194 protein-coding genes and 2 pseudogenes (1 of these 196 only partly in view) are annotated in these 230,686 nt (G+C 72.3%); 115 read left to right on the top strand and 81 right to left on the bottom strand.

The genetic code is table 11. The features are described 5' to 3' along the window. The 3 genes from ACFQQI_RS19280 to ACFQQI_RS19270 all read right to left on the bottom strand — a co-directional run. Positions 1-1,286 carry the 5' portion of a hypothetical protein gene (locus ACFQQI_RS19280; protein ID WP_378567329.1) on the bottom strand. 214 nt of this gene lie to the left of the window's left edge, so the window shows 1,286 of its 1,500 coding nt (coding positions 1-1,286); its start codon is at positions 1,284-1,286; its stop codon lies off the left edge, out of view. A 15-nt stretch (positions 1,287-1,301) separates the two neighbouring features. After that, complete coding sequence (locus tag ACFQQI_RS19275; protein ID WP_378567326.1) at positions 1,302-1,547, bottom strand: hypothetical protein; 246 nt, start codon at positions 1,545-1,547, stop codon at positions 1,302-1,304. Positions 1,548-1,630: 83 nt separating this feature from the next. Further along, positions 1,631-2,287 carry a hypothetical protein gene (locus ACFQQI_RS19270; RefSeq protein ID WP_378567323.1) on the bottom strand — a complete coding sequence of 219 codons (657 nt, stop codon included), beginning with the start codon at positions 2,285-2,287 and terminating at the stop codon, positions 1,631-1,633. A gap of 134 nt (positions 2,288-2,421) precedes the next feature. On the opposite strand from ACFQQI_RS19270, the gene ACFQQI_RS19265 reads away from it, so the two are divergent. After that, entirely contained in the window at positions 2,422-3,765 is a 1,344-nt protein-coding gene (locus ACFQQI_RS19265; RefSeq protein ID WP_378567320.1) for a response regulator transcription factor, read from the top strand. Here ACFQQI_RS19265 and ACFQQI_RS19260 read toward each other — a convergent pair whose 3' ends face one another. The 5 genes from ACFQQI_RS19260 to ACFQQI_RS19240 all read right to left on the bottom strand — a co-directional run bounded on the left by ACFQQI_RS19260 (position 3,766) and on the right by ACFQQI_RS19240 (position 9,614). Next, complete coding sequence (locus ACFQQI_RS19260; protein ID WP_378567317.1) at positions 3,766-5,109, bottom strand: dipeptidase; 1,344 nt, start codon at positions 5,107-5,109, stop codon at positions 3,766-3,768. Further along, positions 5,106-5,546 carry a hypothetical protein gene (locus ACFQQI_RS19255; protein WP_378567314.1) on the bottom strand — a complete coding sequence of 147 codons (441 nt, stop codon included), beginning with the start codon at positions 5,544-5,546 and terminating at the stop codon, positions 5,106-5,108. Before ACFQQI_RS19255 ends, ACFQQI_RS19260 begins: the two co-directional genes overlap by 4 nt. Then, the gene (locus ACFQQI_RS19250) at positions 5,543-7,003 is read right to left on the bottom strand and encodes an APC family permease (protein ID WP_378567311.1); all 1,461 of its coding nucleotides are present in this window, start codon (positions 7,001-7,003) and stop codon (positions 5,543-5,545) included. Before ACFQQI_RS19250 ends, ACFQQI_RS19255 begins: the two co-directional genes overlap by 4 nt. A 78-nt stretch (positions 7,004-7,081) precedes the next feature. Further along, positions 7,082-8,206 (bottom strand): aminopeptidase P family protein, encoded by a 1,125-nt coding sequence (locus ACFQQI_RS19245; protein ID WP_378567308.1) that lies wholly within the window; start codon positions 8,204-8,206, stop codon positions 7,082-7,084. Positions 8,207-8,288: 82 nt separating this feature from the next. Continuing rightward, the gene (locus ACFQQI_RS19240) at positions 8,289-9,614 is read right to left on the bottom strand and encodes a threonine/serine exporter ThrE family protein (RefSeq protein ID WP_378567305.1); all 1,326 of its coding nucleotides are present in this window, start codon (positions 9,612-9,614) and stop codon (positions 8,289-8,291) included. An 89-nt stretch (positions 9,615-9,703) separates the two neighbouring features. Here ACFQQI_RS19240 and ACFQQI_RS19235 point away from each other — a divergent pair, with 89 nt between their 5' ends. The 7 genes and pseudogenes from ACFQQI_RS19235 to ACFQQI_RS19205 all read left to right on the top strand — a co-directional run bounded on the left by ACFQQI_RS19235 (position 9,704) and on the right by ACFQQI_RS19205 (position 19,545). Further along, positions 9,704-10,912 carry a threonine/serine exporter family protein gene (locus tag ACFQQI_RS19235; RefSeq protein WP_378567302.1) on the top strand — a complete coding sequence of 403 codons (1,209 nt, stop codon included), beginning with the start codon at positions 9,704-9,706 and terminating at the stop codon, positions 10,910-10,912. A gap of 335 nt (positions 10,913-11,247) precedes the next feature. Further along, the gene (locus ACFQQI_RS19230; RefSeq protein ID WP_378567299.1) at positions 11,248-13,569 is read left to right on the top strand and encodes a hypothetical protein; all 2,322 of its coding nucleotides are present in this window, start codon (positions 11,248-11,250) and stop codon (positions 13,567-13,569) included. A gap of 83 nt (positions 13,570-13,652) precedes the next feature. Continuing rightward, positions 13,653-13,775 carry a hypothetical protein gene (locus ACFQQI_RS19225; RefSeq protein WP_378567296.1) on the top strand — a complete coding sequence of 41 codons (123 nt, stop codon included), beginning with the start codon at positions 13,653-13,655 and terminating at the stop codon, positions 13,773-13,775. 101 nt (positions 13,776-13,876) lie between these two features. Beyond that, positions 13,877-15,358: a DUF3375 domain-containing protein gene (locus tag ACFQQI_RS19220; RefSeq protein ID WP_378567293.1), complete on the top strand. Its 1,482-nt coding sequence runs from the start codon at positions 13,877-13,879 to the stop codon at positions 15,356-15,358. Then, positions 15,355-16,077 (top strand): DUF4194 domain-containing protein, encoded by a 723-nt coding sequence (locus ACFQQI_RS19215; RefSeq protein ID WP_378567290.1) that lies wholly within the window; start codon positions 15,355-15,357, stop codon positions 16,075-16,077. The genes ACFQQI_RS19220 and ACFQQI_RS19215 overlap by 4 nt, the downstream gene beginning before the upstream one ends. A 2-nt stretch (positions 16,078-16,079) precedes the next feature. Further along, a pseudogene (locus tag ACFQQI_RS19210) lies at positions 16,080-16,289 on the top strand (ATP-binding protein); the annotation flags it as partial. A gap of 130 nt (positions 16,290-16,419) precedes the next feature. Continuing rightward, positions 16,420-19,545 carry an ATP-binding protein gene (locus ACFQQI_RS19205; protein ID WP_378567287.1) on the top strand — a complete coding sequence of 1,042 codons (3,126 nt, stop codon included), beginning with the start codon at positions 16,420-16,422 and terminating at the stop codon, positions 19,543-19,545. A gap of 14 nt (positions 19,546-19,559) precedes the next feature. Here ACFQQI_RS19205 and ACFQQI_RS19200 read toward each other — a convergent pair whose 3' ends face one another. Together ACFQQI_RS19200 and ACFQQI_RS19195 are read right to left on the bottom strand one after the other, a co-directional pair. After that, a complete protein-coding gene (locus tag ACFQQI_RS19200; protein ID WP_378567284.1) occupies positions 19,560-20,390 on the bottom strand; it encodes an aldo/keto reductase in 831 nt (276 codons plus the stop codon). A gap of 43 nt (positions 20,391-20,433) precedes the next feature. Beyond that, positions 20,434-21,666, bottom strand: a complete 1,233-nt coding sequence (locus ACFQQI_RS19195; RefSeq protein ID WP_378567281.1) for an MFS transporter — start codon at positions 21,664-21,666, stop codon at positions 20,434-20,436. 110 nt (positions 21,667-21,776) lie between these two features. On the opposite strand from ACFQQI_RS19195, the gene ACFQQI_RS19190 reads away from it, so the two are divergent. Continuing rightward, on the top strand, positions 21,777-22,232 hold the full coding sequence (locus ACFQQI_RS19190) for a MarR family winged helix-turn-helix transcriptional regulator (protein WP_378567278.1): 456 nt from the start codon (positions 21,777-21,779) through the stop codon (positions 22,230-22,232). A gap of 9 nt (positions 22,233-22,241) precedes the next feature. On the opposite strand, the gene ACFQQI_RS19185 is transcribed toward ACFQQI_RS19190, so the two are convergent. From ACFQQI_RS19185 to ACFQQI_RS19150, 8 genes are all read right to left on the bottom strand, one after another. Next, complete coding sequence (locus tag ACFQQI_RS19185) at positions 22,242-22,880, bottom strand: hypothetical protein (RefSeq protein WP_378567275.1); 639 nt, start codon at positions 22,878-22,880, stop codon at positions 22,242-22,244. Positions 22,881-22,921: 41 nt separating this feature from the next. After that, positions 22,922-23,737, bottom strand: a complete 816-nt coding sequence (locus ACFQQI_RS19180) for a DUF1295 domain-containing protein (RefSeq protein WP_378567272.1) — start codon at positions 23,735-23,737, stop codon at positions 22,922-22,924. Beyond that, entirely contained in the window at positions 23,721-24,995 is a 1,275-nt protein-coding gene (locus ACFQQI_RS19175) for a class I SAM-dependent methyltransferase (RefSeq protein ID WP_378567269.1), read from the bottom strand. Before ACFQQI_RS19175 ends, ACFQQI_RS19180 begins: the two co-directional genes overlap by 17 nt. Continuing rightward, positions 24,992-26,308 carry a class I SAM-dependent methyltransferase gene (locus ACFQQI_RS19170; RefSeq protein ID WP_378567266.1) on the bottom strand — a complete coding sequence of 439 codons (1,317 nt, stop codon included), beginning with the start codon at positions 26,306-26,308 and terminating at the stop codon, positions 24,992-24,994. Before ACFQQI_RS19170 ends, ACFQQI_RS19175 begins: the two co-directional genes overlap by 4 nt. Continuing rightward, entirely contained in the window at positions 26,305-28,263 is a 1,959-nt protein-coding gene (locus ACFQQI_RS19165) for an FAD-dependent oxidoreductase (RefSeq protein WP_378567263.1), read from the bottom strand. Before ACFQQI_RS19165 ends, ACFQQI_RS19170 begins: the two co-directional genes overlap by 4 nt. A gap of 122 nt (positions 28,264-28,385) precedes the next feature. Beyond that, the gene (locus tag ACFQQI_RS19160; RefSeq protein WP_378567260.1) at positions 28,386-29,411 is read right to left on the bottom strand and encodes a hypothetical protein; all 1,026 of its coding nucleotides are present in this window, start codon (positions 29,409-29,411) and stop codon (positions 28,386-28,388) included. Between the two features lie 56 nt (positions 29,412-29,467). Continuing rightward, positions 29,468-29,884 carry a GNAT family N-acetyltransferase gene (locus ACFQQI_RS19155; protein ID WP_378567257.1) on the bottom strand — a complete coding sequence of 139 codons (417 nt, stop codon included), beginning with the start codon at positions 29,882-29,884 and terminating at the stop codon, positions 29,468-29,470. Then, positions 29,881-31,272 (bottom strand): MFS transporter, encoded by a 1,392-nt coding sequence (locus tag ACFQQI_RS19150; protein ID WP_378567254.1) that lies wholly within the window; start codon positions 31,270-31,272, stop codon positions 29,881-29,883. The genes ACFQQI_RS19155 and ACFQQI_RS19150 overlap by 4 nt, the downstream gene beginning before the upstream one ends. Before the next feature lie 75 nt (positions 31,273-31,347). On the opposite strand from ACFQQI_RS19150, the gene ACFQQI_RS19145 reads away from it, so the two are divergent. The 5 genes from ACFQQI_RS19145 (at position 31,348) to ACFQQI_RS19125 (ending at position 38,288) form a co-directional block, all read left to right on the top strand. Continuing rightward, complete coding sequence (locus ACFQQI_RS19145) at positions 31,348-31,932, top strand: TetR/AcrR family transcriptional regulator (RefSeq protein WP_378567251.1); 585 nt, start codon at positions 31,348-31,350, stop codon at positions 31,930-31,932. A gap of 20 nt (positions 31,933-31,952) precedes the next feature. After that, positions 31,953-34,817, top strand: a complete 2,865-nt coding sequence (locus ACFQQI_RS19140) for a BTAD domain-containing putative transcriptional regulator (RefSeq protein WP_378567248.1) — start codon at positions 31,953-31,955, stop codon at positions 34,815-34,817. 80 nt (positions 34,818-34,897) lie between these two features. After that, complete coding sequence (locus ACFQQI_RS19135) at positions 34,898-35,407, top strand: GNAT family N-acetyltransferase (protein ID WP_378567245.1); 510 nt, start codon at positions 34,898-34,900, stop codon at positions 35,405-35,407. Next, entirely contained in the window at positions 35,407-37,236 is a 1,830-nt protein-coding gene (locus ACFQQI_RS19130) for a hypothetical protein (protein WP_378567242.1), read from the top strand. Before ACFQQI_RS19135 ends, ACFQQI_RS19130 begins: the two co-directional genes overlap by 1 nt. Positions 37,237-37,262: 26 nt before the next feature. After that, positions 37,263-38,288, top strand: coding sequence for an Ig-like domain-containing protein (locus tag ACFQQI_RS19125; RefSeq protein WP_378567239.1), 1,026 nt, complete (start codon positions 37,263-37,265; stop codon positions 38,286-38,288). Positions 38,289-38,340: 52 nt separating this feature from the next. Here ACFQQI_RS19125 and ACFQQI_RS19120 read toward each other — a convergent pair whose 3' ends face one another. Both ACFQQI_RS19120 and ACFQQI_RS19115 read right to left on the bottom strand, forming a co-directional pair. After that, positions 38,341-40,842: a glycoside hydrolase family 2 protein gene (locus ACFQQI_RS19120; protein WP_378567236.1), complete on the bottom strand. Its 2,502-nt coding sequence runs from the start codon at positions 40,840-40,842 to the stop codon at positions 38,341-38,343. A gap of 74 nt (positions 40,843-40,916) precedes the next feature. Further along, on the bottom strand, positions 40,917-41,591 hold the full coding sequence (locus ACFQQI_RS19115; RefSeq protein WP_378567233.1) for a hypothetical protein: 675 nt from the start codon (positions 41,589-41,591) through the stop codon (positions 40,917-40,919). Between the two features lie 190 nt (positions 41,592-41,781). Between ACFQQI_RS19115 and ACFQQI_RS19110 the strand changes: the two genes are divergently transcribed. Both ACFQQI_RS19110 and ACFQQI_RS19105 read left to right on the top strand, forming a co-directional pair. Beyond that, the gene (locus ACFQQI_RS19110; RefSeq protein ID WP_378567230.1) at positions 41,782-43,908 is read left to right on the top strand and encodes a LuxR C-terminal-related transcriptional regulator; all 2,127 of its coding nucleotides are present in this window, start codon (positions 41,782-41,784) and stop codon (positions 43,906-43,908) included. A gap of 90 nt (positions 43,909-43,998) precedes the next feature. Then, on the top strand, positions 43,999-45,399 hold the full coding sequence (locus ACFQQI_RS19105) for an NAD(P)/FAD-dependent oxidoreductase (protein ID WP_378567227.1): 1,401 nt from the start codon (positions 43,999-44,001) through the stop codon (positions 45,397-45,399). Positions 45,400-45,410: 11 nt separating this feature from the next. Here ACFQQI_RS19105 and ACFQQI_RS19100 read toward each other — a convergent pair whose 3' ends face one another. Then, positions 45,411-46,958 carry a GMC oxidoreductase gene (locus ACFQQI_RS19100; RefSeq protein ID WP_378567224.1) on the bottom strand — a complete coding sequence of 516 codons (1,548 nt, stop codon included), beginning with the start codon at positions 46,956-46,958 and terminating at the stop codon, positions 45,411-45,413. 100 nt (positions 46,959-47,058) lie between these two features. Beyond that, positions 47,059-49,530: a LuxR C-terminal-related transcriptional regulator gene (locus ACFQQI_RS19095; protein WP_378567221.1), complete on the bottom strand. Its 2,472-nt coding sequence runs from the start codon at positions 49,528-49,530 to the stop codon at positions 47,059-47,061. Positions 49,531-49,728: 198 nt separating this feature from the next. Between ACFQQI_RS19095 and zwf the strand changes: the two genes are divergently transcribed. After that, positions 49,729-51,132 carry a glucose-6-phosphate dehydrogenase gene (gene zwf, locus ACFQQI_RS19090; RefSeq protein ID WP_378567218.1) on the top strand — a complete coding sequence of 468 codons (1,404 nt, stop codon included), beginning with the start codon at positions 49,729-49,731 and terminating at the stop codon, positions 51,130-51,132. On the opposite strand, the gene ACFQQI_RS19085 is transcribed toward zwf, so the two are convergent. Then, positions 51,129-52,046 (bottom strand): aldose 1-epimerase family protein, encoded by a 918-nt coding sequence (locus tag ACFQQI_RS19085; protein ID WP_378567215.1) that lies wholly within the window; start codon positions 52,044-52,046, stop codon positions 51,129-51,131. The two genes, zwf and ACFQQI_RS19085, sit on opposite strands and share 4 nt — an antisense overlap. Next, a complete protein-coding gene (locus tag ACFQQI_RS19080; RefSeq protein WP_378567212.1) occupies positions 52,043-53,905 on the bottom strand; it encodes a glycoside hydrolase family 15 protein in 1,863 nt (620 codons plus the stop codon). Before ACFQQI_RS19080 ends, ACFQQI_RS19085 begins: the two co-directional genes overlap by 4 nt. A 157-nt stretch (positions 53,906-54,062) precedes the next feature. Between ACFQQI_RS19080 and ACFQQI_RS19075 the strand changes: the two genes are divergently transcribed. The 3 genes from ACFQQI_RS19075 (at position 54,063) to ACFQQI_RS19065 (ending at position 58,213) form a co-directional block, all read left to right on the top strand. After that, positions 54,063-55,493, top strand: coding sequence for a cytochrome ubiquinol oxidase subunit I (locus ACFQQI_RS19075; protein WP_378567209.1), 1,431 nt, complete (start codon positions 54,063-54,065; stop codon positions 55,491-55,493). Beyond that, on the top strand, positions 55,493-56,521 hold the full coding sequence (locus tag ACFQQI_RS19070; protein WP_378567206.1) for a cytochrome d ubiquinol oxidase subunit II: 1,029 nt from the start codon (positions 55,493-55,495) through the stop codon (positions 56,519-56,521). Before ACFQQI_RS19075 ends, ACFQQI_RS19070 begins: the two co-directional genes overlap by 1 nt. A 90-nt stretch (positions 56,522-56,611) precedes the next feature. Beyond that, positions 56,612-58,213: an MFS transporter gene (locus tag ACFQQI_RS19065; protein ID WP_378567203.1), complete on the top strand. Its 1,602-nt coding sequence runs from the start codon at positions 56,612-56,614 to the stop codon at positions 58,211-58,213. A gap of 7 nt (positions 58,214-58,220) precedes the next feature. Here ACFQQI_RS19065 and ACFQQI_RS19060 read toward each other — a convergent pair whose 3' ends face one another. Together ACFQQI_RS19060 and ACFQQI_RS19055 are read right to left on the bottom strand one after the other, a co-directional pair. After that, positions 58,221-59,561 carry an ATP-binding protein gene (locus ACFQQI_RS19060; RefSeq protein WP_378567200.1) on the bottom strand — a complete coding sequence of 447 codons (1,341 nt, stop codon included), beginning with the start codon at positions 59,559-59,561 and terminating at the stop codon, positions 58,221-58,223. Next, positions 59,558-60,247, bottom strand: a complete 690-nt coding sequence (locus tag ACFQQI_RS19055; protein ID WP_378567197.1) for a response regulator transcription factor — start codon at positions 60,245-60,247, stop codon at positions 59,558-59,560. The genes ACFQQI_RS19060 and ACFQQI_RS19055 overlap by 4 nt, the downstream gene beginning before the upstream one ends. 123 nt (positions 60,248-60,370) lie before the next feature. Here ACFQQI_RS19055 and ACFQQI_RS19050 point away from each other — a divergent pair, with 123 nt between their 5' ends. The 4 genes from ACFQQI_RS19050 to ACFQQI_RS19035 all read left to right on the top strand — a co-directional run bounded on the left by ACFQQI_RS19050 (position 60,371) and on the right by ACFQQI_RS19035 (position 62,884). Beyond that, positions 60,371-60,694 (top strand): PepSY domain-containing protein, encoded by a 324-nt coding sequence (locus ACFQQI_RS19050; RefSeq protein ID WP_378567195.1) that lies wholly within the window; start codon positions 60,371-60,373, stop codon positions 60,692-60,694. Between the two features lie 147 nt (positions 60,695-60,841). Then, positions 60,842-62,053 carry an MFS transporter gene (locus ACFQQI_RS19045; RefSeq protein WP_378567192.1) on the top strand — a complete coding sequence of 404 codons (1,212 nt, stop codon included), beginning with the start codon at positions 60,842-60,844 and terminating at the stop codon, positions 62,051-62,053. Between the two features lie 52 nt (positions 62,054-62,105). Continuing rightward, positions 62,106-62,573: an SRPBCC domain-containing protein gene (locus ACFQQI_RS19040; RefSeq protein ID WP_378567189.1), complete on the top strand. Its 468-nt coding sequence runs from the start codon at positions 62,106-62,108 to the stop codon at positions 62,571-62,573. Then, positions 62,570-62,884: an ArsR/SmtB family transcription factor gene (locus ACFQQI_RS19035; protein WP_378567186.1), complete on the top strand. Its 315-nt coding sequence runs from the start codon at positions 62,570-62,572 to the stop codon at positions 62,882-62,884. Before ACFQQI_RS19040 ends, ACFQQI_RS19035 begins: the two co-directional genes overlap by 4 nt. Before the next feature lie 58 nt (positions 62,885-62,942). Here the strand turns inward: ACFQQI_RS19035 and glnA are convergent, their stop codons facing one another. Next, positions 62,943-64,361, bottom strand: a complete 1,419-nt coding sequence (gene glnA / locus ACFQQI_RS19030) for a type I glutamate--ammonia ligase (protein WP_378567183.1) — start codon at positions 64,359-64,361, stop codon at positions 62,943-62,945. Positions 64,362-64,548: 187 nt separating this feature from the next. Here glnA and ACFQQI_RS19025 point away from each other — a divergent pair, with 187 nt between their 5' ends. Together ACFQQI_RS19025 and ACFQQI_RS19020 are read left to right on the top strand one after the other, a co-directional pair. Then, positions 64,549-64,959, top strand: a complete 411-nt coding sequence (locus ACFQQI_RS19025; protein ID WP_378567180.1) for an RDD family protein — start codon at positions 64,549-64,551, stop codon at positions 64,957-64,959. Between the two features lie 71 nt (positions 64,960-65,030). Beyond that, positions 65,031-65,906, top strand: a complete 876-nt coding sequence (locus tag ACFQQI_RS19020) for an LppX_LprAFG lipoprotein (protein ID WP_378567177.1) — start codon at positions 65,031-65,033, stop codon at positions 65,904-65,906. Positions 65,907-65,993: 87 nt separating this feature from the next. On the opposite strand, the gene ACFQQI_RS19015 is transcribed toward ACFQQI_RS19020, so the two are convergent. From ACFQQI_RS19015 to ACFQQI_RS18990, 6 genes are read right to left on the bottom strand one after another with little or no spacing between them, the layout of a single operon-like run. Beyond that, positions 65,994-66,716, bottom strand: a complete 723-nt coding sequence (locus ACFQQI_RS19015; protein ID WP_378567174.1) for a DUF4191 domain-containing protein — start codon at positions 66,714-66,716, stop codon at positions 65,994-65,996. Between the two features lie 42 nt (positions 66,717-66,758). Then, on the bottom strand, positions 66,759-67,700 hold the full coding sequence (gene lipA / locus ACFQQI_RS19010) for a lipoyl synthase (RefSeq protein WP_378567172.1): 942 nt from the start codon (positions 67,698-67,700) through the stop codon (positions 66,759-66,761). A 34-nt stretch (positions 67,701-67,734) separates the two neighbouring features. After that, on the bottom strand, positions 67,735-68,709 hold the full coding sequence (locus ACFQQI_RS19005; protein WP_378567169.1) for a hypothetical protein: 975 nt from the start codon (positions 68,707-68,709) through the stop codon (positions 67,735-67,737). Next, entirely contained in the window at positions 68,706-69,629 is a 924-nt protein-coding gene (locus ACFQQI_RS19000) for an ATP-binding cassette domain-containing protein (protein ID WP_378567166.1), read from the bottom strand. The genes ACFQQI_RS19005 and ACFQQI_RS19000 overlap by 4 nt, the downstream gene beginning before the upstream one ends. Before the next feature lie 10 nt (positions 69,630-69,639). Next, positions 69,640-70,344 carry a lipoyl(octanoyl) transferase LipB gene (gene lipB, locus ACFQQI_RS18995; RefSeq protein WP_378567163.1) on the bottom strand — a complete coding sequence of 235 codons (705 nt, stop codon included), beginning with the start codon at positions 70,342-70,344 and terminating at the stop codon, positions 69,640-69,642. Next, the gene (locus ACFQQI_RS18990) at positions 70,341-71,264 is read right to left on the bottom strand and encodes a TIGR01777 family oxidoreductase (protein WP_378567160.1); all 924 of its coding nucleotides are present in this window, start codon (positions 71,262-71,264) and stop codon (positions 70,341-70,343) included. The genes lipB and ACFQQI_RS18990 overlap by 4 nt, the downstream gene beginning before the upstream one ends. 78 nt (positions 71,265-71,342) lie before the next feature. On the opposite strand from ACFQQI_RS18990, the gene ACFQQI_RS18985 reads away from it, so the two are divergent. Then, entirely contained in the window at positions 71,343-72,302 is a 960-nt protein-coding gene (locus ACFQQI_RS18985) for a type IV toxin-antitoxin system AbiEi family antitoxin domain-containing protein (RefSeq protein ID WP_378567158.1), read from the top strand. 33 nt (positions 72,303-72,335) lie between these two features. Here the strand turns inward: ACFQQI_RS18985 and sucB are convergent, their stop codons facing one another. Both sucB and lpdA read right to left on the bottom strand, forming a co-directional pair. Further along, on the bottom strand, positions 72,336-74,117 hold the full coding sequence (gene sucB, locus ACFQQI_RS18980) for a 2-oxoglutarate dehydrogenase, E2 component, dihydrolipoamide succinyltransferase (protein WP_378567155.1): 1,782 nt from the start codon (positions 74,115-74,117) through the stop codon (positions 72,336-72,338). A gap of 41 nt (positions 74,118-74,158) precedes the next feature. Beyond that, a complete protein-coding gene (gene lpdA, locus ACFQQI_RS18975) occupies positions 74,159-75,538 on the bottom strand; it encodes a dihydrolipoyl dehydrogenase (protein WP_378567152.1) in 1,380 nt (459 codons plus the stop codon). Between the two features lie 115 nt (positions 75,539-75,653). Here lpdA and ACFQQI_RS18970 point away from each other — a divergent pair, with 115 nt between their 5' ends. Further along, entirely contained in the window at positions 75,654-76,022 is a 369-nt protein-coding gene (locus tag ACFQQI_RS18970; protein WP_378567149.1) for a hypothetical protein, read from the top strand. A 30-nt stretch (positions 76,023-76,052) separates the two neighbouring features. On the opposite strand, the gene ACFQQI_RS18965 is transcribed toward ACFQQI_RS18970, so the two are convergent. Then, positions 76,053-77,558, bottom strand: coding sequence for a leucyl aminopeptidase (locus tag ACFQQI_RS18965; RefSeq protein ID WP_378567146.1), 1,506 nt, complete (start codon positions 77,556-77,558; stop codon positions 76,053-76,055). Between the two features lie 42 nt (positions 77,559-77,600). On the opposite strand from ACFQQI_RS18965, the gene gcvT reads away from it, so the two are divergent. From gcvT to ACFQQI_RS18910, 11 genes are all read left to right on the top strand, one after another. After that, positions 77,601-78,704 (top strand): glycine cleavage system aminomethyltransferase GcvT, encoded by a 1,104-nt coding sequence (gene gcvT / locus ACFQQI_RS18960; RefSeq protein ID WP_378567143.1) that lies wholly within the window; start codon positions 77,601-77,603, stop codon positions 78,702-78,704. 3 nt (positions 78,705-78,707) lie between these two features. Beyond that, a complete protein-coding gene (locus tag ACFQQI_RS18955) occupies positions 78,708-78,965 on the top strand; it encodes a hypothetical protein (RefSeq protein WP_378567140.1) in 258 nt (85 codons plus the stop codon). Positions 78,966-79,007: 42 nt separating this feature from the next. Next, positions 79,008-80,621: a hypothetical protein gene (locus ACFQQI_RS18950; RefSeq protein WP_378567138.1), complete on the top strand. Its 1,614-nt coding sequence runs from the start codon at positions 79,008-79,010 to the stop codon at positions 80,619-80,621. Positions 80,622-80,630: 9 nt separating this feature from the next. Then, complete coding sequence (locus ACFQQI_RS18945) at positions 80,631-81,452, top strand: PhzF family phenazine biosynthesis protein (RefSeq protein ID WP_378567135.1); 822 nt, start codon at positions 80,631-80,633, stop codon at positions 81,450-81,452. Between the two features lie 16 nt (positions 81,453-81,468). Continuing rightward, positions 81,469-82,263: a thymidylate synthase gene (locus ACFQQI_RS18940; RefSeq protein ID WP_378567132.1), complete on the top strand. Its 795-nt coding sequence runs from the start codon at positions 81,469-81,471 to the stop codon at positions 82,261-82,263. After that, complete coding sequence (locus ACFQQI_RS18935; protein ID WP_378567129.1) at positions 82,253-82,756, top strand: dihydrofolate reductase; 504 nt, start codon at positions 82,253-82,255, stop codon at positions 82,754-82,756. Before ACFQQI_RS18940 ends, ACFQQI_RS18935 begins: the two co-directional genes overlap by 11 nt. Positions 82,757-82,797: 41 nt before the next feature. Continuing rightward, the gene (locus ACFQQI_RS18930; RefSeq protein ID WP_378567126.1) at positions 82,798-83,163 is read left to right on the top strand and encodes an STAS/SEC14 domain-containing protein; all 366 of its coding nucleotides are present in this window, start codon (positions 82,798-82,800) and stop codon (positions 83,161-83,163) included. Positions 83,164-83,207: 44 nt separating this feature from the next. Beyond that, positions 83,208-84,128 carry an LLM class F420-dependent oxidoreductase gene (locus ACFQQI_RS18925; protein WP_378567123.1) on the top strand — a complete coding sequence of 307 codons (921 nt, stop codon included), beginning with the start codon at positions 83,208-83,210 and terminating at the stop codon, positions 84,126-84,128. Between the two features lie 27 nt (positions 84,129-84,155). Next, positions 84,156-85,055, top strand: coding sequence for a 4-hydroxy-tetrahydrodipicolinate synthase (gene dapA / locus ACFQQI_RS18920; RefSeq protein ID WP_378567120.1), 900 nt, complete (start codon positions 84,156-84,158; stop codon positions 85,053-85,055). Between the two features lie 76 nt (positions 85,056-85,131). Further along, entirely contained in the window at positions 85,132-86,817 is a 1,686-nt protein-coding gene (locus ACFQQI_RS18915) for a ribonuclease J (RefSeq protein ID WP_378567117.1), read from the top strand. 45 nt (positions 86,818-86,862) lie between these two features. Continuing rightward, positions 86,863-87,225: a hypothetical protein gene (locus ACFQQI_RS18910; protein ID WP_378567114.1), complete on the top strand. Its 363-nt coding sequence runs from the start codon at positions 86,863-86,865 to the stop codon at positions 87,223-87,225. 46 nt (positions 87,226-87,271) lie between these two features. On the opposite strand, the gene ACFQQI_RS18905 is transcribed toward ACFQQI_RS18910, so the two are convergent. Then, positions 87,272-90,499 (bottom strand): S8 family serine peptidase, encoded by a 3,228-nt coding sequence (locus ACFQQI_RS18905; protein WP_378567111.1) that lies wholly within the window; start codon positions 90,497-90,499, stop codon positions 87,272-87,274. 327 nt (positions 90,500-90,826) lie between these two features. Here ACFQQI_RS18905 and ACFQQI_RS18900 point away from each other — a divergent pair, with 327 nt between their 5' ends. The 7 genes from ACFQQI_RS18900 to ACFQQI_RS18870 all read left to right on the top strand — a co-directional run bounded on the left by ACFQQI_RS18900 (position 90,827) and on the right by ACFQQI_RS18870 (position 106,885). Next, the gene (locus tag ACFQQI_RS18900) at positions 90,827-93,442 is read left to right on the top strand and encodes a DNA translocase FtsK (protein WP_378567108.1); all 2,616 of its coding nucleotides are present in this window, start codon (positions 90,827-90,829) and stop codon (positions 93,440-93,442) included. Next, positions 93,439-95,082, top strand: coding sequence for a helix-turn-helix domain-containing protein (locus ACFQQI_RS18895; RefSeq protein ID WP_378567105.1), 1,644 nt, complete (start codon positions 93,439-93,441; stop codon positions 95,080-95,082). The genes ACFQQI_RS18900 and ACFQQI_RS18895 overlap by 4 nt, the downstream gene beginning before the upstream one ends. Before the next feature lie 52 nt (positions 95,083-95,134). Beyond that, entirely contained in the window at positions 95,135-96,550 is a 1,416-nt protein-coding gene (gene rimO / locus ACFQQI_RS18890) for a 30S ribosomal protein S12 methylthiotransferase RimO (RefSeq protein ID WP_378567102.1), read from the top strand. After that, positions 96,550-97,164 (top strand): CDP-diacylglycerol--glycerol-3-phosphate 3-phosphatidyltransferase, encoded by a 615-nt coding sequence (gene pgsA, locus ACFQQI_RS18885; protein WP_378567099.1) that lies wholly within the window; start codon positions 96,550-96,552, stop codon positions 97,162-97,164. The genes rimO and pgsA overlap by 1 nt, the downstream gene beginning before the upstream one ends. Before the next feature lie 311 nt (positions 97,165-97,475). After that, positions 97,476-105,974, top strand: a complete 8,499-nt coding sequence (locus ACFQQI_RS18880; protein ID WP_378567096.1) for an ExeM/NucH family extracellular endonuclease — start codon at positions 97,476-97,478, stop codon at positions 105,972-105,974. 74 nt (positions 105,975-106,048) lie between these two features. Further along, the gene (locus ACFQQI_RS18875; protein WP_378567093.1) at positions 106,049-106,537 is read left to right on the top strand and encodes a CinA family protein; all 489 of its coding nucleotides are present in this window, start codon (positions 106,049-106,051) and stop codon (positions 106,535-106,537) included. Positions 106,538-106,579: 42 nt separating this feature from the next. Then, positions 106,580-106,885 (top strand): helix-turn-helix domain-containing protein, encoded by a 306-nt coding sequence (locus ACFQQI_RS18870; RefSeq protein WP_378567090.1) that lies wholly within the window; start codon positions 106,580-106,582, stop codon positions 106,883-106,885. A 4-nt stretch (positions 106,886-106,889) separates the two neighbouring features. Here the strand turns inward: ACFQQI_RS18870 and ACFQQI_RS18865 are convergent, their stop codons facing one another. Genes ACFQQI_RS18865 through ACFQQI_RS18835 form a run of 7 tightly spaced genes read right to left on the bottom strand, consistent with a single transcriptional unit; the run spans position 106,890 to position 119,067 of the window. Continuing rightward, positions 106,890-107,648, bottom strand: a complete 759-nt coding sequence (locus tag ACFQQI_RS18865) for a DNA-formamidopyrimidine glycosylase family protein (RefSeq protein WP_378567087.1) — start codon at positions 107,646-107,648, stop codon at positions 106,890-106,892. Next, a complete protein-coding gene (locus tag ACFQQI_RS18860; RefSeq protein WP_378567084.1) occupies positions 107,641-112,206 on the bottom strand; it encodes an ATP-dependent helicase in 4,566 nt (1,521 codons plus the stop codon). The genes ACFQQI_RS18865 and ACFQQI_RS18860 overlap by 8 nt, the downstream gene beginning before the upstream one ends. A 58-nt stretch (positions 112,207-112,264) precedes the next feature. Further along, on the bottom strand, positions 112,265-113,323 hold the full coding sequence (locus ACFQQI_RS18855; protein ID WP_378567081.1) for a trypsin-like serine peptidase: 1,059 nt from the start codon (positions 113,321-113,323) through the stop codon (positions 112,265-112,267). Between the two features lie 22 nt (positions 113,324-113,345). Then, positions 113,346-114,497 carry a trypsin-like peptidase domain-containing protein gene (locus ACFQQI_RS18850; protein ID WP_378567078.1) on the bottom strand — a complete coding sequence of 384 codons (1,152 nt, stop codon included), beginning with the start codon at positions 114,495-114,497 and terminating at the stop codon, positions 113,346-113,348. Positions 114,498-114,499: 2 nt separating this feature from the next. Next, positions 114,500-117,505 carry a hypothetical protein gene (locus ACFQQI_RS18845; protein WP_378567075.1) on the bottom strand — a complete coding sequence of 1,002 codons (3,006 nt, stop codon included), beginning with the start codon at positions 117,503-117,505 and terminating at the stop codon, positions 114,500-114,502. After that, on the bottom strand, positions 117,495-118,655 hold the full coding sequence (locus tag ACFQQI_RS18840; protein ID WP_378567072.1) for a hypothetical protein: 1,161 nt from the start codon (positions 118,653-118,655) through the stop codon (positions 117,495-117,497). Before ACFQQI_RS18840 ends, ACFQQI_RS18845 begins: the two co-directional genes overlap by 11 nt. Continuing rightward, the gene (locus tag ACFQQI_RS18835; RefSeq protein ID WP_378567069.1) at positions 118,642-119,067 is read right to left on the bottom strand and encodes a hypothetical protein; all 426 of its coding nucleotides are present in this window, start codon (positions 119,065-119,067) and stop codon (positions 118,642-118,644) included. Before ACFQQI_RS18835 ends, ACFQQI_RS18840 begins: the two co-directional genes overlap by 14 nt. Before the next feature lie 199 nt (positions 119,068-119,266). On the opposite strand from ACFQQI_RS18835, the gene ACFQQI_RS18830 reads away from it, so the two are divergent. Then, positions 119,267-120,745: an amidohydrolase family protein gene (locus ACFQQI_RS18830; protein WP_378567066.1), complete on the top strand. Its 1,479-nt coding sequence runs from the start codon at positions 119,267-119,269 to the stop codon at positions 120,743-120,745. Between the two features lie 95 nt (positions 120,746-120,840). Further along, a complete protein-coding gene (locus ACFQQI_RS18825; protein ID WP_378567063.1) occupies positions 120,841-121,533 on the top strand; it encodes a class I SAM-dependent methyltransferase in 693 nt (230 codons plus the stop codon). Between the two features lie 7 nt (positions 121,534-121,540). Here ACFQQI_RS18825 and ACFQQI_RS18820 read toward each other — a convergent pair whose 3' ends face one another. After that, positions 121,541-121,774, bottom strand: a complete 234-nt coding sequence (locus ACFQQI_RS18820; RefSeq protein WP_378567060.1) for a hypothetical protein — start codon at positions 121,772-121,774, stop codon at positions 121,541-121,543. Positions 121,775-122,021: 247 nt separating this feature from the next. Between ACFQQI_RS18820 and ACFQQI_RS18815 the strand changes: the two genes are divergently transcribed. Both ACFQQI_RS18815 and ACFQQI_RS18810 read left to right on the top strand, forming a co-directional pair. Beyond that, positions 122,022-126,134, top strand: a complete 4,113-nt coding sequence (locus tag ACFQQI_RS18815; RefSeq protein ID WP_378567057.1) for a BTAD domain-containing putative transcriptional regulator — start codon at positions 122,022-122,024, stop codon at positions 126,132-126,134. Between the two features lie 66 nt (positions 126,135-126,200). Next, on the top strand, positions 126,201-126,737 hold the full coding sequence (locus ACFQQI_RS18810; RefSeq protein WP_378567054.1) for a CHRD domain-containing protein: 537 nt from the start codon (positions 126,201-126,203) through the stop codon (positions 126,735-126,737). Here the strand turns inward: ACFQQI_RS18810 and ACFQQI_RS18805 are convergent. Beyond that, positions 126,725-128,137, bottom strand: coding sequence for a lipase maturation factor family protein (locus tag ACFQQI_RS18805; protein ID WP_378567050.1), 1,413 nt, complete (start codon positions 128,135-128,137; stop codon positions 126,725-126,727). The genes ACFQQI_RS18810 and ACFQQI_RS18805 overlap by 13 nt on opposite strands. An 86-nt stretch (positions 128,138-128,223) precedes the next feature. Between ACFQQI_RS18805 and ACFQQI_RS18800 the strand changes: the two genes are divergently transcribed. From ACFQQI_RS18800 to ACFQQI_RS18785, 4 genes are all read left to right on the top strand, one after another. Beyond that, entirely contained in the window at positions 128,224-129,210 is a 987-nt protein-coding gene (locus ACFQQI_RS18800) for a hypothetical protein (RefSeq protein ID WP_378567048.1), read from the top strand. Between the two features lie 99 nt (positions 129,211-129,309). Further along, positions 129,310-130,224 (top strand): ABC transporter ATP-binding protein, encoded by a 915-nt coding sequence (locus ACFQQI_RS18795; protein ID WP_378567398.1) that lies wholly within the window; start codon positions 129,310-129,312, stop codon positions 130,222-130,224. Continuing rightward, positions 130,224-131,039, top strand: a complete 816-nt coding sequence (locus ACFQQI_RS18790; protein ID WP_378567045.1) for an ABC transporter permease — start codon at positions 130,224-130,226, stop codon at positions 131,037-131,039. The genes ACFQQI_RS18795 and ACFQQI_RS18790 overlap by 1 nt, the downstream gene beginning before the upstream one ends. After that, positions 131,036-131,812, top strand: a complete 777-nt coding sequence (locus tag ACFQQI_RS18785; protein ID WP_378567042.1) for an ABC transporter permease — start codon at positions 131,036-131,038, stop codon at positions 131,810-131,812. Before ACFQQI_RS18790 ends, ACFQQI_RS18785 begins: the two co-directional genes overlap by 4 nt. A gap of 8 nt (positions 131,813-131,820) precedes the next feature. Here the strand turns inward: ACFQQI_RS18785 and ACFQQI_RS18780 are convergent, their stop codons facing one another. Continuing rightward, positions 131,821-135,201, bottom strand: a complete 3,381-nt coding sequence (locus tag ACFQQI_RS18780; protein WP_378567039.1) for a BTAD domain-containing putative transcriptional regulator — start codon at positions 135,199-135,201, stop codon at positions 131,821-131,823. Between the two features lie 85 nt (positions 135,202-135,286). On the opposite strand from ACFQQI_RS18780, the gene ACFQQI_RS18775 reads away from it, so the two are divergent. Genes ACFQQI_RS18775 through ACFQQI_RS18735 form a run of 9 tightly spaced genes read left to right on the top strand, consistent with a single transcriptional unit; the run spans position 135,287 to position 145,434 of the window. After that, a complete protein-coding gene (locus ACFQQI_RS18775) occupies positions 135,287-136,060 on the top strand; it encodes a hypothetical protein (RefSeq protein WP_378567036.1) in 774 nt (257 codons plus the stop codon). Between the two features lie 16 nt (positions 136,061-136,076). Further along, complete coding sequence (locus tag ACFQQI_RS18770) at positions 136,077-137,966, top strand: GAF domain-containing sensor histidine kinase (RefSeq protein ID WP_378567033.1); 1,890 nt, start codon at positions 136,077-136,079, stop codon at positions 137,964-137,966. Then, positions 137,963-138,604 carry a response regulator gene (locus ACFQQI_RS18765; protein ID WP_378567030.1) on the top strand — a complete coding sequence of 214 codons (642 nt, stop codon included), beginning with the start codon at positions 137,963-137,965 and terminating at the stop codon, positions 138,602-138,604. Before ACFQQI_RS18770 ends, ACFQQI_RS18765 begins: the two co-directional genes overlap by 4 nt. A gap of 34 nt (positions 138,605-138,638) precedes the next feature. Further along, the gene (locus tag ACFQQI_RS18760) at positions 138,639-139,064 is read left to right on the top strand and encodes an NUDIX domain-containing protein (protein ID WP_378567027.1); all 426 of its coding nucleotides are present in this window, start codon (positions 138,639-138,641) and stop codon (positions 139,062-139,064) included. Then, complete coding sequence (locus ACFQQI_RS18755; RefSeq protein WP_378567024.1) at positions 139,064-139,789, top strand: TSUP family transporter; 726 nt, start codon at positions 139,064-139,066, stop codon at positions 139,787-139,789. Before ACFQQI_RS18760 ends, ACFQQI_RS18755 begins: the two co-directional genes overlap by 1 nt. An 8-nt stretch (positions 139,790-139,797) precedes the next feature. Next, positions 139,798-140,748, top strand: a complete 951-nt coding sequence (locus ACFQQI_RS18750) for an SMP-30/gluconolactonase/LRE family protein (RefSeq protein ID WP_378567021.1) — start codon at positions 139,798-139,800, stop codon at positions 140,746-140,748. A gap of 19 nt (positions 140,749-140,767) precedes the next feature. Next, positions 140,768-142,690 (top strand): 1-deoxy-D-xylulose-5-phosphate synthase, encoded by a 1,923-nt coding sequence (gene dxs / locus ACFQQI_RS18745; protein WP_378567018.1) that lies wholly within the window; start codon positions 140,768-140,770, stop codon positions 142,688-142,690. Next, positions 142,671-143,891: a hypothetical protein gene (locus tag ACFQQI_RS18740; RefSeq protein WP_378567015.1), complete on the top strand. Its 1,221-nt coding sequence runs from the start codon at positions 142,671-142,673 to the stop codon at positions 143,889-143,891. Before dxs ends, ACFQQI_RS18740 begins: the two co-directional genes overlap by 20 nt. A gap of 49 nt (positions 143,892-143,940) precedes the next feature. Next, positions 143,941-145,434, top strand: a complete 1,494-nt coding sequence (locus ACFQQI_RS18735; RefSeq protein WP_378567012.1) for an amino acid permease — start codon at positions 143,941-143,943, stop codon at positions 145,432-145,434. 70 nt (positions 145,435-145,504) lie between these two features. Here ACFQQI_RS18735 and ACFQQI_RS18730 read toward each other — a convergent pair whose 3' ends face one another. Beyond that, entirely contained in the window at positions 145,505-146,125 is a 621-nt protein-coding gene (locus tag ACFQQI_RS18730) for a hypothetical protein (protein WP_378567009.1), read from the bottom strand. Positions 146,126-146,300: 175 nt separating this feature from the next. Between ACFQQI_RS18730 and ACFQQI_RS18725 the strand changes: the two genes are divergently transcribed. The 3 genes from ACFQQI_RS18725 (at position 146,301) to ACFQQI_RS18715 (ending at position 150,403) form a co-directional block, all read left to right on the top strand. Next, positions 146,301-148,367, top strand: a complete 2,067-nt coding sequence (locus ACFQQI_RS18725; RefSeq protein ID WP_378567006.1) for a sensor histidine kinase — start codon at positions 146,301-146,303, stop codon at positions 148,365-148,367. After that, positions 148,368-149,018, top strand: coding sequence for a response regulator (locus tag ACFQQI_RS18720; RefSeq protein ID WP_378567003.1), 651 nt, complete (start codon positions 148,368-148,370; stop codon positions 149,016-149,018). Positions 149,019-149,086: 68 nt separating this feature from the next. After that, positions 149,087-150,403, top strand: coding sequence for a PP2C family protein-serine/threonine phosphatase (locus ACFQQI_RS18715; RefSeq protein WP_378567000.1), 1,317 nt, complete (start codon positions 149,087-149,089; stop codon positions 150,401-150,403). A 9-nt stretch (positions 150,404-150,412) separates the two neighbouring features. Here the strand turns inward: ACFQQI_RS18715 and ACFQQI_RS18710 are convergent, their stop codons facing one another. From ACFQQI_RS18710 to ACFQQI_RS18700, 3 genes are all read right to left on the bottom strand, one after another. Next, positions 150,413-151,153, bottom strand: a complete 741-nt coding sequence (locus tag ACFQQI_RS18710) for a DNA-binding response regulator (RefSeq protein WP_378566997.1) — start codon at positions 151,151-151,153, stop codon at positions 150,413-150,415. Positions 151,154-151,251: 98 nt separating this feature from the next. Continuing rightward, positions 151,252-151,800: a YdeI family protein gene (locus ACFQQI_RS18705; protein WP_378566994.1), complete on the bottom strand. Its 549-nt coding sequence runs from the start codon at positions 151,798-151,800 to the stop codon at positions 151,252-151,254. Positions 151,801-151,885: 85 nt separating this feature from the next. Beyond that, positions 151,886-152,572 (bottom strand): L,D-transpeptidase family protein, encoded by a 687-nt coding sequence (locus ACFQQI_RS18700; protein ID WP_378566991.1) that lies wholly within the window; start codon positions 152,570-152,572, stop codon positions 151,886-151,888. A 33-nt stretch (positions 152,573-152,605) separates the two neighbouring features. Here ACFQQI_RS18700 and ACFQQI_RS18695 point away from each other — a divergent pair, with 33 nt between their 5' ends. The 3 genes from ACFQQI_RS18695 to ACFQQI_RS18685 are packed head-to-tail and all read left to right on the top strand — an operon-like array spanning position 152,606 to position 154,989. Further along, the gene (locus ACFQQI_RS18695; RefSeq protein WP_378566988.1) at positions 152,606-153,100 is read left to right on the top strand and encodes a GNAT family N-acetyltransferase; all 495 of its coding nucleotides are present in this window, start codon (positions 152,606-152,608) and stop codon (positions 153,098-153,100) included. 60 nt (positions 153,101-153,160) lie between these two features. Then, entirely contained in the window at positions 153,161-154,084 is a 924-nt protein-coding gene (locus ACFQQI_RS18690) for a carbohydrate kinase family protein (protein WP_378566985.1), read from the top strand. Then, complete coding sequence (locus tag ACFQQI_RS18685) at positions 154,081-154,989, top strand: 1-phosphofructokinase family hexose kinase (RefSeq protein WP_378566982.1); 909 nt, start codon at positions 154,081-154,083, stop codon at positions 154,987-154,989. The genes ACFQQI_RS18690 and ACFQQI_RS18685 overlap by 4 nt, the downstream gene beginning before the upstream one ends. Here the strand turns inward: ACFQQI_RS18685 and ACFQQI_RS18680 are convergent. The 4 genes from ACFQQI_RS18680 to ACFQQI_RS18665 are packed head-to-tail and all read right to left on the bottom strand — an operon-like array spanning position 154,970 to position 158,962. Continuing rightward, complete coding sequence (locus tag ACFQQI_RS18680; RefSeq protein ID WP_378566979.1) at positions 154,970-155,806, bottom strand: carbohydrate ABC transporter permease; 837 nt, start codon at positions 155,804-155,806, stop codon at positions 154,970-154,972. The genes ACFQQI_RS18685 and ACFQQI_RS18680 overlap by 20 nt on opposite strands. Continuing rightward, positions 155,806-156,768 (bottom strand): carbohydrate ABC transporter permease, encoded by a 963-nt coding sequence (locus ACFQQI_RS18675; RefSeq protein ID WP_378566976.1) that lies wholly within the window; start codon positions 156,766-156,768, stop codon positions 155,806-155,808. Before ACFQQI_RS18675 ends, ACFQQI_RS18680 begins: the two co-directional genes overlap by 1 nt. Beyond that, positions 156,768-158,078 (bottom strand): ABC transporter substrate-binding protein, encoded by a 1,311-nt coding sequence (locus ACFQQI_RS18670; protein WP_378566972.1) that lies wholly within the window; start codon positions 158,076-158,078, stop codon positions 156,768-156,770. The genes ACFQQI_RS18675 and ACFQQI_RS18670 overlap by 1 nt, the downstream gene beginning before the upstream one ends. Then, positions 158,075-158,962, bottom strand: coding sequence for an SIS domain-containing protein (locus tag ACFQQI_RS18665; RefSeq protein WP_378566969.1), 888 nt, complete (start codon positions 158,960-158,962; stop codon positions 158,075-158,077). Before ACFQQI_RS18665 ends, ACFQQI_RS18670 begins: the two co-directional genes overlap by 4 nt. 110 nt (positions 158,963-159,072) lie before the next feature. Between ACFQQI_RS18665 and ACFQQI_RS18660 the strand changes: the two genes are divergently transcribed. After that, positions 159,073-160,104 carry an amidohydrolase family protein gene (locus ACFQQI_RS18660; protein ID WP_378566966.1) on the top strand — a complete coding sequence of 344 codons (1,032 nt, stop codon included), beginning with the start codon at positions 159,073-159,075 and terminating at the stop codon, positions 160,102-160,104. On the opposite strand, the gene ACFQQI_RS18655 is transcribed toward ACFQQI_RS18660, so the two are convergent. Then, positions 160,101-161,399, bottom strand: a complete 1,299-nt coding sequence (locus ACFQQI_RS18655) for an alpha-glucosidase/alpha-galactosidase (protein ID WP_378566963.1) — start codon at positions 161,397-161,399, stop codon at positions 160,101-160,103. The two genes, ACFQQI_RS18660 and ACFQQI_RS18655, sit on opposite strands and share 4 nt — an antisense overlap. 123 nt (positions 161,400-161,522) lie before the next feature. Between ACFQQI_RS18655 and ACFQQI_RS18650 the strand changes: the two genes are divergently transcribed. Both ACFQQI_RS18650 and ACFQQI_RS18645 read left to right on the top strand, forming a co-directional pair. Next, positions 161,523-162,368: a DeoR/GlpR family DNA-binding transcription regulator gene (locus ACFQQI_RS18650; protein WP_378566960.1), complete on the top strand. Its 846-nt coding sequence runs from the start codon at positions 161,523-161,525 to the stop codon at positions 162,366-162,368. Continuing rightward, positions 162,365-163,288, top strand: a complete 924-nt coding sequence (locus tag ACFQQI_RS18645; RefSeq protein WP_378566958.1) for a 2-deoxy-5-keto-D-gluconate 6-phosphate aldolase domain-containing protein — start codon at positions 162,365-162,367, stop codon at positions 163,286-163,288. Before ACFQQI_RS18650 ends, ACFQQI_RS18645 begins: the two co-directional genes overlap by 4 nt. A gap of 4 nt (positions 163,289-163,292) precedes the next feature. Here ACFQQI_RS18645 and merB read toward each other — a convergent pair whose 3' ends face one another. Next, the gene (gene merB / locus ACFQQI_RS18640) at positions 163,293-163,955 is read right to left on the bottom strand and encodes an organomercurial lyase (RefSeq protein WP_378566956.1); all 663 of its coding nucleotides are present in this window, start codon (positions 163,953-163,955) and stop codon (positions 163,293-163,295) included. Positions 163,956-164,087: 132 nt separating this feature from the next. Here merB and ACFQQI_RS18635 point away from each other — a divergent pair, with 132 nt between their 5' ends. After that, on the top strand, positions 164,088-164,936 hold the full coding sequence (locus ACFQQI_RS18635) for a hypothetical protein (RefSeq protein WP_378566954.1): 849 nt from the start codon (positions 164,088-164,090) through the stop codon (positions 164,934-164,936). On the opposite strand, the gene ACFQQI_RS18630 is transcribed toward ACFQQI_RS18635, so the two are convergent. Genes ACFQQI_RS18630 through ACFQQI_RS18615 form a run of 4 tightly spaced genes read right to left on the bottom strand, consistent with a single transcriptional unit; the run spans position 164,933 to position 167,071 of the window. Then, positions 164,933-165,484, bottom strand: coding sequence for an adenylate kinase (locus ACFQQI_RS18630; RefSeq protein WP_378566952.1), 552 nt, complete (start codon positions 165,482-165,484; stop codon positions 164,933-164,935). The two genes, ACFQQI_RS18635 and ACFQQI_RS18630, sit on opposite strands and share 4 nt — an antisense overlap. An 18-nt stretch (positions 165,485-165,502) precedes the next feature. Then, positions 165,503-165,964 (bottom strand): VOC family protein, encoded by a 462-nt coding sequence (locus tag ACFQQI_RS18625; RefSeq protein WP_378566949.1) that lies wholly within the window; start codon positions 165,962-165,964, stop codon positions 165,503-165,505. 10 nt (positions 165,965-165,974) lie between these two features. Then, positions 165,975-166,409 carry a helix-turn-helix domain-containing protein gene (locus ACFQQI_RS18620; RefSeq protein WP_378566946.1) on the bottom strand — a complete coding sequence of 145 codons (435 nt, stop codon included), beginning with the start codon at positions 166,407-166,409 and terminating at the stop codon, positions 165,975-165,977. Between the two features lie 59 nt (positions 166,410-166,468). Continuing rightward, positions 166,469-167,071 carry a YdeI family protein gene (locus ACFQQI_RS18615; RefSeq protein WP_378566943.1) on the bottom strand — a complete coding sequence of 201 codons (603 nt, stop codon included), beginning with the start codon at positions 167,069-167,071 and terminating at the stop codon, positions 166,469-166,471. 139 nt (positions 167,072-167,210) lie between these two features. On the opposite strand from ACFQQI_RS18615, the gene ACFQQI_RS18610 reads away from it, so the two are divergent. Genes ACFQQI_RS18610 through ACFQQI_RS18600 form a run of 3 tightly spaced genes read left to right on the top strand, consistent with a single transcriptional unit; the run spans position 167,211 to position 170,803 of the window. After that, positions 167,211-167,672 (top strand): nuclear transport factor 2 family protein, encoded by a 462-nt coding sequence (locus ACFQQI_RS18610; protein WP_378566940.1) that lies wholly within the window; start codon positions 167,211-167,213, stop codon positions 167,670-167,672. Positions 167,673-167,730: 58 nt separating this feature from the next. Further along, on the top strand, positions 167,731-169,425 hold the full coding sequence (locus ACFQQI_RS18605; protein ID WP_378566937.1) for an FAD-dependent oxidoreductase: 1,695 nt from the start codon (positions 167,731-167,733) through the stop codon (positions 169,423-169,425). Then, a complete protein-coding gene (locus ACFQQI_RS18600) occupies positions 169,418-170,803 on the top strand; it encodes an adenylate/guanylate cyclase domain-containing protein (RefSeq protein WP_378566934.1) in 1,386 nt (461 codons plus the stop codon). Before ACFQQI_RS18605 ends, ACFQQI_RS18600 begins: the two co-directional genes overlap by 8 nt. Before the next feature lie 37 nt (positions 170,804-170,840). On the opposite strand, the gene ACFQQI_RS18595 is transcribed toward ACFQQI_RS18600, so the two are convergent. Both ACFQQI_RS18595 and ACFQQI_RS18590 read right to left on the bottom strand, forming a co-directional pair. Further along, positions 170,841-172,907 (bottom strand): 3-hydroxyacyl-CoA dehydrogenase NAD-binding domain-containing protein, encoded by a 2,067-nt coding sequence (locus tag ACFQQI_RS18595; RefSeq protein ID WP_378566931.1) that lies wholly within the window; start codon positions 172,905-172,907, stop codon positions 170,841-170,843. Next, positions 172,907-174,106 carry a thiolase family protein gene (locus tag ACFQQI_RS18590; RefSeq protein WP_378566928.1) on the bottom strand — a complete coding sequence of 400 codons (1,200 nt, stop codon included), beginning with the start codon at positions 174,104-174,106 and terminating at the stop codon, positions 172,907-172,909. The genes ACFQQI_RS18595 and ACFQQI_RS18590 overlap by 1 nt, the downstream gene beginning before the upstream one ends. A gap of 127 nt (positions 174,107-174,233) precedes the next feature. On the opposite strand from ACFQQI_RS18590, the gene ACFQQI_RS18585 reads away from it, so the two are divergent. The 5 genes from ACFQQI_RS18585 to ACFQQI_RS18565 are packed head-to-tail and all read left to right on the top strand — an operon-like array spanning position 174,234 to position 178,730. Continuing rightward, the gene (locus ACFQQI_RS18585; RefSeq protein WP_378566925.1) at positions 174,234-175,184 is read left to right on the top strand and encodes a PAC2 family protein; all 951 of its coding nucleotides are present in this window, start codon (positions 174,234-174,236) and stop codon (positions 175,182-175,184) included. Between the two features lies 1 nt (position 175,185). Next, a complete protein-coding gene (locus ACFQQI_RS18580; protein WP_378566922.1) occupies positions 175,186-176,037 on the top strand; it encodes an acyl-CoA thioesterase in 852 nt (283 codons plus the stop codon). Continuing rightward, positions 176,037-176,939, top strand: a complete 903-nt coding sequence (locus ACFQQI_RS18575; protein WP_378566919.1) for an acyl-CoA thioesterase — start codon at positions 176,037-176,039, stop codon at positions 176,937-176,939. Before ACFQQI_RS18580 ends, ACFQQI_RS18575 begins: the two co-directional genes overlap by 1 nt. Then, positions 176,936-178,054 carry a DNA glycosylase AlkZ-like family protein gene (locus tag ACFQQI_RS18570; protein ID WP_378566916.1) on the top strand — a complete coding sequence of 373 codons (1,119 nt, stop codon included), beginning with the start codon at positions 176,936-176,938 and terminating at the stop codon, positions 178,052-178,054. The genes ACFQQI_RS18575 and ACFQQI_RS18570 overlap by 4 nt, the downstream gene beginning before the upstream one ends. A gap of 58 nt (positions 178,055-178,112) precedes the next feature. Continuing rightward, positions 178,113-178,730, top strand: coding sequence for a sigma-70 family RNA polymerase sigma factor (locus ACFQQI_RS18565; RefSeq protein WP_378566913.1), 618 nt, complete (start codon positions 178,113-178,115; stop codon positions 178,728-178,730). A gap of 7 nt (positions 178,731-178,737) precedes the next feature. On the opposite strand, the gene ACFQQI_RS18560 is transcribed toward ACFQQI_RS18565, so the two are convergent. Beyond that, a complete protein-coding gene (locus tag ACFQQI_RS18560; RefSeq protein ID WP_378566910.1) occupies positions 178,738-179,559 on the bottom strand; it encodes a MaoC family dehydratase in 822 nt (273 codons plus the stop codon). Position 179,560: 1 nt separating this feature from the next. Further along, entirely contained in the window at positions 179,561-180,910 is a 1,350-nt protein-coding gene (locus tag ACFQQI_RS18555; protein WP_378566907.1) for a 3-oxoacyl-ACP reductase, read from the bottom strand. Between the two features lie 98 nt (positions 180,911-181,008). Between ACFQQI_RS18555 and ACFQQI_RS18550 the strand changes: the two genes are divergently transcribed. Further along, positions 181,009-182,289, top strand: coding sequence for an acetyl-CoA C-acetyltransferase (locus ACFQQI_RS18550; RefSeq protein WP_378566904.1), 1,281 nt, complete (start codon positions 181,009-181,011; stop codon positions 182,287-182,289). A 4-nt stretch (positions 182,290-182,293) separates the two neighbouring features. Here ACFQQI_RS18550 and ACFQQI_RS18545 read toward each other — a convergent pair whose 3' ends face one another. Continuing rightward, positions 182,294-182,974 carry a TetR/AcrR family transcriptional regulator gene (locus ACFQQI_RS18545; RefSeq protein ID WP_378566901.1) on the bottom strand — a complete coding sequence of 227 codons (681 nt, stop codon included), beginning with the start codon at positions 182,972-182,974 and terminating at the stop codon, positions 182,294-182,296. Positions 182,975-183,173: 199 nt separating this feature from the next. On the opposite strand from ACFQQI_RS18545, the gene ACFQQI_RS18540 reads away from it, so the two are divergent. Then, positions 183,174-183,941: a hypothetical protein gene (locus ACFQQI_RS18540; protein ID WP_378566898.1), complete on the top strand. Its 768-nt coding sequence runs from the start codon at positions 183,174-183,176 to the stop codon at positions 183,939-183,941. Continuing rightward, complete coding sequence (locus ACFQQI_RS18535; RefSeq protein ID WP_378566895.1) at positions 183,934-184,212, top strand: hypothetical protein; 279 nt, start codon at positions 183,934-183,936, stop codon at positions 184,210-184,212. The genes ACFQQI_RS18540 and ACFQQI_RS18535 overlap by 8 nt, the downstream gene beginning before the upstream one ends. Before the next feature lie 233 nt (positions 184,213-184,445). On the opposite strand, the gene ACFQQI_RS18530 is transcribed toward ACFQQI_RS18535, so the two are convergent. Further along, on the bottom strand, positions 184,446-185,948 hold the full coding sequence (locus tag ACFQQI_RS18530; RefSeq protein ID WP_378566892.1) for an ATP-dependent DNA ligase: 1,503 nt from the start codon (positions 185,946-185,948) through the stop codon (positions 184,446-184,448). A gap of 41 nt (positions 185,949-185,989) precedes the next feature. On the opposite strand from ACFQQI_RS18530, the gene ACFQQI_RS18525 reads away from it, so the two are divergent. After that, positions 185,990-187,003 carry an App1 family protein gene (locus ACFQQI_RS18525; protein WP_378566889.1) on the top strand — a complete coding sequence of 338 codons (1,014 nt, stop codon included), beginning with the start codon at positions 185,990-185,992 and terminating at the stop codon, positions 187,001-187,003. Beyond that, positions 187,000-187,986 (top strand): 5'-3' exonuclease H3TH domain-containing protein, encoded by a 987-nt coding sequence (locus ACFQQI_RS18520; RefSeq protein ID WP_378566886.1) that lies wholly within the window; start codon positions 187,000-187,002, stop codon positions 187,984-187,986. The genes ACFQQI_RS18525 and ACFQQI_RS18520 overlap by 4 nt, the downstream gene beginning before the upstream one ends. Positions 187,987-187,989: 3 nt before the next feature. On the opposite strand, the gene ACFQQI_RS18515 is transcribed toward ACFQQI_RS18520, so the two are convergent. Further along, entirely contained in the window at positions 187,990-188,775 is a 786-nt protein-coding gene (locus ACFQQI_RS18515; protein WP_378566883.1) for an enoyl-CoA hydratase/isomerase family protein, read from the bottom strand. Between the two features lie 53 nt (positions 188,776-188,828). Here ACFQQI_RS18515 and ACFQQI_RS18510 point away from each other — a divergent pair, with 53 nt between their 5' ends. Further along, positions 188,829-189,758 (top strand): DNA-3-methyladenine glycosylase family protein, encoded by a 930-nt coding sequence (locus tag ACFQQI_RS18510; RefSeq protein ID WP_378566880.1) that lies wholly within the window; start codon positions 188,829-188,831, stop codon positions 189,756-189,758. Between the two features lie 116 nt (positions 189,759-189,874). Here ACFQQI_RS18510 and ACFQQI_RS18505 read toward each other — a convergent pair whose 3' ends face one another. Continuing rightward, positions 189,875-191,137, bottom strand: a complete 1,263-nt coding sequence (locus ACFQQI_RS18505) for a phosphatidylserine/phosphatidylglycerophosphate/cardiolipin synthase family protein (RefSeq protein ID WP_378566877.1) — start codon at positions 191,135-191,137, stop codon at positions 189,875-189,877. Between the two features lie 71 nt (positions 191,138-191,208). On the opposite strand from ACFQQI_RS18505, the gene uvrB reads away from it, so the two are divergent. The 4 genes from uvrB to ACFQQI_RS18485 all read left to right on the top strand — a co-directional run bounded on the left by uvrB (position 191,209) and on the right by ACFQQI_RS18485 (position 196,025). Further along, positions 191,209-193,329 carry an excinuclease ABC subunit UvrB gene (gene uvrB / locus ACFQQI_RS18500; protein ID WP_378566874.1) on the top strand — a complete coding sequence of 707 codons (2,121 nt, stop codon included), beginning with the start codon at positions 191,209-191,211 and terminating at the stop codon, positions 193,327-193,329. Beyond that, the gene (locus tag ACFQQI_RS18495; RefSeq protein ID WP_378566871.1) at positions 193,326-193,763 is read left to right on the top strand and encodes a VOC family protein; all 438 of its coding nucleotides are present in this window, start codon (positions 193,326-193,328) and stop codon (positions 193,761-193,763) included. Before uvrB ends, ACFQQI_RS18495 begins: the two co-directional genes overlap by 4 nt. Before the next feature lie 52 nt (positions 193,764-193,815). Beyond that, positions 193,816-195,108 carry a nitrate/nitrite transporter gene (locus ACFQQI_RS18490; protein ID WP_378566868.1) on the top strand — a complete coding sequence of 431 codons (1,293 nt, stop codon included), beginning with the start codon at positions 193,816-193,818 and terminating at the stop codon, positions 195,106-195,108. 122 nt (positions 195,109-195,230) lie between these two features. Next, positions 195,231-196,025: a hypothetical protein gene (locus ACFQQI_RS18485; protein WP_378566865.1), complete on the top strand. Its 795-nt coding sequence runs from the start codon at positions 195,231-195,233 to the stop codon at positions 196,023-196,025. Between the two features lie 27 nt (positions 196,026-196,052). Here ACFQQI_RS18485 and ACFQQI_RS18480 read toward each other — a convergent pair whose 3' ends face one another. Further along, the gene (locus ACFQQI_RS18480) at positions 196,053-197,234 is read right to left on the bottom strand and encodes a PP2C family protein-serine/threonine phosphatase (protein WP_378566862.1); all 1,182 of its coding nucleotides are present in this window, start codon (positions 197,232-197,234) and stop codon (positions 196,053-196,055) included. 79 nt (positions 197,235-197,313) lie between these two features. Between ACFQQI_RS18480 and ACFQQI_RS18475 the strand changes: the two genes are divergently transcribed. Together ACFQQI_RS18475 and ACFQQI_RS18470 are read left to right on the top strand one after the other, a co-directional pair. Next, on the top strand, positions 197,314-198,033 hold the full coding sequence (locus tag ACFQQI_RS18475; RefSeq protein ID WP_378566859.1) for a response regulator transcription factor: 720 nt from the start codon (positions 197,314-197,316) through the stop codon (positions 198,031-198,033). A gap of 46 nt (positions 198,034-198,079) precedes the next feature. Beyond that, on the top strand, positions 198,080-198,646 hold the full coding sequence (locus ACFQQI_RS18470; RefSeq protein WP_378566856.1) for a hemerythrin domain-containing protein: 567 nt from the start codon (positions 198,080-198,082) through the stop codon (positions 198,644-198,646). Between the two features lies 1 nt (position 198,647). Here the strand turns inward: ACFQQI_RS18470 and ACFQQI_RS18465 are convergent, their stop codons facing one another. Continuing rightward, positions 198,648-199,310 (bottom strand): ion channel, encoded by a 663-nt coding sequence (locus tag ACFQQI_RS18465; RefSeq protein WP_378566853.1) that lies wholly within the window; start codon positions 199,308-199,310, stop codon positions 198,648-198,650. Beyond that, positions 199,307-199,855, bottom strand: coding sequence for a DUF1707 domain-containing protein (locus ACFQQI_RS18460; protein ID WP_378566850.1), 549 nt, complete (start codon positions 199,853-199,855; stop codon positions 199,307-199,309). Before ACFQQI_RS18460 ends, ACFQQI_RS18465 begins: the two co-directional genes overlap by 4 nt. A 241-nt stretch (positions 199,856-200,096) precedes the next feature. Between ACFQQI_RS18460 and ACFQQI_RS18455 the strand changes: the two genes are divergently transcribed. The 15 genes from ACFQQI_RS18455 to ACFQQI_RS18385 all read left to right on the top strand — a co-directional run bounded on the left by ACFQQI_RS18455 (position 200,097) and on the right by ACFQQI_RS18385 (position 213,622). Further along, positions 200,097-200,819: an MlaE family ABC transporter permease gene (locus ACFQQI_RS18455; protein WP_378567395.1), complete on the top strand. Its 723-nt coding sequence runs from the start codon at positions 200,097-200,099 to the stop codon at positions 200,817-200,819. Between the two features lie 4 nt (positions 200,820-200,823). Then, positions 200,824-201,663, top strand: a complete 840-nt coding sequence (locus tag ACFQQI_RS18450) for an MlaE family ABC transporter permease (RefSeq protein WP_378566847.1) — start codon at positions 200,824-200,826, stop codon at positions 201,661-201,663. 5 nt (positions 201,664-201,668) lie between these two features. After that, the gene (locus ACFQQI_RS18445; protein ID WP_378566844.1) at positions 201,669-202,982 is read left to right on the top strand and encodes an MCE family protein; all 1,314 of its coding nucleotides are present in this window, start codon (positions 201,669-201,671) and stop codon (positions 202,980-202,982) included. Between the two features lie 2 nt (positions 202,983-202,984). Continuing rightward, entirely contained in the window at positions 202,985-204,073 is a 1,089-nt protein-coding gene (locus ACFQQI_RS18440; protein ID WP_378566841.1) for an MCE family protein, read from the top strand. Further along, positions 204,070-205,065 carry an MCE family protein gene (locus ACFQQI_RS18435; protein ID WP_378566838.1) on the top strand — a complete coding sequence of 332 codons (996 nt, stop codon included), beginning with the start codon at positions 204,070-204,072 and terminating at the stop codon, positions 205,063-205,065. Before ACFQQI_RS18440 ends, ACFQQI_RS18435 begins: the two co-directional genes overlap by 4 nt. Before the next feature lies 1 nt (position 205,066). Next, positions 205,067-206,275 (top strand): MCE family protein, encoded by a 1,209-nt coding sequence (locus ACFQQI_RS18430; protein WP_378566836.1) that lies wholly within the window; start codon positions 205,067-205,069, stop codon positions 206,273-206,275. After that, positions 206,272-207,663, top strand: a complete 1,392-nt coding sequence (locus ACFQQI_RS18425) for an MCE family protein (protein WP_378566834.1) — start codon at positions 206,272-206,274, stop codon at positions 207,661-207,663. The genes ACFQQI_RS18430 and ACFQQI_RS18425 overlap by 4 nt, the downstream gene beginning before the upstream one ends. Next, a complete protein-coding gene (locus ACFQQI_RS18420; RefSeq protein ID WP_378566831.1) occupies positions 207,660-208,925 on the top strand; it encodes an MlaD family protein in 1,266 nt (421 codons plus the stop codon). The genes ACFQQI_RS18425 and ACFQQI_RS18420 overlap by 4 nt, the downstream gene beginning before the upstream one ends. Further along, the gene (locus ACFQQI_RS18415) at positions 208,886-209,434 is read left to right on the top strand and encodes a hypothetical protein (RefSeq protein ID WP_378566828.1); all 549 of its coding nucleotides are present in this window, start codon (positions 208,886-208,888) and stop codon (positions 209,432-209,434) included. The genes ACFQQI_RS18420 and ACFQQI_RS18415 overlap by 40 nt, the downstream gene beginning before the upstream one ends. Continuing rightward, positions 209,431-210,219, top strand: a complete 789-nt coding sequence (locus tag ACFQQI_RS18410) for a hypothetical protein (protein ID WP_378566825.1) — start codon at positions 209,431-209,433, stop codon at positions 210,217-210,219. The genes ACFQQI_RS18415 and ACFQQI_RS18410 overlap by 4 nt, the downstream gene beginning before the upstream one ends. 63 nt (positions 210,220-210,282) lie before the next feature. Then, positions 210,283-211,266 carry an NAD(P)/FAD-dependent oxidoreductase gene (locus tag ACFQQI_RS18405; protein ID WP_378566822.1) on the top strand — a complete coding sequence of 328 codons (984 nt, stop codon included), beginning with the start codon at positions 210,283-210,285 and terminating at the stop codon, positions 211,264-211,266. A gap of 4 nt (positions 211,267-211,270) precedes the next feature. Further along, positions 211,271-211,462, top strand: coding sequence for a ferredoxin (locus ACFQQI_RS18400; protein ID WP_378566819.1), 192 nt, complete (start codon positions 211,271-211,273; stop codon positions 211,460-211,462). Positions 211,463-211,468: 6 nt separating this feature from the next. Then, complete coding sequence (locus tag ACFQQI_RS18395; RefSeq protein ID WP_378566816.1) at positions 211,469-212,365, top strand: 3-oxoacyl-ACP reductase; 897 nt, start codon at positions 211,469-211,471, stop codon at positions 212,363-212,365. Then, positions 212,365-213,123 carry a glucose 1-dehydrogenase gene (locus ACFQQI_RS18390; protein ID WP_378566813.1) on the top strand — a complete coding sequence of 253 codons (759 nt, stop codon included), beginning with the start codon at positions 212,365-212,367 and terminating at the stop codon, positions 213,121-213,123. Before ACFQQI_RS18395 ends, ACFQQI_RS18390 begins: the two co-directional genes overlap by 1 nt. 4 nt (positions 213,124-213,127) lie before the next feature. Then, positions 213,128-213,622, top strand: a complete 495-nt coding sequence (locus ACFQQI_RS18385; protein ID WP_378566810.1) for a pyridoxamine 5'-phosphate oxidase family protein — start codon at positions 213,128-213,130, stop codon at positions 213,620-213,622. Here the strand turns inward: ACFQQI_RS18385 and helR are convergent. Further along, complete coding sequence (gene helR / locus ACFQQI_RS18380; protein WP_378566807.1) at positions 213,619-215,790, bottom strand: RNA polymerase recycling motor ATPase HelR; 2,172 nt, start codon at positions 215,788-215,790, stop codon at positions 213,619-213,621. The genes ACFQQI_RS18385 and helR overlap by 4 nt on opposite strands. Positions 215,791-216,032: 242 nt before the next feature. Here helR and ACFQQI_RS18375 point away from each other — a divergent pair, with 242 nt between their 5' ends. From ACFQQI_RS18375 to ACFQQI_RS18365, 3 genes are read left to right on the top strand one after another with little or no spacing between them, the layout of a single operon-like run. Then, on the top strand, positions 216,033-217,148 hold the full coding sequence (locus ACFQQI_RS18375; protein ID WP_378566804.1) for a hypothetical protein: 1,116 nt from the start codon (positions 216,033-216,035) through the stop codon (positions 217,146-217,148). A 9-nt stretch (positions 217,149-217,157) separates the two neighbouring features. Then, a complete protein-coding gene (locus ACFQQI_RS18370; protein WP_378566801.1) occupies positions 217,158-217,859 on the top strand; it encodes an RNA polymerase sigma factor in 702 nt (233 codons plus the stop codon). Then, positions 217,856-219,139, top strand: coding sequence for a hypothetical protein (locus tag ACFQQI_RS18365; protein WP_378566798.1), 1,284 nt, complete (start codon positions 217,856-217,858; stop codon positions 219,137-219,139). Before ACFQQI_RS18370 ends, ACFQQI_RS18365 begins: the two co-directional genes overlap by 4 nt. 3 nt (positions 219,140-219,142) lie before the next feature. Here the strand turns inward: ACFQQI_RS18365 and ACFQQI_RS18360 are convergent, their stop codons facing one another. Beyond that, positions 219,143-219,748, bottom strand: coding sequence for a TetR family transcriptional regulator (locus tag ACFQQI_RS18360; RefSeq protein ID WP_378566795.1), 606 nt, complete (start codon positions 219,746-219,748; stop codon positions 219,143-219,145). A 196-nt stretch (positions 219,749-219,944) separates the two neighbouring features. On the opposite strand from ACFQQI_RS18360, the gene ACFQQI_RS18355 reads away from it, so the two are divergent. Genes ACFQQI_RS18355 through ACFQQI_RS18345 form a run of 3 tightly spaced genes read left to right on the top strand, consistent with a single transcriptional unit; the run spans position 219,945 to position 223,070 of the window. After that, positions 219,945-221,195, top strand: a complete 1,251-nt coding sequence (locus tag ACFQQI_RS18355) for a glycosyltransferase family 4 protein (RefSeq protein WP_378566792.1) — start codon at positions 219,945-219,947, stop codon at positions 221,193-221,195. Then, positions 221,182-221,934, top strand: coding sequence for a class I SAM-dependent methyltransferase (locus ACFQQI_RS18350; RefSeq protein WP_378566789.1), 753 nt, complete (start codon positions 221,182-221,184; stop codon positions 221,932-221,934). The genes ACFQQI_RS18355 and ACFQQI_RS18350 overlap by 14 nt, the downstream gene beginning before the upstream one ends. Next, positions 221,931-223,070: a prenyltransferase gene (locus ACFQQI_RS18345; protein WP_378566786.1), complete on the top strand. Its 1,140-nt coding sequence runs from the start codon at positions 221,931-221,933 to the stop codon at positions 223,068-223,070. Before ACFQQI_RS18350 ends, ACFQQI_RS18345 begins: the two co-directional genes overlap by 4 nt. Here the strand turns inward: ACFQQI_RS18345 and ACFQQI_RS18340 are convergent. After that, positions 223,029-223,673: a class I SAM-dependent methyltransferase gene (locus tag ACFQQI_RS18340; protein WP_378567392.1), complete on the bottom strand. Its 645-nt coding sequence runs from the start codon at positions 223,671-223,673 to the stop codon at positions 223,029-223,031. The genes ACFQQI_RS18345 and ACFQQI_RS18340 overlap by 42 nt on opposite strands. Before the next feature lie 19 nt (positions 223,674-223,692). Further along, positions 223,693-224,973, bottom strand: a complete 1,281-nt coding sequence (locus tag ACFQQI_RS18335) for a hypothetical protein (protein ID WP_378566783.1) — start codon at positions 224,971-224,973, stop codon at positions 223,693-223,695. A 95-nt stretch (positions 224,974-225,068) separates the two neighbouring features. On the opposite strand from ACFQQI_RS18335, the gene ACFQQI_RS18330 reads away from it, so the two are divergent. Further along, on the top strand, positions 225,069-227,084 hold the full coding sequence (locus ACFQQI_RS18330; protein ID WP_378566780.1) for an acyl-CoA dehydrogenase family protein: 2,016 nt from the start codon (positions 225,069-225,071) through the stop codon (positions 227,082-227,084). Between the two features lie 3 nt (positions 227,085-227,087). Here ACFQQI_RS18330 and ACFQQI_RS18325 read toward each other — a convergent pair whose 3' ends face one another. From ACFQQI_RS18325 to ACFQQI_RS18305, 5 genes and pseudogenes are all read right to left on the bottom strand, one after another. Then, the gene (locus tag ACFQQI_RS18325; RefSeq protein ID WP_378566777.1) at positions 227,088-227,375 is read right to left on the bottom strand and encodes a DUF1905 domain-containing protein; all 288 of its coding nucleotides are present in this window, start codon (positions 227,373-227,375) and stop codon (positions 227,088-227,090) included. 97 nt (positions 227,376-227,472) lie between these two features. Further along, positions 227,473-229,002, bottom strand: coding sequence for a hypothetical protein (locus ACFQQI_RS18320; RefSeq protein WP_378566774.1), 1,530 nt, complete (start codon positions 229,000-229,002; stop codon positions 227,473-227,475). Positions 229,003-229,072: 70 nt separating this feature from the next. Then, positions 229,073-229,417: a VOC family protein gene (locus ACFQQI_RS18315; RefSeq protein WP_378566771.1), complete on the bottom strand. Its 345-nt coding sequence runs from the start codon at positions 229,415-229,417 to the stop codon at positions 229,073-229,075. A 51-nt stretch (positions 229,418-229,468) separates the two neighbouring features. Next, complete coding sequence (locus ACFQQI_RS18310; protein ID WP_378566768.1) at positions 229,469-229,939, bottom strand: methyltransferase family protein; 471 nt, start codon at positions 229,937-229,939, stop codon at positions 229,469-229,471. 53 nt (positions 229,940-229,992) lie between these two features. Continuing rightward, positions 229,993-230,686, bottom strand: a pseudogene (locus tag ACFQQI_RS18305) (HNH endonuclease); the annotation flags it as partial.

Here is a 230,686-nt window from a genome sequence, read left to right as displayed (position 1 = left end):
CGTCGCGGTCGCCCCGCCCGCGGGACCGAGCTGCCCAGGGCCCGGCCCGTGGCGGCCAGCACCGCCCGCCGCTGGGTCAGGGTGGGGGAGGGGACCGCCTTGGCGGCGACTCCCTTGGGCGCCGCCCCGTCCGGCAGGGTGACCGGCACCAGGCTCGGATCGCCGAGCAGGTCGAACTGCGCGAGCGTCTTGAGGTCGACGGGGTTGAGCGCGCCGGTCTCGCGGACGTAGCGCTGCCGCGCGTCGAGCAGCGCCCGCCCGGTCGACGCACCGGCCAGCACGCCCTCGAGCGCGAACCGGCAGAGCAGGTCGGCCTGCCCGTTGCCGCTCGCGGGGCCGTAGGACGTGGTCGACGACCCGTAGCCGGCGTACCCGCCGCTGCGCAGGTAGGCCCAGATCAGCGGCACCCGCCCGTCGATGTCGGCCGGGTCGAGGTGCATGGCGCCGTAGCAGCACTCGGCGGCGACCACGGTGCCCGCGGCGATGCGGCCGTCGACGTCCTCGGGCCGCAGGGCGACGGTGTCGATCGCGCCGCCCGGCGCCTGGCCGAACCAGTCCGGCGTGGTGTCGCCGCCGTGGCAGTTGACGAAGTGCGTGAGGCCGGCCAGCTCCCGCTTGGTCCAACCGGCGTCCTCGGGTGGAGAGAGGTGCGTGGTCGGTGCGGGGCCGGGCAGCAGGTCGACGCTCTGCACGGTCGACGCCTTCCACGCGCTCGCGGTCAGCGAGAACACCTTCTGGTAGGAGCGCGCGGTCCGCTGGGTGTAGCGCGCGGCCGTCTCCAGCGCCGCGAGCAGCATGGCGGGGTCGCTCGCCCCGGCCACGTCGGGGATCCGGCCCACGACCCGGGTCACCGCCAGCAGGTCCGCGGCCCGCAGCCGTCGGCCGGTCGGTCCGGTCCAGGTGTCGGGCAGGTCGCAGGCGAAGGGCAGGTCGCTGGGGACCCACGGGTCGGGGTCGCCGGCGACCGGGTTGTCGATCCGCGCCTGCGGCACCACGTCGGTCGCGCCGACGAGGGCGAGGTACGCCGGGGTGTAGCGGGTCGTCGCCAGGTCGACCGCCTTGAGCGTGGCCACCCAGTCGCCGTCGGCGACCTTCTTCGCCTTGATCGCGGCCATGCTCTGCGTGTTGTCGAGCAGCAGCACCCGGCTGCGCAGGCCGCGCGCCCGGTCCGCGACGACGAGCCGGTCGAGCGCGTCCCGGACCGCGGCGGCCCCGGCGGCGCCGTACTTGCGGCGGAGCGCAGCGCCGTGGGTGACCAGCAGCTTGTCGTAGGTGCTCGCCGCCATGTCGCGCCCGCCCGCTCAGGGCCGCCCGGCCGCGGGGTCGGCGGTGAGGCGCGCGTGCTGCCGTCGCGCCAGCCACGCGAAGAGCACGGTCCCCGCGAGCCAGACCAGCGCGAGCAGCCGCTCGGCCGAGCCCGAGCCGTTGTCGGGCGACGCCTCGAAGAGCGACTCGATCCACGTGGGCCAGATCAGCGCGGCGACCGTCAGGCCGGCACACACGATGGCGAGGACGATCTCGACGAACATCACGATCCTGCGGTTCACACCGGCTCCCGAGGGGGTGGGACGCTTCGTGCCCCGAGTCTTCCGTTGGCCTCCGGGTGCGGCAATAGCCCCACGGGGCCATGTCATCGCCTTCGCCACGCCCCGGCGAAGGCCACACCCAGGGCCCACAGGGTGATGCCGGTCCCGCCGACCGCGAAGAGCCCGTCGAGCGCGTCCGTGAACGGGATCGTGAGTGCCGCGGAGGCGAAGCTGACGCCCCCGACCGCGCCCAGGACGGCGGTCACGCGGTTGCCCAGGTCGCCGGTCCTGCCCGCGACGAGCGCGAGCAGCGCAATCCCGAGCGCCCACGGAGCGTTGGCGAGCGTCTCGTCGATCGTCATGAAGACGCTCAGCGCGTTCGACTCCCCGTCCGCGATCGAGTCGGCGCCCAGCGGCGCGAGCAGGTGGGGGACCATCAGGGCCGTCGTCAGGGCGGAGAGCACGGTCATCACCCGGACGGTGCGCAGGGTGACCGGCGTCAGGTCGAGCCGGCCGCGCAGCCGCAGGAAGGCCACGGTGAAGAGGCCGAAGGAGGCCAGCAGGCCCAGGTGCGACGGGTACCACGTGCTGTCGAGCAGCATGTCGTGGAGCTGGGCGACCTTGTTGCCGGAGCCGTTGTCGTTGGGATGCAGGGCGCCACCCAGGTTGAACGCCACCGCTGCGCCCACGAGGGCGGCGATGGTTCCGACGTCGAGGGCGACGCGGCGGGAGCGGGCGGAGGAGTCGAGCGCGGTGGTCACGGTGGGCTTCCTTTCGTCGGAGGAGTCCACGCTGGGCCGCCGGCGCGTCCGCAGGTACGGGGTTTCCCCTGCATCCGGGAAGTGCAGGGTCAACCCTGGGGCCGATGTGCGGTCGCTGTGCCACGATCAGAGGCGTGGCGAGGTCGGCCCGGAGCGAGATGCTCTCCCTGGTCGCGGCGAGCACAGCCTGCGTCCTGGTGGCGGTCGGCCTCACCCGCGGAGTCTGGTGGAGCAACATCCACAACGGCATCCTCGGCGTGACGCTCTCCCTGGTCGGTGCCTGGCTCGCGGCCGAGCGGCCCCGCAGCCGGGAGAGCTCCCTCTTCCTTGCCGCCGGGCTGGTCGAGGCCGTCATGTTCACCGGTCGGCAGGTCGGGCACACGGCGACCGGGACCGCCGCGTCCTGGCTGGGCTGGCTCGGCGTCTGGCCGATCGTCGTCGGCATGCTGATGACGACACTCGCGGTGGTCTGCTTCCCGGACGGTCATCTGCCGTCGCGCCAGTGGCGACCGGCCGTCCTCGTCGGCTGCGTGATCGCCGCGGTCTGTGCCACGCTCTCCGCGCTGTGGCCGGTCGAGTGGGAGTCGGCCGGGCTCACGATCGCGCCGCCCTTCAGCCTTCCGGGGTTCGCGACGGCCGACGCGGTCTGGCAGGTCCTGGCGCACCCGTTCTACGTCGTGCTCCAGCTCTCGTGGGTCGTCGCGGTCGCGGTGCGCTGGCGGGCCGGCCGGAGCCGCGCTCCGCTCCTGGGCCTCCTGCTCGGGGTCGGCGCCGCGTTCGTCGTACTCGTGATCGGGCAGGTCGTGGTCGGCTCGACGAAGCCCGGGCTGGTCATGGTGTCGCTCGTCCCCCTGGTCGCCGGCTGGTCAGCTCTCCACGGCCACCTCCTCACCCGCTACCGCGCCCTGTCGTGGCTCACGGCTGCGGGCCAGGAGCAGGTCGGGCTGCCCACGGCGCTCGCCCGGACGGCGGCGGAGGCACTGGACGCGCCCGGGGCGACCGTGTGGATGGGTGACGAGGCGGCGCTGCACGTCGTCGGCGTCTGGCCCGACACCGACGTCGACTCGGCGCCGAGCTCCCTGGACGACCTTCCGGAGCGGTCGTGGCCGGTGCGCTCGGGCGGCGAGGTCGTGGGTGCGCTCGTCGTGCCGGGCATCACGACCATGACCCGCAGCGAGGAGCGGATGATGCAGGACCTCATCGCCCACGCGGGTCTGGTCCTGGATCGGCTCACGCTGGCGGCCGTGGTGCAGCGGGAGCGGAGCGCCGGCCATCTCGGGCACCTGACGCCGCGCGAGCTGGAGGTCCTTGAGCTGATGGCGCACGGGCTCACGAACGCGGCGATCTGCCAGGAGCTGCACCTGAGCGTGAAGACGGTCGAGCCGCTCATCAGCACCGTCTTCGGCAAGCTCGGCCTGCACGCCGACCCGACGGTCAACCGCCGGGTGCTCGCCGCTCTGGAGTACCACCGCGGCTGATCACCGGCCGGCGTACCCCTGCAGGAACAGCGCCTCGGCCAGGGCCAGCCGCTGGATCTCGGAGGGGTCGACGCTCTCGTTGGGGGCGTGGATGAGCGCGAGGGGCTCCTCGACGCCCATCAGGATCAGCTCCGCGTCGGGATAGGTGTCGGCGAAGACGTTGCACAGCGGGATGGATCCGCCCTGGCCGAGCAGGACGGGCTCGGCGCCGTACGCCTCGCGCATCGCCGCACGCATCGCGCCGTACGCCGGGCCCTCGGTCGCCGCCCGGAAGGGGGCGCCGGTCGCCTCGGTCTCGACCTTGACGGTCGCGCCCCACGGCACGGCGGCCTGGAGATGGGCGGTGAGCGCGGCCAGCGCGTCGTCGGGCTCGGTGCCCGGCGGGATCCGCAGGTTCAGCCGGGCGCTCGCCCGGGGGACGATGGCGGCCGTCGAGCCGACCACCGGCGGGCAGTCGATGCCGAGGATGGTGATCGCCGGGCGTGCCCAGAGCATGTCCGAGACCGTCCCGGAGCCCAGCAGCGACTCGTCCGCGCCGATCTGGGCGTCGGAGCGGAAGGTTGCGGGGTCGTACGGCGCGCCGGTCCACGTCTGGGTGTTGTCGAGCCCCTGGACGGTCGTGTTGCCGTCGGCGTCGCGCAGGGAGGCGAGGACGGCCACGAGCGCCGCGAGCGCGTCGGGGGTTGGGCCGCCGAACATGCCCGAATGCAGCTCGGAGGGCAGGGCGTCGACGTGCACGACGACGTTGACCATCCCGCGCAGGCTCACCGTCACGGCGGGTTGCCCGACGGCGGCGTTGCCGGTGTCGCAGACCAGGATCGCGTCGGCCCGCAGCAGGTCGGCGTTCTTCGGGACGAAGTCCTCGAGGCCGCCGGTGCCCTGCTCCTCGGAGCCCTCGACCACCAGCCTGAGGTTGACCGGCACGTCGTCGCCGAGCGCGCGCAGGGCGGTGAGGTGCATGAGGATGTTGCCCTTGCAGTCCGCCGCGCCGCGGCCGAACCAGCGTCCGTCGACCTCCGTGAGCTCGAAGGGCGATGTCCGCCACGCGTCGTCGTCGAGCGGTGGCTGCACGTCGTAGTGCGCGTAGAGGAGGACGGTCGGGGCGTCGGGGTCCGGCCCCGGGCGCGAGCCGACCACGGCCTTGCTGCCGTCGGCCGTGTCGTGCAGGCCGATGTCGGCGAAGCCGAGCTCGCGGAACGCGTCGACGACCCAGTCCGCGGCCCGGGCGCACTCCTCGGGAGGGAACTGCCGGGGGTCGGCGACCGAGGGGATGGCGACGAGGTCGGCGAGCTCCGTCCGCACGCGGGGCATCAACGCGGCGACGCGGTCGGCGAGGCCGCTCATCCCCGGATCACGTCCTCGAAGTCCAGGTCGTCGATCTTGTCCTGGAAGTCCTCGAGCTTGTCGGGGCAGTAGATCTCGATCACGAGCAGCTCGCCCTGGACGACCCGCCGGTCGACGATCACGGGCCGCTGGCCCGGACCGGCGGCGCCGTTCATCATCTGGGCGAAGAGCGTGGCCCGGCGCAGGGCGTTCCCCGGGTCGTCGCAGACGGGGCCGCCGTCGTCGCCGAGCACGCGCACGATCTGGTCCTGGGAGGGTGCCCGGGCGCCGGCGTCCTCGAGGGCGGCGATGAGCTGGTCGGCCTTGTCCTGTGCCTCCGCGTTGGAGCGCGCGGCGCTGAAGGTGAAGAGCGCGACGACGGCCATCACCACGAGCAGGCCGAGTGCCACCCAGTAGATCCATGTGCGGTGGCGGTCGGGAACCTCGTACTCGCTCATGCCGACACCTCCTCGGCCTCGGGCTGCTTCCAGGACGGCTTGCGGAATCGGTAGAAGAGGAACGGCACCAGCAGGCCCAGGCCGAGCGCTCCGCCGCCGACGATCAGCACGTACGTCGCGGGGCTGCCGCCGCCGAACTGCGACGGCGGGACGAACCCGATCAGCAGGGCCGCCAGGGAGGCGGCGAAGCCGACGCCGCACAGGCCGACGAGCATCGGGGCGCGATAGCCGCGCGGGTGGTCGGGCTGGTTCTTGCGCAGCCTGACCGCGGCGACGAACATCAGCAGGTAGACGATCAGGTACACCTGCGTCGTGATCACCGAGAAGATCCAGTAGGCGCTGGACACGTCGGGGATCAGCGCGTAGCCGAGCGCGATGATCGTGGTGACGACGCCCTGGGTGACCAGGATGTTCTGCTGGACGCCGTGCTTGTTGAGCTTCTGGAGGAACGGCGGGAGGTAGCCCTCCTGGCGGGAGATCAGCAGGAGGCCCTTCGACGGACCGGCCAGCCAGGTGAGCATGCCGCCGAGCGACGCCGCCACCAGCATGATGCCGAAGATCGGCGTCAGCCACTGGGTGCCGAACTCCGCGAAGACCGCGTCGAAGGCCTGCATCACGCCGGCCGTGAGGGAGAGCTGCTCCGCCGGGACGATCCATGCGATCGCCAGCGCCGGCAGGATGAAGATCACCAGCACCAGGCCCATCGAGAGGAACATCGCCTTCGGGAACTCCTTGGCCGGGTCCTTGAGCGAGCCGACGTGCACAGCGTTCATCTCCATGCCGGAGTACGACAGGAAGTTGTTGACGATCAGCACCAGGCTCGCCAGGCCGGCCCACGCCGGCAACAGGTGGTCGGCGTTCATCGGGGCGGCCGACTCGTTGCCCTGGCCGAGGAACACCATGCCGAGGATGACGAGCACCGCGCCCGGGATCAGGGTGCCGATGATGAGGCCGCCGCTGGCCAGGCCGGCCACGCCCTGGGTGCCTCGCGAGGAGACCCAGACGCCCGCCCAGTAGACGATCACGATGACGCACGCCGTCCACACGCCGCTGGACGCGAGGTCGGGGTTGATGACGTACGCGAGCGTGCTGGCGACGAAGCCGAGCAGGCTCGGGTAGTAGAAGATCGTCATCGCGAACTGGCACCAGACGGCCAGGAAGCCCATCGGCTTCGAGATGCCCTCGGAGACCCAGTTGTAGACGCCGCCCTTCCAGCCGGAGGCGAGCTCGGCCGAGACCAGCGAGGTCGGCAGCAGGAACACGATGGCCGGCACGATGTAGAGGAAGACGCAGGCGAGGCCGTAGACGGCCATCGTCGGCGCCGCCCGCAGGCTCGCGACCGAGCTGGTCGTCATCAGAGCAAGCGCGATCCACGAGATCCAGTGCACTGCGGGTACGGCGGCTCGGGTCCTCGCCTCCGCGACCGGCTTGTCAGCCGGCACGTCCATGGCACTCATCTGCCCTCCCTGGGGGGTATGTCGTTCGATCAGCGTGGGTTGCGGAGAGGTAGCGCCGCCTCACCCGTCGCGGGGTGGTTACCCCACGACCTGGAGGTGGCGATCGGTGTTGTTGAGCCGGCGTCCGCCGTCCTCGGTGACGGTGACGATGTCCTCGATGCGGACGCCGAACCTGCCGGTCAGGTAGACCCCGGGCTCGACCGAGAAGCACATGCCGGGCGTCAGCGGCTGCTCCTCGCCCTCGATCATGTACGGCGGCTCGTGGGTCGTGACGCCGATGCCGTGCCCGGTGCGGTGGATGAACCGCTCGCCGTAGCCGGCCTCGGTGATGATCCTTCGTGCGGCCCGATCGACCTCCTGGCAGGCGACGCCGGGCCGGACGGCCTCGACGCCGGCCTGCTGGGCGAGCCGGACGATCTCGTGCACCTCGCGGACCTCGGCGCTCGGCTCACCGACGCAGACGGTGCGGCTGGTGTCGGAGCCGTAGCCGTACATCAGCCCCCCGAAGTCGAGCACGACGCAGTCGCCCGCCTCGATCACCCGGTCGCCGGCCTCGTGGTGCGGGTTGGCGCCGTTCGGCCCGGACCCGACCACCGTGAAGTCGACCTGCTCGTGGCCGTGCTCGCGCAGCAGCCGGGCCAGGTCGGCCGCGACGTCGGTCTCCCGGCGGCCGGCGAACCGCACCTGCTGGATCTCGACGTACGTCGCGTCGGCGGCGGCGCCGGCCGCGGCCAGGCGGGCCAGCTCGTTCTCGTCCTTGACCGCGCGGAGCATGGGCATCCGCTGGGTCAGCGAGTGGTAGCCGGTGCCGGGCAGGGCGGCCTGGAGACCGAGCAGGTGCATCGCCCAAGCGTTGTCGGAGACGCCGTACCGGCCGCCGGGCCGGAGCAGCACGCTCGCGGCGGCGTAGGGGTCGGCGCCGTCGGTCCAGTCGGTGATCGTGGTGGCGGCCGCGCCCTCGGCTCCCTCGGCGTCCGGCCGCTCGAGGACGGGCACGAGCAGCGTGGGCGCGCGGTCCCCGGTCAGGAACAGCATCGTCAGCCGCTCGGTGATCGCGGTGGGCTGGTAGCCCGTCAGCCACACGAGGTCGGGACCGGGTGTCACGAGCACACCGTCCAGCCCGGCGGCGCGGGCGTCGGCGACCACCCGCTCCATCCGGTGGGCGTAGTCGTCACGGGTGAACGGGACCGCGGTCACCGACATGGCGTCTCCCTCCCGAGCGGCGATCGAGCGTAGATCCGGGCGCTCCCTCCGCTCCTCACCTGAATCGGGCGATGGGCGCCCACTACTGCTCCTCGGCGGGTCGCCGGTGCCCGCCGCGCCGGATCCGCGGGCCGACGAGCCGTGGCCGGGCGATCCGCGACCCGAGCCGTCGGGCCTCCTGCCGCATGGGCTGGGCCAGGTAGTGGCCGAGGATGACGCCGGAGGCCAGCGCCACGGCCGTCATCGCGGCCGTGGCCAGCTCGCTCACGCCGTCCTTGCCCTCCGCCAGCAGCGCGAGGCCGCGGTAGATCGCCAGACCCGGGAGCAGGGGCGCGATCGAGGGGACCACGACGGCCAGCGGCGGCACTCGCACCCGGCCGGAGACCAGGTAGGAGGCGAGGCCGATGGCGGTGGCGGCCACGGCGGCTCCCCAAGGTGCACCGAGGTCGCCGCCGGAGAACACCGTGGCCAGGGCCTTGGCCACCGCGGCCACGCCGGCGACCACCGCGACGGCCCGCATCGGCGCGTAGCAGGAGTAGGCGTACGCCGCCGCCGCCAGTCCGGCGCCGGCGACCGCCGTCGCGTTGTCGGCGAAGCCGACCGCTCCCGGCTTGTAGTTGACGAGGTCGACGTTCAGCAACCCGCTCAGGGCGAGCCCACCCGCGACGCCGGCGATGATGCCGACCGTGGCGAGCACGGCGTCGACCAGCCGGGCGCTCGCCGTGACCGGGAAGGACATGATCGCGTCCTGCATGGCGCCCACCAGCCCGACCCCGGCCAGCAGCACCACGATGCCGGCGGTGACGACGCGCGACGGGTTGACGTCGAGCGGGGTGGCGGAGGCCGCCACGGCGATCCCGGAGGCGATCAACCCGCCGGCGACCTGCTGGTAGAACGGCGGCAGGGCCTCCCCGGCGAGCCGGACCTTGGTGCGGTCGATGGCGCAGGCAGCGAGGAACGCCAACGCGCACACGACGATGTCGCCGCCGAAGGTCAGCGCCACGCCGGCGCCCATGACCCCCAGTCCCAGGGTGGCGGCCCAGCGCGGCCGATAGCGGCCACCGGACACGATGCGGGCCATCCGCGCCCTGGCCTCGGCGACGTCGACGCGTTCGTCGACCAGGTCCTGCATCAGCTCCTCCACCCGGGTGAGCTGGTGGTAGTCGACCGGTCGGCGGATCACCCGGCGCACCTGAGTCGCGGCCGGCTGGTCGGCACTCGGCTGGTGGTGCAGGCTCAGGTCCACGAACGTCACGTCGGCGGAGACGCGCCGTACCCCGCACGCGCGCGTCACGTCGAGCATCGCGCCGGCCACGTCGGAGGCGCCCGCGCCGGAGTTGAGCAGGACCTCGCCGACCCGCAGCGCCAGGTCGAGGCTCGGGTAGACATCAGCCGGGTCCGCGGCCACGGCGCTCAGCGTAGGGAGGGGTGGCTGCCCGTGCGCAGGCCCGAATCGGGTGATGCCGGGGTGCCCGGGCATGCCCGAGCATCGCGCTCGTGGACGGCTTCGACGTCGTGGTGCGCGTCGCGCGACTCGCCCTTGCCTCGAGCGCGGAGGGGGTCGGCATGCTCGAGGACTACGTACGGCGCGCCGCGGCGCCGTACCGGCTCGACGTCGCCCTGGTCGTCCTGCCCGAGCAGATGGTGATCCAGGAGGTCGCCACGGAGCGGTCGCGATCGACGGTGGTGCGCGCGGCCCCGGGCATCTTCCGTCTCGACCAGGTCGCCGACCTCAAGCGCACGCTGGTCGAGATCGAGGCCGGGCTGGACGCCGGGCCGGCCTGCCAGCGTCTTGACGCGATCGCGGCGCGGCGGCCCCGGTGGCCGGCGTGGGCACGGGTCGTCGGCGTCGCGCTCTTCGCCGCCGGGTTCGCACCCAGCGTCGTGGCCTCCTGGGGTGAGGTCGGCGCGGCCGCCATCCTCGGCGTGCTCATGGGCGTCCTGGTCGTCGCCGCCGGCGGCACCCGGATGGAGGGGATCGTGCCGTTCGTCGGCGCGTTCGGGGTCACGGTGGTCGGCCTGACGCTGCTCTCCGACCTCGCGTCCACCACCGGCGTGACGCTGATGGTGCTCCCTGCGCTCTTCATCGCCGTCCCCGGCGACACGCTGTCCGCGGCGGCGGGAGAGCTGCTCAGCGGACGGCTGACCGCCGGGGCCGTCCGTCTCGTCCTCGGTCTGTTCGTCCTCGGCCTGATCGTGATCGGGATCGTCGCCGGCGCCAACGTCACCGGTCACGCGGACCTGTTGTCGGAGACCGTGCCCGACCCCGACCTGTCCGTCCTCGTGGTCCTCGCGGGGTGGGTGGTGTTCAGTGCCGGGCTCGTCCTCGCCTTCAACGCCGAGCGCTCGGTGTTCCTGTGGCTGGTGCCGAGCGTGCTCGCGACCTATCTCCTCCAGCAGGGCACCACCCGGCTCGCCGGGGCCGTGCTCGGCACGCTGGTGGCCGGCGCCGCCCTCGGCGCGTTCGCGAACCTCCTCGACGCCCATCCCCGGCGCCCGCCCCGCCTCCTGCTCGTCCTCGGCGGCTTCTTCGTCCTGACCGTCGGCGGGGTGGGGGTGCGCGGCGCGACCGCCGTCTTCGGCGACGATCCGGTCTCGAGCATCGACGACCTCGCCTCCTTCGGCCTGCAGGTCCCCACCGTCGCGCTCGCGATCGCGATCGGCGTCCTCCTCAGCGCGCGGTGGCGGCCGCACTTCGCCCGGTGAACCGCGCCGCGTGCGCTCGCCGGGCGTAGCCTCTGCGGCGGGAGGGCCCGGACCAGGTGGCTGGATGGCGGAGGGGATTGCTGGCGACGATCGCGGTCGCCCTGACAACGAGCGGGCTCGCTGTTCGCTCCGAGGCAGTCCCACCGACGGCGACCGCCCCGGACGGACGCTCGTGGCCGGTCGCCGAACGAACAGGGCGAGCCGCCGTCGTCCGGTCGGAGCACGCGCTCCGCAGGGCGTGGGCGGATCCGACTCGCACCCGGATCGACCTGGGCGCCGACATCGCGTTGCGGGACTGCCACCAGGGTGACCCGATCAGGGAGTCGCCGTACCCGTTGGTCCTGGACGGGCACGGGCACACCATCCGGCAGACCTGCTTCGAGAAGCGGGTGCTGCGCCAGGACGGGACCGGCTGGCTGGACCTCCGCCGCATCACGCTCACCCGCGGTGGCTCCGACGGTCCGGGAGCGGCGCTGACCTCGCGTGGCGAGATCATGCTGTCGGACTGCGTGATCAAGCAGAACCTCGCCGAGGAGCCGGGCGGCGGGGTCTTCTCGATGCGGCGGGTCACCGCGCACCGATGCCGGATCAACGGCAATCTCGCCAACGACGACGGCGGCGCGATCTACGCACGGCGCGGTGGGGTGCAGGTCTACGACTCGGTGCTCAGCACCAACCTCGTCGACGGGTCCGGCGGCGCCATCGCCTCGACAGGCGACATCCTCGTCGTGAACTCCTATGTGGACGGGAACACCACCGACGGCGACGGAGGCGCCCTCTATGCCGACGAGGACGGGGACATCACCGTCCTCGGGTCCCTCATCGACGGCAGCGACGCCGACGGGCCCGGCGGGGCCATCTTCACCCTCGACGGCGACGTCGCGGTCTTCGACTCGACCCTGGTCGGCAACCGCGCGGACGACCGCGGGGGCGCCATCTCCGGCGAGGCCGATGTCCTGGTCGTCAACTCGACGGTGGCTCGCAACCTGGCCGTGGCCCACGCGGGTGGCGGCATCTGGGCCCGCGGCAACCTCACCCTCGTCAACGCAACCGTGACCGACAACTACGCCGAGGGCGACGGCGGCGGGGTGCTCGCCGCCGGCCGGACGCACATCGTGTCCTCGACGGTCGTGCGCAACATCGCCTCGGTGGGTGGCAACGTCGGATCCGCGGGCGCGCTCACGAGCTTCGCCTCGGTGCTCGGTCCGCCCGCCTTCGACGGCGTGACCGGTGACACGATCCCCACCCGTCGGGCCTGCCGGGTGTACGACGGAATCTCGCTAGGACACAACTTCGTCACCGACGCCAGCTGCGACATGGTCAGCTCTACCGATGTCCTCGACGCTGATCCGCGGCTGATGCGGCTCGAGGAAGATCCGCACGGGTTCGTGCTCGTCCCGATGCCCGACAGTCTCTTGCGCGGACGGATCCCGGCGGCTGAGTGCGTGGGCAAGCTGCCTGATCCACTGCCGGCGGGCCAGCTCCTGGAGGGCGTCGTCGACTGGGAGCAGGTGCTCACCCATGACGCGATCGGCACGTCGCGCGTGGACCGCGGCGGCTGCGACATCGGCGCGGCCCAGTCGACAAGTGCCCCGGTCGCCGTCCGCGCGACGACGAGCCCGCCCGTGCCGGCCGACCCGGCGGATGCGCCACCGGCGCTCGCGGGTGCCGACGAGGTCGAACCGGTCCGAGCGATCGATCGCGCGCGCCGGGAGAGCCTACGGGCCACACTGGCGCGCCTCGATCGTCGGCTCGATCGGATGGGTCGGGTGGTACGACGATTCGACGTACTGCTCGGCTGCGTGTCCGGCGTGGGGGTCGACCGGGCCGGGGACCAGCGGCACCGCTGGGGATTCCGCTACGACGAGCGTGATGGCACCGGCGAGGACATGCGTCCCGCCCTGGTGCGTCACGAGCCGCGTCGCTCCACTGAGCGGCCGGCGTGGGTCGTGCTGCGGCTCTCCACGCGTGCGCGGTGCCTCAGCGCGCCTGCCGACCCCAACGGCACCGGCGAGGACGCCCGCCAGACAGTGTTCCCTCGGTCGGTTCGTGCCTGGGTGAACTGGCTGGAGCGGAGACGGGACCGTGTCGAGCAGCGTACGGAGCGCTTCGACGCCTGGGAGTCCTGCCTGTCGTGGCTGCCGGTGACCGAGGCCGGCGATGCCGCGCAGCGGCTCGGCTATCTCGCCGACGTGAAGGGCCGGCGGGCTTACCGGCCGGCGATCGACATCGACCAGACCGAGTGGGACGACCCCGACTACCAACTGCTCGCCTTCCGCGGTCGCGACCACCCGTTCGCCGAGGGGGAGTGCGGCACCGACCCGGGCGAGAGCGCGGACCGGCGCGGCGTGCACGCCGATGAGTCCGCGAAAGACCTGCGCGGCGACATCCAGGATCTCCGCGAGGACGTCGCTGACCTCGGCGAACCCGTGTCCGAGATCTCCGCCTTCGACGAGTGCCTGTACACCGTGGGGGTGCGAGAGAACCCCGGCTACTTCTACCGGGATGGCAGGCACAGGTCACAACGGCGCTCCGCCCTGTCCTTCGACATGCGCGGCGCCCGGCTCCCGCGGATGAGCCTGCTCGCGTTCCCCGGCGAGGAACCACCCCAGATCGAGTGCAACGAGGACGCGGGTGGCGTAGCGACCGATGAATGACTCACTCGCCCCGCACCCGCTTCGGCCGCGCCTCACGTCGTGTCGTCCGCACTTCCGGGCCACCCACGACCTACGCTCGGGACGTGGCTGACCTGACGGAGCCGTGTCCGAACTGCGGCACGATGATGCGGTGGGAGACCTCCCACGAGCGCTGCGACGGATGCGGCTACATCCACCCGTGCTGCGAGGGCGCCCCCTGCCACTGACGAGAGCCGACACGGCACCGGACGAGGGTGTGCGTCGGAGTGTCGGCACGCTTTGCAATGCTTGCGCCCCGCCACACGGGGCGTGATCAGGGGAGACAAGATTGAGTGAGGTCGCGGGCGAGCTCGCCCGGGTCAAGGGTGCCTTCGGGCAACCCACGCTGACGCTGCTCCACCAGCGGCAGGCGCCGGTGGTCATCACGATCTTCCGCGCCGCCTTCGGCCGCAACAACCGGCCGATCGCGACGGCCCGCCTGCACACGCAGGTCGAGGAGCACGTCGCGGAGATCCGGCGCGCGGGGGAACAGGACGTGCCGGTCGGCAGCGGCCGCGAGATCTGCCAGCGCTGGATGCGCGGCCAGTGGCTGGTGCGGTCCCTGGACGAGGCGGGGCACGAGGTGTACGCGCTCACGTCCCACGCCCAGCAGGCGCTGGAGCTCGTGAAGAACCTCGCGCGCGACCGGGCCACGCTCAGCGAGCACCGCATCGCGACCATCCTCGGCACGGTCCGCCGGTTCAACTCCGAGGCCAACCCCGACCGATCCGCGCGGGTCACGATCCTCAACGCGGAGATCGCCAGGCTGCAGGCGGAGCGCGACCGACTGGTCGACGGCGCCGACTTGGTGAGCGCGACCGAGGACTACATGCTCGAGGGCTTCACCGAGCTGCTCTCGCTCATCTCGGCGCTGCCCAGCGACTTCGCCCGGGTCGAGGAGCGGTTCGCGACGATCCGGACGGAGATCCTGTCGGCGTTCCGGGCCGAGGACCGCCCGGCCGGGGAGGTGATCGACGACTACCTGGCCCGCGCGGACGCGCTGATGACCGCGACCCACGAGGGGCGTGCGTTCGAGGGGGCGTTCGCGCTGCTGCGCGACGACGCCCTGGTCACCCAGCTGCGCGAGGACCTGACGGCACTGCTCGAGCACCCGCTCTCCGACGGGATCCTCAGCGATGCCGAGCGCGCCGAGCTGCGGGGCACGGTGCGCCTGGTGCGCGACGGCCTGGACCGGGTGCTGGCCCAGCGGTCGCGGGTGACCGCGACGCTCAAGGAGTACATCGTCTCCCACGACGCGGCCCGGGACCGCGAGCTCGAGCAGACCCTGCGGCAGGTCGAGTCCGAGCTCATGACCTGGATGGCGAACACCGGGCCGCGCGCCGCGCACGACGTACCCCTCCTGCCGGCGCGCGCGAGCGTCGAGCACCTCCGCGAGCGGTTCTACGACCCCGCCGACGACGTGCTGCCGGAGCGCATCGGCACCCCGGTGCCGGACGACGCCCCGCCGCTCTCGCTCGCCGACCTCGTGGCGCAGGGCGGCCCGAAGCTCGCGTCGCTGCGCCAACGCCTCGACGCAGCCGTGGCGTCGCTCGTCCCTGCGGCGTCGCTGGGCGAGCTGTTCGACGAGCTCGAGCCCTCGCTGCGCCGGCCGGTCGAGATCTTCGGCCTGCTGCACCTCGCCGCCGACCGTGACTGGCGGGCCGAGGACGCCGTCGAGTCCTATGCCGCCGTCCGACCCGACGGGACCCGGCGCACCTTCGCCGTGCCGCGCACCCCGCTGCCCGACCCCGACCTGGAGAACCCCGCATGAGCGTCGAGACCCACGCCGAGATCGACGTCGAGGACGAGTACGTCGACGAGGCCTCCGTCTCCCTGTTCGAGGGCGACGAGGGCGGCCTCGAGTACGCCCAGCGGCACGCGCTCGTGACCCTCCTGAAGCAGCGCTTCATCAGCGCCCGCACGCACCCGCGCGACTGGCGGGTGCTGGTGGAGCACGAGCGGCTCCTGCGCTCGCGGCTCAACGACCTCTTCCTCGACCTGCAGATCGACCGCGCCCGCGAGGTCGCGTGGAAGCGGCAGGCGATCGGGGAGGCGGGCGAGCGCTTCCCGACGCTGCTCTACGACGCCGCGTGGTCCCGCGAGGAGACGCTGGTGCTGGTCCACCTGCGCGACCGGCTGCGGGCCGGCCTGGCGAGCGGCGACGCGCGGGTCTTCATCGACCGCGAGGACGTCGTCGACTACGTCGCGAGCTTCCGGCCGCCGCACGCCACCGACGTCGCGGGCGACGAGCGGCGCGCGCGCAACGCCGTGGCGAGCATCGTGAAGGCGGGCCTGCTCATCGGCTCCGGCGTGGACGAGCGCTTCGAGATCAGCGAGGCCGTCGAGCCGCTGATCCCGCTCGACCTGCTCCAGGACCTGCTGGAGGCGCTCCAGCGCGCGAACAGCGGCGACGTACCGCCCGAGCCCGACGACCCCGCCGATCTCTTCGACGACGACCCGGAGACCGGCGACACGGCAGGAGACGAGTGAGCATGTCCATCGACGAGCTCGAGCAGGCACCGTCCGAGGGCCTCTTCGACCACCAGGACGTCGCCACGCCCGCCGACGACACGGTGCAGTGGCGCGCGGCCCTGCTCCAGCTGGTCAACTGGGGTGGCTTCGGCGGTCTGACCACGGTCCCGCTGCGCGGCGACGCCACGATGATCTCCGGCGCCTCGGGCGTCGGGAAGAGCACCATCCTCGACGCCTACACCGCGCTGATGATGCCGTCGGACACCAAGTTCAACGGCGCCTCGAACGACGCCGTCGCCGGCCGCGCCCGCGGCGTCGGCCAGCGCAACCCTGCTGTCCTACCTCCGGGGTGCCGTCGACGTGGTCGACGACCCGCGCACCGGGCGCCCGGTCGAGAAGCTCCTGCGGGGCAAGGGCTCCGACACCTGGGGCGCGATCGCGATGACCTTCGTCAACGACCACGGTGGCCGCTTCACCGCGCTGCGCACCTACTACGTGCCACGGCGCGCGGCCCGGTCGAGCGACGTCCAGATGCAGCTGGCGACCCACGAGGGCGCGCTTGCCCTCGACGCGCTCGAGGTCGCGGTGCCCGACCGGTTCCACGCCAACACGCTCAAGAAGCTGTTCCCGGGCCTCCGGGTGCACCGCACGTACGCCGAGTTCACTGCCGTCCTGCACGCGCGCCTCGGCATCGGCGCCAACGGCGACGGGGCGAAGGCGCTGCGGCTGCTGGCCCGGATCCAGGCCGGCAACCAGGTGCGCAGCGTCGACGAGCTCTACAAGGACATGGTGCTCGAGCGGCCCGCGACGTACGCCGCGGCCGACCGCGCGATCGAGCACTTCGACGATCTCGACACGGCGCACTCGGCGATGCGCACCGAGGAGCAGAAGCTCGAGCTGCTCGAGCCGATCGGCGTGCTCCACGAGCGCGGGGCGACGGCGTCGCGGCGGCTCGCCGAGCTCGACTCCTACGGCGTCACGCTGGCCGGCGACACGCCCCTGCGGCTGTGGCTGCTGCGCACCCACCTCCGTCTCATCGAGACCGCGGTCGCCGGCAACCGCCACGATCGTGCCGCCGCCGCGGACGAGCTCACCGCGACGACCGCCGCGGAGCGCGCACTCCTGACGGACCTCGAGGCGGCGAAGGAGTCGCACCGGGCGGCCGGCGGCTCGACGCTCCAGGCGCTCGCACTGTCGCTGGAGCAGGAGCAGGTGGTCCGCGAGGACCGGCTCGGGCGGCGCGAGGTGCTGCAGGAGCGGATGCTGCCGCTGATCGACGCCGCCGACGCCCAGGCGCCCGACGTCGACGCCGCGCTGCTGTCCGCCGAGGCGTTCCTGGTGCTCCAGCTGCACGCCCGGCAGTGGCTCGCCGGGTGGCAGCGCGACCAGGAGCGGGTCAAGCGCGACCGCGACGCGACACTGCGCCGACAGTTCCCGCTCAGCGACCGCCAGGCCGAGCTCCGCCGCGAGCGCGCCTCGCTCGAGAGCCGCGCCGGGCGGGTGCCCGCCCGCATGCACGACCTGCGGGCCGAGGTCGCCCAGGCGAGCGGGCTCGACGTCGACGAGCTGCCGTTCATCGCCGAGCTGATCGACGTCGCGCCGGACGAGGCGCGGTGGCGGTCCGCGATCGAGACCGTGCTCGGCGCCAGCGCCCGCACGATGCTCGTGCCCCTCGACCGGCTCGACGAGTTCTCCGCCGCGATCGACGGGCTGCGGCTGCGCGGTCGGCTCACCTTCGAGGGCGCCGAGCTCGACCTGCCCGACCTCGGTCCGGCCGACCCCGAGCGCGTCGCCGGCAAGCTGGTCTTCCAGGACTCGCCGTTCAGCGGCTGGGTGCAGGCCCACCTCGACGAGCCGGTCCGCAACGCGCTGTGCGTCGAGTCCGCCGACGGCCTGCAGGGCCCGGGCTTCCGGGTCACCCTCGCCGGGCAGACCCGCAACGGCCGTCGCGGTGCCCACGGCCGCAACGACGCGCGCAACATCATCGGCTTCTCCAACGCCGACGCGATCGCCGAGGTCGACGCCGAGCTCGCGAGCCTGGAGGAGCAGCTCGAGGCGATCACCGCCGAGGTGACCGAGCTCGACCGGCAGTCGCGGGTCCTGGAGCAGCAGAAGACCTCGTACGACGCCGTCGCGAACGCGCGCTACGACGACCTCGACGTCGACGGCAGCGACCGCCGCATCGCCGACCTCGAGCGTCGCCGGGCCGAGATCCTCGGCTCCGACGATCAGCTCCAGGCGCTGGAGGCGCAGATCGACGACCTCGGCGCGCGGCTGGAGGAGACCCGCCGCGCGAGGTTCGGGATCGAGCAGCGGCAGCGCGACCTGAACGTCGAGCACGCGGAGCTCGTCGACTCCGAGGACCACGTCACCGACCGCCTCCAGGCGATGGAGACCCACGGCAGGGTCGCGGTCACCGACGAGCAGGACGCCGCACTCGTGGCCGACTTCGCGGCGGCCGCGGCGCCCGCCGACCCGGACGACCTCGACCGGTTCGGCGAGACCTCGCACCGGCTCGCCGAGCGGCTCCGCGACGCGGTCGCCGACGCCGAGGCCGAGATCGCGCGGGTCGACGAGGACCTCGCCCAGATCTTCCGGGTCTACAAGTTCCAGTGGGACTCGCCGAACCTCGGCGCGACCGCGGACTCCTACCCCGACTACGCCCGCATCCTCGACGACATCCGCGGCAAGGGGCTCGCCGAGCGGCGAGCGGAGTGGCGTCGCCGGCTGACCGAGTGGAGCGGGCAGGACCTGGTGCCCCTGGTCGGCGCGATGGCCGCGTCGATCGAGGAGATCGAGGACCGGCTCGAGCCGATCAACGCGATCCTGCGGCGCCTCGAGTTCGGGGCGTCCGGCGACCGGCTCCGGATCCGGCTGCGCCGGCTCGCACCGGCCCACGTCCAGGCGTTCATGAAGGACCTCCGCGCGCTCTCGTCGGGCTCCACCACCGACCTCGGCGAGGAGGCGCTCGCGAAGCGCTTCGCCGAGCTGAGCCGGTTCATGCAGCAGCTGCGCAAGCCCAGCCAGCTCGGCGACGCCGCGGTCGCGGTGACCGACCGCGACCGCCTGCTCGACGTACGCCGTCACGTGGAGATCAGCGCCGAGCGCTACGACCACGCGACGGGCGAGCTGCGCGCGACGTACCGGACGCTGGGGGAGAAGAGCGGCGGCGAGAGCCAGGAGCTCGTCGCGTTCATCGTCGGCTCGGCGCTCCGGTTCCGGCTCGGCGACGAGATGCGGTCGCGGCCGCGGTTCGCGCCGGTCTTCCTCGACGAGGGCTTCGTGAAGGCCGACTCCGAGTTCGCGGGTCGCGCCGTGCAGGCCTGGCGGGGCCTGGGCTTCCAGCTCATCGTCGGCGTCCCGCTGGACAAGGTGACCGGCCTCGAGCCGCACATGGACGAGCTGCTCGCGATCACCAAGAACAGCGCGACCCACCAGTCGTGGATCACGGCCATCACCGACGCCGAGTCAAAGGGTGGTGCCTGACCGCTCCCTGTCCGTCAGTTGAGGGTGTCCGGGTGGGGCCCCGTGCGCAGGTCGCGGTCCAGCGTTGCGATCGCCGCCATCTCGTCAGCTGTGAGCTCGAAGTCGAGGACGTCGAGGTTCTCGCGGATCCTGGTCGGGGTGACCGACTTCGGGATGACGATGTTGCCGAGCTGGAGGTGCCAGCGCAGCACCACCTGGGCGGGCGTCCTGCCGTGGCGCTGCGCGATCCCGGCGAGGGTCGGGTCGTCGAGGACGGCACCCTGGGCCAGCGGGCTCCACGCCTGGGTGGCGATGCCGTGGTCCGCGTGGAAGGCGCGCAGCTCGGCCTGCTGGAGCCGCGGGTGCAGCTCGATCTGGTTGACGACCGGCATCAGGTCGCTGGTGTCGAGCAGCCGCTGCAGGTGGCTCGGCTGGAAGTTGGAGACGCCGGCGGCGCGGATGCGCCCGTCGGCTGCGAGCCTCGTGATCGCGCGCCACGACTCCGGGTAGAGGTCGTGCGCCGGCGCCGGCCAGTGGATGAGGTAGAGGTCGACGACGTCGAGGCCGAGCCGGCCGAGGCTCTGGTCGAAGGCGCGCAGGGTGGCGTCGTACCCCTGGTCGGCGTTCCACAGCTTGGTCGTCACGAAGACGTCGTCGCGCGGCAGCCCGCTCTCGGCCAGGGCGCGGCCGACGCCCGCCTCGTTGCCGTAGACGGCGGCCGTGTCGATGGCGCGGTAGCCGGCGTCGAGGGCGTGCCGGACGGCGGTCGTGGTCTCGTCGTCCGGCACCTGGAAGACGCCGAAGCCGACCTGGGGGATGGTGACGCCGTTGTTGAGCGTGATCGACGGGATCGTGGTCGTGGTCATGGGTGCTGCTCCTTGTGACGGTGGGGTGATGGTGGGGTGGAGGTCAGTGGTCGGCGAGCGCCGGGGTCGCCGAGCGGGGGTACGCCGCCTCGTGGCCGGCGCGGCGCTCGAGGGCTGCGGAGAGCACCGCGATCGCCAGGGCCGAGGCCGCCAGCAGCGCGCCGACCCAGTTCGGCGCGGTGTAGCCGAGGCCGGCCGCGATCACCAGGCCGCCCAGCCACGCCGCGAGCGCGTTGCCGAGGTTGAAGGCGCCGATGTTGACTGCCGACGCCAACGTCGGTGCGCCCGCCGCCTGGTCGAGGACCCGCTTCTGGAGCGGCGGAACGGTCGCGAAGCCGAGGCCGCCGATGAGCGTGATGGTCACGGCGGCGAGGACCCGGTGGTGCGCGGTGACCGTGAACAGCGCGAGCACCAGGGCCAGGCCGCCGAGGGTCACGTAGAGCATCGGCATCAGCGCCCGGTCGGCGTACCTGCCGCCGACCAGGTTGCCGAGGAACATGCCGATGCCGAAGAGCACCAGCAGCCAGGTGACCGAGCCGTCGGCGTAGCCCGCGACGCTCGTCATCATCGGCGCGATGTAGGTGATCGCGGCGAAGACGCCACCGAAGCCGAGGACCGTCATCGCCATCGCGAGGATGACCTGGATGTTGCCGAAGGCGGACACCTCACTGCGCAGGCGTGCGCCGGCGGGGCGGGGGAGTGGGGGCACCAGGGCGGCGATGCCGACCAGGCCGACGACCCCGAGCAGGGCTACGACACCGAACGTGATGCGCCAGCCGCCCGCCTGGCCGACGTACGTGCCGAGGGGCACGCCCACGATGTTGGCGATCGTGAGGCCGGTGAACATCGTGGCGATCGCGCCGGCGCGCTTGTGCGGGGCGACCAGCTCGGCCGCGACGACGGCGCCGATGCCGAAGAACGACCCGTGGGCGAGCGAGGTGACGAGGCGTCCGGCGAGCATGACCTCGAAGCTCGGCGCCAGTGCGGAGAGCAGGTTGCCGGCGACGAAGAGGCCCATGAGCAGGAGCAGCATCGTCTTGCGACCGAGGCGCGTGCCCAGCACCGCCGTCACCGGGGCACCCACGACCACGCCGAGCGCGTAGCCGCTGACGAGCCACCCCGCGGTGGGGATCGAGACGTCGTACTCGCCCGCGATCTCCGGGAGCAGTCCCATGATCACGAACTCGGTGGTGCCGATGCCGAAGGCCCCGATCGCCAGGGCGAGGAGCGCGAGCGGCATGGCGCCGCCGGTGCGGGTGACGGGTGCGAAGTTCATGCAGGCGACAGTAGTTGCAGACGCGGGCAATATGCAAAAGCGCTGAATCGGCGAACGCGGGTATAGTGTAGGTCGACGGTGCCGGACGCGGCACCGAGGCAGGAGGAGCGATGACCGCCAGGAACGCAGGTGCGATCGGACTGGCCGACGGCTGGTACGCGCTGTCCCTCCTGCACGGACGGATCGAGGCGCAGGTCGAGCGCGCGCTCCAGGCCGGGCACGACCTGAGCGTCCGTGAGTTCTCGCTGCTCGACGTGCTGAGCCGACAGCACTCGGGCGAGGGCGGCCACCTGCGGATGAACCAGGTGGCCGATGCCGTCGTGCTCAGCCAGAGCGCGACGACGCGCCTCGTCACCAGGCTCGAGGACCGCGGGCTGCTGTCCCGCTACCTCTGCGCGACCGACCGGCGCGGTATCTACACCGACGTCACGCCGGCCGGGCTGGAGCTGCTCTCCGAGGCGCGCCCCACCCACGACGAGGCCCTGGGTGCGGCGCTCGAGCAGGCCGCCGACGACCCGCGCCTGGCCCGTCTCGTCGGCACCGTCCGGGACCTCAGCGCCGTCTGAGCCGTCGGGTCATTGCAGGCTGACGGCGCGGTCGACCCGGTCGTGGTAGTGGCGCCCGATCACGCCGCCGAGCGCCGCGGCCAGCAGGGTGCCGACCACGAGCGAGACCGCGGTGATCGCGGCGCCCCAGCCCAGCTGCTCGGTCGTCACCGAGAGCCCGTCGAGGTCGACACGGTCGACGAGGTCGTACTGCGCACCGACGATCGCGCCCGCACCGACGGCGAGGACGGTCACGATGAGCCCGATGGCCCACACACCGACGCCCTGCCGACCGCCGTCGAAGCGGGACATCCGCCCGCCGACGTACCCGCCGGCGTAGTAGCCGATGAGGAGCACGACGAGCAGCGTGGCGCCGGCGGCGATCCCGACGGTGCCGGCGCGCTGCTCGGCGTCGCTCTGGGCGAACTCCATCCGGGTCCCCACTGCGGTCAGCGCCCCGCCCACGAGGCTCACGAGCAGCACCGCCGAGGCGATCGCCACCAGCCATCCGAAGAAGCAGGCGCCGAGGTTCATCCCGCCGAACCGCTCCCGCGCCCCGGGGCCGTCGGGGGTGCGGTCCGTCCGGTCGACGCCCTCCTCAGCGGGAACGTCCTGCCGTGCGAAGACCTCGTCCAGCGCCGTCGCGCCGGTGCCGGGGTCGAGTCTCATGTGCCGAGCCATCCAGAGCCTCCTCGTCGGGTCGAAGCACCCTATCGGCTGCTCTGGCGACGCCGCGGTGGGCGGGGGACGAACATGCTGGTGCGTGCGGCGTACTCGGCCCAGCCGGGGCGGTCGGCCATGTGCTGCTCCAGGAGCCGGGCCCCGGTGGCGAAGACCAGGAAGTAGGTCATCGCGATCGGGGCGACGACGGTGAGGAGCGACCAGCCGGTCGTGAGGGAGACCAGCCAGATGCCCCACCACACACAGGCGTCGCCGAAGTAGTTCGGGTGCCGGGTCCAGGACCACAGCCCGCGGTCCATGATCTTGCCGCGGTTGGCCGGGTCGGCCTTGAACCGGGCGAGCTGGGCGTCCCCGACGGCCTCGAAGGCGACGCCCAGCAGCCAGATGGCCACGCCGAGAGGAACCCAGGGCAGCCAGCCGCCCGTGGTCACCGAGGCGACGGTGGCCGGCAGGCCCACGAGCAGGACCGCCGCACCCTGCGTCACCCAGACCTTCAGCGCCCGCTGCGCCGGGCTGGTGCCCTCGAGCATGGCGGCGTACCGCGGGTCCTCGCCGTGGCCGGCGTTGCGACGGTGCATGTGCCACGACAGCCGCCCGCCCCAGATGGCGACGAGCGCGACCAGCAGCCAGGACCGCCACGGCTGACCGGTGTCGAGGACTCCACCCGCCACCGCTGCCACGACGGCGACGGCGGCGAGGGCGAGCCCCCAGGTCGTGTCCACGACGGAGTAGCGCCCCGCGCGACGGGCGGCGTACGCCGTCACGGCCATCGCCGCGGCGACCACCGCGGCCTCGACGGCCAGCACGAACACCAGGTCCCTCATGGGGTCACCAGCTCCGCTCATGCCGGAGAGTGTGGGGCCTGCCGGGTCGGACGGCCAGGACCTGGTCGACTCCCATGCGCCCGTCGTGGAAGGCCATCCGGCCGCCCACGAGGTAGAGGTCCCAGACCCGCATGGCCTCCTCGCCGACGAGCTCGCGGAGCCGGGCGTGGTGCGCGGTGAAGTTCTCCATCCACGCATCGACGGTCCACACGTAGTGCTCGCGCAGGGCATGCACGTCGCGCACCTCGAGCCCGGCGTCCTCGATCAGCCCGACCGTCCGGCCCACCGGACGCATGTGCATGTCGGGCGCGATGAACGACTCGATGAACGGCCCGCCGCCGGGGTGCCTGCCCCGCCGCGACATCTGCTGGACCAGGACGCGGCCGCCGGGGCGTACCGAACGGGCGAGGACCCGGGCGTAGTCGGGGTAGTTCGCCTCGCCGACGTGCTCGCCCATCTCGATCGACGCGACGGCGTCCCAGCTCCCGTCGACGTCGCGGTAGTCCTGGAGGCGGATGGTCACCCGGTCCTGCAGGCCGCGACGGCGGACCTGCTCGTCGATGTGGGCCTTCTGCTCCGCCGAGATCGTCACGCCCGTCACCCGGGCACCGTGCTCCTCGGCGGCGTGGAGGGACAGGGAGCCCCAGCCGCAGCCGACGTCGAGCAGGCTCATGCCCGGCGCGAGACCGAGCTTCCGGCAGACCAGCGACAGCTTGTCGCGCTGGGCGTCGGCCAGCGTGTATCCGTCCGTGCCCGGCGGCTTGCGCCAGTACGCGCACGAGTAGGCCATGGTCTCGTCGAGGATCAGCCCGTAGAACTCGTTGGACAGGTCGTAGTGGTGGCTGATCGCAGACCGGTCGCGCCGCTTGCTGTGCATGCGTCCGCGGACCCGGGCCTGGGTCGCCGGCGGTCCCGGCGGCCGGCCGACCGCGCCCATGCGCAGGGCCGTGCCGACCGCGGTCGCGAGGGCCGCAGGGTGCGGGCGGCCGCCGAGGTCGCGTCGCTCGATGACCTCGCGGACCTGGGCCAGCGCCGAGCCCAGGTCGCCGTGGACCTCGATCTCGCCCGCCACGTAGGCTTGGGCGGCGCCGAGCTCGCCGGGTCGCCACAGCAGGCGCCGCAGGGCGTCGGGAGTGCGGACCTCGACGAGAGGTGCGTCGAGCGGACCCGCCTCGGACCCGTCCCACGCCCGCAGGCGCACCGGCAGGTCGCCGCCGACGAAGGGGCGCAGCCCGCGGGCCAGCTCGCCGGCGACGCCCGGCGCGTGGGTGGTGGTCATCGGGGCTCCTTCACGAAGGTCATCTGCTGGACGTCGATGTAGCCCGCGGCGAACCCGCCCTGGGAGTAGGCCAGGTAGAAGTGCCACATCCGGATGAACGTGGGGTCGAAGCCGAGTGCCCACACCTGCTCCTCGGCGCCGCAGAAGCTCTGGTCCCACAGCCGCAGCGTCTCTGCGTAGTGGGCACCCATCGCGAGCCGATCGTTCAGCCGCAGCGCGGTCTCCCGCGCGGCGACCTGCTCGATCGCCTCGACGGACGGCAGCAGGCCCCCGGGGAAGATGTACTTCTTGATCCAGGTGAAGTCGTCCCGGGTGGCGAGCATCCGGTGGTGCGGCATGGTGATCGCCTGCAGCGCGAACCGCCCGCCCGGGACGAGCAGGTCGTCGACCGCGCGGAAGTACGTCGACCAGTACTCGTCGCCGACCGCCTCGATCATCTCGACCGAGACGACCGCGTCGTACTCGCCCTCGACCAGCCGGTAGTCGAGCAGCTCGATGCTCACCCGGTCTGCGAGGCCCGAGGCGGCGACGCGCTCGCGGGCAAGCTCCCGCTGCTGCTGGGAGAGCGTGACCGTGCGGACCGTCGCGCCGCGGGCCGCTGCCCGCAACGCGAGCTCACCCCAGCCGGTGCCGATCTCGAGCACGCGGGTGCCGGGACCCACACCGGCCCGGTCGAGCAGCCGGTCGATCTTCCGCTCCTGGGCGGTGGCCAGCACGTGGCGGGCGTCGCCGGGCTCGACCGGTGCCGGGGCGTGGGCGACGAGGTGGTCCCCGCGGCGTACGACCTCGGTGTCGAAGAGCGCCGACGAGTAGCTCAGCGTCGGGTCGAGGAACAGCGCGAAGAGGTCGTTGGACAGGTCATAGTGGTGCGAGACGTTCGACCGGCTCCGGTCGACGGTGTTGTGGTGGCGGCGCGGCTCCCGGCGGACGTGCAGGCGCCGGAGGCGCTGCATCCACAGGGGCACGAGCCGGTCGACGCCGGAAGCCAGCACGGTGGCCAGCCTGGCGATGTCGGGTGAGTCCCAGGCACCGGTCAGGTACGCCTCGCCGAACCCGATCAGTCCGTCCGCGCCGACGCGGAGCAGGAACTCCTCCTCGTCGTGGACGACGATCGCGGGCCGATCGGGCCGGAGCTCGGCATCCGGGCCCACCAGCTGGATGTCGAGCCGCCGGCACGCCGCTCGCACCAGGCCTCCGGCGACGCGTGCGGAGACGCGGGCCCGAAGCCCGCCGGGCACCGCGGCGAGGTCCGGCCAGAGCTCGGGATCGGGACACGGTCGCCGGACGACGGCCCGGGCTGCGGAGACGGTCATCGGGTTCCCTCCTGGGGGTCGTGGTGCGGCCGGGGCTGGACCGGCACGAGGCGCAGCCAGAGGACGAGTCCCTGCCACTGGATCCGCACTCGCCCGAGGAGCGCCGGCCACGGCGTGCGGAGCAGGGTGTCGAGCGCGGCGCGCCGACCCGGCGGCAGCGCGGTGCCGGACAGCGAGGCGGCGAACCCGTGCGGCTGCAGGGTGATGCCGATCGCGACCCGGTCGTCCGGGCGCGGCACGCTGACCCGGTACTCGCCCGACACGTCGTGGAACGGCGACACGTACATCTGCTTCGGCACCGTCGCCCGCCCGTGCTCGTCGGGGTGTACGACGTACGCATGGCGGTCGCCGTAGGTGTTGTGCACCTCGATCAGCACGCAGGCCTGCTCTCCGGTCGAGCGGTGGCACCAGAAGACGGTGATCGGGTTGAAGCAGTGCCCGAAGGCGCGTGGGTGGGCGAGCATCAGGATCGTGCCGTCCACCGCGATCCCGCGGCGGGCCAGGAAGTCGACGACGTTCTCGCGGATCGACCGCGACGGGTCGCCGAGGTGGTCCGCGGCCCGGAACTCACGGTGGATCCGGGCCGGTGGCAGGTCGTCCAGGTCGACCAGCCACGTCCGCGAGCGATAGGTGAAGGTACGCCGCGGCGAGCGTCGGCCGTGCCGGATCGTGGTCGAGTACACCCGACCACCTCGTGGCAGTGCGGCCGGCGCGTCCCAGGCGAAGCCGAGCCGCGCCGCGGCGTGGGCACCCGAGCGCGCGCCGTCCTCGTGGAACCCCCAGCCGTGGTAGGCGCCGGCGAGGACGACCCGACCGGTGTCGCACTCGGGGAGCCGGCGCTGGGCGGCGACCGACTCCGGTGTGTACAGCGGGTGCTCGTACTCCCGCGTCGCGATCACCGAGGCAGGGTCGACGAGGTCCGTGCCGCCCAGCGTCACCAGGTACGCCGTGTCCGTGGGCAGCCGCTGGAGCCGGGTCAGGTCGTAGGTGACGGTGACGTGGCCGCTCGCGTCCCGGCGGCGCCGGAAGTTCCACGACGCGTGGGCCCGGGACGCCTGTGGCAGCAGGGAGCTGTCGGTGTGCAGCTGCGCGGTGTTGGGGGAGTACCCGATCGCGCGGAGCACCTCGGACTGAGCCGGTGTCGGGTCGGCGAGCATGGCCAGCGCCTGGTGCGGATGGGTCGCCACGACCACCGCGTCGAAGAGATCGGCCCGGCCGTTGCCGTCGGTGACCTCGACGCCGCCGGGCAGCTCCCGCAGCGAGGTCACCTTCGTCCCGGTCCGCACGTCGTGGAGGCGCGACGCCACGCGTGCGACGTACGCGCCCGACCCGCCGGTCACCGTCCGCCACTGCGGCGACCCCCGGACCGCCAGCATCCCGTGGTGCTGGAGGAACGCGAAGAGGTAGCGAGCGGGGTAGGCCAGCGCCGTGTCCGGGTCGCAGGACCAGACCGCAGCGACCATCGGCTCCATGAAGTGGCGGCGGAAGTACGCCGAGAAGCGGTGCCGCTCGAGGAACGCCGCCAGCGTCTCGTCGTCGGACCCGCCGTCGGCGAGCAGGCTGCGCGCGGCCCGGTGGAAGCGCGGGATCTCGACCAGCATCCGCAGGTACGCCGCCCGGCCAAGGTTCGCGCGGGTCGGGAAGAGCCCGCCGACGCCGAGCGCCCCGGCGTACTCGAGCCCGGTCACGTCGTCGCGCACCGACATCGACATCTCGGACGGCTGCGTCTCCACGCCGAGCTCCCGGAACAGGCGGAGCAGGGTCGGGTAGGTGCGCTCGTTGTGCACGATGAAGCCGGTGTCGATCGCGAGCTCGCGACCGTCGGCCGTCGTGACGCGGTGTGTGTCCGCGTGACCGCCGAGGCGCTCGTCGGCCTCGAAGAGCGTGACCTCCGCGGACTTCGCGATGACGTGCGCCGCGGTCAGCCCGGCCACGCCCGAGCCGATGACTGCCACGCGGCGTGGCGCCTCCCTCGATGGTGGGGTGCCGGGCATCACGCTCCCTTTCGGTCGGTCGGGCCGATCGGTGGGGGTTCGGAGCGGGGCCGCGGTCGGATTGGTCGATCAGCGGATCGATCTCACGCGCCGGTCGCGCGGGACCTCGCTTGCAGCCGGAACCAGCCTCGGCTGTGCAGCGGGCAGAGCCCGGGTTGACGCGCTGATGCCGCGAGGGCCCCGCCGGTGAGCACCCGGGAGATCCAGCGCAGCCGCCGCCGGCCGATGGCGAGGAGGAGCAGGCCGATCCCGGCGACCTTGACCCACTGGGGATGTGGCCCGAAGTCCTCGGGCTGCGAATACCCGCCGTCCTCGAGCACGGCGGCGCGTTCGAAGTGGTTGCGAGACCCGGGGTAGAACGCCTCGTCCACGGAGTACAGGACGGGCATCGCCAGCGGGCCCCCGATCAGGTCGAGCGTCGCCCACTGGGTGACGTGGCGCGACTCATGGCTGGCCAGTGCCTTCCACCTGCCGTTCTCCCGCATCCCGGACTCGTCGCCCGTCAGGACGACGCTGCCCACGGCGAAGTTGGTGTCCGAGGCGGCAGACGGCATGAACGCCAGGGTCATGGAGTCTCCCTCGCAGAGCCCGCCGCCGGTGTCGTGCACGTAGTGGCGGGCCGGGCCGGACACGGGCGCCGTCAGGACCTCTCGGGTCTGTCGCCACACGCCCCCCGCCTTCGCCTTGATGGCGTCGTCGAGCTGAGCCGTCGTCCGCGTGGGCGTCTCCGGGCCGCAGGACGGCAGGCCGGGGCCGGTCATGAGCTGGTGCACGGCCATCCCGGATCCCACCAGGACGAGTCCGGCCAGCGCGGACGCGCCGGCAACCGTGATGTCCCGTCGACGTCGGCAGCTCCGGCACGCCGCGTGGGCCGATCCTCGTCCTCGGGTCAGGTGCCAGAGCCCGGCCAGGAGGCCGAGCAGACCGAAGGCGAGCAGGAAGACGAGGGATGCGGCGAGCAGGCCAACCCAGCGAGCTCTCGCTCGGGACCCCTGTCGGACGTCTCCTGCGGCGTACGCCGGCGTCGCAGTGTGCTCCGGCGCCTTCTCGGCGGTCAGCAAGTCGTGCTCCTTCATCGTCAGCGGTATCGCGTGCTGGACGATGAACACGGCCCGCACCAACGTCGTGGGTCGAACCTTGGGGTACCCGCGTTATCGAATCGTAATCACGCCGAGACCGGAACGAGACGCGGCGCACAGGCGGCGCTCGGGGTCGGCGCGCCGTGCAATCCCCACGTGATGGTGAGTCCTTCGGCCCGGTGCGCGAGGGCGTCCATGAGCTGCCGGCCGACGCCCCGGTCGCGGTGCGAGGCGCGGACGTAGAGGTCGTCGAGGGCGATCGCGTCGTGTCCGGACCACAGGTGCGGTCGACGTACCGCGGAGACGTACCCGACCGGATGACTGTCCTCCTCGGCGAGCAGGACCGTGACCTCGGACCTGGCGAGCGCGGAGTGCCAGTCGGCGGCCTGGGCGGTGACGTGGTCGGACTGGTGCTGGTGCGCCGCGATCTCACCGACGAGCATGAGCACCGTCTCGGCGTCGGCCGGCGCGGCCCCACGGATCGTGATGTCCGGGCCGGTCATCGGGTCTTCCCGGGGAGCAGCACGGCGGCGAGCGCTGCGGAGGCGGCGGCGACGGCGGCCGCGACCAGGTAGCCGCGCTGGAATCCGGTCCCGTTGCCGGCGACGAGGCTGGCGGCGACGACCCCGGAGACCACGGCGGCTCCGAGCGACGAGCCGAGCTCGTGGCTGGTGCTCAGCACTCCGGAGGTGATGCCGGCCTCCTCTGGAGCGACCTGGCCGAGGGCGGTGGCCGCGGCCACCACGAACAGGACCCCCAGGCCGGCGGAGCCGAGGCTCACCGCTGTCACGGTCGTGACGGTGCCCAGGGCCAGCGCCGGCACCGACAGCCCGGCGGCGGCGACCAGCAGCCCGGCCACACCCAGGGCGCGTCCTCCGGTGCGGCCGATGAGCCGGCCGCCGGCCTGCGCGCCGGCCATGGTGGCCAGGGCGACCGGGAGGAACAGCAGCCCGGTGACGAGCGGGCCGTGACCCTGGGCCTGCTGGAGGTAGAACGTGCCGAGGAAGAAGACCGCCACCATGAGCCCGGTCGCGACGAAGAGCACGAACGTGCCGGCCAGCACCGGGCGGCGGGTGAGCAGGCCCGGGTCGACCAGCGGCGCCTTGGAACGGGTCAGGTGGACGGCGAGGACGCCGTACGTCGCCGCTCCGGCGGCGACGAGGCCGAGCGTGAGGCCACTGCCCCAGCCACGCTCGCCCGCGCCGATGAAGCCGTAGATCACCAACAGGGTCGCCGTGGTGACCAGGATCGCGCCGAGCACGTCCAGTCGCGCTCCGGCCGCCCACGGCGGCATCGGCGGCATGAGCCGGCGCAGCCCGAGGATCAGGACGACGCCGATCGGGACGTTGACGAAGAACACCCATTCCCACCCGGGCCCCGCGGTCAGCAGGCCGCCGACCAGGACGCCGGCGGCGGCGCCCACGCCACCCAGCGAGGACCAGATGCCGAGCGCCTTGTTGCGCTCCTCGCCGTCGAAGAGCCGCACCACGACCGACAGCGCGGCCGGGGACAGCAGGGCGGCCCCGACCCCCTGCGCGACGCGGGCGGCGATGACCACCTCGCCGGACGGAGCCAGGCCGACGACGAGCGAGGCGAGCGTGAACACCCCGAGACCGGCCAGGACCAGGGGGCGGGGCCCGAGCACGTCGGCCGCCCGGCCGGCCAGCAGCATCAGCCCGCCGAAGGCCAGCGTGTAGGCGCTCATGACCCAGGTGAGGGCCTCTCGCTCCATCCCGAGGTCGGCCCCGAGGTCGGGCATCGCCACCGTGACGACGGTGATGTCGAGGATCAGCATGAGCTGGGCGACGGCCAGCAGGCCGAGGACCCGCCACCGGCGCGGATCGGCCGTGGCGGCTGGGTTGTGCTCGTCGTGGGTCGACGTCGTACTCATGATGGCTCCCGGGATTAACTCGAACGGTGATGTTCGAGTTGTAGCACAACTCGAACACAGGTGTACAGTCTCTGCGTGAGCTCCACGACCGGCACCGCCAAGAGGGCCGACGCCCGCAAGAACATCGCCGCGATCCTGGACGCCGCCACGGAGTGCCTGGCCCTCGACCCGGAGGCGAGCATCAACGACATCGCCGCCGCCGCCGGCGTCGGAAGGGTCACCCTCTACGGACACTTCCCCAACAGAGCCGCCCTCGTCGCGCAGGTGGTGGACCGGGCGGTGCAGAGCTCCGACGCCGAGCTCGACGCGGTCGACCTGGAGGGCGACGCCCACGACGCGCTCGGCAGGCTGCTGGAGGCCAGCTGGCACGTCACCCACCGCTACGGCGGCCTGGTGGTCGCAGCCCAGGCGGCGTTGCCCGAAGGTGACTTCCGCCGGGCGCACGACAAGCCCGCGCAGCGGATGCGCACGCTGCTGCGCCGCGGGCGACGCGAGGGCAGCCTCCGCAAGGACATGCCCCTGGAGTGGCAGCTGACGACCATCCAGGGCGTCCTCCACGCCGCCTCGGCTGCCGTTCATCGAGGCGAGCTCCCCGCCGAGCAAGCGCCACGGCTGGTCCGCACCACACTGCTCTCAGCGTTTGCCTCCGACCACCCCTAGCACCGCCTAGGGTGTGGGCGATGATCAAGGTGCTCGGGCCGCTCGAGGTCCACGGCGAGGGGGCGGCCGAGCCGGTCGACGTCGGCTCGCCGCGGCATCGCGAGGTGTTGGCCGCTTTGGTGCTCGACGCCGGGCGGGTCGTGTCGACGGACGCGCTGCTGGACCGGGTCTGGGGCGACGCGTCGCGGGGCGGCACGACCGCCAACCTGCACGCGGTGATCTCACGGCTGCGCGGGCGCCTGCGTGATGGGCGGGCCGGGGTCGAGGTCGCGACGGTGCCGCCGGGCTACCGGCTCGACGTACCCGCCGGCGGCATCGACGCGGTCGTCTTCGTCGACCTGCTGGCGTCGGCCCGCACGAGCCGCGCGGCGGGTGACTGCGAGACTGCGCGCCGGCAGGTGGGCGAGGCATTGCAGCTCTGGCGAGGTCCGGCGTACGCCGACATCCCGCACCCGTTCGCGGAGGCCGAGGCCGCCCGCCTCGACGGCCTCCGGCTGGCTGCGGTCGAGCTCGCCGCCGAGCTCGACCTGGCCACCGGCCGCCACGCGGAGGTCGTCCACCGGCTGCCCGCGGTGGTGGAGGAGCACCCGCTGCGGGAGTCGCTGCGCGGCCTGCTGATGCTCGCGCTCTACCGCAGCGGCCGGCAGAGCGATGCGCTGGGGGAGTACGACGAGGTGCGACGGCTGCTGGCCGACGAGCTCGGGCTCGACCCGGGCCCGCAGCTGCAGCAGCTCCACCAGCGGGTGCTCCAGCAGGACGGCGGTCTCATGGTGGAGCCGGCGGCTCCGACGCCGACACCCGCGCCGCCCGTGCCGGCCGGACTGCGCTCGGACGTCGTCCCACCGAGCAACCCGCTGCTCGGCCGCGACCGCGAGATCGCCTACGTCCGATCGCTGCTCGAGGAGTCGACGCAGCGCCTCGTCACCCTCACCGGGCTCGGCGGGGTCGGCAAGACCCGCTTGGCGTTCGCCGTCGCGCTCGCGAGCCAGGACCGCTACCGCGACGGCGTCGTCGTCCTCTCGCTGGCCGCCACCAGCGACCCGGAGACCGTCATGTCCGAGGTCGCCCGCGCGCTGGCGCTGTCCGGCGCCGATGGCGTCGACCCGGCCGCGGCGGTGGCCGAGCACCTGCGCTCGCGCCAGCTGCTCCTGGTCCTGGACAACATGGAGCACCTGCTCGCCGCAGCCGCGCCGGTTAGCCGGCTCGTCGCCTCCTGTCCCGAGCTCGCGGTGCTGGTCACCAGCCGCACCGTGCTGCGCGTCCGCGGCGAGGTCCAGTTCCAGGTGCAGCCGCTGCTGCTGCCCGAGGCCGAGGAGTCCGACGCGGCGGTGCTGGCGCGGTCGGCCGCGGTCGCCCTGTTCGTCGAGCGCGCCGCCACGACCTCCCCGGGGTTCGCGCTGGCGTCGCTCGGCGCGACGAACGCCGCGGCGGTCGGCGCGATCTGCCGCCGGCTCGCCGGCCTGCCGCTGGCGATCGAGCTGGCCGCGGCCCGGGTCCGCCTGATGCCGCCGGCGACGATGCTCGCGCGCCTCGACGAGGTGATGGCGGCAGGCGGCGCCCGGGACCTGCCGCCGCGACAGCGCACGATGGCGGCGGCGATCGATTGGAGCCACGACCTGCTCGACCCGGAGCAGCGACAGCTCTTCCGGCGGCTCTCGGTCTTCTCCGGCGGCTTCACCCTCGAGGCGGTCGAGGCCGTCGCGGGTGACCTGCCGGTGCTCGTCGCGCTCGAGGCGCTCGTCGAGCACTCCCTGGTGCTGCCCGACGGGGACCACCCCGAGGTCGCGCGATACCGGATGCTCGAGCCGATCGCGCAGTACGCCGACGGGCGGCTCACCGGCGACGAACGGGCCGAGGCGCGCGCCGCCCATCGAGCGCACTTCCGCGCCCTGGCCGCGGAGCTCGAGCCGGCGTACCGCGGTCCCGGCACGATCCCGTCGCTCGCGGTGACCGAGCGCGAGCACGCCAACATGCTCGCCGCCATCGACTCCGCGCTCGCCGACGGCGACCCCGACCTCGCCGGGTGGCTGACCTGGGACCTGTGGCTCTTCTGGTGGCTGCGCGGTGCGCTGGTCGAGGGCCGCCGGATCACAACGGCCGTGCTCGCCGCCGACACCGACGACGAGGTGCGGGTGCGTGCGTTCGGTGTCCACGCCGCGATGGCGTTCGCGCAGGGTGACCTGCCGACGGCCGCGGCGTCGTGGGAGGCAGGCGACGAGCTGGGCGCGCGGACCGGCGACGGCGTCGGGCAGTCGCACAGCCGGGCCGGCCGGGGGCTCGCCGCGCTGGCCGAGGGGGACCTGGACGCCGCCGTCGCACACTTCGAGGCGGCCATCGTGCTGTGCGAGGAGTCCGGCCTGCGCGGGCAGTGGATGTGGACGCTGGCCCACGTCTGGCTGGGCACGGTCTCCCTGCTGCGCGGTGACACCGCCGGCGCCACCGCCCAGGTCGACCTGGCGCTCGCCGCGGCGCGGGAGCGCCAGGACCCGCTGGCGCTCTACATCACGCTCTTCACCGCCGCCCAGGTCGCGCTGACCGTGGGCGACCCGGCGACGGCTCGCCAGCAGGTCGAGGAGGGCATCCGGCTCAGCATCGACACCGGCGACATGGCCAACCTCGCGTACTTCCTGGAGACCCTCGCCGTCGTGGACTCCCTGGCCGCCGAGCACCGGCGCGTGGCCGTGCTGCGCGGGGCAGCCCGCCGGCTCCGGGAGACGGTCGGCGCCAACGTCTACGGCTACTACAAGCCGGACCCCGCGTTGCTGGCCGCGGCGCTGGACCAGGCACGGTCCCACCTGGGCGACGACGGCTTCGAGGATGCGCTCGCCACCGGTCACGGGCTCGCCGTGGACGAGGTCGTCGACCTCGCGCTGGCCGACGACTGAACCGCGACTGACAGGCGGACCGCAAGCACGGCCAAGCAGGCAGCAAGGGTTCCGCAAGGGCCGCGGTCGACGGTGGTGCCATGGACGACACCACCACGACCTGGCTGCCCGAGGGCTGGGCCCACCCGATCCGCGTCGAGCTGCCCAGCGGCCTGCACCTGCGGCCGATCCGCGCCGACGACGTGGACCTCGACATGCCCGCGGTCATGGGCTCCCGCGAGCGGCTCTGGTCGATCTACGGCGCCGCCTGGGGGTGGCCGCCCGTCGGCATGACCCGCGAGGCCGATCGCGAGGACCTGGCCCGGCACGAGGCGGAGATCGAGGCCCACGAGTCCTTCAACTACGCGCTCTTCGACGCCGACGAGACCGCTCTGCTCGGCTGCGTCTACATCGACCCGCCTGAGCGCCTCGGCGCCGACGCCGAGATCTCCTGGTGGGTCGTCGACGCTCTGGTCGGCACTGCCTTCGAGGGTGAGCTCGACACGTTCGTGCCGCGCTGGATCGCCGAGCACTGGCCGCTGTCACGGCCGCGGTACGTCGGGCGCGACCTCACCTGGGACGCGTGGCTCGCCCTGCCCGAGGTGCCCTGATGACCGCCCTGGTCCGGCGTGGCACGCTGCTGCTGACCGCGGTCGCCGGCCTGCTGGCCGGGCTGCTCGTCGTACCTCCCGCGGCGGAGGCCGGCCAGGTCGGCGTCACCATCGGCATCGCCGGCGCCGGCGCCGTGCAGGTCGTCGAGGGGAGCCTGGAGGACGGCGGCTCGACCCGCTGCGCCAGCGACAACCAGGACCACAACGTCACCACCTGGTGCGCCCGGGTGCGCGACAGCGAGGCGTTCGAGGCGTGGGTCTGGCTGCGTGCCACCCCGTCGCCGTCGCCCGTCGGCCACTGGCGGTTCGACCGCTGGGACGGCTGCGACCAGACCCGCCAGCGCGAGGGCTTCACCGAGTGCGCCGTGCACTCGGGCGCCTTCAGCAGCGACGAGCGGTCGCCGGTCGCGGTGTTCCGCGACACCGTGGCGCCGACGACGACACTGTCGGGCAAGTGGAGCGGCACGGTCCCCGGCCACTACACCGCGACGTTCTCGACCTCCGAGGGCCGCACCGAGTGCAGCGTCGACGGCTCGTCCTTCGCAGCGTGCACGTCCCCGATCGCCAACGTCTATGCGGAGGGCGACCACGTCTTCACCGTCCGCAGCGTCGACCCGTCGGGCAACATCGGCGCCGCGCGCCAGGTGGCGTTCGTCGTCGTCGACACCGTCGTCACCGGCTACCCGGCCTACCACTCCAGCACCAACCGGGTGGAGTTCACCGCCACCACGGGCAACGGCACCGAGTTCCTCTGCGCGCTCGACGGCGCCGAGTGGTCGCAGTGCGCGACCGGGTCGTCGGCCACGTTCGTCCTCGAGGGGTTGTCGGACGGGCCGCACTCGTTCGCGATCGCGGCCCGCAAGAACGGCTGGTACATGGACCAGTTCCCGCCCGCGTACGCCTTCCGGGTCGACACCGTCGCCCCGGCGATCGCGATCCGGACCAGGGAGGTCCTGGGCCGCTCCGCCCGCTTCACCTTCGACGAGCCCACGGGGGAGTCGATGACCTGCCGCCTCAGCGGCGCCTCCGCGGGGGCGTGGGAGCCGTGCGGCAGCCCGATGATGTACACCGATCTCGCGCCGGGCTCCCACCGATTCGAGGTGCGGGGTACCGACCTGGCCGGCAACGTGCAGGCGGTCCCGGCCTCGCACACCTGGGTCATCGAGCCGCTGGAGGACCCGAAGGACCCCGACCCGGTCACGCCGGCTCCCCGCGACACCACGGCGCCGGAGACGACGCTCACCGGCGGTCCGGCGCAGGACTCCTGGTCCCTCACCCGCACGGCGACGTTCGAGGTGGCTTCGACCGAGGCCGGGGGAGCGACCTGCACGCTCGACAGCGCGCCCCGCTCCTGCGCTCCCGGCCAGCTCCGGCTCGACGGCCTCTCGGCCGGCACCCACGTGCTGACGGTGGCGGCCACCGACGCCGCCGGCAACGCCGACGCCAGCCCGGCCACGCGCACCTGGAGCGTGCCGCGCACCGCCGCCGAGATCCCCCGCGCGAGGAAGTGGCGGCTGCGCACGAGCCCGTCGGCGTACGGCGGGGCGGTGCTCGAGACCCGCACCAGGCGCGCCGAGCTCCGGCTGCGGGTCACCGACGCCCGTCGCGTCGCCCTGGTCGTGAGCGGCGCCCGCAAGCACGGCACGGTCGCGGTCTACGCCGGCAGGCGCAAGGTCGCGACGGTCCGGCTCGCCGGCCGCAAGGCGGTCAGCCAGCGGCTGGTCGCGCTGCCGGCCCTGCCCACCGCGTTCACCGGCGACCTGCGGGTCGTCGTCACCACCCGAGGACGCCCGGTCCGCATCGAGGGACTCGGGGCCACCACCCGATGAAAGGCACCGCCATGAGGAAGTCACCGATGAAGAAGCTCAAGCTCGGGCTGCTCGCGACGTTCGTCGCGCTGGGCACCCTGCTCGTGCCCGCGAGCGCCCACGCCGCCGGCGAGTGGCAGGACGGCAAGTCCGACTCCGACACGATCTACGACTGCGTGCTGAAACGGCTCAACACCGGCGTCTCCGCGAACGTCGGCTGGTGGTCGCCCACCGGGCAGGTGCCGAAGGTGGGGGAGACGTTCTACCTGCGCATGTACGCCGGCCTCGTCGGCATGCCGTGCAGCTCCGGCGTCACGCTCATCCCGAAGGTGGTGCTGCCGACGGGCCTGGAGTTCGCGAACGGCGAGTACAAGTGGGACGTCTGGAGGTCGGGCGTGGACACGCCGGACATCCGGTCCCGGGCGTTCACCTACGACGAGCTCGCCGACGGCAGCACGCTGCTCGGCGACGAGGCCGGCTCGGCGTTCGAGCTGGCGCGCGGGGACATGTTCGAGTTCCAGATCCCGGTCAAGTCGACCCGCGAGATGAAGGGCCCGGCCACCCGCGCGCCCGAGTGCCAGACGCGCATCGACGGAGACGGGCCCTGCCCGGTCGCCGAGTCCGGTGACCACTTCCAGGTCGGCTTCACCGTCGACGGCCACGGCGGCGACAAGTGGTACGTCACGCCGTACGTGCCGCTCTTCGTGGCCACCGTCGGCACCGGTGGCGGTGGCGGCGTTCCGGTGACGCCGGGCCCGACCCCCGTGACCCCGACGCCGACCACGCCCACCCCGGTCGTGAAGGCGACCTCGAAGACCAGTGCCACGTTCAAGGTCACCCGCGGCAAGGCCGGCAAGGCCACCGTGACGGTGTCGAGCTCGGTCGCCGTCAGCGGCCGCGTGAACGTGCTCGACAAGGGCAGGACCATCGCCCGCGGCACGGTCGCCGGTGGCAGGGCGACGGTGAAGCTGCCCAAGCTCAAGAAGGGCAAGCACCAGCTGTCCGTGCGCTACCTGGGGTCGGCCGGCGTCCAGCCGTCCACCTCGCCGACTCGCACCATCCGGGTGCGCTGAGGACACCGCGACCGGCGGCCGTTGATCGGTCGGCCGCCGGTCCCGGTCCACCTCAGCCGAGGGCGTCGGACGAGCGCAGGTCGTTCGCCGAGCGCAGGACCGGGGCTCGGACGAGGTCGGCCGGGTCGATGTCCGCGGTCGTGCGCACGCGCAGGACCTCCGACGTCCCCGCGGGCAGCGTGCAGAGTGACGCGTCGACGGTGGCGTCCGCCGCCACGCGGTCGGGGTGCAGCGTGACGTCGGCCGCGAACGAGCGGGCCGTGATCGTGACGTCGTAGCCGCCGGCGACGCGGGTGGCGACCGCCTCCACGGCGTCCGGCCGCAGGTCGAGGTCGACGTCCTCGGCGAAGGTCCCGCACGTCCGCACAATGCCGGCGACGGCCACGATCACCTCGGCCGCCGGCGCCGCGGCACGGCAGACGTCCTCGTCCAGCGGGACGATCTGTACGGCGCGGGCCGGCACCTGGAGGGCCGCGGACGCTCGTGCCAACGGGACACCGGCGAACGTCTCGCGGCGTACGTCGAGACCGTCCGTCCAGGGCTCCTCGGTGTCGTTCACCGCCGCGATCGCCGGCCCACCGTCCCGCTCCACGATCGCGAGGATGCGGGGCGCGTTGGCCTGCTGGAGCGCGAACCAGAGCGGCTTGGGCCGCTCCTCCGAGTCGATCGCGGCCCAGGACGTCACCGGCCAGCAGTCGTTGAGCTGCCACACCACGGAGCCCGTGGTCCGGGGCCACCAGGACCGGTGGTGCTCGACGGCGTACCGCACCGCGCGGGCCTGCTGCAGCTGGGTCGCCCAGTGCCAGTCCGTGAACGAGTCGGGCGCACCCAGGTGCGGCGCCATGCCGCGAGCGAGCTTCTCGTTGCCGTCGGCGGCCTTCTGGTGCAGGAGGAAGACCGGGTCCTCGATCGGGTCGGCCGCGTCCTCGAGCGGTCCGCCGCCGTCGGCGTGCACCCAGTCCCGGAGGGTGCGCCAGGCGGGAGGCGCCTGGTAGCCGAACTCCGAGCAGAACCGCGGGACCTCGTCGCGGTACGCGCGGTAGTCGATGCGGTTCCACACCTCCCACTGGTGGTGGGTTCCGTGGTCGGGGTCGTTGGGGTGGACGTCGTCCGCGGCGCGGCCCGGTGTGTACGGGCTGTTGTCGCAGTACGGGCGGGTGGGGTCGAGTTCGGCGACGACGTCAGGCAGCAGCTCGGTGGCGTAGCGGCCACCCCACGACGCCGACCCGAGCTCGTCCTTCCAGCCCCAGTCCTCGTGTCCCCAGAGGTTCTCGTTGCCGCCGTTCCAGAGCACGAGCGAGGGGTGTGGCATCAGGCGGACCACGTTGTCGCGGGCCTCCGCGACGATCTCGGACCGCAGCGGCTCCTCCTCGGCGTACGCCGCGCAGGCGAGCAGGAAGTCCTGCCAGACCAGTAGACCCCGCTCGTCGCACGCCTCGTAGAAGTCGTCGGACTCGTAGATCCCGCCGCCCCAGACCCTCAGCAGGTTGAGGTTCGCGCCGACCGCCTGGTCGAGGCGGCGGGCGATCCGGTCCGGGGTGATCCGGGTGACGAAGTGGTCGTCGGGGATCCAGTTCGCTCCCCGCACCGCCACCGGCCGGCCGTTGACCACCAGCACGAACGGCGTCCCGTGCTCGTCCGGGGTGGTGTCGAGCGCGACGGCGCGGAACCCGATCCGCCGGGACCACGCGTCCAGCTCCTCGTCCACGTCGTCCATCAGAGCCACGTCGAGGTCGACCAGCGGCTGCTCGCCGTACCCGATCGGCCACCACACGGGCGCGTCCGGGACCTCGAGCCGGAGCACGGCAGACCCGGCTCCCGGCGCGATCGCGACCTCGACCGAGGCACCGTGGACACTGGCGCGCACCCGCAGCCCGCTGTCCGGGTCGAGCCCCGAACGCTCCACGTCGACGTGCAGGTCGACCGTGCCCGTGCCGTCCGCGGCGAGGCCCACCAGCGGACGCACTCGGGCGAGCCGCGCCGTGTGCCACCGCTCGACACGCACGGGCCGCCAGAGTCCGGCGGTGCGCAGGTCGGGGCCCCAGTCCCAGCCGAACGAGCAGGCCATCTTGCGCACGAAGTTGAAGGGCGAGTCCGGGTAGGCGCTCGGGCGCGCTCCGAGGCGCTCCCGGAGCTCCTGCGCGTAGGCGGTCGCCGAGCGGAGGTCCACCACGAGAGACCGCGCCTCGCCGTCGATGTGCGGGCGCAGGTCGAAGCGGTACGTCCGGTGCATGTTCGCGGTCGCGCCGAGCTCCGCCTCACCCCAGGCCACGTGGGCGACCGTGTCGACGCCATCGAGGACCAGGTCGACCCGCTCGCCGTCGGCCGGTGGATCCAGGGCGAGCTCGCGCGCGTAGCGCCAGTCGACGTCGTGCATCCACCGGACCGCGAGCTCACCGTCGTCGAGGTACGGGTCGGGGATCGCCCCGATCACGAGCAGGTCCGTGTGGACACACCCGGGCACGCTCGCCTCGAAGGACTCCGCGATGTCGGCCGGCACCGCGCCCGCAGTGGGGGAGACGGTCCAGCCGTCGTACAAGGTCAGGGTGCGCACGGGACCTCTCCTTCCGGGTGGCTGCTCACCGGAACCGTACGACGTGCGAAATGGCGACGGCCCGATCAGTACGGCTACGTCAGTACGTTCACGGCACGCGCGACCACGAGCCCGAGCACGGTCAGCGAGATGAGCGACTCCACCGACATCGCCAGCTTGACCCAGCCCGCGAGGGGCATTGCGTCCGTCGGGCTGAACGCCGTCGCCGACGTCAGCCCGAGGTAGAGGTAGTCGTGGAACTGCGGGCGCCAGCCCGGCGGAGCGAGCTCGGGGTTGAGCTGCTGGGGGAAGGCGATGTCGGGGGTGGCAGGCAGGCCGTGGGCTCGGGCGGCCGAGCCGCCGCTGTCGAGCTCCCAGTAGAGCAGCGCGAACGCGACGATGTTGGAGACCCACACCACGACCCCGGCGGTCAGCAGGTCCTCGGCGGAGTTGGTCAGCCGTCCACCTTCGACGAGCTCGACGACCAGCTTCCCGGTGGCCAGCAGGGCGTCCAGGACGAGCAGGCCGACCGCGCCGATGGACACCAGTCGCAGGGCGCGGGACCGACGGTCGATCCGGCCGGGGTCGCGCACCACCAGGACGACCAGCAGGACCAGCTCGACCGACGGCAGCACCCAGGCCGGCGCCATCCGTAGATCGTCGGGTCGTGCGAGGGTGAGCGCCGAGGCACCGAGCACTGCCATGGCCATCGGCCACCGCGGCTCGCCGCGGACGGGCGCGCCGTCGCCGGCCATCGGGTCCTCGTCCACGGGTGCGCCTCCCGCCTTGTCGGTCGCCGCCTACGTCCGTAGTGTCGTGGAGATGCCGGCAAGGGCCGGCGACTCGGGCACCGCCAATTCTGGTACCGATTCGTACGCCGCGGCAGTCGATCTGCGGACGGCGGATCGTCGTGTCGCCGTGCCGCACTCCCGATCGGGGATCGTCGAACGGCGAGAGCTCGTGGACTCGCTGCTCAGGACCCCGGCGTCCGTGGTCGCGGTCGTGGCGCCACCCGGCTACGGCAAGACCACGGTGCTGGCGCAATGGGCGGGGCGCGTCGGGTCGCGGGCGTGCTGGATCACGTGCGAGGACGCCGACAACGACCCGACGACCCTGTGGGCGGCGATCATGGCCGCGCTGCAGCCCGCCGCGCCGCCCGGCTGGACCGGCCCGCGGCTGCTCGCGCAGGTGGGCGGCGGGCTCTCCGCCGTACCGGCCCTGGTGTCGTCCATGCGACGGATCGAGGGGCCGGTGACCCTGCTCGTCGACCAGGCCGAGACGGTCCGGAGCCGCGAGTCGTGGGCGGCGCTGGCCGAGTTCTCCCTGCGGCTCCCCGTCGACTGGCGGCTCGCCTTCGCGTCGCGCGAAGCCCTGCCGCTGCCGGTCTCGCGCCTGCGGATGCAGGGTCGGCTGCACGAGGTCGGCGCCGTGGAGCTCGCGATGAGCGCGACCGAGGCGGCCGCTCTGTTCGCGGGCGCGGGCGTGATCGTGACCGACGCCGAGGCACGCGAGCTGGTCCGTCAGACCGAGGGCTGGCCCGCCGGGCTCTACCTCGCGTCCCTGGCGGTCAGGTCGGGTGCCACGGCGAGCGGAGTCACGTTCACCGGGGACGACCGCCTGATGCGCGACTACCTCCGGTCGGAGCTGCTCACGCAGGTCTCGCCCGGGCAACGGGACTTCCTGGTCCGCACCTCGATCCTGGAGCAGATGACGGGGCCGCTCTGCGATGCCGTGCTGGGGCGCACCGCCTCCGCCGCCGACCTGGAGGAGCTCGAGGCACGCAACCTCCTCGTGGTCCCGCTGGACCGGCGCGGCGGGTGGTACCGCTACCACCACCTGTTGCGCGACCTCCTCCGGAGCGAGCTGCTCAACCTCGACCCCGACGAGGTCCGCGAGCAGCACCGTCGGGCCGCGGGGTGGTTCGGCGAGCACGGGTACGCCGACGCGGCGATCCACCATGCGCGGGAGGCCGGCGACGCGGACGCGGTGGCGCTCCTCGTCCTCCAGGAGATGCAGCCGGCCTGGGTCGCCGGCCGGGTGGAGACCGTGCGGCTATGGATGGACTGGGTGTCGGCGCACCCGCCGTCGAGGGTCTACACCGCGATCGCGGCACACGGTGCGCTGATCTTCGCCCTGCTCGGCAGGTCGGGCGCCGCGGAGCGCTGGGGCGCCGTCGCCGAGTCCGGCCCCGCCGACGGCGTCCTCCCGGACGGGAGCACCGAGGCCTCGACCGTCGCGTACATGCGAGCGATCTTCGCCCGCGGTGCCCCCGTCGCGTGGCGGGCCGACGCGCTGGCGGCCCTCGACGGGCTCGCGCCGCTCAGCCCCTACTGCGCGACCATGCACCACACGATCGGGCTGTCCCACCTGGTCGAGGGCGACCTGACCGCGGCCGAGGCAGCGTTCGCCGAGGCGGGGGAGCTCGCGGACGCCGTGGGCGCGATGCCGCTCGCCTCGCTCGTCCTGGCGGAGCGGCACCTCGTCGCCCTGGCCCGGGGCGACCGCGACGGTGCGGACCCTCTCCTGGTCGACGCCGTGAAGGTGGTGGACTCGGAGGGCTTGGACGGCTACTGGACGAGTGCGCTCGTCCTCGCCGCGGCCGCCCGGTCGAGCGCCGAGCACGGCCAGATGGACGCCGCTCGGCACTTCGTACGACGCGCGGCTCACCTGCGGCCGTTGCTCACCCACATGCTCCCGGTGGTCTCCGTGCAGGCGCTGCTGGAGCTCGCCCGGGCGTACCTCGAGCTGGTCGACCCCTCGGGCGCCCGGGCGGCGCTCCAGCAGGCCACGGCGATCCTGGTACGGCGTCCGGGGCTGGGGACCCTCGCGGACGAGGCGCAGCGGCTCGGGATGCGCCTCGACCAGGTGGCGGTCACGAGCCCGGTCGGGATGTCGTCGCTGACCGCCGCCGAGCTGCGCCTGCTGCCGCTGCTGCCCACCCACCTGTCCTTCCCGCAGATCGCCGAGCAGCTCTCCCTCTCGAGGCACACGGTCAAGACCCAGGTGTCCTCCCTCTACCGCAAGCTCGGGGTGAGCTCCCGGCGGGAAGCCGTGGAGCGGGTCTCCCGCCTCGACGTCGCCGGCTGAGCGCCGGATCATCCGCGCCGGATGATCCTCGCGACCGTCCGCGTACCTAACGTCGAGACGTTCGAGGACGTGCGGACGAAGGACACGGCGATGAGCTCATCCCCTGAGCGGCACCGCGTCGTCATCATCGGCGGCGGCTTCGGCGGACTGCCGGCGGCGAGGTTCCTGGGCCGCAGGGCCGTCGCGAAGCGCGGCGTCACGGTGACGATCGTCGACCGGCGCAACCACCACCTGTTCCAGCCGTTGCTCTACCAGGTGGCGACCGCCCTGATCCCGCCCGGCCAGATCGCGCCGGCGATCCGGCACGTCGTCCGCAAGCACGACAACATCCGGGTCGAGTGCGCCGAGGTGACCGACATCGACGTCGAGCGCCGCGTGGTCCACGCCAGCGTCCTGGGCCTCGAGGGGAGGGAGATCCCGTACGACAGCCTCATCGTCGCCGCGGGCGTCAACCAGTCGTACTTCGGGCACGACGAGTTCGCCCTCTACGCCCCCGGCATGAAGACGATCGACGACGCGCGCGAGCTGCGGCGGCGGATCTTCGGCGCGTTCGAGATGGCGGAGGTCACCGCGGAACGCGACGAGCAGGCGCGCTGGCTCACCATCGCGATCGTCGGGGCGGGGCCCACGGGCGTCGAGCTGGCGGGGCAGGTGCGCGAGCTCGCCGTACGCAGCCTGCGCGGGGAGTTCCGAACGTTCGATCCCCGCGCGATGCGCGTCGTGCTGCTCGACGGCGGCAACGCCCCGCTCGCGGTGTTCGGCGACAGGCTGGCGGCGAAGGCCGGCAAGGAGCTGGAGCGCCTCGGTGTCGAGCTGCGGCTGGGCGCCCGGGTCGTCGGGGTCGATGCCCGCGGGGTCGACTACACCGACAGCAGCGGCGTCACCCAGCGCCTCGACGCCTACACCACCGTCTGGGCAGCCGGGGTCGAGGCGTCCCCTCTGGGGGCGGTCGTCGCCAAGGCGACCGGAGCCGAGCTCGACCGCGCCGGCCGGGTCGCGGTCCGCTCGGACCTCAGCCTGCCCGGCCACCCGGAGGTGTACGTCGTCGGCGACATGATGGCGCTCGACAACCTCCCCGGAGTGGCCGAGGTCGCCATGCAGGGCGGCCTGCACGCCGCCAACTCGATCGTGCGTCGGCTGGACGGCGAGCCCGTGGTGCCGTTCCGGTACCGGGACCTGGGCAGCGCGGCGACGATCGGTCGGTTCCGCTCGGTCGTGGACTTCCGTGGCATCCGGCTCAGCGGCTTCCCCGGCTGGGTGGTCTGGGCGCTGGTCCACCTGACCTTCCTCACCGGCTTCGGCAACCGGATCAGCACCCTGCTGAAGTGGACGCGCTCGTTCATCGGGCGCGGCCGGGCGGAGCGCGAGTTCAGCGTGCTGCACACGGGCGGCGACCTGAGCCTGCCGGCGGACGTACGCGCGGTCGTCGAGCCGAACCCGCTCCCGCTCTACGACGAACGGGTCCGGGGCCCGGTGTCCAGGGACGGCTGAGCCGGCCCGGGTCAGCCGAGCCGGGAGATCAGGTGGTCGCCCACCCTGAGGGCGTTCGCCATCACGGTCAGGGCCGGGTTCACGGCGCCGATGCTCGGGAAGAACGAGGCGTCGACGACGTACAGGTTGTCGAGCTCGTGGGCCTTGCAGTCGGGGTCGAGGACGGAGCTCGCGGGGTCCACCCCGAACCGCACCGTGCCGGCCTGGTGGGCGCAGCCGGCGACCGGGACGTCGTTCTTCATGTAGATGTCGCGCGGTACGACGTGGTGCTTCAGACCGAGGTGATCGAGGTGCCTGGTCACCCGGTGGTAGAGCTGGTCGAGGGGCTCCCGGTTGTTGGGGGTGTAGCTCAGCCGGACGTTGCCGTCGTCGGCGAGGGTCACCCGGTTGTCGGGATCGGGGAGGTCCTCGGTGGAGAGCCAGAAGTCCACGGCGTGCCGGGCGACGTCGCTGAGGGCGAACATGGGCGCGAGCTCCGCGATCCGCTTCTCGCCGCGGTACATCGGCGCGGACGACTTGCCGACCATCTGCACGTTGCCCATCGGGAAGTCGAAGTCCTCGTCGCCGAAGTAGAAGTCGTTGAGGCCGAGGGTCTTCTGGAAGCGGGTGTCGTTGCGCTCCTTCGAGACCGCCAGGAAGGCGCGGCTGTTGTGGAAGACGTAGTTGCGGCCGACCTGGTCCGAGCCGTTCGCGAGGCCGGCCGGGTGTGGGTCGTTGGCGCTCGCCAGGAGCAGCTTGGCCGAGTTCGCGGCACCCGCCGCCACCGCGACGATGGAGCCGCTGAACCGATGCTCGACGCCGTCGACGTCGGCGACCACGGTCGTGACGGAGCGGCCGGACGCGTCGGTCTCCAGCCGGCGTACCTCGGCGTTGCGCACGAGCGTGACGTTGTCGTGCTCGAGCGCCGGCCGGACGGCGATGACGTCCGCGTCCGCCTTGGCGTGGACCAGGCACGGGAAGCCGTCGCAGGTCGCGCAGCGGATGCAGGTGCTGGACTCCGGGTGCGCCTCGTCGAGCATCACGCCGCACGGCGCGTGGAACGGGTGCAGCCCGACGGCCGCGAGTCCGTCGAACAGGTCCTGGATCCGGGGCTCGTGCGAGACGGGCGGGAACGGGTACGGCGCCGACGCGGGCGGCTCGGACGGGTCCTCGCCGCGCAGCCCGTGCACCTGGTACAGCTGCTCGGCCTGCGTGTAGTAGGGCTCGAGCACGTCGTAGCCGATCGGCCACGCCGGCGAGATCCCGCCGTGGTGCTTGAGCTCGGTGAAGTCGCGCTCCCGGAGACGGTAGAGCGCGGCGCCGTAGAACTTCGTGGCGCCCCCGACGAAGTAGTGGATCTGGGGCTGGAAGGCCTTGCCCTGATCGTCGTACCAGCTGTCGGCGGAGACGTAGCGGTTGTCGACGAACACCGCGGTGGCGTCCCAGTTCTCCGCCTCGCGGGGGAGCCAGTCGCCGCGCTCGAGGACCAGCACCCGCCGGCCGGTGGGTGCGAGCCGGTGTGCGAGCGTGCCACCACCCGCGCCTGATCCCACGATGATGACGTCGTACTCGTCGGGCATGGTCGCCTCCTCGGGACGGTGCTCGGCCAGCGTCGTCCGGCCGGCGGGTAGGCACATCGTCCCGACCGGATGACCTGGACCGGTGGGGAGAGGGATGGCGTCAGAGCAGGCCGAGCGACCGGGCCCGGCGCACCGCCTCGTTGCGGCGGGTGACCGCGAGCTTGTGCAGGATGTGGCGGACGTGGGTGCGGACCGTGTTCACCGAGATGAACATCGCCGACCCGATCTCCTGCGTGCTCAGCATCTGCTCGAGGTGCCGGAGGACCTCCAGCTCACGCTCGGTGAGCGCCACGTCGACGACCGGCTCCGCGCCGGGCCCGTTCGCGGGTGGCGGCTCGACGCGGTCGACGGGCGTCAGCCACGTGGCGCGCTCGGCGACCTGGGGGTCGGAGCGGATCACGGCGTGGACGGCCGACCCGGCGTGCACGAACGGTCGCCGCAGCCGCTCCGGCTCGGCCAGCCTCAGCGCCTCGAGCACCAGCGGTCGGCCGGCGGCGCCGCGCCCGCGGCCCCACTCGCGCTGCGCGGCGGCCAGGAGCGAGCGCACCCGCGCCGACGTCCCCGTCCGCGTCCTGCAGCGTCCGGCGCGGAGCCACTCCGGGCCCGACCCGTCCGTGGTGCGGCGCCGGCGCGTGGTCGTGCTCTCGCCGCGGTCACTCGTCGAGCGCGCCCGCAGCAGCGCCGCCACCGAGGCGAGCATCGGGTCCGCCCCCACCTGGTCGGCCCGGGACGCCTTGCCGAGCCAGTGGCGGGCGCGGGACAGCTCCTGCCGCTCGTTCGCCACCCAGGCCCGGGCGAGCAGCGCCGCCGGCGGCGTCGGCAGGTCGAGGTCGCGCGGCGAGGCGAGCTGCTCGACGGTCTCGGTGAGCTCGAGTGCGCGGGACAGCCGCCCTCGGCACGCCTCCACCAGGGCGAGCCTGGCCAGGCACTCGAGCCGTGGCTCGAGCAGGTCGTCGGCGGCGAGCAGGCCCAGGGCGTCGTCGAACAGCTCGCCGGCGGCGTCGAGGTCGCCGTCGGCCAGCCGGGCGGTCGCCTCGGCGATCTGGAGGACGGCGTACGCCGTGGGCGCGGCGGGTGAACCCTCGGGGAGGGCGTCGAGCTCGTGGCGCCCGGCGGCGACGGCGGCGAGGGCGGGGTCCACCTCGCCGCGCGCGGCGGCCAGCCGGGCCCGGACCAGCGCCGCCGAGAGCGCGAAGTCGTCCGGCACGTCGTCGCTGATGGTCGCGAGCCGCGCAGCGGCGTCGTCGTGATCGCCCCTCGCCAGCGCGACGGCGGCGTCGACGACGACCGTCGGCAGGTCGTCGAGACCTTCCTGGCCCCCGACGAGCCGCTCGGCCAGCCGGGACCCGGCCGGCGTGGGCAGCAGCACGTCGGCCATCGCGACCGAGCCCAGGAGGAGGTCGACGGCCTGCGGGTGGTCGCCCGCGCGCACCAGCTGGTCCACCACCGTGACCGCGTCGCCCGCCTTCGCCGACCACGTGGCGGCCCGCCGGTGCAGGTCGGCCGCCGCGCCCGGCCGGTCGTCGCGGAGCGACGCGTAGAGCATCCGCCTGGCGAGGGGATGAAGCCGGAACTCGTGCTCGTCCCGGCGCAGGAACGGCGCCCGGTGCGCGAGGTCGGTCAGGGAGGCGAGGTCCGCCCGACCGGTCAGCGCATCGGCGAGCGCCGGGCCGAACCCGTCCACGACGCTGAGCTGCCGCAGCACGTCCAGGTCGTCCACGGACAGCGCGCGGAGCACCTCGGCGCGCAGGTAGTCCGCGACCAGTGTCCCGGCCGGCTCCAGGCAGGCGTTGACGTCGCGCTCGGTGGGCTCCACGACACCGTGGTCCCGGAGGTCCAGGGCGACGAGCCGCACACCGGCGGCCCAGCCCTCGGTGCCGTCGGTGAGCGCGCGGACGGCACCCTCGGACGGGCGGAGGTCGTGCATCGCCAGCAGGGACGCGACCTCGGCGGCGCTCAGGCCGAGCGCCTCGGGACCGACCTCGGTCAGGCGGCCGTCGAGCCGGTACCGGTGGACCGGGAGGTCCGGCCGGGCCCGGGTCGTCACCACGAGACGCAGCCGGTTGCCGACGAGCTCGAGGAGCCGGTCCAGCTGCTCGAGGGCACCGGCATCCGTGAGCCTCTCGAACGCGTCGAGCACGATCGTCGTGGTCGCGGACGCGAGCCCCTCCAGCCCCAGGGCGAGGGAGTCGACGACCGCCGCGCCCGGGTCCTCGGGCCCCCGCGGCCACGCCTCGGGGCCCCAGTCCGGCAGCCGCGGTGACAGTGCGTCGAGAAGATGCCACCAGAAGACTCCTGGCCGTCCGTCGTCGTGAGCGAGGCTCAGCCAGGTGACGTCCTCCGTCGCCCTCGCCCACGTGGAGACGAGGACGGTCTTCCCCGCGCCCGCGGGCGCGCACACGAGGGTCACCTCGCTGGTCGCGGCCGCCGCCGCGAGCCGTGCGACGGCGGCCTCGCGGGCGACCAGGGGGAAGACCGGGACGGGTGGTCGCCGAGCCGCCTCCGGGACGATCGGCGGCCAGCGTGCCGCGCTCGCCCGCGACCGGTTCGGCGCCACCGCTCGCGCAGGCATGGTGTGCCTCCTCCCCGTCCGGACGGCGTCCGCCGACCGACTCTTCCGCTCCCGGGCTGGCCGGTCATCGCCCCGATGGTGTGAATCCGCGGCCCGCGCCAGCGGGCCGGAACTCATCCACGCGGGACGACGCGGGCCCGTCGCGCGGGCGCAATCGTGGAGCGACACCACGACTCATCCGCGACGAGAGGACCAGCGATGGCGAAGACCGACGCGGCGCGACCCGCCGATGTGCTCGTGATCTTCGGGATCACCGGTGACCTGGCCAAGGTGATGACCTTCCGGTCCCTCTACCGCCTCGAGGCGCGTGGCCTGCTCGACTGTCCGATCGTCGGGGTCGCCGTCGACGACTGGTCGGTTGAGCAGCTCGTGGAGCGCGCCCGCACCTCGATCGCCGGGACCGGTCAGGAGATCGACCCCGCCGTGTTCGACCGGTTCGCCGCGCGGCTCTCCTACGTGAGCGGAGACTTCAAGGACGGCGCGACGTACGCCCGGGTCGCGGACGCCATCAAGGGTGCCGCGAACCCCGTGTTCTACCTGGAGATCCCGCCGTTCCTCTTCGGCGAGGTGATCCGGATGCTGTCCGAGACCGGGCTCACCGAGTCCGCCCGCCTCGTGGTCGAGAAGCCGTTCGGCCACGACCGGACGTCGGCCACGGCGCTCGCCGAGGAGCTCCACGAGTACGTCGACGAGTCGCAGCTGTATCGGATCGACCACTACCTCGGGAAGATGGGCCTCGAGGAGATCCTGTACCTGCGCTTCGCGAACGCGATCCTGGAGCCGGTCTGGAGCCGCAACTACGTCGACTCCGTGCAGATCACGATGGCGGAGGACTTCGGCGTCGAGGACCGCGGTCACTTCTACGACCCGGTCGGCGCCCTCCGCGACGTGGTCGTCAACCACCTGATGCAGGTCGTGGCCGCGGTCGCGATGGAGCCGCCGTCGCGTGGTGACCCGCTCACCCTGAAGGAGGCGAACGTCGCGCTGCTCCGCGCCGTCGAGGAGGCCGACCCGGCCCACTACGTGCGCGGGCAGTACGACGGATACCGCGGCATCGACGGCGTGGCAGCGGACTCCGCGACCGAGACCTACGCCGCCCTGCGCCTGGACATCGAGAACTGGCGCTGGGCCGGTGTGCCGTTCTTCATCCGCACCGGGAAGCGCCTGCCGGCCACGCAGACCGAGGTCCGGCTGGTCTTCAAGCGCCCACCGCGTCTCGGCTTCGGGCCGCCCAGCCACCAGCCGGAGCCCAACCAGCTGACCATCCGGCTGGATCCCTCCACCGGCATCCGGCTCGAGGTCGACGCCCACCGCGCCGACGTCGCGCACGTCGGACCGGTCGAGATGCAGATGGAGTTCGCCTCCGCGGGCGGCGAGGGCCCCACGCCGTACGAGGTGCTGCTGCACGCCGCGATGCGGGGCGACAGCACCCGGTTCTCGCGGCAGGACGGCATCGAGGAGGCGTGGCGGGTGATGCAGCCGCTGCTCGACGCGCCGCCGCCGGTGCAGCCCTACGTCCCGGGCTCCTGGGGGCCCGAGGCGGCCGGTGCGGTGACCGCCGGGTTCGGCGGCTGGCGCGGGCCGTGGCTGGAAGGGCCCTAGGGGTCCGCGGGGGCCAGTCCCCAGCTGCCGGACCAGCCGACGCCCGGCGCGAGGTCGACCAGGTCGATGCCGGTCCGGAACGCGTCCGGGGGACAGGTCATCGGCTCGACGGCGACCGCCCGGCGCCGCCGGTCGGGCCGGCCGACCGCGTCGGCCGTGTAGACCATGAGGTAGCGGAAGGCCGCATCGACCCACAGCTCGACGCCGCGGCCGTCAGGCCCGGTCAGCCGGGCGCGGGCGCGGCCGTCGCCGTCGCGCCGGAGATCGCCGTACGCCGTGTCGAGCCGCGCGTCGCCGATCCGGCGTGGCAGTGAGAAGTCGTGGGGCGTCCCGTGGACGGGCAGCGGGGTCGGCCGGCCCGGGGCGTCGTCCAGGAAGCTGGCTGCGGGCACGTGCAGCGTCGTGTCGTCGACCGGCCCGCCACCCACGGCGAGGTACGGGTGGAAGCCCACCCCGAAGGGCGCGGGCTCCGTGTCGACGTCGACGGCGGAGAAGGTGACGGTCAGCCCGTCGTCGCCCAGCTCGTAGCGCACGCCCAGGTCGACCTGCCACTCGTAGCCCGGGCGGGGGTGCAGGGTGCAGGACAGCGAGACCGCCGCGTCGTCGTGCGCCACCAGGTCCCAGCCCAGCCACCGCACGAGGCCGTGGATGGCGTCGTGGCGGCCGGGCTCGTCGAGTGGGGCCTGGCACTCACGGTCGCCGTACCGGTACCGGCCGTCGGTGAGCCGGTTCGGCCACGGCGCCAGCACCTGGCCGCGCCCGTCGTGGGCCCGCTCGTGCGGGGCGAAGCCGTCGACGACGTCCCGGCCGTCGACCGAGTAGTGGCGCAGCGCGGCGCCGACCTGCGTGACCTCCGCTCGCGCCGGGCCGCGGATGATGACGTACTGCTCGCCGGACGGCCGGCGGTCGGTCACAGCGAGAGCTCCTCGCGGAGCTCGTCGAGGATGATGTGGCCGGCCGCCTGGATCAGCGCTAGGTGCGAGAACGCCTGGGGGAAGTTGCCGAGGTGCCGCGAGCGCTCGACCTCGAACTCCTCGGCGTACAGGCCCAGCGGCGACGCGATGCGCAGCAGCCGCTCCATCAGGCCGGTCGCCCGCGCCCGTTCGCCGATCGTGGCCAGGGCCGAGACCAGCCAGAACGAGCAGATCAGGAACGTGCCCTCCTTCCCGGAGAGTCCGTCGTCGGTCTCGTCGGTGCGGTAGCGCAGCACGAACCCGTGCTCGGTGAGCTCCTCGGCGATGGCCAGCACGGTGTTCCGGACCCGCTCGTCGGTGCCGGGCAGGAATCCGAAGAGCGGTGCGAGCAGGGTCGAGGCGTCGAGCGCGTCGGTGTCGTAGTGCTGGCGCAGCACGCCGCGGTCGCTGACGCCGCGGTCGAGGATGTCCGCCCTGATCTGGTCGGCGACCGAGCGCCACTCCTCGGACAGCGCCAAGTCGCTGCGGATCTCGGCGAGCTTCGCGGCGCGGTCGAGGGCGACCCAGCCCATCAGCTTGGACGAGACGTAGTGCTGCGGCTTGCCGCGTGCCTCCCAGATGCCCTGGTCCGGCTCCTGCCAGCTGGCGATCGCGCAGGACGCCTGGGTCTCGATCAGCGGCCACAGCCGGCGGGGGAGGTGCTGGCTCCGGCGCACGTGGAGGAGCAGCGAGTCGAGCACGGCGCCGTACACGTCGTTCTGCCGCTGGTCGAAGGCCCCGTTGCCGAGCCGGACCGGGCGGGCGCCCTCGTACCCGCTCAGCTCGTCGCGCGTCGACTCGGGCAGGTCCCGGCGCCCGTCGATGCCGTACATGATCTGGAGTGCGCCGTCGGCGTTCGGCTCCAGGTCGGCGACGAACTGCATGAACTCGTCGGCCTCCCAGTCCAGGTTCAGGTAGTGCAGCGCCTGCAGCGTGAACGTCGTGTCGCGGATCCACGTGTAGCGGTAGTCCCAGTTGCGCTCGCCGCCCGGGGTCTCGGGCAGGGAGGTCGTGAGAGCCGCCACCGTCGCCCCGGTCGGCATGTACGTGAGCCCCTTGATGGTCAGCGCCGACCGCTCGAGCGGGTGCCGCAGCGAGTGGTCGGGGATGCGGGCCCGCGCGAGCCACGAGCGCCAGAACCGGATGGTGGCGTCGATGCTCGCGACGGCCGCGGTCGCGTCCTCGGGCGCGACCAGGCCGTCCGCCCAGGAGAGCGCGCAGTACGCCGTCTCGCCCGTGGACAGCACGTGGCGAGCCCGCGCGGCGCCCGCCTCGATGCCGATCCGCATGTCGGTCGCCAGCCGGAACGACTGTCCCGCGCCGGTCGCGTCGGCCGCGTGGCCGTCCTCGTCGACCAGCTGCCACTTGGCCTGCTCGCGGCCGTAGTCGAACGCGGGCTCACAGACCAGCTCGATCTCGACCTCCCCGTCCAGGCACTCGACCGTGCGCACCAGCACGTGGTCGGCGTCGTCGTCCGCGGGCGGCCTGGTGTGGGGCGTCACCGTGTCCGGTCCGTGCCGAGGTCCCATGGTGAGCGCGTCGGTGACCCGCACCCAGCCGCGCGGCGTGTGCCAGGTGGTCGCGAGCACGTTCGTGCCGGGCACGTAGTTGCGCTGGGTCGGCACGTTGATGCCGTAGGGGCCGAACCGGAACGACCCGGCGCCGCGGTCGAGGATGTTGCCGAACACGCTCGCGGAGTCGAACGCCGGCAGGCACAGCCAGTCGACGGAGCCGTCGGGCGCGACGAGCGCGCCCGTGTGGCAGTTGGAGAGGAACGCGTAGTCGGCGATCGGGGGGAAGGGCGAGGTCTGCAGGCTCACGGTGCACACTCCTTGGTCGGGCCGCTCGTCCATGCTGGTCCGCCCTCGTGGACGGGGCATCACCCCTTCCAGATGACCCGCGGGACTCGTCCTCGGCGGATGATTGCGGGACGGGGCCCGCCGCCTAGGCTCGCCGCACCTCGAGGATGTGGTGCTGGTGAGCGACACCGTCGGAGCCCTGGTAGCCGTCGCGGCGGTCGACCCCGTGCCCTGGGCGCGGGGTCAGATGGCCTTCACGCTGGCCGCCCACATCATCCTGGTGCCGCTCGGTGTCTCGTGGGCGTTCATGACCCTCGTCGCCAACTACCGCGGCCTCCGGCACCGCGACGCCGACGCGCTCCGGCTCGCGCAACGGTGGTCGAAGTACATGGCGGTCACCTTCGCGGTCGGGGCCGTGACGGGCACCGTGCTGAGCTTCGAGTTCGGCCTGCTGTGGCCGAAGTTCATGGGGCAGTGGGGCGAGGTGTTCGGGGTCGCGTTCGGCTTCGAGGGCCTGTTCTTCTTCACCGAGGCGATCTTCATCGCCATCTACATCTACGGATGGCGCCGGCTCCGCCCGTGGGCCCACTTCTGGACCGGGGTCCCGATCGTGCTGGCCGGGATCTTCGGGAGCATCTCGGTGGTCGCGGCGAACGCCTGGATGAACGCGCCGTCCGGCTTCACCCTCGACTCCAAGGGCAACGTCACGGACGTCGACCCGGTCAAGGTGATCTTCAACGACGCCATGCCGCTCCAGGCGGCGCACATGCTGGTCGCCGCCTACCTCGTCGGCGGATTCCTCGTGGCGTCGGTGTACGCCGCGGCCATGCTGCGCGGACGCCGCGACCACTACCACCGCACGGCGTTCCTGATCGCCTTCACCGTCGCGGCGGTCGCGACGCCGGTGCAGATGGGCGTGGGCGACGCGCTCGCGCGGTGGGTCTACAACGAGCAGCCGGTGAAGTTCGCGGCGATCGAGATGGTCCCGAAGACCGACAGCCACGTGCCCGAGACCCTGCTCGGTCACCTGAACGACGAGGGCGAGGTGACCGGCGGGATCCCGATCCCCGGCCTGGCCTCGTGGCTGTCCGACCCGGGCACCGGCACCTCGACCGTGGTCCAGGGCCTCGACTCGGTCCCGGCCGACGAGCGTCCGACCAACCGTCAGGTGAACATCGTCCACCTCAGCTGGGACATCATGGTCGGGCTCGGAACCCTGCTGTTCCTGCTCTCCGCGTGGTACGCCGCGAGCTGGCTCTTCCGTCACCACGAGCCGCGCAGCCGGTGGTTCCTGCGGGCCGCGGCGTCGTCCGGGGTGCTGGCCGTCGTGTGCATGGAGGCCGGCTGGATCGTCGCCGAGGTGGGCCGCCAGCCGTGGATCGTCTACGAGAGGATGCGGGTCGAGGACGCGGCCACCGAGAACAGCGGCGTGTGGATCACGTTCATCGCGGTGGTCCTGCTGTACGCCGCACTCGCCGTCACGACGATCCTGGTGCTGCGCTCGATGACCCGCCGCTTCCGCAGCGAGGCGGCGTTCTCCGACGAGGACGCACCCTACGGCCCGGGTCCGGCGGTGCTCGCCGGGACCGCGCGGGACGAGGAGCCGTGATGAGCACGACCATCGCCCTGGTCCTGCTGCTCGCCATCACGGCGTACGCCGTGTTCGGTGGCGCGGACTTCGGTGCCGGCTTCTGGGACCTGACCGCGGGCAACGCCGAGCGGGGGCGCCGCCCACGCGAGCTGATCGAGCACTCGATCGGCCCGGTCTGGGAGGCCAACCACGTCTGGCTCATCTTCGTCCTCGTCGTCACGTGGACCGCGTTCCCCGAGGCGTACCAGTCGATCTGGCTGACGCTCTTCGTGCCGCTGACCATCGCGGCCCTCGGCATCGTGCTGCGGGGTGCGAGCTTCGCGTTCCGCAAGTCGGTCGACGTGATCGGCGCGAAGCGCGCGTTCGGTGCCGGCTTCGCGGCATCGTCGGTCCTGGTGCCCTACTGCCTCGGCGCGGTCGCGGGCGGGATCGCGTCCGGGCGGGTGCCCGCCGGCGGCCAGGCGGGGGACCCGGTCGACAGCTGGGTCAACCCGACGTCGGTGGTGGCGGGGGTCCTCGCGGTAGCGCTGTGCGCCTACCTGGCCGCCGCGTTCCTCGTCTGGGACGCGCGCGGCACGGGCGCCGACGACCTGGCCGAGCACTTCCGTGCTCGCTGCGTCGCCAGCGCCGTGGTCGTCGCCGGGGCTCTCGGCGTCGGAGCACTGGTCGTCCGCGACGACGCGACGTACGTCTGGGACGGGCTCACCTCCCGGGCCCTGCCGGTGGTGATCGTCGGCGCGGTCTGCGGCTTCGGCGCGCTGGTGCTCCTCGTGCAGGGTGCCGCGCGGGGCGCCCGGCTGCTGGCCGCCCTGGCCGTCGCGGCCGTCATCGTGGCGTGGGGCGTCGCCCAGTGGGACTACCTGCTGCCGACGAGCCTGACCGTCTCGGACGCGGCAGCGCCGACCGGCACGTTGACCGCGCTGCTGGTCGCGGCCGGGCTGGCCGTGCTGCTGATCGTGCCGGGGTTCGTGCTGCTGTACGTGCTGGACCAGCGGCGGCTGCTGCCCGACGAGGGCGTGGAGGAGGTCACCGGTCACCGGGTGTGAGCCAGTGGTCGTTGTCATCCGCGGCGGGTGAGTCGCGCCTGCACACACCGTGGAACGCTGCGACGAGGACACCGCCCCGAGGGAGGGCCCATGGCGTCGAGCCCGTCGCGCACCGAGCCGGTCGAGGCCGGCACCGCTCCCGCGCGGGCTCCGCTCGTGCTCCTCACGCTGATCGTCGTGGCGGCGGTCGCGAACCTGAACCTCTCGGTGGCGAACGTCGCCCTGCCCTCGATCGGCGCCGCCTTCGACTCCTCGCAGACCGTCCTCAACCTCATCGCGGTCGCCTTCTCGCTCGGCCTCGCCGCCTCGGTGCTCTACCTCGGGGCGATCGGTGACCGCCACGGCCGCAAGCTGATGCTCGTCATCGGGCTCCTGCTGTCCATCCCGGCCAGCCTGCTGGCGGCCTACGCCTGGACCGACACCGTGCTCGTCGTCGCCCGGGTCATCGGCGGGTTGGCCGCCGGGATGGTCTACCCGACCACGCTCGCGCTCATCGCGGCGCTCTGGTCGGGGCCGCCGCGGACGAAGGCGATCGCGCTGTGGTCGGCGCTCGGTGGCGCGATCGCCGCCCTGGGACCGGTCGCCTCGGGGCTGCTGCTGGAGCACTTCTGGTGGGGCTCGGTCTTCCTGATCACCGTCCCGCTGGCGGTGGTCGCGCTCGCGCTGGCGTGGTTCCTGGTGCCGGCCCACGCGCAGGAGTCGACCGAGCCTGTGGACAACCTGGGCGGCGTGCTGTCGGTGGTCCTGGTGGCCAGCCTGGTCCTCGCGATCGACTTCGCGCCCGTGCCCGGGAAGGGCGCGCTCGTCCTCGGGCTCGGGGTCGTGGCGGTCGCCACGACGGTGGCGTTCGTGCTGCGCCAGCGGCGTGCGGCCAACCCGCTCTACGACCTGCACGTCGCCGGTCGGCGGATCTTCTGGGTCGCGGCCTGTGCCGGCATCATCGTCTTCGGATCCCTGATGGGCTCGATGTTCATCAGCCAGCAGTACCTGCAGAACGTGCTCGACTACAGCACGCTCGAGGCAGGCACGGCGTTCCTCCCGGCGATCGTGCTGATGGTGCTGGTCGCGCCCCGCTCCGCCAAGCTGGTCGAGTCGCACGGGTCGCGGACCACGCTGCTCGCGGGCTACGTGTTCCTGGGGGCGGCGTTCCTGTGGATGTTCTTCCTGTGGGGCGAGGGCAGCAGCTACTGGGAGATCGGCCTCGCCTACGCCTTCATCGGCATCGGCGTCGGCTTCGCCGGCACACCGGCGTCGCACTCGCTCACGGGAGCCGTGCCGGTCCACCGCGCCGGGATGGCCTCGGGGACCGCCGATCTCCAGCGCGACCTCGGCGGCGCGATCATGCAGTCGGTGTTCGGTGCGCTCCTGACCGCCGGCTATGCGAGCTCCTTCAGCGCCGCGATCGCCGCCGACCCGAAGGGTGACAAGGTCTCGACCGCGGTCCAGTCCGAGCTGACCAAGTCCTACGCCAGTGCCGAGCAGGTGGCCGAGCAGCACCCGTCGTACGCCGACCAGATCACGGCCGCGGCCAGGGAGGCGTTCCTCGACGGCGACGACCGCGCGTACGCCGCCGGTGCCATCGCGATCCTGGTCGGTGCCGTGCTCGTCTTCTTCTGGTTCCCGCGACACCGGCAAGAGCAGGAGCTGCTGGCGTCGTACCGCGACGCCGACGAGCCGCGCACGGTCGCGTGAGCCCCGGTCACGACGGGGCGGGGAGCTGCAGCCGCAGGGTCGTCCCGTCGGGCACGTCCACGAGGTCGAGCCGGCCCCGGTTGCGCTCGGCCAGGCCCCGGGCGATGGGGAGGCCGAGGCCGCTCCCGCCGCGGGACCGCGACGTCTCAGCGTGGTAGAACCGGTCGAAGATCCGCTCGCGGTCCGCGCGGTCGACACCCGGACCGTCGTCGTGCACGGTCAGCTCCGCCCACCGGTCCCCGGCGTCGACGCCGAGCGTCACGACCTCCCGGGCGTGGGCGACGGCGTTGTCGAGCACGTTCCGCACCACCCGGCGTACGTCGTCCGGGTTCGCGTACGCCGGGGCCGCGGACACACCGGACGTGTCGATGTCGACCCGGCCGTGTCCCCGGGCGCGGGCGGCCTCCTCGAGGACGAGGCTGTCGAGGTCGAGGAGAGCTGGGGCGCCGGCGACGTCGGCGTCCAGGGACGCGACGACCAGCAGGTCGCCGACGAGGTGCTCCATGTCGCTGGTGGCGGCGAGGACCTCGTGGCGGAGCTCGTCGGGGTCGATGCTCGCGGGGTGCGCGAGTGCCACCTCGAGGGCCACCCGCTGCGCCGCCAGCGGGCTCTGCAGGTCATGGGAGACGTCGGCGACGAACTCGCGCTGGCGCTGCGCCGCCGTGTCGAGGCGCTCGAGCATGGCGTTCATCGTCGCGGCGAGGCGGCCGACCTCGTCGGCGACGCCGTCGCCGGCGACCCGGGTGTGCAGGTTCTGCTCCGAGATCCGGTCGACCTCGGCCCGGATGCGGTCGAGCCGACCGAGGGCGCGGCCGAGGAGGAGCCAGAGGACGACGCCGAGGACGCCCACGACGACGGGCACCCCGACCCACAGCGCGCGACGGAGCGCGGCGGAGGCCTCGCTGACCGACTCGAGGCTGTTGCCGACGTACACGGTGACGGTGCCGTCGGGGCTCGGGCCGCCGGCGTACCAGAACCGGTACGTCTCGGTCTCGCTGTCGTCCGGCGCCTCGAACGTGCTCGTGCGTGGCTCCGGTCCGGCGGCCAGGTCGGCGACGGCGGGTTGCCCCGCGATGTTGGGGGAGGCGGCGACGACGCTCCCGTCCGGCCCGACCACCTGGGCGGCGCCGTCGTCGTCGACGTTGCGCAGGGTCCGGGGGAGGTCACCGGTGCGCGCGAGGGCGAGGAGGTCGTCGACGCGCGAGCGGGAGAGCTGGTCGGACGCATTCGTCAGCCGGCTCTCCAGGGTGGTGATCAGCAGGACGGCGCCGACGGTCAGGAGCACCGCGACGACGCAGGTCCCGAGCGCGGTGGCGCGGGTGCGCAGGCCGAGGCGCGGGCGAGTCACGTCGGATCCTGGTGCTGGTCGTCGACGAGCCGGTACCCCACCAGGCGCACGGTCCGCAGCGAGCTGCGGCCGAAGGGCTCGTCGATGCGTTGGCGCAGCTGCCGGACGTACACCTCGACGATGTTCGGGTGGCCGTCGTACGCGAAGTCCCAGACGTGCTCGAGGATGGCCGACTTCGGCAGCACCTCTCCGGGGTGCCGCATCAGGAACTCCAGGAGGGAGAACTGACGCGGCGTCAGCTCGACCGGGGTGTCGCCGCGCCAGAGGCGGTGCGCGGCGGGGTCGAGACGCAGGTCGCCGACCTCGAGCACCGCGGGACGCTCGTGCCCGCCGCGGCGCAGCAGCGCCCGCAGCCGGGCGGTGAGGACCATGAAGGAGAACGGCTTCGAGAGGAAGTCGTCGGCGCCGGCGTCGAGCGCCCGGGCCTCCTGCTCCGGACCCGAGCGAGCCGTCAGCATGAGGATCGGCGTCCAGTCGCCGGCGTCCCGGCGCCCGGCGCAGAGCGCGTCACCGGCCAGGCCGGGGAGCATGATGTCGACGACCATCGCGTCGTAGGAGTTCTCCGCGGCGAACCAGTCGCCGTCGGTGCCGGTGAGCGCGACGTCCACGGCGTACCCCTCCGCCTCGAGGCCGCGGCGCAACGCTGCTGCGAGCTGCTTGTCGTCCTCGACCACCAGGATCCGCACCCTCTCACGATCCCACCGCGTCGCTGAACCTCCGCTGAACCGCTCCTGAAGGCGTCGTTCAGGCTGCCTTCAGCGCGTCCCGTGCAGGCTGGTGACGACAGCACCACGAAGGAGATGAGTCCGATGCGCAAGCGAGTCGCGATTGCCGCAGCAGGCGCCGGGGCCGTCCTGGCGGTCACGGCCGGCGGCGTCGCCGTCGGCACCAGCGGTGACGACGGCCCGGTCAGCCACCAGTACACCCAGGAGCAGGCCGACGCCGCGTCCGAGGCCGCCCTCGAGGCCACCGGCGGCGGCACGGTGAACAGCGTCGAGACCGACGACGAGAACGGCGCGACCTACGAGGTCGAGGTCACCAGGCCGGACGGTACGACGGTGGACGTCCGGCTGGACGAGCACTTCGAGGTCGTCGTGATCGAGGGCGACAGCGAGGACTCCGACGGCAGCTGAGCGCGGCAGCCGTGCGAAACGGGGCCGTCCTACGTGGGACGGCCCCGTTTGCTCTCGACCGGTCGACATCCAAACTGCAACACGGAGGTTGCAGAACTCTCGAGGAAATGCAACTCTAGAGTTGCACTCCACGAGAGAGGATCCACCATGACCGACCGCAGCCGAACGGGGACCGGAACCTCGCGGGTGATGGCCGTGCTCTTCGCAGGCGCGTTCGTGATGGGCTCCGCGGAGGAGCTCGTCTACGGCATGCTCGACCTGGTGTCCGAGGGCCTGACCATCTCGATCCCGGCCGCCGGCAACCTCGTCACGGCCAACGCGCTGGGCCTGATGATCGGAGGACCGGTGCTCGCCTGGCTGACCGTGCGCCTGGACCGGCGCACCGTGATCGTGGCGTCGATGACGGCGTTCGTGGCGCTCAACCTGGTGCCCGTCCTGATCGACGCCTACCCGCTCATCATCGCCGCTCGCGCGCTGCTGGGCGCCGTACAAGGGGTGTTCATCGCCGCCGCCATCACCACGGCCACCTCCCTCGCGCGACCGGACCGTGCCGGTCGGGCCATGGCCCTGGTCATCTCGGGATTCGCCACCGCCAGCGCCCTGGGCCTGCCGGCGTTCACCTATCTCGGCCAGCAGCTCGGCTGGCGCAACTCGTTCCTGACCATCGCCCTGGTCGGGTCGCTCGTGCTGGCCGCGTCGGTGGCCCTGCTGCCCATGGTGCCGACCGCGCCGGAGAGCCTGGGCGCCGGCCAGGTTCGCCAGGCGTTCGCGCCTCGGGTGCTCGCCGTGCTGGTGCTCTGCGGACTGGTCTTCGCAGCCGTCCAGGCAGCCATGACCTACCTGGTGCCGTTCCTCGGCGAGGTGACCGACATCAGCGGCACGGCCGTGACCCTCTACCTGCTGCTGTACGGCGTCGCCGCGGTCGGCGGCTCGGTGGCGGGCGGGCGATTGGCCGACGCGAACGCCGGCCGAGCCCTGGTCGTCGGCACGCTCGCGCTGACCGCCTCCCTGCTCGCCATGGTCCTCCTCGGCCACCACCCCGTCTCGATGGCAGCGACGGTGCTGTGCGTCGGACTGTGCACCGGCACGGCGCCGTCCCTGCAGCACCGCGTCGAGACGCTGGCCGGGCCGGGAGCGCCGCTGGCCGCCTCGCTGCCGGCGTCGGCGGTCTACGCCGGGATCGCGGTCGGCGCCTGGGGCGGTGGCGCGGCGATCGACGCCGCTGGACCCCCGGCCGCCGTCCTCGTCGGTGCGGCCATCGCGGCGGCGGCCGTCATCACCGCCGTGGCCACCCGGCGCCTACAGCCGGCGTCGCCCGAGGTCGGCGCACCGCAGGCGCGGGAGCCGATCCCCGTCTGACGACCGCCGCCCGGCTCGTCGGGACCACCCACCCAGAAGGGACGCAGAAGACATGACCGTCAACCCCCCAGCCATCGCCGACCACGGCACCTTCACGGTGCGACGCACCATCTCCATCGCGGCGTCACCCGACAAGGTCTGGGCGGCGATCACCGAGCCCGAGCACGTCTCCCGCTGGTTCGGGCGGCTCACCCTGACCGGCAGCACGGTGGGTTCGGCCGGCAGCATCGCCTGGCCCGATCAGCCGCCGGTGCCGATCCGGATCGAGGCGATCGACCCGCCCCGCACCATCACCTACCGGTGGTGCAACGGCTCCGAACCACACCGAGAGCTCGACGAGGCGACGTCCACCGTCTTCACCTTCACACTCGTGCCGGCGGCCGGGGGAACCGAACTGACAGTGGAGGAGTCCGGCTTCGAGGCGGCCCTCGACCCGGGGGTCCAGCTCGAGGAGCATCGCCAGGGCTGGGACGGCGAGCTCGACAAGCTCGTGGCGCTCCTCGAAGGGCCCGACCGATGACCGACACGCTCGTGCCCGTGTTCGCAGCCCTGGGAGACGAGAGCCGCTGGGCCATCCTCCAGATCCTCGGTGAGGGCGACGCGTCCGCCTCCGCCCTCGCCGACCGCCTCCCCATCAGTCGACAGGCCATCGCCAGGCACCTGGGCGTCCTGCAGGAGGTCGGGCTCGTCACCCATCACCGCGTCGGTCGTGAGATCCGCTACCGGGTCCTCGGCGGCACGCTGAGCGCCACCGCGCATCGACTCGAGGACATCGGCACTGCCTGGGAGCAGCGCCTCGAGGCGATCAAGGACATCGCCGAGGGCCTGTGATCGACCAAATGACGATGGCCCCGGGGTGTCCCCGGGGCCATCGGCATCAGCTCACGACCTAGATGTCGTAGTAGAGCTCGAACTCGTGCGGGTGCGGACGCAGCTGCACGGGGGCGATCTCGTGGGTGCGCTTGTAGTCGATCCACGTCTCGATCAGGTCGGGCGTGAAGACGTTGCCGACGGTGAGGAAGTCGTGGTCGGCCTCGAGCGCGTCGAGGACGGCGCCGAGCGACGTCGGGACCTGGTCGATCTCGGCCATCTCGTCCGGCGGGAGCTCGTAGATGTCCTTGTCGATCGGGGCGGCGGGCTCGATCTTGTTCTTGATGCCGTCGACACCGGCGAGCATCAGCGCGGAGAACGCGAGGTAGGGGTTCGCCGACGGGTCGGGGAAGCGGGTCTCGATGCGCTTCGCCTTCGGGTTCGACCCGGTGATCGGGATGCGGACCGACGCGGAGCGGTTGCGCGACGAGTAGACGAGCGAGATCGGGGCCTCGAAGCCGGGCACCAGGCGGTGGTAGGAGTTCACCGTCGGGTTGGTGAACGCCAGCAGCGCCGGGGCGTGCTTGAGGATGCCGCCGATGTACCAGCGGGCGAGGTCGGAGAGGCCGCCGTACCCGGTCTCGTCGTAGAACAGCGGGTCGCCGTCCTTCCAGAGCGACTGGTGGACGTGCATGCCCGAGCCGTTGTCGCCGAAGATCGGCTTCGGCATGAACGTGACGGACTTGCCGTTCTCCCACGCCGTGTTCTTGATGAGGTACTTGAACTTCATCACGTCGTCGGCGGCCTTGAGCAGCGTGTCGAAGCGGTAGTTGATCTCCGCCTGGCCTGCGGTGCCGACCTCGTGGTGGGACCGCTCGACGAGGAGGCCGCAGGCCTCGAGGTTCTTCACCATCTCGTCGCGCAGGTCGCCGTAGTGGTCGTACGGCGCGACCGGGAAGTAGCCGCCCTTGAAGCGCGTCTTGTAGCCGCGGTTGTCGCCCTCCTTGCCCGAGTTCCACCAGCCCTCGACGGAGTCGATGTGGTAGAAGCCCTCGTTGGCGGAGGTGGAGTAGCGGACGTTGTCGAAGATGTAGAACTCCGCCTCGGGGGCGAAGAACGCCGTGTCGGCGATGCCCGTGGTCGTCAGGTAGGCCAGCGCCTTGCGCGCGATGTTGCGCGGGTCGCGGGAGTAGGCCTCACCGGTGATCGGGTCGTGGATGAAGAAGCTCAGGTTCAGCGTCTTCGCGGTCCGGAACGGGTCGACGTACGCCGTGGACGGGTCCGGGAACAGCGCCATGTCGGACTCGTTGATCGCCTGGAAGCCGCGGATCGACGATCCGTCGAAGGCCAGGCCGTCCTCGAAGACGGACGCGTCGAACGACGACACCGGGACGGTGAAGTGCTGCTCGATACCGGGCAGGTCGACGAAGCGCACGTCGACCATCTCGACGCCCTCGTCCTTGATGAACTTGAGCAGCTCGTCGCTGTTCTGGAACATTCGTCCTCCTTGGCTGCACGGATGGGCAGCCGGCGTGGTGCTTGTACGACGACCGCAGCGACGCTGCCACGGGCGGGATGTCCGCAACGTATGCACGGGCAGTTTCTCGACCGTATCTGGTTTGTTTCCGGCATGTAACAGATGCCCGGTGGGCGGTCGGCGTCCCGAGCGGCCTACGCTGACGCCCGTGCCAGCGCCCGACGTCCTGCCCTACGAGACCGCGTCCTGGGGGCGTCGCGTGATCGCGCTCCTGGTCGACTGGTTCGCCTGCGTCGCGGCGGTGAGCCTCTTCACGCCGGTCTTCGGTACGACGGGCGGCACGGGGTCGTTCTGGACGCTGCTGGTCTTCGTCGCGGAGTCGGCGGTGCTGACCACCACGGTCGGCGGATCCTTCGGCAAGATGCTCACCCGCCTGCGCACCGTCCGCGTCGACGGTGGCGCCCGCATCGACCCGCTCCGCTCGCTGGCCCGGGCGGTCCTCGTCGCCCTCGTGATCCCGCCGCTCGTCTTCAAGCCCGACCGCCGCGGCCTGCACGACCTCGCGGCCGGTACGGCGACCGTGACCCTCCAGGTCGCGGCGAGCCGTCCCGCGGGATAGCCCGCGGGTTTCCGCCGCTTGGAGCCGGGGGAGATGCTGGACCCACGACCCGCACCACGAAAGGCAACGCCGTGACCGTCTCGAACACCGCCCGACGTACCCTCGCCGCCGCGGCGCTCGCGCCGCTGCTGCTCACCGGCGTCGCCGCCTGCGGCGACGACTCCAGCGACTCCGGGAGCGACTCGAGCGGCAGCGCCGCCGGCTCGGCGGTCCTCGCCGACCTGTCGGAGGGCGAGGAGATCGCTCCCGACGAGTTCGTGGACACCGTGGCGGCCGGGCTCGAGGAGTCCACGACCGCCCACATGGAGATGACCGTCTCCATGGGCGACCAGGTGGCGACGGAGGCCGAGGGGGACATCGACTACACCTCGACCCCGCCCGCGATGGAGATGTCGATGGAGGTCTCCGGAGCGGGGGACATGGACATGACGATGGTCGACGGGGTCATCTACATGCGGTCCGAGGCGATGAGCGGTGACAAGTACTGGAAGATCGACCCGTCCGACCCCAACAGCCCGTGGGGGCAGATGGGCATGGACAAGCTGCTCGAGCAGTCCGACCCGATCAGCGGGCTGGAGGCCATGAAGGACGGCATCGACACCGTCACCTTCGAGGGCACCGAGGACGTCGACGGCCGCGAGCTGGACCACTACGTGCTCACGATCGACATGCAGGCCGCCATGGGCAACATCGGCACGGACCTGCCGGACGCGGCCAAGGAGGCCATGCCCGAGTCGGTCACCTACGACCTGTGGCTCGACGACCAGGACCGCTTCTCCGAGATGAAGATGGAGATCCCGATCATGGGCAAGTCCATGGACATGGAGATGTCCGTGGACGACTGGGGCAAGGACGTCTCGATCGAGGCCCCGCCCGCCGACCAGGTCACCGACATGCCGAGCATGGAGGATCTGATGGGCGGGATGTCGCGGGGTACGTCGAGCTGACGGGTCTCGACACGCCGGTCGCGGCTTCGTGCCTCAGCCGCGCGGCTTGCTCGACCACCATCAGCGGGTCCGCTGGCGCGTCCCCGCTCAGCGCCCGCGCATCTGCGAGCGCATGCCCTTCATGCTGGTCGGCATCGGGCCCTTGGGCAGCGGGATGTTGGACCGCGTGGCGTCGAGCGCCTTGAGCCGGTAGAGCACGTCGGTCATCTCGGCGGGCTTCACCTGGCGGCCGAGCTTCTGCACGTGGCGCGCGAGCTTCGGCAGCGGGACCTCGCCCTCGCCGTTGCCGCAGATGACCTCGTGGATCGGCACGTCGGAAGCGACCCGCTCGTGCTTGCGGCGCTCGCTGGCCATGAGCTGGCGCAGCCGGGACGCGTTGCCCTCGCCGACGAGCACGATCCCCGGAGGGCCGACGACGCGGTGCACGACGTCCTGCTGCCGGGTGAAGCCGATGGCCGGCTCGGTCTTCCAGGACCGTCCGCGCAGCATCCGCAGCGCGGCGGCCGCGGCTCCGGGCTGGCCCTCCATCTGGGCGTACGCCGCCTTCTGCGCGCGCCGGCCGAAGACGATCATCGCCAGCAGCGTGCCGAGCAGCAGCGAGCCGACGACGGTGATGACGATGCCGAGGTAGCCGTCGGTCGGCAGCAGCAGCCCGAAGACCGCGACGCCTACCGCGACGCCGAGCAGGAGCGAGCCCAGGATCCACAGGCCCAGACGCGGGTCGGACTTCCGCGCCATCCGGTAGGTCTCGACGAACTGCTTGCGCCGGCTCATCTTGTCCGGGTCGACCGGCTTCGGGTCCTTCGCCATCGTGTGGTGTGCCTCGTTCTGCGGTGTCGGATTCTTGGGTGGTCAGGCGGTGGCGGCGCCCGTGCGGGCGTCCATCGCCTGACGGTACAGCCGTCCGGCGCGGTACGACGAACGGACGAGCGGTCCGGAGAGCACGCCGGCGAAGCCGATCTGGTCGGCCTCGTCCTTGAGCTCCACGAACTCCTCGGGCTTGACCCAGCGCTCGACCGGGTGGTGCCGCACCGACGGGCGCAGGTACTGCGTGATCGTGACGAGCTCGCAGCCGGCGTCGTACAGGTCCTGCAGCGCCTGCGAGACCTCCTCGCGGGTCTCGCCCATGCCGAGGATCAGGTTGGACTTGGTGACCAGGCCGAACTCGCGCGCCTGGGTGAGCACGTCGAGCGAGCGCTCGTAGCGGAACGCCGGCCGGATCCGCTTGAAGATCCGCGGCACGGTCTCGACGTTGTGGGCGAGCACCTCGGGCCGGGACTCGAAGACCTCGCGCAGCAGGTCGGGCTTGCCGTTGAAGTCGGGAATCAGGTTCTCGACGCCGGTGTCGGGGTTGAGCCCGTGGATCGCGCGGACGGTCTCGGCGTACAACCAGGCGCCGCCGTCCTCGAGGTCATCGCGCGCGACGCCGGTGATGGTCGCGTAGCGCAGGCCCATCGTCTGGACGGACTCGGCGACCCGGCGCGGCTCGTCACGGTCGAGCGGCTGCGGCTTGCCGGTGTCGATCTGGCAGAAGTCGCAGCGTCGCGTGCACTGGTCGCCGCCGATGAGGAACGTCGCCTCCCGGTCCTCCCAGCACTCGAAGATGTTGGGACAGCCGGCCTCCTGACAGACCGTGTGCAGACCCTCGGCCTTCACGAGGTTCTGGAGATGCTTGTACTCCGGGCCCATCTTGGCTCGGGTCTTGATCCACTCCGGCTTGCGCTCGATCGGGGTCTCCGCGTTGCGCACCTCGAGCCGGAGCAGCTTGCGTCCTTCTGGGGCAACCTGCGTCACGTTGACCAACTGTACGCGGGAGGCGCGGCGGCCCCTAAGGCACGTCGCGGCGGTGGAACGAGAGCACCGACGCGCCGACGGTGACCGCCAGGGCGGTGCCGTAGTAGCCGAGCCCGTGCCCGATCGTGAGGTCGCGCTCGGGGTCGCACTCGGAGTCGTCGGCGGGCGCCTCCTGCTGCCCGACGTAGCACGAGTCCGGCACGTCGACGTAGTAGGTCGTCCCGTCCTTCACGATGGCCGCCACGTTCTTCTGCGGCTGCCACTGGTCGCCGATCCCCAGGACCGCGATCACGATGCCGCCGGCCACGGAGACGCCGAAGAGGACGCCGATCGTGGCCACGGTGCTGCGGAAGAGCATGGTGAGCGCGTAGCCGCCCAGCCCCGCCGCCGCGGCGAACCCGGCGCCGCGCAGACCGTAGAACAGCGAGTCGGCGAGCGAGCCGTCGAGCACGGTCAGGTCCCGGGCCTGCATCGTCGCCCACAGCGCCAGCCAGTACGCCGTGCTCACGACGGCCGCGAGGGCGAACGCGACGCCGGTGACCGCGAGCGCCTTCGCCGTCCAGAGGCGGCGGCGCCGCGGCTCGAACAGCAGCTGGTTGCTCATCGAGCCGCTGTTCCAGTCGTGGCCGACGAACGTGGTCCCGGCGAGCATCAGCAACGCGGTGAGCACGGCCACGACGCCCACGCCGGAGCCTCCGTTGCGCTCACTGGCGAGGCTGAGCGGTTGGCGCTGGAGCTGCCAGCCGACCGTGTTCTGCGTGCAGACGGCCCGGATGCGCTCGGGGTCCTTCGCGCGGATGCCCCACTGGCGCGGATGCTCGACGCACTCGGCGATCGAGTCGGCGGCGTCCTCCTTGATCTGCGCGAACTGCGACTCGGACATCGGGCGGGTGGACCACGCGCGGACGACGCCGATCACGGCGGGCACGACGATCGCGATCACCAGCAGTGTGATGACCGCGCGCCGCCAGCGCAGCCGGGTGAGCTCGACCAGGGCGAGGCGGATCATCGCGAGCCTCCCAGCTCGGTGCCGGCGGTGAGCTCGAGGAAGACCGCCTCGAGGTCGCGACGTACGGGCGTCAGCTCGCTCAGCCAGATGCCCGCGCCGCCGAGCGCGCGGGTGACGTCGGCCGGCCGGTCGGTCTCGACCACGAGGCCGTCGGCGACGGTGAAGCCCGCGTCGCGCAGCACCCGGCTGGCGGCGTCGTGGTCGGGGGCGTCGACGCGGTACGCCGTGCTCGCCCCGACCAGCTCGTCGACCTTGCCGGAGGCGAGCATCCGGCCCTGCCCGATGATCGTGGCGGAGGTGCAGACCTGCTGGACCTCGGCGAGGATGTGCGAGCTGAGCAGCACGGTCACGCCCGACTCGCCGAGCCCGCGGATCGTCTCCCGGATCTCCCGGATGCCGGCCGGGTCGAGGCCGTTGGTCGGCTCGTCGAGGATCAGCAGGTCGGGCTCCTTGAGCAGTGTGGCCGCGATCGCGAGCCGCTGCTTCATGCCGAGCGAGTAGGACCGGTAGCGGTCCCGGTCGCGGCCGGTCAGGCCGACGGTCTCGACGGCGGCGTCGACGCGGGTGTCGGGGGCGCCGATGGAGCGGGCCAGCAGCAGGAGGTTCTGCCGCCCGGTGAAGTTGGGGGAGAACTTCGGGCTCTCGACCACGGCACCGACCCGGTCGACGACGGCCGGCAGCCGCTGCGGCACCGGCTCGCCGAAGAGCCGCATCGTGCCGGCGGTCGCGTGCGCGAGCCCCAGCAGCATCCGGATCGTGGTGGTCTTGCCGGAGCCGTTGGGTCCGAGGAACCCGTGCACGCCGCCCGCGGGGACGGCCAGGTCGAGGTCCTGCACGGCGACCCGTACGCCGCGACGGGAGCTGAACTCCTTGCGCAGGCCGGAGGTCTCGATGACGTAGCTGTGGGGGCCGTCGGTCACCGGCCAGAGGCTAGGGCGTCAGCAGCTCGATCCGCGGTTGCCGCGCGGGGTCGGGGCGGGGCTCGTAGTCGGGCGTCGCGTCGTACGGCTGCCAGGCCAGGTAGCGGCGCAGGTGGCGCTCGACGTACGGCGTCACCTCGGCGACCGTGACGTCGCGGCCGAGCTCGCGGCTGAGCGACGTGACGCCGGCGTCGGCGATGCCGCACGGGACGAACCGGTCGTACCAGCCGAGGTCGACGTCGCAGTTGATCGCGAAGCCGTGCATGGTCACGCCGCGGCTGACCCGGATGCCGAGGGCCGCGATCTTGCGCTCGGGGCCGTGCTCGTCGGCGCGCAGCCACACGCCGCTGCGGCCGGGCACCCGGGCGGTGGTGACGCCGAGGTCGGCGCATGCGTGGATCAGGGCCTCCTCGACCCGGCGCACGTAGTCGACGACCTTGACGTGGTCGGGCAGCGTGACGATGGGGTAGCCGACCAGCTGGCCGGGTCCGTGGAACGTGATCTTGCCGCCGCGGTCGACGTCGATGACCGGCGCGCCGCCCGGGTCGAGCGGCCGCTCGTGGGGCTCCGTGCGCTTGCCCGCCGTGAACACCGGTGGGTGCTCCAGGAGCAGGACCGTGTCGGGCTGCTCCCCGTCGGCGACCCGCTGGTGGACGCCGCGCTGGAGCTCCCACGCGGCCAGGTAGTCGACGAGACCGGCGTCCTCGAACCTCACGAGCCCGAGCCTACGCGGTGGGCGAGGAGACCGGTTCGGACGACCTCGTGGACGGTGCGGTCGCGGAAGGAGTAGCCGGCGTCCTCGAGCACGGTCGGCCGGAGGTCGATCGAGCCGAGCACCTCGGGGGAGAGCCGGCCGGCCCCGATCCGGACGGCGAAGCCCGGCGCGAAGAGGAACGCGCGACGGCTGAGCGCGCGGGCGAGCGCGTCGGTGAACTCGGCGTTGGTGGGCGTCTGCGGCGCGCAGAGGTTGACCGGGCCGCTGACGTCGTCGTCCTCGACGAGGTGCGCGACCCCGCCCGTCCAGTCCCGCAGGGTCACCATCGGCATCTGCTGGCGGCCGTTGCCGACCCGGGCGCCGAGCCCGGCGAGCGTCGCCAGCCGCAGCTGCTTGAGTGGGGCTGCGTCGCGGTCGATCACCGGCGCGGTGCGCAGGAAGCACACCCGCGCCCCGGCGTCGACGGCCCGCGCCGCGGCGTCCTGCCAGTCCCGGCAGACGGTGGTCATGAACGACTCGCCCCGGCTCTCGGACGCCTCCGTGACCGGGTCGTCGCCGTGGTCGCCGTACCAGCCGACCGCGTTGCCGGCGAGGAACGCCGGCCGCCGCTCGCTGTCGGCGATCGCCCGCGCGAGCACCTGGGTGGTGGTCACCCGGCTCTCGCGCAGGTTGCGGGCCCAGCGCCCGGAGTGCGGGTTGCCGAACGTCGGCGACCCGGCCAGGTTCACGACGACGTCGGCCGACTCGATCAGCTCCCGGTCGACGACGCCGGCGTACGGGTCCCAGCTCGACTCGTCGGGCGCCGAGGTCGGCCGCCGCGTCAGCGCGACGACCGCATGGCCGCGGCGTACCAGCTCCGCCGAGAGGTGGGTGCCGAGGAAGCCCGAGGCGCCCGCGATCACGACCGTGCGTCCGCTCATGGACTCAGCCTGTCACGGCTGTCCACAGGACTCCGGCCGCCAGTCGCGTCCGGGGCGCGCGCCGGGAACGCTGTCCGCGTGGACGACCTCGCCCGACTGCTGCGCGACCAGGCTGGTGTCACCGCGCGCCGGCAAGCGCTCGAGGTCGGCATGACTCCGATCCAGGTGGCCCGGGCGCTCCGCCGCCGCGAGTGGGTCATCGTCCATCGCGGTGTGTACGTCGACCACACGGGCCCGCTCACCTGGCACCAGCGGAGTTGGGCGGCCGTCCTGTCGTGCGCGCCGGCGGCGCTGTGCGGAGCATCGGCCAAGCGGGCGTACGACGGGCCGGGACGGCCGGGATCCGAACGTGGACCGGTGCACGTCGCGGTCGACCGCGACCGGCACGTCGAAGCGCCCGACGGAGTCGTCGTGCACCGGATGTCCGACCTCGAGGCCCGTGTGCACTGGAACCTGGGGCCGCCTCGGGTGCGTTACGAGCACACCGTGCTGGACCTGGCGGCTGCTGCCCGGGACGAACTCGCAGCCGTCGCCGTGCTCGCCGACGCCTGTGGCGTCCGGCGTACCACCGCGGACCGTCTGCTGACGACGATGGCCGAGCGGCGGTGGATCGCCGGCCGCGACTTCCTGCGCGGCGTGCTCTCCGACATCCGGGAGGGAACCTGCTCGGTGTTGGAGCACGGCTACCTGACGCGGGTCGAGAGACCGCACGGGCTTCCGCTGGGACGACGTCAGGCCGAGCGGGTGATGAGCGGCCGTCGGATCCTCCAGGACGTCGAGTACGGCGACCTCGGGCTGGTCGTGGAGCTCGACGGCGTCATGTTCCACGGGTCGGTCGAGCAGCGCGACCACGACCTCGATCGGGATCTCGACCGGACGGTGACGCGGGACGGCACCACGTTGAGGCTCGGGTACGGGCAGGTCTTCCGGCGTGGTTGCCACACCGCCGCTCAGGTCGCTCGCGTCATGCAGCGGCTGGGATGGCCCGGCGATCTCGTCCGGTGCGCAAAGTGCGGTGGCCCGGATCAACCAGGTTGATCCGGGCCACCGCACTTTCGGCTGAGTCGGCTCTCAGACCTCGAACTGGCCGGCCTCGAGGCGCTGCTTGACCTCTCGCAGGAAGCGGCCGGCGTCGGCGCCGTCGACCAGCTGGTGGTCGTAGGTCAGGGCGAGGTAGACCATGTAGCGCACGGCGATGGTCTCGCCGAGGTTCGGGTCGTCGATGACGACCGGGCGCTTCACGACGGCGCCGGGGCCGAGGATCGCCACCTGGGGCTTGTTGATGATCGGGGTGTCGAAGAGCGCCCCGAAGCTGCCCAGGTTGGTGATCGTGAAGGTGCCGCCGGACAGCTCGTCGGGGCCGATCTTGTTGGTGCGGGTGCGCTCGGCGACGTCCGCGATCTTCTTGGCCAGGCCGGCCACGGAGAGGTCGCCGGCGTCCTTGACGACCGGGGTGAGCAGGCCCTTCTCGGTGTCGACGGCGAACGCGACGTGCTCGCGGTCGAAGTAGGTGACCTCGCCGGCCTCCATGTCGATCGTGGCGTTGAGCGCGGGGTGCTGCTTGAGCGCGTCGATCGCCGCCTTGGCGAAGAACGGCAGGTAGGTCAGCTTCGCGCCCTCGCGGGCCAGGAAGTCGGCCTTCCGGGCCTCGCGCAGCCGGGCGATGTTGGTGACGTCGACCTCGACCACCTGGGTGAGCTGCGCGGAGGTCTGCAGCGACTCGCGCATCCGCTGGGCGATGATCTTGCGCAGGCGCGAGACCTTCTCCGTCTTGCCCCGCAGCGGCGACGGGGTCACCGGGACCGGCGCGGCCGCGGCGGGCGCCGCCGCAGCCGGGGCGGCAGCAGCAGGCGCGGCGGCCGGGGCTGCCTGCGCGGCGGCGCGGGCGTCGAGCACGTCCTGCTTGCGGATGCGACCGCCGACGCCGGTGCCGCGCACCGTCGCCAGGTCGACGCCGTGCTGTGCGGCGAGCTTGCGGACCAGCGGGGTCACGTAGCCCGGACCGTCGGCGTCCTCGCTCGTCTCGCGCGCCGCCGGCTTGGGCAGCTCGTGCTTCGGCTCCTCGCGGGCCGGCTCGGGCTGACGTGCGGGCTCGGGCTTCTTCTCCTCGGCCGGAGGAGCGGGCGCAGGCTCGGGCTCGGGCTCGGGCTCCGGCTCGGGCTGCTTCTCCTCGACCTTCTCCTCCTGCTGGGCAGGAGCGGCGGAGGCGTCGCCCACCACGGCCAGCTCGGCGCCGACCTCGACGGTCTCGTCCTCCTGGACCTTGATCTCGAGCAGCGTGCCGGCCACCGGGGAGGGGATCTCGGTGTCGACCTTGTCGGTCGAGACCTCGAGCAGCGGCTCGTCGACCGCCACCTCGTCGCCGACCGACTTCAGCCAGCGGGTGACCGTGCCCTCGCTCACCGACTCGCCGAGGGCGGGCAGCGTGATCGCCGTACCGCCGCCGGAGCCGCCGGCCGGCTTCGCCTCGGCCGCGGGCTTCTCGGCCTCCTCGGCGGCGGGAGCGGGCTCCTCTGCAGCCGCGGGCTCCTCGGCCTTCTCCTGCTCGGGCTCGGGCTCCGGCTGGGAGTCCTGCTCGGGCTCGGCGGCCTGCTCGGACGAGCCGGACGACTCGCCCTCGTCACCGATGATCGCGAGCACCGCGCCGACCTCGACCGTGTCGTCCTCGTCGGCCTTGATCTCGAGGAGTGTGCCGGCCACCGGGGACGGGATCTCGGTGTCGACCTTGTCGGTCGAGACCTCGAGCAGCGGCTCGTCGACCGCCACCGTGTCGCCGACCTGCTTGAGCCAGCGGGTGACGGTGCCTTCGGTGACGGACTCGCCGAGTGCCGGGAGGTTGACTTCGGTGGCCATGGACTTCCTTCGCTTCGAGTTCTGAGTCTTGTTCTGGTGTATCAGGCGTGTGCGTGCAGCGGCTTGCCCGCCAGCGCGAGGTGGGCCTCGCCGAGCGCTTCGTTCTGGGTCGGGTGGGCGTGCACGAGCGGGGCGACGTCGTCGGCGTACGCCTCCCAGTTGTAGATCAGCTGGGCCTCGCCGATGAGCTCGCCGACGCGGTCACCGACCAGGTGGACGCCCACGACCGGGCCGTCCTTGCGGCGGACCAGCTTCACGAAGCCCTGGGTCTTGAGGATCTGGCTCTTGCCGTTGCCGCCGAGGTCGTAGGTGATGGTCTCGATGCCGTCGGCGCCGTACGTCGCGGCCGCCTTCGCCTCGTCCAGGCCGACGGACGCGACCTCGGGGTGGGAGTAGGTGACCCGCGGGATGCCGTCCTCGTCGATCGGCTGCGGGTCGAGCCCGGCGATGTCCTCCGCGACGAGGATGCCCTGCTGGAAGCCGCGGTGCGCGAGCTGGAGGCCCGGCACGATGTCGCCGACGGCGTACACGCCGTCGAGGTTGGTGCGGCACCGCTCGTCCGCGAGCACGAAGCCGCGGTCCATCGTGACGCCCTGCTCGTCGTAGCCGAGCCCCTCGGTGACCGGGCCGCGGCCGACGGCCACGAGCAGCACCTCGGCCTCGATGACGTCGCCGCCCTCGACGGTGACGGCGACGCCGGTGTCGGTGTGCTTCACGCTCTGGAAGGGCGTGCCGGTGCGGAACGCGATCTTGCGCTTGCGGAACGCGCGCTCGAGCGCCTTCGAGGACGCCTCGTCCTCCACGGCGAGCAGCCGGGGGAGTGCCTCGACGATCGTGACCTCGGCCCCGAAGCTACGCCACACGCTCGCGAACTCGCAGCCGATCACGCCGCCGCCGAGCACGACCACCGAGGCCGGCACCCGGTCGAGCCGCAGCGCCTGCTCGGAGGTGATGACCCGCTCGCCGTCGACCTCGAGGCCGGGCAGGCTGCGGGAGTAGGAGCCGGACGCCAGCACGACGTGCCGGCCGGACCAGGCCTTCCCGTCGACCGTGACCTCCTTCGGGCCGGTCAGCCGGCCCGCGCCCTCGATCACCGTGATGCCGCGGCCCTTGATCAGGCCGGTGAGGCCCTTGAAGAGGCGCGAGACGACGCCGTCCTTGTAGGCGTTGACGCCCGCCATGTCGACGCCGTCGAGGGTCGCGCGGATGCCGAACTGCTCGGACTCGCGGGTCTGGTCGGCGACCTCGGCCGCGTGCAGCAGCGCCTTCGTCGGGATGCACCCGACGTGGAGACAGGTGCCGCCGAGGTTGCCCTTCTCGACGAGCCCGACGGTCAGACCGAGCTGGGCGGCACGGAGGGCACAGGCGTAGCCACCCGAGCCGGCACCGAGGATGAGTACGTCGAAGTCGGGTTCGGCCACGGGCCCCATCTTTGCACTTCCGACCCGCCGGTCCACACCGCCCTCCTGCTACCGGGCGGTCACATCCGGCGCGGATTCTCAGCGCCGCGTGGAGAGTCTTGGCACACTGGACGCCATGTCATGGATGGACCGCTTCCGCCGGGGCACGAAGGTGCGCATGAACGCCCCGGCGCGGGACGCCGCGCGCACCGGCTCGACCCGCGTGCGGGCTTCGGACTCGATGGACGTCGGGCACCTCTTCACCTGGGTCGTCGAGCGGCGCGGCGTCGAGGGCTTCGTCGAGCCCCGGACGGCGGTCAGCGACGTGACCCTCCTCCTCGTCGCCCACGACGGCGAGTGGACGCGCCGCCGGGTGCCGTCGGCGAAGTGGGCGCACGACTTCTGCAACAAGCAGCAGATCCCGTCGTACGACGCCGCGGTCGTCGGCATCCCGCAGCGGATGCGCGACTACAACCGCCGCAGGAAGCTCCAGGGAGACCTGTAACAGCGCGAGCCTCCCTCGGTCGGGGCGCTACTACTTCGAGGCGGCGAGCGTCCGTGCGAAGTCGACGAGGGTGCTCACGGCGACGCCGGTGCCGCCGCTGGTCACGTGACCCCAGGCGCCGCCGGAGTTGAACGACGGGCCGGCGATGTCGAGGTGCGCCCACGGCAGGCCGCCGGTGAACTCGCGCAGGAACGCCGCGGCGTACAGGCCGCCGCCCCAGCGGATCCAGTCGTGCTGGGCCAGGTCGGCGATCTTGCTGCCGTGGATGCGCTCGTCCATCGCCTCGGGGATCGGCATCGGCCACATCTCCTCGCCGGCGGTCGCGGCGGCCGCGAGCACGTCGTCGACGATGTCGGACGAGCCCATCACCCCGGCGACCCGGTCGCCGAGCGCGACGACCATGTGGCCGGTCAGCGTGGCGACGTCGAGCAGCACGTCGGGCTTCTGCTCGGTGGCGCGCACGAGCGCGTCCGCGAGGATCAGCCGGCCCTCGGCGTCGGTGTTCTGGATCTCGACGGTGGTGCCGCCGTACTGCGTGAGCACGTCGCCGGGCCGCATCGCGCTGCCGGACAGCATGTTCTCCGCCATCGGCACGAACGTGCTGACCTTGATCGGCAGGCCGAGCGTGGCGATCGCGTACGTCGCCTGCACGACGGCGGCCGCGCCGGCCATGTCCGACTTCATCTCGCCCATGCTCTGCGCCGGCTTGATCGTCAGGCCGCCGGAGTCGAACGTGATGCCCTTGCCCACCAGCGCCAGGTGGTGCTTGGCGCCGCGCGGCGAGTAGCTGAGCTCGACGAGCCGCGGCGGCGCCGCGGAGCCGCTGCCCACGCCGAGGATGCCGCCGCACCCCATCTCGACCAGCGCCTGCTCGTCGTGGACCTTGATCGCGATCTTCGGGGCGCCGCGGCCCTTCGTCAGCTCCTTCGTCGCCTCGGCCACGGCGTCGGCGAAGGCCGGTGGGGTCAGGTCGCCGGGCGGCGTGTTGACCCAGTCGCGGGTCACGGCGACGGCGCGGGCGACGACCTGGGCGTCCTCGAAGGCCTTGACGAGCTCCTTGCGACGCGCGACCTCGCTGAGCACAACGACCTCACCCGGTGCGGAGCTCTTCGGGTCCTGCTTCTTGTAGGCGGTGAACGTGTAGCCGCCCAGCACGTGGCCCTCGGTCACGGCGCGGACCAGCTCCGCCGAGCCGGCGGGGAGCGCAACGCCGACCGACGTCGCGTTGCCGACCGAGCGGGCGGCGACGCCGGCGGCCCGGCGTACGGCGCCGGCGTCGACCTTCTTGCCGAGGCCGACCAGCAGCAGCAGGGGCGTCGCGAGGGTGCCGGAGGTCGGGACCTTCACGGCCTCCCCGGCCTTGCCGGTCACGCCGAGAGTCGAGAGGAGCGGGCGGAGCTTGCGCCCGTAGGCCTTGCCCACCTCGGCCGCGCCGTCGGCGAGCTCGGGGCCCTTGGAGCCCTGCACGACACCGACGACCACCGCCTCGCACCGGGTCTTGGCGGGGTTGGCGCTGCGCAAGCTGTACGTCGTCACCGGGGCAGGATAGTCGCCGGTGGCTGAGGTAGGTTCCGGGACATGGCCGACCTCCTGCGCTCACCTCTCCACGACCGGCACGAGGCGCTGGGCGCGAAGTTCGCGGAGTTCGGCGGCTGGTCGATGCCGCTGGAGTACCCCACCGGGGTCGTCAAGGAGCACACCGCGGTCCGCGAGTCCGTCGGCATCTTCGACGTCAGCCACCTCGGCAAGGCGGTGGTCGCCGGACCGGGCGCGGCCGACTTCGTCAACGCCACGCTCACCAACGACCTGCGGCGGATCGGGCCGGGCCAGGCGCAGTACACGCTGTGCTGCGACGACGGGACCGGCGGCATCGTCGACGACCTCATCGCCTACCTGTACGACGAGGAGCGCGTGCTGCTCGTGCCCAACGCCGCCAACACGGCGGAGGTCGTGCGCCGGCTCGCGGCGGCCGCGCCGGACGGCGTGAGCGTCACCGACGAGCACCGCGACCACGTCGTGCTCGCGGTGCAGGGAACGAGGTCCGACGAGGTGCTGACCGGCGCCGGGTTCCCCGTCGGCCACGACTACATGGCGTTCGCGGTCGCCTCCTTCGGGGGCGCGGACGTCGTCGTCTGCCGCACCGGCTACACCGGCGAGCGCGGCTACGAGCTGATCGCGCCCAACTCCGTGGCCGGCGCACTCTGGGACGCGCTCATGACGGCTGGGGAGCAGCACGGCATCGCGCCGTGCGGCCTCGGCGCCCGCGACACGCTGCGCACCGAGATGGGCTACCCGCTCCACGGCCAGGACATCTCCCTCGACGTCACGCCCAACCAGGGCCGCGTCGGCTGGGCGGTCGGCTGGAAGAAGGACGCGTTCTGGGGCCGCGACGTGCTGACCGCGGAGCGCGAGGCCGGCCCGAAGCGCGTGCTCCGGGGCATCGTCGCCACCGGCCGCGGCATCCCGCGCCCCCACATGTCGGTCAGCCTGACCGCCGACGTGCCCGTCGGCGAGGTCACGTCCGGCACGTTCTCGCCGACCCTGCGCAAGGGCATCGGCCTCGCGCTCGTCTCGGCGTCGGTCGCGCCCGACGCCGAGGTCGGCGTCGACATCCGCGGCCGGCGCGAGATCTTCCAGATCGTGAAGCCACCGTTCCTCGACCCGTCGGTGCGGGAGGATTGATCCGTGAACCTGCCCGAGCACCCGCCCACGTTCCGCTCGCCGAACCCGGCCGAACGGCCCTGGTGGTGGCGCCTCGAGAGCTCCGCCGGCGAGGAGGTCGCCGTCGAGGGCGAGCTCTCAGGACAGCGCTTCTCGAGCCAGGCGGACGCCGAGTCCTGGGTCGGCGAGATCTGGGCCGACCTCGCGGCCGAGGGCGTCGACGCGGTGACGCTGTTCGAGCACGACCGCCAGGTCTACGGACCGATGTCGCTGCACGCCTGACGAGCGCCCCCGCAACCGCCCGAATGGCGTCATGATGGCGCCATGCGCGGGGACGACGCCGACTTCGCCGCCTACCTGGCGGCCCGGTGGCCCTTGCTGGTCCGGGTCAGGGTGCTGGCCGGGTGCCCACGCGCCGAGGCCGAGGCCGTCGTGCTGGACGGGCTCGCCCGCTGTGCGCTCGCCTGGGACCAGGTACGGCGCGCCGACGACGTCGACGTCCACGTGCACAGCGAGGTGCACCGGGCGGCCCGGATCGCCGCGCACCGCCGCCGCTCGCCGAACGGTCCAGCGAAGGTGCCCGACGCCGATCGGGACGACGACCCGCCGTTCGAGGTGGAGGTACGCCGCGCGCTCGAGGCCGCCCTCGAGCCGGTGCAACCGGAGCATCGCGAGGTGCTGGCGCTGCTCCACGTGGCCGGCCTCGACGAGAGGCGCATCGCCGAGGTGCTCGACGTCGAGCCCGACGTGGTCGCCAGCCGGGTCAACCAGGGGCTGCGCACTCTCGACCTGACCGAGGCCCGGGCGCTGGTGCTCCACGACGACCGGCGGCCGCCGCCCGGTGTCGACGAGCTGTTCCGGATCGCCGCCGGGTCGATCGAGCTCCTCGTGCCGTCGTACGAGGCCGTGCTCGACAGGGCGCGCGACCTGCGCCGGCGTCGCCGCACCCGCATCGTGGCCGGGGTGGCGGCGGCCGCGGTCGTGATCGGCGGGCTCGTCTGGTGGGGCAGCCGACCCGAGCCCGAGGAGCCGACCCGGGTCACGCTCGCGGTCAACCCCGTCGGCGTCGCGTGGTACGCCAACGGCGTGCTGCACCTGGACCTGGTGACCGTCGAGCTCCCGCAGCTGACCGACCTCGTCGAGCTCGCGGGCGGCGCCGTCTACGGCGGCGTCGACGGCGTGGTGGCGTTCGTCAGCGCCGACGGGGAGCGCCGGGTGCTCGGTCACAAGGAGACGACCTCGCCGCTGATCGGGTCGCGGGACGAGGGCTGGGTCAGCTGGGTCGAGACCGAGGGCGTGGCGGGCGGTAGCGGTCCGGGGCTGATCGTCTACGACGTCGACAGCGGGTTGGTGCACACGCCCCCGGAGGAGACGCCGTCGGAGGTCGTGCCGATCGCGCTGGACCAGGGCCGGGTCTACTACAGCGCGGGCGGCACGACGTACTCCTGGGCGCCGCGCTCCGAGCTGATCGCCCGCGACCTCCGCGACGGCCTGATCGACATCGAGGGTGCGATCCGGGTCTACCAGCGCGGCAACTCGATCGACTTCCTCCAGCCGTTCGTGTCCAGCACCCGCCAGGTGCTGCCGGGGATCGGTGCGCAGCTCTCGGCCGGCGGCACCCACGTCCTGACCGCCGACCCCGACACGGACGACCCGACGGGCACGTTCACGCCGCTCCTGTACGACGTGGGCTCCGGGCGGTCGCTCCGCTCCGGCCTGGGCCCTGACGAGGTCGCGGTCGACGCGACCTTCGGCGACACCGGCACGGTGGTCTACCTGGTCGCCCAGCGCGCCGAGCTGGCGGGTGACGCGGGCTTCGACGGCTCGGTGCAGCCGCTGCTGGTGCTGCGGACCTGCCGGATGGGCGGCAGCTGCAGCGACGTCGTCCCGATCCAGCTGCGGACGGGGGACGCGCTGCTCGCGCACGCGATGCCCTAGCGTCCAGCCATGCGCTTCAGCCAGGTCGACGTCTTCTCCAGCGAGCCCCTCCTCGGCAACCCGGTCGCGGTGGTCCACGACGCCGACGGCGTCTCCGACGAGCAGATGGCGGCGTTCGCGCGCTGGACGAACCTCTCGGAGACGACGTTCCTGCTCCCGCCGACCGACCCGGGCGCCGACTACCGGCTGCGAATCTTCACGCCGGGCGACGAGCTGCCGTTCGCCGGCCACCCGACCCTCGGCAGCGCCCACGCGTGGCTCGAGGCCGGGGGAGCGCCGGCCGCCGGCGACACCATCGTGCAGGAGTGCGGCGCCGGACTGGTCACCCTCCGCCGGAGCGACGTGCTGTCGTTCCAGGCGCCGCCGCTGATGCGCTCGGGGGCGGTGTCCGAGGAGGACCTCGACGCCATCGCGACGGCGCTGCGGCTGACCCGCGGCGACCTCGTCGACAGCCGGTGGGTCGACAACGGCCCCGGCTGGGTCGGGGTGCTGCTCGCCGACGCCGACACCGTGCTCGGCCTGCGCCCGGACTGGGCGGCGTTCGGCGACCTCAAGATCGGCGTCGTCGGAGCGCACCCCGCCGGCGGCCCGGCCGACGTCGAGGTCCGCGCGTTCTGCCCGCAGTACGGCGTGCCCGAGGACCCGGTGACCGGCTCGCTCAACGCCGGGATCGGGCAGTGGCTCGCCGGCACGACCCTGCCCACGTCGTACGTCGCCGCCCAGGGGACCGTGCTCCAGCGGGCCGGCCGCGTGCGCGTCTCGCTGGTCGACGGCGAGATCTGGGTCGGCGGTGAGACGCGCACGACCGTTGCCGGATCCGTCGACATCTGAGGACTAGGGTCGGACCGTGCAGCAGTACCTCGACCTCCTCCAGCGCATCCTCGACGAGGGCGTCGAGAAGGGTGACCGCACCGGAACCGGCACCCGCTCGGTCTTCGGCCACCAGATGCGCTTCGACCTCACCGCGGGCTTCCCGCTCGTGACCACGAAGAAGGTCCACACGCGCTCGGTCTTCGGCGAGCTGCTGTGGTTCCTGCGCGGCGACACCAACGTGAAGTGGCTCCAGGACCGCGGGATCACGATCTGGGACGAGTGGGCCGACGAGCAGGGCGACCTCGGGCCGGTCTACGGCTACCAGTGGCGGTCGTGGCCGGCGCCCGACGGCCGCCACGTCGACCAGATCGCGCAGGTCGTCCAGCAGATCCGCGACAACCCCGACTCGCGGCGCCACATCGTCTCCGCCTGGAACGTCGCGGACATCCCCGACATGGCGCTCGCGCCCTGCCACGCGCTCTTCCAGTTCTACGTCGCCGACGGCCGGCTCTCGTGCCAGCTCTACCAGCGCTCGGCGGACGTGTTCCTCGGCGTGCCGTTCAACATCGCGTCGTACGCCCTGCTCACCCACATGGTCGCCCAGGTGACCGGCCTCGAGGTCGGCGACTTCGTGCACACGCTCGGTGACGCGCACCTCTACTCCAACCACCTCGACCAGGCGCGGCTCCAGCTGACCCGCTCGCCACGGGCGCTCCCAACGCTCGTGCTCGACCCGTCGGTGACCGAGCTCGACGCGTTCGACCTCGAGCACATCAGCGTCGAGGGCTACGACCCGCACCCGGGCATCAAGGCGCCCATTGCCGTCTAGGAACGGTCGCCTCGTCGTCCTCGTCGCGGCCGTCGCCCGCAACGGGGTGATCGGCGACGGCCCGGACATCCCCTGGAGGCTGCCCGGCGAGCAGGCCCTCTTCAAGGAGGTCACGCTCGGGCACACGCTGGTGATGGGACGCACGACGTACGAGACGATCGGCCGCCCGCTGCCGGGCCGCACCACGATCGTGCTCACCCGGTCGCCCTCCTGGTCGGCCGCCGGCGTCCTCGTGGCGCACTCGTTCGAGGAGGCGCTCGACCTCGCCGACACCCTCGAGCCCGCGGCGCAGGTGATGGTCGCCGGCGGGGGAGAGGTGTACGCCGCCGCGCTCCCGCACGCCGACGAGCAGGTGCTCTCGCTGGTCGACCTCGAGCCCCGGGGCGACGCGTTCTACCCGACGTACGCCGCCGCGGAGTGGCTCGAGACCGCCCGCGAGCAGCACGACGGCTACGAGCGGGTCTTCCTCGTGCGCGCCGCCGATCGCCTGTAACGGGTGACCCCGCGCCGCGACGTCCGACCTAGCGTCGAGCCATGATCAAGGTCATCGACGACATGCCGGCCGGGACGATCGGGTTCGAGGCCAGTGGCAAGGTCACGGACGAGGACTACGAGACGGTCCTCGTTCCCGCGGTCAAGGCGGCGCTCGAGGCGGGTGAGGTGCGGCTGCTCTACGTCCTCCCCGACGACGTGCAGTACTCGCCGGGCGCGATGTGGGCCGACACCAAGCTGTGGGCCGGCAACATGCGCGGCTGGAAGCGCATCGCGATCGTCTCCGACGCCGACTGGCTCGAGAACGCCGTGAAGGCGTTCGGCTGGATGATGCCGGGCAAGGTGCGGGTCTTCGACGACGACGACGTCAGCGACGCCAGGGCGTGGCTGGTCGACGACGACGACTGACCCTCGCGTCGCCCGCGGTTGGCGCGGCCTGACAGGCTGAGGCCATGGAGCTGCGCGTCTTCACCGAACCCCAGCAGGGAGCCACGTACGACGACCTGGTCGCGGTCGCGAAGGAGGCGGAGGCACTCGGCTTCGGGGCGTTCTTCCGCTCCGACCACTACCTCGGCATGGGCACCGAGGGGCTGCCCGGGCCGAGCGACGCGTGGATCACGCTGGCCGGCATCGCGCGGGAGACCAGCACGATCCGGCTCGGCACGATGATGACGAGCGCGACCTTCCGGCTGCCCGGGCCGCTCGGGATCAGCGTCGCGAACGTCGACCAGATGAGCGGCGGCCGCGTCGAGCTCGGGATCGGCGCAGGCTGGTTCGAGGCCGAGCACACGGCGTACGGCATCCCCTTCCCGTCCACCGCGGAGCGTTTCGACCGGCTCGAGGAGCAGCTCGCGATCATCACCGGGCTGTGGGCCACCGAGGGCGGGTTCGCCTTCGACGGCGAGCACTACCGGGTCTCCGAGAGCCCCGGGCTGCCCAAGCCGACCCAGGCCAAGCCGCCCGTGCTCATCGGCGGCGTCGGCAAGAAGCGCACGCCCGAGCTGGCGGCGCGGTACGCCGACGAGTTCAACCTGCCCTTCGTCGACGTGGAGACCACCCGGGCGCAGTTCGCGCGGGTCCGCGAGGCCTGCGAGGCGCAGGACCGCGACCCCGCCACGATGCGGTGGTCCAACGCGCTCGTGGTCTGCGTCGGCGCCGACGAGGCCGAGGTGGAGCGGCGCGCGAAGGCGATCGGCCGGGACAAGGACGAGCTCCGTGAGAACGGCGTCGCCGGCACTCCGGAGGAGGCGGTGGCGAAGCTGAGGGAGTACGCCGAGGCCGGTGCCGAGCGGGTCTACCTGCAGTTCCTGGACCTCGCCGACCTCGACCACCTGCGGCTCGTGGCTCGCGACGTGATGCCCAACCTCGATTGAGCGAGCCGGAGCGATAGCCTGAGACCCATGACCTCTGCTGCACCGGCTGCTCCCTTCGGACGCATGCTCACCGCGATGGCGACCCCCTTCGGCGCCGACGGGAGCGTCGACCTCGACGGGGTGCAGCGGGTGGCCAAGCACCTGGTCGCCCACGGCCACGACGGCCTCGTCGTGTCCGGCACCACCGGCGAGTCGCCGACCACCCTCAAGGAGGAGGACGGCGAGATCCTCGCCGCCGTGCGGGACGCGGTCGGCCCCGAGGTCAAGCTGGTCGCCGGCGTCGGCACCAACGACACGTCCACGTCGACGTTCCTCGCCCGCCAGGCCCGCGAACGCGGCGCCGACGGCGTGCTGCTGGTCTCGCCGTACTACAACAAGCCCGGCCAGCGCGGCATGCTCGCGCACTTCCGCCAGGTCGTCGACGCCGCCGAGGTCCCGGTGATGATGTACGACGTCCCGGGCCGCACCGGCAGCCTGATCGCGCTGGAGTCCTATGCGGAGATGGCCGGCTGGGAGCAGGTGATCGCCGTCAAGGACGCCACCGGCGACATCCCGCGTACGGCGAAGCTCGTGCAGCTCGGCTTCGCCGTCTACTCCGGCGACGACGTCAACACGCTCGGCTACCTGGCGCACGGCGCCTGCGGCCTGGTCTCCGTCGTCGGTCACGCGGCCGGCAAGGAGATCGCGTCGATGATCGACACCTTCCTCACGGGCGACCACGCCGGCGCGCTGGAGACCTACCAGCGGCTGCTGCCGGCGTTCGAGGCGGTGATGGGCGTGCCCAACTACGGCGCCACGACCGCCAAGGCCTCCCTCCAGCTGCTCGGCGTGCTCGACAACCGGCGGGTCCGCCAGCCATTGATCGAGCTCGACGACGACGAGCTCACCGCCCTGCGCGCCGGCCTGACCGCGGCGGGCCTCCTGTGAGCGAGCGCAGCGAGCGAACCATGCAGGACAGCGCCCGCTACGGCTCGTCGGCGCGCGGAGCGAAGCGAGCACGCCGATGAGCCACCCGCACCCCGAGCTCTCCGCGCCCGGGCCGCTCCCGAAGGGCGGCCTGCGGGTCACGCCGTTCGGCGGGCTCGGCGAGGTGGGCCGCAACATGACGGCCTTCGAGTACGACGGCCGGCTGCTGCTCGTCGACTGCGGCGTGCTCTTCCCGGAGGACCACCAGCCCGGCATCGACCTGATCCTCCCGGACTGGTCGTCGATCAGCGACCGGCTCGACGACGTCGAGGCGCTCGTGCTGACCCACGGTCACGAGGACCACATCGGCGCGACGCCGTACCTCCTGCGCGAGCGTGGCGACATCCCGCTCGTCGGCTCGGAGCTCACGCTCGCGCTGCTGGGGTCCAAGCTCCGCGAGCACCGGCTCAAGGAGACCGTGCACCACGTGGTGAAGGAGGGCGACCGGCTGAGCTTCGGGCCCTTCCAGCTCGAGTTCGTCGCGGTCAACCACTCGATCCCCGACGCGCTCGCGGTCGCGATCCGCACGGGTGCGGGGCTGGTGCTGCACACCGGCGACTTCAAGATGGACCAGCTGCCGCTGGACGGCCGGATCACCGACCTGCGCGCGTTCGCGCGGCTGGGGGAGGAGGGCGTCGACCTCTTCCTCACCGACTCCACCAACGCGGAGACCCCCGGCTTCACGCCCGCGGAGAAGAAGATCACCCCGGTCATCGACCAGGTCTTCCGCGAGTCCGGCCAGCGGATCATCGTCGCCTGCTTCGCCTCCCACGTGCACCGCGTGCAGCAGGTGCTCGACGCGGCGTACGCCCACGAGCGCCAGGTCGCGTACGTCGGCCGCTCGATGGTCCGCAACATGGGCATCGCCCGCGACCTCGGCTACCTGAGGGTGCCGCCGGCCACGCTGGTCGACACCAAGGACCTCGCCGACCTGCCGCCCGAGCGGCAGGTGCTGATCTCGACCGGGTCCCAGGGCGAGCCGATGAGCGCGCTGAGCAGGATCGCGCAGCGCAACCACAACTTCGTGCACATCGAGGAGGGCGACACCGTCCTGCTCGCGTCGAGCCTGATCCCCGGCAACGAGAACGCCGTGTTCCGCGTCATCAACGGCCTGGCCCGCTGGGGCGCCCGCGTCGTGCACAAGGGCAACGCGCTCGTGCACGTCTCCGGCCACGCCAGCGCCGGCGAGCTGCTCTACTGCTACAACATCGTGCAGCCGCGCAACGTGCTGCCCGTGCACGGGGAGATCCGCCACATGCTCGCCAACGGCGAGCTGGCCCGCGCGACGGGCGTGGAGAACGTCGTGATCGCCGAGGACGGAGTCGTCGTCGACCTCGTCGAGGGTGTCGCCGCCGTCGCGGGCAAGGTCGACTGCGGCTACGTCTTCGTCGACGGCTCGTCGGTCGGCGACATCACCGAGTCCGACCTCAAGGACCGCCGCATCCTCGGCGAGGAGGGCTTCATCTCCGTGATCGTGGTCGTCGACTCCGTGAGCGGCAAGGTCGCCGCCGGGCCCGAGATCCACGCCCGCGGCTTCGCCGAGGACGACTCGACCTTCGACGAGATCAAGCAGCCGATCGTCGACGCCCTCGACCGGGCCATCGCCGAGGGCAACACCGACACCCACCAGCTGCAGCAGACGGTGCGCCGGGTGATCGGTCGCTGGGTGAGCAACACCCACCGGCGTCGCCCGATGATCATCCCGGTCGTGATCGAGGCCTGAGGCGACCGGGAACCCCGACACGTGCCGCACCGTCCCACCCTCGTGATGCGTGTGGCACTCGTCGCGACCGCCCTGGCCCTCGGCCTGGGCCTCGCGGCCTGCGGCGAGGACACCACGGGGGATGATGGTCGGGTGAGCAGCACGCCCTCCTCCGACTCCGAGCCTCTCGAGGACCTGAGTCGCACCCCGGATCCGAAGGGACCCCAGGTCCGGGTCGAGGGCACCGTCACCGAGGGCGTCGAGCACGGCTGCCTCCTCCTGGCGGCCGCAGGCCAGGAGTACCTGCTGCTCGGGGCGCGACCCGAGGTCGGGGCCAGGGTCGAGGTCGTCGGGACCGTCGACCGCGACGCCATGACGACGTGCCAGCAGGGCGTGCCGCTGCGCGTCCAGGAGATCAACGAGCGCTGACCGGTGCGGGCACGCCCCCTGAGGCATGCCCGCACCGGTCGAGCGGCTACGGCGTCGTCACCGCTCCGATCTGGACCGCTCCGGTGCCGAGCACAGCGCCCTCGGAGCTCACCACCCGCATCTCGCCGAACAGGCTGCGGCCGGCGGCCGGCGCCTGCTGGGCCGTGAGGGTGCCGCCGATCTCTGCGCTTCCGCCTCCGGCGAGGGAGTGCTCGGCGCCGTCGACCGTGAGCGCCCCGAGCGCCGGTGAGAAGAAGACGTCGAGGTAGTCGTACTCGGTGGTGCCGGCCGGGACCGCGTACCCGTCGACCACGACCGTGTAGGTGCCGGCCGCGGGCGACGGAATCGTGACCGACTCCTCCGAGTCACCGTCGGCCTGCTGGCCGACCAGGGTGGTGCCCCGGTAGACGAACAGGTCGAGATCGGCGCTCAGGTCGCTGGTGTTGCCGATCGTGGCCGTCAGGGCATTCGCCCCGGCCGGCACCTCGACCGTGTACTCCGCCGACGCGTGGTCGGCGATCGACGGGCGCTCGGAGTGGGCGCTGCCCAGCGGCCCGCCCTCACCGTGCACCGTCACCGGCCCGAAGTCGTTCTCGATCGTCCAGGAGACCGGCGTCGGCGTGCCCGCCTCCACCGTCGGGATCTGGAGCGTCTCCGGCGACACCGTGACGCCCTGCGCGGCGGCCGTCAGGCGGTAGGGGTTCTGGAGGGACGGGCTGGTACGCCGGCTCTCCACCTCGATCTCCCACACGCCCGGCAGCGGGTCGGCGTACGCGCGCGAGGTCGGCTTGCACGCGGCCGGGTCGCTGAAGTTGGTGTAGCAGGCCAGCGACGAGGTGCTCTCGACCGGGACGCCGTACGGGTTGATCGCGATGAATCGGGTCTGGCTGCCCGTCGCGATCCCGGCGAGGTTCACCTGGAGGGCGCGGGTGCCCTCCGGCACCGTGACGAACAGGCTCTGCGTCAGGTTCCTCTCGACCCGCGAGCTCACGGTCGTGGAGTAGCCCGGCGCCCGCAACGGCGTCGACGCCACCACGGTGGTGAGCATCGTGTGGTCGACCAGCGCAGTGCTGGAGTCGTCGATGTTCAGGATCGCCGAGTGCAGGCCTGCCGACGGCCTCGCGACGATCGGGATGGTGACCGGGCTGCCGAGCGGGAGCGACACCGACGAGGGCGCCGAGAAGGTGCCGTCGTTGCCGATCAGCTTCAGCGAGTGCCGGATCGCCCGCGCGGGCCCGCTGGTCCGGGTCACCTGGACCTGGTAGGTGCGGGTCGACCCGGCCGCCTGGCCGCCGTCCCCGGCTGCGCACCGGTTGTAGACACCGGTCCCGCGGTCGGGGGTCGCCAGGAAGCCCGAGATCGGCGTGCACACCGGCGCGGAGACCGTGTAGTCGCGCACCTCGGGCTCATTGCGCAGCAGCGACCAGGTCTTCACCACGTCGAGCTGCCCGTGGCCCTGGGCGACGGCGGGGATGCCCTTCTCGAACTCGGCGGCGCTGTCGATCGCGTCACGAAGCTGAGCCGGCGTCACGGCCTTGTCGGACTGGAAGGCCGCGCTGAGCAGCAGCGCCGCCGCGCCCGCGGTCTGCGGGGAGGACATGGAGGTGCCGTTGAACATGGCGTAGCCGGGGGGCAACGCGTAGCCGGCCTCCGCGACGTCCGGCTGCTTGAGCCAGCGCGGCACCGTCGAGATCGCCGAGCCGGGCGCCATCACGTCCGGCTTGAAGCCACCGTCCTCGCGCGGTCCACGCGAGGAGTAGTTGTGCAGGTTGAGCTTCGAGGACACCTTCGATCCGTAGTTGGCCAGCCAGGTCTCCTTCGAGATCGACGACGCCACGCCGATGACGTCGCTGGTGACGCCCGGGTCGCCCGCGGTGTTCAGGCCGGGGCCGCTGTTGCCGATCGAGAGGACCAGCTGCACGCCGTACTCGTCGATCAGGCGGTTGTAGAGCTCGGCACGGGCGTTGTTGCCGTCGTTGAGCGCGGGCAGGCCGCCGATCGACATGTTGACCACGTCGACGCCGCGGTTCGTGACCAGGTCGATCATGCCCTCGGTCAGCGCGACGGCCGTGCAGCCGCCGCCCCAGGTGCAGGCTCGGGACGAGACGACCTGGGCTCCCGGGGCCGCGCCGTCCATGTCGCCACCGAAGAGGCTGTGTCCGGCCGCGATGCCGGCCACGTGGGATCCGTGGGCGTCCTCGGGGATGCCGATGTTGACGAAGTCGGCCACGCCCGGCAGCCCGGCCGGCGTGGTGTCGACGTCCTCGCGGTACTCGACGACGAAGGGCATCGACTCGACGACCTGGTCGGTCGCCGGGTTGTCGGTGCCGAAGTGGCCGACCTGGAAGTCCTCGCCGTACGGGCGCATCACGGTCTCGTCGGTGAAGTCGAAGTCCTGGTCGACGTCGACCCGGACGTCGTGGGTCTGCGGGTCGTAGAGGACGCCCCAGCGGTCGCTGGTGTCGCCGTCACGGTTGACGTCGCCCCCGGGCTCGCTGCCCGCCGTGATCGACTCGGAGAACCGGTTGATCCGGTAGGTGCCGGCCGGCGCGGTCCACGTCGAGCCGGCGTAGCTGAAGGTCGGACCGACCACCTCGGTGAGCATCGCGCGCCAGGTGGCGTCCTCGAGCGGGTCGGTCGCGGTGACCCAGTCGACGATCTTGCGCTCACCGGTCGACGTGGTGGACAGGGCAGGGTGGTCGAGGTCCACACCGGAGTCGAGGACGCCGATGGTCACACCGCGGCCGTCATAGGTGGGGTGCTTCTCCTTGAACGCCACCGCGCCCGTCTCGTTGGTGGGCATGTAGGGGTTGTCGTCCGGGGTGCTCGCACTCGGCCCGGACGCCGCCGCGGCACTGCCGCTCCGGCCATCGACCCGCGGGTCGGGCCGCTGGACGGTGTCGTTCAGGTCGGCCTTGTCGACGCCGGGAAGGGCGACGGTCTTGAGGACCTTGCCGGTGGGGACGGTCGCGCGGACGTAGCCGATCCGCTGCGCGCGCATCCCGACCGTCCCGCCGAGCCGCTCGACCGAGGCCTCGACGTTGTCGGCGGAGCCGGCGTCCGTCGCCAGGATCATGGTCACGTACTTGTCGCCGTCGCTGACCGCCTCGGCCAGCAGCGCCCGGTCGTGCTCGCCGAGCTTGTCGCCACCCCCGGCGTCCTTGACGGGCTCACCGCCGTCGGTCACGACGGAGCCGCCGGGATCGTCCGGCGCGGCCGACGCAGTCGAGGCGAACGGGAACGCGCCGAGGACGAGTGCCCCTCCGGCGAACATGACAAGAAGCCTTCCGCGCGCACCGCGCGGACCAAGCAGGGTTTTCATCGAGTGACCCTTCTCCCGAGATGGACCGCGGCGGATTGCGCCGGGTGTCGGGAGAGTACGACGCCGGGCGTGAGCCGTAAATGACCAAAATCCGGGTTGCCAGCCGACAGGGGTCGGGAGCGTCAGCCGCCGACGAGCACGGGTCGCGCGGTCACCACGCGCAGCGACTGCGGGCTCCCCGCGATCGTCACGGGTCGACGGCTCGCTGAGTCTCGGGCTCCAAGACACGCACTCCTGTGATACGTGTGACTGGAGTGACCGCTGCGTAGGGTGTTGACCATGGCGACCCGTACGTCTTCCCCGCCGGGGTCGCGGAGCAAGAGCACGCCCTCGACCTCCCGATCCCGGAGTACCGGCACCACCCGGTCAACGACGAGCCGAAGCACCGGCTCGTCGCGCAAGCCTGCCTCGCGCACCTCCAGCAAGAGCTCCAGCAAGAGCAAGGCCAGGAAGACGGCGGCGAAGCGGCGTCCTGCGCCGCGGGCCGTGCGCAACGGGCCCGGCCCGATCGCGCAGCTCTTCACCGTGGTCTTCCGTGGCATCGCGGCCGTCTGGCTCGCCGTCGCCCACGGGGTCGGAGCCGTGGCGCGCAGCATCGGCCACACGGCGCGCGAGCTCGAGCCGGAGCACCGGCGCGACGGCGTCGGGCTCTTCCTGATGGGCGTGGCCGTGGTCGTGGCCGCGGCCGTCTGGTGGCAGCTGCCCGGCTCCGTCATGGACGCCGCGCGCACGGTGGTGCAGGGTTCCGTCGGCAAGGTCGGCTTCCTGGTGCCGCTCGCGCTGCTCTTCGTGGGCTTCCGCACGATGCGCGACCCCGAGCACACCGGCCCGGCCGGCCGCCAGGTCGTCGGCTGGACGGCGCTCGCCTTCGGCGTCCTCGGCATCGTGCAGATCGCCGAGGGCAACCCGCAGCCCGACCTCGGCGACACCAGCGACCTGCGGAGTGCCGGTGGCGCCGTCGGGTACGTCGTCGCCAGCCTGCTGCTCGACCTGCTCCGCTCGGCGTACGTCGTGGTGCCGCTGCTCGCGCTGCTCGGGTTCTTCGGCGTCCTCATCATCACCGCGACGCCGGTCTACCAGGTGCCGCAGCGGCTGGCGGACATGCGCGATCACCTGCTCGGGCGCCAGCACGAGGAGGACGAGGAGCCGGACGCCCCGACGCGCCGCAGCCGCCGCAAGTCGGGCGACGACGAGATCGACCCGGAGATGGGCGACCCGGCGTACGACAGCCCCGTCCTCCAGGACCGCGAGCTCCGCAAGCGCAAGAAGCGCCTCGAGACCACGGCGGACGGGCTCGACATCTTCGCGCCCGACGCCGAGGCAGACACCGTGACCACCGCGCCCGTCGTCGAGGAGAAGGTCGAGCTCGAGGCGCCGCCGCACCAGCCGCTGCCGGTGCGCGCCGAGCAGCTCGCGCTCTCGGGCGACATCGTCTACACCCTGCCGGGCAACGAGGTCCTCAAGCCGGGCTCGCCCCACAAGGCCCGCTCGAAGGCCAGCGACTCCGTGGTGGAGCGGCTGACCCAGGTGCTCGAGGAGTTCTCGATCGACGCCCAGGTCACCGGCTACACCCGCGGCCCGACGGTCACGCGCTACGAGGTCGAGCTCGGCCCCGGCGTCAAGGTCGAGAAGATCACCAGCATCCAGAAGAACATCGCGTACGCCGTCGCCTCGGCGGACGTCCGGATCCTCAGCCCGATCCCCGGCAAGTCGGCGGTCGGTGTCGAGATCCCCAACCTGGACAAGGAGATCGTCTCCCTCGGCGACGTGTTGCGCTCCAACACCGCGCGCTCCGACCACCACCCGATGGTGGCCGGCCTCGGCAAGGACGTGGAGGGCGGCTTCGTCGTCGCCAACCTCGCCAAGATGCCGCACCTGCTGGTCGCGGGCGCCACCGGCTCCGGCAAGTCGTCGTTCATCAACTCGATGATCACGTCGATCCTGATGCGGTCGACGCCCGACGAGGTACGGATGATCATGGTCGACCCGAAGCGGGTCGAGCTGAACGCCTACGAGGGTGTCCCGCACCTGATCACGCCGATCATCACCAACCCCAAGAAGGCCGCCGAGGCACTCGCCTGGGTCGTGCGCGAGATGGACCTGCGGTACGACGACCTCGCCAACTTCGGGTTCCGCCACGTCGACGACTTCAACAAGGCGGTCCGGGCCGGCAAGGTCGAGCTGCCGGCGGGGAGCGAGCGCAAGCTCGAGCCCTACCCCTACCTGCTGGTGATCGTCGACGAGCTCGCCGACCTGATGATGGTCGCGCCGCGCGACGTCGAGGACGCAGTCGTCCGCATCACCCAGCTCGCCCGCGCCGCCGGCATCCACCTGGTGCTGGCCACCCAGCGCCCGAGCGTCGACGTCGTGACCGGCCTGATCAAGGCGAACGTGCCGTCGCGACTGGCGTTCGCGACCTCGAGCCTCGCCGACAGCCGGGTCATCCTCGACCAGCCGGGTGCGGAGAAGCTGGTCGGTCAGGGTGACGGCCTGTTCCTGCCGATGGGCGCCTCCAAGCCCGCGCGCATCCAGGGCTCCTGGGTCACCGAGGCCGAGATCGCCCAGGTGGTCAAGCACTGCAAGGAGCAGCTGCAGCCGTCGTACCGCGAGGACGTCACGGCACCCGCCGCCTCCAAGCGCGAGCTCGACGACGACATCGGCGACGACCTCGACCTGGTGATCCAGGCGGTCGAGCTGGTCGTCTCCACGCAGTTCGGCTCGACGTCGATGCTGCAACGCAAGCTGCGGGTCGGCTTCGCCAAGGCCGGACGACTCATGGACATCCTCGAGAGCCGCGGCGTCGTCGGGCCGAGCGAGGGATCGAAGGCACGTGACGTGCTCGTGAAGCCCGACGAGATCGATGGTGTGATCGCGACCCTGCAGGGGGAGATGTGAGCAACCTCAGCACTGTGGACATCGAGATGACGTACGACGAGCCGCCCGCCATCGCGCCCGAGCCCGTCGAGGTGCGCCGGAACGGCTCGCTGTCCGGCGGCATCGGCGTCGTGGCCGCCGTCGTCGGGCTCGCCTACCTCACCCGCGCGCTCGGCGACGGCGCGTGGCTCGACTGGGTCCTCGCGCTCGCGATGGGTACCGTCGCGGCGGTCTACCTCTCCGCCCTCGTCGACGCCCGGACGCCGCTCATGGTGGTCGACGACCAGGGCATCCGGGTGCGCAAGGGACGCCGCTGGCACGGGTTCCGGTGGGAGGGCGTCGAGGTGCTGGAGCACCAGCCCCGCCGCGGCCTCCTCCGCGACGGCCGGCTGGTCGTCGTCGCCCGCGAGGCCGACCGCGAGTTCGCCGTACCCCTGTCTCTCTCGACGTGGGTGGCCGGCGCCGGCGCAGACCTGACGGCCGCGCTGGAGACCCTGGCGCCCGAGGCCGGTCAGGTCGTCGAGGTACGCGACCCGGTCGTCGATGAGGTCGAGGAGCTCGAGGAGATCGAGGAGCTCGCGGAGATCGAGGAGCCTGAGCTCGAGGTCGAGGAGATCCGGGAGATCGAGGAGGAGCACGCCCACCCGGTCCTCCACGACCCCCGCCCGACGGTCGCCCGCGGCATCGACTTCCTCGCCGACCGGCTGCGGCGGCGTCGCGACGCCGAGGCCGAGCCGGTGCTCGAGGACGACGCCGGACCCGAGCCGACCGTCCCGCTGGTCGCGAGCGCGACCCCGCTCCCGCTGCGCGACCCGGTCGGCGGCAGCCGCGTCGAGGTCCGGTTCGACGGCGCCGCGGCGCTGCGGCCGGAGCCGACCGAGGTCGACGAGCCGCGCCCGGCCCCCGAGTCCCTGGTGATCAACGACCACGAGCTGGCGCCGACGGTGGAGCCGGTCGCCGACCCGGTCGTCGGTCCGGTGCTGGCCGCCGCCCGCACCCGCCTGCGCCTGACGGTCGACCAGCTCGCCGAGCGGACCCGGATCCGCCCCCACGTCATCGAGTCGATCGAGGTCGACGACTTCGCGCCCTGCGGCGGCGACTTCTACGCCCGCGGCCACCTGCGCACGCTGGCACGCGTCCTCGGCATCGACGCCGCACCGCTGCTCTCGGCGTACGACGAGAGGTACGCCGACGCCCCGATCGACGCCCGCCGGGTGTTCGAGGCGGAGCTCGCGACCGGTGACGGCGGCCCGATCCGCAGCATGCGCGGTGGCCCGAACTGGTCGGTGCTGATCGCCGCCGTCATGGCGCTCGTGCTGGCGTGGTCGATCGCGCGGCTGATCATGGACAGCCCCGTCGAGCTCAGCAGCCAGCCGGTGCTCAACGGCTCGCCCACGGCCCAGGCGAAGGTCGGCCCGCCCGTGCCCGTCGTGCTCGACGCCGCGACCGGGGGCACCCACGTCGTGGTGCTCGACGGCGCGGGGGAGCAGGTCTTCAACGGCGACCTGGCGTTCGGCGAGAAGAAGTCGTTCAAGGCGGCGCCGCCGGTGCGCATCCAGGCCTCCGACGGCGGCCTGCAGGTGTCGATCGACGGCCAGGATCGCGGCCCGCTGGGCTCCGAGGGGCAGCCGGCGCAGAACACCTTCGCCGCCGACGACTGATCCGATCGGCGTTTCGACGCGGTCCGGGGTCGCTTGCGATACTCGGACGGACATGACGACGGACGCCAGCACCGCCCAGGACCGAGACCTCCTCTCGGTCGCCATGGTCACCCTCGGGTGTGCCCGCAACGAGGTCGACTCCGAGGAGCTCGCCGGTCGGCTCGAGAGCGGGGGCTTCCTGCTGGTCGAGGATCCGGCGGACGCCGACACGGTCGTCGTCAACACCTGCGGCTTCGTCGAGTCGGCGAAGAAGGACTCGGTCGACACCCTGCTGGAGGCCGCTGACCTGAAGTCGACCGGCCGCACCCAGGCCGTGGTCGCGGTCGGGTGCATGGCCGAGCGGTACGGCAAGGAGCTCGCCGACTCGCTGCCCGAGGCGGACGCGGTGCTCGGCTTCGACGACTACCCCGACATCGCCGCCCGGCTGCGGTCGATCGTGGCGGGGGAGGCCCACCAGGCGCACACCCCGCAGGACCGGCGCAAGCTGCTCCCGATCTCGCCGGTCGAGCGCACGCTGTCCACGGCGCCGGTGCCGGGCCACGCGTCGGGTCCGGCGAGCCTGCGCCGTCGCCTCGACTCCGGCCCCACCGCCTCGCTGAAGCTCGCCAGCGGTTGCGACCGACGCTGCTCCTTCTGCGCGATCCCGTCCTTCCGGGGCTCGTTCGTCAGCCGCCGGCCCTCCGACGTGCTCCAGGAGGCACGCTGGCTGGGGGAGAACGGCGTGCGCGAGCTGTTCCTCGTGAGCGAGAACTCCACGTCGTACGGCAAGGACCTCGGCGACCTGCGGCTCCTCGAGACGCTGCTGCCCGAGCTGGCAGCGGTCGACGGCGTCGACCGGGTGCGGGTCTCCTACCTGCAGCCCGCCGAGACCCGGCCCGGGCTGGTCGAGGCGATCGCGACGACGCCGGGCGTCACGCCGTACTTCGACCTCTCCTTCCAGCACGCCAGCGCCGGCGTGCTGCGGCGGATGCGCCGCTTCGGCGATCCCGAGAGCTTCCTGGGGCTGCTCGAGCAGATCCGCGCCCTGGCGCCGGAAGCCGGCATCCGCAGCAACGTGATCGTCGGCTTCCCCGGCGAGACCGAGGACGACCTCCAGACCCTGTGCGACTTCCTCGTCGCCGCGCGCCTCGACGTCACCGGCGTCTTCGGCTACTCCGACGAGGACGGCACCGAGGCGGCGACGTACGACGGGAAGCTCGACGACGACGAGGTCCGGGGTCGCGCCGAGCACGTGACGGCGCTGGTCGAGGAGCTCACCAGCCAGCGGGCGGCCGAGCGCGTCGGCGAGACGGTCGAGGTGCTGGTCGAGGCCGTCGGCGACGAGCACACCGAGGGTCGGGCCGCCCATCAGGGCCCCGAGGTGGACGGCTCGACGTACCTGCTCGACGGCGAGGCGCGGGTCGGCGACCTGGTCCGCGCGGTGGTGGTCGAGTCCGAGGGCGCGGACCTCTACGCTCGGGTCCTGTGATGGCGCAGGCGGCTGAGACGCAGCCGAGCAACTGGAACGTCCCCAACGCACTCACCACGCTGAGGATCGCGCTCGTCCCGTTCTTCGGGTGGGCGCTCCTGGTCGACGGCGGTGAGTCGATGACCTGGCGGTGGGTGGCGTGCGCGATCTTCGTCGGCGCGATGATCACCGACAAGATCGACGGCGACCTCGCCCGCAAGCACAACCTGATCACCAACTTCGGCAAGATCGCCGACCCGATCGCCGACAAGGCGATCACGGGCATGGCGTTCATCGGCCTGTCGATCGTCGGCGACATCTGGTGGTGGGTGACCATCCTGGTCCTGCTGCGCGAGTGGAGCGTGACCCTGCTCCGGCTGTCGATCCTGAAGAAGGTCGTCATCGCCGCCGCCAACCTCGGCAAGCTCAAGACCACGTTCCAGGCGATCGCGCTCGCGACCCTGTGCGCCCCCCTGCGCGACCCCGACCTCCCGAACGCCCTGCAGACCCCGTTCGAGGTCCTCTTCTACCTGGCGCAGGCGTGCCTGGCGATCGCCGTGGCGCTCACCCTCTGGTCGGGCTGGGAGTTCTACCGGGACGTCTGGAAGCAGCGGGCGACGTTGCGCAACGGCTGAACCTGCCAGAGATCTGCGGGTCTCTTGGGTGATTTCAGTGCCCGTGACCCAAATCTCGGTAGGAAGTCCTCAGCGGCACCGAAAAGGTGCCGATCTGTAACCGTTTGTTTGACGGATTTCCTTGCGCGGGGTCGTCGTTTCGGGTTTATGTTTCCCGTCACCACGCTCCGCGCCGGAGGGCTTCCCTCACCAGCTGAGTCGTCTCCGGAGTCCTCCAGCGCTTCCGGATGCGCCCCAGCAGCTCCCGACGTCCGCGGTTCGATGGCGCTGCGCCCTGCCGTCCCACGCCTATCGTTCGGAGAACGCCCTACATGTCTGGTTCCCGGAAGCGACTCGCTGGGGGCGCTGCCCTCGCCGTCGTCGCCAGTGGTCTGCTGCTCCTCCCGTCCGCCCCCGCCCAGGCGGCCGTCGCGACCAAGATCTCGACCTTCCCGTACGTGCAGGACTGGTCGGGCCTGACCTCCGCCAGCACCTGGGCGGACTTCCCGGGCATCGAGGGATTCACCAGTGCCAACACGATCGTCGCCAACAATCAGTCGAATGCGACCGACCTGGGGACCTTGACGAACGAGGGGACGTTGACGTCCGCCTACACGGCGGCCAACAACACCGCCCTCGTCAGCCACACGAGCGCAGGTGTGTACGGCTACTACAACGGCCTGACTGTCGACGGCGTGGCAGGGAACAAGGTCGTCGGTCTCCAGACGACGGGCGCCAACGCCGGCACCCACCTGCTGCTGCACCTCGACACGACCGGCAAGCAGGGCCTGAGCGTCTCCTACGACCTGTATGACCTGATGACGGCCAACGACCAGCCTCAACGGGTCGCCCTGCAGTACCGGGTCGGCACCTCCGGCCCGTACACCAACGTCCCTGCTGGCTACGTCGCCGATGCGACGGTCGCGGCCAACGCCGACGTGGTCGTGAAGCGGGTGCCTGCCTCGGGCGCCATCGAGCTGCCGGCAGCGGTCGACAACCAGGCGGACGTCTACCTCCGCATCCTCACTGGTGACAACCAGTCGGGAAGCAACGAAGAGGTCGGCATCGACAACATCAACATCACGGCGGCCGGTGACGTGAGCGAGGCGCCGTCGCCCGTTGCCGGGGTCTTCCCGAAGCAGAACTGGTTCAACGGCACCGCGATCGACGAGATCACGCCGACTGCGACCAGCGGCACCCCGGGCTACACCTTCGCCGTCACCGGTGACCTGCCGGAGGGTGTCACGTACGCGGACGGCAAGATCTCCGGCACCCCGACCGCGCTCGGCTCGGGCACGGCCACGATCACGGTCACCGACTCCGCCGGCAAGACCGGTGCGTCGACGTTCGACTGGGTGGTGCGCACAGCGCCGACGTTGGCCGACCACGTCGTGATCAGCGAGGTCTGGGGCGACGGCGGCTTCTCCGGCGCGGCGTACAAGAACGACTACATCGAGCTCTACAACCCGACCGAGGCGCCGATCGACCTCAACGGCTGGTCTCTCGCCTACGGCGGCTTCCAGCGCGCCGCCGGTGTCGTCGAGGCGTCTCCGCTCGCGATGACGGGCGACGGGATCATCCCCGCCGAGGGCTACCTCCTGGTCGCCGCCGGCAGCGACGGCTCGGCCGGCGTCGCCCTCCCCGCGGTCGACGCCGCGGTCCCGTTCAACATGGACTACCGCGACGGCTTCCTCGCGCTCCTCGACACCACCGACAGCCCGACCCTCCCCGTCGGTGACATCAACGCCGTGGCCGCCGAGCAGCACGTCATCGACGCGGTCGGCTTCGGTCCGGCCAACACCTTCGAGGGCGAGGCCCAGACGGTGATGCTCGGCATCGACAGCGCGGCGCACCGTACGCCGACGGGCTTCGACAGCAACAACAGCCTCATCGACTTCACCCTCAACAACCTGGCCCCGACCAACGCTGCCGGTGTGACGGGCACCGCCGGTGGCCCTGTCCTGCCGACGAACTGCGACCCCGCGTTCGCCGCGATCAGCAACCCGACGATCGGGCAGATCCAGGGCACCGGCGCTGTGTCTGCGGGCATCAACTGCACCGTCACGACGACGGGCGTCGTCACCGCCGTGCACGGCACCGGCGGGTTCAACGGCTTCTACATGCAGACCCCGGGCGACGACGCCACCCCTGGTGCGTCCGACGGCATCTTCGTGTGGGCCGGCTCCTCGAACGCGAACGTCCCGGCCGGCATCGCGGTGGGCGACTCCGTCTCGGTGACGGGCAAGGTCACGGAGTTCCGGGGTCTGAGCCAGATCGCGCCCAGCGCCGCCAGTGGGGTCACCGAGATCGCCTCCCTCGGTGCGATCACGCCGCTCGCCGGCGCGTTGCCGACGACCGACGTCGCCCGCGAGGCGCTCGAGGGCATGCTCCTCGCCCCGACCGACGCCCTCACCATCACCAGCGTCTACGAGACCAACGCGTTCGGCGAGATCGGCCTGGCGACGGGCACCACGCCGCTGCGTCAGCCGACCGAGTTCGCCGACGCCACCGACGCGGCGGCGATCGCCGAGATCGTCAACGACAACGCTGCCCGCGCGATCGTCCTCGACGACGCCCAGGACATCGACTACCTGGCCAACCAGGCCAACAAGGCCAAGCCGCTCCCGTGGGTGACCACGACCAACCCGCCGCGGGTCGGCGCAGCGCTCACGCTCAAGCAGCCTGTCGTCCTGGACTACCGCCGCGGGAGCTCCGGCGATGACCGCGGCAACGTCTGGCGGCTGCAGCCGCAGCAGCCGGTGACCGACGCCGGCACCGCGGTGGCGGAGTGGACCAACACGCGTGAGAGCAACCTCGCGCCGCAGAACGTCCTCAAGGCCGACGGCGACATCAAGATCGCCACCTTCAACGTGCTCAACTTCTTCACCACCACCGGTGAGGCCTACGTCGCCGCAGGCCCGCAGCAGAACCCGCCGGTCGCCACCAGCTGCACCTACTACACCGACCGCGGCCCGGGCGGTGACAACGGCACCGCTGCCAGCGACCGCATCAGCAACAACGAGTGCGGCGTGAAGCTGGTCGACGACCCGACGAAGACCAACGGCGCCGGCCCGCGCGGTGCGGCGACCGCCGCCAGCCTCGCCCGCCAGGAGACGAAGCTCGCCCAGACGATCGTCGACATGGGCGCCGACGTCATCGGCCTCGAGGAGGTCGAGAACTCGATCAAGCTTCCCGGCGAGACCAACCGCGACGAGGCGCTCGCCCGCATCGTGGAGCTTCTCAACATCGAGGAGGGCCCGGGCACGTGGAAGTTCGTCCGCAGCCCCGGTGAGGCCGTCACCGCGACCGCCGTCGCCGAGCAGGACGTCATCCGTCCCGCCTTCATCTACAAGCCGGCCAAGGTGAGCCCGGTCGGTCAGTCGGACATCCTCTTCGGCACCACCGAGTTCGCCAACGCCCGCGAGCCGCTCGCCCAGGCGTTCAAGCGCACCGGTGGCGCCGACGCCGACGCGTTCGCCGTCATCGTCAACCACTTCAAGTCGAAGGGCGACAACTCCGCCCCCGGCGCCCCGCCGGCCGTCGGTGACAACGAGAGCTCGGGCTACGTCGGGGCGTTCAACGGCGATCGCAAGCGTCAGGCAGCCCGGCTGCTCCAGTTCGCCGACGACTTCGCCGAGGAGCGCGGCATCGAGGCGGTCTTCCTCGCCGGTGACTTCAACTCCTACAGCATGGAGGAGCCGGTCCAGGTGATCGAGGAGGGTGGCTTCCTCCAGGTCGACTCCGACCAGGCTGCCGACGAGTCCTACTCCTTCGACGGGATGTGGGGCTCGCTGGACCACGTGTTCGCCAACGACGCCGCTCGCGACCTGGTGACCGGTGCGGACATCTGGGAGATCAACGCCAACGAGCTGGTCTCGTTCCAGTACAGCCGCTACAACTACAACGTCCTGGACCTGTGGCAGCCGAACCTGCCGTTCGCGACGTCGGACCACAACCCGGAGATCGTCGGCCTCGACCTGCCCGACCCGACCGCCGGCACGACGTACGACGAGGTCCAGATCGTCGGCACCAACGACTTCCACGGCCGGCTGCTGCCGGACGCCGGGAACGCCGCCGGTGCCGCCCCGTTCGCGACGGCGATCAAGGAGCTGCGCGCGGAGAACCCGAACACCGTGTTCGTCGCTGCGGGCGACCTGGTCGGCGCCTCGACGTTCGAGTCGTTCATCCAGGACGACGAGCCGACGATCGACGCGCTCAACGCGATGGACCTCGAGGTCTCGGCCGCGGGCAACCACGAGTTCGACCGCGGGTACGAGGACTTCGTCGGCCGCATCCAGGACCACGCGGACTGGGAGTACATCGCGGCCAACGTCGACGAGCCCGAGGGCCGTGACGACCTGGCCGAGACCTGGACCAAGGACATCGCGGGCAAGAAGATCGGGTTCATCGGGGCCGTCACCGAGGACCTCGACGCCCTCGTGAACCCCGCCGGCATCGTGGGCGTCACCGCCACCGACGTCGTCGAGGCGACCAACGCGGCCGCCGAGGATCTCGATGCCGCAGGCGTCGACGCGATCGTCCTGCTGGTCCACGAGGGCGCGCCGACCACGACCTGCACGGCGGACAGCTTCACCGACGACGCGACCGTCTTCGGCAACATCGCGCAGAACACCTCGCCGCTGGTCGACGCGATCATCTCCGGCCACACCCACCTGGCCTACAACTGCAGGTTCCCGGTCGAGGACTGGGCCGACCGCAAGGTCAAGCAGCGCCCTGTCGTCTCGGCCGGCCAGTACGGCACCAACCTCAACCAGCTGGTCTTCAAGTTCGACCAGAGCACGGGTGAGCTCGCGGGTCTGACGCAGGACGTCATCGCGACGGCAGGTGTCGGCTACACCCCCGACCCGGAGGTGGACACGATCGTCCAGGCGGCGGTCGCGTTCGCCGCGACGAAGGGCAGCGAGCCGCTCGGCCGCGTCGGTGGCGACTTCAAGCGAGCGACGTACAGCTCCGCCAGCGGCACCACGGAGAACCGTGGTGGCGAGTCGACCCTGGGCAACCTCGTCGCCGAGGTCCAGCGTTGGGCGACCGAGGACAGCAACGACGCCCAGATCGCCTTCATGAACCCCGGTGGTCTGCGCGCCGACATGGTCGCCACAACCGTCGACCAGGCGTACCTCGACGCCCACCCGGGCACGACGGCCGAGCTCGGCGACCAGATCCTGACCTATCGACGGGCCGCCGACGTCCAGCCGTTCGCCAACACCCTGGTGAACATGAAGCTGACCGGTGACCAGATCAAGACTGTGCTCGAGCAGCAGTGGCAGCGCACCGCCCTGGGCGGCGTGCCGTCGCGGCCGTTCCTGCGACTCGGTGTGTCGGAAGGCTTCACCTACACCTACACCGAGACCCCGGTGACGGTCCGCGTGGCGAACTCCGCGCCGGTGAGCACCTTCGAGGGCACGGTCACCGGGATGTGGCTGAACGGCACGCCGATCGATCCGGACGCGGAGTACTCGGTGACGGCGAACTCCTTCCTCGCCGCGGGCGGCGACAACTTCTGGGAGCTCGCCAACGGCACCGACACGGTCGACACCGGCAAGGCCGACCTCCAGGCGATGGTCGACTACATGGAGCCGTACGACGACGAGAACCCGCTTCCCGTCGACTTCGGTCAGCGTGCCGTCGAGGTGAACTTCCCGCCGTCGGCCCCGGACACGTATGGCCCGGGTGACACCGTCGCCTTCGACGTCGCTTCCTGGGCGATGTCGGGCGCCGGCGACGCACACGACGAGCAGCTGCAGGTCAAGCTCGGTGACAGCGTCCTCGGGACGGCTGCCGTCAACAACGCGCTCGGCACGCAGCCGTACGACAACTACGGCACCGCCCAGGTCAGCGTGCAGCTGCCCGCTGGTGTCCCGGACGGCAAGCGGACCCTGAGGCTCGTCGGCGTGACGACCGGGACCGAGATCCCGGTCGAGATCCAGGTCGACGACGGGCTCACGAAGGTCCAGGTCCTGGCGACCAACGACTTCCACGGGCGCATCCCCCAGACCGCCGCCAACGGAGAGGGCGGCGCGGCCGTCCTTGCCGGGGCGGTCAAGCAGCTGCGTGCCGCCAACCCGAACACCGTGTTCGCGGCGGCGGGCGACCTGATCGGCGCATCGACGTTCGACTCCTTCGTCCAGCGCGACAAGCCGACCATCGACGCGCTCAACGAGGCCGGTCTCGACGTGTCGGCCGTGGGCAACCACGAGCTCGACCACGGCTACGAGGACCTCATGGACCGGGTCATGGCGGAGTACGACCCCGCCAGCAACCCGCAAGGCGGCGCCGAGTGGCAGTACATCGCCGCCAACCTGAAGATGAAGGAGACCGGTGACCCCGCCGTCCCCGCGACCTTCATCAAGGACTTCGGCGACATCGAGATCGGGTTCGTCGGGGCCGTCACGGAGGAGCTGCCGAGCCTGGTGAGTCCGGACGGCATCGCCGACCTCGACGTCCTGGACATCGTCGACTCCGTCAACGCCGAGGCGACCGCGCTGAAGAGCGACGACCACGTCGAGGCCGTCGTGATGCTGGTCCACGAGGGTGCCCCCGGCAACTCCTGCACCGGACAGGACACGCCCGGCTCGACCTGGGGCGACATCGTCAACGGCGTCAACAAGGACGTGGACGCCATCGTGTCGGGCCACACCCACAAGGCCTACGACTGCAAGTTCGAGGTCGATGAGTGGGTGGACGAGGACCGTGCCGTCACCGAGCGGCCCGTGGTCTCGGCCGGCCAGTACGGCATGAACCTCAACCGGCTCGACCTCACCTTCGGCGCGGACAACGAGCTGGTCGCGATCGACCAGGCGCTGCTGCCCGTGATGACCGACCCCGACGGCAGCGGTCCGCAGCTGCCGGTCGCGAACTACCCGGTCGACACGGCCACGAAGGAGATCGTCGACGCTGCCGTCGCGTTCGCCAACACCGAGGGCAACAAGGTGCTGGGCAAGATCGCAGCGCCGTTCAGCCGAGCGAAGTACAGCAATGGCACGGACAACCGGGGCAGCTCCTCGACGGCCGGCAACATGATCGCCGAGGTGCAGCGTTGGGCCACCGAGCAGCAGGGGCTGGCCGCAGACATCGCGTTCATGAACCCGGGCGGAATCCGGGAGGACATGGTCGGCAACGGTGCGACGTACCCGCGCGACCTGACCTACCGTCAGGCGGCGAACGTGCAGTCCTTCGCCAACTCGCTGATCAACATGAAGCTGACCGGAGCGCAGATCAAGAAGGTGCTCGAGCAGCAGTGGCAGCGGACCTCGGGCGGCACCGTGCCCACCCGTGCGTTCCTGCGGCTCGGTGTCTCCGAGGGCTTCGCCTACACCTACAAGGAGGTCGCCGACACGTCACCGACGGTCCCCGCGGGTACGAAGAAGGGTGTCGTGACGGGCATGTGGCTCGCTGGAGAGCCGATCAGCCCGACGGCGACCTACTCGGTCACGGTCAACTCGTTCCTCTCGCCCGGCGGCGACAACTTCTTCGAGTTCGCCAACGGCACGCAGAAGACCGACTGGGGCATGACCGACCTGGAGTCGATGGTCGACTACTTCGACGAGTTCGGTGCCGGCGACGACGCCATCACGCCGAAGTACGACCAGCGCGCGGTCGAGGTGGCGTTCCCGGCCGACGCTCCGGCGTCGTACCGCGGTGGTGACACGGTCACGTTCGACCTGGCCGCGCTGGCCATGACGGGCTCGGCGGCGTCGGTGCCGGACGTCCAGGACGCCACCGTCGAGATCCGCCTCGGAGCGCAGGTGCTGGGCACGGCCGTCGTCGACAACTCGGTGACGTCCGCACCCAACAACAACACCACGGTGAACAACGCCGGCAAGGCCCACGTCGTGGTCCAGCTGCCCGCCGGCGTCGCCGCCGGTGCGCACGTGCTCACGGTCGGCGGCGGAGCCACCAAGACGGAGGTGCGGGTCCCGATCACGGTCGCTCCCGCTCGCGCCGCGACGGTGACCGCGACGGGTCCGGCGTCGGTCACCTGGGGTGACGCAGCATCGATCGCCGTGGCGGTCTCCGGCAACGATGGGGTCGCGACGGGCTCGGTGCGGCTGTTCGAGGGCACGAACCCGATCGGCGGCGCGGTGGCGCTCGACGGCAACGGGCGTGCGACGCTCGGCCTTCCGGCCGGCTCGCTGGAGCCCGGCAGCCACACGCTGCGCGTCGACTACGCCGCGGGGAACTACCCCGATGTGTCGTCGAGCGGGATCGCGGTGAACGTCGCGAAGCGGACGGCGACGATCAGTGCCGACAACGTCGAGCTTGTCTACGGCAAGGCGGCGACGGTCACGGTGCGGGTGCCTGCGGGTGCGACGGGGACGGTCTTCGTGCTCGACGGCACCAAGCAGCTGGCCTCGGGCATCGTGTCGAACGGCACCGCGACCGTGCGGCTGCCGGCGAAGTCGCTCGACCCGGGTACGACGACGCTGACCGCGTCGTACTCCGGTGACGGTCACTTCACCGGTGCGGTCACCACGTTCAAGGCGAAGGTCACGAAGGCTGAGTCCGAGACGCAGGTCGAGGCGAACCCGGACAAGGCCAAGGCCGGCAAGACCCGCGTCACGCTGAAGATCACCGTCGACGGTGCGGCGGGGATCGACGCGACCGGCAAGGTCCGGATCGAGGCGCCCGGCCAGGACACGCGCACCGCGACCCTGAAGAACGGCAAGGTCACGGTCGACCTGGCCAAGTTCGACCACCCGGGCGACAAGAAGATCGAGGTGACCTACCTGGGCAACGACTTCCTGAAGCAGAGCTCCGACAAGGTGGTCGTCGAGGTCGTCAAGGCGGGCAAGAAGAACAAGCGGGGCTAGGCCCCGACCGTACGTCGGCCCGTCCGTGCACCAGCACGGGCGGGCCGACGTGCATCAGGGCTAGCGTGGCTCCCGTGACGGACCTGGCCAAGCGCGTGCACCTGATCCTGCGGGCCTCGGGGAGCACGGTGGCGACCGCGGAGTCGCTGACGGGCGGTCGGCTCGCGGTGGCGCTGACAGACACGCCCGGCGCGTCCGAGACGTTCCTCGGTGGGGTGGTGACTTACGCGACCGAGCTCAAGGCGTCGGTTCTGCAGGTCGACCCGCAGATCATCGACGAGCACGGCGTGGTGTCCCCGCAGTGTGCGAAGGCCATGGCGTCGGGCGTCCGCGCGCTCGCGGGAGCGACGTTCGGGCTGTCCACGACGGGCGTGGCGGGCCCCACGGAGCAGGAGGGCAAGCCGCCGGGCACGGTCTTCGTCGGCATCGCCGGCCCCGGGCTGCTCGAGGTCGTCGCGCTAGAGCTCAGCGGCAAGCGGGGCTACATCCAGGAGCGGACCTGCACCGAGGCGCTGAACGCGTTCGAGGAGGTCTTGCGGCGGGAATCAACACCTCTCGGGTAGCGTTGGCCCGGACGGATCTCGGAAGCGGAAGGAGGGGACCGCATGGTGCTGCTTCGTCGGGTGCTCGGCGACGTGCTCCGCGACCTGCGCATGCAGCGCGGCATGACCCTGCGTGAGGTCTCCGCCGAGGCCCGGGTCAGCCTGGGCTACATCTCCGAGATCGAGCGCGGGCAGAAGGAGGCCTCCTCCGAGCTGCTCGCCTCGCTGTGCGCGGCGCTCGAGGTGCCGCTGTCCGACGTGCTGCGCGAGGTCTCCGACCTGGTCGCCGTCGACGAGGCCGCTGCGGGGCTCACCCGGATCCCGGTCGCCGCTCCGGCGAGCGCACCGGTCGTCACCTCCGCCGCCTGATCCCTCAGGGGACCGCGGGCTGGCAGCTCGGGCACCAGTACGCCGTGCGCTCCTCGCCCGGCCGGCCGAACGACGTCGTCTCGACGCGCGTGCCGCACCGGCGGCAGAGCCGCTGCCGGTAGACCCACATCCGGTTGGAGCGGGACCACTCCTGGTCGAGCATCTGCCGGACCCGCCGCACCATCCGCGGCAGGTCGGGCACCGCGCCGACCGGCGTGGCCGGCGACACCCCCATCACGAAGAGGACCTCGGCCGCGTAGATCGTGCCGATCCCGGCGAGCAGGGTCTGGTCGCGCAGCGCCTCGAACACCGGCTGGTCCGGGTGCAGGCGGAGGCGCCGCAGCGCTTCGTCCTCGTCCCAGTCCGGTCCGAGCAGGTCGGGTCCGAGGTGGCCGACCACCTCCGGCTCCCGCTCGTGGGGGACGAGCTCCACGATCCCGAGCAGGTAGCCGACCGCCACCGGGCCCTCGGTCTCGAGCACCACGCGGATCTCGTGTGACCGCGGGTTCCACCGCCTGCCGGGCTCGAACACCCGCCACGAGCCCTCCATCTTGAGGTGGGTGTGCAGGGTGATCGGCCCGTCGGCGGCGTCGACCCGGGTCAGCAGGTGCTTGCCCCGCGACACGGTCTCGACGACCGTGCCACCCGCCAGGTCGGCGGTGGCGTGTCGCGGGACCCGGAAGTCGCTGCGGGTCAGCACCCGGCCGTCGAGGGCCTGCGCGAGCCGTCGGGCGGTACGGCGTACCGCGTCGCCCTCAGGCACCCGACGCCCTCAGCCGGAGCCCCCTCGGGGTGGCGACGAAGCCGGCCGCCTGGAGCGCGTCGCGCAGCGGCGTCGACCCGGCGCCGAGGAGCTGCTCGCCGTCGGCCTTCTCGACGGTTATCCGGCCGAGCGAGCCGTGGCGCGCGGCCTCCGCCAGCGCCGCGGTGGCGGGGCCGAGGCGGTCGGGTTCGTCGGACCACGTGAGCAGGGTGCGTCCGCCGCGCTCGACGTAGAGCGTGAGCACGCCGTCGACGAGCACGACGATGGCGCCGGCCTTGCGCCCCGGGCGGTGCCCGGTGCTCGTGGCCTCCGGCCACGGCAGAGCGGCGCCGTAGGGGTTGGCCGGGTCGGTCGCGGCGAGGGCCACGGCGGTCGGCTTGGCGTCGACCGGCACCTCCGCGAAGGTGCGGAGCCGGTCGACGGAGCCGGCCGTGCCGAACTGCGCGGCGCCGAGGCCCGCGACGAAGTAGCCGCGGCGGCAGCGACCGGACTCCTCGAAGGCCGACAGCACCTTGTATACGGCGGCGAACCCGCCGGGGACCCGTTCGCTCGCCACGGCCCCCCGGGTGACGACGCCGTGCCGGTCGAGCAGGCGCTCGGCGACCGCATGGGCGCGGCGGGTCGGGTCGGCGTCGATCGGCGGCAGCAGAGCCCAGCGACCGGCGGTCTCGGGCGGCCCGGTGCGCGCGGGCATCCGGGCCCGGCCGCCGGTGGTGCTCGACATCCGGATCCGCGGTGGCGGGCGGCGGGTGCGATGAGCGGGGGTGCCGCCGCGGGTGAGCGCCCGGAGCGGGGCCAGGGTGTCGTTGCTGATGCGGCCCGCCCAGACCAGGTCCCAGAGGGCGGCCGAGAGCGCGGCGTCGTCGGTCGCTCCGACGGAGTCCGCGAGCTGGCGGAAGAACCACGCGCCACCGGGCGCGAGGGCGTCGAGCACGGCCTGGTGGAGCTCGCTCGGTGCGGTTCCTGAGGAGGCGAGGGACGAGCCGTCTCGAACGGCGAAGGGCTCGGGCGCCGGCAGGGTCAGGGGAGCCTGGTCGGCGGTGTGCAGCGAGACCCAGCCGTCGGCGCCGGGCAGCGGGGCGTGCCCGGCCCAGACGACCTCGCCGGAGGCCGTGAGCTCGTCGAGGTACGACGGCTCGTAGTCACGCACGCGACCCGCCAGCACGAGCGGCTCGAGCGCGGACGCCGGGACCGCGCAGCCGGCGAGCTGGTCGATCGCGGAGAGCACGCCGTCGACGCCGCGCAGACCACCCCTCGTGGTGACGAGGTGCTGCCAGGCGGGCAGGAACCGGCCGAGGGTGTCGGGCTCGACCGGCTCGATCTCCTGGCGCAGCCGGGCGAGCGAGCGGCGCCGCAGCCTGCGCAGCACCTCGGCGTCGCACCACTCGGTGCCGGACCCGGCGGGCCGGAACTCCCCGTCGAGCACCCGCCCCTGGGCGGCCAGCCGCTGCAGGGTGTGGCGGACGACGGCGGCGCCCAGCCCGAGGCGGGCCGCGACGTCGTCGGCGGTGAACGGTCCGTGGGTGCGGGCGAAGCGCGCGACCAGGTCGGCGAGCGGGTCGTCGACCGGCTCGGCGAAGACGTCGGGCGTGCCGGGAGGAACGGGTACGCCGAGCCCGTCGCGCAGGCGGCCGACGTCCTCGATCGCGGCCCAGCGCTCGTCGCCGGCCATCCGCACGGCGACGATGCGCCGCTGGTCCGCGAGCGCCTGCAGCCAGTGGCCGGGGTCGGCCGTGCTCCGCTCGGCGACCTCGGTGGCCGACAGCGGGCCGAGCAGCCGGAGCAGGTCGGCGACCCCCTCGGCGTCGCGGGCCCGCCGGTCGTCGGCGGTGCGCTGGAGCTCGGCCTCGACCTCGGCGAGCACCTCGGGGTCGAGCAGCTCCCGCAGCTCGGCACGGCCGAGCAGCTCGGCGAGCAGCCCCTGGTCGAGCGCGAGCGCGGCGGCGCGCCGCTCGGCGATGGGGGAGTCGCCTTCGTACATGAACTGGGCGACGTAGCCGAAGAGCAGGGTGCGCGCGAACGGCGACGGCTGGTGGGTCGCCACGTCGGCGACCCGCACCTCGCGGCGGTCGATGCCGCGCATCAGGGCGGTCAGCGACGGGAGGTCGTAGACGTCCTGGAGGCACTCGCGGACGGCCTCGAGGACGATCGGGAACGAGGGATATTGCGCCGCCACCTCCAGCAGCGCCGCGGACCGCTGGCGCTGCTGCCACAGCGGTGAGCGTCGGCCCGGGTCGCGGCGGGGGAGCAGCAGCGCCCGGGCCGCGCACTCGCGGAACCGGGACGCGAAGAGCGCCGACCCGCCGACCTCGCGGGTGACCAGCTCGTCGATCTCCTCGGGCTCGAAGACGACGACGTCACCGCCGGGCGGCTCGGCCTCGGTGTCGGGGACCCGGATCACGATGCCGTCGTCGGAGGCGACCGCCTGTCCGTCGACGCCGTACCTCTCGCGCAGCCGCGCGTTGATCGCGAGCGCCCACGGGGCGTGCACCGGGACGCCGTACGGCGAGTGCAGGACGAGTCGCCAGTCGCCGAGCTCGTCGCGGAACCGCTCGACGACCAGGGTCTGGTCGCTCGGCACCAGGTTCGTGGCCTCGAGCTGTTCGTGGAGGTAGCCGACCAGGTTGCCGGCGGCGTACTCGTCGAGGCCGTCGGCGCGGGCCCGCTCCTCGGCGCGCTCGCGTGGCAGCGCCGCGAGCTCGCGCGTGAAGGCGCCGATCGCGCGGCCCAGCTCGGCCGGGCGGCCGAGCGCGTCGCCCTTCCAGAAGGGCAGCCGGCCCGGGATGCCCGGTGCCGGCGTGACGAGCACGCGGTCGTGCGTGATGTCCTCGATGCGCCAGCTGGTGGCGCCGAGCGCGAAGATGTCGCCGACGCGCGACTCGTAGACCATCTCCTCGTCGAGCTCGCCGACCCGGCGACCCGTGCCCTCGCCGACGAGGTAGACGCCGAAGAGTCCGCGGTCGGGGATGGTGCCGCCACTGGTGACCGCGAGTCTCTGCGCGCCGGGCCGGCCGGTGATCGTGCCGGTGACGCGGTCCCAGACGACGCGGGGTCGGAGCTCGGCGAACTCGTCGGAGGGGTAGCGACCGCTGAGGAGGTCGAGCGTGGCGTCGTAGGCGCTGCGGGGGAGCTGGGCGAACGGCGCGCTGCGGCGGACGAGCTCGAACAGCTCGTCGACGTCCCACGCGTCGAGCGCGGTGGCGGCGACGACCTGCTGGGCGAGCACGTCGAGCGGGTTGGCCGGCACGCGCAGCGCCTCGATCGCGCCGGTGCGCATCCGGTCGACGGCGACGGCGGTCTGCGCGAGGTCGCCGCGGTGCTTGGGGAACAGCACTCCGCGGGACACCTCGCCGACCTGGTGGCCGGCCCGGCCCACGCGTTGCAGGGCGCTGGCGACCGACGGCGGGCTCTCGATCTGGACGACCAGGTCGACCGCGCCCATGTCGATGCCGAGCTCGAGGCTGCTGGTGGCCACGACGCAGGGGAGCCGGCCGCGCTTGAGGTCGTCCTCGATGAGGGCGCGCTGCTCCTTCGACACCGACCCGTGGTGGGCCTTCGCGATGACCGCGTCTGCCCCGTGGCTCTGCCCGGACTGCGCCATCAGCTGGGCCGGGGGAGCGCCCTGCTCGATCGCCGCACCGGCGCGCTCGGTCGCGATCTCGTTGAGTCGCGCGGTGAGCCGCTCGGCGAGCCGTCGGGAGTTGGCGAAGACGATCGTGGAGCGGTGCTGCTCGACGAGGTCGACCACCCGCTCCTCGACGTGCGGCCACAGGCTCTGGGAGCGCTGCGGGTCGTCGGCGTCCTCGTCGTACTCATCGGGGGCGGTCATGTCCTCGACCGGTACGACGACCCGCAGGTCCCACCGCTTCTCGCTGGGCGGGGCGACGAGCTCGACGGGCGTCTGCCCGCCGAGGAAGCGCGCGACCTCGTCGAGCGGCCGGACCGTCGCCGACAGGCCGATGCGCTGGGCGGGCCGGTCGAGGAGCGCGTCGAGGCGCTCGAGGGTGACCGCGAGGTGGGCCCCGCGCTTGGTGCCGGCGACCGCGTGGACCTCGTCGAGGATCACGGTCTCGACTCCGCGCAGCGACTCGCGGGCCTGGCTGGTCAGCATCAGGAACAGCGACTCGGGGGTCGTGATCAGGATGTCCGGTGGGCTGGTGACGAGCTTGCGACGGTCGGCGGCAGGCGTGTCGCCGGAGCGGACGCCGACAGTCACGTCGGGCACGGGTGTGCCGAGCCGGTCGGCCGTGTGGCGGATGCCGGTCAACGGCGCGCGGAGGTTGCGCTCCACGTCGACCCCGAGCGCCTTGAGGGGCGAGATGTAGAGGACCCGGCACCGGTGCTGCTTGTCCTCCGGCGGCTCCGCGGTGAGCAGCCGGTCGATGCTCCACAGGAATGCGCTCAGCGTCTTGCCGGACCCCGTCGGCGCCACCACCAGCGCGTGCCGGCCCGCCCCGATCGCCGCCCAGGCGCCGGTCTGCGCAGGCGTCGGCTCGGCGAACGCCGCACCGAACCAGGTGCGGGTGGGTTCGCTGAACCCTTGGAGCGGATCGGTCACCCGTCCATCCTTGCGCACGCCACCGACAGCGGCCGTCGGCGCGGCGCGGAGGCGGTCCCTACTCGAACTTGAGCCCGGCGCCGGCAGTGACCGGGTCGGTGGCGAGCCGCCAGCTCGGGACGGCGCTGTTGCCCTGGAGGTACCGGCCCCCGAAGTGGAGGCCCAGCACCTGGTTGGTCTCCAGGTCGATGACGGGGGATCCGCTGTTGCCGCCGAGCGTCGAGCAGTCATGCCGGAGCAGCAGGTTGGAGTCGAAGGAGACCGTCAGCCGTCCGGGCTGCAGGCGCTTGACGTTGTAGATCTCCTGGAAGATCCGTGCCATGTCGCCGGGGTCGTTCCGGCGACCGTCCCACGCGGGGTAGCCGAGCACGTACACGGCCCGTCCTTCGACCTCGCTCGGTTGCTGGGCCGTCAACGTGAGGGGCTCGGGCAGCGATGCCGTACCGTTCGACGGCGCGACCCGCAGGAGCGCCAGGTCGACGTCGTCCTCGTCGTGGATGGCGATGATCTCCGTGATCTCGAACTCGGCCTGGTCCGCGCTGCCCTGCTCCTCGAGCAGGTCCCAGCTCGCGCTCCGCCCGTTGATGAAGGTCCAGCCCGAGTCCCGCATGGCGGCGAACTCGCGGGCGACGTGGCGGTTGGTCATCACGATGTCCGGTGCGACGAGGAAGCCGGTGCCGAGCCAGTCCAGGTCGGGGTGCCCCGTCACCTCGATGCGCCCGACCCGCGTGATGGCCTCGCGGATCGCGGCGCGATGACCGTCCAGCACCTGCCACTCAGGCGGCAGCACCGCTGCGAAGTCACCCGCCTGGACGAACAGCGCCGGCCGTCCTTCGCGCAGCACTATCGCCTCCAGCCCGACGTGCTCCTCCGGCGTGAGGTCGGCATCGGGGTCGCGCGCGAGCTTGTGGAGCCCTCGGGCACCGTCGGCGAGGACGGACCCGCGCGCCTCCCGGGCAGCGAGGTCGAGCACGTCGGCGGACGGGGAGCGCCCGGGCACCGCCGACTCCTGCAGCTCGGGCTGGCTCTCGGCCTCGGCCTGGACTCGCTCGGCCACGGCGTCGAGGTCGTCGAAGATGGCGCTCAGGTCGGTGGCGACCGGGGAGGAGAACTTCATGGCTGCTCCAAGCAGGTGATGGTTAGCCGGACATCTCGGTGACGGAACCCGGAGCCGCGAGCGCGACCTGCGCGGCGACGTCCGGGTAGCGGGTCCGCAGGTCGTCGAGGATCGCGTGGATCTGGGTGCCGACGTTGATGTAGGCGCTCGACTTGCCCTGGAACTGGACCTTGACCGACTGGGAACCACGGTGCAGCGCACACACCCGCCAGTCGTCGGTGAGGACGGGCGACCCCGAGGAGCCCGTCTTGGTGTCGGTGAAGTAGTTGACGTCGCGCTCGGTCGTCTGGTGGATGAGGTTGTTGCGGAGACCCACTCGCTTCGCGCGTCCGTCGGGGTGCTGGATGATGTTGACGGCGACGTGGTCGTCGAGGCTCACCTCGAGCGGCTCCTCGTAGAGGGGCAGCGGGTCCCGGTCGGTCGGTGCCTCGAGGGAGACGACGGCGTAGTCCAGCTCCCGCGACCAGGCCACGAGCCCGGTGCACGCGACGGAGGGACCCTCGGACGCGTTGGTGACGTAGTCGAAGTTCACGACGGCGTGCGCGGCCTGGTCCGCGAGGTCGGTGTCCGGCACCTGGGGAGCCGGTCCCGCGACGGCGGCACGGGCGTTGACGACGTGGTGATTGGTCACGACCAGGTTCGGTGCGATCAGCCAGCACGTCCCGGCGTGCGGCTCCACGGCCCCACCCGGACGGACGACCGGGGCGCCGTTCGACCACGGGGCGACGGTGATCCGACCGACCGAGCGGCCGCGCAGGGCGCCGAGCTCGAGGAAGTCGAAGGCCACCATGTCGTCGCGGAAGATCACCAGCTCCTTCGACTCGACGACCGCGGCCACCGCCTCCACGGAGGGCTCGCCGGCCGCCGCTGCCGTCACCTTGTCGAGGGCCTGGTCGACGACGGCGCGCTCGGTCGCGTCCTGGACCTGGCCCGCGGCGGCCCGGAGCCATTGCTGCAGGGGGACGCTGCCGTCCGACAGTCGCTCGACACGGTTCATCTTGACGAGGTCCGAGCGGACCTGGTTCGTGGGCTTGGCGTTGTAGGGGAGCACGCCCAGGAAGTCGCGGTGCACCCGCTCGAAGAGGATCGGCCGGAGCTGTGGATCGAGGGCGAGCTCGCGACCGATGATCTCCGTGAGCGCATCGATCTCGGTGTCGTCGAGGTACTCGGACATCGTCACGCACGTCCTCCCGGCTCGTGCCCCGCGTGCCCCGGGTGCCCGGCGTGCCAGGCTCCGGAGAGGTCCGTGTACGGACTGCTGCTCAGCGGGGACGCCTCCTCCTGCATGGCCGCCGCGATGCCGCGCTGGAGCGCGCCGGACTGGTCGTGCGCCCCGAGCAGGTGCTTCGCCAGCTCGTCGAGGCGGCCCGTGCGACTGGTCTCGTCCAGGAACTGCCGCACGTCGGCCGGGCGGGGGCTCGACCAGTGCTGGCGCGACTGGTGGGCGAAGGAAGCGAGGACGTCCCCCAGGTTGGCCTGGTCCATCGTCTCCACGATCGCGTCGGAGAGCACCGAGATGTCGGACTGTGACAGCGCGGGCAGACCGACGAGATCGATGGCGTGGGCGAGGACATCCGCTTCCTGGCCGCCGATCTCTCCGGCCACGGCCCGGAACAGCGCGGGGCGCGACGAGAGCAGCTCGTCGGGCACCTGCCGGACCCGGGTGACGAGTGCGGCGCGCGCGTCCTCGTCGATCGCGCTGGTGGCGAGGTCGGGGAGCGCGTCGAGCAGCCGGGCGCGCAGCAGGAGTACGCCGAGGCTGTCCAGGTCGTGGCCGAGCCTGAGCGCGACCCGTTCCGCGACGTCGAGATCGGCGTCCGCCGCGGCCCAGTCGCTCGCCTCGGCCGCCAACCTCGCCGAGAGCAGCAGGAGCTCCAGCTGCTGGTCGGGGAACTGCTCGATGCCCGGCTCGTCGAGGGCGGCGGCGACCGCGGTGCGGGCCTCCTCCTGACGCCCCAGCTGCATGAGGATCTCGGCGTTGAGCGCGTGCAGCGGGCTCCCGATCGTCCAGGGGCGACGCCGGCCCACGACCGCGAGAGCGTCCTCCACGAAGCCCTGGGCGAGCAGGTTCTCGGCCTCCTCCGCGGCGTCCTGCTCCCACTCGGCCTGCTGCCTCTCGGGCAGCGTGTCCGGAGTGCCGTCGAGCAGCCGCGACAGGAGCTTCGCGCTGCGACCGGGCAGCTCCTCGGCGGCGACGTCGAGCAGGTGCGGACGCAGCTCCGGGCGCCAGCGTGCGGAGACCACCTCGAGCTCGCGGCCCAGGCGGAGCCGGTGGTAGATCTCCTCGGCGCGGTCCGCGGTGGAGTCCTTGCCGGCGAACCACTGGACCGCGGCCTCCTCGACGGCGGTGACGTCGGGGTTGCGGTCGGCCTTGAGGAGCCGGAGCATCACCCGGCGTACGTCGGATCGGTGCTTGAGCACGTCGGGCGCGACACGGTCGACGAGGTCGAGCTCGCGGGCGAGCTCCTCGAACAGTTCGGAGGCCTTCGTCGGTGAGTCGATCGCGACACCGCACACGGGCGCGAGGACGTGCTCGATGACCTCCGGCGTGATCCTCCGGAGGACCAGTCCCGGATGTGCCAGGCGGCGGACCTCGCGGTCCCGGATGTGCATCAGCACGCGGTCGTAGAGCATGCCCTGGATCAGCATGTCGTCCACGGCGCCGAACACCCTGCGCCGGCGGGCGGGCATGTGACGCAGCAGGTCGTCGTGGTCCGCCCCGTCGGGGCTGGCACAGACCTTGGCGGCCAGTTGCAGGTTGAGGGGGTTCCCGCCGATCCGGGCGACGACGTCGGCGGCGAGGGTGCCGTCGACCCTGCGGTCGACGAGGAACCGCTGCGCGGCCGCGTCGTCGAGATCGGTCAGCTCCAGCGTCGGCACCTGGGTGACGTCGATCGTCGGGTGCCCGATCGGCGCGCGTCCGGCGACGACGACCCGGGTGTTGGGATAGACCTCCTCCAGGGCGTACAGCATCGCCCACATCCGGTCCAGCACCGGCGATGCGCGGTACTGCGCCTCCTCGAAGGAGTCGAGCGCCACGACGAACGTGGGGTGGTCCGGTCCGGTCGCCTCGGCGAGGACCTGCCCGAGACGGGCGATGAGCTGGGCTCCGTCGTCCCTCGACGCGGTGTGGTAGCTGCGGGCCGCACCCCGACTCAGGGCGCGCGTGGTGCTTCCTCCGCGCAGGTCGTCGATCTCCTCACGACGCGCCCGGAGGTTGCGGGACCAGACGCTTGCCGTCGCGGCGATGTCCGCGAGCTCGTCGGCGTGCTCGGGATACTGGGTGCCGAGCTGTCGAGCCATCTCGGCGACCAGCGAGGTGGGTTCGTCGAGGTCGACGGTCGCGCGCTCGGCATCGACGTAGACGAACGGGAACTGTCCGACGTCGTCGCTGGTGAGATGGTCCAGCAGGGACCGGGCGATGAGCGTGCTCTTCCCGATCCCTCCGGGGCCGTAGACGACCAGCGGGTAGTCGTCCCGCGGGGCCCACCGGGCCGTCAACGACCTGGTCACGGTGTCGCGCAGGCCGCGGCGTACGAGGCCGAGGTGCCTCTCGATCGTCGTGAGCTCGTCGGTGCGCCCCTCGAACGTCTCCCTCAGGAGCTGCTCGAGAGGCTCGAGGAGGCGGGCCCGCTCGAGGGCGTGCTTCACGGCCACGGCGTCGGGCAGTCCGCTGGTGCCCGGGACGAGCCGCAGCCACGAGATCGCCTTGCGCAGCCGGGTCAGGTGGTCGATCGACAGCGTGGTCAGGCCGGGGACGTTGCCCAGGAGGAGCTCACGGGCGAACCAGGCACTCGATCGCGTGGCGACCTGGTCCATGTTGGCCTCGAGGTACTCGAGCGCCTCCCTCGGCGAGGTGAACGACTCCAGGGCGGCGTCGCGGACCTCCTTCCGCAGGCGCCAGTGGAGGTTCCCGCGCGGGGACAGGGAGACGCAGTCGTCGACGAGGAGGGCGAGCGTCGCCGACCCGATGAGCTCGGGGCGTCCCGGGACGCGCAGCCGCCGCGGGTCGAAGCCGGTGAGCAGCGCCGCCGCGCGCCGGCACTCGACCCGGTCCGTGCGCAACGGCGCGGCGCCGGACGCCGCCCTCTTGCGGGCGCGAGACCTCTCGAGGAGCTTGTCGGCGAACGACGGGCCGTCGGGCCGGTCGCCCGCAGCTCCGGCACGCTCCTCAGACGACATGGGCCGCCTCCTCGCGGAAGAGGTCGATGGCGTCGGCCGCGCTCTCCGCGAGCGCCTCCATGTAGCACTGTCCGAGGGTGGTTGCCTCCTTCGCGTCCTCGGTCGCCCGCTGGACGCTGTCCGCCACCTGGCTGGCCAGCTGCGCCTCGTCGGGCGCCTCCTCCGGGTGGACCTCCTCGTGCACCTCGCGGAAGACGTGGTCGAAGAATCGCGTCAGCTCGTGCTCGTCGACCTCGGTGACGGTGTCGACGAACACCTGCTTCGGCGGCAGCCCGAGATCGGGGAGCTGGTCGTTGTAGCCGAGCAGCACCAGCTTGGGGCGCAGCGTCCTCGCCGGCTCGTGGATCGCGGGAGACTTGATGACCCGGGCGAGGTGCGCGATCAGCTCGACGGCGTCCGAGCTCGGATCGAGCTCGTTGCACTGGTCGAAGACGAACCAGAACGCACGATCGTCCGTGGACTCGTTGGCGCGAGCGACGATCCAGTCCGCCCAGTGCGCCAGGCGCTTGGCGGGATCGTCGACCGATCGCGGCTCGGCCCCTTCCGGCGCGATCTTGGTGGAGACGTCGCGCAGGATGTCGGCCGCGGTGTACGACTCGTCGAGGTACACGGGCACCGGCTGGACCGAGACGAAGCCGGACAGGTGGAGGATGAAGGAGTAGGTGTACGACTTGCCGAGGCGGGACTCCCCGATCACGCGCATCGCGAGCGGCACCGGCCGCTTGGGCTCGGGCTTGGTGAGGTCGCGGAGGAGCTTCCTGGTCGAGACCCGATTGATGAAGATCTCACCCGAACCGAGGACCCGGGCAGCGAAGGGATCGAGCTTGGCGAAGGCCTGACGCTCGCGTTCGAGGCGGTCGCGGAAGTCGCGCAGCCGGTCGAACTCGGTGGCCTGGAGCAGTCCGATCTCCTTGATGCGCAACAGCCCGTCGAGCAGCCGGATGCTGAAGGGGTCGGGGTCGCCCGGCGCGACGTTGCGGGCACGCAGGACGATGTAGCGAGCGTTCCTCGCCGGCACCGCGGTGATGGTCCACTGGGCGACGAGGTCCGGGAAGAGGTCCTTGAGGGCGCCGTAGGGGTCCGCCGTCCCGACCAGGTAGTCCTCGACCAGGCCCTGGACGGTGTCCCACTCGCCCTCATCGAGCGGCATCGTTGCTCCCGAGCCGAGGTCGGGCTCCGTCCGTTGACGGGGTGTCGCCCGCCGCGCTGCCCTCGCCACCACTGCCGACGCTGAACTCGACCTTGCCGAACCCGGCGACGGTCAGGTAGGCGATCACGAGCGCGACCATCGCGAAGCCGCCGGTGGTGGCCGCCGCGCCGGCGGACGTGTCGGCCAGTGCCGCGGTCAGGACCAGCCCGACGACGGCACCGACCACGGCGAACCAGGCGAACGCGATGCGCGCGCCGGCGCCCAACCAGGCCGGCTTGCTCCCGGAGACGGTCACCGCGGGGATCGGGACGACGCTGCCGAGGCCCTCCTGCATCTGTCGTGCCTGCTGCTCCGACACGATGCCGGTGTAGCGCGCAGTCACGTCGTCGCGGATGTCCTCGTACGCTCCCATGGTCGAACTCCTCGAGACCGCTCGCCGTGTCGCTCGAGCTCAGTCACGGGACAGTCCCCGGACTCGCTCCCTTTTTTGATGACAACACACGGCCTGCACCCCCGGAATAGCCCATCCAGACCATGTGAACGGCAGTCGTGGCACCCGGATGATGGGCGTACGACCAAGGCCTCGAGTCGCTTGCACCGGAGGTGAAGCCATGGGCACCGTCGTCGACGTCCACTGCCACAACTTCAACGGGGACGACCTGCCAGTGCGGGGCTTCGTCCGTGACGTCAAGCTCGAGGGCAAGCGGCTGGGTGACGCGGTCGCGACCCTGGTGGACCGGGTGGTGCAGGCGAAGGCACCCGACTACGAGCAGGAGCTGCGTCGGCTGGACGCGCTGCTCGGAGATGCGCTCCGCGCGCCGGAGACCGAGAGCGTGCCGGGGGCTGCCACCGGGGAGGACACGGCGGTCCGCGCTGCCGTCGTGCCCGACCTGGAGTCGCGCGTGCGCTCGGAGCTGCGCGAGATGGCGGCGTCCGATCCCTACCTGCTCGACGCGGCGGCGGCGGAGCTGGAGGAGACCGCAGGGGACACGCTGGTCGAGACCGAAGGGATCGGGGACTTCACCGCGGCTGCTGCGCGGGCGATGCGATGGGCGACCATCTACGCCTCCTCGCGCCTGGACGTCACGGTCCACATGGTCCGGCAGTTCGGGGACTCGGTCGACCTGTTCACGCCGATGCTCGTCGACCTCGAGTTCGGCCTCAACGATCGGGCGAAGACCTCGATCCTGCACCAGGTGATCCTGCAGGAGCGGATCAGCCGCCTGAGCATGCTCGGCAGGCTGCCGGGGGTGAAGCGGGCCCGGATCCACCCGTTCGTGGGCTTCGACCCACGTCGCGAGGCGCTCACCGAGCTGCGCAAGGAGCCGGTGAGTGCCCTCGAGGACGTGCAGCGCGCCGTCACCAGGTACGGGTTCGTCGGGGTGAAGCTCTACCCGCCCATGGGGTTCCGGCCGCTGAACAACGCCACGAAGCCGGGCGGACCTCCCGGGCAGGACGGGGTGGCGGTGGACCGGGCGCTGCGCAGGCTCTACCAGTGGTGTCTCGAGGAGGACGTGCCCGTCACGGCGCACTGCAACATCTCCAACGGCGCACGTGACGCCTACGACGCGTTCTCCGACCCCGACGACTGGAAGACCGTGCTGCAGGAGTTCCCCGGGCTGCACCTGAACCTCGGGCACTTCGGCGGGATGCACGGATCGGTGGGGCCGACGATGTGGCCGCACAAGATCGCCGCTTTGGCTCGCCGCGAGGACGACGCGCCCGGCCGGAACCTCTACGCCGACGTCGGCAACCACCGGACCGACAAGAAGGAGTTCCGCTCCTACATGGAGCAGCTCCGTGACGTCGTGTTCGCCAACGAGGAGACCAGGACGATGGCCGACCGCCTGATGTACGGCTCGGACTGGTACATGCTCGCCATCCTGCCCAACGTCGACGACTTCATGGCCGACTACCGCGGTGCGTACGCCGCGGAGTTCGGCGCCAACGCGACGGACGAGTTCATGGGGGAGCGGGCCCTGGCGTTCCTGGGCTTCGACGACCCGAAGAACAAGAACGCCGTACGCCTGCGCGAGCGGTACGAGCGCTACGCGCCGCATCGGATGCCCGCCTGGCTGGCGACCGGCTGAGGTGGCCTGTTCCGGCCATCGCGGGATGGCCGGTCCCGGCGATGGGGCGGGGGCTGCCGGCGCGGTGGACTCGGGGTGCCTGGAAGGAGGCACCCATGACATCCACAGCCACGCTCCTGGAGCGCTTCGGGGCCGCGGTCTACGACCCGTTCCTCGCGAAGGGCGAGCGACGCGGCATGGCCCGACGCCGGGCCGCCCTGCTCGGCCGCGTCCACGGCGACGTCCTCGAGATCGGCGCCGGTACCGGACTCAACGTCGAGCACTACCCGAGCACAGCGACCTCGGTCGTGCTGACGGAGCCGGTGGCCGCGATGGCCGCCCGGCTGCGCCGCCGGACCGCGGCACGCGACGGCATGTCCGTGGTCGAGGCGCCCGCCGAGCGACTGCCGTTCGCCGACGCGAGCTTCGACACCGTCGTGTCGACGATGGTGCTGTGCACCGTCGCGGACGTCGACACGGCGCTGGCGGAGGTCGCCCGCGTGTTGAGGCCGGGTGGCGGGCTGCTCTTCCTCGAGCACGTCCACGCGGGTGACACGCGGCTCGGCCGCCGGCAGACCCGGTGGGCCGGTGCGTGGGCCGCGTTCGCCGCCGGCTGTCGCTGCGACCGCGACCTCCTCGGTGCGTTGCGCACGCGCTTCGACGTACGGGACGTCGAGACCGAGCGGTGGGACGGCATGCCCTCGCTGGTGCGGCCGCTGGTGGTCGGCTCGGCCGAGCCGGCGACCCGCCGGAGGCCGGTGGGACGGCACCCGGCGGGCGACCTCGTCCGGCCGGCTACGGCGGGGTAGGCCCTGCTCACTTGGGGTCACGCAACCGGAGCTCGCGGGAGTTGTCGCGGAGGTACTTCGCGTACGCCATCTTGCGCTCCGCGACGACCAGGGCGATGTCGACGGTGTCCGACCCTCCGGAGGCGGCGTCCGGGCGATCCGCGCTGGCGGCGGTGGGGGCGACGGCGGACAGGACCGTCACTGCGGCCGCGACGGCGGTGCCGGCGGCGATGGTGGCTGCGGCGTAGCGGGTGGTGTTCATGGCGGATCCCTTCGTCGTGGAGCCGGTGGCCCCGGTCTGGTCTCCGTTTCTGACACCGACGGGTATCGCCCCGGTGCGGGACCGGTATCGCCGCGGTATCAACCCCGTTGACGGCACCGACGCCCGGGAGGACCGTGAACGGGTGGGCATCAGGGTGCTGGGCCCGCTGACGGTTGATGGCTCGGGAGCACTGGGGCGGCGGGACCGCGTGGTTCTTGCATCGCTGGCGACCAATCCGGGACATCCGGTGAGCGCCGACCAGCTCTCCGACGCGCTCTGGGGCGAGCGCCCTCCGGCATCTGCCGGCAAGATCCTGCAGGGCTGCGTGGTCCGGATCCGCAAGGTGCTGGGGTGGGACGCGGTCCGGACGTCACCCCACGGCTATGCGCTGCACCTGTCCATCGAGGACCTTGACTCGTTGCGGTTCGAGGACCAGGTCGCCCGCGCCCGCGAGCTGCTCACCCTCGGTGAGGCCGACCGGGCGGCGTACCTGCTGACCGACGCGCTGGACCTGTGGCACGGGGAGGCCTTCGCCGACCTGGAGAGCTGGGAGCCGGCCATCGCGGCCGGGACTCGGCTGTCCGAGCTGCGCCTGGAGGCCGAGGAGCTGCGGGTCGACGCCCTGCTGCGGGCGGGCCGGTATCGCGAGGTCCTCTCGGAGGCTCAGGTGCTGGTCCGCGCCGCGCCGCTGCGCGAGCACCGCTGGGTGCTGCTGGCGCGGGCGCAGTACCAGTCCGGGCAGCAGGGCGAGGCGCTGCGCACGATCCACCAGCTCAAGGGGGTCCTGGCTCAGCACCTGGGCATCGACCCGGGCCCCGACGTGGTCGCGCTGGAGACGTCGATCCTCCGGCAGGACTCCTCACTCCTGGTGGCCGACGCGCCCGCATCGTCGGCCACCTGTCCGTGGCTGGGCCTCAGGCCGTACGGCGTCGAGGACGCCGACTGGTTCTTCGGGCGGGAGGACGACCTGGCCGCGTGCCTGGAGATCCTGGCGCGGACCCCGGTGCTCGCCCTGGTCGGCCCGTCGGGCTCGGGCAAGTCCTCGCTGCTCCGGGCGGGAGTGGCGGCAGCCCTGCGACGTCGTGGGCAGTCCATCGTGACGATCTCGCCCGGCGTCCGGCCCATGGAGTCGCTGACCGCCCTGACGCACGCGCCGCACGGAGCGGCCCTGCTGGTCGACCAGTGCGAGGAGCTGTTCTCACTGTGCGAGGACGCCGAGGAGCAGCAGGAGTTCCTCCGGGCCCTCACCGCCGAGGCCGCGAACCGGACCGTGGTCATCGCCCTGCGTGCCGACCACCTGGCCGACCTGGCCGCCCACCCGGGCTTCAGCCGGCTCGTCGAACGCGGGATGTACCTGGTCGGTGCGCTGGACGAGGAGGGCCTGCGCACCTCGGTGGAGACACCGGCCCGGCAGGCGGGGCTGCTGATCGAGCCGGGCCTGGTCGACCTGCTCGTCCGCGAGGTCCGGAACGACCCCGGGGCGCTGCCCCTGATGTCGCACGCGCTGCAGGAGACCTGGAAGCGACGCGAGGGCAGCACGCTCACCGTCGCCGGGTACCGCGCGAGCGGCGGCATCAACGGAGCCGTGGCCCAGTCGGCGGAGGGTCTCTACGCGCGGGTCGAGGTGGAGCGTCGAGACCTCCTGCGCGACCTCGTCCTCCGCCTGGTCTCTCCGGGCCCCGAGGGCGAACCGGTGCGCACCCGGGTGCCGCGGCGCCTGGTCGGCACCGACCCCGAGCACGAGCAGCTCATCGAGATGCTGGTCGCCGCCCGGCTGGTCACCAGCGACGACGGCGCGCTCGAGATCACGCACGAGGCCCTCACCCGGGCCTGGCCCCGGCTCCGAGGCTGGCTCGACGACGACGTCGAGGGCCAGCGGATCCGGCACCACCTCTCGGCCGCCGCCGACGCCTGGGCGGCGCTCGGCCGTCCCGACAGCGAGCTCTACCGCGGCGTCCGGCTCGCGAGAGCGGTCGACTGGCGAGCCGGCAAGGACACCGCCCTGACCGAGGTCGAGCGGCAGTTCCTCGAGGCGTCAGCGCGCCACGACGAGGCCAAGCAGCAGAGCATCGTCGAGCGCGCACGTGCGCAGGCCCGGATGATCCGTCGGCTCCGGATCGCGCTGGGCGCAGCCGCCGCGCTCCTGGCCCTCGCGCTCGTCGCCGGGGTCCTCGCCGCGGTCCAGTCCGACCGGGCGAACGACAACGCCGCGCGGGCAGAGCAGGGGGCCGTCGCCGCGGATGCACGGCAGGTCGGCGCCCGGGGCCTGCTCACCGACGACCCCAGCCTCTCGATGCTGCTGGCCGCCGCGGGTGCGCGGCTGGACGACTCGCCCGAGACCCGGGCGAACCTGGTGGGCGCGGTCGCCAGACATCCCGAGCTCGTCCGCTCGACGCCTGCCGCGGGCGGCTACGTGGAGGACATCGACGTCGATCGCGACGGCCGCTGGATCGCGGTCTCGGACGACGAGAACCGCGTACACCTCCATGACGCCGCCACGAACCGGCTGCTGCGCAGCTACGACCCCGTGCGGCCGGACGCACCCGGCTGGATGCTGATCGACTTCAGGCCCGGCGGCGATCAGCTCGCCGTCATCCTGAACGGCGGCGGCTCCAGGGAACCGGTGCGCCTGCTGGACGCGGACACCATGGAGCCGGCCACGACGCTCGACATCCCCGGCGGAAAGCGGGTGTGGGGCGTGGACGTCCGGTTCAGCCCCGATGGTCGCTACCTGGCCGCCGCCGTGCACACCGTCGACTGGGCGGCCCCCGAACAGGTGTGGGCTTGGGAGGACCCGGGTTACACGCTGGTGTGGGACCTCCGTTCCCCGTCCGCACCAGCCGTCCGGGTGCCCACGGGACCCGTGCCCCAGGGGATCGCGCTCAGCCCGCACGGCCGGACCCTGTACACCGGCTGGCCGCTGACGGCGTACGACGTGGCGACGGGCGAGCGACTCTGGCGGCGCAGCGACCTCGTGTCGCAGCCGGGTGTCGACGTGAACGCCGAGGGAGGCCTGGTCGCACTCGCAGACTCGCGTGTGGGGCTCACGGGCACGAATCTGCTCCTGGTGGACGCCGCCACCGGGGCCACGGTCCGGACGCTGCGCGGACACCGGGACATGGTCCGCGACGTCCAGTTCTCACTCGACGGCTCGCTGGTGGGGTCACACTCCCACGGGGGCGACCTCATCGTCTGGGACACCGCCAGCGGCCGCCCGCTGGAACGGTGGGAGACCTCTGCTCTGTGGGGCGCCAGCATCAGCCCGGGCGGCGACCACGTCTACGAGGGCGGCGGCGAGACGATGCTGCGCACCTGGGACCGGTCGATGCAGGACACCTACCTGCAGCAGACGACCCGGGCCGACGACGCCGAGGCGTTCGCGCACGTCGACGTCTCGCTGGACGGGCAGCAGGTGGCCTACAGCTGGGTCGACGGCGACAGCGGATGGGTCCGGTTCGTCGACACCGCCACCGGTGCCGCGACGACGCCCACGAGGATCTCGGCGGCGCTCGTCCCGGCGGCCAGCTGGCACCCCGACGGCGGGCGGTATCTCCGCTGGTCGGCGACCGGCGACGTGACGGTCCTCGACACCACCACGGGGGATGTGGTCGACGACGGGAAGCCACTCGACGACATCGTCGCTGCGGCGTACGTCGACGGTGGCCGACGTCTCCTCGTGGGCGACAGTGAGGAGCGGAGTCATCTCGTGGACGCCGAGTCCCTGCGTCCTGTGGGCGACGATCTCGACGTTCCCGCAGACTTCGTCACCCCCATCGGGGACGGGAGCACCGCCATGGCCGGCATCAGCTCTCCTGACGGCATCTCGATGGTGTGGCGGGTGATCGAGGTCGCCACCGGCGGCGTCCGGTCCGAGGGGACGGTGCCCATGGTGAACTACGGGGCATCGGTCTCGTCTCCTGACGGTTCGACCGTCGCGATGGTCGGAGAGTCCGGTGAGATCGTGAACGTCGACGCCTCGACCGGAGCGCTGCGGCGGCGATCCATCGGCCTCGGCGCTCAGGTGCTCGGGCTCGACTACTCCGTCGATGGCGAGCTGCTGGTCTCGAGCGCAGTCGATGGTCGGGTGAGCCTCTGGGACGCCACGACGCTGGACCAGCTGGGCACCGTCTACACACCCCGCCACGGAGCAGAGGACCCGGTGTCGGCCGACGCGCAGTTCGTCGGCGACAGCCACGACGTGGCGATCGCGTCGTACGACGGCACGGTCTACCGCTGGGAGACCGACCTCGACCGGGCCCTCGACTTCGCGTGCCGGATGGCCGGCCGGGACCTGACCGAGGAGGAGTGGGAGCAGTTCCTGCCCGACCAGCCCTTCCGGTCCGTCTGCCCTGACGAGTGAGCTCTCATCTTCCGGGTCGAGCATGACGTCGTTGGACCGTCAACCACGACCAGGAGGAGGAGAGCGATGAACCGACAGGTGCTCCGGATCGGCCTCGCCGCCGCAGGGGCTGCAGCAGTGGCAGCAACGACCGTGATCGCGGCTCAGGGCGATCAGGGACGAGATCACGACACGCGGAGGGTCTCGGCCTTCCTCGACGGCTACAGCGAGACCCCGCTGGCGTTGTCGACCCCGGGCGAGGGGTTCTTCCGTGCGAGCGTCGACCAGGCGCGGCAGGAGATCCGCTACCGGCTCAGCTTCGGGGGAGTGCCCACCGCGGTGACCCAGGCGCACATCCACTTCGGCAGCCCGTCCCAGTCGGGCGGGGTGAGCGTCTTCCTGTGCACGAACCTCGGCAACGGGCCGGTGGGTACGCAGGCGTGTCCCGCCGCAGGCACCATCACCGGCACCATCGTTCCGGCCGACGTCATCGGCCCGGCGGGCCAGGGCATCGCAGCCGGCGAGTTCCGTGAGCTCGTCGACGCGATCGAGGCGGGCGCGGCGTACGTGAACGTCCACAGCACCCAGTTCGCGGGCGGCGAGATCCGCGGTCAGCTCCGCTGACGGCGCTCGGGCAGGAACTCGCGCACCAGCCGTCGTGACCACCAGGCGCCGGTCTCGCGGCGCTCGCGGCGGCTGGTGAACTCGTAGCGGTAGAGCCGTGCGCGCACCACGCGCGGCGGCTCTCCCGCGAACGGGTCGTGCCGGAGCAGACCGAGCACGTGCCGGTCGGCCTCGAGCAGCCGCTGCACCAGCCTGGGCAGCCACGGCTCGGCGTACGACGGGGAGATCGCGGCGAACCACATCAGCCAGTCGAGCCGGAGGTGGTACGGCGCGTACTGGCGCGGCCTACGGCGTACGTCGCCGGGCTTGCCGCGGAACTCGTACTCCTCCCACGTCGCGCCGTCCCGGGATCCCTCCAGCACGATCTCGTAGCGGGCCTTGGTGACGTGGCCGAAGGCGCCGTACGCGTTGACGAGGTGCCAGCGGTTGAAGGACGTGTTCATGCGCTGCTGGGAGGACAGCAGGTTCGCCACCGGCCAGTAGCTGAGCACCACGACCGCGGCCGTGACGAGCGCGACCGCCACGACGAACGGCAGCGGTGCCTCGCCGGCATGCGCGCCGGCGCCGGGCAGCAGCGGACCCAGCCACGCGTCGGGCAGGGCGGAGAAGGCGATGACGATCGTGAGCCAGTTCAGCCAGGCGAAGTTGCCGCTGGCGACCAGCCACAACTGCGTCGCGATCATCAGCCCCGCGGCCACGCCGGCGACCGGCTGGGGGACGAACAGCGCGAACGGCACGACGAGCTGGGTCGTGTGGTTCGCGAGCACCTCGACCCGGTGCAGCGGGCGGGGGAGGTGGTGGAAGTACCAGCTGAACGGTCCCGGCATCGGCTGGGTCTCGTGGTGGTAGTAGAGGCAGGTCAGGTCGCGCCAGCAGGGGTCGCCGCGCATCTTGATCAGCCCCGCCCCGAACTCCACGCGGAACAGCAGCCAGCTCAGCAGGACCAGCGTGGGCAGGGGCGGGCCGACCGAGTCGTTGCCCAGGAAGACCGCGAGGAAGCCGGCCTCGAGCAGCAGCGACTCCCAGCCGAAGCCGTACCAGGTCTGCCCGACGTTCACGATCGACAGATAGAGCACCCACAGCACGACCCACACCAGCATCGCCGGCGCCAGCGGGAGCACGTCGGTCAACCCGGCCACCATCGCGGCCGCCAGCGCGGCGCCCGCCCAGGCGACGCCGAGATAGAACCGGTCGGAGTGGTGCAGGTGGAAGATGCTCGGCGACCGGCGGAACGACACGTGGGTGAGGTAGCGACTGACAGGCATCAGACCGTGGTCGCCGAGCAGGCCGCGGTACTGCCGCGCGGCGGCAACGAACGCGACGACGTAGACCGCGGCCAGGGCCCGCTGGAAGAGCTCCCGGGCCAGCCAGCTCTGCTCGGCGACGAACCAGTCGGTCACCCAGTCCTTGTACCCGCAGTGCCCCCGAGCCCGCCATCCGGACGGCGAACCGGTGGGGCGACTCGAGGGAACAAGCCAGTATGGACATGAGATCGACATCGCCGTTGCTCGCCGGACCGGCAGCCCTGCTGCTCGTGCTCCTCGTCGCCTGCTCGTCCGGCGACGACGTGGCCGGTGCCTCCGCGCCGAGCGCCGGCGCTGCCGACCTGGCCGGCCTGGACCTCTCCGAGCACGAGGTCGTCCTCACCAGCGGGACCGGGCGGGAGCAGGCCGACCTGTGGCTGACGAAGGCCGACGGGACCGACCCGGTCCAGCTGACCGACGCGCCCGGGCTCGAGTTCTTGGCCGCCTGGTCACCGGACGGCGCCCGTCTGGCGTACACGGCCGCCGCGACCCAGGACAGCCCGAGCGACCTCTTCGTGCTGGACCTCGACGACGGTGGGACGCAGCAGGTCACGAGTACGCCGGACCGCTGCGAGTCCGCGCCGACCTGGACACCGGACGGCGAAGAGCTGGTCTACGCCAGCCGCAGCTGCGCGGAAGGCGATGAAGGCATCTTCGCGATCTCGCTCGGCGGTGGGGAGGAGCGTGAGCTGGTCGCGTCGGGCTCCTGGCCCGACGTCGGCCCGGACGGCCGACTGCTCTACTCCACGCCGGTCCCCGGGCAGCCGTGGCACGTCCAGCGGGTGTGGGTGAGCGAGCCGGACGGCTCCCGGCCACGGGACGTGACGCCGCGAGGGTTCGCGTCGGCCTCGGAGGCGACCTGGTCGCCCGACGGCAGCCGGATCGCCTTCGTCGTCGCGACCGGTGACCCCGATGCCGAGTTGGTCGAGGCCTGGAACGAGGACATCCATGTCATGGATGCCGACGGGAGCAACCCGCGTCGGGTGACGACCACGCCCGGCAACGACCACTGGCCACCGTCCTGGTCGCCCGACGGTCGCCGCCTCGTCTACAGCGCCGACGGCCTCGGCGCCACCGGCGAGGTGGCGGCCGTGGACCTCGAGTCGCTCGAGGTGTCCCTGCTGACCGACGACGACGACCACGACCTCTTCCCGGCCTGGCGTCCCTGACCGGTCCGGGCCCACCGCGGCCACCGCATCCTCGCGATATCCGTGCGCGCGATGTCGGCGAATATTTGTAGGGTCCGTCACGTGGCCGACACCGACTCCATGATCCTCGCCTCCGGGCTGCGCAAGTCGTTCGGGAGCTTCGAGGCTGTGCGCGGCATCGACGTCGACGTACGCCGCGGCGAGGCGTTCGGGTTCCTCGGCCCCAACGGTGCCGGCAAGTCGAGCACGATGCGGATGGTCGCGGCCGTGTCGCCGGTGAGCGCCGGCTCGCTGCGGATCCTCGGGATGGACCCGGCCACCGACGGCCCGCAGATCCGGGCGCGGATCGGCGTCTGCCCGCAGGAGGACACGCTCGACACCGAGATCACCGTCCGGGAGAACCTCTACATCTACGGCCGCTACTTCGGGCTGCCGCGCAAGGAGGTGCGTGAGCGAGTCGACGAGCTGCTGGAGTTCGTGCAGCTCACCGAGAAGGCCGACGCCATGGTCGAGGATCTCTCCGGCGGCATGAAGCGGCGGCTGACGATCGCGCGGAGCCTGATCAACCGGCCCGAGGTGCTGCTGCTCGACGAGCCGACCACCGGGCTCGACCCGCAGGCCCGCCACGTCGTGTGGGACCGGCTGTTCCGGCTCCGCCAGCAGGGCGTGACACTGGTGCTGACGAGCCACTACATGGACGAGGTGGAGCAGCTCTGCTCGCGCCTGGTCGTGATGGACAAGGGCGTGATCGTCGCCGAGGGCTCGCCGCACGGCCTGATCGCCGAGCACTCCACGCGCGAGGTCGCCGAGCTCCGCTTCGCCGTGGGCGAGAACGAGCCGGCTGCGAGCAAGGTCGATGACCTCGCCGACCGGATCGAGGTGCTGCCCGACCGGCTCCTGCTCTACACCTCCGACGGCGAGGAGACGGTCGCCAAGGTGCACGAGCGCGGCCTCCAGCCCGTGGCGACGCTGGTACGCCGCAGCACGCTCGAGGACGTCTTCCTCCGCCTCACCGGCCGGACGCTGGTCGACTGATGGCCGCCGTACCGACCGAGAGCACCGCGCCCGCCAACGTCTGGGCCGGTGCCGCCCGGCTGATCGACTACTGGGCGATCGGCTACCGGCGCACCTGGAAGGGGTCGGCGATCTCGTCGTTCGTCACCCCGCTGCTCTACGTGCTCGCCATGGGGGTGCTGCTCGGCGACTACGTCGCCGACGACCCCGGCGAGCTCGAGGGCGCCGCGTCGTACCTGGCGTTCATCGCGCCGGGCCTGCTCGCCGGCCAGGCGATGCAGACGACCTTCGGCGAGACGACCTATCCCGTCATGGGCATGATCAAGTGGCAGCGCGTCTACTACGGCATGACCGCGTCGCCGCTGAGCGTGCGGTCGGTGATCCTCGCCCACATCGGCTTCACCGTCTTCCGGGTCGCCACCACCTGCGGCGTCTTCGTGCTGGTGATGGCGCCGTTCGGCGTCTTCGAGACCGTGTGGGGCGCGGTGCTGGCGTACCTCGCGCAGGTCCTGGTCTGCCTCGCGTTCGCCACGCCCATCTACGCACTCTCGGCGGGGCTCAAGGACGAGAGCCCGTTCGCACTGGTCTTCCGGCTCGGGATGATCCCGCTGTTCCTCTTCTCCGGTGCGTTCTTCCCGATCGACAACCTCGACCGCTGGATGCAGGTGCTCGCGCAGGCCACCCCGCTGTGGCACGGCGTCGACCTGACCCGGATGCTCACCCTCGACACCGTCGACGGGTCGGCCGCGCTCGTGCACGTCGTCTACCTGGTGACGCTCGCCGTGCTCGGCTGGCTCTGGGCGGTGCCGCGCCTGACGCGGAGGTTGATGTCGTGACGGTCGTCGCTCCTGCGGAGGCCACCGCCCTGCTGGTCTACCGCAACTACCTCGCCTACCGGCGGGCTTGGTACATCTTCGTCTCCGGCTTCCTCGAGCCGGTCTTCTACCTGTTCTCGATCGGTGTCGGGGTCGGCCAGCTGGTCACCGGGTTCGAGTTCAACGGCCAGGACATCCCGTACGCCGAGTTCGTCGCGCCGGGCATGCTGGCGGCGTCGGCGATGAACGGCTCCCTGCTCGACAGCACGTTCAACTTCTTCTTCAAGCTCAAGTACAACAAGCTGTTCGACCAGATGCTGGCCACGCCGCTGACCACGATGGACGTCGCCCGCGGCGAGCTGGCCTGGTCGCTGCTGCGCGGCGGCATCTACTCCGCGGGCTTCCTCGTCGTCATGGTCGCCATGGGGCTGGTGTCGTCGTGGTGGGCGCTCCTGGCGGTCCCGGCGTCGCTGCTGATCGGCCTGGCCTTCGGCGGCGTCTGCATGGCGCTGACGACCTGGATGCGCTCGTGGCAGGACTTCGAGTGGGTGACGCTGGCGACGATGCCGATGTTCCTCTTCTCGGCGACGTTCTTCCCGATCGAGGCCTACCCGTCGGCGATCCGCTGGGTGGTCGAGGTGACGCCGCTCTACCGCGGGGTGGTGCTCTGCCGGGAGCTCACCACCGGGGCGCTGTCGTGGGGCTCGCTCGTGTCGGTCGTCTACCTGGTCACCATGGGCGTCGTCGGCCTGCTCGTCGTACGCCGCCGCCTCGACAAGCTGCTCCTGACCTGACGGACCACTCAGATCCCGAGCCGCTCCCGCTCCCGCACGCACCAGTCGCGGGCGAGGGGGACCCCCCACTCCTCGCACAGCTCGACGGCGCGGGTGGCGTGCCGGGTGGCGAGGTCGTCCTGGCCGGTGGCGTGCGCTGCCATCGCGAGGAACATGTCGATCGGTCCGATGGTGCTGCCGGAGCCGGCGCATGCGGTCTGGCCGGCGAGCGGGGCGAGCAGGGAGTACGCCGTGGCCGCGAGCTCGCTGTCGCCGAGGTAGCAGGCGGTCTCGGCGGCCATGCTCCACGCCATGGGGGAGTACCAGGTGTCGGCCTCGACCGCGCGGTCGAGGTGCTCGCGGCCGGTGGCCAGGAGCTCACGGGCCTCGTCGAGACGGCCGGTGCGGCACAGCATGGTGAGCATCGGCGGAGCGGTGGGGACGAACCCGTCCACGGGCAGCTCCCGCAGCGCGGCCAGCACGTCGTCCTCGCCGCCCTGCCACAGCGCCTGCATCATCATCGCGCCCGCGATGGACTCGATCGTGCCGGGGATGGTGACCACCTGGGCGATGGTGCCCATCTCGCCGACGAGCTTCGCCACCTGGTCGAACTCCCCGCGCATCGCGGACCACGACACCTCGAGGGAGTCGAGGAAGAGCTGGGCGTAGACGTGCCGGATCCGGTCCGCCTCGGCGCGCCCCTCGATGAGGCACTCGTCGAGGATCGCGACATTGCCGATCTCGCCGGCCGCCTCGGCCCGCAGCGCGAGCGCGGAGACCAGGCCGACGGCGTCGCCGAGCTCGCGCGCGATCCGGACGGCCTCGGTGGTCATCTCCAGGCGATGCGCGGCGTTGACACCGCGCCAGGTGCCGGTCGTGGACTTGATGAGGGCGTTGAGCACCAGGACCGGGTCGTCGAGCCGGCGGGCCATCGCCACGGCCTCCTCCGCGAGCGCCTCGCGCTCCTGGGGGGTCGAGCCGTAGTAGATCTCGCCGGCCAGGGAGAGCATCACCCGGCAGCGGCGGGGGTCGTCGCCCTCGGGGAGCAGGTCGAGGCCGCGGCGCAGCGCCTTGACGACGACCTCGTCGACCTCGCCGCCCCCGGGATTCCAGAGCGCGCCGGTGCTGGTCATCGCGCCGGCGCGGATGAGCAGGTCGAGGTCACCGGCGTCGTCGGCGACCTCGATCGCCTCGTGGGCGACCTCGCGCAGCTCGACCCAGCGGCCGGCCCGCCGGAGCACGTCGGCGAGGTCGGTGAGCACCTCGAACCGGTCGGCCGCGGTCGAGGTGGGGTCCTCGTCCTGCGTGCTCAGGGCGTACTCGAGCATCTCGAGCGCCTCGACGTACGCGAAGACGGCCATCGCCGAGCGGGCGGCGGCCTGCGCGGCGGGCCAGGCCTTCGACACGTGGCGGGGGCCGGCGGCGAGCCAGTGCCGCGCCACCTCGGTCTCGCGCTTCGGCCGGTCGCTGAGCGCCGCTGCGGCGCGGGCGTGGACCCGGGCGCGCCGCGACTGGGGCAGCGCGCTGAGCACGGTGTCGCGGACGAGTGCGTGGTTGAAGCGGAACCGGTCCACGCCGTCCTCGGCGACCAGCCCGGCCTCGATCGCTGGGTCGAGCAGGTCCAGCGCGTCGTCATCGTCGACCGCCGCCACCTCGGCGAGCGTCGGCAGGTCGAAGATCCGGCCGAGCACGCTCGCGGTCTGGAGCAGGTCCTGCGTGGCCTCGTCGAGATGGGCCAGGCGCCGCGACAGCACCTCGTGCACGGCGGCCGGCGGCCGCCCCTCGGCCACCAGGGCGGCGAGGTCGCCGTCCTTGGCGAGGCGGGCGTACTCGACGAGGAAGAACGGGTTGCCCTCGGTACGTCGCCGCAGCGTGTCGGCGTCGGCGTCGGTGGGCTCGGTCTCGGAGACCTGCGCGAAGACCTGCGCGGCCGCGTCGGCCGAGATGCCGCGGAGCTGGAACCGCAGCGCATGCTTGCGCGCCAGCGCCTCGGCGACCTCGGCCAGTGCACCGGTCGGCACGGGGTGCTCGCGCCAGGTCGCCACCACCAGCAGGCGCGCGGGACTCTCCTGCGCGACCGCCTCGGTGAGCAGCCGGAGCACCCGCAGGCTCGAGGTGTCGGCCCAGTGCAGGTCGTCGAGCACGAGCAGCAGCGGGGCGCGCTCGGCGGCCTCGATCACGGTCTGCACGACGGTCTCCCAGGCCCGGAACGCGGCCGCCTCGTCGTCGCCGTCGGCCGCCGACGGGAGCTCGGACCCGAGCCGCTCGAGCACGGTCGCCCACGGCCACAGCGCGGGCGCACCGTCGTCCTGCGAGCAGCGACCCCAGGCGATCGTGACACCGTGCTCGACGGCGTACGACGCCAGCTCGATCGCCAGGCGGCTCTTGCCGATGCCGGGTTCGCCGGTGAGCGCGACGAACGCCGGGGAGGCCCCGGCGCCGGCGACGACGCGGTCGACCAGGTCGGTCAGCGCCGCGAGCTCGTCGTCGCGGCCGGCCAGCGACCACGGCCACAGGCTCGGGAACGGCAGCGGCGCGTGTGTCTCGACCGCGGCGGGGGTCGAGACCGCAGGGGGAGCGGCGGCCGGCTCGGCGATCGCGGTCTGCTCCTGTCGGAGCACGGCCGTCTGCACGGCACGCAGCTCCGGGCCGGGCTCGAGCCCCAGCTCCTCGTCGAGGACGTCACGCACCTCGCGCAGCACGGCCAGGGCGTCGGCCTGCCGGCCGGAGCCGGCGAGCGCGAGCGCCCGCAGCGCCCAGGCGCGCTCGCGCAGCGGGTGGGCCCGGGTGAGGGCGTCGAGCTCGGCGACCGCGGTCGCATGCAGGCCGAGCAGGATGCCGAGCGCGGCGTGGTCCTCGCTGGCGAGGACCCGCAGCTCCTCGAGGCGGGCGCGTTCGGCGACGGCCGCCGGCACCTCGCCGAGCTCGGCGAAGGGCACGCCCCGCCAGAGCGCGAGCGCCTGCTCGAGGGAGTCGTGGAGGGTGGTCAGCCCGCCGGCGTCAGGGGAGCCCGGTGGCAGCGCGCGACCGCGGCACAGGGCGTCGGCGAGCGGGGCGACCTGGGTGTGGGCGGTCGACACCACGGCCTCGAACGCCGCGGCGTCGAGGTCGTCGTCGGGGAGCCGGAGGGCGTAGCCGGGCTGCTCGGTCACCAGCAGGGTCGCGGCGGCGCGCGTCGTGCGGTCCGGCTCGAGCGCGCGCCGGAGGCCGGCGACGTACCCCTGGAGCGTGCCGGCGACGCCGGGAGGCGGAGCCCCGTCCCAGACCAGGTCGGCGAGGGTGTCGGCGGCGACGGCGCGGCCGCGGTGCAGCGCCAGCGCGGCGAGGAGCGCGCGCTGCTTGGGCCCGCCGAGGTTGACCGGACCGTCCGACCCGGTGGCCACGGTCGTGCCGAGGACGCCGATCCGCATGGCCGCAGGATAGGGCCGCGGCCGGGACACGGTCAGGACATTGCGGCGATGTGCCCGGGACGGGGTACGCGGGAGCGTCATGTCCATGATCACTACTGACACCCACACCACGTCCACCCTTCCGACCCGACCGAGCCGGCCGACCCGCCTGCGCCGTACCGGGGTGGCGGTCACCGCCTTCCTGACCTGCGCGATGCCGACCGTCTTCGCCTTCAACCTCTCCCGGATGCTGGTCACCGGCGAGCTCGACGAGCACCGCTTCCACCAGCTCACCGGCCAGGGCCTGCTGCTGTGCGCCCTGTGGCTCGGCGGCATCATCCCGCTGGTCCGCGCCGGCTGGGCCGGCCGACGGCCCTCCTCGGCCGCCGGGATCCTGCACCTCGCCTTCATGGCGACCGGCGCGCTGACCGCCGCGGCGGCCACCGGCGGCGGGGCACCAGCGCTGCTCGGCGTCATCGGCGTGCCGGGCGCGCTGCTCTGGCTCGCGCTGCCGGTCCGCCCGCAGGTGCGGCTGCCGGCGCGCATCGACCCGGTGCTGGCCCCGGTCGCGCTGGTCGCGGCCGCCGTCTGGGCGCCGTACGCCATCGACCAGATCGCGCTGCAGAACGCGGCCACCGGCCACCACGCCCAGAACCCGCACTACTTCGACATGGCCTGGATGGTGGCGACGCTCGTCGTCGTCGGGCTCGCCGGCGCGATCCTCCCGGCCGTCCGCCGCCTCACGCTGGTGGCCGGCGGCGGCCTGGTCTGGACCGGTGCGATGGGCGTGCTCCTGGGCGTCGACCGGCCGTGGACCCCGCTGATGCTCGGGGTCGGCGCGCTGATGGTGCTCGTCTCGGCCCGCCGCGCCCGGCGCTGATCTAGGATCTGCCGCCATGTCGAGCACCCGCTCCGCGGTCGGCCTCGCGCTGCTCGCCGGGGTGGCGTCGGTCGCCGCCATCTGGCTGGTGACCGACGCGGACGCCTGGGGACGCACCGGGATGCACGACGTCCCGGTCGACGCCGCCGTCGGGCTGTCGTACGCCGCCGCGGCGCTCCTCGTGCTCGCCGGCACCGGAGGTCGCCGGCTCGGCTGGCTGCTGCTCGGGATCGGCCTGTGCGGTGCCGGCGGCGCCCTGTCGGCCGCCCTCGACGTCGACGCGGTGGCCGAGTGGATCTGGATCGGCGGGTTCGTCCCGCTGCTGACCCTGGTGCCGCTGCTCTACCCGGACGGGCGGCTGCCCGGCCCGCGCTGGCGGGTCTGGGTGTGGACGTCCGGTGCCGGGATGATGCTGCTCGGCGTCGGCACCGCGACGTACCCCGCGACGGGATCGAGGCCGTTCTTCCTGGCGGGCGCCGTCCTGCTGCTGCCGTCGGTCGGTGCCGGCGTCGCCGCCCTCGTGCTGCGCTGGCGGCGCTCGGACCGGCTCGGGCGGCGCCAGGTCGCCGTGCTGCTGGCGACCGCCGGGGTGCTGCTCGTCGACACGCTCCTGCAGCCGCTGATGACCTGGCCGTGGGGTGCGCTCACCCAGGCCGTGGCGGTGGCGTTGGTGCCCGTGGCGATCGCGGTCGCGGTGACCCGGCACCGGCTCTACGACCTCGACCTCGCCATCTGCCGCGCGATCGGCGGCGTGAGCCTGGCGATCTGCCTGGCCGCGACGTACGTCGTGCTGTTCCTGCTCGCGGACGCGGTGCTGCCGGGCGGGACCACCGTCGGAGCTGCCATGGCGGCCGCGGCCTGCGGCCTGCTGCTGCACCCGCTCGGGGTGCGGCTCAACCGCGGCGTGGACCGGTTGTTCTACGGCGACCGCGCCGACCCCGCCCGTGTGCTGGAGGCGGCGGCGAGCGGCCTCCGGGAGGGGCTCGACCTGTCCGACGTGCCGGCCCGGGTGTGCACGGTGGTGGTCGAGTCGCTCCGGCTCGGCTCCGCCGCGCTCGTGCTCGGCGACGATCCCGACGCGGAGCCGGTGGCCCTGGTCGGCGCGCCGGGCGGGCCCCTTGCCGCGCTGCCGCTGCTGCACCGCGGCGAGACCGTCGGCGTGCTCCGGGTCACGGCGCGGCAGGGGGAGGCGGCCGTCGGCGACCGGGACCTCGACCTGCTCTCGGTCGTGTGCGACCAGGTGGCCCCGGCGATCGCCGCGCTACGGCTCTCCGACCGGCTCCAGCACAGCCGGGCGGCGCTGGTGACCGCCCGCGAGGAGGAGCGGCGCCGGCTGCGTCGCGACCTCCACGACGGCGTCGGCGCCGCGCTCGCCGGCGTACGCCTCCAGGTCGAGACCGCCTGCGACCTGGTGTCCGACCCGGTCGCCGGCGGGCTGCTCGAGTCGGCCGCGACCGGCGTGGCAGCGGCCGTGGACGACCTGCGCACCGTCACCGACGACCTGCGTCCGGCCGCGCTCGACGACCTCGGCCTGGCGGCGGGCCTGCGCGGGCTCGCCGACCGGATGGCCACACCCGCCACGACCGTGGAGGTCGACGCCGAACTCCACGAGGCGCTCCCTGCTGCGGTCGAGGTCGCGTGCTACCGGATCGCCGGGGAGGCGCTCGCCAACGCCGTCCGGCACGCCGGTGCCCGGTGCGTGACGCTCCGGCTCGGGAGCACGGCCACGGCGCTGCTCCTCACGGTCGAGGACGACGGCGCCGGGCTCCCTGACCGCCCCCGCGCGGGCGGCCTGGGCCTGGCCTCGATGCGCCAGCGCGCGGAGGAGATCGGCGGCCGCCTGGTCGTCACCGACACCGGCTCCGGCACGCGCGTGCAGGCGGAGCTCCCGAGAGAGGCACGATGACAAGGATCATGCTGGTCGACGACCACCCGCTCTTCCTCGACGGCGTGCGCGCCGCCCTGACCGGCGCGACCGACCTCGAGGTCGTCGGGGAGGCGCACGACGCCGCCGGCGCCGTCGCGCTCGTCGCGGAGCTCGCCCCCGACCTCGTGCTGATGGACCTCAACCTGCCCGACGCCTCCGGCGTCGAGGCGACGGCCAGGGTGCTGGCCACGGCGCCGCAGACCCGGGTGCTGATGATGACGATGAGCACCGACGACGACGCCGTGGTGGCCGCGATGCGCGCCGGTGCGCGGGGGTACGTCGTGAAGGGCGCCGGTCGCGAGGACCTCCTGCACGCGATCCGCTCGGTCGCCGCCGGGGGAGCGGTGTTCAGCCCGGTGATCGCCGACCGGCTCGGCCGGTTCTTCACGGGACTGGCCACCGGGGGCGGCCGCGAGGCCTTCCCGCAGCTCAGCCCGCGCGAGGTCGAGGTGCTCGACCTGGTCGCCCGCGGTCTGGAGAACCGCCGGATCGCCCGTCAGCTCGTGCTCTCCGACAAGACCGTCCGCAACCACGTCTCCAACATCATGGCCAAGCTCGGCGTCGAGGACCGGTCCGAGGCGGTCGCCCGGGCCCGAGCCGCCGGGCTGGGCGGCTGACCCGCCGTCGGTCGGTCCCGATAGCGTGCGGGACATGGTCCGGCTCTCCTGCATCCTGCTCGTCGATCCGCGCGGACGGGTGCTGCTGCAGGAGCGCGACGAGCACGCCCGGATCGACCCCGAGAAGTGGGGGTTCGTGGGCGGCCACGTCGAGGAGGGCGAGGACTTCGAGCCCGCGGCCTACCGCGAGCTCGAGGAGGAGACCGGCGTGGTGCTGGCTCCGGGCACCCTGCGGCTCTGGCGCGAGGTGGTCCGCAGCCGCCCCGACGTGGCCGACGCCAGGTTCCGGCTCTGGTACGCCGGCACCGACCTGACCGACGCGGACATCGTGGTCGGTGAGGGGCGGCAGATCGTCTTCGTCGAGCCCGCCCGGTTCGGCGACCTCGACCTCGCCGACCTCTCGCACGCGGTGCTGCCGGAGTTCCTGGCGTCGCCGGAGTACGGCGACCTGCACCCCTGATGGGCGGCGTCGACCCGGGCGTGCTGGCGCTCGCCTTCGCGGCCGTGCTGATCGGCTCGACGGTGCAGTCGGTGGTCGGGCTCGGCGTCGGCCTGGTCGCGGCGCCGGTGATCACGCTCCTCGAGCCCGGCCTGATGCCCGGCGTGATGATCGTCCTGGCGTTCGTGCTGCCCTGCGTGACGCTGGTGCACGACCACGACGACATCGACTGGCCCGGCCTCGGCTGGTCGCTGCCGGCACGGGTGCTCGGCACGGCCGTCGGCGTCTGGGTCGTGGCGACGTTCAGCGCCGACCAGCTCGGCGCCTTCATCGGCGTCATCGTGCTGCTCGCCGCAGCCCTGACCTGGCGCGCGGTGACCGTGCCGGTCACCCGGTCGACGCTGAGCGTGGCGGGGTTCGTCAGCGGCGCCACCGGCACCGCCACGTCGATCGGCGGTCCGCCGTTCGCGCTGCTCTACCAGCACCGGCCGCCCGCCCAGATCCGCTCGACGATGGCGGTGTACTTCCTGATCGGCGCCGCGATGAGCCTCGTGGGCCTCACGATCTCGGGCGACCTCGAGCTCCACCAGGTCGCGGTCGCCGCCCTGCTCCTCCCGGCGCTCGGCCTCGGGGTGGTGCTCGGCGTACCCCTTCGGCGCTCGCTGCCCGCCGACCGGGTCCGGCCGGCCGTGCTGCTGGTGTGCAGCGCGTCCGCACTGGTGCTCGTGGTGCGGTCGCTGGTCTGATGGCCACCGTGAGCACGCCCACGAGTGGTCTCAGCGTCATCCCGGTCCCCGGCCCCGGAGCCGAGGACGTCGTCGTCGGCACGTCCGGGCCCGACGAGGGCGCCGTCTTCACCGGCACGGAGGACGGGAGCATCTTCCGGGTCAACCATGACGGGCGACGGATCGACCGGGTCGCGCACACCGGTGGGCGCCCGCTCGGCATCGAGATCGACCTCGACGGCCGCCTCCTGGTCTGCGACGCGCACCGCGGGGTGCTCCGCGTCGACCCGCGCACCGGCGGCGTCGAGGCCGTCGCCGAACGGCTCGGCCGCGCGCCGATGATGTTCTGCAACAACGCGGCGATCGCCGGCGACGGCACCGTGTGGTTCACCGACTCCTCGACGCGCTACGGCATCGACCGGTGGAAGGACGACTTCGTCCAGGACACCCGCACCGGCCGCCTCGCGCGCCTCGCGCCCGGAGGGGAGCCGGAGGTGGTGGTCGACGGGCTCGCGTTCGCCAACGGCGTCGCGCTGGCCTCCGACGAGTCGTACGTCGCGGTCGCCGAGACCGCGCACCGCACGATCGTGCGGTGGTGGCTGACCGGGCCGCACGCCGGCACCCGCGACCTCCTCGTCGGCGACCTGCCCGGCTACCCCGACAACATCGCGCGGGGGAGCGACGGGCTGCTCTGGGTCTCGATCGCGAGCCCGGTCGACCCGCTGGTGGAGCGCCTGCAACGCGGGCCGGTGCCGCTGCGCAAGGCGGCGACCAGGATCCCCGAGGCGATCCAGCCGAAGGAGAAGCGCACCGTCCGTGCGCAGGCGTACGACGACGCCGGCACGCTCATCCACGACGTCGACCTCCCTGCCGACCAGGGCGGCACGGCGTACCACATGGTGACCGGTGTCCGGGAGCACGAGGGACGGCTCTGGCTCGGCAGCCTGCACGAGCCCGCGATCGCCGTTGTCGACCTCTGAACCCGTAGACTCGACCGCTATGGGCATCCTCGACTCGATCACGTCCCCCCGGGACCTGCGCGACCTCAGTGACGCTCAGCTCGACACCCTGGCGGCCGAGATCAGGGACGTCCTGATCCGCACCGTCGCGACCAACACCGGCCACCTCGGGCCCAACCTCGGCGTGGTGGAGCTGACCCTGGCGATGCACCGGGTCTTCGACTCGCCGACCGACCGGATCGTCTTCGACACGGGCCACCAGGCCTACGTGCACAAGCTCGTCACCGGGCGCGCCGCGACGTTCGACACCCTGCGCCGCGAGGGCGGCGTCAGCGGCTACCCGAGCCAGGCCGAGTCCGCGCACGACATCGTCGAGAACTCGCACGCCTCGACCGCCCTCAGCTACGCCGACGGCCTCGCGAAGGCCTACACGGTGCGCGGCGAGGACCGGCACGTCGTGGCGGTCATCGGCGACGGCGCGCTCACCGGCGGCATGGCCTGGGAGGCGCTCAACAACATCGCGATCGCCAAGCGGAGCAAGCTGGTGATCGTCGTCAACGACAACGGCCGCTCCTACACGCCCACCATCGGCGGCCTCGCCACCGCGCTGACCTCGCTGCGCACCAACCCGCGCTACGAGAACGTGCTCGACCTGGTCAAGCGCCGCCTCAACGCCGTGCCGGGCGTCGGCCCCGCGGCGTACGACGCCCTCCACGCGATGAAGAAGGGCGTCAAGGACGCGCTGGCGCCGCAGGGCCTCTTCGAGGACCTCGGCCTCAAGTACGTCGGCCCGGTCGACGGCCACGACCGCGCGGCGATGGAGCACGTGCTCGCGCAGGCGAAGCGCTTCAACGGCCCGGTCATCGTGCACGCCATCACCCGCAAGGGCTACGGCTACGACCCGGCCGAGCGGCACGAGGCCGACCAGTTCCACGCGCCCGGGCCGTTCGACGTGCAGACCGGCGCCGAGAAGCCCAAGGGGAAGATCTGGACCGACCACTTCGCCGACACGATGGTCGAGCTCGGCCAGCGGCGGCAGGACGTCGTCGCGATCACCGCGGCGATGACGCACCCGGTCGGTCTCGACAAGTTCCAGGCGCGCTTCCCCGACCGCTTCTTCGACGTCGGCATCGCGGAGCAGCACGCCACGACGTCCGCCGCCGGCCTCGCGATGGGCGGGCTGCACCCGGTCTTCGCCGTCTACGCGACGTTCCTCAACCGGGCCTTCGACCAGGTGCTCATGGACGTCGCGCTGCACAGGTGCGGCGTGACCTTCGTGCTCGACCGGTCCGGCGTCACCGGTGACGACGGCGCCAGCCACAACGGCATGTGGGACATGTCGATCCTCCAGGTCGTTCCGGGCCTCCGGCTCGCCGCCCCGCGTGACGCGACCCGGATGCACGAGCTCGTCAACGAGGCCGTCGAGGTCGACGACGCCCCGACCGTGGTGCGCTTCCCCAAGGGCCCGCCGCCGGAGGACATCGAGGCCGTCGGCAAGGCCGGTGGCTGCGACGTGCTGGTCCGCAACGGCACCAGGGACGTGCTGGTCGTCGCCGTCGGCTCGATGGCCACTGTCGCCGTCGGCGTGGCCGAGCGGCTGGTCGCCCAGGGCATCGGCGTCACGGTCGTCGACCCGCGCTGGGTCAAGCCGGTCGACCCGGCGCTGATCGAGCTGGCCCGCGAGCACCGGCTCGTCGTCAGCATCGAGGACAACGGCGAGACCGGCGGCTGCGGCGCCGTGCTGCTGCAGACCCTCAACGCCGCCGGCGTGCACACGCCGTTCCGGCTCCACGGCATCCCGCAGGACTTCCTCGGCCACGCCAAGCGTGACGCGATCCTCGAGCGGATCGGCCTCACGCCGCAGGCGATCGCGCTGACGATCGTCGAGGAGATGGGCATCGTGGAGGACATGACCTCGCTCGCGGAGGGTCGTTCTCCCGTCGATGCCGAGCAGACCAGGTAGCAGTCGCCCCACCGCGGCGGCACTCGTCCTCGGAGCCGTCGCGCTCCTCGGGCTGGCCGGCTGCTCGGACGACGACGGGCACGCCGCCGCGACGCCGACCGCGGACGTCGCCCTGGCGGTCGAGCGCGCGCTCGACGCTCGCGCGATCGCCGTACGCCGCGGCGACGTCGACCGCTTCGAGCGCGTCCTCGGCGGAGGCAGGGCGTTCCGCGAGCAGCAGCGCACCTGGTACGCCAACCTCACCCAGCTCCCGGTCGAGCGCTTCCGCTACCGCTTCGACCCGGCGAGCCTGGTGCGCGACGGCGATGCCTACTGGGTGACGGTCGAGGAGGTGCTGCAGCTCGAGGGGTACGACGAGGCGCCCGTCGTCTCCTCCGACCGGTTCCGTCTCGCGCCGGCGGCCAACGGCTCCGGGCGGATGCGGCTCGTCTCGGTGACCGACCGGCAGTGGGAGGAGGCGCACGACGTGCAGCCGCAGCCGTGGGACCTCGGCCCGGTCGACGTGCGCGCCGGCTACGGCGTGCTCGGCATCTTCGACGGCGGCTCGCTCGGGACGGCCGGGTCCGTGCTCACCTCGGTCGAGTCGGGCATCGCGGACGTGGCCGCGCGCGTGCCCCACGAGTGGTCGCGGTCGGTCGTGGTCTACGCGCTGTCGGACCCGGCGTTCATGGCCGGCCTCGACGACGTGCCCGGCGACGACCCCGAGGACCTCGACGCGGTGTCGTTCCCGGTCGGCGAGCAGACCCGCTTCGTGCTCAACCCGCGCGTACTCACGGCGCCCTCGGAGGAGCGGGACCGCCTGGTGCGCCACGAGCTCACCCACGTGGCGGTCGGCACCGCCGACGACCACGCGCCCGTCTGGCTGTCGGAGGGGATCGCGGAGTGGGTGTCGGTGCAGCCGCTAGCGCCCGAGGAGCGGCGCATCCCGGACGCCGCCCTGGCCGCCGCCGTGGAGGGCGTACCCGACCTGCCGGCCGACGACTCCTTCAACGACGCGGACTCCCAGGCCCACTACGGGCTTTCGTGGTGGGTGGTCGAGTACGTCGCGGACGCCTACGGCGACGACGCGCCCTGGACGCTGCTCGCCGCGCTCGGGGAGCCCGGTGCGGACGCGGACCAGGTGCTGCGCGACGACTGGGGGACCAGCACCGCAGACCTCACCGCGCAGGCCGAGGCGATGATCATCGCGACGTACGGCTGACGGCCCGGGGACTGGTTTCGGCCTCGCAGGCAGAGGACAGTGTTGGGACATGAGCCTGTTCCGGACGAAGTCGATCGAGCAGTCGATCGCCGACACAGACGACCCTGACCACAAGCTCCGCAAGGACCTCGGCGCCCTCGACCTGATGGTCTTCGGCGTCGGCGTCATCATCGGTGCCGGCATCTTCGTCCTGACCGGCACGGTGGCGGCCTCCAACTCCGGCCCCGCCCTCGCGCTGAGCTTCCTCATCGCCGCGATCGCCTGCGGCCTGGCCGCCCTCTGCTACGCCGAGTTCGCCTCGACCGTCCCGGTCGCGGGCTCGGCGTACACCTTCAGCTACGCGACGCTCGGCGAGCTCATCGCCTGGATCATCGGCTGGGACCTGGTGCTGGAGTTCACGATCGGCGCCGCGGCCCTGTCGGTCAGCTTCTCGGGCTACCTGCAGGAGCTGCTCGACGGCACCGCGTTCGAGATCCCGGCCTCGCTGGGGTCCGCCTCCGGCGGCACCATCGACCTGCCGGCGGTCGTGATCGCCCTGGTCGTGATGGCGATGCTGATCCGCGGCACGAAGTTCTCGAGCCGGTTCAACCAGGTGGTCGTCGCGATCAAGATGGCCGTCGTCGCAACCGTCATCGTCGTGGGCGTCGCCTACATCGACCCCGACAACTGGGTGCCGTTCATCCCGGAGTCGCAGCCCGTGCCCGAGGGTGAGGGCGGCTTCCGCCAGCTGCCATTGATCACCACGCTGTTCGGCATCGAGCCCGCGGTCTTCGGGTTCGCCGGGGTGGTCGCCGGCGCGGCGATCGTGTTCTTCGCGTTCATCGGGTTCGACATCGTCGCCACCACGGCGGAGGAGGCGAAGAACCCGCAGCGCGACGTGCCCATCGGCATCCTCGGCTCGCTCGCGATCGTCACGATCCTGTACGCCGCGGTCAGCCTGGTCGTGACCGGCATCCAGCCGTACGACGAGATCGATCCCGAGGACGCGGCGCCGCTGGCCACGGCGTTCAACGCCGCGGGCGTGGAGTGGATGGGCGACCTGATCTCGGTCGGCGCCTGCATCGGGCTGGTCGTGGTCGCGATGATCCTGATGCTGGGCCAGTGCCGGGTCGCGTTCGCGATGGGCCGCGACGGCCTGCTGCCGCGCTGGATCTCGAGGGTGCACCCGACCTACGGCACGCCGTACCGGATCACGGCCATCACCGGCGTGGTCGTCGCCGCCATCGCCGGCTTCGTCGACCTGTCGACCCTGGCGAACCTGGTCAACATCGGCACGCTCTTCGCGTTCATCCTGGTCAGCATCGCCGTCGTCGTGCTGCGGCGCACCCGCCCCGACCTCCCGCGCGCCTTCCGCACCCCCGCGGTCTATGTCGTGGCCACGCTGTCGGTGCTGATGTGCCTCTACCTGATGCTCAACCTCACCGGCGAGACCTGGGAGCGGTTCCTGATCTGGATGGCCCTCGGCTTCGTCGTCTACTTCGCCTACGGCCGCCGCCACTCGCGGCTCGGCCAGCGACAGGAGGCCGAGCGGACGGACGCCTAGCTCGTCGAGACACCCCAGATGGCCCCCGGGAGGTGCTCCCAGGGGCCATTGAGGGTGTCTCGACGGGGGATCAGGCCTCTTTGCGCGCCACGATCTGGCCGAGGACGGCGTACCCGATGCAGAGGTGGGCGGCGCCGATGTAGCCGGCGACGGTGCTGCCGAAGATGCCGTACGCCGGCACCGTCACGACCGCCCAGCTCTCCGCGACCAGCGGCCAGAAGCGGGACACGCCCGTCCAGCGTCCGGCGATCGCGATCCGGATGCCGATGAAGAACATGCCCATCATCGACAGCGGCCAGCACAGGTCGAGCAGCAGCCAGCCCGTCTGGTCCAGGTCCGAGACCCCGATGCCGTCGACGAAGGTCGAGCCGATCGCGAGCGTCAGCACGACGGCCTCGAGGCGGAGGAAGAACCTGGCCAGCCGGCCCTCGCCGAGGGCCTTGGTCTGCCAGAGCACGGTCAGCAGGGCCATCACGCCGAGCTGGAAGAGGCCCGAGACGGTGGAGTAGACCGCCTCCTCGGTGGCGCCGGACGGGTCGGAGCCGAGCACGACCATTCCGGCGGCCCAGGCGAGGGCACCGGCCGTGAGCAGCATGCCGCGCTTGTAGTAGGGACGGGTGGGCGTGGTGGCGCCGGCGGGAACGCGGCGTACGTCGGACCGGGCCGGGGCCGGGGTCTGCTCGATGGTCATCGGGTCTCCTGGTGAAGTGGGGGCGGCACCGCGCCGCCGATGACCGGAACACTCCCGGGGCGGGCGCCCCGGGCGGCAGGGAGCGGCGTCCCTCGCTCGGTCCCTCGCCGGTGTCCCGTGGGCGCGGGACCCTGATCCCGGGACGGCGGGACGGGAGACACCTGATACTGCTGACGTGAACCCCGTTGTCAGGGGGCGCGAGCGGGCTCCCGGACTCGTGCCCGTCGTCGTCATCGCGACCGTGACGCTGCTGATGGTCGTGGCCTGCGTCTGGCTCGACGTCGTCAACGACGCCGCGGACCGCGAGCGGGCGATGATGGGCTGGGGCACGCTCTCGGTGTCGATCGGCGCCATCGCGACGGCGACCCAGCTCCCGGTGCTGTGGAGGTATCCACGCCACCGGGTCGCGTGGGTGATCACCGCGACCGGGCTGCTCTGGTCGTTCGACGCCCTCTGCGAGTCGTGGGCGGCGTACGGCATGGCGCAGACGCCGTACCCGCCGCTCACCGGGTTCGCGGTGTGGGTGGTCGCGCAGCTGGGGGCGTTCCTGCTCGTCGGGCTGCCGCTGGTGCTGGTTCTCTACCCGACCGGCCGGCTGATGACCGGCCGGTGGCGGGTCGTCAGCATCGTGGTCGTCGTCATGGCCTGCACGATGCCGGTGCTACTGCTCTTCGCCCCCGTGTCGGCCCTGACGGCGGACGGCTTCGACATGCCGATGGACACCGGGATGCCGGAGGTCCCGCTGCCCGGCGACCTCTTCGTCGGCCTGTTGACCGTCAGCCGGCTGCTCACGCTGCTGTCGCTCCCGCTGGCCGTCGTGGTGGTCTTCGCCCGGCAGCGCCGCGCCAGCGGCCGCGAGCGGATGCAGCTGCGCTGGCTGGTCTGGGCGGCGGTGATGTGCGTGGTCATGAGCGGCATCGCGCTGTGGCTGCACAACGGCTGGATCCCGACGATCGCGCTGACCGTGGCGCTCGGCGTCACCGGCGCCTCGATCGCGATCGGCATCCTCGACCCCGAGGTCCGCGACGTCGACGCCCTCATGGGCGGGACGATCGTCTGGGCCACCGTCGCCGGCACCGTCATCGCGGTCGACCTGGTCCTGGTCGCGCTGCTCGACGGGCTGCTCGGCGACCGTCTCGACGAGCGCGACGTGACCCTCCTGCTGCTCCTGGTCGCCGTGACGATCTACGCGCCGGTGCGCAGCCGGATCACCGCGCTGGTACGGCGGGCGCTCGTCGGCCGCCGCGGCGACCGCTACTCCGTCGTCACCGAGCTCGCGGCCCGGCTGGAGCAGTCGGGCGACGTGCGCACCCAGCTGCCCGCGCTCGCGCAGGCGGTGGCGGCGGCGTTCAAGCTCGACTACGTGCGGGTCGAGGTCTTCGGCCACGGCGGCGGCACCATCACCGCGACGTACGGCGACCGCCCGCGCGACGTACGGGACGTGCCGATCCGGTACGGCGAGGAGGAGGTCGGCCGGCTCGAGCTGCCCGCCCGCGGGGTGCGGTCGATGCTGTCCGGCCGCGACCAGGCGCTGCTCTTCGACATCGTGCGGCAGGCGGCGATGGCGGTGCGCAGCGCCCGGCTGGCCGACGACCTCCAGCACTCCCGCGAGCAGCTGGTGCTGGCCCGCGAGGAGGACCGGCGCCGGATCCGCCGCGACCTGCACGACGGGCTCGGCCCGGTGCTCGGCGGGGTCGCGATGCGGCTCGACGCGGCCGGCAACGCGCTGGACCGCGACCCCGGGACCACTCGGCGGCTGGTCGCCCAGTCGCGGCAGGACATCACCGACGCGCTCGCCGACGTCCGCCGCCTCGTGCACGGGCTGCGGCCGCCCGCCCTCGACGACCTGGGGCTGCTCGCGGCCCTCGACCAGCAGGCCGAGCGGTTGAGCTCCTCGTCGCTCGCCGTCACCGTCGACGCCGAGGACGTGCCGGCGCTGTCGGCGGCGGTCGAGGTGGCGGCGTACCGGATCGCCTCGGAGGCGCTCACCAACACCGCCCGCCACGCCGGCGCCCGCCACGCCGCGATCCGCCTGGTGGGCGGCGGCCGCGCGCTGCTCGTCGAGGTCGCCGACGACGGGACGGGCATCGACCCCGACGTCGCGGCCGGCGTCGGGCTGCGGTCGATCCGTGAGCGCGCCGAGGAGCTCGGCGGACGCACGGAGATCACCTGCCCGACCGCCGGCGGCACGCTCGTCCGCGCCTGGCTGCCGACCACCCCCACCCGCGCCGAGGAGAACTAGATGTCCGAGACCGTCCGCGTGCTGATCGCCGACGACCACCCGGTCTTCCGCGACGGGCTGGCGTCGCTGCTCGGCACCCAGCCCGACGTCACGGTCGTCGCCACGGCAGGCGACGGCGCCGAGGCGGTCGCGCTCGCGGCCGAGCACCGGCCCGACGTCGTCGTGATGGACCTGCAGATGCCCGTGATGAACGGGATCGACGCGACCCGCCAGCTGACCGAGACGCAGCCGGAGGTACGCGTGCTGGTCTTCACGATGGGCGAGGAGGACGGCACGGTCCTGGCGGCGATGCGTGCCGGCGCCCGTGGCTACCTCGTCAAGGGCGCCAGCCAGGACGAGGTCGCCCGCGCGATCTCGACCGTGCAGGCCGGCGGACTCGTCTTCGGCGCCTCGCTGGCGCTGCGGATCGCCGACCTGCTGTCGGGTACGGCGGCGCCGGACCGGTCCGCGTTCCCGCAGCTCACCGAGCGCGAGGTCGAGATCCTCGACCTGATCGCGGCCGGCAGGAACAACGCGCAGATCGCGTCCGCCCTCTACCTGGCGCCGAAGACCGTCCGCAACAACGTCTCCAACATCCTCGCCAAGCTGCAGGCCACCGACCGGGCCGAGGCGATCATCCGCGCCCGCGACGCGGGCCTCGGCGGAGGCTGACTTTTCGAAATGCTCAAGTCTTGGTGATTTCGGTGTCGAGGAGCCCCACACCGTCGCCACAATGAAATGTGCCGTTCACCGAGGAGATCCGACTTCGGCTGGCCCACGAGGCCGCCGAGCTCGGCACGTGGCACTGGAACGCCGACGACGACTCGAACGTCTGGGACGAGCAGCTGCTGCGCATCTACGGCCTGACGGCGGAGGAGTTCGACGGCAGCTGGGACACCTGGGTCGGGAGCATCTACCCCGACGACCGGGAGCAGGCGCTGGCGATCGTCGCTGCCGCGATGGAGGACTGCTCGGCGTACGTGCTGCGCAATCGGATCGTGCGGCCCGACGGCACCGTGCGCTGGATCGAGGCGCACGGGCGGGTCCTGGCCCGTGATGACGGGACGCCCGCGGGCACCATCGGCTGCGTCCGCGACGTCACCGACCGGATCGAGCTCGAGCGCCGGCAGGAGGGCGCGGCGAGGCGGGCCCAGCTGCTCCAGGAGGTCACGGCGGACTTCGCCCAGGCGTCGTCGCCCGAGGAGGTGGCGGCGGTGCACGCCCGCAGCCTCGAGCGGGTCCGCGACCTGGTGGGTCCGCACGAGCCGTCGACCGAGGACGCCCAGCTGATCGACACGCTGACCTCGCAGCACTGGATCGCCGCGGAGCGCGCGGACCTCCTGCGGCGGTCGATGGAGATCTCGGACGAGCTGCAGTACAGCCTCGCGGCGAGCCCGCTGCCCGACCACGACCGCTTCGAGATCGCGGCGTACTACGCGCCCGGCGGCGACGACCTCGAGCACGTGGGCGGCGACTGGTACGACGCGATCGAGACGCCCGGCGGGGGACTGGTCCTGGTGGTCGGCGACGTCATGGGTCGAGGAGTCCGCGCCGCGGCCTCGATGATCCACCTCCGTGCGGGCATCCGGGGCCTGCTCACGGTGGAGTCGGCGCCGGCGGCCCTGCTGCACGCCGCCGACCAGATGGTGTCGCGCGCCGCGCCGGACGCGTTCGTGACCGCAGCCGTCGTGCGGCTGGACCCGCTCGCCGGCACGATCGAGGTGGGCAGCGCCGGACACCTGCCGACCGTGGTGGTGCACCCCGACGCGACGACGACGATGGTCGGTCAGGAGCCCGGCACGCCCCTCGGCGTACCGTCACCGGCCGAGCGTGCGACCGACCGCGTCGCGCTGGAAGCGGGCAGCATCGTCGTCCTGGTGACCGACGGCGTCGTCGAGTCGCGGGACCGCGACATCGACGTCGGGATGGAGCGGCTCCGCGAGTGCGCCGTGGAGCTGGCGCCTGGCCCGCTGGACGAGCTGGTGCGTGGCGTGGCCGCGCTGGCCGACGGCCGGCTCCGCGACGACGTGACGGTGGTGGCCGCCCGGATGCGGTGACCCGTGCCGTCAGCTGGCGACCGACAGCCAGTGCTCGGCGGGGGCGGACCAGCCGGCCTGGCGGGCCACCGCCACGGCGGCGAGCTGGCTGCGGACACCGAGCTTGGTGAGGACGGACTTGATCTGCGTGCGCACGGTCGCCTCCGACACGACGGCCCTCCGGGCGATCTCGGCGGTGCACAGACCGCCCATCAGGTGGGTCATGACCTCGCGCTCGCGGGGTGTCAGCGAGGCGAGGCGGGTCCGGGCGGACCAGTGGTCGGCGTCGTCGCGGCGCGCGGCCGCGAGCAGCCGGTCCGCCTGCGCCCGGTCGAGGTGCGACTCGCCGACGCAGGCACGGTCGAGCGCCTCGTGGAGCGTCGCGAGGCCGCAGCTCTGGGAGAGGACGCCGATCGCGCCCGCGCCGAGGCAGCGCCCCCACCGGACGGGATCAGCCTCGGCGCTGCTCGGGCAGAGCGCGACGACGGTGTGCCCCGTGCGGGCCAGGCCGTCGATGACCGCCTCGCCGCTGATGTACGGCCCGAGCCTGGTCGTCACCAGGGTGAGGTCCGGGTTCGTCGCGCGGGTCGCGGTGACGACGCCGGCAGCGGTCGCCGTGCTCGCGACGATGACCTTCCGCACCTTGAACCTCCCCCAGAGGCTGCCCTCGAGGGCGTCGGCGAAGGCGGTGTGCTGCTCGACGATCGTCAGCCGCGGCCGGCGGCTGGAGAGGGCGGTGACCGACCTGTGGTGGCTGCTGGCGACGTCCATGGGAAACCCGATTCCTCCCGTACCGGACCCGCGTCGAGCGGGATTACCGCAGAGGAGCGCCGACGCTCGGCGGAAGTACCTCGGGGGCCGAACGAGCCTCAGGAGCCGTTGCGCAGCTGCTCGACCTGACGGCGTACGGCGGCCTCCCGCTTCTCGGTCGTGGCGCGCAGCACCGGCAGCATCACGGCGTACCGGTCGGTGCGGCCGAGCGCCGCGAAGGCGGCCCCGGCGACCGGGTCGGCGTCGAGGGCCGCGGCCAGGTCCGCCGGCACGTCGGCGGTGGCCTGCCGCTCGTACGCCGCGTCCCACCGCCCGTCGGCCCGGGCCGCCTCGACCTGCGCGCGACCGGCAGGACGCATCCGGCCGGCGGCCTCGAGCGCGGCGACCTTCTCGACGTTCACCTGCGACCACGTGCTCCGGGCACGCCGCGGGCAGTAGCGCTGGAGGAACGACACGTCGTCGAGCGACCTCCGCTGCCCGTCGATCCAGCCGAAGCAGAGCGCGCCGTCGAGCGCGTCCGAGATCGAGATGGTCGCGAGACCCGAGCCCTTCCGGGCGATCCGCAGCCACGCCTCGGGCGTCGCGTCGTGATGCGCCTCCAGCCACGCCTCCCAGGCCGCGGCGTCGGGGAAGTCGAGCATGTCCATGGCCCCTCCTCGGAACCACCCAACCAGAGGACGGCGACGAGTCGGGAGTGGATTTCCGGGCGGCGCCGGATTCCCGGGGAGCCAGCTAGACGACGCGCACGCGGGTGTAGGTGCCGGCGGTCCAGTTCCACAGAGTGCGGGCCAGCCCCGCCGACAGCCGGACGCAGCCGTGGGAGACGTCGAGGTTGGTGCCGAGGTACCAGTCGGGGTGCATCTGCCGACCCGTCGACTGGTAGCGCGGGATCCGGTGGAAGCCGATGCCGCACGGCGCGAACCGCACGAAGTCGTCCATCCACACCGCACCGCTCTGGTTGAGCCGGACCCGCGCCGGGCGCCCGCAGTAGGAGCCGGTGCCCCACGAGCCCTTGCGCAGCACCGATGCGTTGTCGACCATGCCGCCCTGGGCGACGACCTTGCCGCGCCGGTCGACGAGCCAGACCCAGTTCTGCGCCTGGGACACGACGATCCGGCGACCCTGCCCGGTGCCCCGCGGCACCGGGCGGCGGTCGCAGCGCGGTGCGTCGTCGGCGCGCAGGCGCTTGCGGGTGCGCTCGTCGAGCTGCCCGGTCTGCCGGATGCCCACCCGGGACTGGAACCTGACGATCGCCGACCGCGTGTGCCGGTCGATGCGGCCGTCGGCGCGGCCGGCGTCGCAGTGCAGCTCGTTGAGGTGCTTCTCCGGCTTGAAGCGGGGCTTCGCGGCCGCGGCATGGGCCGGCGCGATGGCGATCGCGCAGGCGACGGCGGCCAGGACGGCGAGGAGGCGGGTCACGCGGTCCATGGTGCCCATGTGACAGGGTCGAGCATGCATCGCGCGCCGGAAGACCCCCTCGTCCCGATCCGCCGGGCCGGACCGGCGGACGCAGCAGCCATGGCCGACCTGGCGCAGCGGGCCTACGCGCCGTACCTCGACCGCATGGAGATGCGCCCCGGACCCATGGACGCGGACTACGTGCTCGCCGTGGAGCAGGACGAGTGCTGGGTCGTCGACGGTCCGGACGGTGCGATGATCGCGATGATCGTGCTGTGCCCGACGACGGACCACCTGCTCCTCGACAACGTGGCGGTCGATCCGGGCCACCAGGGCAGGGGGACCGGTCGGGCGCTGATGCTCGTGGCGGAGGAGCGGGCCCGCGCGCTCGGCCTCGACGAGGTGCGCCTCTACACGCACGTGACGATGGTCGAGAACCAGCGGATCTACGAGACCCACGGGTACGTCGAGACGCACCGCGACGCGGACGGTCGTGCCGCCCGCGTGTACTACGCCAAGCGGGTCGGCGGGCGCCCGCAGACCGGCTGACGACGCACCCGGTGCTGCGCGTTCGCCCTGCGCCGCGGGCCGAGACGCCAGAATGCCCACGTGAGTCACGACGTGGTCGTCCTCGGCGACGCCAACCCCGACCTGGTCCTCCGCGGCGACGTCGTCCCGCGCTTCGGGCAGGCCGAGCAGCTGCTCGACTCCGCCGACGTGACGCTCGGGGGCTCCGGGGCGATCATGGCCGCCGGCCTGGCACGCCTGGGCGTCGACGTCGCGCTGGTGGCGGCCATCGGCACGGACGCCTTCGGCGACCTCACGCTCGACCTCCTGGAGCAGCACGGCGTCGCGACCGAGCACGTCGTACGGCGTACCGCGGTCGGCACCGGCCTCAGCGTGGTGCTCGCCGCCGACTCCCGCGCGATCCTCACGCACCCGGGCGCGATCGACAGCCTCACTGCCGCCGATGTGCCCGCCGGCCTGCTGGAGGCCGCCCGGCACGTGCACGTCGCGTCGCCGTACCTCGTCACGGGGCTGCGTCCCGAGCTCCCACGGCTCCTGGCCGCGGCGGCGTCGAGCACGGTCGACACCAACGACGACCCCCGGCGTGCGTGGGAGGACCTGCCCGACCTACTGGACGCCGCGCGCACGGTGCTGCCCAACGACGGCGAGGTGCTGCACTGGGCCGCGGCGCTCGGCCACCCGGCCGACGACTGGCTCGAGGCCGCCAGGATCGTGGCCGCCCGCGGCGTGGACGTCGTCGTGAAGGCCGGGCCGCTGGGCGGCGTGGTCGTCGGTGCTGACGGCGAGCTGCGCCAGCAGGCGCTGGCGGTGACGCCCGTCGACACCACCGGAGCCGGCGACACCTTCGACGCCGGGTGGGTAGCCGCGCGGCTCGAAGGCCTGCCACCCGAGGTCGCGCTGCGCTGGGCGGTCGCGGCAGGCACTGCGTCGACCCAGGGCGTCGGCGGCACCGCCGCCCAGCCGACGCGGGAGGAGCTGCTGCGCGCGGTCGGGCGGCTCCCGTGAGCCCGATCCGCTGCGTCGCGCTCAGCCCGGCCGTCGACATCACCTACGAGGCGCTCGCCGACGGACCCCTCCGGCTCGGCGGGGTGAACCGGCCCACCACCGTGCACCGCCGGGCCGGCGGCAAGGCCGCCAACGTGGCGCGCGTCGTGACCGCGCTCGGCGGGCGGAGCGTGCTCGCCGCGGTCGTGGCCGGCCCGACCGGGCGGTGGTACGCCGAGGCCGCCAAGGCCGAGGGCCTCGACCTCGACCTGGTGGAGGCCGACCGGGGCGAGACCCGGCTCTGCGTCACTGTGCTCGGCGAACCTGCCCCGACCGAGCTCTACGAGCCTTCGGCGGCCCCCGGCCACGAAGCCTGGGCGGAGCTCGTCGGCCGGGAGGCGGCCGCCGAGGCAGCCTGGACCGTGGTCTCGGGCTCGGCGCCGCCCGGGATCGGCGCCGGCGACCTGGCGCTGCTCGTGGGCGCCGCAGCCCGGCACCGGCCGGTCGCGCTGGACGCCCACGGTTCAGTGGTGGCGGAGGCGCTCGCGCAAGCGTTGCCGCTGCGGGTGCTCAAGGTCAACCGCGACGAGGCGGCCGGCCTGCTCGGCCGCCCGCGGGACACCGACGCGGAGCGCCTCTGCGCCGGGCTGGCGTCGTACGCCGACTGCCCTGTCGTCGTGGTGACCTGCGGGGCGGACGGCGCCGTCGCCGTCGACGAGTCGCGGACGCCGGTGCGGGTCGAGGCCGGTCCGCTCGGCCCTCACCCGACCGGGAGCGGCGACGCGTTCCTGGCGGCGCTGGTCCTGGCGCTGTCGCAGGAGGAGCCGCTCGGCGTGGCCCTGGAGCGCGCCGGCGCGGCGGGCACGGCCAACGCGCACGCGCCGACGGCCGGCGACGTGTCGCGGATCAGCCCTTCAGGCCCGTGAAGCTCATCGTCGCGACGAAGTGCTTCTGGGCGAGGAGGAACCCGATCAGCAGCGGCAGCGTGGCGACGACGTTGCCCGCCATCAGCAGCTGCCACTCGGTGCGCCGCATGCCCTGGAAGGTCGCCAGCCCGAGCTGGAGCGTGAACGAGTCCTGGTTGCTGATCGCCACCAGCGGCCAGACCAGGTCGTTCCACGAGCCGAGCAGCGTGAAGATCGCCAGGGTGGCGAGCGCGGGCTTCGCCAGCGGCAGCACGACGCGCAGGAAGACCTGGAGCCGGCTGCAGCCGTCGAGCAGCGCCGCCTCCTCCAGCTCGACCGGCAGGCTGAGGAAGAACTGACGCATCAGGAAGATGCCGAAGGCACTCGCCAGCCACGGCACGATCGCGGCCCCGAGGCTGTTGATCAGGTTCAGCCGGCTGAACATCACGAACGTCGGGATCATCAGCAGCTGGATCGGGACCATGATCGTCGCGACCAGCACGAAGAAGGTGGTGCCGCGACCGGCGAACCTCAGCCGGGCGAACCCGTAGCCCGCCAGGCTGCAGAGGATCAGGTGCGAGACGACCGCGACGGACGCCACGATCACCGTGTTGAGCAGCCAGCGCAGGATGTCGGAGTGCTCGAAGAGCCCGCTGTAGCCGGCGAAGGAGATCCGGCTCGGCCAGAACCGCGGCGGGAAGCGGTCGATGTCCCCGGTCGGCATGAACGACGTGAGGACCATCCAGGCCAGCGGCAGCGCGAAGATCAGCGCGGTCGGCATCAGCAGCAGGTGCCAGCCCGAGAACGGCAGCACCCGTCGGCGGCGTACGACGGCCATCAGAACGCCTCCGTCCCGGTACGCCGCGCGTACCAGATGAGCAGACCGGTGCAGAGCATGGTCACCGCGAAGACGCAGTAGGCGAGCGCCGAGCCGTAGCCGGCCCGGAAGAGCTCGAACGCCTGGCGGTAGAGGTAGTAGACGATCGTGACCGTCGCATCGCCGGGTTGGCCCTTGGTGGTCGTGTAGACGATGTCGAAGAGCTGGAGCGCGATGATCGTCTGCCAGATCGCGACGAACACCGTGACGGGTGCCATCTCGGGGAGCGTGACGTAGCGGAACACCGATACCGGCCCGGCGCCGTCCACGATCGCGGCCTCCACGACGTCCTCCGGGATGTTCTGCAGCGCCGCCAGGTAGATGACGACGTTGAAGCCGGTCCCGCCCCAGAGCGCGATCAGGACCAGGACGGCGAGGGCCTGGTTCGGGTCCTCGAGGAACCCCTGTCTGGGCAGGCCGAGGACGCGCAGCAGGTTGTTGGCGAGCCCGAACGCGGGGTCGAAGACGAAGTTCGCCAGGATGCCGGTCGCCGCGGCCGAGGCCACGAACGGCACGAAGATGCAGGTCCGGTAGAACCACTGCAGGCGCAGCGGCCGGTTGAGCGCGATGGCCAGCAGCATCCCGAGCAGGATCGACGTCGGCACGAAGAGCGCCGCGAAGAGCAGCGTGTGCCGGGCGGCGGCCGCCGCGTTGGGGTCCTCGAGGATCAGGCGGTAGTTGTCCCAGCCCACCGGCTGGGGCGGGGAGATCAGGTCGGTCTTCTGCCGGCTGATCAGGAACGCCCAGCCCGCGGGGAACACCGACAGCCCGATCACGATGACCGACGCCGGCAGCACGAACCCCCACCCGGTGAGGTGCTCGCGCCACGTGAGGTGCGGACGCGGCGCGCGCGGGCCCGGCGTACGCCGGCCGACGCGGCGCGTCGGCACCTCGTCCGGGCTCCGGACCTGCGTGGCAGTCACTACTGCAGGTCGAGCGCCGCGGCCTCGGCGGCTTCCTCGAGCGCCTCCTGCGGATCGCCCTCGCCGCGGAGCACGTCGCTGATCGCGGTGCCGACCGCCCGGGACAGCGCGGCGTACCCGACCACCGTGGGGCGCGGCGTGGTGGCGTTCTGGAGGTTCTCGAAGAAGACGTCGGCGCCGGGGTAGTCCTCGACGTACTGCTCGAACTCGGGCGTCTCGGCGGCGCTGCTGCGCAGCGGCAGGTTGCCGTAGGCGAGGTTCCAGCGCACGTCCTGCTCGGGCTGGGTCAGCCAGTTGATGAAGTCGTACGACGCGGCCGCCCGCTGGGCGTCCCCGTGGTCGAACAGGGTCCAGAGGTCCGGGCCGGAGATCGTCTGGTGGCTGCCGTCGGTGGCGGGCAGCACGCTCACGCCGTACGGCGTCTCGTGCGCCTTGAGGTCGTAGAGCGTCCACGGGCCGCTGATCAGCATCCCGATGTGGCCGGCGTAGAAGTTCGGCTCGAACTTCTGGTCGGTCTGGTCGAGGTAGACGCTCTCGTCGTCGACCGCGAGCGTCCGCCAGTACTCCAGCGCCTCCACGCCGGCCTCCGAGTCGAAGGCGGGCTGGCCGTCCTCGTCGAGGACGTCGCCGCCGTTCTGCCACACGTGCGGCCAGAAGCGCCACACCGTGTCCTCGCCGCCGTCGGTGGGGTACGCCGTGCCGAACTGGTTGCGCGCGGGGTCGGTGAGCTCCGCCGCGGCGGTCCGGAAGTCGTCCCAGGTCCAGTCCTCGGTCGGGTAGTCGAGGCCGGCCTCGTCGAAGAGCTGCTTGTTGTAGATCAGCCCGAGGTTGTCGACGACGGCGGGGAAGCCGATGACCTCGTCCTCGACGGTCGCGGTCGCCCGGGCGGCCTCCGGGAACTCCTCCCAGCCGGAGTCGGCCGCCTCGACGTGCTCGGAGATGTCGAGCGTGCGGCCGGACGTGCCGAGCACGGAGGCCCAGCTGCCGTAGGTGTAGGAGATGTCGGGGTACTCGTCGGCGGCGAAGCCCGCCTGCAGCTTCTGGAGCAGGTCGTCGGTCGTGTCGGCGCCCGGCGAGATCTCGATGGTGACGTTCGGGTGCTCCGCGGTGTAGTCGTCGACGAGATCCTGCAGCAGCGCGTTGGCCTCGGAGTCCTGGCCGGTCCACCAGGTGATCGTGACGTCCTTGTCGGGGTCGAGCTCGTCCACCTTCGTCGAGCCGGCGGCGGGGTCGTCGGAGGAGCAGGAGGACAGCGTGGCGAGGACGGTCAGGGCCGCCGCGGCGGCCGTCAGTCGGTGCAGGCGTCTCATCGGGGTCCCTCCAGGGGCGACAGGATGACGGAGCGGGTGAGGTTGCGGGGGTGGTCCACGTCGAGGCCGCGGCGCTCCGCGGCGGCCACCGCGAGGCGCTGGCAGGTGACCAGGCGGGCGAGCGGGTCACGGGGCTCGTCGAGCACGGTCGCCCCGGTGGCGCGGACGTCGTCGAGCACGTCCTCCTCGACGCCGCCGAGCGAGACCACGAGCGTCCGCGCGTCCGCGACGGCGATCGGCCCGTGCCGGTAGTCGAGGGCCGGGTAGCTCTCCGACCACGCCTGGGCGCACTCGCGCATCTTCAGGGCCGCCTCGTGCGCCAGTCCGACGGTCCAGCCGCGGCCGAGGAACACGAAGTGGTCGAACCCGCCGACGTCGACCGGCAGCGGCGCGGCCACCGCCTCGCGGCAGTCCTCGACGACCGCGGAGAGGTCCTCGCCGAGCGCGGCCCGCCAGTGCACGAGCGCGGTGGTCGGGAAGCGGGTCTGCACGATCGACGTCTCGTCGGCGTACGAGAGGTCGACGACGACGTCGCACGCGTCGGGCACCGGCGTCCCCGGGACCGCGGTCACGCAGGTGGTGCGCGTGCCGGCGCCGGTCGCCAACGCCTGCAGGATCTCGGTCGTCGTGCCCGAGCGGGTGATGGCGACCAGGTGGTCGTAGCGCCGGCCCACGGGCATCTCCGACGCGTAGGCCCAGTCCGTCGCGCCGAGCCCGCGCTCCTCGCGGAGCCGGGCCATCGCGTGGGCGACGAACGCGGACGTGCCGCAGCCGATCACGAGGACCGACGACCCTGCCGGCGGCACGGTCGCGCCGGCTCCGTCGCGGGCGGCCTGGGTCCAGGCGGCGGGCTGTCCCGAGATCTCCGTGCTGGTCTGGCTCACGCGCTCAGTAACGCGCTCGGCCTCGCGGGCTGTCGAGGATTGCGCGCAAACGCGCAGGATGACGCGCGCGCATCGGCCGCAAGCTGCGCGCGGCGTCCAGAATCGGAGTCGTGACCGATCTGCCGCTCTCGCGCTGGCGGCCGCGTCCGCGGGTGGTGCTGCCCGCCCACGAGGTACCGCGCCCGCTCGTGCCCGCCGTCGACGCGCACAACCACGTCGGCCGGTGGCTCGCCGCGGACGGCGGCTGGCTGGCGTCGCTCGCCGACGTGCTCGAGGTGATGGACGCCGCGGGCGTGGAGACGCTGGTCAACCTGGACGGCCGGTGGGGGAGCGAGCTGGCCGAGAACCTCGCCCGGTACGACGCCGCGCACCCCGGCCGCTTCGTCACCTTCTGCCACGTGGACTGGACCCTGCTCGACTCCGGCGACGCGCTGATCACGCAGCTCGGGGAGTCGGCCGCGGCGGGCGCTCGCGGGCTGAAGGTCTGGAAGGACCTGGGGCTCCGGGTGCGCGACGGGTCCGGCCGGCTGGTCGCGCCCGACGACCCCCGCGTGGTGGCGGTGTGCCGGGCAGCCGGCGAGCTGGGACTGCCGGTGCTCATCCACACGGCCGACCCGGTGGCGTTCTTCGACCCGCTGGACGAGCGCAACGAGCGCATCGAGGAGCTCGGCGTGCACCCCGACTGGTGGTTCGGGGGTCCCGAGCACCCGTCGTTCCACGAGCTGATGGCCGCGCTCCACCGGCTGGTGGGGGCGTGCCCGGGGACGACGTTCGTCGGGGCACACGTGGGCTGCCACGCCGAGGACCTCACCGCCGTCGGCGAGGCGCTGCGCCGGCTGCCGAACTGGCACGTCGACACCGGCGGCCGGCTCGCCGAGGTCGGCCGGCAACCGCGGGCCTTCCGCCGGTTGGTCGAGGCGTTCCCCGAGCGGGTCCTCTTCGGGAGCGACTGCTTCCCGCCGGAGCTCGGGGAGTACCGCCGCTGGTGGCGCTTCCTCGAGACCGACGACGAGCACTTCTCGTACGTCGACGAGGACGCGCTCCCGCCGCAGGGCAGGTGGCGGGTCAGCGGCTGCGCCCTGCCCGAGACCCTGCTCCGCGCTGTCTACCGCGACAACGCCCAGCGGGTGCTTGGTCTCTAGAGCTCCAGAGGCACGCGCAACGGCTCCGGCAGCCGGTCGCCGTGAGCGGCCACCATCGCGTCGACCAGCGACCAGATCTCGTCCACGGTCAGCGACGCGGCCGCATTGGGGTCGACCATGGCGGCCTGGCGGAGCACCCTCGGGTCGCCGGTGACCGCGGCCTCGGCGACCAGGTCGACCACGTTGAGGAAGCTGCGGTTGAGCGCCGCGCAGACCGGAGGCAGGGCGCCGACGCGCGCCGGCGCGGGACCGGCCGCGTCGAGGGCGACCGGCACCTCGACGCCGAGGCCGGCGGGCAGGCCGTCGATGAGCCCGTCGTTCGCGACCGTGGCGTGGATGACCCGCGGCGTGCCGGTGACCAGCGAGTGGATCACCTGCGGGGCGTACTCCGTCGCGTCGGCGGTCTCCAGCGGCTCGTCGGTCTCCAGCAGCGCCCGCGTCGCGTCGTGCTCCGCGAGGTTGCCGGCGCTGATCCCGAGGTAGTCCCCGACCGGGATCCGCAGCCGCTCGACCTCGCGCTCGTCGCGCAGGTACCACGGCACGTACTCGCTGGAGTGCTCGCTGGTCTCGGTCGGGTAGCGGCCCAGCCGGCGGTACATGTCGACGCGCACGCGCCGCCGCAGCTGGGGATCCTCGGCGATCCGGGCGTCGAGCAGCGGGTAGAGGTCACGCCCCTCGTGCTCCCAGTGCAGCAGCCACGCCTGGTGGTTGACGCCGGCCGCGCGGTACGACGTGCCTTCGAGCGGCACGCCCAGCAGCTCGCACAGGTCGTGCACGGTCCAGTAGACCGAGTGGCACAGGCCGAGCACCTTGAGCCGCGGATGACGGCGCGCGAGGTAGGTGACGTTCATCGACATCGGGTTGGTGTAGTTGAGCAGCCACGCGTCCGGGCACCCCTCGAGCATCGCCGCGGCGATCCGGTCGAGCACCGGGTACGTGCGGAGGGCGCGGAAGATGCCGCCGACGCCGAGCGTGTCGCCGATCGTCTGGCGCAGGCCGTACGCCGCGGGCACCTCGAAGTCCGTCACGGTCGCGGGATGCCCGCCGACGTTGACGGCGTTGATGCAGAAGTCCGCCCCGGCCACGGCCTCGTCCAGCGACAGGTGGGTGGAGACGGTCGGCTTCGCGCCGACCTGGGCCGCCATCCGGTGCGCGATCGCCTCCGCCGTCACCAGCCGCTGGGCGTCGATGTCGTGCAGCCGGATGGTGCTGCCGGCCAGCTCGGGCATCGACAGGAGGTCGTGCAGCAGGTCCTTGGTGAAGACCACGCTGCCGGCGCCGATGAAGGTGATCACGGGTGGCCCGCCTGGAGTCATGGCGTCAGTGAACACCGAGGCGTCCCGGTCGCCGTACGAACAAGCAACGCACCCTGCGCGTTTGTGTGCGCTCAGGTGATCGCGTCGCTCATAGTGGACGCCATGCCGAGCCCGTCGAGTCCGCGGTCCTGGCGGCGCGCCGACCGCGTGTCGGCGATCCTCGACCACCTCGATGCCGCCGGGTCTATCAGCGTGCCCGAGCTGGCCGCGATGTTCGGTGTCTCGCTCGCGACCGTACGACGGGACCTGCAGCTGCTCGAGGAGCAGAAGCTGCTCGAGCGCACCCACGGCGGAGCGGTCGCCGTCGAGGCCGCCCACGAGCTGCCGCTGCGCTACCGCGCCGCCCAGACCGCGCAGAAGCGCGACATCGCCCGCGTCGCGGTCAGCCGGGTCCCGATGGGCGCGGTCGTCGGCCTCACCGGTGGCAGCACGACGACCGAGGTCGCCCGCCAGCTCGCCGTCCGCGAGTCGCTGTCGGTGGTGACCAACGCGCTGAACATCGCCGCCGAGCTCGCGCTCCGGCCCAAGGTCAAGGTGGTCGTGCCAGGCGGCGTCGCTCGGCCGCAGTCCTACGAGCTGGTCGGTCTCTGGAGCGAGCAGGCGCTGCGCGTGCTCAACGTCGGGGTCGCCATCGTCGGTGTCGACGGGGTCGACCCCGACGGCGGGCTGACGACCCACGACGAGGTCGAGGCGCAGACCAACGCCGCCCTGCTCTCCCGGGCGCGCCGGGTGATCGTGGTCGCCGACGGCAGCAAGCTGGGCCGCGTGCACCTCGCCCGGATCGCCGGCATCGACGACGTCGACGAGATCATCACCGACGCCCAGGCCGACCCCGCCGAGGTCCAGCGGCTCCGGTCGGCCGGTGCCACCGTGACCCTGGCGCCGCCCTCCGCGGCGCGACGGCTCGCCGCCGTACCCGAGCCCGACGACATCGAGGAGCCCACATGAGCACGGTCCCCGGCTGGACCGACCCGCTGCTGATCTTCGCGATGGACCACCGCGACTCCTACCGCACCCTCCTCGGGCTCGACGGCTCCGACCCCGCCGCGGAGACCGCCCGTGCGCGGGCGGTCAAGCGGGTGGTCCTCGACGGCTTCCTCGACGCCCTGGGCGAGCTCGACGATCCGCGCGGTGCCACGGTGCTGCTCGACGAGGAGTACGGCGGCCCGCTGGTCGCCGACGCCCGCGCCGCCGGCGCGCTGGTCTGCCTCCCGCTCGAGCGCAGCGGCCAGGGCGAGCTCCAGTGGGAGTACGGCGAGACGCTCGACGCCACCGCCGCCGTGGTGGACCGGCTCGCGCCCGACCTGGTGAAGGTGCTGCTCCGCTACAACCCCGAGGGCGACGCCGACCTGAACGCCCGCCAGGCCGACCGCCTGGGGGAGATGTCGGACTGGTGCCTCGACCGTGGGCTCCCGCTCATCGTCGAGGTGCTGATGCCGCCGACCCCGGCCCAGCGCGCCGCCTCCGGGCCGGACCTGCAGCGCTGGGACGCCGAGATGCGACCCGGGCTCATGGTCGACGCCGTCCACCGGCTCCGCGCCGCCGGCGCCGACCCGGCGGTCTGGAAGATCGAGGGCCTCGACTCGACCGCCGACGCCGCGGCCGTGGTCGCCGCCGCCCGTGCCGACGGCCGGCCCGACGTCTCCTGCATCGTGCTCGGCCGCGGCGCCGACCTGGACCGGGTCGAGCAGTGGCTCGCCGTCGGTGCGGCCACCCCCGGCTACGTCGGCTTCGCCGTCGGCCGCTCGCTCTGGAACGCGCCCGCCCTCGCCCACGCCCGCGGCGAGCTGGACGAGCACGGCGTACGCGCCGCCGTCGCCGAGAACTATCTCCGCCTCTGCCGAGCCTGGCGGGCCGGGAGCGCCTGACGCGTCAGTCCGGGAGTCCCCAGAACGCGCCGCTGAGTCCGACGCTGCGCAGGTAGTCGGCGGCTGCGCCCGGTTCACGGCGGACGTAGCCGCGGTCGAGCCGGCCGGCGTACCACTCCGACGCGAGTCGCCAGAGTGTCGGCAGGTCCATCACGTAGCCGCGCGCGAGCCCGGTCCTGTCCAGCCACGCGTCGACGCAGTGCTCGGAGCAGAAGATCCGCTGGTTGCCGCAGGTGTGGACCACGTCGTCCCACATGTGGCTGGCCGGCACCAGGAAGTGCGCGACCTGATCGCCCTGCGGGGGCTGCTCGTTGTCGACCTGCCAGGCATGGGGCCTGTCGCAGGCGGGGCAGGCCGTGGCCACCAGCGCCGGGCTCTGGTCGGGCAGCAGGTGAGGGATCGCGAACGAGTCCCACGCGCAGCCGCCCCACCACAACCTGTCCCGGCCCATCACCGAGAATCCCAGCGGGACTGCCGTGAAGGGGTGCGCCATCGTGATCTCGCCGTCCGCCCCGAGTGCGAGGTGCCGCTGGCCGGCAAGGGTCGTCAGCTCGGCTCTGACCTCGTCGGTCGTGACCGACAGGTCCGTGGCGAGCGATGACACCGAGGGGATCTGGCCGCGCCGGAACTGGTCGTAGATCGCGATGCGTACGTCCTCGGTGTCCACGCACCGAGGGTAGGCACGCACCGCGGGGTCTGCCGTAACACATCGCCGGGCACCGTCGTTACCCATGCAGGCTGTGCGGGTGCCGCAGCCTGAGGGATCGGCGGAGGGGAGCTCGCCATGGTTCGAGCATCGATGGGAGTCAGGATCCTGGCCGTAAGCGGCGTGATCCTGCTGTCCTGGGTGGCAGCGGGGCCGGCGCTGGCGGACGGAGTCGTCGGCGACGTCGGCGACGTGGTGGGCGACGTGGCCGGCGACGTGGCCGGCGACGTGGCCGGCGAGCCCACCGGTGACGTCGTGGGCGGCGTGGTGGGCGGCGCGGGCGGCGTTGTCGACGGCGCCGCCGGAGACGTGGTGGAGGGCGCCGTGGACGGGCCCGCCGTCGACGCTGTGGGTGACGCGGTCGAACAAGTCACCGACACTCCCCAGGCCCCCGCCGACATCGTGCGGAAGGCGCCCGAGCCGGTCGGGAACAAGCCGGTCGCGCCCAAGCCGGTCGACCACGCGCCGGTCGAGCACACGCCGGTCGTGCAGGAGCCGAGGGAGGCAGTGGCGGCCCCCGAGACCGGGACATCGGCTCCGCCACCGATCGAGGCCGCGCCGCAGACGGCGGCCTCCTCGACCGCGTCGTCGCCACGGGACCACGTCCGGGCCGGCCGCCCGGTCCCGAAGCAGGCCCCGGCTGCTCACCCGCCGGCGCGCAGCGCCGCCGCGCGAGCCTGGGCGGTCCGACGCCAGGTCCAACCGGTCGCCCTCGTCTCGGACCCGGTGGGCGGTGACCCGTGCGCGTCGCCGAGCCTCGCGCCTCGAGACCTGAGTCGCTGCGGGATCGCCGGCTCGCCCCTCCCGCAGCTGGGTGGACCCCCGATGACCCTGCTTCCGGCCGGGCTCGCACTGATCGGCATCGGAGCCGTGCTGCTGACCTACGGCCGACGTCGAGCCGGCACCGAGCTGGGAGACGCCACGAAGGTGCGGTCGGCCTAGCGCCGGGCGTGTTCGGCCGCCAAAAAGGAACGTGCGTCGGCCGGTCGTGACAGCCGGATCACGCAGGGTCCGTCGGCGGCTGCGGCCCACGCCCGCATCTCCCTGCGCTTGTTGCGGAAGGATGTGAAGTGCCAGACGACGAGCGAGTCGCGGGCGAACACCGTGCGCCATGACTCGTGGTTTCCGTTGCAGATCTCCTGCCGGTCGCGGATCCGGGACGCGGTGCGTCGGAGGAGACGGGTGAGGCTGGTCAGCCGGGAGTAGTCCAGCGCGACCACCAGGTCCGCTCGGTCGTGGACGAGGTGGCGCCACCCGCCGTACGCCGAGTCCAGGATCCAGGACGGTCTCCTGGTGAGCGCGTCGAAGTGGGCGACCTGCTCGTCCTGGGGCATCTGGACCCATCCCGGACCCCAGCAGATGTCGTCGACACTCGTCCACGAGATCGCGGTCAGCTCCGACAACCGGGACGCCATGATCGACTTGCCGGAGCCGGTGGCGCCGTACACGAGGATCCGCTGAGCGCTCCCAACGCGGTCGGTCTCGGGCACCCGCTGATGGTAGGGCGGTCACGCCTTCGCGGCGTCGTACGCCTCCTGGATCTCCTCGTTGGACGCGGCGGAGCGCTGGGCGACCCGAACCGAGTTGCCGAACGGGTCGCGCGCACCGAAGTCGGTGCCGTAGGGCTGCTCGACGACCTCCTGGGTGATCTCGGCACCGGCGGCGACCACCGCGTCGTACGTCGCACGCACGTCGTCGCTGGTCAGGAAGATGCCGCCGAGCGCGCCCTTGGTGAGCAGGTCGCGCACCTGCGCGGCGGTCGCCTCGTCGTGCACGGGCGCGCCCGGGACGGTCAGCAGCACGTGGTGCTCCGGGTCGGAGGGCAGCGCGATCGTGAGCCAGCGCATGAATCCCATGTCGACGTCGTTGCTCACCTCGAACCCGAGCACTCCGCAGTAGAACGCCACCGCCTCTTCCTGGTCGAGCACGTGCAGGGTCGTGATCTGAAGTGTCTGGATGTGGTTGGTCATGGCGGGAACGCTACGGCCCGCCGGGCAGGGTGCGCTTCTCCGAAACGACTGTCCCCTCCCGGGGCCTGGTCCAGGAGGCGATGAAGCACGACGGGACGTCCACCGGCTCATGCAGGACGCGGAATTCGCTGGGCGTGCAACCAACGATCGAGCTGAAGGTCCGGCTGAAGGTCCCCAGGCTCGCGAACCCGACGTCCCAAGCCACCTGGGTCACCGGCCGGTCGGTCTGACGCAGCAACGTCATCGCCCGCTCGACCCGGCGCCGCTGCAGGTAACGGTGCGGAGTCTCACCGAAGGTGTCCTTGAACACCCGCGAGAACCGCGAGGCCGACAGGTGGGCGATGGCCGCGAGTGCCGGCACGTCGAGCGACTCGGCGTAGCGGCGATCCATCGCGTCCCTGGCACGCAGCATCCTCCGGTTGGTGTCCTCCGACGGGCTCGGCACGCGCTCGACGCTAGCGCGGCGCCCCGGGAGGTGCCGCCCACACGGGTCCGACTCGATCCCTAGCCCGGATCCGAGCGCTTGCGCTGCGGGTAGAACGTCTCGCCACGAGCCAGCATGTCGACGTACTGCTCGATCCGCCGGACTCGCGTCTCCTGCCGCTTGGCGGCACCGAGACGGTGCAGTACGGCGAAGCGGTTCTGGCTGGTGAGACTCTCGAACATCGCCTGCGCCTCCGGGCGCGCGGCCAGCGCCTCCGTCAGGTCCGCGGGGATCTCTGCGGTGGCCGGCCCGGCGTACGCCGCCTCCCAGCGCCCGTCGGCCTTCGCCCGCGCCACCTCGGACAGACCCTGGGGATGCATGCGGCCCTCAGCCGTGAGCCGCTCGACGATGCCGACGTTGCGTTGCGACCACATGCTCCGACGTCGACGCGGCGTGAACCGCTGCACGTACGTGTCCTCATCTCGGCGACGGGCCTGACCGTCGATCCAGCCGTGACACAGCGCCTCCTCGAGTGCGGCGGCATACCTCAGGCTCGTCGGATCCGTCGTCCCCTTCCTGGCCAGGACCAGCCACACGCCGGCCTGCTCGTCCACGTTCTCGGCAAGCCAGGTCCGCCACGCCGCAGCGTCGCGCACGATGAGCTGGGGAGGATCGGTCGCCATGTGCCGATCCTTCCCGCAACCACCGACAAGGGGCGACGGTACGGCGCCGCGGACCAGATGCCCGGGTCAGCGGGTTGGCGCCGGGAGGAGACTGATCGTGATCCGCAGCCGTTCCTGACGACGGACCCGAGGAGTCGTGATGTCAGAAGCTCGCCCGCCGTTCCCTCCGTTCACCGCGGAGACCGCGGCGCAGAAGGTCCAGGCAGCCGAGGACGCGTGGAACACGCGAGAGCCGGAGCGGGTGGCCCTGGCGTACGCACCGGACTCGGTCTGGCGGAACAGGGACGCCTTCATCCGGGGCCGCACGCAGATCGTCGAGTTCCTGACGGCGAAGTGGGAGCGCGAGCTGGACTACGCGCTGCGCAAGAACCTCTGGGCGTTCGAGGGCAACCGGATCGCCGTGCGCTTCCAGTACGAGTGCCACGACCGCGCCGGCCAGTGGTGGCGCAGCTACGGCAACGAGCTGTGGGAGTTCGACGAGCACGGGCTGATGCTGCGCCGGGAGGCGAGCATCAACGACGTGCCGATCACCGAGTCCGAGCGCCGGATCATCGGTGCCCGTCCCGCCTCCGAGCACGGCGTCGAGATGCCCCTCGAGTAGGGGAGCCGTCACCGATATGGGGGACGCCACGCGGGTGTGGTCGGCCTAGCGTCGAGACATGCTCGGTGCGGACTGGGGTGACCGTCCGCTCCTCCTGGCGGTCGACGCCGACCCGCTGCAGCTGCACCGGATCGAGGGCGAGCTGCAGCGGGCTTTCGGCAGCGACTACGGCATCCGCGGCGAGCTGCGCTGCGACGACGCGGTCTCCACGATCGAGGGCGCCCACGCACGGTCGGAGCGGGTCGCGATCGTGCTCGTCGCCGCCGAGCTGGCCGACGAGGAGCGCAGCCGGATCTTCGCCGCGTCGCGGACCCTCCACCCGGAGGCGCGGCGGGCGATGCTGGTGCCGTGGGGCTCCTGGGCCGACCGCGGGACGGCGCAGCGGATCCTCCGCGCGGTCGCGGTCGGCGACATCGACTACTACGTGTTGAAGCCGTGGGCGCAGCAGGACGAGCTCTTCCACCGGACCATCGCGGAGTTCGTGCAGGACTGGTCGCGCAACGAGCCGCAGAGCTTCCGCGAGGTCGTGGTCGTCGCCGACCGGTCGTCGGCCCGCGGGTTCGCGATCAGCGACCTGCTGAGCCGCAACCGGATCCCGTACTCCTTCCGCGCCCGCGACTCCGAGACCGGCGGCGAGATCTACGAGCGGTACGCCGCGTCCGGGGCCGAGGTCGTCGTCTGGCTGCGCGCGCTCGGCGGCCTGGCCCTCGTCGACCCCACCGACATCGAGATCGTCGAGGCGTGGGGCATGTCGACGCAGCTCCCCGACGAGCGCGAGTATGACGTGCTCGTCGTGGGCGCCGGGCCGGGCGGGCTCGGTGCCGCGGTGTACGCCGCGTCCGAGGGCCTGCGCACGCTCGTGGTCGAGCGGGAGGCCCTCGGCGGCCAGGCCGGCACGAGCTCGCTGATCCGCAACTACCTCGGCTTCTCCCGCGGCCTCCGGGGCTCCGAGCTCACCCAGCGCGGCTACCAGCAGGCCTGGGTCTTCGGCGCGCAGTTCGTGCTGATGCGGGAGGTGGCTGGGCTGCGCCGCGACGGCGACCGGTTCGTGGCCACGGTCGCCGACGTCGGCGAGGTGTCCACCCGAACCGTCGTCCTGGCCTCCGGTGTCTCCTACCGCCGGCTCCAGGTGCCCTCCCTCGAGCAGTTGTCGGGCAAGGGCGTCTACTACGGCGCCAACGTGTCGGCTGCCCACGCGCTGACCGGGCTCGACGCCGCGGTCGTGGGCGGCGGGAACTCGGCCGGGCAGGCGGTCCTCCACCTCGCCCGCTACTGCACCCGCGTCTACCTGGTGGTCCGCGGACCCGACCTCGTCGACAGCATGTCGGCGTACCTCATCGACGCGATCGACGCCGAGCCCGTCATCGAGGTGCTCACCGAGAGCGAGGTCGTCGACGGCGCCGGCGACGGACGCCTCGAGCAGGTGACTATTCGGCACCGGACCAGCGGGGAGCAGCGGGAGGTCGCCCTCAACGGGCTCTTCGTGATGATCGGCGCCCAGCCGCGGACCGACTGGCTGCCGCCGGAGGTGGGGCGCGACGGCCACGGGTTCCTGCTCACCGGAGCCGACGCCGCGAGGTCGGACGCCTGGCCGCTCGAACGGCCGCCGCAGCCGTTCGAGACGACGCTCCCGGGGGTGTTCGCCGTCGGCGACGTGCGCTGCGGCTCGGTCAAGCGGGTCGCGTCGGCCGTGGGGGAGGGCTCCGTCGTCGTCTCCCAGGTCCACACCCACCTGAGCACGGCGCATGGCTGAGCGGCGCACGCCCTCGCCCGCCCGGCTCGCCGGCGGCGCCGTCGCCCTGCTGCTGCCCCTGGTGGGGCTGGCGCTGCTGCTCACGCAGTCCGACCTCGATGTGACCTGGGAGCACCAGCCGGCGCACTTCTGGCTGGTCTTCGCGACCGCTGCCGTGGCCGCCGGGCTCGCGTACGCGACCGGTGACGCCGCGATCCGGCGCGGCGACGCGCGGGTGCTGCAGGTGTCGCTGACGTTCCTCGCCTCGGCCGGGTTCCTCGCGCTCCACGCGCTGGCGACGCCCGGCATGGTGCTCGACGCCGCCAACCTGGGCTTCATGCTCGCGACGCCGATCGGCGTCGCGGTCGGCTCCGTCTTCGCGGTGCTCTCGGGGCGCGACATCCCGGCCGCGCGCGCGGAGGCAGAGGTACGGCGGGGCCGGGCGCTGCGCATCGCGCTGCTGGCCGTGATGGCGGGCTGGGGCGCGTGGTCGCTGCTCGGCCTGCCACCGCTCGACCGGCCGCCCACGGCCGACGACGCGGTCACCGACGTGCTCGCCGTGATCGCGATCGTGCTCTACGGGATCGCGGCCGCCCGCTACGCGCAGCTCTGGCTGCGGCGGCCGTCGGTGGTGCTGCTGGCGATGCTGTCGGCCTTCGTGCTGCTGGCGGAGGCGATGGTCGCAATCGCCCTCGCCGACAACTGGCACCTCGCGTGGTGGGAGTGGCACCTGCTGCTGCTCGCAGCCTTCGCGCTCGTCGCGCTCGGGGCGCGTGCGTCGTGGCACGAGGAGCGGTTCGCCGACCTCTACCTGCCCGCGACGACGTCGGGCACCCGGGTCATCAGCGTGCTCTTCGCGGACCTGCAGGGCTTCACGACGTACTCCGAGGGGCATGACCCGGAGGAGGTCACCGCGATGCTCAACGCCTACTTCGCGGCGACGGTCCCGGCGGTCGTCGACCCGTACGGCGGCGACGTCGACCGGATCGTCGGCGACGCCCTGATGGTGACCTTCAACAAGCGTGGCGACCAGTCGGACCACCCGCGGCGCGCCGCTGCGGCCGGGCTGGCGCTGCAGGCCGCGGCCGGACGGGTGCACGCCGACCACCCGGACTGGCCGCGGTTCCGGGTCGGCATCAACACCGGCCCGGTCGCGGTGAGCCTGCTCGGCACCGCCGGCGGCCGCACGCACACCGTGATCGGGGACGTCGTCAACACGGCCTCGCGCATCGAGGGCAAGGCGCCGGCCGGCGGCGTCGCGGTCGGCGCAGCGACCAAGGCGCTGCTCCCCGACGCGACGACGGTGCCGCTCGGCGACCTGGAGCTCAAGGGCAAGAGCGAGGCGGTGCCGGTGCACCTGCTCGTCGCGCTGGAGGAGCGGCCCGACCCGGCGCGCTAGCCGAATTCAGCTGGGCACCGGGTCGGGCCTCCAGCGGTCAGTGGAACTTCCCGAGTCCCTCCCGCTCGAGAAGCATCGTCAGACCGCCGTTCCAGAACGAGAATCCTGCACCCGTGATCATCGCCAGGTCCAGGTCCTCGGCCGCGACGACGACACCCTCGTCGAGCATCCGGCGGGCCTCGTCGGCCAGGCCGGTGAGCACCCGCGTGCGGACCTCGTCGGCCGTGAGCACGACCGGTGACGCCGGCTGCTCGAGCAGCGCCTCGACCTCGGGGTCGAGGCTGCCGTCGGCGCCGTAGTACGACGCCTTCCTCGCCGCGACGACCCGCTCGAGCGCGGGGGAGACGTAGAAGCGGTCCGGGAACGCGCCGTGCAGCGTCTCGTTGTTGTGCAGCGCGATCGCCGGCCCGACGAGCGACAGCAGCACGAACGGCGGCATCGGCGCGACGCCCGCGAAGGCGCCGTCGACGACCGGCACCGGCGTGCCCTCGTCGACGATCCGCCCGACCTCGCCCATGAAGCGGCCGAGCAGCCGGTTCACGATGAACGACGGGCTGTCGTTGACCAGGATCGTGGTCTTCTTCAGCGCCTTGCCGGTCGCGAACGCCGTCGCGAGCGCCTCGTCGGAGGTCTTGCCGCCGCGGACGATCTCCAGCAGCGGCATCACCGCGACCGGGTTGAAGAAGTGGAAGCCGACGACCCGCTCGGGGTGCTCGAGGTCGGCCGCCATCTCCGTGATCGACAGCGACGAGGTGTTGGTCGCGAGGATGCACTCGGGGGAGACGGCCCTCTCGACGTCGGCGAACACCGACTTCTTGACCGACATCTCCTCGAAGACCGCCTCGATCACGAAGTCGGCGTCCGCGAAGACGTCGCTCTTGTCGACCGCGCCGGTGACGAGTGCCTTGTGGCGGTTGGCCTTGTCGGCCTTGATCCGGCCCTTGGCGAGCAGCTTGTCGATCTCGGCGTGCACGTAGCCGACGCCCTTGTCCACGCGCTCCTGGTCGAGGTCGGTCAGCACGACCGGCACCTCGAGGCGGCGCACGAAGAGCAGCGCCAGCTGCGAGGCCATCAGGCCCGCGCCGACGATGCCGACCTTGGTCACCGGACGGGCGAGTGACCTGTCGGGCGCGCCGGCCGGGCGCTTCGCCCGCTTCTGCACCAGATCGAACGCGTAGAGCGAGGCCAGCAGCTCCGGCGTACGCGACAGGGCCTCGAGCGCGTCGTCCTCGCGCGCGAAGCCCGCGTCGCGGTCGCCGTCGCGGGCCGCGTCGATGAGCTCGACGGCCTTGAGCGCGGCCGGGCTCGCGCCACCCGTCTTCGACTGCGCGACGGCGCGGGCGCGCGCGACGGCGGCGTCCCACGCCTCACCGCGGTCGACCGCCGGGCGGTCGACGACGATCTCGCCGCGGAGCACCGCGTCGGCCCAGAGCAGCGACTGCTCCAGGAAGTCCGCGCCGGAGAAGACCGCGTCGGCGAGGCCGAGCTCGTACGCCGCAGCGCCGCCCAGCGACTTGCCGTTGTTGAGCGGGTTCTCGAGGATCGCGGTCACCGCCTTGTCGGCGCCGACCAGGTTCGGCACCAGGAAGGCGCCGCCCCAGCCGGGGATCAGGCCGAGCATGACCTCGGGCAGGCCGAGCGCGGGGGCGCTGTCCATCACCGTGCGGTAGGTGCAGTGCAGGGCGACCTCGAGGCCGCCACCGAGGGCGAGGCCGTTGATGAACCCGAAGGACGGCTTCCCGCCCTCGCCGAGCTTGCGGAAGACCGCGTGGCCGAGCTCCGCCACGACGCGCACGCCGTCGGAGCCGCCCCCGGCGATCGACGTCAGGTCGGCGCCCGCTGCCAGGATGAACGGCTTGCCGGTGACGCCGATCGCGGTGATCTCGTCGTCGGCGAGCGCGGCGTCGATGGCCTCGTTGAGGGCGAGGAGCGAGCGCGGGCCGAAGGTGTTCGGCTTCGTGTGGTCCTCGCCGTTGTCGAGTGTGATCAGGCCGAGCACGGCGCCGCCGGGGAGCGTCGCCCTGCGCAGGTGGGCCCGGGTGACGCGCTCGGCGTCGGAGGAGATCTCCTGGGCGCGGTTCAGCAGGTTCGTCAGGTCGCTCATCAGGCGTTCTCTCCAGTCCAGTGCGGGTTCTCCCAGATGACGGTGCCGCCCATGCCGATGCCGATGCACATGGTGGTCAGGCCGTAGCGGACCTCGGGGCGCTCCTCGAACGCCTTCGCGAGCTGGGTCATCAGCCGCACGCCGGACGACGCCAGCGGGTGGCCCATCGCGATCGCGCCGCCGTACGGGTTGACCCGCTCGTCGTCGTCGGCGATGCCGAAGTGCTCGAGGAAGGCGAGCACCTGCACGGCGAAGGCCTCGTTGACCTCGAACGCGCCGATCTCGTCGATGGTCAGGCCGGCCTGCTTGAGGGCCTTCTCGGTCGCCGGGATCGGGCCGGCGCCCATCACCTCGGGCTCGACGCCGACGAAGGAGTAGGACACCAGGCGCATCTTGACCGGCAGCCCGAGCTCGCGCGCGGTCTCCTCATCGGCGAGCAGCGCGGCGGTCGCGCCGTCGTTGATGCCGGCGGCGTTGCCCGCGGTCACCTTGCCGTGCGGGCGGAACGGCGTCTTGAGCGCGGCCAGCGACTCCATGGTCGTGGCGGGACGCATCGGCTCGTCGGTGGTGGCGAGGCCCCAGCCCTCCTCGGCGGAGCGGGTCGCGACCGGCACCAGGTCGGGCTGGATCCGGCCGGAGTCGTACGCCGCAGCCGTCTTCTGCTGCGAGCGCACCGCGTAGGCGTCGACGCGCTCCTTGGTGATCGTCGGGTAGCGGTCGTGCAGGTTCTCCGCGGTCTTGCCCATCACGAGCGCGTCGGGGTCGACGAGCCGCTCGGAGAGGATGCGCGGGTTGGGGTCGACGCCCTCGCCCATGGGGTGGCGGCCCATGTGCTCGACGCCGCCTGCGATCGCGACGTCGTACGCGCCGAAGGCGATGCCGGACGCCGTGGTCGTGACGGCGGTCATCGCGCCGGCGCACATCCGGTCGATCGCGTAGCCGGGGACGCTCTGCGGCAGCCCGGACAGCAGCGCGGCGGTGCGGCCGATGGTCAGGCCCTGGTCGCCGATCTGGGTGGTCGCGGCGACGGCCACCTCGTCGACGCGCTCCGGCGGCAGCGACGGGTTGCGACGCAGCAGCTCACGGATGCACTTGATGACGAGGTCGTCGGCGCGGGTCTCGGCGTACTGGCCCTTGGCCTTGCCGAACGGGGTGCGCACGCCGTCGACGAAGACGACCTCTCGCGACTGTCGGGGCACGGGTTCTCCTCGGAGCGGAAAGCAGTGGACGCGCACAGGTTACCAGCGGGTAATAACGGTGCGCGTGTGACCTCTCCCTCGCCGGGGGTCCCCGAAGTCCGCGCCGGTCGTCACTACGCTGTAGCCCATGCCGGATCGCCGCCTCGTGCACATCGTCGACGACGTTCCCGAGCTCGAGGACGGCGCTTCGCTGACGATGGTGCTCGTGCTCGACGGGTTCCTCGACGCCGGCAACGCGGCGGGCCGGGCGGCCCAGCACCTCGTCGACCTGTCCGAGGGCCCGGTCGTGGCGACGTTCGACATCGACCAGCTCCACGACTACCGAGCCCGCCGGCCCCCGATGTCCTTCGTGCGCGACCACTACGCGTCGTACGCCGCACCGCGCCTGGTCGTGCGGCTGCTGCGCGACGCTGGCGGTACGCCGTACCTGCTCCTCCACGGTCCCGAGCCCGACATCCGGTGGGAGGCCTTCTGCCGGGCGGTGCGCGAGGTCGTCGAGCGCCTGGGCGTCAGCCGTGTCGTGGGGATCGGGTCGGTGCCGATGGCGGTGCCGCACACGCGCCCGATCGCGCTGACCCCGCACGCCAACGACCCCGCGCTGCTCACGGGCGAGAGCCCCTGGCGTGGCGAGCTGCGCATCCCGAGCAGCGCCCAGGCCCTGCTGGAGATCCGGCTGGGGGAGTGGGGCCACGATGCGATGGGCTTCGTGGCGCACGTGCCCCACTACCTCGCGCAGATGGACTACCCGCTGGCCGCCGCCGCGCTGCTCGAGCAGGTGGAGCTCGCCGGCCGGCTGACGATCGACCTCTCCGGCCTGCGTGCCGAGGCCGAGGACAAGGACGCCGAGATCGCGGGCTACCTCGCGGCCAACGAGGAGGTCGCGGAGGTGGTCGCGGCGCTGGAGCGGCAGTACGACGCGTTCGAGCGCTCCGAGGACCGCGGCTCCAACCTGCTCGCGGCCGACCAGCCGCTGCCCACCGGCGAGGAGATCGGGGCCCAGTTCGAGCAGTTCCTCGCCGGGCTCGACGGCCCCGAGGACCCCGAGCCGCAGGACGGCGACGACCAGGAGAAGGACTGAGATGCCGCGCGACGCCGACGAGCTGCTCGAGCTGCTCGATCTCGAGAGGATCGACGACGACCTCTACCGGGGCGCGCAGATGCCGACGACCCGCCCGATGGTCTTCGGCGGCCAGGTGGCCGCGCAATCGCTGGTGGCGGCCTCCCGCACGGTCGAGGGGCCCTACACCGCGCACTCGCTCCACTCCTACTTCCTCCAGCCCGGCGACCCGTCCGTGCCGACGATCTACGACGTCGAGAAGCTCCGCGACGGTCGCTCGTTCCTGACCCGCCGCGTGATCGCGCAGCAGCACGGGCGGCCCATCTACGCGCAGACCGTGAACTTCCACCTCGCCGAGTCCGGGCTCGAGCACCAGGAGTCGATGCCCGACGTACCCGGTCCCGACGACGAGTCCGTGCGCCCGGTGACCCGGCGCCAGCAGCAGGAGCTGCACGCCGACCAGTGGAACGTCGCCGACATCCGGTTGATCGGCTCGTCGGCGTCGGGGCTGGAGCCCGACGACCGCCACCCGGCGCGGCAGCGGGTGTGGCTGCGGGTCTCGTCGAAGCTGCCCGACGAGCCGTTCTTCCACCAGGCGGCCTTCACCTACCTCTCCGACATGACGCTGGTGGGCGCGGCGATGGCGCCGCACGGCGTCAGCTTCGGCAGGGGCGACGTGTTCGTCGCGTCGCTCGACCACGCCGTGTGGTTCCACCGGCCGTTCCGGGCCGACGAGTGGTGGCTCTACGACCAGGTCTCGCCGTCGGCCTCGTCGGGCCGCGGCCTCGTCATCGCCCGGGTGTTCGGCCAGGACGGGTCGCTGGTGGCGTCCGTCGCGCAGGAGGCCGTGCTCCGGCCGCGGAAGGGGGCCTGATGGCCGAGCAGAACCCGACCGAGGAGCTCGTCGACCTGCTCGACCTCGAGCAGATCGACGTCGACCTGTTCCGCGGCAAGCAGCCCCAGACCGTTCGCGCCCGCGTGTACGGCGGGCAGGTCGCCGCCCAGGCGCTGATCGCCGGCATCCGCACGGTCCCCGCGGAGTACGCCGTGCACTCGCTGCACTCCTACTTCCTGCTCGGCGGCGACTACTCCGTGCCGATCGTGTACGACGTGGAGCGGATCCGGGACGGCCGCTCGTTCGTCACGCGCCGGGTCGTGGCCCGCCAGCACGGCCGCCCGATCTACTACCAGACCCTGAACTTCCAGAAGCCCGAGGAGGGCTACGACCACCAGGACGCGATGCCGTCGGTCGGCGACCCGGAGACCGGCTTCGACCTGGTCGACGTGATGCGTCGCGGCGGCAACGCCGAGGCCGACGCGCTCGCGAAGGAGTGGGGCGCCCTCGACGTGCGCTGGCTCGGCAACACGCGCTTCGGGCTCGACCCCGACGACGAGCACGTCTCGCAGGCGCGGATGTGGATCCGGCTGCGCGACGGCCTGCCCGACGACCCCGCGATCCACGTCGCGGCCTTCACCTACGCCAGCGACGTGAGCCTGCTGGGCTCGACGCTCTCGGTGCACGACGTGAACCCCTCGAAGACGCAGATGGCCTCGCTCGACCACACGCTGTGGTTTCACCGGCCGTTCCGGGCCGACGAGTGGTGGCTCTACGACCAGTGGTCGCCGTCGGCCCAGGGCGCGCGGGGCCTGGCCTTCGGCCGGATCTTCACCGCCGACGGGACGCTGGTGGCGACGGCCGCCCAGGAGGGCCTGATCCGCCCGCGGCGCCCCGGGTCCGAGGGCCCCGGCGCCAAGGAGCCGGTCGGCCGGCCGTGACCGAGCCGCTCCGGCTCAGCCGGACCGATGCCCGGCGCCTCGCCGTAGGCGCTCAGCTGCTGACGGCCGACCGGCCGCACGACCTCGTCGAGGTGGTGCGCCACCTCAGCGTGGTGCAGGCCGAGCCGACCAGCGCGATCGCGCCGAGCGCCGACCTGGTGCTGTGGAGCAGGCTCGGCCCGTCGTACGACGTCGCGTCGCTGCGCGAGGCACTCGACGAGCAGACGCTGATCGAGCACCAGGGGTTCTTCCGGCCCACCGCGGATCTGACGCTCTTCCGCGCCGAGATGGCGGCGTGGCCCGGCACGGGCGAGCTCCAGGACTGGCAGGTGGCCCGGGCGGAGTGGGTCGAGGCCAACTCCGGCTGCCACCGCGACCTGCTCGACCGGCTGCGCCGCGACGGGCCGCTCCCGACCAGCGAGCTCCCGGACTCCTGCGAGGTGCCGTGGCGGTCGTCGGGGTGGAACAACGCGCGCAACGTCCAGATGCTGCTGATGCTGATGGTGGCCCGAGGCGAGGTGGCTTGCGTCGGGCGGGAGGGTCGCGAGCAGCTGTGGGACCTGGCCGACCGCGTCTACCCGGACGACCCGTGGCCCGACGTCGAGGAGGCCGGCCGCATCCTCCACCGGCGACGGCTCGCCGCTCTGGGCATCGCCCGGGCGAAGGCCGCCTCGTCGCCGGGGGAGCAGCACGACGTGGGTGACGCCGGGGTGCCGGCCGTGGTCGAGGGGGTGCGCGGCTCCTGGCGGGTCGACCTCGCCCTGCTCGACGCGCCGTTCGAGGGGCGCGCCGCGCTGCTGTCGCCCTTCGACCGCCTCGTGCAGGACCGCAAGCGGCTGGGGGAGGTCTTCGAGTTCGAGTACCTGCTCGAGATGTACAAGCCCGTGGCCCAGCGGCGATGGGGCTACTACGCGCTTCCGATCCTGTACGGCGACCGCCTGGTCGGGAAGCTCGACGCGAGCGCAGACCGCGCCGAGGGCGCGCTCGTCGTGCGAGCGGTGCACGAGGACGTGCCCTTCGCGCCCGACGTGGCCGCCGCCGTTGACGCCGAGATCGACTCCCTCGCGGAGTGGCTCGGGCTGGACGTCGTACGCCTCGACCGGTCGGGCGGCTGACGACCAGCTGGTCTGGTCCAGAACTGCTGGGGCGCACCATCCTGCCGATGGGGCTGCCATGAGCAACGCACAGGACGGACCCAGCGCCGACGAGCTGACGCTGTCGGCGGTGCCTCTCGTGCACGACATCGTGCGGGAGGTGGCGGCGCGCATCCCGTCGTGCGTCGACCGCGACGAGCTGCTCTCGGTCGGCCTGGTGGCCGCGGTGCAGGCCGCCCGCGACTACGACCCGGTCGCCGACGACGACTTCCTCGTCTACGCCAACGCGGTCGTGCGCAGCGAGATCCTGGTCGTGCTGCGCACCACCGACGTCCCCGCGTCGCGCCCCGCACCCGTCATCGTCGGCACCGTGCCGGCCGACGCGCGGCTCACCGGCCTGCGCGAGGCGATCGGCGCCCTCGAGGAGCGGCACCGCCTGGTGCTGGACGGCTACTTCCTGGACGAGCGCGCCACCGCCGCACTCGCCGCCGATCTCGGCCTGACGGAGCCGCAGGTGGTGCAGCTGCGCACCGAGGCGCTGGTGCGGCTGCGCGACACGCTGCACGCGCACGCCATCGACCCGAGCCGCACCGCGCCTCGGGGCGGCCTGCGCGCGGCGTACGCCGCGGCGTCCGGGCGTCGCCGGCTGGTGCCGACCGCTGCGACCGGGCCCGACCTGCCGCGCGGCGCCGCCTGACGACCGGTCAGGCGGGGGTCGCCGCGCCCGCGAGGTGCGGCGCGCCGCTGGACGGCGACGACAGCGAGAACGCGTAGCCACCGGGCTCCGTGGTCCGGCGCGAGCCGAACGCCACCGAGCCGGGCAGCAGGATCGGCTTCTTGAAGCCGACGGCGACGGTGACGGCTTCGGGCAGCCGGTTCTCGAGCGCGCCGACGCAGCGAGCCATCGACCACATGCCGTGGGCGATCTGGCGCGGGAAGCCGAACGCCTTCGCGGTCAGGGGATAGAGGTGGATCGGGTTGCGATCGCCCGAGACGGCGGCGTACCGCCGCCCCAGGTCGGCCGGGAGCCGCCACCGGATGCCGGTCGGCGCCGTCTCGGGGAACGCCGTGCCCGCGGGCGCGTCGTCCGGGCCGCGGCCCAGGCGCAGGAACGTCGACGTCTCCTCCCACACGAGCTCGCCGCGCGAGTGCACGTGGGTGACCATGTCGAAGACCTGGCCCTTCGCGTGCGGGCGGAGGTGCTCGGGGTGGGCGGTGACCTGGAGCTTCTCGGTGAGCGCGATCGGTCGGTGCTGGGTGATCGAGTTCTCGAGGTGGACGGTGCCGATGGCCTGGAAGGGGAAGCTGCCGTCGGTCATGATCCGCATGTGCAGCCCGAAGGCCAGCAGGTGCGGGTACGGCAGCGGCAGCACGTCCTTGCGGGGGAAGCCACAGAGGGCGGCGTACGACGCGACGTGCCCGGCGTCGACGGGCACGTCGTGACGCTCGAGGCGCAGGTCGGGCAGCTCACTCCCGGGGCGGAGCTTGGGCAGCGCCGCCTTGAGCAGGACGGGGACGCCGACCACGTCAGGCCCCCAGCATCATCTGGCCGCAGACGCGGACGACGTTGCCGTTGACCGCCGTCGAGCCCGGGCTGGCGTACCAGGCGATCGCCTCCGCCACGTCAACGGGCAGGCCGCCCTGGGCCATCGCGTTGAGGCGCTGCCCGACCTCGCGCGTGGCGAACGGCACCGCCGCAGTCATCTGCGTGATGATGAAGCCGGGCGCGACAGCGTTGATCGTGATGCCGCGGTCCAGCTCGTCGGCGAGGGAGTCGACGAGGCCGATGACGCCGGCCTTGGACGCGGCGTAGTTGGTCTGCCCGACGTTGCCGGCGATGCCCGCGATCGAGGCGACGCCGACGATCGAGCCGTTGTCGTTGAGGACCTTCTGGTCCAGCAGCTCGCGGGTGATGCGCTCGGGGGCGGTGAGATTGACGGCGATGACCTGCTCGAACCGGTCGCCCTTCTCAGCCGAGGCCGCCATGTTCGCGAGCCTGCGGTCGCGGGTGATGCCGGCGTTGTGCACGACGACGTCGACGCCGCCGTGCTTCTCCTTCAGGTGGCGGGCGATGCGCTTCGGCGCGTCCTTGGCGGTGATGTCGAGCACGAGGTGGTCGCCGTCGAGGTCGCGCATCACGGCCTGGAGCTCGCTGGCCGCCTGAGGCACGTCGACGCCGACGACGGTCGCGCCGTCGCGGTGGAGCACGCGGGCGATCTGCTCGCCGATGCCGCGGCTCGCGCCGGTCACCAGCGCGACCCTGCCCTCGAGCGGGCGCAGCCAGTCGCCGACCTGGCCCGCGTCCTTGCTCCCGTGGGCGCCGATGCGGACGACCTGGCCGGAGACGTACGCCGACTTGGGGGAGAGCAGGAACGCCAGGGTGCTGTGCACCGCGCCCTCGGCGCCCTCGGCGACGTAGACCAGCTGCACGGTGCCGCCGCGCCCGATCTCCTTGCCGAGGCTCCGCGTGAAGCCCTCGAGCGCCCGCTGGGCGACCCGCTCGGCGCCGTCGACCTGCTCGGGCGGGGTGCCGAGCACGACCACCCGCGGGCAGCGGTCGAGGCGGCGCAGCAGGGGAGTGAAGAAGTCACGGAGCTCGACCAGCTGCTCGGAGGACGTGATGCCGGTGGCGTCCAGGACCAGGCCCTTGAACGTGCCGTCGCCCGTGGTGTCCGTGACCGCGGCGATGCCGAGCGAGTCGAGGATGCCGACGAGGTCATCGGCGAGCCGGCCCCGGCCGCCGACCGCGACCGTGCCGTCGACGAGCGGGGCGCCCTCGGCGTACCGCTCCAGCGCGACGGGCTGCGGGAGGCCCAGGAGCTTCGACACCTGCTTGCCGATGGCGGACTCGGTGAAGCCGCGGTAGAGATCGCTCATGGCTGGTATGTAACTCCTCGTGTAACTCAGTGTCCAGATTTCGTGATCTGGCACTCATGTCCTTCACGTCGTTCCCGCTCGCGGCGCAGGCTGAACCCATGACCACCAGCACTCGTCGAGTCGCCGTCATCGGCGGCAACCGCACGCCGTTCGCCCGCTCGAACACGGTCTGCGCCGACGCGTCGAACCAGGACCTGCTCACCGCCGCGATCGACGGCCTCGTCGCGCGGTTCGGACTGGAGGGGGAGCGCCTCGGCGAGGTCGTCGCCGGTGCGGTGCTCAAGCACGCCCGCGACTTCAATCTGGCGCGCGAATCCGTGCTCGGGTCGCGCCTCGCGCCCGAGACGCCCGCCGTCGACATCCAGCAGGCCTGTGGCACCGGCCTGCAGGCGGCGATCCAGGTCGCGAACAAGATCGCGCTCGGCGTCATCGACGCCGGCATCGCCGGTGGCACCGACACCACCTCCGACGCGCCCGTCGCGATCAGCGACAAGCTGCGCAAGAAGCTGATGAAGGTCAACGCCGCCCGCGACACGGCCGGCAAGGTCAAGGCGCTCGGCGCCATCCGGCCCGGCGACATCGGTTTGGAGATCCCGCAGAACGGCGAGCCGCGCACCCGGCTCTCGATGGGCGAGCACGCCGCGCTGACCGCGCTCGAGTGGGAGATCACGCGCGAGGCGCAGGACGAGCTCGCCGCCGCGTCGCACCAGCACCTGGCGGCGGCGTACGAGCGGGGCTGGCTCGATGACCAGGTCACGCCGTTCCGCGGGCTCGAGCGCGACAACAACCTGCGGCCGGACTCGTCGGTCGAGAAGCTCGCGAAGCTCAAGCCCGTCTTCGGCCGCGGCGAGGCCGCGACGATGACGGCCGGCAACTCCACGCCGCTCACCGACGGCGCGTCCGCCGTGCTGCTGGCGTCGGAGGAGTGGGCGGCGGAGCGCGGGCTGGAGCCGCTGGCGTACTTCGCCGACGCCGAGACCGCCGCCGTCGACTACGTGCACGGCGGCGAGGGCCTGCTGATGGCACCGGCGTACGCCGTGCCGCGGTTGCTCGCGCGCAACGGCCTGTCCCTCCAGGACTTCGATTTCTACGAGATCCACGAGGCGTTCGCCTCGCAGGTGCTCGCGACGCTGATGGCGTGGGAGGACCCGATCTTCTGCAAGGAGCGGCTCGGCCTCGACGCGCCCCTCGGCTCGATCGACCGCTCGCTGCTCAACGTCAACGGCTCGTCGCTCGCCGCGGGGCACCCGTTCGCCGCCACCGGCGGCCGGATCGTCAACGTGGCCGCCAAGCTGCTGGCCGAGAAGGGCTCCGGTCGCGCGCTGATCTCCATCTGCGCCGCCGGTGGTCAGGGCGTCGTCGCGATCCTCGAGCGCTGATGGCTCAGTGCGTGGCGAGCGCCAGCGCCGAGGCGACCAGGTAGTCGCGGACCTGCTCGGGGGAGATGGTGCCCACGGTGGGGATGCCGGGCGCGGCCTCCTTCACGAGGATGCCGACCCGGGCGAGCTGGAGCGCGCCGAGGCCGCTCGCGTAGAGCGTGTTCGCGAGCAGCACCGGGTCCTCGACCCGGAACTCGCCCTTCTCCACGCCGTCCTCGAGCACCTGGGTCAGCAGCGCGAGGCAGCCGGAGATGCCGCGGCCGAGCCGGAAGAGCGCGCTCTCGGAGATCTCGTCGAGCAGGTCGGGACCGGTGCGCCGCATGATCGTCTGCGCGCAGTCCACGAACGCCGGGTGCGCCACGCCGTACTCCACGAACGCCGCCACCACGTCGGCCAGCTGCTGGGCCGGGTCGTCAGAGCCCGCGACCGCCTCGGCGAGCGCGACGCGCAGCTCGTCGAGGTACTCGACCAGCGTGAGTGCGAAGAGCTCCTCCTTGCCGGTGAAGTGCCGGTAGACGATCGCCCGGTTGATCCCGACCGCCTTCGCGATGTCCTCGATCTGCGCGTCGCGCACCCCGCGCTGGTCGAAGAGCCCCCGCGTCGCCGAGATGATCTCCTTCTCGCGGGCCCGGCGTCGGGCCGCCGCAGCCGTACGCCGGCCGTCGGTCTCGGGAGCAGTCGCCATGCCGTCAGTGTACGAGCCGTGACACCGCGTGTTGCACGGTTGTGACGAATCGGGACGGGTCAGCCGGGCTGGCGGCCGAGAGGGCTTGCGATGGAACAGGCGCCCGACCGCGGCCGTAAGCCGTAGAGATTTTACTTGTTCGACGTTGAATCTCTGCTAGTGTCTACGTCATCGCGGACCTGCGAGTAGATGGAGTAAAATGGTGGTCGCACCGGCATTCAAGTTTACGTCCCATGACCTCGACGCCTCGATCGAGGTCGCCAAGGCTATCGAGGACAACGGCGGCATCGCGTCCCAGGACGAGTTGGCAGTCTGGCTCGGGTACAAGAGCAAGAACAACGGTGCGTTCCTAAGCCGAATCGCGAGTGCGCGTGCGTTCGGGCTCCTCACTGGGCAGGCCGGGGCGCTGGAACCCTCGCTCCGTGCGCGAAATATCCTCCGGCCGGACTTCCCCGCCACCGAACAGCGTGCGCGACTCGAAGCGTTCGAGGACGTCCCGCTCTACAAGGCGGTCCTGGATCACTACCACGGCGAGACGCTCCCCGACGCCAAGGGTCTGCGAAACGCGCTGGAGACGCGTTGGCAGATTCACGAAGATCGCTCGACCGGAGTCCTGGGCCGCCTTCTGGATTCTGCCGAGCAAGCTGGGCTGTTCGCCGTTTCGGGAGGTCGGACGCGCATGATTCGACCTTCTCTTGGAGAAGCCGCGCGACGTCCGGCCGTATCGACCGGTGCGGCCGCTGCGACACCCACGTCGACTCGTCACCCGACATCGCATGGAGTCGCAGACGCACGACACCACAAGGTCATCGATGGCGTCCTCGACATGCTTCCGCCGACGGACTCTGATTGGCCCGAGCCTGCCATGGCCCAGTGGCTGAGCTTCTTTGAGTCCGCGCTTCGGGTTGTGTATCGCGTCCCGGCGCCGCCAACCGGCTCCAGAAGCACTGGATCTCGAGATGAGTAGCGCTGCCGCAGCCGCAGGTCGCGATGGGCGCCCGGTGCCTTATGTAACGATGCTTGCTGGGATTGCCCTGAGGGAATTCGAGCGCCTGAGCGTTGTCGAGCAGATCGCTATAGACGAGGTGCTTAACGGACTCGAGTGGCACCCACACCCCGACGATGCTTTCGACGTCGACGATGCTTTCGCCGTACGGCGGTGTGGATTCTGGATCGTTTACCAGCGCGACGATCTCACGAAGTCGATCACAGTTTGGGTGATCATCCCGCAGGACTAGGGTTCGTTCGGTCGGCCACGTCAAGGTTGCGCCGGCGGACCCGGCGCCCATCATCTGCATCCCTGGACTGTCGGTACAACGCGGTGAGATGCGCGACGACACCGCCGCGCGGATCAGGAACTTGCGACGCCAGATCAACGACGTTTACTTCGTCGTCCGACACATCGGCCTCCGAATGGTGAACGGTCAGCTGTTGGCATCAGTAAACACCGGTATGTCGCCGCAGCTACAAGCTACAAGTAGTTTCGAACCGACTCAATGGTGTCCGCCTCGTGGGCGGGCTTGTCGTCGCGGTAGCGAACCACCCGCGCGAACCGGAGCGCGACACCACCGGGGTAGCGCGTCGAGCGCTGCACGCCGTCGAACGCGATCTCGACGACCTGCTCTGGCCGAACGTAGACGATATGCCCCTCTCGGTGCGTTTCGAGCTCCAGGAAGCGCTCCGTTTGCCAAGCCAATACCGAGTCGGTCATGCCCTTGAACGTCTTGCCCAGCATCACGAGCTCGTCGGTGGCCGGGTCGCGGGCGCCGAGGTGGATGTTGGAGAGCCACCCCTGGCGGCGGCCGGAGCCCCACTCGACGGCGAGCACGACGAGGTCGAGCGTGTGCACCGGCTTGACCTTGACCCACGCGGCCCCGCGGCGGCCGGCGTCGTACGCCGCGGTCAGCGACTTCAGGACGACGCCCTCGTGACCGGACCCGAGCGTGTTCTCGAGGAACGCCGCCGCGTCGGCCGGCGAGTCCGTCACCAGGCGCGGCACCCGGTGCGTCTCGGGGACGAGCCGGTCGAGCGCCGCGGCGCGCTCGGACGCCGGCGCGTCGAGGAGGTCGTGACCGTCGAGGTGCAGCACGTCGAAGAAGTACGGCGTGACGACGACGCCCGCGGCCATCGCCGTGCGCGACGCGGTCTCCTGGAAGGGGCGCGGCCGCCCCGCCTCGTCGAGGGCCAGCGCCTCGCCGTCGAGCACGAACGACGTCGCCGGCAGTGACAGCGCCACCTCGACCACCTCGGGCAGCCGGGCGGTGATGTCCTCCAGGGACCGGGTGGCCACCACGACGTGCGAGCCGGACCGGTGGACCTGGATCCGGATGCCGTCGAGCTTCACGTCGACGGCCGCCGGGTCTCCGCCGCCGGCCTTGGCAAGTGCCTCGGCGACCGTGGGCGCGCTCGAGGCGAGCATGGGGAGCACGGGGCGGCCCACTTCGAGCCCGACCGCCGCCAGCGCATCGACGCCCTCGAACGCCGCGCGCGCGACCGCGACGGTCGACCCGCCGAGCATCGCGGCGCGGCGCACGGCCGCGAGCGGCACGGATGCGGCGGCGGCCAGCCCCTCCTGGACGAGCGAGTCGAGCGCGCCCTGGCGCACCTCGCCGGTGACGACGCCGCGCAGCCACTGCTGCTCCTCGGTGGTGGCCCGCCCGAAGAGCTCGGCCACGGCGGTGGCCCGGGCGCCCTGTGAACCCGCGCCCGACAGGGCCGCGATCCGGTCGAACGTCACGTGCACCTGCTCGACGGTCAGGGTCGAGGACTCCGCCGGGTCGGGCAGTGCGGCGAGGCTGCGCCAGCCCAGGCCGGTGCGCCGCTGGCGCAGCGCGCCGCCGACGTACGCCGTGACCGTCTCGATGTCGTCGGGGCCCGCGGTCGCGAGCAGCGCGGCGATCGCGGCCACCTTGGCCTTGCGGGACCGGGTGGCGGCGACCGTCGTGGAGGTGGCGACGACGTCCGCGAGCAGCATGCGGTCATTCAACATGCAGTCGCCGACACTAGGTTGGACGCGTGGGACGCAAGCAGCGGCTGCTCGTCGGGGCCGAGCACCGGTGGGACGCGCTGCGACGGCGCCGCAAGGCCGGCGGGGTCCCCGAGAACTTCCGGGTCGACACCTACCTCGGCCACGGCGGACCCGAGGGGGTCGTCGTCCGCGGCCGGGTGCTCGACAACCCGCCGCCCGCGCCGGTCATGGAGGGCGAGGGCGTCGGTGCGGCGCTGCGGCGGAGCCTCGGGCAGTTCGTGACCGACGAGCTGCCCGGCGTGCCCCTGCGGATCACGGTCGGCGACGCCACCGCGGAGGTCGTGAGCGACGCCGAGGGCTACTTCAACGCCGAGTTGCGCCCGGGTGCCCTCGCCAGTCCGTGGCAGGACGGGTGGGTCGAGCTGGCGGAGGAGTACCGCGGGCTGACCGAGCACCGCGCGACCGTCCGGATCCGGGTGCCGGGGCCGGACGCCCGCTTCGGGATCGTGTCCGACATCGACGACACCATCCTCCAGACCGGCGTGCAGCGGGTCGGGCAGATGCTGCGGCAGACGTTCACCGGCTCGGCGCTGACGCGGACGCCGTTCCCCGGCGCGGCGCCGCTCTACCGGGACCTCAGCCGCGGCGTGAACCCGGTCTTCTACATCTCCTCGAGCCCGTGGAACCTGCACGCGTTCCTGCTCGGCTTCCTCCGCCACCGCGACTTCCCGCTCGGTCCGGTGCTGCTGCGCGACCTGATCGGCACCCACGACGGCCGCGCCCGCAAGCACGAGCGCATCGAGGAGGTGCTGCGGCTGCACCCTCAGCTGCCGTTCGTGCTGATCGGCGACTCGGGGGAGCGGGACCCGCAGGTGTACGCCGACATCGTGCGCGCCCACCCCGGCCGGATCCGCGCGGTCTACATCCGCGAGGTGCGGCTCGACCCCGGCGACGGCCGGGTCGAGAAGGTCACCGACGCCTGGGACGCCGACGTCCCGTTCGTGCTCGCGGCCGACAGCGACGCCGTACGCCGGCACGCTGATGAGATCGGGCTGCTGTGACGGGAGACCGCCTGCTGCTCGCCGTCGACGCGCCCTCGCTGCTCCACCGCAACCACCACGCGCGGGCGGAGTCCGGGCTGCGCGACCTCGGCGGCCGCCCGGCCTGGGCGCTGCACGGCATGGTGCGCCAGATCCTCGAGGCGATCGACCAGTTCGCGCCTGATGCCGTGCTCTTCGGGCTCGACGACCGGGCCGCGTCCGTGCGGGCCGACGCCTACCCGGCGTACAAGGCCGGCCGCGCCGAGAAGGACGCCCACCTCGTCGACCAGCTCGGCCGGGCCAAGGCGCTCCTCGACGCCCTCGGCCTGCTCGCGGTGCAGCCGGCCGGGCTGGAGGCGGACGACGTCAGCGCGTCCGCGGCCACCTGGGCCGAGCGTGAGGGCTGGCGGTGCGTGATCATCACCTCCGACCGCGACGCCTTCGCGCACATCAGCGAGCGGACGCAGGTGCTGCGCCTGATCACCGGCGGGATCGTGGGGTCGCCGCTGCTCAACCCGGCGCGGTTGCACGCGATGTACGGCATCGAGGCCGGGCACTACCTCGAGTACGCCGCGCTGCGGGGCGACGCGAGCGACAACCTGCCGGGCGTGCCGGGGATCGGCGAGAAGACCGCACCGGTCCTGCTCTCGCAGATGGGCTCGATGCGGGCCGTGTGGGCCGACATCGACCACTGTGCGGGCGAGAACCTCGTGGCCACCATCGACTCCTGGTGCGAGGAGACCGGCCAGCGTCGCATCGGGTCGGCGCTGCTCAAGCGGCTCGCCCCGCAGGAGGCGCGGGAGCGCTTCGACTTCAACCTCGCGATGATGACCGGCCGCACCGACGTCGACCTCGGCCTCACCCCCGAGGTGCCGGGCACCCCGGGCCTGCTCCCGCTCGACCCCGGCCGGGTGACGCGGGTGGTCGGGCACCTCGGCGTACCGGCGACGACGGACCTCGCGCTCCGGGTGCTCACCGAGCCGCCCGCCTCCGTGGGCTGGTGAGCCTCACCAGCCCGGCGGCAGGCTCGTGAAGTCGGGCTCGCGGCCCTCGGCGAACGCCGTCAGCGCCTCGATGTTCGCGGGTCCGCCCATCAGCTCGGCGAACGCGGCGTTCTCCCGCTCGCGCGCGGCGGCGATGCCGTCGCGCAGCGGCTCGGTCATGGTGCGCTTGACCGCGACCAGCGACGAGATGGGCCGGGCCGCGAGCACCTCGGCGTGGCGCCGCGCCTCGGGCAGCAGGTCCTCGGGCTCGCACACCCGCCAGACCAGGCCCATCTCGCGCGCCTGCTCCGCGCTGACCCACTCCGCCGAGAGCAGCACCCACGCCGCGTCCTGACGGCCGACCAGCCGGGGGAGCAGGTACGACGACGCCGCCTCGGGCGCGACCCCGAGGCTCGTGAACGGGCACTTGAGCCGGGCCGAGGTCGACATGAAGGCGAGGTCGGCGAAGCCCAGGATCGTGGCGCCGATGCCCAGGCCGAGACCGTTGACCGCGCAGACCAGCGGCTTCGGGAGGTCGACGAGCGCGTCGACGAGCCCGAGGAACCCGTGCTTGCCGGGCACGAAGTCCGGATCGGTCGCCCGGGCGTGCATCTCGAGCAGGTCGGTGCCGGCACTGAACGCCCGACCGCTGCCGGTCAGCAGCACCACCGCGACGTCCGGGTCGTCGGCCGCCGCTCGCAGCGCCTCGGTCGTCGCGTCGTAGAGCGCCTCGTTGAACGCGTTGAGCGCGTCGGGGCGGTCGAGGGTGAGCGTGCGGACCCGGTGGCGGTCCTCGATCAGGAGCGACATGGCCCGAGACTAGAACACGTTCCACCGTCGGCGGGCCGGGCTACCCTCGCGGAGTGGACGGACAGGTGCGTGAGTGGCGACCCGACTGGCCGTGTCCGGTCAGCGTCGTGCTCGCGGTCCACCGGCGGGGCGGCGGCGACCCGACGTACCGCGTCGACGGCGAGCGCCACTGGCGCGGCATCCGTACGCCGGAGGGTCCGGCCACGCTCGCGGTCGAGCCCCGATCCGGCGAGGGTCTCGTCCGCGCCGAGGCCTGGGGGCCGGGCGCCGACTGGGTGCTGGGCTCGATCCCGGCACTGCTCGGCGCCGACGATGACGTCGCGGGCTTCGAGCCGCGGCACCCGATCGTCGAGGAGGGCTGGCGCCGCTACAACCACTGGCGGATCGGCCGCACCGGTCTCGTCATGGAGGCGCTGACGCCGGCGATCATCGAGCAGAAGGTGACCGGGCAGGAGGCGTTCGCGGGGTTCCGGATGCTCGTGCACCGGTACGGCGAGCGCGCCCCGGGGCCGGGCGCCGACCTGCGCCTGTGGGTGCAGCCGGACGCCGAGACGATCCGCCGCATCCCGTCCTGGGAGTGGCTGCGCATGCACGTCGACCCCGCGCGCTCCCGGGCACTGGTCACCGCCGCCCGCGTCGCCGACGCGCTCGAGCGCACCGCCGGCCTGCCGGGCGAGGAGGTCGAGCGCCGGCTCACCACGCTGCCCGGGATCGGGGTCTGGACCGCCGCCGAGGTGCGCCAGCGAGCTCACGGCGACGCCGACGCGGTGTCCTTCGGCGACTACCACGTCGCGCCCGACGTGGGGTGGGCCGTGGCCGGGCGGCCGTTCGACGACGACGAGCTCGCCGAGTTCCTCGAGCCCTGGCGTCCGCACCGCGGGAGGGTGCCCGTGCTGATCGGCCTGACCGCCGGCCGGCGGCCGCGCCGTGGGCCGCGGATGGCGCCGCGCACCCACCTGCCCGCGCGCGTGACCCGGCGCTGAGTGCCGTGCAGGCTTCCCCGGTGAACCGGGGAAGCCTGAACTTTTCGGCCGAAGTTTCGCCCCAGAACGTCTGGTTTCCCCGGTGGACCGGGGAAACCGACACCGGAGCCGCGCCGCTAGAGCAGCGGGCGCAGCGGAGCGAGGATCATCTCCGTGAACTTGCGATGCAGGTCGCGCGCCTCCCACTCGCCCTTGGTGAGCTCGAGGCAGTTCGACTCGTCCGCGGCGTAGATCCGCTCCAGCTCGGCGGCGAAGGCGGGGTCGATGACCTCGACGTTGATCTCGTAGTTGCCCTGCAGGCTGAGCCGGTCGACGTTCGCGGTGCCGATCGTCGCCCAGGTGCCGTCGATCGTCGAGGTCTTCGCGTGCACCATCGCGTCCTTGAAGCGGAAGATCCGCACGCCCGCGTCGAGCAGCTGCGAGAAGTACCCGCGCGAGATCCAGTCGGCGACGATGTGGTTGGACTTCAGCGGCACCAGCAGGCGCACGTCGACCCCGCGTCGCGCGGCGTCCTTCATCGCGTCGACGAAGTCCTGGTCGGGGCAGAAGTAGGCGTGGGTCATCCAGACCCGGGTCGAGGCTCGGTTGATGGCCTCGATGTACATCGACCTGATCGGGAACATCCACAGCCGCGGCACGTTGCGGTGGAACCGGATCCGCGGCTCCCAGGTCGACGCGGTCTCGAGGAGCAGCGGCCGCTCCGACGTACCGATCCGGCGTCGGCGGCTGAGGTTCCAGAAGTCCGCGAAGGCGCGCTTCAGGTCCCACACGCCCGGGCCGGTGATCCGCACGTGGGTGTCGCGCCACTCGGTGGCGTACGCCGTGCCGATGTTGTAGCCGCCGACGAACCCGACCGTGTCGTCGACGACGAGGATCTTGCGGTGGTCGCGGCCGTAGCGGGCGAGGTCGAAGAACTTCCAGCCGGCCGGGTAGACGGGGTAGCGGAGCACCTTCATCGTCGGCGGGAATCGCTTGAAGCGCGGGGAGACGACGAGGTTCGCGAAGCCGTCGTAGATGCAGTAGACCTCGACCCCGCGGTCGGCCGCCGCGGCCAGCGCGGCCTTGAACCGCTCGCCGACCTCGTCGCCCTTCCAGATGTAGGTCTCGAAGAGGACCTGCCGCTCGGCCCTCTCGATCGCCTCGAGCATGGCGTCGTACAGGTCCTGGCCGTAGGTGTACGTCGTGAGCGTGCCGTCGCCGACCTCGACCTCCTTCGGCGCCGTGATGGGGAAGGGCTTCGGCTTCTTCCCGCGGCGCCGGTAGGAGTCGACCAGCGACATGCCGATCGCGATCGCGAGCTGGACGCCGACGATGGTCACCACGGTCCGGCGGATCGCTCGCAGCACCCGTCCGAGGCTGGGGGAGGGCGTGCGGCTCACGGGGCCAATCTAGCGAGCGCCCGGGAGCACTGTCGGGAGCACTGTCGGAGCCCCGGTCTACGCTCGACATCATGCGACCAGTGACCGACCTCGAGCGCCGGGTGGCGCCGTTCAAGGTCGTCTCCGACTACCAGCCCTCCGGCGACCAGCCGGCCGCGATCGCGGAGATCAGCAAGCGGATCAAGGGCGGGATCGAGGACGTCGTGCTGCTCGGTGCGACCGGCACCGGCAAGACGGCGACCGTGGCGTGGGTGGCCGAGCAGCTTCAGCGCCCGGTGCTGGTGATGCAGCCCAACAAGACGCTCGCCGCGCAGTTCGCCAACGAGCTGCGGCAGCTCTTCCCCGACAACGCGGTCGAGTACTTCGTCTCCTACTACGACTACTACCAGCCCGAGGCCTACGTCCCGCAGACCGACACCTACATCGAGAAGGACTCCTCCATCAACGAGGAGGTCGAGCGGCTGCGGCACTCCGCGACCAACAGCCTGCTGACCCGGCGCGACGTGATCGTCGTCAGCACCGTCTCCTGCATCTACGGCCTCGGCACGCCGCAGGAGTACGTCGACCGCATGGTCCGGCTCAAGGTGGGGGAGGAGCACGACCGCGACACCATCCTGAGGCGCCTGGTCGAGATCCAGTACACCCGCAACGACATGTCCTTCACCCGCGGCACGTTCCGGGTGCGCGGCGACACCCTCGAGGTCTTCCCGGTCTACGAGGAGATGGCGATCCGCATCGAGTTCTTCGGCGACGAGATCGAGCGGATGATGACGCTCCACCCGGTCACCGGCGAGGTCGTGACCGAGGACCAGGAGCTCTACATCTTCCCGGCGACCCACTACGTCGCCGGCCCGGAGCGCATGGAGCGCGCGATCCAGGGCATCGAGACGGAGCTGGAGGACCAGCTGTCGACGTTCGAGCGGCAGGGCAAGCTGCTCGAGGCGCAGCGGCTGCGGATGCGCACGACGTACGACGTGGAGATGATGCGGCAGGTCGGCTCGTGCTCCGGCATCGAGAACTACTCGATGCACATCGACGGCCGCACCCGCGGCTCGGCCCCCAACTGCCTCCTCGACTACTTCCCCGAGGACTTCCTGCTCGTGGTCGACGAGTCCCACGTGGCCGTGCCGCAGATCGGCGGCATGTACGAGGGCGACATGTCGCGCAAGCGCAACCTGGTCGAGCACGGCTTCCGGCTGCCCAGCGCCATGGACAACCGACCGCTGCGCTGGGAGGAGTTCCTCGACCGCATCGGACAGACGATCTACCTGTCCGCGACGCCGGGCGACTACGAGCTCGACAAGGTCGGCGGCGACGCCGTGGAGCAGATCATCCGCCCGACCGGGCTGGTCGACCCCGAGGTCGTCGTGAAGCCCACGAAGGGCCAGATCGACGACCTGATCCACGAGATCAACGAGCGGGTCGAGAAGAGCGAGCGGGTCCTCGTCACCACGCTGACCAAGAAGATGTCGGAGGACCTCACCGACTACCTCCTCGACGCCGGCATCCGCACCCGCTACCTGCACTCCGAGGTCGACACGCTGAAGCGCATCGAGCTGCTCCGCGACCTCCGCCTGGGGCAGTACGACGTGCTCGTCGGCATCAACCTGCTGCGCGAGGGTCTCGACCTGCCCGAGGTCTCGCTGGTCGCCATCCTCGACGCCGACAAGGAGGGCTTCCTGCGCTCCGACAAGTCGCTGATCCAGACGATCGGCCGCGCGGCGCGCAACGTGTCCGGGCAGGTGCACATGTACGCCGACCGGATCACGCCCTCGATGGAGGCGGCGATCGACGAGACCAACCGGCGGCGGGCCAAGCAGGTCGCCTACAACACCGCCAACGGCATCGACCCCCAGCCGCTGCGCAAGAAGATCGCCGACATCACCGACATGCTCGCGCGCGAGGACGAGTCGACGCAGGCGCTCCTCGAGACCTGGCAGACGCAGGACCCGAAGAACCGCAAGGCGCCGGTTCCGGCGCTCTCCCGGATGGCCGGCGGCGAGTCCGGGCAGCACACCCAAGACCTCGCCGGCCTGCCGAGCGCCGAGCTCGCCCAGCTCATCCAGGAGCTGACCGACCAGATGAAGGGCGCGGCCGCCGAGCTGCACTTCGAGGTCGCGGCCCGGCTGCGCGACGAGATCGGTGACCTCAAGAAGGAGCTCCGACAGATGATGGAAGCGGGTGCCAAGTGACGGAAGTCAGGCAGGTCCAGATCACCTTCGACTGCGCCGACCCACGCGCACTGTCACTCTTCTGGAACGAGGTGCTCGGCTACGTGCTGCCGCCGCCCCCACCGGGCTTCGACTCCTGGGACGCCTTCGCGGCGACCCTGCCCGAGGAGCAGCGCAACATGGCCTCCGCCTCGGTCGACCCCGGCGGGGACGGCCCACGACTGTTCTTCCAGCAGGTGCCCGAGGGCAAGGCCGCCAAGAACCGCGTCCACCTCGACGTGCGTGCGGCCCCCGGCCTGACGGGTGACGACCGGATGGCGGCGCTCGAGGCGGAGTGCGAGCGGCTCGTGGGCCTCGGTGCCACCCGGCTGACGCGGTTCGAGCCCGACCCGCCGATGAGCAACGGCTTCATCGTGATGCAGGACACCGAGGGGAACGAGTTCTGCCTGGACTGAGTTTCGAGGCTCGCTTCGCTCGCACCTCAACCACCGTTCTAGAATTCGCGGAGTGACTGCCCGCCCGACGACCGTGACGGCGCACGCCTGGATCGTCTGGGGAGTCGGGCTCCTCGTCTACCTGGTCGCGGTGTTCCACCGCTCCTCGCTGGCGGTCGCCGGGCTGGCCGCGACGGAGCGCTTCGACATCTCGGCGTCCCAGCTGGCGACGTTCACGATGCTCCAGCTCGTGGTGTACGCCGGTATGCAGATCCCCGTCGGCCTGCTGGTCGACCGGTTCGGCTCGCGCAGCGTGCTGCTCTGCGGCACGGCGCTGCTCACCGTCGCGCAGGCGGGCTTCGCCCTGGCGGAGAGCTACCCTGCGGCGCTGGCCGCCCGGGTCTTCGTCGGCATGGGCGACGCGATGACGTTCATCTGCGTGCTCCGGCTGGTGGCGTCCTGGTTCCCGGCGCGCCGGATCCCGCTGATCACCCAGCTCACCGGCCAGCTCGGGCAGCTCGGCGCCGTGCTCGCCGCGGCGCCGATGACCTGGGCGCTCGGCAGCCTCGGCTGGACGCCGGCGTACCTCGTCGCGGCCTCGATCGGCCTCGCGCTGGCCGTCGCCGCGCTGGTGCTGCTGCGCGACTCGCCGACCGCCCGGAACCTCCGCGGCGCCGCGATGTCGTGGCCGGCGATCCGGGCCAGCCTGGCGGCGTCGTGGGCGCACCCGGGGACCCGGCTGGGCTTCTGGATGCACTTCTCGACGCAGTTCAGCGCGACCTCCCTCACGCTGCTGTGGGGCTACCCGTTCCTGGTCAGGGGCGAGCACCTGTCGTCGGGATCCGCAGGCCTGTTGCTCACGCTGATGGTCGTCACGGGCATGGCGGCGGGGCCCACCCTGGGCTGGCTGGTCGGCGCGCACCCGTGGCACCGGTCGACGACGGTGCTCAGCATCGTCGGCACCATCGCCGCCGTCTGGACCCTTGTCCTCGCCTGGCCGGGTCAGGCGCCGTACGCGCTCCTGGTGACGCTGGTCGTCGTCGTGGGCGTCGGCGGGCCCGCCGCGATGATCGGCTTCGACGTCGGCCGCACGTCCAACCCGCACGAGAGGTTCGCCAGCGCCAGCGGGATCATCAACCAGGGCGGCTTCATCGCGAGCCTGCTGCTGGTCATCGCGATCGGCATCGTGCTCGACTGGCGGACGCCCGGCGGCGGCTCGGAGTACACGCCGGAGGCGTTCCGCTGGGCCATGAGCACCCAGTACCTCCTGTGGGGCCTCGGCCTCGTGCAGGTCTACCGCTACCGGGTGCGCACCCGCCTGGTCGTCGACCGCGACGAGCTCGAGGGAATCGCCCGCGCCGCCTGACCTCACCGATTCCAGCACCGTTGTCGGCTACGGTCGCCGACGACGTAACGCGATCGGCATCGCCGGCGCTGATGGGGGTAGTGCCGGGAACCGGCACCAGATGCACAGGAGGCTTGGGGTCTATGAAGCACGTCACCAGGATCGGCGCCGCCGGTCTCGTCACCGCCCTCGCAGTGGGGGTCGTCGCGCCGGTCGCCACGGCCGACCGGGCAGCTCCGGAGCGACGCTCGGTCGACAGGGTCACGCTCGAGACGAGCAAGACGGAGCTGGTGGCCGGCAAGAAGGTCGTGCTCTCCGGCAAGATCAGGCCGGCCGCGAAGGGCACGAAGGTGGTGCTGCAGAAGAAGATCGGCGACCGGAAGTGGAGTCGTGAGGCGACCCTGACGACGAAGAAGGCGGGCAAGTTCTCCTACACCGACAGGCCGGAGACTCCGGGCACCCGCCGCTACCGGGTCGTCACCCAGGGCGCCGGAGCTCGCACGAGCAAGCCGGTCAAGGTGACGATCTACCAGTGGCGCAACCTCACCGACACGGCGGTCCGCGAGACCGAGGCGGTCGACATCGGCGGGATCGCGAACATCAGGCGCACGGCGTACCCCGACTCGGTCGTCTCCTACTTCGGCGACGTCACGACCGGCGGGGTCGACTGGAACCTGGACCCCACCTGCACGACGCTGAGCACGCGGTTCGGCGCCGGCGACGCCAGCGACGAGGGAGCCGTGGCGACGCTGAGCCTCGTGGGCGACGGCGAGCCGCTCTACACCGGGTCGTTCGGGCTCACCGAGTCCGAGGCCCGCACCTTCGACGTGAGCGGCGTCTTCCGGCTGCGGCTGTCCTGGACCTCGACGGTCAACGGCACGCAGGCGCCCGGTGCCCAGGCCGTCATGGCGACGCCCCGGCTGCTCTGCGCGAGCTGAGTCGGCACCGGCCGAGGCCGGTCGGGCTCAGGCCTGACCGGCCATCGGCTTGCGGAAGACGGCGACCGCGGTGACGTCGTCGGGCGGTCGGAGCGTCCCCGTCAACCGCGCGATCGTGGTCAGCAGCGCGGTCGCGTCCTCGTGGGCCGCGACCATCTCGCCCACGGGCTGCCACCACGTCTGCTGGTCGTCGAGCAGCTCGAGCAGGCCGTCGCTGAAGACGAGCATCCGGTCGCCCGGCTCGATGGTCGTGGAGTGCTCCGTCCAGTGGCTGTCGGCCAGCACGCCGATCGGCAGGTCGTCGCTGAGGAGCCGCTCGACGGCGCCGTCGGCACGCACGACGAGACACAGGCCCATCCCGGCGTCGACGTAGCGCAGGTAGCCGTCGTCGAGGTCGACGGCCCCCTCGAAGAGGGTCACGAACGCGTCCGCACGCTCGAGGTCGTCGCTGAGGGTGCGCGCGATCTGCGTGACGGTGACCCCGAGGTCGACGCCGGCGACGACGGCGGCGTGGGTCGCGCGGGTGGCCGCCCGGATCCCGGCACCGAGCAGCGCGGCGCCGGTGCCCTTGCCCATCACGTCGCCGAGCCCGACGTGGAGCACGTCCTCGTCGACGGAGTAGTCGAAGCCGTCGCCGCCGACGGCGAGCGCGGGCAGGCACACCCCGTGGATGTCCCAGCCGGCCATCCGGATCGGTCCGGACGGCAGCATGGACGTCTGGACCTGGGCCGCGCGCACCATCTCGGCCGAGGACAGCAGCTCCTGCTCGGCCCAGGCGGCGAGGTCGGTCAGCGTCAGCAGGTCGTCGTCGTCGAGGTTGCGGACCCGGTCGTCGTACAGGCACAGCACCGCGACGGTGGTGCCGGTGGCGTCGCGGAGCGGGACCCCGGCGTAGAAGCGGATGCCCCGGTCGACCACCGCCGGGAGCTCGCGGAAGCGCTCGTCGAGCGTCGCGTCCGCGACGAGCGTGGTGGTGTCGTACTGGCTGGCCGTGTGGCAGAAGGAGTCGTGCCGCGGCATCACCTGGATGTCGAAGCCCTGCGCGCTCGGGAACCAGGCCCGATGCTCATCGAGCACCGTGATCGACGTCCAGACCACGCCGAAGATGCGTTGCGCCAGCCGGGTGATGCGGTCCATCCGCTCCTCGCGCTGGCCCCAACGAACGAGTCCCTGGGCTGCCTGGACCGTCGTCGACGTCTGCTCGTCCATGCGTGCGCCGTCCTCCCGAGTGGTACGACTGTGGGTGTAGAACTACAGCGTCTCCGATTCTCCGGGAAGGGGCGACATAGTGGCTCAGGCACTGGTGGTCGAGGACGACCCCGACACCCGGGAGCTCATCGAGCTCGTGCTGCGCAAGGGCGGGATCGAGGCCACCTCGGTCGAGAACGGCGACGAGGGCGTGCGGCTCGCCCGCGAGCTCCAGCCCGACCTGGTCACCCTCGACGTCCAGCTGCCGGACATGGAGGGCACCGAGGTCTGCCGCCGGATCCGGGAGTTCAGCGACGCCTACGTCATGATGATCACCTCGCGCAGCGACGAGGTCGACCGCCTGCTGGCGCTCGACCTGGGCGCCGACGACTACCTCGCGAAGCCCTTCTCGCCGCGCGAGCTCGCGGCCCGCTCATCGGCCCTGCTGCGGCGGTCCCGTGGCCGGGCCGCGCCGGCGCCCGTCGCCCCGGAGCGGGCGATGGACGATCCCGACGGCGTCATCGAGGCGGGTGGTGGACTGGTGCTCATGCCGGTGCGTCACGTCGCGATGCTGGACGGCGTCGCCGTCCCGTTGACGCCGCCCGAGGTCGAGGTGCTGGCCGTGCTCGCCCGCGAGCCGGAGCGGGAGTGGCCGCGACGGGACCTGGTGACGGAGGTGTGGGGCGGCGACTTCCTCGAGTCCGAGTTCCTCATCGACATCCACGTCGCGAGCCTGCGGCGGAAGCTGCGGAAGGCGGGTGCGGGCTCCGACCGGATCCGCACCGTCGCCGGCTCCGCCTACGCCCTCAAGTCCGCGTGACCGCCGGCAACGTTTGCTGCGCCTGCTCGCTGGCTACGTTGCCGCCATGACGAACATCGACCTGGGGCGTCCGGTGCAGGGCGACGTCGTCGACGTGATCCTCGACGACCACCGACGGTTCGAGGCGCTGCTGCGCGACCTGCGCGACAGCAGCCAGGACCGCGACGCCGTACGCCACGCCTTCGCCACGCTGCACATCGCCCACGCGGAGGCGGAGGAGAAGCACGTCTACCCGAAGCTGCGGCGCAAGCGCGCGGTCGGGGAGCACGAGGCCGAGCACGGTGAGGAGGAGCACGCTGAGGGCAACGCCGCGCTGCTCGCGGTGCTCGAGCTCAAGGGCACCGACACCGACGCGTTCGAGGACGCCGTCGAGGAGCTGGCGCGGGTCGTCAACCACCACCTCACCGAGGAGGAGCTGACCATCCTCAACCCGGCCCGTGACGAGGTCGGTCCGAAGGTGCGTGCCGACCTGGGGGAGCAGTTCTGCGCCGAGCGCAACCGACAGATCGAGGCCGACTGCGGATCCCTCGAAAACGTCCGCCGGATCGTCGCGGCGGCCCGCAAGGAGGGCCTGCTGGACGAGTACGAGGACGGCGACGACCCCGACGACTGAGCTACGGCCTCTGCCGGATGACCGCGAGGCTGACGAGCCTGGCCACCACGAGCGCGACGTAGAAGACGCCGGCGATCATCTCGACCATCACGAACGACCGGGCGTGCCCCTGCACGGGCACGACGTCCGAGAGGCCCACGCTGGTGAGGGTGCTGAAGGACAGGAACAGCAGCTCGAACCAGCTGCGGCCGCCGGTGCCGTCGGCACCGATGAAGGAGTCGGGCCAGACCGCCTGGCAGGCGGCGTACACGTACGCGAAGCCCCACGCGACCACGGTGAACGCGGCCCCGGTCGCGAAGAGCTCGTCGCGGGTGACCCGGTCGTCGTGGAAGAGGTACCGGATCATCGCGTACGAGATGTAGAAGTAGAACGGCGCGTGGAAGACCGCCGAGACGAACACGATGGCGTCGTTGTCGGGCTGGAGGGCCTCGAGGACGGTCATCAGCATCGCCGGCCCGCCGAAGAGCAGCGCGATCCAGGTCAGGGCCGGCGTGGGGCGCACGGCGGCCAGCGCCGCGAGCACGATGCCGAGCTGCACCACGCCGACGACGGCGCGGCCCCACGCGGTGTCGTCGAGGAACGGGTAGGCCAGCACCGCGACCAGCTGCGTCGCGAGCAGGACGGCCGAGGGATGGGCGCGGACCGTCTGCCAGCGCAGGATCACCGGCCCCAGCTCTTCTTGCGCAGGTCCTTCTCGCGCCGACGCTCGAGCCGGCGGACCTCGCCGTCGACGATCTCCTGACGGGTGCTCGCCGTGCGGACGAGGTGCAGCAGGCTGAAGACGATCACGAAGACCGGCCAGAAGAAGTAGGGGTTCCAGTCGCCGTCGCGGAAGGACGTCGCGACCCAGATGCCCGTGGTCAACGTGCTGGCGCCGATGAACGAGAACACCGCCTCGCGCCGCTTCGCCTGCCAGTGCCGGTGGGCCATCCGCTCCAGGTCGGAGCGGGACGCCGCGACCAGGCTCCCGCCCGGCTCCGGCCGGGCCGGCACCAGGTCGTGGAGCAGCGGATCGATGTCACCCAGGGTGCGCACCGTCCGCGCCGCCTCGCTGCGCTCGTCGAACTCGGACCGGTCGAGACGCCCGTCGGCGTACGCCTCCGACAGGACCTGGACCAGCACGGATCGGTCCTGGTCCGAGGCGCGCAGGGCCTGGTACTGCCGATCGCGTGGGTCGTGGGTGAACGACGACCAGACCTCCCTGTCCACGCGGACATCGTAGGAGGCGGATGCGCACCCCCTGGTCCAGCCCACGTTTCTGGGGCGTCACCTGCGGGGAGGACGGTCGTTGGACTGAGGGAGAACGGGTTCTAGCTGGGAGCGCTCGGGCCTGTCATTTGCACGAAATGAGAACACGTTCTAGTCTGCGAGCGGTCTAGACCGGTGTTGGGAGGTAAGGGTGGCGTTCTCGGCTGCGTCCGTCGTTCGTGGCCCCGGCGAGATCGCCGTGATGGTCATCGAGGTGACCAAGCGGATCTTCACGCGGCCCTTCCAGTTCCGGGAGTTCATCGAGCAGGCGTGGTTCATCACCAGCGTGACGCTGATGCCGACGATCCTGGTCTCGATCCCGTTCGGCGCGGTGATCTCGCTGCAGGTCGGCAACCTGACCGGCCAGCTCGGCGCGCAGTCGTTCGCGGGCGCCACGGCGGTGCTCGCGGTGGTGCGCGAGGCGGCACCGATCGCGGCCGCGCTGATCATCGCGGGCGCGGCGGGCTCGGCGATCTGCTCCGACATGGGCGCGCGCAAGATCCGCGAGGAGATCGACGCCATGGAGGTGCTCGGCGTCGACCCGCTCGAGCGGCTGATCGCGCCACGCGTCGTCGCCACGATGTTCGTCGCCGTGATGATCAACGGCATCGTGATCGGCGCCGGCATCGGCGGCGGCTACTTCTTCACGGTGATCGTGCAGGGCGGGTCGGCAGGGGCGTTCCTCTCGTCGTTCACGGCGCTGGCGAGCATCAACGACCTCTACATCTCGATGGTCAAGGCGCTGGTGTTCGGCTGGCTGGCCGCGATCGTGGGCGCCTACAAGGGCCTCAACGCCGGCGGCGGGCCGAGCGGCGTCGGCCGCGCGGTCAACGAGTCGGTGATCGTCGCGTTCATGGTGCTGTTCTTCCTCAACGCCATCATCACGGCGATCTACTTCCAGGTCGTCCCACCCCCGGGGCTCTGATCGGATGGCGACCATCAGCGAGCTCGGCGGCTCCTTCGTCAAGGGCCGCCGCGACACCCTCGAGCAGTACGGCGACCAGCTGCTGTTCTACGTCAAGGCGCTCTCCTGGGCGCCGCGCGCCATCAAGCGCTACCCCCGCGAGATCGTGAACACGCTGGCCGAGATCACCTTCGGCGCGGGCGGGCTCACCCTCATCGCCGGCACCGTGGGCGTCATCGCCTTCCTGGCGTTCTTCGCGGGCACGGAGGTCGGCATCCAGGGCTACGCGTCGCTGAGCCAGATCGGCGTCGCGAAGTTCAGCGCGTTCATCTCGGCATACTTCAACACCCGCGAGGTCGCACCGCTGGTCTCGGCCGTCGCGCTCGCGGCCACCGTCGGCTGCGGCTACACCGCGCGGCTCGGCGCGATGCGGATCTCCGAGGAGATCGACGCGCTCGAGGTGATGGGCATCCCGTCGCTGCCGTTCCTGGTGACGACCCGGATGGTCGCGGCCTTCGTCGCGGTGATCCCGCTCTACATCGTGGCGCTGTGCGCGTCGTACCTCTCGCCGCGGCTGATCACGACGATCATCTACGGCCAGTCGCCCGGCACCTACGACCACTACTTCCTGCAGTTCCTGCCACCGATCGACATGCTGTGGTCGTTCTTCAAGCTGCTGTTCCTGGCGACCGCCGTCATCCTCATCCACTGCTACTACGGCTACACCGCGTCGGGCGGCCCGGCGGGCGTCGGCATGGCCGTGGGCCGGGCGATCCGCACCAGCATCGTCACGATCGTCGTCGCCGACTTCTTCCTGAGCTTCGCGATCTGGGGCTCCACCACGACCGTGCGGATCACGGGGTAGCGCCGATGCTGGTGAACATCTACCACGACAGCCGCCGGGAGCACGCCCGGCTGCTGGTGGCCGGCGTCGCCTTCCTGACCGTGATCGCGCTGCTGATCGCGCTCTCGATCGCCATCTACAACAAGGCGTTCGACAAGGTCACGACCGTGACGATCCAGGCCGACCGCGCCGGCCTCCAGCTGGCGAAGTTCGGCGACGTCCGGCTCAACGGCGCGCTCGTCGGCCAGGTTCGCAAGGTCGGCCAGGACGGCAAGCAGGCCGTGATCACCGTCGCGCTCGAGCCCGCCGAGGCCGAGGAGATCCCCGACAACGTCAGCGTCGAGATCCTGCCGACGACGCTCTTCGGCCAGAAGTTCGTCTCGCTGGTCCTGCCCGACGAGCCTTCGGGCACCGCCATCGCCGACGGAGCCGTGATCCCCGCGGAGCGCGTCGAGACCAACGTCGAGCTGAGCCGCATCCTCGCCACGCTCTTCCCGCTGCTGCGCACCGTGCGCCCCGCCGACCTCAACGCGACCCTCAACGCGCTGGCGACGGCCCTCGGCGGCCGCGGCGAGCAGCTCGGCCGGACGATGGACGAGCTCGACGCCTATCTCGGCGAGATCGACGACCACCTGCCGACGCTGCGGCGGGACCTGGTGAAGCTGGCCGACGTCGCCGACACCTACGACCTCGCGGCCCCCGACCTGCTCGGGGTGCTCGACAACCTGACCACCACCAGCAGGACGATCGTCGACAACCGCAAGCAGCTCGGCACGTTCTTCGCCGACCTCAGCGGCGTCGCCGACACCTCGACGAAGCTCCTCCGCGAGAACGAGAGCAACCTGATCCGGCTGGGCCAGGTCACCGAGCCGATGCTCGACCTGCTGGCGGTCTACTCGCCCGAGTTCCCCTGCCTGCTCGAGGGGGCGGCGGCGTACGCGCCGCGGCTGGCCCGCACCTTCGAGGGCAACCAGGTCAAGCAGTACGTCGAGCTCGGTGCGCCCCAGTACCAGGCGTACGACGAGGGCGACCGCCCGACGTACGGCGAGGTCGGCCACGGACCGTGGTGCTCCGGCCTGCCGAACCCGCAGGTGCCGATCCCGCCCTCGCCGCTCGACCAGGGCAGCGACATCGACGAGAACCCCCCGAAGGCGCTCCTGCCCACCAGCATGCTGGGCCTCAACCGCGTCGGCGCCGACTACTCCGGCAGCCCCGCCGAGCAGCAGATCGTGAACGCGCTCCTGGCCCAGCGCACCGGCACCGCCGCCGACGAGTACGGCGCGCTCGGGTCGCTGATGTACGGGCCGCTCGTGCGCCAGGCCTCGAAGGGCGGGCGGTAGCCATGTCCCGCAACGCCACCACGATCTCGGCCGGCATCAAGCTCGGCATCTTCACCGTCGTCTCCCTGCTGGTCACCGGCCTGCTGGCGGCGATCATGGGCAACGTCGGCTTCGGCGCAGGTACGACGTACCGGGCCGTCTTCAGCACCGCCTCGATGCTCGAGAAGGGCGACGACGTCCGTATCGCCGGCGTCAGCGTCGGCGAGGTGAAGGAGGTCGAGCACTACCAGCGCAGCGCGGCGATCGTGACCTTCCGGATCAAGTCCGACGTGCCGCTGACGACGGCGTCGCGTGCGGAGATCCGCTTCCTGAACCTCGTCGGCGACCGCTACCTCGCGCTCGAGGAGGGCGGCGACCGGTCCGCCGAGCGGCTCGAGGGTGACGGCACCATCCCGATCGAGCAGACGAAGCCGGCGCTCGACCTGACCACGCTCTTCAACGGGTTCCAGCCGCTCTTCCAGGCGCTCGACCCGAAGCAGGTCAACGACCTCAGCCTGAACCTCGTGCAGGTGCTGCAGGGCGAGGGTGGCACGGTCCGCGGCCTGCTCCAGAAGACCGCGTCGCTCACCAACGCGCTGGCCGACCGCGACGAGCTGATCGGCCAGGTCGTCGACAACCTCAGCCAGACGTTGACGACCGTCGACAGCCGGCACCGCCAGCTCAGCGACCTCGTCATCGGGCTCAAGGACTGGATGACCGACCTCGCCCGCGACCGGTCGACGATCGGGTCGTCGCTGAAGAACATCTCCGACCTCACCGTCGTCGTCGCCGACCTGCTCCGCGAGGGCCGGCCGCTGATCAAGTCCGACGTCGCCAAGCTGCGCAAGCTGGCGGCCCTGCTCAACGAGAAGGAGTCCCGCGGTCAGGTCATCGAGATGCTCGACCGGCTCCCGGAGTCGATGACCGACCAGACCCGGACCGGCATGTACGGCAGCTGGTACAGCTACTACCTCTGCGGCGTCAACGCCCGCATCACGCTGCCGCCCGGGCTCGGTGACATCCCCGGCATCAAGCAGCTGATGAACGAGCTCAACCACCTCGACTTCCGGTCCACCGCGCCCCGCTGCAACGGAGCGGAGGGCACCGAATGAGCGACTCCCGCCGCTACAGCGACGCCCGGGTCCTGCGGCTCGGCGCCATCACCCTCGTGCTGATGGCGCTGATCATGGCCGCGGCCTTCAACCTGGGCAGCTTCCCCGGCTTCGCCGGCAGCACCTACCGCGCCGAGTTCAAGGACGCCAGCGGCATCCACAAGGGGAACATGGTGCAGGTCGGCGGCATCCGGGTCGGCCGGGTGCAGGACGTCGTGCTCGAGAACAGCAACCGGGTCGTCGTCACCTTCGAGGTCGACAACGGCGTCGAGTTCGGCACCGACAGCCGGGCGTCCATCGAGGTGCTCAACCTGCTGGGCGAGAAGTTCCTCGACCTCGAGCCCGCCGGCTCCGGCCAGCTGGACGAGGACGACGTGATCCCGGTCGAGCGCACGCAGTCGGCGTACGACATCGTCGGCGTGTTCGGCGACCTGACGACGACCACCGAGCGGATCGACACCGACCAGCTCGCGAAGGCGCTCGACGTCGTGGCCGACACGACCAACGAGGCCGCGCCCGAGATCGAGGCGAGCTTCCAGGGCATCGCGCGGCTCTCGCGGTCCGTCGCGAGCCGCGACGAGCAGATCCAGGCGCTGCTGCAGGGCGCGCAGAGCGTCAGCAAGGTCCTGGCGGCGCGCAGCGACGACATCGTCGACCTGATGAAGAACAGCGACCTGGTCTTCCAGGAGGTGCAGAAGCGCAAGGAGGCCATCCACCTGCTGCTGGTCAACGCGCGCGACCTCGCCCGCCAGCTCGAGGGGGTCGCGGCCGACAACCAGGACCAGATCGGCCCGGCGCTGCAGGAGGTCGACGACCTGCTCTCGCTGCTGAACTCCAAGGAGAAGGAGCTCAAGGCCACGCTCAACGCGCTGGGGCCGTACGTCGACATCCTCAGCAACATCATCGGCACCGGCCCGTGGTTCGACGCCTACGCGTCCAACCTGCTGGCGATCCCGACGGGCGAGTTCGTCCCCGGAAGGCTGGAGGACTGACGTGTCCGTGCTTCCCGACAGGCTGAACACCTTCGCCGGCCGCGTGATCGCGGGCGTGCTGGCGCTCGTGCTCGTCTCCGGCATCTACTTCTTCGCCATCGGCGACGACACCGAGACGAAGGGCGTGACCGCCCACTTCCCGCGGGCGGTGAGCATCTACCCGGGCAGCGACGTACGCATCCTCGGAGTCAACGTCGGCCGGGTCACCGAGGTGGTCCCGGAGGGCAACTCGGTGCGGGTCGACATGGAGTACGACGCGGCGTACGACGTGCCCTCGGACGCCAAGGCCGTCATCGTCACCCCGACCCTGGTCGCCGACCGGTTCGTCCAGCTCACCCCCGCGTGGAGCGAGGGCGACCAGGTGATGGCCGACGGGGCCGACATCCCGCTGCCCGACACCGGCGTGCCGGTCGAGCTCGACCGGATCTACGCCAGCCTCCGCGACCTCTCCCAGGCCCTCGGGCCCAACGGCGTCAACAAGGACGGCACGCTCGACCACGTCCTGCAGGCGGGCGCGCACGCCCTCGACGGCAAGGGGAAGCTCGGCAACGACATGCTCCAGCAGCTGTCGGCCGCCGCCGAGACCTTCGGCGACGGCAGCGGGCCGCTCTTCGAGACCGTCACGCAGCTCGCCACGGTGACCTCGACGCTCGCCGAGAACGACGAGTTCGTCCGGGCCTTCGTCAAGGACCTCGCCGGCGTCTCGGCTCAGCTCGCGGGGGAGCGCACCGAGATCCGCCAGGCGCTGGCGTCGGTCGCCGACGCCGTGGGCACCGTGAAGACCTTCGTCGGCAGGAACCGGCAGGCGCTGGTCACCGACATCGAGAAGCTCACCCAGGTGATGCAGACCATCAACTCGGAGAAGTCCAGCATCGACACCGCGCTGCGGGTGGCTCCGACCGCGATCGGCAACCTCGCTCTCGCGTTCAACAACGAGACGGGGACGATCGGCTCCCGCATCGGCATCAGCGGCAACGTGTGGGACGCCGACCGCTTCCTGTGCGCGGTCGTGCAGAACGCGAGCATCGGCAAGGCCGCGGCCGACCTTGCGTGCGGACTCTTCGAGAACCTGCTGGAGCCGATCGAGGACCAGATCCCGACGATCCCGCCCGCCGCGCCGTCGGTTGCGGGCGCACAGCGCCCGGACGCCGCCGGCGCCAACCGCCCGGCGCCCAGCGGGCTGGGCGCGCTGATGGGAGGCGGGTCATGAGGCACCTGCGCTGGGTGGTGCTCGTCGTGGTGCTCGCGCTGCTGGGCAGCGGCTGCAAGTTCGACGGCGCCTACGACCTGCCCCTGCCCGGGTCGCCGGTCGACGACGACAACTCGTTCGAGGTCACCGCCGACTTCGCCGACATCCTCAACGTCGTGCCGCGCTCGCCGGTCATGGTCGACGACGTGACCGTCGGCGAGGTCACCGAGGTCGAGCGGGTCGGGTGGCACGCGCGCGTCACGATGCGCATCAAGGACGACGTCGAGCTGCCCGACAACGCGATAGCCGCGATCCGCCAGGCCAGCCTGCTCGGCGAGAAGTACGTCGCGCTCGAGGCGCCGACGGAGCCTTCCTCCGGGCGGCTCTCCGCCGGCGACACCATCCCGCTGGCCGACACGGGTCGCAACCCGGAGGTCGAGGAGGTGCTCGGCGCGCTGTCCTTCCTGCTCAGCGGCGGCGGGGTCGCCCAGCTCGGCACGATCACGCGCGAGCTCAACAACGTGATGGACGGCCGCACCGACCGCCTGCGCCACCTGCTCGGGTCGCTCGAGAGCGTCGTGGGCACGATCGACGCCCAGAAGGACGACATCATCCGGGCGATGGACTCGGTCAACCACCTGACGGCGACGCTCAACAAGGAGAAGAAGACGATCACCGGCGCCCTCGACGCGACCGGCCCGGCGATCGAGGCGCTCGCGGCGCAGCACGACGAGCTGATCTCGATGCTGTCGTCGCTCGACGAGCTCGGCAAGGTGGGCAGCCGCGTGATCGGGGCGAGCAAGGACGACATCCTCGCGTCCCTCGACCACCTCCAGCCGGTGCTCTCTCGCCTCCACGAGGCCGGGAGCTCGCTGGCCCCTGGCCTCAACCTGCTGGTCAGCTTCCCCTTCCCGAAGGAGGCCAGCGAGATCGTCAAGGGCGACTACGCCAACACCTCCATCCGCCTCGACATCAACCTCGAGAACATCCTCCGCAACGGCTCCGAGGGCGGCGGCCTGCCGCCGATCCTGCCCGACGTGGGCGACCTGCTGCCCAAGGTCGGCCAGTGCCTCCAGAGCGGCGACCTGCGCAGCGAGGCGTGCCTCGCGGTGCTCGACGACCTGCGCCTCGTCGAGAACCTCCAGGCCGAGTGCGCCAAGGAGCAGTACGCCGGCAACCCGGTCTGCGTGATCGTCGCCGCACTGCCGGGCGGGGGGCAGGGGCTCGACGCCCAGGGCCTGGTCGACTACCTCGGCGGCATCCTGGGCCTCCCCGGCTCGGGTGGCGGCGCCACCGACCCGGGCGCGGGTGGCGGACCGCTCGGCGGGCTGCTCGGCGGGCTCGTGGGCGGTGCCGCACCAAGCGGCGGAACAGCCAGCCCGTCGGCCCTCTACGGAGGTCCGTCATGAGCGGCCTCCGCATCCGGATCGGCGCGTTCCTCGTGCTCAGCGCCGTCGGCATCGTCTACATCGCCGGCTCCTACCTCGGCCTCGTCGACCGGGTGCTCGGCCGCGGCCTCACCGTGCATGCGACGCTGCCGGCGTCCGGCGGCCTCTTCGAGGGCAGCGAGGTCACCTACCGCGGCGTGAAGGTCGGCAAGGTCGCGAAGATGGACGCCACCGCCGAGGGAGTCACCCTCGACCTGGCGCTCGAGGACGGCACGAAGCTGCCCAAGGACGCGCCGATGTACGTGCACAACCTCTCGGCGGTGGGGGAGCAGTACCTCGACTTCGAGCCGCCGGACGACGACGGACCGTACGTCGAGGCCGGCGAGACCCTGACCGGCACGCAGGAGTCGCTGCCGGTCGACGAGGGCGACCTGCTCGTCGAGCTCGACCAGTTCGTGAGCTCGGTCGACCGCGACGGCCTCGAGACGGTCGTCCGCGAGCTGGGCGCCATGTTCGACGACACGGGCGTGCCGCTGCAGCGGCTGCTCGACAGTGGCTCCGAGTTCGTCCGCCAGGCCTCGGACCACACCGACGAGACCGTCCGGCTGCTCGACAGCGCCGAGCGGGTGCTCGACACCCAGCAGGGGGAGCGCGAGAACATCCGGTCGTTCGCGCGCGACCTGCGGGCGCTGACGGACTCGCTCGCCGCCGCCGACGGCGACCTGGAGAAGGTCCTCGACGGCACGCCCGGCACGGCTCGCGAGCTCGACGGCATGCTCCAGGACCTCGCGCCCACGCTGCCGGTGCTGCTCGGCAGCGCGGTGAGCGTCAACCAGGTGGTCGTCTCCCACCTCGACGGCCTCGAGCAGCTGCTCGTCACCTATCCACGCGTGATCTCCAGCGGCTTCACGGGCACGCCCCCCGACGGCTACGGCCACGTGAACATGCAGCTCGACTACAGCCAGCCGCCGTGCGCCGAGGGCTACGTGCCCCGGAGCGAGTGGCGAGGGCCCGCTGACCTGTCGGACGGTCCGATCACGCCGGTGCGCTGCACCGCCGGCCCGCCCTTCGTGATGCGGGGGTCCGACCACGTCCCCGGCGGGAAGTACAACCAGTCGCCCGGCCGGCTCTACCGCTCGTCGTACGACCCGGGCAGCGGCATCGTGCAGGGAGCGGTCGACCGTCATGGCCGCCCCGTACGATTCCTCGATCAAGCCAACCTGTCGATCCTGGGAGGGGACGCATGGAAGTGGCTCATGGTGGGCCCGGTGACGAGCCGGTGACCCCGGCGCGTCGCCGCGGCGTGGACCTCGCCCTCGCCGGGGCGGCGGTCCTGCTGGCGCTGGCCTGTGCCGTGGGTGCCTTCTTCGTCGTCCAGGAGCGCGGCGACCGGCAGAGCGCGGTCTCCCAGCAGGAGCGGTACGGCGACGTGCTCGCCGCCGCCCGCGCGGAGGTCGAGGCCTTCGTCAACATCGACTACCGCAAGGCCCAGGAGAGCATCGACGCGGTGGCCGCCGGCGCGACGGGCGACTTCGCCAAGCAGTACGACTCCAGCACCAAGGAGGTGCTCAAGATCCTGACCCGCGCGAAGTCGGTGATGGACGGCGAGGTGCTGTGGGCCGGCGTCGTCGACGCCGACGGCGACAGCGCCTCGGTCATCGTGGCCACCACCGGCACGGTCTCCAACACGTCTACGGGCGGCAAGCCGGTGGCCCGGCAGTTCCGGATCAAGGTCGACCTGGTGCGCGAGAGCGACGACTGGCTGGCCTCCAACGTGGAGTTCGTCGGATGAGGCCGCCGCGCAATCGCCCCGGTCGGGCGCACAAGGTCGCCGGCCGCCAGCCCGAGCGTGTGGTCGAGGCGCCGGTGGTCGAGGAGCCGGTGGTCGAGGAGGCCGGTGGTTTCGAGACAGGCGCTAGCGCGCCTTCCTCAACCACCGACCCGGAGCCGGTGGTCGAGGAGGCCGGTGGTTTCGAGACAGGCGCTAGCGCGCCTTCCTCAACCACCGGCGCAGCGGTCGACGAGCCGGTGGTCGAGGAAGGACGAAGTCCTGTCTCGAGACCACCACGGAGCGGCCTCACCGCGATCCTCGTCGCGGTGGTCGCCGTGCTCGCGCTGGTCGGGGTGGCGGAGATCGTCTACCTCGTCCGCGACCCGGCGCCGACGGTGTCGGCGGAGCGGCCGGTCGTGACCGGCGAGCTCACTCACCGGTCCGCGGTCGACGCGGCCGCGCGGTCGACCGAGCAGATCCTGTCGACGTCGTTCCAGGACTACGACGCCCAGGTCGACCAGGCCACCGACCAGATGACCGAGACCTTCGCGGAGGAGTACCGCACCACCGCCGACGGCATCAAGGCCCAGTTCGTGAAGCAGCGGACCAAGCTCCAGGTGAAGGCGGTGGCCCAGGGCGTGGTGCAGGCCTCGCCGGAGCAGGTGCAGGCGCTGCTCTTCCTCAACCAGTACGTCGAGAAGGTCCAGGACGGCGAGCCGGCGACGGCGTACGCGCAGTACCGGGCCCTGGTGACCGTCGTCCGCACCGACCACGGTTGGCTGGTGTCCGACATCGAGACCAAGTAGCGTGCGGCGAAACTAGAACAGGTTATAGTTGAGTCGTTCGCCGGAGAGGAGAAGGATCGCCGCGTGCCGACTACACCAACCGCAGTCGAGGTCGACCTTCTCGTCATCGGCGCCGGCCCGACCGGCCTCTTCGCGACGTACTACGCCGGCTTCCGTGGGATGAAGGTCGCCGTCGTCGACTCGCTGCCCGAGCTGGGCGGCCAGATCACGGCGATGTACCCCGAGAAGCAGATCCTCGACGTGGCCGGGTTCTCCACGGTCAAGGGACGCGAGCTGGTCGAGGGCCTGGTGGCGCAGGCGTCGACCGCCAAGCCGACGTACCTCCTCGAGCGCACCGCCTCGACCCTGGCCGAGGACGCGGACGGCGTGACCGTCGGCCTCGACGACGGGACCGAGGTCCGTGCCAAGGCGGTGCTGATCGCCGCCGGCATCGGCAAGTTCAGCCCCCGGCCGCTCCCGGCCGGCGAGGGCTGGCTGGGCCGGGGCCTCGAGTTCTTCGTGCCGAGCTTCCAGCCGTACGCCGGCAAGGACGTCGTCATCGTCGGCGGCGGTGACAGCGCGTTCGACTGGGCGCTGCACCTTGAGCCGGTCGCCCAGTCGGTGACCCTGGTGCACCGCCGCGACGCGTTCCGCGCCCACGAGCGCACGGTCGAGGCCGTCCGAGCGTCGAAGGTCGAGATCGTCACCCGGGCCGAGGTGTCCGCGATCCACGGCAACGGCACGGTCGAGTCGGTCGAGATCACCGTCGACGGCGAGACGACCACGCGGCCCGCGCAGGCGATCGTCGCCGCGCTCGGCTTCGTCGCCGACCTCGGCCCGATCCAGCAGTGGGGCATCGAGGTCGCGAAGCGGCACGTCATCGTCGACTCCGCCATGCGCACCAACCTGCCCCGCGTCTTCGCCGCGGGGGACGTCAACGAGTACCCCGGCAAGGTGCGGCTGATCGCCGTCGGCTTCGGCGAGGCGGCGACCGCCGTCAACAACGCGGCGGTCGCGATCGACCCGAGCGCGCACGTGTTCCCCGGGCATTCGAGTGAAGGGAGCTGAACCCATGAAGATCAAGGTCGACTTCGACCTCTGCGAGTCCAACGGGCTGTGCGAGGCGATGGCTCCCGATGTCTTCGAGCTGGACGACGACGACTTCCTCCAGCTGAGGACCGAGGAGACCACCCCCGAGAACATCGACGCCGTCAAGCGCGCCGTGGCTGCCTGCCCGCGCGCGGCGATCTCACTGGAGGACTGAGCACACGTGACAACATCCCTGGACGGCAAGGTCGCGATCGTCACCGGTGCCGGCGCCGGGCTCGGGCGCGCCGAGGCGCTCGCCCTGGCGGACGCCGGCGCACGGGTGGTCCTCAACGACCTGCCCGGCGGCGCCGACGGCACCGCTGAGGAGATCCGCTCCCGCGGCGGCGAGGCCAGCATCGTCACCGGCGACGTGGGGGAGCGGGCCACCGCCGACGGCATGCTCGCGGCCGCCGTCGAGGGCTTCGGCCGGCTCGACGTCGTCGTCAACAACGCCGGCGTCACCCGCGACCGGATGCTCTTCAACCTGAGCGACGAGGAGTGGGACCAGGTCATCCACATCCACCTGCGCGGCCACTTCCTGCTCTCGCGCAACGCCGCCGCGCACTGGCGCGCGCAGGCCAAGGAGACCGGCCAGCCCGTCAACGCCAGCGTCGTCAACACGGCGTCGGAGGCGTTCCTCTCCGGCCCGCCCGGACAGGCCAACTACGGCGCCGCGAAGGCCGGCATCGCCGCGCTCACCGTCTCGACCGCCCGGGCGATGGCGAGCTCCGGCGTACGCGCCAACGCGATCTGCCCGCGCGCCCGCACCGCGATGACCGCACAGGTCTTCGGCGAGGACACCTCGGGCGAGGAGATCGACCCCTACTCCCCGGAGCACGTCGCGCCGCTGGTCGCCTACCTCGCCTCCGACGCCGCCGCTCGGATCACGGGCCAGGTCTTCGTCGTGTACGGCGGGATGGTCGCGCTGATCGCCCCGCCGACGCTCGAGGAGCGCTTCGACAAGTCCGGCACGCTGTGGACCGCCGACGACCTCGACAAGCAGCTCGGCGGCTACTTCGGCGACCGTGACCCGTCCGCCGGCTTCGCGGCCGACTCGATCATGAAGCTGACCGTCTGATGGCCGGCCGCCTCGAGGGCAAGGTCGCGATCGTCACCGGCGGCGCGCAGGGCCAGGGCGCCGCGATCGTGCGCGCGTTCGTCGCCGAGGGTGCGCAGGTCGTCGTCGCCGACGTCGCCAAGGAGGCCGGGCAGGCGCTGGCCGACGAGCTCGGTCCCGACGCCCACTTCGCCGACCACGACGTCAGCGACCAGGCGTCCTGGGCGCGGGTCGTCGACGACACCGACGAGCGCTTCGGGCCGGTCACCGTGCTGGCCAACAACGCCGGCATCCTCCGCTTCGGCGACATCGAGCGGATGCCGGCCGAGGAGGTCGAGCAGCTCTGGCGGGTCAACCAGCTCGGCTGCTTCCTCGGCATGCAGGCCGTCACCCGCACCATGCGGAAGGCCGGCGGCGGCTCGATCATCAACGCCTCCTCCGTCGAGGGGCTCGCCGGCATGGCGGGGTGCACGGCGTACGCCGCGACGAAGTGGGCAATCCGCGGCATGACCAAGTGCGCGGCGATGGAGCTCGGGCCGAAGGGCATCCGGGTCAACTCCGTCCACCCCGGCATGATCGACACCCCCATGACCCGCGTCCACGGTGGCGACGCGGCGATGGAGTACGGCGCCTCGAAGGTGCCGCTGCGCCGCGTGGGCCACCCCGAGGACATCGCGCCGCTCTACGTCTACCTCGCGAGCGACGAGTCGGCGTACGTCAACGGGGCCGAGATCTCCATCGACGGCGGCGTCACCGCGACCCACGCCTTCGGAGGCTGACGACGTGGCCAACCAGCGCGGCCAGGTCGTGATGTCCCACGACGAGCAGGTCGAGTTCCTCAACCAGCAGCGCTCGTCGACGCTCGGCACCTACGGCCCGCAGGGCCAGATCCACCTCGTCGGCATGTGGTACGCCGTGATGGACGACCACATCTGGTTCGAGACCAAGAAGAAGGCCCAGAAGACGGTCAACCTGCGCCGCGACCCGCGGTGCTCCTTCCTGGTCGAGGCCGGCCACACCTACGACCAGCTCCGCGGCGTCGCCATCGAGGGGAAGGGCGTCGTCATCGACGACGAGGACGTCGTCTGGAACGTCTGCGTCAACATCTTCGAGCGCTACAACGGCCCCTACTCCGAGGAGATGCGTCCGTTCGTGGAGTTCATGGCGCACAACCGGGCCGCCATCCGCCTCGACCCCGACCGGGTCCGCTCGTGGGACCACCGCAAGCTCGGGCTGCCGGTCATGGAGCTCGGCGGCACCACCGCGGAGTTCATCTAGCTCGTCAGGACCACCAGCTGCTGGGTGGCCCGCGTCATCGCGACGTAGCGGTCCACGGCGCCCTCGATGCCGCCACCGAACGACTCGGGGTCGACGAGCACGACGAGGTCGAACTCGAGGCCCTTCGTCAGCTCGGGCGCGAGCGAGCGGACCCGGTCGGTGCCGGCGTACGACGGCGCGCCGATCACGCAGCCGATGCCGTCGGGGTGGGCGTGGAGCCAGTCGCCGACGATCGTCTCGAGGTCGGCGATCGAGCCGTGGACGACCGGATGCCCGGTGCTGCGGACCGACGTCGGCACGTTGGCGTCGGGGATGACCGCCCGGATGACGGGTTCGGCCTCGGCCATGACCTCCTCCGGCGTTCGGTAGTTGACGGTGAGCGACGCGTGGTTGACGTGGTCGAGGCCGATCCGGGCGAGCCGCTGCTGCCACGACTCCGCGAACCCGTGCCGGGCCTGGGCGCGGTCGCCGACGATCGTCAGGCTGCGGGAGGGGCAGCGCAGCAGCAGCATCTGCCACTCGGCGTCCGTGAGCTCCTGGGCCTCGTCGACGACGACGTGCGCGAACGGCCCGGCGAGCAGGTCCGGGTCGGTTGCGGGCGCGACGCTCTCGTCCACCAGCGCGCTCCTGAGGTCGTCGACCCGCAGCATCGACATCACGTGCATCTCGGTGTCGTCGGTCGCGATCAGGTGGTCGACGACGTGCGACATCTCCTCGGCCTGGGCGGCCAGGGCGGCCTCACGCTGACGTCGGCGGCGCGACGCCTCCGGGTCGCCGAGCCGCAGCCGCGCGGCGTCGAGCAGCGGCAGGTCCGACAGGGTCCACGCGAGTGGATCCTCGCGCTGCAGCAGGCGGATCTCGTCGGGCCCGAGCCAGGGCGCGCACCGGCGCAGGTACGCCGGCACCGACCACAGGTCGCCGACGAGGTCGTAGGGGTCGACCACCGTCCACGCGCGGTCGAAGGCGTCGACCAGCCCCCGGTGGTGCTGGAGGGACCGCCGGAGCTGGTCCTCGGGCACCTCCTCGTCGTCGACCTTGTCGACCAGGATGTCGACGAGCGCTTCCCAGACGTCGTCGCGGGCCTCGTTGTGCGGCGTGCCCGGGTCGGCTGCGCCGAAGGCCTCCGCCCAGTCGTCGGCGCTGAGCCAGAGGTCGGCGTACGGCGTCTCGACCTCCATGCCCGTGGTGGGCGGCTCCTCGTAGAGGCGGACGGCCGGCTCGATCGCGCGGACCATCTCCGCCGTCGACTTCAGTCGGGCGACCTCCGGGTCGGTCTCCTCGGGCGCGGTCGCGCCCTCGGGCACGAGGTCGCGGACGGTGCAGGTCTGGACGCCCTCCTCGCCGAGGCTCGGCAGCACGTCGGCGACGTACGCGAGGTAGGGCCGGTGCGGGCCGACGAACAGCACGCCGCCGCGCCGGTCGGAGAGCCGCGGGTCGGCGTACAGGAGGTACGCCGCGCGGTGCAGCGCGACCACGGTCTTGCCGGTGCCGGGCCCGCCGTCGACCACGAGCGCGCCGCGCGAGCCGGCGCGGATGATGGCGTCCTGGTCGGCCTGGATCGTGCTCAGCACGTCGCGCATCCGGGGCGAGCGGCTGGTGCCGAGGCTGGCGATGAACGCCGACTGGTCGTCGAGGGCGGCCGCGTGGTGCCGGGCGTGCTCGAGCCCCTCGGCGGTGAACACCTCGTCCCAGTAGTCGGTGATCCGGCCGCCCGTCCAGCGGTAGCGCCGCCGGCTCGCCAGGCCCATCGGACTGGCGTGGGTCGCGGCGAAGAACGGCTCGGCGGCGGGGGAGCGCCAGTCGACCAGCAGCCGGCGCCCGTCGCGGTCGGTGAGCCCGAGTCGGCCGATGTGGACCGGCTCGTGTCCGTCGGCCGCCACGACCCGGCCCAGGCACAGGTCGAGACTGAAGCGGCGCAGCGTGCGCAGCCGAGCGGTGAGGCGGTGCACCTCCTGGTCGCGGTCCAGTGCGTCCTGGTAGTCGTCCGGGCGGGCCCGGCCGGACGTCCTGCGGGCGCCGGCCAGTCGCTCCTCGAGGTCGCCGATCGAGTCCTCGAGGCTCTGCGCGATGGCTGCGAAGTGGCGCTCGTCGTCCTCGATGAGCGCCGGGTCGGACTTGGGGGCGAGGTGCTCGGGCAGCGCGAACGCGCTGCTCGTCAGGGGCGTCACGAAGGTCAGCTCCAGGGGTGTGTGAAGGGCCGGGAGCGGAGATTCTGCGCCCGACCGGGGGCCTTGCCGCAAGGCCCCCGGTCGGCTATACCTTGGAAGTGGCGGGAGAGCTTCGGCTCCCCGCCGTCGTCATGTCCGGACACCGGACCGGACCGTGAGCCGGACCGCGGGTGTAACGCAATCTCGCCTCCTGACGCTCTTTGTGGTGAGACGCGCCGGACGACCACCCAGGAGGCCAGCCCATGACCGAACCACGGCCGTGGTCGCGCGCGTCCACCGTCTCCCGCGTGCGGAGGGGCGCCGTCGCCACGGTGCTGGTCGCCTCCTCGCTCGTCGGGTCAGGGGCGGCCGGAGCCGTGACCGGCGTGTCGGCAGGGGCGCTGACACCGGCGCCGGCTGCGGCACCGGCCGCCACCTCGATCTCGATCCGCACCGTCGAGCCGGCGATCGACCCGGGCCGCACCGGCGTCGTGGTCGGCAACCTGCAGGTGGAGGGCCAGGCTGCGGAGGGGCGCGAGCTCGCGCTCGAGGCGCAGGCGAAGGGCGAAGCGGACTTCACCCCGGTCGGCACCGCCATCGCCGGCCGGAAGGGCAACGTCCGCCTGGTCGTGCGGCCCGAGGTGACCACGCGTTACCGCTGGACCTTCGCGGGCACGGCGGACGCGCAGGCGAGCGCCAGCGGCGTCGCGAAGCTGCGCGTTCGCACGTCGGACCGCCCGGTGCGGCGGCTGTCCACCAGCCTCTCGATCCGTGCGGTCCCGGCGGTCGTGACCCCGGGGCAGCGCACCACCCTGCGGGGCACGCTCCGCTCCGCACACCGGGTCCTCGCGGGCAAGATCGTCGTGCTGCTGGCGCGCACCGCCGCGGAGCCCGACTGGCAGTTCGCCGGCAGCCGCCGCACCGGCCGCGTCGGCCAGGTCGCCTTCGTGGCGCGACCCGAGGTGCGCACGACCTACCAGCTCGGGTACGCCGGGTCCGCGACGTACCGTCCCGCGACCAGCGCGGTCGTCGACGTCGACGTCCGGCCGACCGTCACGGTCGTCGCCGAGCCGCCGCAGGTCGAGCCGGGGGAGACCGCACTGGTCGCGGGCAGCGTGGTCCACGGGGGCAGCCCGGTCGCGGGTGCCACGGTCGAGCTGGTGGCGCGGGCCGTCGAGCCGCGGACGCCGTGGAAGGTGGCGGACAACGCCGTCACCGCCGCGGACGGCAGCGTGACGTTCACGGTCTCGCCGGCGCGAACGACGCGCTACCGGCTCCGGGTGGTGCCGGCGGCCGGGCTCCCCGCGGGACGCAGCCGAGTGGTCGAGGTGCAGGTCCGGACACCCGACACCAGTTACCGTCGGTTGCAGACCGAATGAGGCCGACCGGTGACAACCCTGGGAGCTGAGCTGGACGCGAGCAACGACCGGCGCCTGCCGCACGGACTCGGGACGACGCCGTCCCGAGTCCGGCCTGTCGCGCCCGTCGTGGAGCTCGACGACTTCCGGGACGCTGACGACACGACCGGCGGGGGCTGCCTGGAGACCGCGCTGGTGGCCGCCCGGGCGGGCGACGAGGCCGGGTTCGCCGCACTCTGGCGCGACCTGCACCCGCGGCTGCTCCGCTACCTCCGGTCGCGCGGCGACGCCAGTGTCGAGGATCTGGCCGCCGAGACCTGGATGCACGTGGTCAAGGGGCTGGCGACGTTCGAGGGCGGGGTCGCGGAGTTCCGCGCCTGGCTGTTCACGATCGCGCGGCACCGGGCCATCGACCAGGGGCGGGCGCGCACCCGCGGGCTGAGCGTGGTGCCGGTCGCCGATCCGGGTGAGGCGGGCCGGGAGGCCACGGCCCCCAGCGCCGAGGACCACGTCGTGGAGAACGACGCGACGGCCGCCGCCCTGCGGCTGGTGGCGACGCTGCCGCCGGCGCAGGCCGAGATGGTCATGCTGCGGGTCGTGGCCGGGCTCGACGTCGCGGACGTCGCGCGGCTGCTGGACAAGAGACCCGGCGCCGTACGAGTAGGCGTCCATCGAGCACTGAAGACACTGTCCCGGACCGCCGGGCACGAACCGGAAGGAGGCGAAGCGTGATGACTGGGCAGGAGCACGACGAGACCCCGCTGGAGCAGGCGCTGCGCGCCCCCGGTTCCCCCGAGGAGCTGGCCGAGGAGGCCAGGTACGTCGCGATGTTCCGCGCCGCCGGCCCCGGAGCGGCACCCGCGGCTGCGGCGTCCGGAAGCGTCCGGCGGGGGGTCGTGCGCCGACTCGGCGCCGGGTCCACGCTGGCCGTGGTCTTCGCGGTGGGCAGCGCCGGCGTGGCCGCGGCGTACTCCAGCAGCCTGCCGGACCCGGTCCAGCGCGCCTTCCACTCCGTCCTGGCGCCGATCGGCGTGCCCCCGGCGGAGTCCCAGGGTCGCGTGCAGACGCCGCAGGCCCGCCCCACCCCGGAGCCGAGTCCGCCCGACGTGTCCGTCGCTCCCTCGCCCTCGTCGACGCCGTCCGAGTCCGAGGGCTCGCCGTCGGCGGAGCCGACGGACGCCGCCTCGCCGAGCGCCACCGACCCCGGCAGCACGGCATCGCCGTCGACCGACCCCAGCGGATCGGCCAGCGCGACCGATCCCGACGGCACGACCTCGCCGTCCGCGACACCGTCGCCGACCGCGACGCCGACGACCACACCCACGCCGACGACCACACCCACGCCGACGACCACACCGACCCCGACGACCACACCCACGCCGACGACCACACCGACCCCGACCCCGACCGCGACCCCGACGCCCGTCGCGCCGGCCGCCGTGAGCATCGTGTCCGCCGGCGCCGGCCAGCGGGTCGCGCCCGGCGGGACCGCCGTCGTCACGGGCCAGGTCGCCGCCGCTGACGGCGCGCCGGTCCCGGACGCGCAGGTCACGCTCCAGGCCCGCGGACCCAGCGGGTGGCAGCGGGTCGCCGTGACCCAGACGGCGACCGACGGCTCGGTCTCGATGACGACCGGACCGATCGACCAGTCCACGGCCGTCCGCCTGCGCGCGGGCGGCGTGCCGAGCGAGGCGTGGCGGATCGAGGTGCAGCCGACGCTGGTGGTGTCGGCGCAGCGCAACGGCACGGTCACGACGCTGACGGCCAGCGCCAACGGTGGCCAGGCGGGCGACGCCGTCGTGTTGCTGGTCCGCCGCGACGGCGCGCTGGTCCAGCAGGCGCGGGGTGCCCTCGACGGCGCCGGGACGGCCCGGTTCGACGTGCCGACGCCGCTGCGCACCACGCGGTACGTCGTACGCCTGCCGGCGACGCCGGCCCACGCGTTCGCGTCGGGCCGGATCGCGGTCGACCCGCCCGCGCTGCCGCCCGCGACGCCGAGCGCGGCGCCCTGAGGATCAGTCGCGCAGCAGTAGCTTGACCGCGACCTCGATCTGCTGACCGGTCTCGGCGGCGGTGGAGCGGCCGGTGACCCAGCCGACCAGCGCGGAGAGCCACACGTCGCCGATGACGCGCGCGATGGCGACGTCCTCCTCGGTGAGCTCGTCGTGGCCCTCGGGGTGCATGGCGCGGGTCAGCATGGAGGTGAGCAGCATGCCGACCTGGTGGATCTCGGCGGCGACCGAGGCGTCGGCGAACATGAACGCGCGCGTGAGCGCCTCGGTGAGCTGCGGGTCGCTCTGCATGCCGCGGGTGGTGCCCTTGAGCACGTTGATCACCCGCTCGGCGGTGGTGTCACCCTCGACGGGGCGGTCGCGCATCACCGCCTCGGTGCGCTCGAACTCGCGCTGCAGCGCGGAGACCAGCAGGTGGATCTTGGAGGGGAAGTAGCGGTAGAGCGTGCCCAGCGCCACGTCGGCCTGGTCGGCGACCGCGCGCATCTGGACGGCGTCGAAGCCACCCTGGGACGCGAGCTGGATCGTCGCGTCGAGGATGCGCTTGCGGCGGTCTCGCTGCGCGGCCGAGCCGAGATCCTCCACGGCCAGCGAGTTGGCGGTGCTCACACGATCCCCCATGCTTTCTGGATGCTGCGGTGCTGGAACCCACTGAGTCTAGAAGGACTCCGGTGCTACCCGTCGGTACCAACGCCGCGCTTGACGACTAGGCTAGCAATCCATGGTCTAAAATAGGAACACGTTCCACTTTGGCTGGCCTGGGCGTGTCGCCGCATCCGGCCCCGACGGAAGAGAGAGGCTGCGGATGCGAGTCGCACTGCTGTCCTACCGGAGCAAGCCGCACTGCGGCGGGCAGGGCATCTACATCCGGCACCTCAGCCGCGAGCTGACCAACCTCGGTCACACCGTGGAGGTGTTCTCCGGCCAGCCCTACCCGGAGCTCGACCCGGGCGTGGCGCTGACGAAGCTGCCGAGCCTCGACCTCTACCGCGAGCCGGACCCGTTCCGGGTCCCGAAGCTCAAGGAGTTCCGCGACCGGATCGACGTCGAGGAGTTCGCCACCATGTGCGTGGCGGGCTTCCCGGAGCCCAAGACGTTCAGCCTGCGCGCGGTCCGCGCCCTCAAGGAGCGCGTCGACGACTTCGACATCGTCCACGACAACCAGGTGCTCGGCTACGGCATGCTCGACATCGAGAAGCTCGGGCTGCCGCTGATCACGACGCTGCACCACCCGATCAGCTACGACCGGCGCATCGACATCAAGTCGACCCGCAACCCGTGGCGCAAGCTGACCCTGACCCGCTGGTACGGCTTCGTGAAGATGCAGTCGCGCGTGGCCCGCCAGGCGCGCAAGATCCTGACGCCGTCGGAGACCTCGAAGCGCGACATCGCCCGCGACTTCGGCGTCGACCCGGCGCGGATGCAGGTGATCCTGCTGGGCGTCGACGACATCTTCGTGCCGCCGACCAAGCCGCGGGTGCCCGGTCGGATCATGGCGATGGCCAGCGCCGACGCCCCGATGAAGGGCATCGCCACGCTGCTCGAGGCGTTCGCCAAGCTGCGCACCGAGCGTGACGTGGAGCTCTTCCTGGTCACGAAGCCGAAGCCGGGTGGCCGCACCGAGCGGCTCATCGACAAGCTCTCGATCGGCGACTCCGTGCGCTTCGTGCACGGCGTGAGCGACGCCGAGCTGGTCGAGCTGATGGGCTCGGCCGAGGTGGCGTGCGTGCCGTCGCTCTACGAGGGCTTCTCGCTGCCGACCGCCGAGCTGATGGCCTGCGGCACCCCGTTGGTCGTCTCCGACGCGGGCGCCATCCCCGAGGTCGTCGGCCCCGACGGGCTCTGCGCCGACCTCGTGACGCCGGGCGAGGTGGGCGAGCTCGAGAAGGCGATCGCGGCCATGCTCGACGACCCCGAGCGACGGGCGCGGTACGGCGCCGCCGGCCGTCGGCGGGTCGAGGAGATGTTCAGCTGGCGAGCCGTGGCGCAGAAGGTCGCCGCGGCGTACGACGAAGTGATCGAGGACTACCGAAAGGACACCAGTGCTCACCGTTGACTTCGACCGACTGGGCCTGCTGCCGGGCGAGCGCGTGCTCGACATGGGCGCAGGAGGCGGTCGGCACGCGTTCGAGATGTACCGGCGCGGCGCCGACGTCGTCGCCTTCGACATGGATGCCGACGAGCTCGCCGGGGTGCTCGAGATCTTCGGCGCCATGAAGGAGCAGGGCGAGGTCCCCGAGGGCGCGAACGCCGACATCAAGCAGGGTGACGCGCTCGAGCTGCCCTTTGCCGACGGCGAGTTCGACCGGATCGTGGCAGCGGAGGTGCTGGAGCACATCCACGCCGACGTCGACGCCATCCGGGAGCTGGTGCGGGTCCTGCGCCCCGGCGGCACGCTCGCCATCTCGGTGCCCCGCTGGCTGCCCGAGGTCATCAACTGGAAGCTCTCGGACGATTACCACAACGCCGAGGGCGGGCACATCCGCATCTACACCGACCACGAGCTGATCGACAAGGTCACCAAGGCCGGCCGGTTCAACGACGGCACGCCCGGCGACGCGATGGTCTTCGAGGGCAAGGACTACGCCCACGGCCTGCACGCGCCGTACTGGTGGATCAAGTGCGCGGTCGGCGTCGAGAACGACGGCCACCCGCTCGCGAGGGCGTACCACAAGCTGCTGGTCTGGGAGATCATGAAGCAGCCCAAGGCGCTGCAGGTCGCGGGCAAGGTGCTCGACCCGCTGATCGGCAAGAGCATGGTGCTCTACTTCCGCAAGCCGGAAGACCTTTCATGAGCGACCCGCTCGCGCAGGTGCCGTACGTCGAGGGCATCCTCTCCGCCGAGCAGGTGGCGGAGACCGCCGCATCGATCGTCGCGATGCAGGAGCCCTGGGGCGCGGTGCCGTGGACGGTCGGCGAGCACGTCGACATGTGGAACCACGTCGAGGCCGCCATGGCGATGCTCGTCGGCGGCGAGGTCGAGGCCGCCGAGCGCGCCTACGCCTGGATGCCGGGACTGCAGCACGCGGACGGCTCGTTCCCGATGAAGATCGTGAACGGCGTGCCCGCGGACGACCGCGGCGACGTCAACATGACGGCGTACCTCGCCGTCGGCGTCTGGCACCACTGGCTGGTGCGCCGCGACATCGGGTTCGTGCGCCGCTACTGGCCCACGGTCCGGGCTGCGCTCGACTGGGTCGTGTCGCAGCAGGTGGCGTGGGGCGGCATCAACTACACGCCGAGCGAGGACTACTGCCTGCTCACCGGCAGCTCGAGCATCTACCAGTCGCTGCGCGCCGGCGTCGCGCTCGCGGACCTGCTCGACGACCCGCAGCCCGAGTGGGAGCTCGCCGGCGGCCGGCTCGGCCACGCCGTGCGGGAGCACCGCGACCTGTTCGAGGACAAGTCGATCCACTCGATGGACTGGTACTACCCGGTGCTCGGCGGCGCGGTCCGCGGCCGCGCGGCGTTCGAGCTGCTCGACAGCCGCTGGGACGACTTCGTGCGGCCCGGGCTCGGCATCCTCTGCGTCTCCACCAACCCCTGGGTGACCGGAGCCGAGACCTGCGAGCTGGCGATGGCCCTCGACATCCTCGGCGACCACCGCCGCGCGCTGACGCTGCTGAAGGACATGCAGTTCCTGCGCGAGGAGGACGGGCGCTACTGGACCGGCTGGGTCTACGGCGACGGCGACGTCGACCCCGCCACCGGCGAGCCCCGCAACGTGCACTGGCCCGTGGAGCACACGACGTACACCGCGGCTGCGGTGATCCTCGCGGTCGACGCGCTCGGCGAGACCGCCGGCCACAGCACGGCCGGCTCGGGGATCATGCGCGGCACGTCGCTGGCGTCGCCCTTCGCCGAGCTCGCGCTCGAGTGCGGCTGCCCCTCAGCCGACTCCGTCGCCAGCGTGCCCGGACGTACGTCGTAGCACCCGCATCGAGCCCAGCGCCTCCACCTCGGTGAAGGCGCCGCTCTCGAGCGCGCGGAGGAAGACGTGGTACGGCGGCTGCCCGCCGTCCGCGGGGTCGGGGAAGACGTCGTGGATGACGAGCAGCCCGTCGCGCACCAGCCAGTGCGCCCAGCCTGCGTAGTCGTTCTGCGCGTGCTCCTCGGCGTGCCCGCCGTCGATGAAGAGGAGCGAAAGGGGCGTGCGCCACCAGCCGCTCACGGTCGTGCTGCGGCCGACCACGGCGACCACCTGGTCCTCGAGGCCGGCGCGCGCGATCGTCCGGCGGAAGACCGGCAGCGTGTCCATGAGGCCGAACTCGTCGTCGACCAGCGACGCGTCGTGGTGCTCCCAGCCGGCCTGGTTCTCCTCCGACCCGCGGTGGTGGTCGACGGTGAACACGGTGCCGCCGACCTCGCGTGCGGCGGCGCCGAGGTAGATCGCCGACTTGCCGCAGTAGGTGCCCACCTCGAGCGCCGGCCCGTGGGGGAGGCGGTCCCGCGCGTAGCGATGCAGCAGCAGCCCCTCCTCCTCGGGCATGAACCCCTTCGCGTCGAGGGCGTGCTGGAGAAGGTCGGCGGGCATGTCGGTCACGGCGCCGACCCTAGGGCACGGGGTCGGTGGCCTCGTCGAGCTCCCCGGCCAGGGCCGCCACGGCGTCCGCGAGCCGCGCGTCGGCCACCCAGTCGCCGTACGGGCGCGCCTCCGTCACGTCGCGAAGCACGGACAGGTGGAGCTCGTAGGGTCCGGCGAGCAGGTGCACCGCCCGGGTGCGCCACGGCCACTGCGGGTTGCCGCCCACCTCGACGACGTCGACCGTGCCGGCCGCGGTGGGCAGCCGGGAGATGGTGTTGCGGGAGGTGTAGCGGTTGTCGAGGTGCTTGGCCCGCACCTCCTCGGCGGAGGCGGCGTCGGGGGCCACCCGCACCTCGAGGACGGCGAACGTCGTGACGGTCTTGCCGTCCTTGGTGCGCTCCGCGCCGCGCCGCTCGCAGCTGCTGACCGGCACGTCGGCGTACGGGTCCTGGGCGAGGTAGGAGCTGTCGATCACGAACGGCGCGGGCTGCGCGCCGCCGAGGGCCTCGAAGACGGCGTCGCTCAACAGCGCGCACGGGTCGAGGTACGGCGTACCACCCGCGCTGTGCCCGAGCCCCGCGTCGACCGGCTGCGGTCCGGTCACGGCCGAGCCGTCGCCGACGTGCGCGGTCAGCTGCGCGAGCAGCTGGCGCATCCGCGACCGCTGCCAGGCGGCCTCCCGCTCGGTGAGCGGCCGCTCGCGCACGAGGTCGCCGAGGGTCGTGTAGCTCAGCATGACGACGAAGTCCGTGCCGCGGACCGCGAACGATCGCTGGCCGGGCAGGACCAGCAGCCGCTCGTCGGTGCGCGGGACGATGCCGCTGGAGCGGTTCCCGTCGCGGAGCTCCGACCAGCGCCGCTCCGCCTGGCCTGCGGACCGGAACTGGGTGACGACCACGTCGAGCGTGTGGCCGCCCGGGTCGCCGAACCCGTAGCTGCACTTCGTGCGCACGCCGCCATGGCTGCGGACGTCGGTGCCGAGGAGCTCGTCCGGTCCGGGGGTGCGCGAGAGGTACTCCTGGCGCACCCGACCCGCCGGCCCGAACGCGCCGAACACCGCCTGGGCGTCGTCGCGGGTGACCAGCCGGCAGGCGTGCAGGAACGGCTGGTCGCCGACGAGCACGGCCCCCTCTTCGGCCTCCTCCGGCCCGTCGACCGCGGCCGGCGCGGTCTCGCTGGTGGCGGGTGCCGGGTCGGCAGTCGGCGCGTCGTCGCCCTGGAGCAGGACCAGCGCGGTGAGGATGCCCGAAGCCAGCAGCACCAGGACGATGAGGACGATCAGCTCGTCGCGGTGGTCACGCGCGGTCACGGACGGGAGATGCCCTCCGGGTCGCGTGGGCAAACAGGGGCACGGACGCTAGTATCTAGAACACGTTTCAGTTTTCTGCCGACCGTGGGAGCAGCATGTCGATCGGGATCTCCGACGAGCACGTCGAGCTGGCGGCCAGCCTGCGCAAGTGGGCCGCCGACCTGGACCCGGTCGCGCTGGTCCGGGCGGCCGAGGACGACGCCGACGAGCGGTTCGACGGCGTCTGGAAGGCCGTCGAGGAGATGGGCGTGCACACGATCGCGGTGCCCGAGTCCGCCGGCGGTGGCGGCGGCACCGTGCTCGACCAGGCCGTCGCGCTCGAGGCCTGCGCGCACGAGCTGGTGCCGGGTGGACTGCTGGGCGCGGCGATCGGCTCGCTGCTGACCGGACGGCCCGGCCGCTACGGCGTGCAGGTCCGCCCGGGCGGCGCGGTCTGGGACGGCGGCACCGCCGACGAGGTCCTCGCACCCGACGCGAGCTTCCTCGAGGGTGAGGTGCGGCCGGTGCTGGGCCTGGATCTCAGCGCTCGGCACGGGAGCGCCGTCGACGAGCGAGCGGCCGGGGCGGACGAGCGGGTGCGCCGTACGGCCGTCACGCTGGCCGCCGCGGAGGCCGCCGGCGTCGCGCGCTGGTGCCTGTCGACCGCGGTCGAGTACGCGAAGGTCCGGGAGCAGTTCGGCCAGAAGATCGGTGCGTTCCAGGCGGTCAAGCACCTGTGCACTGAGATGCTCGAGACCGCGGAGGCGGTGACGGCGGCCGCGTGGGACGCGGCGTCGGCCGCGGACACCCGCGATGACGACCAGTGGGACTTCGCCGTGGGCGTGGCGCACGCGACGTGCTTCGACGGCGCGGTCGAGGTCGCGAAGTCGTGCATCCAGGTGCTCGGCGGGATCGGCTTCACCTTCGAGCACGACGCCCACCTCTACCTGCGCCGTGCGCTGTCGCTGCGCGCGCTCGTCGGCGACGGCGACGCGGCGGCCGAGCGGCTGACCGCCGCGGCGGTCGACGGCGTACGCCGGCGGGTGCACCTCGACCTCGACGGCCGCGACGAGCCGATCCGCGACGAGGTGCGGGCGACCGTCGAGCGCATCGCGGGGCTGCCCGAGGGGGAGCGGCGGGCGGCGTTCGTCGAGACGGGCTACCTGACTCCGCACTGGCCGGCGCCGTACGGCCTCGGCGCCGACGCCGTCACCCAGGTCGTCATCGACCAGGAGCTGTCGCGCGGGGGACTCACGCGGCCCGACATCGTGATCGCGGGCTGGGCGGTGCCGACGATCCTGGAGCACGGCACCGACGAGCAGCGGGAGCGCTTCGTGCGGGCGTCGCTGCTCGGCGAGCTGACGTGGTGCCAGCTCTTCTCCGAGCCCGGTGCCGGGTCTGACCTCGCGTCGCTTCGGACCCGGGCCACGAAGGTCGAGGGCGGCTGGCGACTGTCCGGCCAGAAGGTCTGGAACTCCGTCGCCGAGCGCGCCGACTGGGGCATCTGCCTGGCGCGCACGAACCCGGACGCGCCCAAGCACCGCGGCATCACCTACTTCCTCGTCGACATGAGGAACAGCTCGGGCATCGACGTGCGCCCACTGCGCGAGATCACCGGCAAGGCGCTCTTCAACGAGGTGTTCCTCGACGACGTCCTCGTGCCCGACGAGATGGTGGTCGGTGAGGTCGACGACGGCTGGCGGCTCGCGCGCACGACGCTGGCCAACGAGCGCGTCGCCATGGGGTCGACCCGGCTCGGCCACAGCGTCGAGCGCGCCGTCGACCTCGCCGCCGGGGGAGTGACCGCGGCGGAGCGGGTGCGGGTCGGCCACGCGGTGGCACTGTCGACGGTCTGCTCGCTGCTCGGTGTCCGCGCGACGCTGCGGTCGCTCGCCGGCCAGGGACCCGGCGCCGAGTCGAGCGTGGCCAAGCTGCTCGGCGTACGCAACCGCCAGGACGCCGCCGAGCTGGTCGTCTCCCTGCACGGCGACGAGGTGCTGCTCGACCCCTCCGACGCCGTGCGTGCCGACGTCTGGGAGCTGCTCAACACCAGGTGCCTGTCGATCGCGGGCGGTACCACGCAGATCCTGCGCAACGTCGCAGGAGAGCGGATCCTGGGTCTGCCGCGCTAGGAGCTAGATCCCGATGCCGAGGCGGAGGGTGACGACGTCGCCGACGTCGACGCCCTCCGCCCGGCGTACCGCCGCCTTGAGCGGCACGATGTAGCCGCCGTCCTTGGGCCACAGCGACGTGGTCCAGGTGGAGCCGCCGAGGTGGACGGTGACGGGGACCATGCCCCAGCCGTAGGTGACCGCGGCGGCGACGTCGTCGATCTGCGCGGCATCGTCGTCGGGTACCCAGACGAAGTGGTGGGGCGCCGGTCCGCGCCAGAACCACACGTCACCCGAGAACTCCAGGTCCATGCGAGGACCCTAGATGCCCTAGCCGGGCGGCGGCGCGCATTCCGCGCACCACCGCCCGGCCGGCCTCCCTATCAGAAGGCGCTCAGGGTGTCGGCACTCAGCAGGAGCGCCGCTTCTCTCCGGAGCAGCGGTCGAAGCCGGAGCCGCCGAAGATGGTGTCCTTGCCCTTGCCGCCGTGGAGCCGGTCGGCGCCGGCCCGGCCGAAGAGCACGTCACGGCCCTTGTTGCCGTCGATGTGGTTCGCGCCGCTGTCGCCGTAGAGCCGGTCGTTGTAGCGCGAGCCCTCGATCGACTCGAACTCCGGTGCCGGGACCCGCTTCCACTTCGGGCTGCCCGCGGTCGGCCGCTGCACGACACGGTTGCTCGCGAGGTCGACGATCGCGCCGCCCTCGAGCTTGCCGAGGTGGACCTTGTCGACACCCGACCCACCGTGCACGCGGTCACCGGCCTTCTTCCGGGCACCGGCCCAGACGTAGACCGTGTCGCGACCGCCCTCACCGCGCAGGCGGATGCCCCCGGTGCCGGCCTTCTCGGGCGCGCTGTCCAGGCTGCCGCGCAGCACGTCGGCCTTGGCGCCGCCGCGAGCGACGCCGTAGTTGACGACCTCGATCTTGTCGGGGCCCCAGCCGCCGTCGGAGGAGCCGCCGTTCTGGGTGATGGTGTCGGCGCCCGTGCCGGCGTGCACCTTCGACTTGGTCGCCGTGATGGTGTCGTCACCGCTCCGGGTCATGGCGTTCGACGACGTGAGCACGAGGGTGTCGTTCCCGGCGCCGGAGTCGACGGCCTCGGTCCCGGTCGCGGTGATCTTGTCGTTGCCGTCGCCGCCCAGGACGCTCTTCGCGCCGTTGGCGGTCAGCACGTCGTCGCCACCCTTGGCGTCGACGGTGTCGCCAGCGCCGGCCTCGATGTCGTTCGCGGCGTCCGAGCCGGTGATGGTGTCGGCCGCCGGCGAGCCGACGACGTTCACGACGTTGGTCAGGGTGTCGGTGCCGTCACCGGTGGCCTTCCCGGCCGCCAGGTCGACCGTGATCGGCCCGGTGGCGTCGGCGAAGCTCAGCAGAGCCGTACCGCCGCCGTCCACGGTGTCGTCGCCGGGACCGGGCTGGACGGTCGGGTACTTGCCGCTCGCGGCCGTCGGGGCGGTCTCCACGTTGGCGGCGACGGTGAGCTTGTCGGCGCCCGCGCCGCCCTTCGCCACCGTGGTGCGGGAGGTGAGGGTGATCGTGTCGGCACCGTCGCCGCCCGAGAGCTCGCCGCCGAGCTTCGGGTCGGCGCCCGCGGCGCGGTCCTCGATCAGGTCGTCGCCGGCGCCGCCGTCGACCTTCGGCGTGGCGCTGGTCTGGGCGTACACCTTGTCGGCGCCGTCGCCCGCGTTGACCACCGGGCTCACGCTGTCACCGAGGCAGATGACGTCCGCGCCCGCGAGTCCGTTGATCGTCACCCGGTCGAAGCCGTCGGTCGAGATCACGTCGTCGCCGGCGGTGCCGTCGACCGTCTGGTCGTTGGCCGTGGCCTTGATGACCCCCGCTCCCTGGCACAGGGCCGGGTCGGCGTACGCCGCAGAGACCGGTACGAGTGAGAGTGAGAGTGCGGTGATGGCAGCCGCGCTGAGCGCGATGTGGCGCATGGGTTTCCTCCCGAAGTCGTTTCATCGGTACACCCACACACAGCGCGTGTGACTCCTGTTGCGTTACACCTCACTCATCCGGACCGCCGCCGAAGCCGATCTCGTTGCCGTCGGCGTCGCGGAAGATCGCCTTCCGGACGCCGTTGTCGTACGTCTCGGTCTGGTGCGGCTCGAGCCCCCGCCCGGCGGCACCGGCCAGGAACGCGTCGAGGTCGCCGAGGAACGCCGTGACCATCGCGTGCCCGGCGTGCTCGGGCTCGAGGACGACGTAGATGTAGCGATGCTCGGCAAGCTCCCACACGCTCTCGGTCGCATGCGCCTCGAACGCGGACGGCCTGCCGAGCAGCTGCTCCATCCACGCCACCCCTCGGGCGTAGTCGGTCACGGGCAGGCCGGCGAAGAGGTCCACGTCCATGACGACTCCGACCCGCGCGCGGGCGCGGACTCATCGGCGCGCGACCGTCGATCACAGCCAGCGGCGCACCCGCTGCGCGTACTCGTCGTACGGCGTGCCGAACCGCTCGTGCAGGAACCGCTCCTCCGGGCGGATCGCGCCCCAGTGGACCAGCAGCACCGCGACCGGGAACAGCACGAGTCCCCAGAACGTCGGCGCGAGCAGGGCAAGTCCGAGGTAGAGCGCGAGCATCCCGACGTACAACGGGTTGCGGGAGAGCCGGTAGGGACCCTCCTCGATCATGGCGCTCGTCGCCTGCCCCGGGAGCAGGCCGGTCTCGTGGCGGGCGAACAGCCACAGCGACCAGCCGTTCCACACGGCGAAGAGCAGGACCAGCACCCATCCGACTGGAACTCGCCAGTCGCCCAGGTCGATCGGATCACCCCACGCCAGCGTGGCGATCCAGCCGAGGAGCAGGGGAGCGCCGACCGCGACCGGCGGCCAGAGTCGGAACCCGACGGTGTCCTCCGGGGCGTGGGCCATCTCCGCATTGTCGCGGTCCCGTCAGCGGGCGCGCCTCCCATTTCGGGATGAGCTCAGGCGGCGTACTCCAGGATGATGTCGGTCAGGTAGATCTCGCCGGGGCTGACTTGCCGAAGTGAGCTCGGGGCCGGGGCCAGGGGTGCGATGGTCCGGGTGATGTGGCCGGTGGGCATGGTGATCTGGATGGTGTGCGGCATTTCGGGTTGCCCGGGTGGGCCGGTGATGGGTCGGGATCGCCAGCCGGGGGCCTGTTTGGTGTGGTTGCACTGCTCGCACAGGCCCTGCCCGTTCAGTGCCGACGTGGGTCCGCCGGCCGCGTGGTCTGCGGCGTGGTCGTGGTGGCGGATCGGGGCGTCGCACCAAGGGGTGCGACAGGTCCGGTCGCGCAGGTCCAGGAACAGGCCGAGCGCTTTGGGGAACGCCCGGGCGACGGATTCCATGGCGACCAGGGCGCCGGTGCCGGGGTGGGCGTAGAGCCGCCGGAGCGCGGCGGTCGCGTCGGCGATCGCGCGCTTGGTCAGCTCGGTGGCGTGGTCGGCGCCGAGGGGTCCGTAGCCCTGGAGCCAGGCGGGTTCGTGGCCGCCGGCCAGCAGGGTGGCGTCGGAGACGACCAGGTTCACGGCGACCGGGACCGCGTCGGCGGAGGCCTGGCCGGTGACGCGTTCGACGAGGGTGTCGGCCATCACCTGGCCCCGGGACCTCGGGTCCCCGGCGGCCCTGGCCCGGTCGGCCGCCCGGGTCAGGGTC

The organism is Nocardioides sp. GCM10030259 (assembly GCF_042666375.1).
Taxonomy (GTDB): domain Bacteria; phylum Actinomycetota; class Actinomycetes; order Propionibacteriales; family Nocardioidaceae; genus Nocardioides.
Note: the sequence above shows the minus strand (reverse complement) of the source record. Positions and strands in the feature narration are given on the sequence as shown.

Excerpts from the sequence above, each read along its gene's own strand:
- ACFQQI_RS19260 (WP_378567317.1), bottom strand. The coding sequence starts at position 5,109 with ATGAGCGGCCTCGCCGACCGCGTCGCCGCGTTGATGCCCCGCGTGCGG.
- ACFQQI_RS19255 (WP_378567314.1), bottom strand. The coding sequence starts at position 5,546 with ATGAGCGAGTACGAGGTTCCCGACCGCCACCGCACATGGATCTACTGG.
- ACFQQI_RS19250 (WP_378567311.1), bottom strand. The coding sequence starts at position 7,003 with ATGAGTGCCATGGACGTGCCGGCTGACAAGCCGGTCGCGGAGGCGAGG.
- ACFQQI_RS19245 (WP_378567308.1), bottom strand. The coding sequence starts at position 8,206 with ATGTCGGTGACCGCGGTCCCGTTCACCCGTGACGACTACGCCCACCGG.
- ACFQQI_RS19215 (WP_378567290.1), top strand. The coding sequence starts at position 15,355 with ATGAGCGTCGAGACCCACGCCGAGATCGACGTCGAGGACGAGTACGTC.
- ACFQQI_RS19200 (WP_378567284.1), bottom strand. The coding sequence starts at position 20,390 with ATGACCACGACCACGATCCCGTCGATCACGCTCAACAACGGCGTCACC.
- ACFQQI_RS19195 (WP_378567281.1), bottom strand. The coding sequence starts at position 21,666 with ATGAACTTCGCACCCGTCACCCGCACCGGCGGCGCCATGCCGCTCGCG.
- ACFQQI_RS19190 (WP_378567278.1), top strand. The coding sequence starts at position 21,777 with ATGACCGCCAGGAACGCAGGTGCGATCGGACTGGCCGACGGCTGGTAC.
- ACFQQI_RS19185 (WP_378567275.1), bottom strand. The coding sequence starts at position 22,880 with ATGAGACTCGACCCCGGCACCGGCGCGACGGCGCTGGACGAGGTCTTC.
- ACFQQI_RS19180 (WP_378567272.1), bottom strand. The coding sequence starts at position 23,737 with ATGAGCGGAGCTGGTGACCCCATGAGGGACCTGGTGTTCGTGCTGGCC.
- ACFQQI_RS19175 (WP_378567269.1), bottom strand. The coding sequence starts at position 24,995 with ATGACCACCACCCACGCGCCGGGCGTCGCCGGCGAGCTGGCCCGCGGG.
- ACFQQI_RS19170 (WP_378567266.1), bottom strand. The coding sequence starts at position 26,308 with ATGACCGTCTCCGCAGCCCGGGCCGTCGTCCGGCGACCGTGTCCCGAT.
- ACFQQI_RS19155 (WP_378567257.1), bottom strand. The coding sequence starts at position 29,884 with ATGACCGGCCCGGACATCACGATCCGTGGGGCCGCGCCGGCCGACGCC.
- ACFQQI_RS19150 (WP_378567254.1), bottom strand. The coding sequence starts at position 31,272 with ATGAGTACGACGTCGACCCACGACGAGCACAACCCAGCCGCCACGGCC.
- ACFQQI_RS19140 (WP_378567248.1), top strand. The coding sequence starts at position 31,953 with ATGATCAAGGTGCTCGGGCCGCTCGAGGTCCACGGCGAGGGGGCGGCC.
- ACFQQI_RS19135 (WP_378567245.1), top strand. The coding sequence starts at position 34,898 with ATGGACGACACCACCACGACCTGGCTGCCCGAGGGCTGGGCCCACCCG.
- ACFQQI_RS19130 (WP_378567242.1), top strand. The coding sequence starts at position 35,407 with ATGACCGCCCTGGTCCGGCGTGGCACGCTGCTGCTGACCGCGGTCGCC.
- ACFQQI_RS19125 (WP_378567239.1), top strand. The coding sequence starts at position 37,263 with ATGAAGAAGCTCAAGCTCGGGCTGCTCGCGACGTTCGTCGCGCTGGGC.
- ACFQQI_RS19105 (WP_378567227.1), top strand. The coding sequence starts at position 43,999 with ATGAGCTCATCCCCTGAGCGGCACCGCGTCGTCATCATCGGCGGCGGC.
- ACFQQI_RS19100 (WP_378567224.1), bottom strand. The coding sequence starts at position 46,958 with ATGCCCGACGAGTACGACGTCATCATCGTGGGATCAGGCGCGGGTGGT.
- ACFQQI_RS19095 (WP_378567221.1), bottom strand. The coding sequence starts at position 49,530 with ATGCCTGCGCGAGCGGTGGCGCCGAACCGGTCGCGGGCGAGCGCGGCA.
- zwf (WP_378567218.1), top strand. The coding sequence starts at position 49,729 with ATGGCGAAGACCGACGCGGCGCGACCCGCCGATGTGCTCGTGATCTTC.
- ACFQQI_RS19070 (WP_378567206.1), top strand. The coding sequence starts at position 55,493 with ATGAGCACGACCATCGCCCTGGTCCTGCTGCTCGCCATCACGGCGTAC.
- ACFQQI_RS19065 (WP_378567203.1), top strand. The coding sequence starts at position 56,612 with ATGGCGTCGAGCCCGTCGCGCACCGAGCCGGTCGAGGCCGGCACCGCT.
- ACFQQI_RS19050 (WP_378567195.1), top strand. The coding sequence starts at position 60,371 with ATGCGCAAGCGAGTCGCGATTGCCGCAGCAGGCGCCGGGGCCGTCCTG.
- ACFQQI_RS19045 (WP_378567192.1), top strand. The coding sequence starts at position 60,842 with ATGACCGACCGCAGCCGAACGGGGACCGGAACCTCGCGGGTGATGGCC.
- ACFQQI_RS19040 (WP_378567189.1), top strand. The coding sequence starts at position 62,106 with ATGACCGTCAACCCCCCAGCCATCGCCGACCACGGCACCTTCACGGTG.
- ACFQQI_RS19035 (WP_378567186.1), top strand. The coding sequence starts at position 62,570 with ATGACCGACACGCTCGTGCCCGTGTTCGCAGCCCTGGGAGACGAGAGC.
- glnA (WP_378567183.1), bottom strand. The coding sequence starts at position 64,361 with ATGTTCCAGAACAGCGACGAGCTGCTCAAGTTCATCAAGGACGAGGGC.
- ACFQQI_RS19015 (WP_378567174.1), bottom strand. The coding sequence starts at position 66,716 with ATGGCGAAGGACCCGAAGCCGGTCGACCCGGACAAGATGAGCCGGCGC.
- ACFQQI_RS19005 (WP_378567169.1), bottom strand. The coding sequence starts at position 68,709 with ATGATCCGCCTCGCCCTGGTCGAGCTCACCCGGCTGCGCTGGCGGCGC.
- ACFQQI_RS18990 (WP_378567160.1), bottom strand. The coding sequence starts at position 71,264 with ATGAGCGGACGCACGGTCGTGATCGCGGGCGCCTCGGGCTTCCTCGGC.
- sucB (WP_378567155.1), bottom strand. The coding sequence starts at position 74,117 with ATGGCCACCGAAGTCAACCTCCCGGCACTCGGCGAGTCCGTCACCGAA.
- ACFQQI_RS18970 (WP_378567149.1), top strand. The coding sequence starts at position 75,654 with ATGTCATGGATGGACCGCTTCCGCCGGGGCACGAAGGTGCGCATGAAC.
- gcvT (WP_378567143.1), top strand. The coding sequence starts at position 77,601 with ATGGCCGACCTCCTGCGCTCACCTCTCCACGACCGGCACGAGGCGCTG.
- ACFQQI_RS18950 (WP_378567138.1), top strand. The coding sequence starts at position 79,008 with ATGCGCGGGGACGACGCCGACTTCGCCGCCTACCTGGCGGCCCGGTGG.
- ACFQQI_RS18945 (WP_378567135.1), top strand. The coding sequence starts at position 80,631 with ATGCGCTTCAGCCAGGTCGACGTCTTCTCCAGCGAGCCCCTCCTCGGC.
- ACFQQI_RS18930 (WP_378567126.1), top strand. The coding sequence starts at position 82,798 with ATGATCAAGGTCATCGACGACATGCCGGCCGGGACGATCGGGTTCGAG.
- ACFQQI_RS18925 (WP_378567123.1), top strand. The coding sequence starts at position 83,208 with ATGGAGCTGCGCGTCTTCACCGAACCCCAGCAGGGAGCCACGTACGAC.
- dapA (WP_378567120.1), top strand. The coding sequence starts at position 84,156 with ATGACCTCTGCTGCACCGGCTGCTCCCTTCGGACGCATGCTCACCGCG.
- ACFQQI_RS18915 (WP_378567117.1), top strand. The coding sequence starts at position 85,132 with ATGAGCCACCCGCACCCCGAGCTCTCCGCGCCCGGGCCGCTCCCGAAG.
- ACFQQI_RS18910 (WP_378567114.1), top strand. The coding sequence starts at position 86,863 with ATGCGTGTGGCACTCGTCGCGACCGCCCTGGCCCTCGGCCTGGGCCTC.
- ACFQQI_RS18905 (WP_378567111.1), bottom strand. The coding sequence starts at position 90,499 with ATGTTCGCCGGAGGGGCACTCGTCCTCGGCGCGTTCCCGTTCGCCTCG.
- ACFQQI_RS18900 (WP_378567108.1), top strand. The coding sequence starts at position 90,827 with ATGGCGACCCGTACGTCTTCCCCGCCGGGGTCGCGGAGCAAGAGCACG.
- rimO (WP_378567102.1), top strand. The coding sequence starts at position 95,135 with ATGACGACGGACGCCAGCACCGCCCAGGACCGAGACCTCCTCTCGGTC.
- pgsA (WP_378567099.1), top strand. The coding sequence starts at position 96,550 with ATGGCGCAGGCGGCTGAGACGCAGCCGAGCAACTGGAACGTCCCCAAC.
- ACFQQI_RS18880 (WP_378567096.1), top strand. The coding sequence starts at position 97,476 with ATGTCTGGTTCCCGGAAGCGACTCGCTGGGGGCGCTGCCCTCGCCGTC.
- ACFQQI_RS18870 (WP_378567090.1), top strand. The coding sequence starts at position 106,580 with ATGGTGCTGCTTCGTCGGGTGCTCGGCGACGTGCTCCGCGACCTGCGC.
- ACFQQI_RS18855 (WP_378567081.1), bottom strand. The coding sequence starts at position 113,323 with ATGAAGTTCTCCTCCCCGGTCGCCACCGACCTGAGCGCCATCTTCGAC.
- ACFQQI_RS18850 (WP_378567078.1), bottom strand. The coding sequence starts at position 114,497 with ATGTCCGAGTACCTCGACGACACCGAGATCGATGCGCTCACGGAGATC.
- ACFQQI_RS18845 (WP_378567075.1), bottom strand. The coding sequence starts at position 117,505 with ATGTCGTCTGAGGAGCGTGCCGGAGCTGCGGGCGACCGGCCCGACGGC.
- ACFQQI_RS18840 (WP_378567072.1), bottom strand. The coding sequence starts at position 118,655 with ATGCCGCTCGATGAGGGCGAGTGGGACACCGTCCAGGGCCTGGTCGAG.
- ACFQQI_RS18835 (WP_378567069.1), bottom strand. The coding sequence starts at position 119,067 with ATGGGAGCGTACGAGGACATCCGCGACGACGTGACTGCGCGCTACACC.
- ACFQQI_RS18830 (WP_378567066.1), top strand. The coding sequence starts at position 119,267 with ATGGGCACCGTCGTCGACGTCCACTGCCACAACTTCAACGGGGACGAC.
- ACFQQI_RS18825 (WP_378567063.1), top strand. The coding sequence starts at position 120,841 with ATGACATCCACAGCCACGCTCCTGGAGCGCTTCGGGGCCGCGGTCTAC.
- ACFQQI_RS18820 (WP_378567060.1), bottom strand. The coding sequence starts at position 121,774 with ATGAACACCACCCGCTACGCCGCAGCCACCATCGCCGCCGGCACCGCC.
- ACFQQI_RS18810 (WP_378567054.1), top strand. The coding sequence starts at position 126,201 with ATGAACCGACAGGTGCTCCGGATCGGCCTCGCCGCCGCAGGGGCTGCA.
- ACFQQI_RS18800 (WP_378567048.1), top strand. The coding sequence starts at position 128,224 with ATGAGATCGACATCGCCGTTGCTCGCCGGACCGGCAGCCCTGCTGCTC.
- ACFQQI_RS18795 (WP_378567398.1), top strand. The coding sequence starts at position 129,310 with ATGATCCTCGCCTCCGGGCTGCGCAAGTCGTTCGGGAGCTTCGAGGCT.
- ACFQQI_RS18790 (WP_378567045.1), top strand. The coding sequence starts at position 130,224 with ATGGCCGCCGTACCGACCGAGAGCACCGCGCCCGCCAACGTCTGGGCC.
- ACFQQI_RS18780 (WP_378567039.1), bottom strand. The coding sequence starts at position 135,201 with ATGCGGATCGGCGTCCTCGGCACGACCGTGGCCACCGGGTCGGACGGT.
- ACFQQI_RS18775 (WP_378567036.1), top strand. The coding sequence starts at position 135,287 with ATGATCACTACTGACACCCACACCACGTCCACCCTTCCGACCCGACCG.
- ACFQQI_RS18770 (WP_378567033.1), top strand. The coding sequence starts at position 136,077 with ATGTCGAGCACCCGCTCCGCGGTCGGCCTCGCGCTGCTCGCCGGGGTG.
- ACFQQI_RS18765 (WP_378567030.1), top strand. The coding sequence starts at position 137,963 with ATGACAAGGATCATGCTGGTCGACGACCACCCGCTCTTCCTCGACGGC.
- ACFQQI_RS18760 (WP_378567027.1), top strand. The coding sequence starts at position 138,639 with ATGGTCCGGCTCTCCTGCATCCTGCTCGTCGATCCGCGCGGACGGGTG.
- ACFQQI_RS18755 (WP_378567024.1), top strand. The coding sequence starts at position 139,064 with ATGGGCGGCGTCGACCCGGGCGTGCTGGCGCTCGCCTTCGCGGCCGTG.
- dxs (WP_378567018.1), top strand. The coding sequence starts at position 140,768 with ATGGGCATCCTCGACTCGATCACGTCCCCCCGGGACCTGCGCGACCTC.
- ACFQQI_RS18740 (WP_378567015.1), top strand. The coding sequence starts at position 142,671 with ATGCCGAGCAGACCAGGTAGCAGTCGCCCCACCGCGGCGGCACTCGTC.
- ACFQQI_RS18735 (WP_378567012.1), top strand. The coding sequence starts at position 143,941 with ATGAGCCTGTTCCGGACGAAGTCGATCGAGCAGTCGATCGCCGACACA.
- ACFQQI_RS18730 (WP_378567009.1), bottom strand. The coding sequence starts at position 146,125 with ATGACCATCGAGCAGACCCCGGCCCCGGCCCGGTCCGACGTACGCCGC.
- ACFQQI_RS18720 (WP_378567003.1), top strand. The coding sequence starts at position 148,368 with ATGTCCGAGACCGTCCGCGTGCTGATCGCCGACGACCACCCGGTCTTC.
- ACFQQI_RS18710 (WP_378566997.1), bottom strand. The coding sequence starts at position 151,153 with ATGGACGTCGCCAGCAGCCACCACAGGTCGGTCACCGCCCTCTCCAGC.
- ACFQQI_RS18705 (WP_378566994.1), bottom strand. The coding sequence starts at position 151,800 with ATGGACATGCTCGACTTCCCCGACGCCGCGGCCTGGGAGGCGTGGCTG.
- ACFQQI_RS18695 (WP_378566988.1), top strand. The coding sequence starts at position 152,606 with ATGCATCGCGCGCCGGAAGACCCCCTCGTCCCGATCCGCCGGGCCGGA.
- ACFQQI_RS18680 (WP_378566979.1), bottom strand. The coding sequence starts at position 155,806 with ATGGCCGTCGTACGCCGCCGACGGGTGCTGCCGTTCTCGGGCTGGCAC.
- ACFQQI_RS18670 (WP_378566972.1), bottom strand. The coding sequence starts at position 158,078 with ATGAGACGCCTGCACCGACTGACGGCCGCCGCGGCGGCCCTGACCGTC.
- ACFQQI_RS18650 (WP_378566960.1), top strand. The coding sequence starts at position 161,523 with ATGCCGAGCCCGTCGAGTCCGCGGTCCTGGCGGCGCGCCGACCGCGTG.
- ACFQQI_RS18645 (WP_378566958.1), top strand. The coding sequence starts at position 162,365 with ATGAGCACGGTCCCCGGCTGGACCGACCCGCTGCTGATCTTCGCGATG.
- ACFQQI_RS18635 (WP_378566954.1), top strand. The coding sequence starts at position 164,088 with ATGGGAGTCAGGATCCTGGCCGTAAGCGGCGTGATCCTGCTGTCCTGG.
- ACFQQI_RS18625 (WP_378566949.1), bottom strand. The coding sequence starts at position 165,964 with ATGACCAACCACATCCAGACACTTCAGATCACGACCCTGCACGTGCTC.
- ACFQQI_RS18615 (WP_378566943.1), bottom strand. The coding sequence starts at position 167,071 with ATGGCGACCGATCCTCCCCAGCTCATCGTGCGCGACGCTGCGGCGTGG.
- ACFQQI_RS18610 (WP_378566940.1), top strand. The coding sequence starts at position 167,211 with ATGTCAGAAGCTCGCCCGCCGTTCCCTCCGTTCACCGCGGAGACCGCG.
- ACFQQI_RS18605 (WP_378566937.1), top strand. The coding sequence starts at position 167,731 with ATGCTCGGTGCGGACTGGGGTGACCGTCCGCTCCTCCTGGCGGTCGAC.
- ACFQQI_RS18600 (WP_378566934.1), top strand. The coding sequence starts at position 169,418 with ATGGCTGAGCGGCGCACGCCCTCGCCCGCCCGGCTCGCCGGCGGCGCC.
- ACFQQI_RS18595 (WP_378566931.1), bottom strand. The coding sequence starts at position 172,907 with ATGAGCGACCTGACGAACCTGCTGAACCGCGCCCAGGAGATCTCCTCC.
- ACFQQI_RS18585 (WP_378566925.1), top strand. The coding sequence starts at position 174,234 with ATGCCGGATCGCCGCCTCGTGCACATCGTCGACGACGTTCCCGAGCTC.
- ACFQQI_RS18580 (WP_378566922.1), top strand. The coding sequence starts at position 175,186 with ATGCCGCGCGACGCCGACGAGCTGCTCGAGCTGCTCGATCTCGAGAGG.
- ACFQQI_RS18575 (WP_378566919.1), top strand. The coding sequence starts at position 176,037 with ATGGCCGAGCAGAACCCGACCGAGGAGCTCGTCGACCTGCTCGACCTC.
- ACFQQI_RS18565 (WP_378566913.1), top strand. The coding sequence starts at position 178,113 with ATGAGCAACGCACAGGACGGACCCAGCGCCGACGAGCTGACGCTGTCG.
- ACFQQI_RS18555 (WP_378566907.1), bottom strand. The coding sequence starts at position 180,910 with ATGAGCGATCTCTACCGCGGCTTCACCGAGTCCGCCATCGGCAAGCAG.
- ACFQQI_RS18550 (WP_378566904.1), top strand. The coding sequence starts at position 181,009 with ATGACCACCAGCACTCGTCGAGTCGCCGTCATCGGCGGCAACCGCACG.
- ACFQQI_RS18545 (WP_378566901.1), bottom strand. The coding sequence starts at position 182,974 with ATGGCGACTGCTCCCGAGACCGACGGCCGGCGTACGGCTGCGGCGGCC.
- ACFQQI_RS18540 (WP_378566898.1), top strand. The coding sequence starts at position 183,174 with ATGGTGGTCGCACCGGCATTCAAGTTTACGTCCCATGACCTCGACGCC.
- ACFQQI_RS18535 (WP_378566895.1), top strand. The coding sequence starts at position 183,934 with ATGAGTAGCGCTGCCGCAGCCGCAGGTCGCGATGGGCGCCCGGTGCCT.
- ACFQQI_RS18530 (WP_378566892.1), bottom strand. The coding sequence starts at position 185,948 with ATGCTGCTCGCGGACGTCGTCGCCACCTCCACGACGGTCGCCGCCACC.
- ACFQQI_RS18515 (WP_378566883.1), bottom strand. The coding sequence starts at position 188,775 with ATGTCGCTCCTGATCGAGGACCGCCACCGGGTCCGCACGCTCACCCTC.
- uvrB (WP_378566874.1), top strand. The coding sequence starts at position 191,209 with ATGCGACCAGTGACCGACCTCGAGCGCCGGGTGGCGCCGTTCAAGGTC.
- ACFQQI_RS18485 (WP_378566865.1), top strand. The coding sequence starts at position 195,231 with ATGAAGCACGTCACCAGGATCGGCGCCGCCGGTCTCGTCACCGCCCTC.
- ACFQQI_RS18480 (WP_378566862.1), bottom strand. The coding sequence starts at position 197,234 with ATGGACGAGCAGACGTCGACGACGGTCCAGGCAGCCCAGGGACTCGTT.
- ACFQQI_RS18470 (WP_378566856.1), top strand. The coding sequence starts at position 198,080 with ATGACGAACATCGACCTGGGGCGTCCGGTGCAGGGCGACGTCGTCGAC.
- ACFQQI_RS18455 (WP_378567395.1), top strand. The coding sequence starts at position 200,097 with ATGGTCATCGAGGTGACCAAGCGGATCTTCACGCGGCCCTTCCAGTTC.
- ACFQQI_RS18450 (WP_378566847.1), top strand. The coding sequence starts at position 200,824 with ATGGCGACCATCAGCGAGCTCGGCGGCTCCTTCGTCAAGGGCCGCCGC.
- ACFQQI_RS18445 (WP_378566844.1), top strand. The coding sequence starts at position 201,669 with ATGCTGGTGAACATCTACCACGACAGCCGCCGGGAGCACGCCCGGCTG.
- ACFQQI_RS18440 (WP_378566841.1), top strand. The coding sequence starts at position 202,985 with ATGTCCCGCAACGCCACCACGATCTCGGCCGGCATCAAGCTCGGCATC.
- ACFQQI_RS18435 (WP_378566838.1), top strand. The coding sequence starts at position 204,070 with ATGAGCGACTCCCGCCGCTACAGCGACGCCCGGGTCCTGCGGCTCGGC.
- ACFQQI_RS18425 (WP_378566834.1), top strand. The coding sequence starts at position 206,272 with ATGAGGCACCTGCGCTGGGTGGTGCTCGTCGTGGTGCTCGCGCTGCTG.
- ACFQQI_RS18420 (WP_378566831.1), top strand. The coding sequence starts at position 207,660 with ATGAGCGGCCTCCGCATCCGGATCGGCGCGTTCCTCGTGCTCAGCGCC.
- ACFQQI_RS18415 (WP_378566828.1), top strand. The coding sequence starts at position 208,886 with ATGGAAGTGGCTCATGGTGGGCCCGGTGACGAGCCGGTGACCCCGGCG.
- ACFQQI_RS18410 (WP_378566825.1), top strand. The coding sequence starts at position 209,431 with ATGAGGCCGCCGCGCAATCGCCCCGGTCGGGCGCACAAGGTCGCCGGC.
- ACFQQI_RS18400 (WP_378566819.1), top strand. The coding sequence starts at position 211,271 with ATGAAGATCAAGGTCGACTTCGACCTCTGCGAGTCCAACGGGCTGTGC.
- ACFQQI_RS18390 (WP_378566813.1), top strand. The coding sequence starts at position 212,365 with ATGGCCGGCCGCCTCGAGGGCAAGGTCGCGATCGTCACCGGCGGCGCG.
- ACFQQI_RS18375 (WP_378566804.1), top strand. The coding sequence starts at position 216,033 with ATGACCGAACCACGGCCGTGGTCGCGCGCGTCCACCGTCTCCCGCGTG.
- ACFQQI_RS18355 (WP_378566792.1), top strand. The coding sequence starts at position 219,945 with ATGCGAGTCGCACTGCTGTCCTACCGGAGCAAGCCGCACTGCGGCGGG.
- ACFQQI_RS18345 (WP_378566786.1), top strand. The coding sequence starts at position 221,931 with ATGAGCGACCCGCTCGCGCAGGTGCCGTACGTCGAGGGCATCCTCTCC.
- ACFQQI_RS18340 (WP_378567392.1), bottom strand. The coding sequence starts at position 223,673 with ATGCCCGCCGACCTTCTCCAGCACGCCCTCGACGCGAAGGGGTTCATG.
- ACFQQI_RS18330 (WP_378566780.1), top strand. The coding sequence starts at position 225,069 with ATGTCGATCGGGATCTCCGACGAGCACGTCGAGCTGGCGGCCAGCCTG.
- ACFQQI_RS18325 (WP_378566777.1), bottom strand. The coding sequence starts at position 227,375 with ATGGACCTGGAGTTCTCGGGTGACGTGTGGTTCTGGCGCGGACCGGCG.
- ACFQQI_RS18320 (WP_378566774.1), bottom strand. The coding sequence starts at position 229,002 with ATGCGCCACATCGCGCTCAGCGCGGCTGCCATCACCGCACTCTCACTC.
- ACFQQI_RS18315 (WP_378566771.1), bottom strand. The coding sequence starts at position 229,417 with ATGGACGTGGACCTCTTCGCCGGCCTGCCCGTGACCGACTACGCCCGA.
- ACFQQI_RS18310 (WP_378566768.1), bottom strand. The coding sequence starts at position 229,939 with ATGGCCCACGCCCCGGAGGACACCGTCGGGTTCCGACTCTGGCCGCCG.